Source organism: Streptomyces sp. P9-A4 (assembly GCF_036634195.1).
Lineage (GTDB): Bacteria > Actinomycetota > Actinomycetes > Streptomycetales > Streptomycetaceae > Streptomyces.
The window spans coordinates 1455169-1681336 of the sequence record NZ_JAZIFY010000001.1 but is presented as its reverse complement, the minus strand read 5'-3'; the positions used below and the strand labels follow the sequence as shown (position 1 = coordinate 1681336).

Sequence of the window (226168 nt, the reverse complement as noted above, 5' to 3'; positions counted from 1 at the left end):
GCGCCGGAGCTGGGCGAACCGCGCCCCACCGACGCCGTCCGCGCGCACTGGTACGCGATCCCGCTGCTCGGAGCGCTGGCCGGGCTGGGTGCCGGGGTCGTCCAGGTGACCCTGGACGAGGGCGAGTTCCACGTACGCGTCGGAGCGGACGGAAGCGTGGCGTACGGGGACGGCGTCTACGGCGACGGTACGACGGAGCTGCCCGACGCCGGGCTGCGGACGGATGCGGCGACCTGCCGGGCCCTCGCGGGCGGGGAACTGACGCTTGCCGAGGCGGTCGAGTCGGGGCGCGCGGCCCTGGACCGGACGCTACGGGCCGCCGGGGCCCACTGACCGCGCCGACAGGGTGCGCGCCAGCCGGTCCCGGGCCTCGGTCTGCGCCGCGATGCGCGCGTCGAGCACGGCCAGCCGCTCGCGGGCGATCTCCAGGCCCCGGGCGGACGGCGGGGCCGAGGGCATGTCCCCGTCCAGACAGGAACGGAACGCGGACACGTCGTCCAGCGTGAGCCCCGCGTCGAGGAGGTACCGGATGTTCGCCACCCGGGTGACCGCGCCCTCGCCGTACACCCGGTAGCCGTTCTCCGCACGGGCCGACGCGATCAGCCCCGCCGTCTCGTAGTGGCGCAGCGCCCGGGGCGACACCCCGGTCCGCCGGGCCAGTTCACCGATCCGCACGGCCGTCACCTCCTCGCGCAGTCCTATCACGCGAGCGGCGTGCACCCGTCGGCTCGGGCGAGCGGTGCGCCCGGCCTCCGGCTCACGCGACCAGCGCGCCCCCGTCGACGGGCAGTACGGTGCCGGTCAGGAAGGAGGCGTCCGGCGCGGCGAGCGAGGTGATCGCCCAGGCGACCTCCTCCGGCCTGCCGATCCGGCCCAGCGGGGTGTGCGCCAGCTGCCAGGCCCGCAGTGCCTTCGACTGCTCGGGGGAGAGGCCCATGTGGTCCGCGATCGGGGTCTCGACCGCACCCGGCGCGACCGCCACCACCCGTACGCCGTCCGGCGCGAGCTCCACCGCCCAGCAGCGGGTCAGGGTCTCCAGGGCGCTCTTGGTCGCCGGATAGACGGAGTTGGCGGGCCAGCCGCGCTGACCGATCGTCGTCGTCACGTTCACCACGACGCCCCGGGACTCCCGGAGCGCCGGGACCGCGGCCTGGGTGAGCAGTATCGGGGCGACGAGATTGGTCTCCAGGAGCGGGGTGATCACGGAGCGGTCGAGGCCGCCGAGCGGACCGCCCGCGGAGATCCCGGCGTTGTTGACGAGCACGTCGAGGCGGCCGTGACCGGTCAGGGCGGCACGGACGATCTCCTCGGCCGCGCCCTCCGCCGTGATGTCGGCGACGAACGGATGGATCGTGGGGTGCCCCTCGGCCGTCTCCCGCAGCGGCTCGGGCCGGCGGCCGACGGCGACGACCGTCGCCCCCTGCCCCGCGAAGGCGCGGGCGGTGGCCCCGCCGATGCCGGTGCCCGCGCCCGTGACGACGACGACCCTGGTGGGTGTGCTGGTGTCCGTGAATTCCTTGACCATGGACCGATGGTGAAACAGTGACGCCAGTGACAAGGTCAAGCCCTGGCGGTTCGGGTCAGTTCTCGGGGCAGAGGAATGAGCGGGATGCGATACGAGGCGATCGCCTGGGAACGGCTGGCCGAGACGCTCGCCGGGCACGTCGACGCGGCCACCCCCGGTGACGGCGGCGAGTGGCTCAAGGTCGGCATCGACGGGCCGCCCGCCGCACCCGGCGGCGAACTGGCCGGGCTGCTCGCCGAGGCGCTGCGGACGCGCGGGCGCTCCGTCCATGTCGTGGGGACCGGTGGGTTCCTGCGGCCCGCGTCCCTCCGGTACGAGTACGGGAAGCGGGACCCGGACGCGTACTACGACGGGTGGACCGACATCAGGGCCCTGTGGCGGGAGGTCTTCGGCCCGCTGGAACCCGGCGGCACCGGCCGCGTGCTGCCCGATCTGTGGGACCCGGTGCGGGACCGCGCTACCCGCAGCCCGTACGTGACGCTGCCGCCGGGCGGGGTCCTCGTGGTGCACGGGCCCTTCCTGCTCGGCCACTGGTTCCCCTTCGACCTCACCGCGCACCTGAGGCTCTCGCCCGCCGCGCTCGCCCGGCGCACCGAGGAAGCCTGGACCCTGCCGGCCTTCGCCCGTTACGAGACGGAGGTTGATCCGGCCGGGGCCGCGGACGCCGTCGTACGCGCGGACGACCCGCGCCACCCGGCCTGGACGGGCCTGCGGGGGTAGCTCAGATCCGGACCGCGCGCCCGTTTGGTGGTCTGCCGCCCATCATGGTGACCGCCTCCGCGCCGGCGCGGCAGCCCGCCTCGGCGGCGTGCGCCGCGTCCGCGCCCGCGAACAGGGCCGCCAGGAACGCCCCCGTGAACGCGTCCCCCGCGCCCGTCGAGTCCACCGGCCGCACCCGGGGCGCGGTCACGCGTGCGGTGACCTCGCCGCCCCGGGCGACCAGCGCGCCGGCCGCCCCCAGCGTGACCACGACCGACGGGAAACGGCGGCTCAACTCCGCCGCCGCCGAATCCGGTTCGGTGCGGCCGGTGAGCAGCCGGGCCTCGTCCGCGTTGGGCAGCAGGATCTCCGTGCCCTCCGTGACCGCGAGGAACCGGTCCGTCCCCAGCTCCGTCAGGAACCCCGCCGAAGCCGGGTCCACGCTCACCGGAACCCCCGCCTCCCGCGCGTCCCGCAGCGCCCGCCGGGCCGTCGCCCGGCTCGTACCGGAGAAGTACAGATAGCCGGAGAGGTGCAGCCGGGCCACGCCGTCGAGCAGCCGGGCGGACCAGTCGTCGGGGGAGAGGCGCGGGGCGGCGCCGCTGTCGGTCAGGAACGTGCGCTCCGCCGAGGGGTCCACCAGCGCGATCACGGTGGCCGTCGCCGCCTCCGGGTCGGGTACGAGCAGGGGGCGCACGCCCGCGCGCCGCAGCGCCCGGTCGTGCCAGCCCGCCGTGTCGGTGCCGACCCGGCCGAGGAGTCGTACCTCCCCGGGCCAGGAACGCGCCGCCCAGCAGGCGGCGTTGGCCCCGGCGCCGCCCGGGAGGGTACGGATGCGTGCCGCCGTGTCCGTGGCCGGGGCGAGCGGGGTCCGGTGCAGGGCGACGACGTCCGTCACCACGTCCCCGACGACGAGCAGTGCGCCCGGGGCCCGAGTCACCGGCCGCCCGCGCCGGGCGCCGCTCCCGCGCCGCCGGCCTCTCTCGCGTACGCCCCCGCGATGCTCGCCGCGAGCCTTACGTTGCCCCGTACCGCCGCCAGATTGGCCTCCAGCGACGCCCCTTCCGTATGCGTCATCAGGTACTCCAGCAGGAACGGTGTCACCGCCTGCCCCGCGATCCCCTTCTCCTTCGCCGTTGCCAGGCCCCCCGCGAGCACCCGATCGTGCAGCGCGGGATCCAGCTGCTCCGCCATCGGCACCGGGTTGGCCACGACCAGCGCCGCGCGCGGTCCGCCGAGGCGGTCCTGCGCCCGTATCACCTCCGCGACCTCCCCGGGCGTCCGCAGGGTCCAGTCCACGGGCTGCCCCGATGAGGCGAGGTAGAAGCCGGGGAAGTGCTCGGTGCCGTACCCGACGACCGTCACCCCCAGTGTCTCCAGGCGCTGGAGCGTCGCGGGCACGTCGAGGATCGACTTGACCCCGGCGCACACGACGGTGACGCCCACCCGGGAGAGCAGCCGCAGATCGGCGGACTCGTCCTGCGTCTCGCTCCACTCCCGGTGCACCCCGCCGAGGCCGCCGGTCGCGAACACCCGTATGCCCGCCGCGTCCGCGAGCCACGCCGTGGCCGAGACGGTCGTCGCTCCGGTCGCGCCGGCCGCCAGGGCCGGGGCGAGGTCGCGGTGCCCCAGTTTGCGTACGGCCGGGTCCTCGGCGATACGGGTCAGCGCCGCGCCGTCCAGGCCGACTCTGGCCGTGCCGTCGACCACGGCGATGGTCGCGGGCACGGCGCCCCCGGCCCGTACCAGCTCCTCCAGTTCCAGGGCCACGGCCAGGTTGCGCGGGCGCGGCAGGCCGTGGGCGATGATCGTCGATTCCAGAGCGACGACGGGCCGCCCCTCGTGGAGGGCCTCCCGTACCTCTTCGGACACCTGTGTGGACATGTCCCATTCCTGGCGCGGCCATGGGCCCCGCAAACCTCGTTGGCGACCACCTGCCACACGGCGGGTACCCCTGCGGAATCCGTCCCCGAGTCCCGGGTGCGGCCCCCGAGCGGGACGCGCCACCCGTCCGGCGTCGCGCCGGAGGGGTGGTGCGGATTTCGTCGCCGTCGGTCAATTCGGGTATCACGCCTGGTGGGAGGCGAAGCGGACGGGTTCATTCCAGCCGGTCCCGGCCTCGGGGCGGTCCCGGAGCCCGGCTACAGTCACCGCCCATGACCACACATGACCAGCCTTCCTTCGCCGTTCACATCCCCGACGCCGAGCTCGAGGCGGACCCCCTCGACCCCGCCCAGATCGTCTCCGGTACGCCCGAGGTGACGGGCAAGGTGCTGTGGGAGTCGGCCGACGGCAAGCAGCTGCGCGGCATCTGGCAGATCACCCCCGGCGTCGTCACCGACACCGAGGCCAACGAGCTGTTCGTGGTGGTCTCCGGGCGGGCGACCGTCGCCGTCGAGGGCGGCGAGACCCTGGAGATCGGCCCGGGGGACGCCTGCGTGCTGCGCGAGGGCGACCGGACGACCTGGACCGTGCACGAGACCCTGCGCAAGGCGTACCACATCAGCCTCTGAGGCCCGGAGGGGACCTCCAGGAGAACCCCCGGAAAACCCCCGGAAGACTCCGGACGCACCCCCGAACTCCTTGGTTCCGGTCACCTGTTGGGAGTCTGGTAGGAAACCTTCCTATCCGCTAGCATCCCCGGCAGCGGCTTGGCGCGGCGGCCCGTCCCCGGGGCGTGACGCGCTCAGTGAGAGCTCTGACCCGGCCGCCAGCACCACCGCGCCGCGCGGCGCCCCGAATCGTCGCGCGGCCGGTCGTCCGTGTCCGTGATCCCGCGGCACGGGCGGCCCGGTCCGTGCCGCGTGCCCGGTCCGTGGTGCGCCGCACCGGTGTCCAGCTCTAGCCCACCCCACAGGCCAGGGAGCCAGGTATGCGCCTGAACGTCTCCGCCCCACCACACCGCACCACCACGACCCCTCTCCCCTTCGTCCTCGCCGCCGTGCTGCTGCTCGTCGGAGGGCTGCTGCTCGCCCTCCCGGAACGGGCCGGAGCCGCCGCCGACGTACTCATCTCACAGGGCCGCCCGGCGACCGCCTCCTCCGTCGAGGACGGCACCTTCGGCCCGGAGAAGGCCTTCGACGGCGTCTCCACCACCCGTTGGGCCAGCGCCGAGGGCGTCGACCCACAATGGATCAAGGTCGACCTCGGCCCCTCGGCGACCGTCTCCCGCGTCAAGCTCGTCTGGGAGGCCGCCTACGCCAAGGCCTACCGCGTCGAGATCTCCGTCGACGGCACCACCTGGACCGCCCTCGCCAACGAGACCGCGGGCAACGGCGCCACGGACGACTGGACCGGACTCACCGGCCAGGGCCGCTACCTCCGCGTGTACGGGACCGCCCGCGGCACCTCGTACGGCTACTCCCTCTACTCGGTGGAGGTCTACGGCACCGCCGGCGGCACCACCACCCCGCCCACCGGCTCCTTCACGGTCGTCGCGGCCGGTGACATCGCTGCCCAGTGCACCGCCTCCAGCAGCTCCTGCGCGCACCCCAAGACCGCTGCCCTCGCCCAGCGGATCGCGCCGTCCTTCTATCTGACGATGGGCGACAACCAGTACGACGACGCCCTGCTCTCCGACTTCCGCAACTACTACGACAAGAGCTGGGGCGCCTTCAAGGCCAAGACCCGGCCCGTGCCCGGCAACCACGAGACCTACGACCCGGCCGGCGCGCTCGCCGGCTACAAGTCGTACTTCGGCGCCATCGCCTACCCGCAGGGCAAGTCGTACTACAGCTACGACCAGGGCAACTGGCACTTCGTCGCCCTCGACTCCAACTCCTTCGACGACGCCGCGCAGATCCAGTGGCTCAAGGACGACCTCGCGCGGAACACCAAGGGCTGCATCGCCGCCTACTTCCACCACCCGCTGTACTCCTCCGGCGGCCACGGCAACGACCCCGTCTCCAAGCCCGTCTGGCAGATCCTCTACGGGGCCAAGGCCGACCTCGTGCTCAACGGCCACGACCACCACTACGAGCGCTTCGCCCCGCAGAACCCGAGCGGCCAGGCCACCGCGGACGGCATCGTCGAGATCGTCGGCGGCATGGGCGGCGCCGAGCCGTACGACATCGAGACGGTCCAGCCCAACAGCCAGAAGAGGATCAGCGGCACCTACGGCGTCCTGAAGCTGGACCTCACCGACACCACCTACACCTGGCAGTACGTCGGCACCGACGACCAGGTCAAGGACTCCGGCCCGACCTACACCTGCCACTGATGTACCTCGCGACCACCGGTCGCCGTGACGCGCCGCCCGCCCCCTCGGGGGTCCGGCGGCGCGTCACGGGCACCGTCCTCGCCCTCGGCGCGGTCAGCCTCGTCACCGATGTCTCCTCGGAGATGGTGACGGCCGTCCTGCCGCTCTACCTGGTCCTCGGACTCGGCCTGTCCCCCCTCCAGTTCGGGCTGCTCGACGGCCTCTCGACCGGCGCCACCGCGCTCGTACGGCTCCTCGGCGGCGCCACCGCCGACCGCGGCGGCCGCCACAAGCAGGTCGGCGGACTCGGCTACGCACTCTCCGCCTGCTCCCGCCTCGGCCTCCTCCTCGCCGGCGGCGCGACCGGCTGGATCGCCGGAGCGATCACCGCCGACCGGCTCGGCAAAGGCGTGCGCACCGCCCCGCGCGACGCCCTCATCACGCTGCACAGCCCGCCCGAGGACCTGGGCCGCGCCTTCGGCACGCACCGCGCCATGGACACCACCGGCGCCCTCCTCGGCCCGCTGGCCGCCTTCGCCCTGCTGTGGGCGACGGCCGACGCGTACGACGCGGTCTTCGCCGTCAGCTTCTGCGTCGGGGCGTTCGGCGTCCTGCTGTGGGTGCTGCTCGTCCCGGGCCGGGCCCGCGCGGACGTGGGCGCACGACCGCTCCCCGACCGGGGCGCACGGCCGGACGTCCAGGCGGCGCCACGCGCGCGTGGCGGGCTCTTCGCCGGGCTGCGCTCGCCCGCGTACCGCCGGATCGTGCTCTGCGCCGGACTCCTCGGGGCCGCCACCGTCGGCGACTCCTTCCTCTACCTGCTGCTCCAGCGACGGCTCGACTTCGACGCCACCTGGTTCCCGTTCCTGCCGCTCGGCGCCGCGGGCGTCTATCTGCTGCTCGCCGTCCCGGCGGGCCGCCTCGCCGACCGCGTCGGCCGGCGCGGACCCCTCCTGTACGGCCACGGGGCCCTGTTCCTCGCCTACGGACTGCTCCTGACCCCCCTGCCCGACCCGGTGGTCCTGCTGGGCGTCCTCGCCCTGCTCGGGATCTTCTACGCCACCACCGACGGCGTCCTCATGGCCCTGACCGGCCCCTTCCTGACCGAGGGACGACAGGCGGGCGGCCTCGCGCTCGTCCAGACCGCCCAGGCGCTCGCCCGGCTCGGAGCCGCCGTCGCCTTCGGCGCCGTCTGGACCGCGAGCGGGCCGGAGACCGCGCTCGTCGCGGCGCTCCTGGCCCTCGCGGTGGCCGTCGGCTGTTCCGCGCGCCTGCTGCCCAGGGGCCTTCCCGCCCCCTCGGGGCGCCCCGTCCCCGAGCCCTCCGAGAGGACCGACTGACCCATGCCCGCACTGACCGGCGCCCGCCCGTCCACCCGTACGCGCGCGTGGATCATCGTCCTCGCGCTGCTGCTGCTCGGCGGCGGAGCCACCGCCTACACCCTCCGCGCGGCCTCCGGACGCGAGGCCGCGGCCACCGGCACCGCCGATCCCGGCTTCACCCTCGACGGCGGCGCCGGCACGCTCTACGCCCGGGACACCGCGAGCGGGCGCGTCGCGCGCGTGGACCCGGCCGCACCCGGCGGGCGGGTGGCGGGCGGCCCCGCCTGCGACCGCTTCCACGCGGCCGGCGGCACCGCGCTCTGCCTCCAGCGCAGGCCGGGCGTGCCGGCCCGCTCGTACGCCCTGGTGCTCGACCGGCGGCTGCGCGAGGTGCGCCGGATCGGGCTGCCGGGCATCCCCAGCCGGGCCCGGGTCTCCGCCTCGGGGAACATGCTGGCCTGGACGATGTTCGCCACCGGCGACTCCTACGCCCGCTCGGCGTTCTCCACCCGCACCTCGATCCTCGACCTGCGCACCGGCTATCTGGTCAAGAACATCGAGCAGCTCCCGCTCACCCTCGGCGGGCGCCGCTACCACGCCCCCGACGTCAACTACTGGGGCGTCAGCTTCGCCGCCGACGACAACCGCTTCTACGCCACCGTCGCGACCGGCGGCCGTACCCACCTCGTCGAGGGGGACATGCGGAACTGGTCGGCCCGGACCCTCCGCGAGAACGTCGAATGCCCGTCGCTCTCCCCGGACGGCACCAGGATCGCCTTCAAGAAGCGGGTGTCCGACGGCCCGAGCGAGCCGTGGCGGCTGTACGTGTACGACCTGGCCACCGGGCGCGAACACGCGGTCGCCGAGCCGCACGGCATCGACGACCAGGCGCTGTGGACGGACCGGGAGACCCTCGCGTACGGGTACGGGGGAGACGTGTGGTCGGTGCCGGCCGACGGGACGGGAGCCCCGCGCCGACTGGCCCGCGGCGCCTCCTCCCCGACGGTGACGAACTGACCGCTTGGGTTCCCGCGGAGCCCGGCGGAAGACCGCCTCCGCGTCAGACGGTCTTCCGCAGCGAGCCGCGGATCGCCAGCGCCGCCATCGGCAGCAGAAGAAGGGCGGCGATGGCGTTGAGCGGGCCGTAGCCCAGCTGGGAGACGATCAGGCCGGCCGCGAGACCGCCGACACCGGCGGCGGTGTTCATCACGAAGTCGGAGACGCCCTGGACCGCCGCCCGCGCGGCCTGCGGCACCGAGTCCGTGAGCAGCGCCGAGCCGGACACCAGCCCCGCCGACCAGCCCAGGCCCAGCACGAAGAGGCCCAGGGCGGTCCGGCCGTGGCTGGCTCCCGCCGTGCCCGCGATCAGCGCCGCCGCGCCGATGAGCCCGACCGCGAGCCCGATCACCGACAGCCTTCCCAGCCGGTCGGACAGCCAGCCCATCAGCGGCGAGAAGGCGTACATGCCCGCGATGTGTCCGCTGATCACGAGCCCGATCAGCTGGATGTCCGCACCGTGGTGGGTGAGCGCCACCGGGGTCATCGACATGATCGACACCATGGCGGTGTGCGAACCGGCGACGGTGACCAGGGCGAGGCGGGCCCGGGGGGACTCCCGCACGGCCCGCATCCCGGCCTTCAGGGAGCGGTCCTCCGCCGCCTCGCCCGGCGTCCGGGCGTCGGCCAGCGCCCGCGCGGTCAGGAGCGGGTCGGGGCGCAGCAGGACGGCCACGACGACCGCCGCGATCACGAAGACACCGGCGGCCCAGACGAACGGGCCCGCCGTGGCCGGTATGCCCAGGCCCGAGACGCTCCGCCCGGCGGGCGCGGCGATGTTCGGGCCGAGCACCGCGCCGATCGTGGTCGCCCACACGACCGTGGAGATGGCCCTGGCCCTGCGGTCCGGTTCGGCGAGGTCGGCGGCGGCGAACCGGGCCGCGAGGTTCGCGGAGGAACCGGCGCCGAAGCAGACGAGCCCGAGGAGCAGCAGGGGGAAGCTGTCCGCGACGGCCCCGAGCACCGCGACACCGGCGCCGAGCGCCCCGATCAGATACGCGAGGACCAGCCCGGCCCGGCGCCCCCGCGTGGCCATCAGGGAGGCCAGCGGCATGGCGAGCAGCGCGGGACCGGCCACGGTCGCCGTGGACGCGAGCCCGGACAGCGCCTCGGAGCCGCTGACGTCCCTGGCGAGGACGGCGGCGAGCGCGACACCGGTGGCGATGCCGAGGCCGCCGAGGATCTGGGTGGCGATCAGCACGGCCTGGATGCGCCGCCGCAGCGTCGGAAGCTCGGCCTCGTCGACGGGGAGGGCAAGGGGCGCGGGCAGGGTCGAGTCAGGGGCATCGGGGGTGTTGGTCACTTACGTGAGTGTGCCAGCCGTCCCATCTCATGGGAACGGCCACCCATCTCGTACGGACTGGTCACCGGCCCGCGACGGGTCCGCCACCTGTCCGGGGCAGGCACGCCACCGGCCCGCGACGGGTCCGCCACCTGTCCCCGACGGCCACGCCACCTGTCCGCGACGGGCCCGGCCACCCCTCTCCGAGAGCCCGGACGCCCCCCGTCCCACGGCGACCGCCCCCCGTCAGAACAGCGGTTCCGGCAGTACCCCCTCCAGTGCCAGCAGCTGCCGCTTGGTCTCCAGGCCGCCCCCGAACCCGCCGAGACCGCCGTCGCTCTCCACCACCCGGTGGCACGGCACCACCACCGGCAGCGGGTTGGAACCCATCGCCGCTCCCACCGCCTGCGCCGCCCCCGGCTGCCCCACGCGTCCGGCCAGCTCCCCGTACCCGACGACCGTGCCGTACGGGACGGTCGCCGCCAGCTCGCGCAGCACCTGCCGGTTGAACCCGGCCGAGAGGCTCCAGTCCAGCGGCAGGCCGATGTCGCCCGGCTCGCCCTCGAAGTACCGGTCGAGCCTGCGTATCGCCCCCGCGAGCAGTCCCGAGGCGCGCTCCACCGGCTCCGCGCCGAGCCGGCCCGCCAGGCGGGCGAGCATCCGCTCGCGCCGCGCCGCGTCGGCGTGGAACTCGACCCGCACGAGCCCCCGCTCGGTGGCCGCGAGGAACAGCGGCCCGATGCCGCTCTCCATGACCGTCCACTCCACCGGCACGGCACGCCCGTCGCCCGTCGCCCCCGCTTCGATGTCCATGCCGCCCACGGTACGACCCGCCACCGACAACCCGGTCGGAAACGGCCCAGGGGCCGCCTCCAAGATCACGGACCGGTCTCGCTCCGGTCTCGCGACCGCCAAATCCCCGGGCACGTGGGCGCGGGGCCCCCGGCGCGCCATAATCTCGCCCCGGTAGCACTACCCAGCGGTACCGACTGTTTTCGGACGACGTTGCACCAGGGGTGGAGGGCACACGCTCATGCAGGGCACGGTCGACGGATTCAGCTACGGGCTCGTCACGCCGGTGGCCGCCTTTCTCATGGCCTGCCTCGGCGGCGCCCTCGGACTGAGGTGCACCACGAGGTCGCTCCGCCACCGCGACAGCTTCAAGGCGGGCTGGCTCGCCCTCGGCGCCACCTCGATCGGCACCGGCATCTGGACCATGCACTTCATCGCGATGATGGGCTTCTCCGTCCAGCAGGCGCCCATCGACTACGACCGCCCCATCACCTTCGCCAGCCTGGGCGTCGCCGTCCTCATGGTCGGCATCGGCATCTTCATCGTCGGCTACCGGGGCGCGACCGCGCTCACCCTGGTCACCGGCGGCACCATCACCGGCCTCGGCGTCGCCACCATGCACTACCTGGGCATGGCCGGGATGCGTCTCCAGGGCCGTATCGAGTACGACACCCTCACCGTCGCCCTGTCCGTAGTGATCGCCGTCGTGGCCGCCACCGCGGCCCTCTGGGCGGCCGTGTCCATCCATGGGTTTCTGGCCAGCCTCGGTGCGAGCCTGGTGATGGGCGTCGCCGTCAGTGGTATGCACTACACCGCCATGGCCGCGGTCAGCGTCCACCTGCACGGCACCACGGCCTCGACCTCCACCGGCGACAACGCCGGCTCGCTGCTCCTGCCGATGCTGATCGGCCCGGCGGTCTTCCTCATCCTCGCCGCCGTCGTCGTCATGTTCGACCCGCTCCTGGTGATGGGCGACCCCGACTGGCAGGGGTCCCCCCGGGCCGTGCACCGGCCGGGCGTGCCCGCCCCGCGCCATGTGCCGTCGTACGGCGAGCCCGCGAACCGGACGGCCCGCCCCGGTGCCCGAGGCGCCCGCAGAGCCGCCCCCCGGGGTGGCCACCGCTCCCAGGACTGGTGATCAGCACCCGACTGTCAGTGCCGGGTCGTACGGTGGTTCCATGCGGCCCGTTTCCAAGATCGAACGTTCGGTGGCGCCCTTCGAGGTCGTCAGCGAGTACCAGCCCAGCGGTGACCAGCCGGCGGCCATCGCCGACCTGGAGCGGCGTATCCGCGCGGGCGAGAAGGACGTCGTGCTCCTCGGCGCCACCGGTACCGGCAAGTCGGCCACCACCGCCTGGATGATCGAGAAGCTCCAGCGCCCCACCCTGGTGATGGCGCCGAACAAGACGCTGGCCGCCCAGCTGGCGAACGAGTTCCGGGAGCTCCTCCCGAACAACGCGGTGGAGTACTTCGTCTCGTACTACGACTACTACCAGCCCGAGGCGTACGTCCCGCAGTCGGACACGTACATCGAGAAGGACTCCTCCATCAACGAGGAGGTGGAGCGGCTCCGCCACTCCGCGACGAACTCCCTGCTCACCCGCAGGGACGTCATCGTGGTCGCCTCCGTCTCCTGCATCTACGGCCTCGGCACGCCCCAGGAGTACGTCGACCGGATGGTCCCGCTCAAGGTCGGCGAGGAGATCGACCGCGACCAGCTGCTGCGCCGCTTCGTCGACATCCAGTACACGCGCAACGACCTGGCGTTCACCCGAGGCACCTTCCGCGTCCGCGGCGACACCATCGAGATCTTCCCGGTGTACGAGGAGCTCGCCGTCCGCATCGAGATGTTCGGCGACGAGATCGAGGCCCTCTCCACCCTCCACCCGCTCACCGGCGAGATCATCAGCGAGGACCGCGAGCTGTACGTGTTCCCCGCCAGCCACTACGTCGCGGGCCCCGAGCGCATGGAGCGCGCGGTCAACGACATCGAGCGGGAGCTGGAGGTGCGCCTCGCCGAACTCGACAAGCAGGGCAAGCACCTGGAGTCCCAGCGCCTGCGCATGCGGACCACGTACGACATCGAGATGATGCGGCAGATCGGTTCCTGCTCCGGCATCGAGAACTACTCGATGCACTTCGACGGCCGCGAGCCCGGCTCCGCCCCCAACACCCTCATCGACTACTTCCCCGAGGACTTCCTGCTCGTCATCGACGAGTCGCACGTGACCGTGCCGCAGATCGGCGCCATGTACGAGGGTGACGCCTCCCGCAAGCGGACCCTCGTCGACCACGGCTTCCGGCTTCCGTCCGCGCTCGACAACCGCCCGCTGAAGTGGGAGGAGTTCCAGGAGCGGATCGGCCAGACCGTCTATCTCTCCGCGACCCCGGGCACGTACGAACTGTCCCGCGGCGACGGCTTCGTCGAGCAGATCATCCGCCCCACCGGCCTCGTCGACCCCGAGGTCGTCGTCAAGCCCACCGAGGGCCAGATCGACGACCTGGTCCACGAGATCCGGCTGCGCACCGAGCGCGACGAGCGGGTCCTCGTCACCACCCTCACCAAGAAGATGTCCGAGGACCTCACCGACTACTTCCTGGAGCTCGGCATCCAGGTGCGCTACCTGCACAGCGACGTCGACACCCTCCGCCGCATCGAGCTGCTGCGCGAGCTGCGCGCCGGAGAGTACGACGTCCTGGTCGGCATCAACCTCCTCCGCGAGGGCCTCGACCTGCCCGAGGTGTCCCTCGTCGCCATCCTCGACGCCGACAAGCAGGGCTTCCTGCGCTCCGGGACCTCCCTGATCCAGACGATCGGCCGCGCCGCCCGAAACGTCTCCGGACAGGTCCACATGTACGCGGACCGGATCACCCCCGCGATGGAGCAGGCCATCGACGAGACCAACCGCCGCCGCGAGAAGCAGATCGCGTACAACACGGAGCACGGCATCGACCCGCAGCCGCTCCGCAAGAAGATCAACGACATCGTCGCGACCATCGCGCGCGAGGAGATCGACACCGAGGAACTGCTCGGCTCGGGCTACCGCCAGGGCAAGGAGGGCAAGGGCGCCAAGGCACCCGTCCCCGCGCTCGCCGCGCACGGCACCAAGGGCAGGACCAAGGGCAAGGCCGGCAAGGCCGGAACGACGCTGGACCTCGGCGACCGGCCCGCCGCCGAACTCGCCTCGATCATCGAGGAGATGACCGACCGGATGCGCGCCGCCGCCGCCGACCTGCAGTTCGAGGTGGCTGCCAGGCTCCGCGACGAGGTGGGGGAGCTGAAGAAGGAACTGCGCCAGATGAAGGAGGCCGGACTCGCCTGACCGGGCGGGGACGGGCGCCGAAGGACGGGCGGTCCGATGTGTTGCAAGACCGACACAAAACCGGACCGCGCCTCCGCGCTGTCAGTGGCGCTGCGTAGTGTGCTGGACAACCGCACGCACGGGAACAGCGGTCGCGGGGAACGCCAACGAGAGGGGCAGACGCGTGTCGGTCAACATGACCAAGGGTCAGGCCATCAGCCTGGAGAAGAAGGGCGGGGGCAACCTCACCCAGGTGCGGATGGGCCTCGGTTGGCAGGCCGCGCCGCGCCGCGGTCTCTTCGGCTCGCGCACCCGGGAGATCGACCTGGACGCCTCGGCCGTCCTCTTCGCCGAGAAGCAGCCGGTCGACGTGGTGTTCTTCCGCCACCTGGTCAGCGACGACGGCTCGGTCAAGCACACCGGTGACAACCTCGTGGGCGGCGCCGGCCAGGGCGGCGACGACGAGGCGATCCTCGTCGACCTGGAGCGGGTCCCGGTCCACATCGACCAGATCGTCTTCACGGTGAACTCCTTCACCGGCCAGACGTTCCAGGAGGTGCAGAACGCGTTCTGCCGCATCGTCGACGAGACGAACGGCCAGGAGCTCGCGCGCTACACCCTCGACGGCGGCGGCAACTACACCGCGCAGATCATGGCGAAGGTGCACCGCGTCGGTACCGGCTGGCAGATGACCGCCCTGGGCAACCCGGCCAACGGCCGCACCTTCCAGGACCTGATGCCGTCGATCCTGCCGCACCTGTAAGCAGGCCCGCGCGGCGGACACCCACAGCTCCCGGAGGCGGCAGACGCCCCCGGGAGCTGTCCCGCATGAACCAGACGAAGTGCTCCAACCGAGCCGAGCAACGCTGAGGGGACAGAGCCGATGACGGCCGAGCTGGTCCGGGGACAGAACCACCCCCTGCCCGACACCCGACTGGAGATCCGGGTGTCGGCCGGTCATCCCGTCCTCGCCGGCGCCACCCTCGGCGACGAGCGGGGCCGGGTCCCCGGCATGGAGTGGATCGCGCACCCCGGCTCGCCCTCGCTCCCCGGCGTCGACGTCCCCGGAAGGACCGCCGCCGACCACCGCCTCACCGTCGATCTGGCGGCCGTCCCCGAGGCGGTCCACCGCGTCTCGGTCCTCCTCGCGCTGCCCATCGCCGCCACCCGGTTCGGAACCGTCGCCGCGCCCTTCGTCGCCGTCGCCGGCCCCGACGGCACGGACGTCGCCAGCTACACCATCACCGGCCTCGACCGCGAGTCCGCCGTCGTCGCCCTGGAGCTGTACCGGCGCCAGGGCACCTGGAAGGTCCGAGCCATGGGCCAGGGGTACGAGGGCGGGCTGGCCGCGCTCCTCGGCGACCAGGGCCTGGAGCGCCCCGCCGAGCTGGCCGCGGCCATCCTGGAGACGGCGATGCCCGGCGCCGTCCCGGTCGCCGCGCCGCAGCAGCGCGCTCCCGAGGCGGAGCGCGTACGCCACCCGGCGCCGGTGACCACCTCGGACCCGACGGCCGCGCAGACGCCGACGGCGAGCCAGCCGGGCACCAACGCCCCGCCGCCGACCACGGCCCCGCCGACGCCGACGCCGACGCCGACGCCGACGCCGACGCCGACGCCGACCGGGCCGGTGGCACCGCCGCCGCCGTCCACCCCGCCCCCGTCCACTCCGGCGACGGGGACCGGCACGGGTGTGTCCGTCCCCGGGCCCACCCCCGCCATGGGTACGCCCGCCGGTGGGCCCATCAACTACTCCCACCCCCGCCGCCAGGCGCCCCCGCCCCCCGCTTCGGCTCCCGCTTCCGCCGCCGCCTCCGAGCCGCGGCAGGCGCCGCCCGTGCCCGTCGCCGGGGACGCCTCGGGCTGGTCCATGGACGAGCGCCTGTACAACCAGGTGTGGGGCATGTTCGAGGATCTGGCCCGGACCGCCGCCGCCTACCGCAGCGCCTGCGACTTCGCCGAATCCCGGCTCGACCGAGAACTCGACCAGTCGCTCTCCGACTACCGCTCCCGGGTCGGCGGCGCGAACGACGCCGCGCGGTCCGCCGCCCGCGCCCGGCACGACGAGCTCGTCGAGCGGGCTCGGGTGGTCCTGGACCGGGACCTCGCGCAGCTCGCGGCGGAGTCCGAGGTCGTCGAGCCGGCCCTGCCGCCCGCCTACGCCCGCTGGGACAACCCCGTCTGGCACGCCTACCGCGTCCCGGCCGAGGAGCCCATGGCCGTCCGGCTGGGCGACCTCCACCTCCCCGAGCGCACGGATCTGCGCATCCCCATGCTGATCAGGCTGCCGCTGGAGCGCGGGCTGTGGGTGGACAGCGGCAGGGGCCGTTCCGAGGCCGCCGCCCTTCTCGACGGGACCGAGCTGCGGCGGCTCGCGCTGGACAGCGCCGTCGCGCACGCGGCACGACTGCTCGCGGCGCACCCGGCCGGCCAGTTCACCCTTCATACCGTCGACGCGGCGGGTGCGGGCGCCGCCGCGCTCGCGCCGCTCGTGGAGACGGGGGTGCTCGCCGCCCCGCCGGCCCGGGGCGCGGCCGGGGTCACGGCCGTCCTCGAGCAGCTCACCGAGCGGGTCGACCTGTTGCAGATGGCCCTGCGGAACGGCGCCGCCGACTCCCTGCCGCCGGGCCTGGACGCGTCCAGGCAGCTGCTGCTCGTGCACGACTTCCCGCACGGCTTCGACGACCGGGCGGTGACCCGGCTGCGGTACCTGGCCGACGAGGGCCCCTCGGTCGGCGTCCACCTCCTGATGGTCGCGGACCGGGAGGACGCCGCCGCGTACGGGCCGCTGCTCGACCCGCTGTGGCGCTCGCTGCTGCGCCTGACGCCCGTGGCCGACGACCATCTCGCCGATCCCTGGGTCGGCCACTCCTGGTCGTACGAGCCGCCGATGCTGCCGCCGCGCAGCGGGATCCTGCGGCAAGTCCTCGCGCAGGTGGCGGCCTCGCGCTCCGAGAAGAGGCTCTGACCAGCTCTTTTGGTGGCCCTTTACCCATTCCTTTACCTCCTCTTGGTCTTTCGGGTACTCTTCTTCCTGCGGAGGGGAGTACTCCCCATGCGCGGCGTACCCGTCAATACGGACGGATCCTCGGTGATCCGATCCCGGGGCGTCGGCCCGGCGGTGATCGTCCGTCGCCGGGTGGAAGAGACCTCCGGCAGCGACGACGCTGATCAGTAGCCGTACGACGCCGGAGGCGCAGTGGACGTTTCAATGACCCTGTGGGTGCTGACCATTCTCGGTCTGGGCGCCCTCATCGGAGCCGACTTCTTCATCGGGCGCAAACCCCATGACGTGTCGGTGAAGGAAGCCGGAATCTGGACAGTCGTCTGGATCGTGCTCGCCGCGCTCTTCGGGCTCGGCCTGCTGCTCTTCGGCAACAGCCAGGCCTCCGGCGAGTTCTTCGCCGGCTACATCACCGAGAAGTCGCTGAGTGTCGACAACCTCTTCGTCTTCGTCCTGATCATGGCGAAGTTCTCGGTGCCCTCCCACCTCCAGCAGCGCGTGCTGCTCGTGGGCGTGCTGATCGCCCTGGTGCTCCGCGCGATCTTCATCGCCGCCGGCGCCGCGATCATCGCGAGCTTCTCGTGGGTCTTCTACATCTTCGGCGCGTTCCTGATCTACACCGCCTGGAAGCTCATCCAGGAGGCGCGCTCCGACGACGACGAGGAGGACTGGGAGGAGAACCGTCTCCTCATGACCGTCGAGAAGAAGTTCGGCGTCGCCGACCGGTACCACGGCACCAAGCTGTTCATCCGGAACAACGGCAAGCGGATCATGACCCCGCTGATGGTCGTCATGCTCGCCATCGGCACCACCGACATCCTCTTCGCCCTCGACTCCATCCCGGCGATCTTCGGCCTCACTCAGGACCCGTACATCGTCTTCACGGCCAACGCCTTCGCCCTCATGGGTCTGCGCCAGCTGTACTTCCTGATCGGCGGCCTGCTCAGGAAGCTGGTCCACCTCAGCTACGGCCTGTCGGTGATCCTCGGATTCATCGGCGTGAAGCTCGTGCTGCACGCCCTGCACGAGTCCGGGGTGCACGTCCCCGAGATCTCCATCCCGTTCTCGCTCGCGGTCATCGGCGGTGTCCTGGTCGTCACCACGATCACCAGCCTGATCGCTTCCAAGAGGCAGTCCGAGCGAGCTGCCGCCGAGAGCGTGGCCGACGCCGACGGTGCCGAGAAGGACAGCATCGGCGCCTGACGCGGCACACACGGCGACGGCCGGCCGGGGGTCTTCCCCCGGCCGGCCGTCGCCGTTCCGGCTCTCAGGCCGTCGCCGTCTCCTTCGTCTCCACGACCCGGCGCTCCGGAAGGGTTTCCGGGAGCAGCGCGAAGCAGCCGAGGCTGACGAGCGCGACCAGGGTCAGATAGGCCGCGACCCCCCAGGGCGGACCGGAGACGCCGTCGGACAGGGTCGTCGCGACGATCGGGGTCAGGGCGCCGCCCAGCACACCGGCCAGGTTGTAGCCGACGGCCGCGCCCGTGCAGCGGACGCGGGGCTCGTACAGCTCCGGCAGATACGCGGCCACCACCGCGAACATCGTGATGAACGCGAGCAGCGAGCCCAGGAAGCCGAGGAACATCAGCAGCGGTCGCGCCGTGTACAGGAGCGCCACCATCGGGAACATCCACAGCGCGGAGGCCGCGCATCCCGCGAGGCAGAGCGGCCGGCGGCCCCAGCGGTCGGCCAGCAGCGCCACGAAGGGGGTGGCGGCGCCCTTGATCGCCACCGCCGCCATCACACAGGTCAGCATCACCGTGCTGCTCACCCCGAGGTGCTCGGTGCCGTACGCCAGAGCCCAGGTGGAGACCGTGTAGAAGATGGCGTACCCGACGGCAAGCGCCCCCGCCGTGAGCAGGACGAGCCGCCAGTGGTCGCGGGCGACCTCGGCCAGCGGGGCGCCCGCGCGTTCGCCGGACGCGGACAGCTCCTCGAACTGCGGGGTCTCCGCCAGCGAGGACCGCAGCAGCAGCCCGGCCGCCGCCAGCAGGCCCGCCGCCCAGAACGGCACCCGCCAGCCCCAGGAGCGGAACTCCGCGTCGCTCAGTCCTGCGGTGAGCGCCAGCATCACCCCGTTCGCAAGCAGGAAGCCGACCGCCGGGCCGATCTGGGGGAAGCTCGACCACAGCGCGCGCCGGTGCGCGGGGGCGTGTTCGGCGGTCAGCAGGACGGCACCACCCCACTCGCCGCCGAGGCCCAGGCCCTGGAGGAAGCGGAGCAGCAGCAGAAGCACGGGGGCGGCGATGCCGAGCGTGGCGTACGTGGGGACACAGCCGACCGCGACCGTGGCGCAGCCGGTCAGCAGCAGCGAGGCGAAGAGGACCGGCCGCCGGCCGTACCGGTCGCCGATGTGACCGAAGAGGACCGAGCCCAGCGGACGGGCCAGGAAACCGGCGGCGAAGGTGCCGAAGGCCGCCAAGGTCCCGGCGAGCGGGGAGAAGGTCGGGAAGAAGAGCGGCCCCAGGACGAGGGCGGCGGCGGTCCCGTAGACGAAGAAGTCGAAGAACTCGATGGCGGTGCCGACGAGCGAGGCGGCGGCGAGCCGGACCATCGACGGGGTCCCGGGCGGCGACGGAGGGTGACTTTGGCGCATGTCGCGCCAACTACCCCGCCGCCGTCCCGGTTACGGGGGCGTGCGGAGGTGCGCAGCTCCGGGGCCGCGCGCCGGGCGTCACCAGCCGCGCTCGCGCCACCCCGCGAGCGACGGGTGCTCGTCACCGAGCGTGGTGTCCTTGCCGTGGCCGGGGTGGACCCAGGACTCGTCGGGGAGGACCGCGAAGAGCTTGGTCTCCACATCGTGGATCAGGCTCGCGAAGGCCTCCGGGTCCTTCCAGGTGTTGCCCACGCTGCCGGGGAACCCATGCGGTCCTGGCCGGTCAGCACTCCCGCACGCGCGATCCGGACCATCGCCTTGCTGTATGCACGCGTTTCCGAGGACCCGCGCGACATCACCTGCCATGGCGCACTGCCGTGCGACGCTGATGAGGATCTCCGAAACCTCCATCACGGCTCGGCCGATCCACCAGACTTGCTCTTGTTTCCCGATGGAGAAGGGGCGGCACGCATGGCGAACAGCGCACTTCTGGTGATGGACGTCCAACGGGACGTCGTGGCCATCGCCGATGACGGTTCCGGATATCTGCCGCGCTTGCGCAGGGCGATCGACGGTGCCCGGGTCGCCGGCATCCCCGTGATCTACGTAGTGATGGGGTTACGGCCGGGCGATCCAGAAGTCAGTCCTCGCAGCAGAGTGATGGCACACGTCGTGCGGGCCGGCCTGTTCACCGAGGGTGCCCCTGGCACCGAGATCCATGACGACGTCGCGCCCCAGCAGGGCGACGTGGTGGTGACCAAGAGGCGGGGGAGCGCGTTCTCGGGCAGCGACCTGGACCTGGTACTCAGGGCTCGCGACATCGGCAGCCTTGTGCTCACCGGCATCGCCACCAGCGCTGTCGTGCTGTCCACCCTGTGGCACGCCGTCGACCTGGACTTCGGCCTCACCGTCCTGGCGGATGCCTGCCTCGACACCGACCCCGAGGTGCACACGATGCTCACCGAAAAGCTGTTCCCGCAGTGGGCCGATGTCCTCGCCGTCGAGGACTGGCTCAAAGCCATCGCACCGTAAGAGCGGGAGGCTGTCCGGACCCTCGCGGGCGGGGCAGGTTGCCGCCGATCGAAAACCGGACGGCGAGGGCCTGCTCCCGGTACCGGCTGCCCCCGGGAGACACCTGCCCCGCCACTCCTTGGGGGACGGCCGTCGTTGGCCGGCTACCAGCCGCGTGCGCGCCATTCGGGCAGGTGCGGGCGCTCGTCACCGAGCGTGGTGTCCTTGCCGTGGCCGGGGTAGACCCAGGACTCGTCGGGGAGGACCGCGAGGAGCTTGGTCTCCACATCGTGGATCAGGCTCGCGAAGGCCTCCGGGTCCTTCCAGGTGTTGCCCACGCCGCCGGGGAAGAGGCAGTCGCCGGTGAAGACGTGGGGGTGGCCGTGCGGGTCGTCGTAGACGAGGGCGATCGAGCCCGGGGTGTGCCCGACCAGACGGCGCGCGGTCAGCTCGACGCGCCCCACCCGGACCGTGTCGCCGTCCTCGACGGACACGTCGGTCGCGACCGGGATGCCCTCCACGTCGTACGCGCCGGCGTAGGTCACTGCGCCGGTCGCGGCGACCACCTCGGCGAGCGCCTGCCAGTGGTCGCCGTGCCGGTGGGTGGTGACGACGGCCTTGATGCCGTCGTCACCGATCAGCGTGAGGAGCGTGTCCGCGTCGTTGGCGGCGTCGATCAGCAGCTGCTCGCCGGTGGCCCGGCAGCGCAGCAGGTACGCGTTGTTGTCCATCGGGCCGACCGCGACCTTCGAGATCATCAGGTCCGTCAGCTCGTGCACGTCCGCAGGTCCGCCGACCTTCACCACTCCGCTGTACGTCATGGGCTCAGACTAGCCCCGGGGAGTGACAGCGGGGGCTACAGCGCGGGGAGCTCCGGCAGCGGGCCGCCCTCGGTGGTGAGGGCCGAGCCGTCACGGCGCCCGGAGAGCCAGCCGAGCAGCTCGGTGGCCGGGCCCATGACGGCGACGCCGCCGGACGTACCGCCGGTCGTCCAGCCCCGCCCGTCGGCGGCCCGCAGGACGGTCTCCGGGACGCTCTCCAGGCCGGCGAAGCGCTCGGTGAGGAAGTCGATCTCGCGCTGTACGAACTCCTCCGGCAGGTCCTCCAGCTCGTAGCCGACGCCCAGGTCGACGTGGTGCAGGTCGACCTCCACCCAGCGGCGGAAGGGGATGCGGGAGGCGCTGTCGGTGACGCCGTTGCGGAGCTCGACCGTGCGGCTCCAGTCGGCGGGCTCGGCGCCCACGGCCGCGAAGCGGTCCGCGGTCGCGCGCACGTCGGCGAGCTGGACGTCGAGCGGGCGGCCGGAGTCGCGCTCGATGTCGGAGTCGCGGGTCGCGGCGTCGGGGTACATGGGGAGGCCCTTGAGGGCGTTCACGAGGGCGTCGGCGTTGCGGGCGACGTGGGCGAGCACATGGCCACGTGTCCAGCCGGGCAGCCGTGACGGCTCGGCCACCGCCGCGTTGTCAAGGGAAGCGGCGGCGTTCAGCAGTCGTGCGGTCGCCTCGTGGACGTGGGCGAGGTCGCTTTCGTGGTCGATCATGGCGCCGACCCTAGTGCCAGCCGGGGAGTCGCCACTCGTTCGGGTGAAGAGGTCTCCGGGACGCCGGAAATCGAATGTGCGTGCTATAGGCTCGATGGAAGCATCCGGCATCCTTGAGTTGTTGGGTGTTCAGGCACATCCGCTCTCTGAAGAAAGGTGCGGACCGGCGTGGCCGACCGTCTCATCGTCCGTGGCGCTCGTGAGCACAACCTCAAGAACGTCTCGCTCGACCTCCCGCGCGACTCCCTGATCGTCTTCACCGGGCTCTCGGGGTCGGGCAAGTCCTCCCTCGCGTTCGACACGATCTTCGCCGAGGGGCAGCGCCGCTACGTCGAGTCGCTCTCCTCCTACGCCCGGCAGTTCCTCGGCCAGATGGACAAGCCGGACGTCGACTTCATCGAAGGTCTGTCGCCCGCCGTCTCCATCGACCAGAAGTCGACCTCGCGCAACCCGCGCTCCACGGTCGGCACCATCACGGAGGTCTACGACTACCTCCGGCTGCTCTTCGCCCGCATCGGCAAGCCGCACTGTCCCGAGTGCCGCCGGCCGATCTCCCGCCAGTCGCCGCAGGCCATCGTCGACAAGGTCCTGGAGCTCCCCGAGGGCAGCCGCTTCCAGGTGCTGTCCCCGCTCGTGCGCGAGCGCAAGGGAGAGTTCGTCGACCTCTTCGCCGACCTCCAGACCAAGGGCTACAGCCGCGCCCGCGTCGACGGCGTGACCGTACAGCTGAGCGAACCGCCGACGCTGAAGAAGCAGGAGAAGCACACGATCGAGGTGGTCGTCGACCGCCTCACCGTGAAGGACGGCGCCAAGCGCCGGCTCACCGACTCCGTCGAGACCGCCCTCGGACTCTCCGGCGGCATGGTCGTGCTCGACTTCGTCGACCTCCCCGAGGACGACCCCGAGCGCGAGCGGATGTACTCGGAGCACCTCTACTGCCCGTACGACGACCTGTCCTTCGAGGAGCTGGAGCCCCGCTCCTTCTCCTTCAACTCGCCCTTCGGCGCCTGCCCGGACTGCACCGGCATCGGCACCCGCATGGAGGTCGACCCCGAGCTGATCGTCCCCGACGAGGACAAGTCGCTCGACGAGGGCGCCATCCACCCCTGGTCGCACGGCCACACCAAGGAGTACTTCGGCCGGCTCATCGGCGGTCTCTCCCAGGCCCTCGGCTTCCGCACGGACATCCCGTACGCGGGACTGCCGCAGCGCGCCAAGAAGGCCCTGATGTACGGCCACAAGACCCAGGTCGAGGTCCGCTACCGCAACCGGTACGGACGGGAGCGGGCGTACACCACCCCGGCCTTCGAAGGCGCCGTCTCCTTCGTCAAGCGGCGCCACACCGAGGCCGAGAGCGACTCCAGCCGCGAGCGCTTCGAGGGCTACATGCGGGAGGTGCCCTGCCCCACCTGCGAGGGCACCCGCCTCAAGCCGATCGTCCTCGCGGTCACGGTCATGGACCGGTCCATCGCCGAGGTCTCCGCGATGTCCATCAGCGACTGCGCCGAGTTCCTGTCCCGCCTCACGCTCAACGCCCGGGACAAGCAGATCGCCGAGCGGGTCCTCAAGGAGGTCAACGAGCGGCTGCGCTTCCTCGTCGACGTCGGCCTCGACTACCTCTCGCTCAACCGCGCGGCCGGCACCCTCTCCGGCGGCGAGGCCCAGCGCATCCGGCTCGCCACCCAGATCGGCTCCGGCCTGGTCGGCGTGCTGTACGTGCTGGACGAGCCGTCCATCGGCCTGCACCAGCGCGACAACCACCGGCTCATCGAGACCCTCGTACGGCTCCGGGACATGGGCAACACGCTCATCGTCGTCGAGCACGACGAGGACACCATCAAGGTCGCCGACTGGGTCGTCGACATCGGCCCCGGCGCCGGTGAGCACGGCGGCAGGGTCGTCCACTCCGGCACCATGAAGGAGCTCCTCGCCAACGAGGAGTCGATCACCGGGCAGTACCTGTCCGGCCGCCGTGCGATCCCCACCCCGGACATCCGCCGCCCGGTCGACCCCGGACGCCGGCTCACCGTGCACGGGGCCCGCGAGAACAACCTGCGGGACATCGACGTCTCCTTCCCGCTGGGCGTCCTCACCGCCGTCACCGGCGTCTCCGGCTCCGGCAAGTCGACCCTGGTCAACGACATCCTCTACACCCACCTGGCGCGCGAGCTGAACGGCGCCAAGTCGGTGCCCGGCCGGCACACGCGAGTGGACGGCGACGACCTCGTCGACAAGGTCGTGCACGTCGACCAGTCCCCGATCGGCCGCACCCCCCGGTCGAACCCGGCGACGTACACCGGCGTCTTCGACCACGTCCGCAGGCTCTTCGCCGAGACGATGGAGGCCAAGGTCCGGGGCTACCTGCCCGGCCGGTTCTCCTTCAACGTGAAGGGCGGCCGCTGCGAGAACTGCTCCGGCGACGGCACGATCAAGATCGAGATGAACTTCCTCCCGGACGTCTACGTCCCGTGCGAGGTCTGCCACGGCGACCGGTACAACCGGGAGACCCTGGAGGTCCACTACAAGGGCAAGTCCATCGCCGAAGTCCTGAACATGCCGATCGAGGAGGCCCTCGACTTCTTCGAGGCCGTCCCGACCATCGCGCGCCATCTGCGCACGCTCAACGAGGTCGGACTGGGGTACGTACGGCTCGGGCAGTCCGCGCCGACGCTCTCCGGCGGTGAGGCGCAGCGCGTCAAGCTGGCCTCCGAGCTCCAGAAGCGGTCGACGGGCCGCACGGTCTACGTCCTGGACGAGCCGACCACCGGTCTGCACTTCGACGACATCTCGAAGCTGATCAAGGTCCTCTCCGGTCTGGTCGACAAGGGCAACTCGGTGATCGTCATCGAGCACAACCTCGATGTCGTCAAGACCGCCGACTGGCTCATCGACATGGGCCCCGAGGGCGGCAACGGCGGCGGCCTGGTCGTCGCCGAGGGCACGCCCGAGGAGGTCGCCTCGGTCCCGACCAGCCATACCGGCAAGTTCCTCCGCGAGATCCTGGACGCGGACCGGGTCAGCGACGCGGGCGGGACGGTCCCGGCGGCGCGCGGGGCGAAGAAGGCGGCGGCGAAGAAGACGGCCCCGGCCAAGAAGGCAGCCGCCACCAAGGCCGCGACCAAGGCCGCCGCTCCGGCGAAGAAGACGGCCACGAAGGCGACGGCGACGAAGGCGACGGCGACGAAGGCCGCCGCGAAGAAGGCGACGACCCGGGCCCGCAAGGCCTGACGTCGGCGGCAGGGCCCCTGGGAGCGGGGGCCCTGCCGTCCGGGCCCGACCGGAGCTCCGGGGGCCTGCCGTCCGGCCGGGCCCCCGCCTCCGGCCCCACCCCGGGCCCGGAGGTCGGTGTCGGAAGCCGCGCCGGTATCGTCGGTTCGGTCACGCCTTGCACCGATCCACCGTGGAGCGCACATGTCCGGCCAGTCCAGCCGCCGTACCGTCCTGAAAGGCGCCGCCCTCGCAGGTGCGGCCGGGCTGGGAGTCGCCGCCTGCTCCACCGAGTCCAAGCTCGGCCACGCCGAGGTGCCGACCCCGACCGCGCCGGTCGCCCTCGGCGCCCCCGACGAGATCCCGGTCGGCGGCTCCAAGCTCTACCGCGAGCAGCGCCTCGTGGTGAGCTGCCCGGCCAAGGGCCAGTACAAGGCGTTCAGCGCCCAGTGCACCCACGCCGGCTGCGTCCTGGACAAGGTCGAGGAGAACGAGGGCAACTGCCCCTGCCACGGCAGCCGCTTCGACGTGACGACCGGCAAGGCGCTCCGCGGCCCGGCCACCGTTCCGCTCCCCGAGGTCCCGATCCGCGTCGAGGACGGCAAGCTGGTCGCCGGCCCCGAGGCCGCGCCCAAGGCCTGAGCCGGGACCCCGGCCGAGCCGGGACCCGGGCCGAGCCGGGCCCTCCGGCCCGTCTGAGCCGGGGCCCTTAGGTACGGGCCCGGCTCATGCCCAGTCCCAGTCGACCCCCAGGATTCCCGGGCGTACGCCCTGTTCCACGAGGTGCACCGTGCGGTGCCGGCCGCTCAGCGTCAGCTCCGCACGGCCGCCGCGCGGCGCGCCCGCCGAGGCCTGCGCGAACCGCCGGCACCGTACCGGCAGCGCCGCCTCGTCGAAGCGCACCTGAAGCACGTACTGCCCGCCCGCGAAGCTGAACCCGCGCACGTACTCCCCGCTGGGACCCGCCGTACCGTCCTCGAACCCGTACGAGAAGAGGTACGTGTCCCCGGCCCGCAGCCGCGCGTCGAAGAGCAGCTCCGCGACCAGCACCCCCGTCCCCGCGTGCCACCGCACCCGCCCGGTACGACAGTTCTCCAGCGCCCGCACCGCCACCCGCGACGGGTCGCAGCCGGGGTCCCCGTGGTGGATGGCCAGATAGCGGTCGATCCCGTCCCGGTGCGCCCGCACCACGTGCTGCGACTCGCGCTCCACCAGCTCCCGGCCCGCCCCGATCCGTACCCGCTCGTGGTGCCCCACCGTGTGCAGCCCGCCGTCCGCCGGTGACTCCAGGTCCGCGAGCAGCTCCTCGACCGAGCCGGAGGCCTCCACGAGGGAGCGGTACGAGCGGGCCGCCGGGCGCTCCACCTCGGACCGCGCGGCGGCGTCCTCCGTGAGCAGCCGCAGCAGCGAGTTCCCGGGCAGCTGGAGCACCTCCTCCAGGGCGCGGACCGCCTTCAGGGACTCCGGGCGCTGTGGGCGGCGGGCGCCCTGCTGCCAGTAGCTCAGACTCGTCACCCCGACCTTGATGCCCCGGTGCGCCAGATGGTGCTGGACCCGCTGGAGCGGCAGCCCGCGCACGGCGAGCGCGGTGCGCAGCGCCAGATGGAAGGGGCCGGTGTGCAGCAGCTGCACGAGATCGGCCTCGGTGTGGCTCACGAGGACTCCTCAGTGAACGTTCACGACGGGGGCGCGGACCGTCGCACCGCGCGGGGTGGGCGGGCAGGTGGGCCGAGGGCGTCCGTTCACACCCGGGTCACACCGTTCACAGTCCGATGTCACCCCGCATTGAAGCGTGTTGACCGGATACGGACAACGGCAGATGCTCCTGACCAGCGTCCGGACGCGCTCCTCCACCCCCACCCCCCCAACCCCCACATCCCCACACCCCCCGTCCCAGGGAGGAACGCGATGCGCACCAGAAGGCTGAACCTCGCGGCACTCGCCGCAGCCGCCCTCTTCCTCGTCCCCACCACCTCCGCGTCCGCCGCGCCCGCCGGCGAGGACGCCGCCGCGCTCGGCTCCAAGCGGCTGAACATCACCATGCAGGCCCAGCAGAAGACCAACTGGTGCTGGGCCGCCGGCGGCAACACGATCGCCACCTGGTTCGGCCGGAACTACAGCCAGAACCAGTTCTGCAACGCCGCCTTCAACCGGCAGCAGGGCTACGAGTGCCCCAACGACCAGGCCACCCTCGGCAACGTCCAGACCGGGCTGAGCTGGGCGGGCGTCAGTCCGGGCTCGTACGTGACCGGCTGGCTGCGGTACGCGACGCTCCAGACCGAGATCAACGCCGACCGGCCCGTCGAGACCCGCATCCAGTGGGCCGGCGGCGGCGGCCACATGCATGTGATCTACGGCTACGACGACGCGAACAGCTGGGTCTACTGGGGCGACCCCTGGCCCTCCAGCAACCGCTACAACTGGGCCTCGCACGCCTGGTACGTCAACAACAGCTCCTTCTCCTGGACCCACTCGCTCTACCGGATCGGGGCGTGACGGCGATGAACGCACGTGCCATGGGAGCGGGGCTCCTCGCCACCGCCACCCTCGTCCTCCTCGGGGCGCTGCCCGCCGACGCGGCCGAGGCGCCGCCGTCGGCGGCCACCCCCGAACAGGCCGCCTCCGCGCCGGGGACCCTGGACACGCTGTCCCGGTTCTTCGCCCGCGACGGGGCCGTCGCCCGCGCGGCGGCTGCGCCGCGCGTCGAGGGTGCTTCGGTGCCGGTACGGATCCTCTCCCCGGACTTCGTCGCCGGGAAGGCGGGGGCGCCGGTCGCCCGCGTCGAGTTCCGGGCCAGCAGGGCCGTGTCCTCGGACGGGCAGAAGGCCTCGCTGTGGACGGTGAAGGAGCCGGGCGGCGGCTGGCAGGTGGTGAACATCGCCACCGGCGACGACGAGGTCCGCTACGCGGAGATGGGCGGCGGCGGGCTGGTGTTCCGCGAGCCGCAGATCGACGCGTGGTACGTCCAGAGGGGAGCGAAGGTACTGCCGCTGGACGAGGACGCGGTGCGGGCGGTCGGGCGGAACGGGACGAGCCTCGGCGCGTACCGGGAGCGGGTCGCCCGGGCGTACGGCGACAAGCTCCCGGGCTCGGCCTACGCGAGGAAGGGGGCGGCGGGCGGGTATGCGCCGGGGGAGCGGGGCGCGGCGGATCGGCCGGGCGTGGTGACGGCCGACGGTGAGCGGCCGACCGCCATGAACACGGCGACGGTGGCCGGGGCGGGGGCGGTGCTGGTGCTCGGTCTCGGGGCGACGGCGACGATACGGAGACGCAGGACGAACTGAGCAGGCCGCGGTTGCGGGCCGCCCGCCCGCTGGCCGCGCTGCGGGCCGTGCCCCACCTCGGGCTGTGCCCGCCCCGTTGTGGGCATTCGTTCCGCTGGGGCGGGACGGGTGGGCACAGCGGACGTGCCCCCTTGCCGGGCCTGGGCTTCCGCGCCTGGACCCGCACCACCAGTGCACCGCGCTGGTGGTGCGGGCCAAGGCACAAGGGGCCGGGGCGCGGCCGGGGCGCGCGTCCCGTGTGCCCACCCGTCCCGCCCTGCGGGACGATGGCCCACACGGCGGTGGGCGGGAGCGGCCCGCCAGGCCCCCCGGTGCCCGCCCCGTTCAGCGGGCCAAGTACCCGCCGTCCACCGGCAGGATCGTGCCCGTGATGAAGGACGCTTCCGGGGACGACAGGAAGAGGATCGCCGACGCCACCTCCTCCGGTGTGCCGAAGCGGCCCATCGGGTGGGCGCGGACGATCTCCGAGAGGTACTCCGGGCCGCCGGGCTCCTCGCGCGCCGCGGCGACGCGTTCCGTCTCGATCGTGCCCGGCGCCACCGCGTTCACCCGGATCCCGTGCTCCGCCCACTCCACCGCCAGGTGCTTCGTCAGCCCGGTGGCCACGAACTTCGCGGGGCCGTAGACCGCCTGCCGGGCCTGCCCGGCCACGCCCGAGATCGACGAGGTGCACACGATCGCCCCGCCACCGGAGACGAGCATCGCCTCGATCGCGTACTTGCAGGTCAGAAACATGCCACGGCCGTCCACGGCCATCACCGCGTCGAAGTCCGACGCCTCCGCCTCCGTGACGGAGAGCAGCGGGATCACCCCCGCGTTCGCCACCAGGACGTCCAGCCGCCCGAAGCGGTCCACCGCCGTGGCGATCATCCGCCGGGCGTCGTCCTCCCGGGAGACGTCGCCGACGACCGGTACCACCCCTTCCAGCGTCGCGAGCCGCTCCGCGTCGAGGTCGGCGGCGACGACCCGCGCCCCCTCGCCGAGGAACCGTTCCGCCGTCGCCCGCCCGATCCCGCTCGCCGCGCCCGTGATCACGCACACCCGGTCCGCCAGCCGTCCCGTCACCTGATTCGCCATGCTTCGCCAACGAGCGCGCGAGGCCGGAGTGTCGGTGCCCGCAAGTAGGGTGGGGAGCATGGCAGACCCCTCCAGCTACCGCCCCAAGCCGGGGCAGATCCCCGACTCCCCGGGGGTCTACAAGTTCCGCGACGAGCACCGCCGGGTGATCTACGTGGGGAAGGCGAAGTCCCTGCGTCAGCGGCTGGCGAACTACTTCCAGCCGCTCACGAGCCTGCACCCGCGCACGGCGACCATGGTGACCACGGCCGCCTCGGTGGAGTGGACCGTCGTGTCGACCGAGGTCGAGGCGCTCCAGCTGGAGTACTCCTGGATCAAGGAGTACGACCCCCGGTTCAACGTCAAGTACCGGGACGACAAGAGCTACCCGTACCTCGCGGTGACCATGAACGAGGAGTTCCCCCGGGTCCAGGTCATGCGCGGCCACAAGAAGAAGGGCGTCCGCTACTTCGGGCCGTACGCGCACGCGTGGGCGATCCGCGAGACCGTCGACCTGATGCTGCGGGTCTTCCCGGTGCGGACCTGCTCCGCGGGCGTGTTCAGGAACGCCGCGTCGGCCGGCCGCCCCTGCCTCCTCGGCTACATCGGCAAGTGCTCCGCGCCCTGCGTCGGCCGGGTCACCCCGGAGGAGCACCGCGAACTGGCCGAGGAGTTCAGCGACTTCATGGCCGGCCGCACGGGGACGTACATCCGCCGGCTGGAGAAGCAGATGATGCTCGCGGCCGAGGACATGGAGTACGAGAAGGCGGCCCGGCTCCGCGACGACATAGAGGCCCTGCGCCGCGCGATGGAGAAGAGCGCGGTGGTGCTGGCCGACGCCACCGACGCCGACCTGATCGCCCTCGCCGAGGACGAGCTGGAGGCCGCCGTGCAGATCTTCCACGTGCGCGGCGGACGCGTCCGGGGCCAGCGCGGCTGGGTCACCGACAAGGTCGAGGCCGTCGACACCGCCGGGCTCGTCGAGCACGCCCTTCAGCAGCTGTACGGCGAGGAGACCGGCGACACGGTCCCCAAGGAGGTCCTGGTCCCCGCGCTGCCCGAGGACGCGGAGTCCGTGAGCGCCTGGCTGGCCGGCCGCCGCGGGTCCGGCGTCTCGCTGCGCATCCCGCAGCGCGGCGACAAGAAGGACCTGATGGAGACCGTCGCGCGCAACGCCCAGCAGGCGCTCGTGCTGCACAAGACGAAGCGCGCCAGCGACCTGACCACCCGCTCCCGGGCCCTGGAGGAGATCGCCGAGGCCCTGGACCTGGACTCGGCGCCGCTGCGGATCGAGTGCTTCGACATCTCGCACCTCCAGGGCGAGGACGTGGTGGCCTCGATGGTGGTCTTCGAGGACGGACTGCCCCGCAAGAGCGAGTACCGCCGCTTCCAGATCAAGGGCCGGGTCGGAGACACACAGGTCTGGCACGGCGAGGGTCAGGACGACGTCCGGTCCATGCACGAGGTGATCAGCCGGCGCTTCCGCCGCTACCTCCTGGAGAAGGAGAAGACGGGGGAATGGGACGCCGAGGGCGTCGTCGAGGACCCGGACGAGGCCGGGCGGCCCCGGCGCTTCGCGTACCCGCCGCAGCTCGTCGTGGTCGACGGCGGGCAGCCGCAGGTCGCGGCGGCCCGGCGGGCCCTCGACGAGCTGGGGATCGACGACATCGCGGTCTGCGGGCTCGCCAAGCGGCTGGAGGAGGTGTGGCTGCCCGGCGATGACGACCCGGTGGTGCTGCCCCGCTCCAGCGAGGGCCTTTACCTCCTCCAGCGGGTGCGTGACACGGCTCACGACTTCGCCATCCGCTACCAGCGGTCCAAGCGGACGAAACGTATCCGGACCAGCCCTCTCGACGCCGTCCCCGGACTGGGCGAGACACGGAAACAGGCGTTGGTCAAGCATTTCGGCTCGGTGAAGCGGCTCCGGCAGGCGACAATCGAGCAGATCTGCGAGGTCCCCGGCATGGGCCGGAAGACCGCGGAGGCGGTCGTCGTGGCCCTCGCCCAGGCGGCCCCGGCGGCACCCGCCGTGAACACGGCGACAGGAGAGATCATGGAAGACGACGGGGGCGGCACGGCATGACCGCGCACGGACAGCAGGACCCGCACGACCAGCAGGACCAGAAGGACCCGCGGGACGAGCACCACGAGCACGACCGAGAAGACGGAGCAGGACACGTGAGTACGGGCACGAAGGAGACCCCCGGCGACAACGGCGCCGAGGCGGCCATTCCCGAGCTGGTGATCATCTCCGGCATGTCCGGAGCGGGCCGGTCCACCGCGGCGAAGTGCCTGGAGGACCTCGGCTGGTTCGTCGTCGACAACCTGCCGCCCGCGCTGATCCCCACCATGGTGGAGCTCGGCGCCCGCTCCCAGGGCAATGTCGCCAGGATCGCGGTCGTCGTCGACGTCCGCGGCCGGCAGTTCTTCGACAACCTCCGCGAGTCGCTCGCCGACCTGGACGCCAAGCAGGTGACCCGCCGGATCGTCTTCCTCGAGTCGTCCGACGACGCCCTCGTCCGGCGCTTCGAGTCGGTCCGCAGGCCGCACCCGCTCCAGGGCGACGGCCGCATCACCGACGGCATCGCCGCCGAGCGCGACCTGCTGCGCGAGCTGCGCGGCGACGCCGACCTGGTCATCGACACCTCCAGCCTCAACGTCCACGAGCTGCGCGCCAAGATGGACGCCCAGTTCGCCGGTGACGAGGAGCCCGAGCTGCGGGCCACCGTCATGTCCTTCGGCTTCAAGTACGGCCTGCCGGTCGACGCCGACCTCGTCGTCGACATGCGCTTCCTGCCCAACCCGCACTGGGTCCCCGAGCTGCGCCCCTTCACCGGCCTCAACGAGGAGGTGTCGAACTACGTCTACAACCAGCCCGGCGCCAAGGAGTTCCTCGACCGCTACACCGAGCTGCTCCAGCTGATCGCCGCGGGCTACCGCCGTGAGGGCAAGCGGTACGTGACCATCGCCGTGGGCTGCACCGGCGGCAAGCACCGCTCCGTGGCCACCGCCGAGCGGCTCGCCGCCCGCATCGCCGCCGAAGGGGTCGAGACCGTCGTCGTGCACCGGGACATGGGGCGCGAGTGAGGCCGACCCGTCGGCGTGGCTCCACCCTCACGGTGCGGCGCGCGCTCCGCAGACGCGGCGCCCAGCCCAAGGTGGTCGCACTGGGCGGCGGCATGGGCCTGTCGGCCTCCCTCGCCGCCCTCCGCCGGATCACCGGCGACCTCACGGCCGTCGTCACCGTCGCCGACGACGGGGGCTCCAGCGGCCGGCTCCGCGAGGAGCTGGGCGTGCTGCCCCCCGGTGACCTGCGCAAGGCGCTCGCCGCGCTCTGCGGCGACGACGACTGGGGCCAGACCTGGGCCCGGGTCATCCAGCACCGCTTCCAGTCCAAGGGCGAGATCAACGGCCACGCCGTCGGCAACCTGCTGATCGTCGCCCTCTGGGAGCAGCTCGGCGACCCCGTGCAGGCCCTGGACCTGGTCGGCCGGCTGCTCGGCGCCCAGGGCCGGGTGCTGCCCATGTCCGCCGTACCCCTGGAGCTCCAGGCCCTGGTCAAGGGGCACGACCCGGAGCGCCCGGAGGACGTGGACACCGTGTGCGGGCAGGCGACCGTGGCCCTCACGCCGGGCGAGGTGCAGTCGGTGCACCTCGTGCCGCACGACCCGCCGGCGGTGCCCGAGGCGGTCGAGGCGGTCCTCGACGCGGACTGGGTGGTCCTCGGTCCGGGCTCCTGGTTCTCCTCGGTGATCCCGCACCTGCTCGTCCCCGAACTGCTGGACGCCCTGGCCGAGACGAGGGCCCGGAAGGTGCTCTCGCTGAACCTCGCGCCGCAGCCCGGAGAAACCGAGGGCTTCTCCCCGCAGCGTCATTTGGAGGTTTTGGGACGACACGCCCCTAAACTCGCCCTGGACGTGGTGCTGGCCGACGAGGCCGCCGTGCCCGACCGCGAATCCCTCGCCGATGCCGCCAAGCGGCTCGGCGCCGCGGTCGAGCTGGCGCCGGTGGCCGGGCCCGACGGCTCCGCGAAGCACGACCCGGAGCTGTTGGCCGCCGCGTACGACCGTATTTTTCGGATGCATGGAAGGATCGGCCCATGGCGATGACGGCAGCGGTGAAGGACGAGATCTCCCGGCTTCCCGTCACCCGGACCTGCTGCAGGAAGGCAGAGGTCTCGTCGATCCTGCGGTTCGCGGGCGGTCTGCACCTGGTGAGCGGCCGCATCGTGATCGAGGCGGAGCTCGACACCGCGATGGCGGCCCGCCGCCTCAAGCGGGACATCCTGGAGATCTTCGGGCACAGCTCGGAGCTGATCGTGATGGCCCCCGGCGGTCTGCGGCGCGGTTCGCGCTTCGTGGTGCGGGTGGTGGCCGGGGGAGACCAGCTGGCCCGGCAGACGGGACTGGTCGACGGCCGGGGGCGCCCCATCCGGGGCCTTCCCCCGCAGGTGGTCTCCGGGGCCACCTGTGACGCGGAGGCGGCCTGGCGGGGTGCGTTCCTCGCCCACGGTTCGCTGACCGAGCCCGGCCGGTCCTCCTCCCTGGAGGTGACCTGCCCCGGCCCGGAGGCCGCGCTCGCCCTGGTCGGCGCGGCGCGCCGGCTCTCCATCGCGGCGAAGGCCCGTGAGGTGCGGGGGGTGGACCGGGTCGTCGTCCGCGACGGCGACGCGATCGGCGCCCTCCTCACCCGGCTCGGCGCGCACGAGTCGGTGCTCGCCTGGGAGGAGCGGCGGATGCGGCGCGAGGTCCGCGCCACCGCCAACCGCCTGGCCAACTTCGACGACGCCAACCTGCGCCGCTCGGCCCGCGCCGCGGTGGCCGCCGGGGCCCGGGTGCAGCGCGCGCTGGAGATCCTCGCCGAGGAGGTGCCCGAGCACCTCGCGGCGGCCGGCCGGCTCCGGATGGAGCACAAGCAGGCCTCCCTGGAGGAGCTGGGCGCGCTCGCCGACCCGCCGCTGACGAAGGACGCGGTGGCCGGGCGGATCCGCCGGCTGCTCGCGATGGCCGACAAGCGGGCGCAGGACCTGGGCATTCCCGGGACCGAGTCCAACCTGACCGAGGAGCTCGACGACAGCCTGGTCGGCTGACCTCCTCCCCGCGTCAACTGTGAACTGCCGGTGCCTTTCTGAGGTACCGGCAGTTCCGTTTCCCGGCTCCCGCGACGCGCCGACGGGCACCCTTGACAGTCCCCTGGGCACCCATGAGCCTGGCGTCTGTTCACCTTCGGGGCAGACAACAGCAAGGGGGGCTCATGAGACGCAGAGCGAGATCGATCCTCGCCGCGGCTTCACTGCTGATCGCGGGAGTGGCGGCGGCACCCGTCGCCGGGGCGCAGCCGAACGACCGGGACGGCGGTGACGCCCTCTCCGTATGGCGTGCCGAGGTCACCGCGGAGCAGGTACCGCTGCTCCTCGAAGCCGGTGCCGACGCCCATGAACTGACCGAGCAGGTGCCCGCGAAGGGCTCCGCCACGGTCGAGCTCTTCCTCACCGGCCGGCAGGCCGGGCAGCTGCGCGGCAAGGGCGTCGAGCTCGCCGAGCACAACCTCTCCGCCCAGGCCGAGAAGCGGGTCGCCGCCGCGGGCGACGGAGTGTTCCGCCCGTACGGGGGCCCGAACGGCCTCAAGCAGGAGATCCTGGACACCGCGCGGGCCAACCCCGGCCTCACCAAGGTCGTCTCCCTCGGGAAGACCCTCAAGGGCCAGGACATCCTCGCCCTCAAGGTGAGCAAGGGCGCCCAGCGCGCCAAGGACGGCTCGAAGCCCGCCACGCTCTACATGTCCAACCAGCACGCGCGCGAGTGGATCACCCCCGAGATGACCCGGCGGCTGCTCCACCACTACCTCGACGGCTACGGCAAGGACGAGCGGATCACCCGGATCGTGGACTCCACCGAGCTGTGGTTCGTGCTCTCCGCCAACCCGGACGGCTACGACTACACGCACGCCGACCCCGACAACCGGCAGTGGCGCAAGAACCTCCGCGACAACGACGGCGACGGACGTCTCACGGCCGCCGACGGCGTCGACCTCAACCGCAACTTCGCCTACAAGTGGGGTTACGACAACGAGGGTTCGTCCCCCGACCCGGCCGACGAGACCTTCCGCGGCAAGGGCCCCATGTCGGAGCCCGAGACCAAGGCCCTCGACGCCTTCCAGAAGCGCATCGGCTTCACGTACGGCATCAACTACCACTCGGCCGCCCAGCTCCTGCTGTACGGCGTGGGCTGGCAGATCGCCACCGACACCCCCGACGACGTGGCCCTCAAGGCCCTCGCCGGAACCCCGCAGAAATCGGCCGTCCCCGGCTACCGGCCGCAGGTCTCCTCCGAGCTGTACATCACCAACGGCGAGGCGGACGGACACGCCGCCAACGTCAACGGGATGCAGATGTTCACCCCGGAGATGTCGACCTGCGCCACCGCCTCCCGGATCGACCCGAACGACGCCTGGAACCCGGCCGACTGCGCCTCCGTCTTCACCTTCCCGGACGACGAGAAGCTGATCCAGGCCGAGTTCGCCAAGAACATCCCCTTCGCGCTCGCCGTCGCCGAGACCGCCGCCCACCCGGACCGGCCCGTCTCCCCGGTCGGCATCGACGCCCCCGACTTCACCCCGAAGTCCTTCACCGCCTCCTACGCCCGCGGCGAGGACCAGGAGGTCGCCGTCACCGCGCGCAAGTCGCTGCGCGGCAAGACCCTGAAGTACCGGATCAACGGCGGCCGCACCCACAGCGAGCAGCTCGACGCCTGGAAGGGCGGCGAGACCTACGGCGGCGAGGACAACCTCTACTTCGACGAGTACCGCGCCGAGGTCGAGGGCGCCGAGCCCGGCGACTCCGTCGAGGTCTGGTTCACCGCCCGCACCCGCGAGGGCCGGGCCACCGCCTCCGCCCCCTTCACCTACAAGGTGGCCGACCGCCCCCGCGGCGACGTCCTCGTCCTCGCCGACGAGGGCGGCACCACCGCCGCGAAGCACACCGCCGAGTACGTGAAGGCGCTCGCCGACAACGGCCGCAGGGCCGCCGTCTGGGACGTCGCCACCCAGGGCGCCCCCGACGCCCTCGGCGTCCTCTCCCACTTCCGTACCGTCGTCTGGTACACCGGCGCCGAGCGGCCCTCCGGGACCACCCAGCTCGCCGTCCGCGCCTTCCTCAACGAGGGCGGGAAGCTGATCAACGCCGGCGAGAAGTCCGGCGGACTCACCCGGATCGGTCTCGCCGAGTCCAACGACTTCGCCCAGTACTACCTCGGCGCCTACCACCGCGCGGGCCTCAAGAACCCGCCCGCCTTCGCCGGCGGTGGCGCCTTCGCGGGCGTCGGAGCGACCCTCGGTTCCGCCGCCGACAACCCGCTCGACAACGCGGGCGCGTACACCGTCACCTCGGACACCCTCAAGCCGAAGGACTTCCCGCAGTTCGCCGGCAGCGCGTCCGCCGGTGACTACCCGGGCATCCGCACCCCCTTCGAGCCCGCCGAGGGCGCGAGCTTCATGGCCGTCAAGCACGCCGACGACACCTGGGCCCGGCTCAGCAGGACCGTCGACCTCACCGGCGTCGCGGCGGCGGCCGGACCCCGGCTGGACTTCCAGGTCAGCTACGACACCGAGCCCGGCTACGACAACCTCGTCGTCGAGGCCCACACCGTCGGCCAGGACGACTGGACGACGCTGCCCGACACCAACGGCGGCACCTCCACCGAGCCGCCCGCCGACTGCGGCGAGGGCTACTACGTCCAGGGCCACCCCTTCCTCGCCCACTACCTCACCGTCGGCGAGGACGGCTGCGCCGCCACCGGCACCACCGGCGCCTGGAACGCCTTCACCGGCCCCTCCAACGGCTGGCGACAGGCCTCCGTCGACCTGAGCGCCTGGGCCGGCAAGCAGGTCGAACTCTCCATCTCGTACGTCTCCGACCCCGGTACGGGCGAGATGGGCGCCTTCGTCGATGACACCCGCCTCGTCACCGGGACCACCACCGAGACGGAGGGCTTCGAGACCGCCCTCGGCGCCTGGACCGTCCCGGGCGCGCCCGCCGGCAGCCCCGGCAACGGCTCCGACTGGACGCGCTCCGCCGCGCTCTTCCATTCGCAGGCCGCGGTCGTCACCCGGGACACCGTCCTCCTCGGCTACGGCCTGGAGCACGTGCCCGGCGCGGCCGAGCGCGCACGGCTCGTCGGACGCGCCCTCGGGGTGCTCCGACGCTGACGGAGAGTAGTGGGGACAAAGGTCCCACGACGGCCCGTACCTGTTGGTAGGTACGGGCCGTCGGCCGTTCTTCCTCACTTTCCGGGCACGTACGGATGCGCTCGATGTCACTCCCGCACGCCCGGGGGGGTAGGGTCGTAAGCGGTCGGGGACATCCCAAAAAACAAGAATCTCGCCGGCGTCGAGCACACCGGCGTACCTAACGAGGAGATCGGTTCGTGACGATCCGCGTAGGCATCAACGGCTTTGGCCGCATCGGCCGGAACTACTTCCGCGCGCTCCTTGAGCAGGGTGCGGACATCGAGATCGTGGCTGTCAACGACCTGGGCGACACCGCGACCACGGCCCACCTTCTGAAGTACGACACCATCCTGGGCCGCCTCAAGGCAGAGGTCACCCACACCGCCGACACCATCACCGTCGACGGCCACACCATCAAGGTGCTCTCCGAGCGCGACCCGGCCGACATCCCCTGGGGCGAGCTGGGCGTCGACATCGTCATCGAGTCGACCGGCATCTTCACCAAGAAGGCCGACGCCGCGAAGCACCTCGCCGGCGGCGCCAAGAAGGTCCTCATCTCGGCTCCGGCCACCGACGAGGACATCACCATCGTCATGGGTGTCAACCAGGACAAGTACGAGCCGGCGCGGCACGACATCATCTCGAACGCGTCGTGCACCACCAACTGTGTCGCGCCGATGGCCAAGGTTCTCGACGAGAACTTCGGCATCGTCAAGGGCCTGATGACCACGGTCCACGCGTACACCAACGACCAGCGCATCCTGGACTTCCCGCACAAGGACCTGCGCCGCGCCCGCGCCGCCGCGGAGAACATCATCCCGACCACGACGGGTGCCGCGAAGGCCACCGCCCTGGTCCTCCCGCAGCTCAAGGGCAAGCTCGACGGCATCGCCATGCGCGTCCCGGTCCCGACCGGCTCCGCGACCGACCTGGTCGTGACCCTCGACCGCGAGGTCACCAAGGACGAGGTCAACGCCGCGTTCAAGAAGGCCGCCGACGACGGCGACCTCAAGGGCTTCCTGTTCTACACCGAGGACCCGATCGTGTCCTCGGACATCGTCAGCGACCCGGCCTCCTGCACCTTCGACGCCTCCCTGACCATGGTCCAGGACGGCAAGACGGTGAAGATCCTCGGCTGGTACGACAACGAGTGGGGCTACTCCAACCGACTCGTCGACCTCACCGTCTTCGTCGGCGGCCAGCTCTAAACTTCAGGGCGGGCTTTCGATGTGAGCAGGGCTCGGGCAGCGCAACGCCGCGCTGTGCGAGCCCTGTTTGTGTGCTCCACCGCGTACCAAGGAGTCTGTGACAGATGAAGACGATCGACGAGCTTCTCGCCGAAGGCGTCTCCGGCAAGCGGGTGTTCGTCCGCGCCGACCTCAACGTGCCGCTCGACGGCACCACCATCACCGACGACGGCCGCATCCGCGCCGTCGTGCCCACGGTCAAGGCGCTCGCCGACGCGGGTGCCCGCGTCGTGGTCGCCTCGCACCTGGGCCGCCCGAAGGGCGCCCCGGACCCGGCGTTCTCGCTCGCCCCCGCCGCCGCGCGGCTGGGCGAACTGCTCGGCGCCGAGGTCGCCTTCGCGACGGACACGGTCGGCGACTCCGCCACCGCCACCGTCGCGGGCCTCACCGACGGCCGGGTCGCCGTCATCGAGAACCTCCGGTTCAACGCCGGCGAGACCTCCAAGGACGACGCCGAGCGCGGCGCGTTCGCGGACCGGCTCGCGGCCCTCGCCGACCTGTACGTCGGCGACGGCTTCGGCGCCGTGCACCGCAAGCACGCCTCGGTCTTCGACCTCCCGGCGCGCCTCCCGCACGCCGCCGGCTACCTCATCGCCACCGAGGTCGGCGTCCTCAAGAAGCTGACGGACGACGTTCGGCGGCCGTACGTGGTCGCGCTCGGCGGCGCCAAGGTCTCCGACAAGCTCGGCGTGATCGACCACCTCCTGGAGAAGGCCGACCGCATCCTCATCGGCGGCGGCATGGCGTACACCTTCCTCAAGGCCCAGGGCCACGAGGTCGGCATCTCGCTGCTCCAGGAGGACCAGGTCCCGGCCGTCCAGGACTACCTGAAGCGTGCCAAGGAGCGCGGCGTGGAGTTCGTACTCCCCGTCGACGTGCTGGTCTCGGACACGTTCCCGAACCTGAAGACCAAGGCTCCGGCCAACCCGACCACGGTCGCCGCGGACGCCATCCCGGCGGACGAGGAGGGCCTGGACATCGGTCCGGAGACCCGTAAGCTCTACGCCTCGAAGCTCGCCGACGCGGCCACCGTCTTCTGGAACGGTCCGATGGGCGTCTTCGAGCACCCCGACTACGCCGAGGGCACCCGGGCCGTCGCCCAGGCGCTCGTCGACTCCCCGGCCTTCACGGTGGTCGGTGGTGGCGACTCCGCCGCCGCCGTCCGCATCCTGGGCTTCGACGAGAAGGCATTCGGCCACATTTCGACCGGCGGCGGCGCCTCCCTCGAATACCTCGAGGGCAAGACGCTTCCCGGACTCGCCGCCCTGGAGGGCTGAACCCCAATGAGCACCCGTACCCCGCTGATGGCGGGCAACTGGAAGATGAACCTCAACCACCTCGAGGCCATCGCCCACGTCCAGAAGCTCGCCTTCGCCCTGACCGACAAGGACTACGACGCCTGTGAGGTCGCGGTCCTGGTCCCCTTCACCGACCTGCGGTCCGTCCAGACCCTGATCGACGGCGACAAGCTCAAGATCAAGTACGGCGCCCAGGACATCTCGGCGCACGACTCCGGTGCCTACACCGGCGAGGTCTCGGGCCTGATGCTGTCCAAGCTGAAGTGCGCCTACGTGGCCGTCGGCCACTCCGAGCGCCGCCAGTACCACGCCGAGAACGACGAGGTCTGCAACGCCAAGGTGAAGGCCGCCTTCAAGCACGGCGTGACCCCGATCCTCTGCGTCGGCGAGGGCCTCGACATCCGCAAGGCCGGCCAGCAGGTCGAGTACACCCTCGCCCAGCTCGACGGCGGCCTCAAGGACGTCCCGGCCGAGCAGGCCGAGTCGATCGTGATCGCCTACGAGCCGGTGTGGGCCATCGGCACCGGCGAGGTCGCGACCCCGGAGGACGCGCAGGAGGTCTGCGGTGCGATCCGCGGCCGTCTCGCGGAGCTGTACTCGCAGGAGCTGGCCGACAAGGTCCGCATCCAGTACGGCGGCTCGGTCAAGTCCGGGAACGTCGCCGCGATCATGGCGCAGCCGGACGTCGACGGCGCCCTGGTGGGCGGCGCGGCGCTGGACGCCGACGAGTTCGTCAAGATCGCCCGCTTCCGCGACCAGTGAGTATGAGGTAGCGGAGTAGGCGAGCGCCCGGAGGGGCGCCGAGCCTTAGAATCCGTCGTACCCTTGCGGGGGTCGGGCAGGCGCCCGGCCCCCGTCCGTATAAGTCCGAGGAAGTTGGTCCAGCCGTGGTTATGGGGTTCTCGATCGCCCTGATCGTCTTCAGCGCGCTGCTGATGCTGCTCGTGCTGATGCACAAGGGGAAGGGTGGCGGCCTCTCCGACATGTTCGGTGGCGGCATGCAGTCCTCCGTGGGTGGCTCCTCGGTCGCCGAGCGCAACCTGGACCGGATCACCGTCGTGATCGGTCTGCTCTGGTTCGCCTGCATTGTGGTACTTGGTCTGCTGATGAAGTTGGACGGGTAACTCCGAACACTGGACGCGCGTTGGGCCTTACGTAGACTGGGGCATCTTCGAGCACCATCACGCAGGGAGTTACGACCGTGGCAAGTGGCAACGCGATCCGGGGAAGCCGGGTCGGAGCGGGGCCGATGGGCGAGGCCGAGCGGGGCGAATCGGCGCCGCGCGCCCGCATCTCCTTCTGGTGCTCGAACGGGCACGAGACGCAGCCGAGCTTCGCCAGCGACGCGGCGGTCCCGGAGACCTGGGACTGCCCGCGCTGCGGCTTCCCGGCAGGTCAGGACCGGGACAACCCGCCGGACCCGCCGCGCACGGAGCCGTACAAGACCCACCTCGCCTATGTGCGTGAGCGACGCAGCGACGCGGACGGCGAGGCGATCCTCGCCGAGGCGCTCGCCAAGCTGCGCGGCGAGATCTGAAACATGGTGTGACGGTGTGACGAACGGGCCCCGCCCGCGAACTCGGTTCGCGGGCGGGGCCCGTTCGCCGTTCGCACTCGCCTTCACGTCGCCCGTCCCTCTGATCAATTAGGTTTGGGGGTGCAGCGGGGCAGACAAGCAGGACGAGAAGAAATGGGCGATGTCCGAGATGAACAACCAAGGCCGCACCAGGCTCAACCGGCTGCCCGAGTGGGCGGCCCTCGGCAAGCACCGTGAGCAGCTGGGCGACACCCGGCTGCGCGAACTGTTCGCCGCCGACCCGGAGCGGGGCACGTCGTACGCCCTGCGCGTCGGCGACCTCTACCTGGACTACTCCAAGCAGCTCGTCACCGACGAGACGCTGACCCTGCTGCGCGAACTGGCCGCCGTCACCGGTGTCGCCGAGCTGCGCGACGCGATGTTCCGCGGCGAGAAGATCAACACCACCGAGGACCGCGCGGTCCTCCACACCGCGCTGCGCGCCCCCCGGGACGCCGTGATCGAGGTCGACGGGGAGAACGTCGTCCCCGGTGTGCACGCCGTCCTCGACAGGATGGGCGTCTTCGCCGACAAGGTCCGCGCCGGCGGGTGGACCGGCCACACCGGCCGCCCGATCCGGAACATCGTCAACATCGGCATCGGCGGCTCCGACCTCGGCCCCGCCATGGCCTACGAGGTCCTGCGCTCCTTCGCCCAGCGGGACCTGACGTTCCGTTTCGTCTCCAACGTCGACGGCGCCGACCTCCACGAGGCCGTCCGCGACCTCGACCCCGCCGAGACGCTGTTCATCGTCGCCTCGAAGACCTTCACCACCATCGAGACGATCACCAACGCCACCTCCGCGCGCAACTGGCTCCTCACCGGCCTCCGGGCCGACCAGGACGCCGTGGCCAAGCACTTCGTCGCCCTCTCGACCAACGCCGAGAAGGTCGAGGAGTTCGGCATCGACACCGCGAACATGTTCGAGTTCTGGGACTGGGTCGGCGGCCGCTACTCCTACGACTCCGCCATCGGCCTCTCCCTGATGATCGCCATCGGACCGGGGCGCTTCCGCGAGATGCTCGACGGCTTCCACCTCGTCGACGAGCACTTCCGCACCGCCCCGCCCGAGGAGAACGCGCCGCTGCTGCTCGGCCTCCTCGGCGTCTGGTACGGCGCCTTCTTCGACGCCCAGTCGCACGCGGTGCTGCCGTACTCCCACTACCTGTCCAAGTTCACCGCCTACCTCCAGCAGCTGGACATGGAGTCCAACGGCAAGTCGGTGGACCGCCAGGGCAACCCGGTCGACTGGCAGACCGGACCCGTCGTCTGGGGCACCCCCGGCACCAACGGGCAGCACGCGTACTACCAGTTGATCCACCAGGGAACCAAGGTCATCCCCGCCGACTTCATCGGCTTCGCCCGGCCCGTCGACGACCTGCTGCCCGGCCTGGCCGGCCAGCACGACCTGCTCATGGCCAACTTCTTCGCCCAGACCCAGGCGCTGGCCTTCGGCAAGACCGCCGACGAGGTACGGGCCGAGGGTGTCCCCGAGGAACTGGTCCCGCACAAGACCTTCCAGGGCAACCACCCCACCACCACCGTCCTCGCCGACGCGCTCACCCCGTCCGTCCTCGGCCAGCTGATCGCCCTGTACGAGCACAAGGTCTTCGTCCAGGGCGCGGTCTGGAACATCGACTCCTTCGACCAGTGGGGCGTCGAACTCGGCAAGGTCCTCGCCAAGCGGATCGAGCCGGTCCTGACCGGAGGAGAGGGCGGGGAGCAACTCGACAGCTCCACCGCCGGACTGGTGACCGCCTACCGCTCGCTGCGCGGAAGGTAGAGACATGACGGGGGAGAACGCGGTGCGGCTGCGGCCGCCCAGGAACGCCGTGGACGAGCGGGCCGTCACCTGGTGGCGCAGCCGGCTCCTGGCGGCCACCGCCGTACCGGTGCTGGTCCTCGCCGTCCTCGGCGCCCTGATCGGGCCGGCCAGGTTCTGGCTGCTCCTGTCGGCCGGAGCCGTCGCGGCCATGGGCCTCGGCTGCACCGCGTTCCTCCCCGCCTGGTGGTTCCGCGTACACCGCTGGGAGATCACCGAGGACGCCGTCTACGTCCGCACAGGGGCCTTCTGGCAGGAGTGGCGGATCGCGCCGATGTCACGGATCCAGACCGTCGACACCTCACGGGGGCCGCTGGAACAGCTGTTCCGGCTGGCCACCGTGACGGTGACCACCGCCTCCTCCAAGGGCGCCATCCGGATCGAGGGCCTCGACCACGAGCTGGCCGCCGGCCTCGCCGAACGGCTGACCCTGATCACCCAGGCCACCCCCGGAGACGCCACATGAGCGAGGAGACGGGAGCCGCCGAGGACTGGCTGCGCCTCGACCCCCGTACCGTCCTCGTCCGGGTCACCCTCTTCGCCGGGGTCCTCGGCGGCGCCGCCCTGCCCGTCGCCTTCGGTCTGGCCGGGACCCGCCCGCTGTGGCAGGCCTTCGCCTGGGTCGCCGCGGGCTTCGCACTCGTCCTCGGCGCCACCGTCGTCGCCGAGACGGTCCGCTACCGCCGCACCCGCTACCGCGTCGGACCCGAGCGGGTCGAACTGCACACCGGCCTCCTCGTCGTCCAGCGCCGCTCCCTCGCCCGTGAGCGCGTCCGCAGCGCCGACCTCAGCGCCAACCTCCTCCAGCGCGTCTTCGGCCTCGTCAAGGTCCGGGTCGGCACCGGCGAGCACACCGGCGGCGAGTCCACCCTCGAACTCGACCTGGTCACCCGGTCCGAGGGCGAGCGGCTCCGGCACGAACTGCTCGCCCGCGCCGCCGCACCCACCGGGGAACCGGACCACGACAACGCCCTCGCCACCCTCGACCCGCGCTGGATCCGCTTCGCCCCCGTCTCCTTCCTGGCCCCCGCCCTCGGCGGCGCGGCCGTCGGCGCCCTCATGCAGGTCAGCGAGTGGTTCGGCGCCCAGGGGAAGGTCATCCACTGGATAGGGGACCGCTTCGAGGACATCTCCCTCACCTGGATGATCGTCGACCTGCTCCTCCTCGCCACCCTCGTCGGCGCCGTCGGAGCCCTCGGCCTCTGGGTCGAGATGTGGTGGAACTACCGCCTGGAGCGCGAGCCCGGCGGCACCCTCCGGGTCTCGCGCGGCCTCTTCACCGCCCGCTCGGTCTCCCTGGAGGAACGCCGACTGCGCGGGATCGAACTGGTCCAGCCGCTCGGCGTCCGGCTGTTCGGGGCGGCCCGCGTCGACGCCGTCGCCACCGGCCTCGCCCAGGACGACGGCGACAAGCACGCCGACCTCAAGAACCTGCTGCCGCCCGTGGAGCGGGACCTCGCCGACCGGGTCGCCGCCCAGGTCCTGCGCGAGCCGGAACCGCCCACCGGGGCGCCCCTCGCCGCCCACCCCCGGGCGGCCCGCGACCGCAGGGTGCGCTGGGCGCTGTGGAGCGTCCTCGGGCCCGTCGCGGTGCTGGTCCTCCTCGGACTGCTCCTCACCCCGGTCCTGCTGTACGTGGCGGCGGGCTGCGCGCTCGTCGGCACCCCGGTCGCCGTGCTGTTCGCCCTGGACGCCTACCGAGGCCTCGGACACGGTGTCAGCGGCGGCTATCTGGTGACCCGTTCGGGTACGGTCCGGCGCGCCACGGTCGCCCTCCAGCGCTCCGGGGTCATCGGCTGGACGGTCAAGCAGTCGTACTTCCAGCGGCGCGCCGGCATCCTCACGCTCACCGCCACGACGGCGGCAGGGGCGGGGGCGTACGACATCCTCGACGCGGGCCGGAGCCAGGGCCTGACCTTCGCCGCCGAGGCCGTACCGGACCTGCTCGCGCCCTTCCTGGAACCCGTACCGGATCTCGTACCGGAGCTCGTGCCCGATTCCGTGTACGTGCGGGAGGCCCGGTCCACCGAGGGGTGAACCGGGCCTCCTGGGCGTGGGGTCAGGCCGACGCCGGCGGGTACAGACTCCGCGGCAGCTCCGAGGCCGCAGCCGCGTCGAGCAGCCACAGCGTGCGCGAGCGGCCGTAGGCGCCCGCCGCCGGGGCCTGTACCTCGCCCGCGCCCGACAGCGCGATCGCCGCGGCCTTCGCCTTGTCCTCACCGGCCGCGAGCAGCCAGACCTCCTTGGCCGACCGGATCGCCGGAAGGGTCAGTGAGATCCGGACCGGCGGCGGCTTGGGCGCGCCGTGCACGCCGACCACCGTCCGCTCGGTCTCGCGGACCGCGGGCAGCTCCGGGAAGAGCGAGGCCACATGGGTGTCCGGGCCGACGCCCAGCATCAGGACGTCGAAGGCCGGCACCGCGCCGTCCCCGGCGGCGGCCAGCTCCGCCGCGTACGAGGCGGCGGCGGCGTCGACATCGGCGCCGTACGGGCCGTCCGAGGCCGGCATGGCGTGCACCCGGGCCGGATCGAGCGGCACCCGGTCGAGCAGTGCCTCCCGGGCCTGGGTGACGTTCCGCTCGGGGTCTCCCTCGGGCAGGTAGCGCTCGTCGCCCCACCAGAGGTCGAGCCGCGACCAGTCGATCGCGTCCCTGGCGGGCGTCGAACCGAGGGCCGCGAGCAGGCCGTTGCCGTTGCGGCCGCCGGTGAGGACCACCGAGGCGGAGCCGCGGAGGGCCTGGGCGTCCACGATCCTCGTGATCAGCCGGGCCGCGGCGGCCTCGGCCATCAGTTCCTTGTCACGGTGGACGACCAGCTGAGGGGCGCTCACTTGGCCGCCGCCTTCTTTGCCGTGGCCTTCTTCGCGGCGGGCTTGGCGGGCGCGGCCTCGGCGGGCGCGCCGGCCGGCTCCTCGGCCGTCCCGACGACGGTCTCGGCGACCGCCTCGGGCTCGGGAGCGGTCAACGCCGCCTCCTCGTCCAGCCGTTCGAGACCGAACTTGAGCGCCGTCGCGTAGGTGTCGTCCGGGTCGAGCCGGCGCAGCTCCTCCGCGATCAGCTCGGACGTCTCGCGGCGCTTGAGCGCCACGGCACGGTCCGGCTGCCCCTGGATGGAGAGCGTCGCGAGCGAGCCGTCCGGGCGGTCCAGCACGATCGGGCCGGAGCTGGTCTCCATCCGTACGGAGGTGAGACCGGGGCCCGCCGACTTCGAGCGCCGCACGGGAATCCTCAGCCGGTCCGCGAGCCACATCGCGAGCAGCTCGACGCTGGGGTTGAACTCCTCGCCCTCCACCTCGGCGGAGGTCACCTCGCACACGACCTGGTCGAGCGCGGCGGCCAGCATGGAGCGCCACGGGGTGATCCGGGTCCACGAGAGGTCCGTGTCGCCCGGGGTGTACGCGTCCGCGCGCGCGGTCAGCTCGTGGATGGGCTGCTCGGCGGCGTACGTGTCGGTGACCCGGCGCTGGGCGAGCGCGCCCAGCGGGTCCTTCGCCGGGTCGCTCGGCGCGTTCACCGGCCACCAGACGACGACCGGCGCGTCCGGCAGGAGCAGCGGCAGGACCACCGACTGGGCGTGGTCGCCGATCTCGCCGTACAGCCGGAGGACCACCGTCTCGCCGGTGCTGGCGTCGGCGCCGAGGCGGACCTCGGCGTCGAGCCGCGCCTGGGAACGGTCCCGCGGGGAGCGCGAGACCCGCTTGATGACGACGAGGGTCCGCGAGGGGTGCTCGCGGGACGCCTCGTTGGCCGCCTTCAGCGCGTCGTAGGCGTTCTCCTCGTCGGTGACGATGACGAGGGTGAGCACCATGCCGACGGCCGGGGTGCCGATCGCCCGCCGCCCGAGCACCAGCGCCTTGTTGATCTTGGAGGACGTGGTGTCCGTCAGGTCGGTCTTCATGGCCGGCGCCAGCTCCGTCCGTCTCGTGCGAGCATCTCGTCCGCCTCGACCGGACCCCAGGTCCCGGACTGGTACTGCGCGGGCTTGCCGTGCTTGTCCCAGAACTGCTCGATCGGGTCGAGGATCTTCCAGGACAGCTCGACCTCCTCGACGCGCGGGAAGAGGTTCGAGTCGCCGAGCAGGACGTCGAGGATGAGCCGCTCGTACGCCTCGGGGCTGGACTCCGTGAAGGACTCGCCGTACGCGAAGTCCATCGACACGTCCCGGATCTCCATCTGGGTGCCGGGCACCTTGGAGCCGAACCGCATCGTCACGCCCTCGTCCGGCTGGACCCGGATGACGATGGCGTTGCGGCCGAGTTCCTCGGTCGCGGTGTGGTCGAAGATGGAGTGCGGGGCGCGCTGGAAGACCACCGCGATCTCGGTCACGCGGCGGCCGAGCCGCTTGCCGGTGCGCAGGTAGAAGGGGACGCCCGCCCAGCGGCGGTTGTCGATCTCCAGCTTCACGGCCGCGTAGGTGTCGGTCTTCGACTGGGGGTCGATGCCGTCTTCCTCCAGGTAGCCGACGGCCTTCGCGCCGCCCTGCCACCCGGCCGCGTACTGGCCGCGGACCGTGGACTCGCCCAGGTCCTTGGGCAGCTTCACCGCGCCGAGGACCTTGGTCTTCTCGGCCGCGAGCGCGTCGGCGTCGAAGGAGGCGGGCTCCTCCATCGCGGTCAGCGCGAGCAGCTGGAGCAGGTGGTTCTGGATGACGTCACGGGCGGCGCCGATGCCGTCGTAGTAGCCGGCGCGGCCACCGATGCCGATGTCCTCGGCCATGGTGATCTGCACGTGGTCGACGTACGACCGGTTCCAGATCGGCTCGAAGAGGGTGTTGGCGAAGCGGAGCGCCAGGATGTTCTGGACGGTCTCCTTGCCGAGGTAGTGGTCGATCCGGAAGACCTCGTCGGGCGGGAAGACCTCGTGGACGACCTCGTTCAGCTCCTTGGCGGAGACCAGGTCGTGGCCGAAGGGCTTCTCGATGACCGCGCGGCGCCAGGAGCCGTCCTTCTGGTCGGCGAGCCCGTGCTTCTTGAGCTGCTGGACGACCTTGGGGAAGAACTTCGGCGGCACGGACAGGTAGAAGGCGAAGTTGCCCCCGGTGCCCTGCGCCTTGTCCAGCTCCTCGATGGTGGCCTTGAGCTGCTCGAAGGCCTCGTCGTCGTCGAAGTCGCCCTGGACGAAACGCATCCCCTGGATCAGCTGCTGCCACACCTCCTCGCGGAACGGGGTGCGCGCGTGCTGCTCGACGGCGTCGTGGACCTCCTGCGCGAAGTCCTCGTCCTGCCACTCGCGCCGGGCGAAGCCGATGAGCGAGAAGCCCGGCGGCAGCAGGCCGCGGTTGGCCAGGTCGTAGACGGCAGGCATCAGCTTCTTACGGGACAAATCGCCCGTGACGCCGAAGATCACCAGACCCGACGGCCCCGCGATGCGCGGGAGCCGTCGGTCTGCGGCGTCACGGAGCGGGTTGGCTCCGTGGACTGCGCTCAAAGTGCTTACGCCTCCGAAGGTGCGAGGCGCGAGAGCTCCGCCTCGGTGGACTTGAGCAGGTCGTTCCAGGACGACTCGAACTTCTCGACGCCCTCGTCCTCCAGGAGCTGGACGACGTCGTCGTAGGCGATGCCCAGCTTCTCGACGGCGGCCAGCTCGGCGCGCGACTGGTCGTACGTGCCGCGCACGGTGTCACCGGAGACGACGCCGTGGTCGGCGGTGGCCTCCAGGGTGGCCTCCGGCATGGTGTTGACCGTGCCGGGGGCGACCAGGTCCACGACGTACAGGGTGTCCTTGTACGCCGGGTCCTTGACGCCGGTCGAGGCCCACAGCGGACGCTGCTTGTTGGCCTGCGCCTTGTCGAGGGCGGCCCAGCGCTCCGAGGAGAAGACCTCCTCGTAAGCCTCGTAGGCGAGGCGGGCGTTGGCCAGCGCGGCCTTGCCCTTGAGGGCCTTCGCCTCGTCGGTGCCGATGCCGTCCAGGCGCTTGTCGATCTCCGAGTCCACCCGGGACACGAAGAAGGAGGCCACCGAGTGGATCTTGGAGAGGTCGAGGCCGCGCTCGCGGGCCTTCTCCAGGCCCGCCAGGTAGGCGTCCATGACCGCGCGGTAGCGCTCCAGCGAGAAGATCAGCGTCACGTTGACGCTGATGCCGAGGCCGATGACCTCGGTGATCGCCGGCAGACCCGCCTTGGTGGCCGGGATCTTGATGAGCGTGTTCGGGCGGTCCACCAGCCAGGCCAGCTGCTTGGCCTCGGCGACGGTGGCGGTCGTCTCGTGGGCGAGACGGGGGTCGACCTCGATGGAGACCCGGCCGTCCTGGCCGTCGGTCGCCTCGAAGACCGGCCGCAGGATGTCGGCGGCGTCGCGGACGTCCGCCGTCGTGATCATGCGGATGGCCTCGTCGACGGTCACCTTGCGGGCGGCGAGGTCGGCGAGCTGCTGCTCGTAACCGTCACCGTGCGAGATGGCCTTCTGGAAGATCGACGGGTTGGTGGTCACACCGACCACATGGCTCTGGTCGATGAGCTCGGCCAGGTTGCCGGACGTGATCCGCTTGCGCGAGAGGTCGTCCAGCCAGATCGCGACGCCTTCGTCGGAGAGGCGCTTGAGAGCGTCTGTCATGAGAATTGCATCTCCATTAAGTCGTACGTATCCGCGTCAGCGCGCGGCGGCGGCGATCGATTCCCGGGCGGCGGCGACGATGGCCTCCGGGGTGAACCCGAACTCGCGGAACAGGACCTTCGCGTCCGCCGAGGCGCCGAAGTGCTCCAGCGAGACGATCCGGCCGGCGTCCCCGACGTACCGGTGCCAGGTGAGACCGATACCGGCCTCGACCGCGACACGGGCCTTGACCGACGGCGGCAGGACCGAGTCCTTGTACTCCTGGTCCTGCTCCTCGAACCACTCCACGGACGGCATCGAGACCACCCGGGCCGGAACACCGGCCGCCTGGAGCCGCTCACGGGCCTCGACGGCCAGGTGCACCTCGGAGCCCGTACCGATCAGCACGACCTGCGCGTCGCCGCCCTCGGCCTCGAACAGCACGTAGCCGCCCTTGACCGTGTCCTCGTTCGGCGCGTACGTCGGCACGCCCTGGCGGGTCAGCGCCAGACCGTGCGGGGCGCCCTTGCCGAAGACCTTGGTGTGGCGCTGCATGATCTCGCGCCAGGCGATCGCCGTCTCGTTGGCGTCGGCCGGACGGACCACGTTGAGACCCGGGATCGCGCGCAGCGAGGCCAGGTGCTCCACCGGCTGGTGCGTCGGGCCGTCCTCGCCCAGACCGATCGAGTCATGGGTCCAGACGTACGTCACCGGCAGGTGCATCAGGGCCGACAGCCGCACGGCGTTGCGCATGTAGTCGGAGAACACCAGGAAGGTGCCGCCGTAGATGCGCGTGTTGCCGTGCAGCGCGATGCCGTTCATCTCCGCGGCCATGGAGTGCTCGCGGATGCCGAAGTGGATCGTGCGGCCGTACTTGTCGGCCTCCGGGAGCGGGTTGCCCTCGGGGAGGAACGACGAGTCCTGGTCGATCGTCGTGTTGTTCGAGCCGGCGAGGTCGGCCGAGCCGCCCCACAGCTCCGGGACGACCGCGCCGAGCGCCTTGAGGACCTGGCCCGAGGCGGCACGGGTGGCGACACCCTTGCCCGGCTCGAAGACCGGGAGCTTCTCGGCCCAGCCGGCCGGCAGCTCGTTGGCCTGGATGCGGTCGAACTCGGCCGCGCGCTCCGGATTGGCCGTACGCCACTCCGCGAGCTGCTTCTCCCACGCGGCGCGGGCCTCACGGCCGCGGTCGCCGAGCGAGCGGGTGTGCGCGATGACCTCGTCCGAGACCTCGAAGGCCTGCTCCGGGTCGAAGCCCAGGACGCGCTTGGTGGCCGCGATCTCCTCGTCGCCGAGCGCCGAGCCGTGCGCGGCCTCGGTGTTCTGCGCGTTCGGCGCGGGCCAGGCGATGATCGAGCGCATCGCGATGAACGACGGACGCCCGGTCTCGGCCTCGGCGGCCCTGATCGCCGCGTACAGCCCGGCCGGGTCCAGGTCGCCGTTGGCCTGCGGCTCGACGCGCTGGACGTGCCAGCCGTACGCCTCGTACCGCTTCATCGTGTCCTCGGACACGGCCGTCTCGGTGTCGCCCTCGATCGAGATGTGGTTGTCATCCCACAGCAGGATCAGGTTGCCGAGCTTCTGGTGGCCGGCGAGCGAGGACGCCTCCGCGGAGATGCCCTCCTGCAGGCAGCCGTCACCGGCGATCGCGTAGATCCGGTGGTCGAACGGAGAAGCGCCGGCAGCCGCCTCCGGGTCGAACAGACCGCGCTCGAAGCGGGCGGCCATCGCCATGCCCACCGCGTTGGCGACACCCTGGCCCAGCGGGCCCGTCGTCGTCTCGACGGCGGCGGTGTGGCCGTACTCCGGGTGACCGGGGGTCTTCGAGCCCCAGGTGCGGAAGGCCTTGAGGTCGTCCAGTTCGAGCCCGAAGCCACCCAGGTACAGCTGGGTGTAGAGGGTCAGGGACGAGTGGCCGGCGGAGAGGACGAACCGGTCGCGCCCGACCCACTCGGGGTCGGCCGGGTCGTGCCGCATCACCTTCTGGAAGAGGGTGTACGCGGCGGGCGCCAGGCTCATCGCCGTACCGGGATGGCCGTTGCCGACCTTCTGTACGGCGTCCGCGGCCAGGATGCGGGCGGTGTCGACGGCCCGCTGGTCCAACTCGGTCCACTCGAGGTCTGTGGTGGTCGGCTTAGTGCTCACCCTGGGTCAGGGCTCCTCTCCACATGTCTTGGGCCGGTGACTGAGGGTGTACCGGCGTTGTCGAGCCTACCCCCGCCGGAACGCCCCTCTTTTCGTGTGCATGCCCCTCAAATGAGCGGACACGGCAAGACTGCCGCCGCCCGTGTGACTTCGCCTCCCGAAGCGCGTCCACGCCTTGGGACGCACCCCCTCAACACGACCCCACCCCCGCGAAGATCGGCGTCTGGGCAACGTCTACAGTGGCGTGGTACGCGCAAGCTTTACCCCGTCTTCATCCGGGGAGCTTGCTGGGAATTTCTCTGTCAGGGGTGTGCGTGACGGCCGTCGAGTCCCGACCCGCAGGGGTCGTCTTGACTCCCAGCCCGGGGGGCCATCGGCCGTTCGGGGCCCGCGTCAAGGCATTCGTGGCGCTGACCAAGCCGCGGATCATCGAGCTGCTGCTCATCACCACCGTGCCGGTGATGTTCCTCGCCGAGCAGGGCGTGCCGGACCTGTGGCTGGTGCTCGCCACCTGCTTCGGCGGCTATCTGTCGGCGGGCGGCGCCAACGCGCTGAACATGTACATCGACCGCGACATCGACGCGCTGATGGACCGCACCTCCCAGCGTCCGCTGGTCACCGGTGTGCTGACCCCCCGCGAGGGCCTGGTCTTCGGCCTCAGCCTCGCCGTGGTCTCCACGCTCTGGTTCGGCCTGCTCGTCAACTGGCTGTCCGCCGCGCTCTCGCTCGGCGCGCTCCTCTTCTACGTCGTGGTCTACACGATGATCCTGAAGCGGCGCACCGCGCAGAACATCGTCTGGGGCGGCATCGCCGGCTGCCTGCCGGTGCTCATCGGCTGGTCGGCCGTGACGAACTCGATGTCCTGGGCCGCGGTCATCCTCTTCCTCGTCATCTTCTTCTGGACGCCGCCGCACTACTGGCCGCTGTCGATGAAGGTGAAGGACGACTACGCCCGCGCCGGCGTGCCCATGCTCCCGGTGCTGGCCTCCAACAAGGTCGTCGCCAAGCAGATCGTGCTCTACAGCTGGGTGATGGTCGCCGTCTCGCTGCTGCTCACCCCCCTGGGCTACACCGGCTGGTTCTACACCGCCGTGGCGCTGGTCACCGGCGGCTGGTGGCTCTGGGAGGCGCACGCGCTGCTCAACCGCGCCAAGGCGGGTGCGACCGGCGCGAAGCTCAAGGAGATGCGCCTCTTCCACTGGTCCATCACCTATGTGTCGCTGCTCTTCGTGGCGGTCGCGGTGGACCCCTTCCTGCGCTAGCGAGCCCCGCTCGTACAAGAGGTACGGCCGACGGCCGGGTCACGTGGGACAGCCCACACGGCCCGGCCGTCGCCGTTGGATCTACTGCTCGGTAGCATCCCTTTCATGGCAGAAACGAAGCAGGAAGAGCGCAAGGCGGCCCGGCTCGCCAAGCAGATCAAGGCCTTCTCCGAGGAGCACGGCGGCTCCGAGGGACACCTCGCGCACATCGGCCAGGCGGGCACCCGCATCGTCCTGGTCGGCACCGACGGCGGCTGGGGCGACCTCGTCGCGCCGACGCGGGAGATCGCCCGCCAGGCCGCCGAGAAGGCCGGACTGACCCTCCACGAGGAGTTCGACGGCGAGTTCGCCGCCAAGATCACCACCGGCCCGTACGAGTGGACCCGGATGGCCGGTATCCAGATCGGCGGACCCTCCAACAGCTGAGGCGACAACCTCGCGCGGGGCTCACCCGTTAGGACGTGCGGAGACGCGACACGTCCACGCAGGGAGCCCCCCGAGATGATCGACACGCCGAACCTGGTGGACCAGTACTGCCACGGGGTGCTCCGTACGGAGCTGGGCCTCGGCACCTTCGAGGCCCACCTCGGCGCCCAGCTCGGCGGGAGCGGCGCGCTGCCCGCCCCGGGCACCACCTTCTTCGACACACAGACCGGTTTCGCCGTGCGCCGCTGGTGCCCGCCGGTCCTCGGGCTCGAACCGCACTGCCCGCCCGCCCGCTACGGTCACCGCCGGTCGCCCCCTCCGGCTCCACACCGGCGACCGGGACCCGGCGGCCCTCGCGGGCTTCGCCGCCGCCACCGCGGGGCTCGGCACCGACCTCGTCCTGCTGCACTCCCACCCGCACCACCGGGCCACGGCGCACCTGGCCGGGGTTCACTCGCACGTGTACGCGGACCTGGGCCCCGTCCTCGCCCACACCGGGGCCCGGGCGGCGGCCGTCCTCGCCGAGGTCCTCGAGCGGGCGCCCTTCGGGAAGCTGCTGTTCTCCAGCGGCGCCCACGGGCTGCCGGAGCTGCACGTGGTCGCCGCGAGCGTCTTCCGTACCGCGCTCACCCGGGTGCTCGGCGAATGGGTCGAGGACGGCGCCTGGTCCCGTGCGGACGCGCAGCGGGTGGCGGGGATGATCGCGGCGGAGAACGCGCGACGGGTCTACCGGCTGGCGGGGAGCCGGTAGACCCGTCGGGTCGGAGGGGTGGCCGGGGCTCAGGCCTTCGCCAGCTCCGCGTCGGCCTGGGCCGGGATGTCGGCGGTGGGCACCGGGCGCTCGCGCAGGCTCAGGGCGAGCCGCAGCACGGCGATCCACATCAGCGAGGAGCCGAGCATATGAGCGGCGACCAGGAGCTCGGGGACCCCGGTGAAGTACTGGACATAGCCGACCGCACCCTGTGCGAGCAGCACGATCAGCAGGTCGCGGGCGCGGGCCCGGGTGTCGAGCGGGGCGTCCACCACGCGCAGCACCAGCCACATGGCGACCGCCAGGGCGCAGACGACCCAGGCGGCGATGGCGTGGACGTGCGCGGCGTTCGTCCAGTCCCACGGCATGCGCGGGACGTCGCTGCTGTCACCGGCGTGCTTGCCGGCGCCGGTCACCGTCGTACCGAGCACGATGAGCAGGGCCGAGACGATCGTGATCGCCCAGGAGAGCTTCCGCACCGGGCGCGGCACGCGCGGACGGGAGGCGGTGTCGCCCTCGCCGGTCCGGTGCCAGGTGATGACGGCGACCGTGAGCAGCGAGTTCGCGGCGAGGAAGTGGCCGGCCACCGTCCACGGGTTGAGGCCCATCCACACCGTGATGCCGCCGATGACGGCGTTGCTCATCACGATCCAGAACTGGGCCCAGCCGAGCCGGGTCAGCCCGCGCCGCCACGGCTTGGTGGACCGGGCCGCGATGATCGCCCAGCCGACGGCGGCCGACAGGACGTACGTCAGCATCCGGTTGCCGAACTCGATCAGGCCGCGGTAGCCCTGCTCGGGCGTCACGATCAGACTGTCGTCGGTGCACTTGGGCCAGGTGTCGCAGCCCAGACCGGAACCGGTCAGCCGGACCGCGCCACCCGTGACGATGATGAGGACGCTCATCACGACGGCGGAGAGCGCGGCGCGCCGGAGCGTCCGGGGGGACGGGGTCCAGCGCCGGGCGATGGAGGCGAGGGGGGTCAGCACGCGCCCTATCGTAGGCCGGGGCTTGTGCACGCTTTCACGAGGGGTGCCTTGTCGGGAAACGTCACCCTCTGGGGCCTCTCGGCTACTCCCAGCGGAAGAACTTCGCCGCCGCGCCGAGCCCCAGCACCGCCCAGACCATCAGGGTCAGGGCGTCCCCCCAGGGCAGCGACGCGCCGTCCTGGAGGATCGCGCGCAGGCCGTCGGAGAGGGCGGAGATCGGCAGCAGCTCCAGGACCGAGCGGGCCGCGTCCGGGAACCTGTCCAGCGGGACGATGACCCCGCCGCCCACCAGGAGCAGCAGGAACACCAGGTTGGCGGCGGCCAGCGTGGCCTCCGCCTTCAGCGTGCCCGCCATCAGCAGGCCGAGCCCCGAGAAGGCGGCCGTGCCGAGGACCAGGAGCAGCAGTACGGAGAACGGGTCGCCGTGCGGGGACCAGCCCAGGGCAAGCGCGATCACCGTGAGCAGGGCGATCTGGAGGACCTCGGTGACCAGGACGGCGAGCGTCTTCGAGGTCATCAGCGCCCAGCGGGGGAGCGGTGAGGCGCCGAGGCGCTTGAGCACTCCGTACCGCCGCTCGAAGCCGGTGGCGATGGCCTGGCCGGTGAACGCGGTCGACAGGACGGCGAGCGCGAGGACGCCGGGGGCGAGGAAGTCCACGGCCTTGTCGGCGCCGGTGTCGACGATGTCGACCGTGGAGAACAGCACGAGCAGCAGCGAGGGGATGATCACGGTGAGCAGCAGCTGCTCGCCGTTGCGCAGCAGCATCCGGGTCTCCAGCGCCGTCTGCGCCGCGATCATCCGGCCGACGGGGGCGGCGCCGGGCCTCGGCGCGTAGGTACCAGTGCTCACGACCGCAGTTCCTTGCCCGTCAGTTCGAGAAAGACGTCTTCGAGGGTGTGGCGCTCGACGGCGATGCCTTCGGGCATGACCCCGTGCTGGGCGCACCAGCTGGTGACCGTGGCGAGCAGCTGCGGGTCGACGGTGCCGCTGATCCGGTACGTGCCCGGGAGCGGCTCCGCCGCGGCGGAGCCGTCGGGGAGCGCCTTGAGGAGGGAGCCCAGGTCGAGTCCGGGGCGTCCGGTGAAGCGCAGGGTGTTCTCGGCGCCGCCCCGGCACAGCTGCTCGGGGCTGCCCTGGGCGGCGACCCGGCCGGCGTCGACGATGGCGACGTCGTCGGCGAGCTCCTCCGCCTCCTGCATGAAGTGGGTGGTGAGGACCACGGTCACGCCGTCGGCGCGCAGCTCGCGCACGAGGTCCCAGGTGGCGCGGCGGGCCTGCGGGTCGAGTCCGGCGGTGGGCTCGTCGAGGAAGACCAGCTCGGGGCGGCCGACGACGGCCATGGCGAGCGCGAGGCGCTGCTGCTGGCCGCCGGAGAGGCGCCGGTAGGTGGTGCGGCCGCAGGAGCCGAGGCCGAGGCGCTCGATCAGGGCGTCCACGTCGAGGGGGTGGGCATGGAGCTTCGCCATGTGGCGGAGCATCTCGTCGGCGCGGGCGCCGGAGTAGACGCCGCCGGACTGGAGCATCACGCCGATCCGGGGGCGCAGGGCGGCCGCGTCGGCGACCGGGTCGAGGCCCAGGACGCGGACGGTGCCGGCGTCGGGCCTGCGGTAGCCCTCGCAGGTCTCGATGGTGGTGGTCTTGCCGGCTCCGTTGGGGCCGAGGACGGCGGTGACGGTGGCCGCCCGCACGTCGAGGTCGAGGCCGTCGACGGCGGTCTTGCTTCCGTACCGCTTGACCAGGCCACGGACCTGGACGGCGGAGGCGGAGTCGGAGTCGTTGTGCTGGGTCCCGCGCATGGGGGAAGTCTAGAGAGGGGGCGAAGGTCCTTCCGGCGCGGGGCCCGGGTGCCTGGATTCGGGACTTTCATGTGCGCTCCGCCCCGGCGCGCGGGCCTGGCGTCGACAGGGTGATCAGCGTCGCGGTGAACCTTCAGGAGGCGATCGGGCGGGCCGAGCGCAAGGCCCACGACCCGGCCCGGCCCGGCAGGTACGCGGTCTCGGCGATGCCGGCGGGGGCGTACATCGGGATCGGCGAGGTGCTGCCGCTGGTGGCGGTGTCGCCGTTCGTGGCCGAGCACGCGGCGGCGACGCGGCTGGGACGGCCGGATCCGGTGCCCGGGGAGGGCGGCCGGAGCGCTGATTCGTCCCACGAATGATCGTTTCCGCAGGCCAGGTAAGCCTTACCTGAGTGATGCATGGCACCGCCCCCTCGGGCGGTGCGGCTTGTCAGTCCGAGATTAATTACGCAACAATGGCGTTGTGAAAAACGTTGGCGCGGCTCCCGTGGAGGAACTCGCGACCCGAGAGCGTTCGACGCGCAACCGGGTCGCGCGGTCGATCCTGGACCACGGTCCCTCGACCGTCGCCGATCTGGCCGGGCGGCTGGGTCTCACCCAGGCCGCCGTCCGCCGCCACCTCGACTCGCTCGTCGCCGACACGGTCGTGGAGGCCCGCGAGAAGCGTGTCTACGGGACCCGCACCCGTGGCCGCCCCGCCAAGGTCTTCGCGCTCACCGACTGCGGCCGGGACGCCTTCGACCAGTCCTACGACTCGCTCGCCGTCGAGGCGCTGCGCTGGATCGAGCGCAACGCCGGAGGGGAGGCGGCCGTGGCCGCCTTCGCCCGCGACCGCATCGAGTCCCAGTCCGAGGCCTACCGCGAGGCCGTGGACGCGGCCGAGCCCGAGCGGCGGGCCGAGGCGCTCGCCAAGGCCCTGAGCGCGGACGGGTACGCTGCCACTGCGCGGAACGCGCCGGTCGGCGAGCAGCTCTGCCAGCACCACTGCCCGGTGGCCCACGTCGCCGAGCAGTACCCACAGCTGTGCGAGGCGGAGACGGAGTTCTTCTCCCGCCTCCTGGGAACGCACGTCCAGCGTCTGGCCACCATCGCGCATGGTGACGGCGTCTGCACCACGTTCATCCCGCACAGCGCTCCACAGACCACCGAATCAGCATCCGCAAGCACGGCCGGGAGGAACCCCGCATGACCACCGAGATCAGCCACCCCGAGCTCGAGGGCCTGGGTCGGTACGAGTACGGCTGGGCCGACTCCGACACCGCCGGTGCCACCGCCAAGCGCGGTCTGAACGAGGACGTCGTCCGCGACATCTCCTCGAAGAAGAACGAGCCCGAGTGGATGCTGAAGCTGCGTCTCAAGGGTCTCCGGCTCTTCGGCAAGAAGCCCATGCCCACCTGGGGCTCGGACCTCTCCGGCATCGACTTCGACAACATCAAGTACTTCGTGCGGTCCACCGAGAAGCAGGCCGAGTCCTGGGAGGACCTGCCGGAGGACATCAAGAACACGTACGACAGGCTCGGCATCCCCGAGGCCGAGAAGCAGCGCCTCGTCGCCGGTGTCGCCGCCCAGTACGAGTCCGAGGTCGTCTACCACCAGATCCGCGAGGACCTGGAGGAGCAGGGCGTCATCTTCGTCGACACCGACACCGCGCTGAAGGAGCACGAGGAGCTCTTCCGCGAGTACTTCGGCACGGTCATCCCGGTCGGCGACAACAAGTTCGCCTCCCTGAACACGGCCGTCTGGTCCGGCGGCTCGTTCATCTACGTGCCGAAGGGCGTGCACGTCGAGATCCCGCTCCAGGCCTACTTCCGTATCAACACGGAGAACATGGGCCAGTTCGAGCGGACGCTGATCATCGTCGACGAGGACGCCTACGTCCACTACGTCGAGGGCTGCACCGCCCCGATCTACTCCTCGGACTCGCTGCACAGCGCCGTCGTCGAGATCATCGTCAAGAAGGGCGGCCGCTGCCGCTACACGACCATCCAGAACTGGTCGAACAACGTCTACAACCTGGTGACCAAGCGCGCCGTCGCCTACGAGGGCGCCACCATGGAGTGGGTCGACGGCAACATCGGCTCCAAGGTCACCATGAAGTACCCGGCCGTCTACCTCATGGGCGAGCACGCCAAGGGCGAGACCCTGTCCATCGCCTTCGCGGGCGAGGGCCAGCACCAGGACGCCGGCGCCAAGATGGTCCACATGGCCCCGAACACCTCCTCCAACATCGTCTCCAAGTCGGTGGCGCGAGGTGGCGGCCGCACCTCCTACCGCGGTCTCATCGAGATCGGCGAGGGTGCCCCGGGCGCCAAGTCCAACGTGCTCTGCGACGCGCTGCTCGTCGACACGATCTCCCGCTCGGACACGTACCCCTACGTGGACGTGCGCGAGGACGACGTCTCCATGGGCCACGAGGCCACCGTCTCCAAGGTCTCCGAGGACCAGCTCTTCTACCTGATGAGCCGCGGCCTCACCGAGTTCGAGGCCATGGCGATGATCGTCCGTGGCTTCGTCGAGCCCATCGCCAAGGAACTCCCGATGGAGTACGCCCTGGAGCTCAACCGGCTGATCGAGCTGCAGATGGAAGGCGCGGTCGGCTAACAGCCACCGCACCAGCAGCGACCGACTCACACGTACGCAGGAAGAGAGCAACACGACAGCCATGGCTGAGGCTCAGCAGAACATCCCGGCGGGCTCCACCACCGCCGGCTCGATCGCGGTGGCCGCCGAGTCCACCGTCGCCACGCGCATGAGCGCGCCCCCGTCCTTCGACGTCGCGGACTTCCCCGTCCCGCACGGCCGCGAGGAGGAGTGGCGGTTCACCCCGCTCGCCCGCCTCCGCGGACTCCACGACGGCACCGCCGTCGCCTCCGGCGAGGGCGTCAAGGTCGAGATCGAGGCCCCCGAGGGCGTCACCGTGGAGACCGTCGGACGCGAGGACGAGCGCCTCGGCAAGGCCGGCACGCCCGTCGACCGCGTCGCCGCGCAGGCGTACTCCTCCTTCGAGAAGGCCTCGGTCGTCACCGTCGGCAAGGAGACCGTCCTCGCCGAGCCGATCCGCATCACCGTGCAGGGCCAGGGCGGCACCGCCTTCGGCCACCAGGTGATCGAACTCGGCGCCTTCGCCGAGGCCGTCGTGGTCATGGACCACACCGGTGACGCCGTGCTCGCCGCCAACGTCGACTACGTCCTCGGCGACGGCGCCAAGCTGACGGTCGTCTCCGTCCAGGACTGGGACGAGAAGGCCGTCCACGTCGCCCAGCACAACGCCCTGATCGGCCGCGACGCCTCCTTCAAGTCCGTCGTCGTCACCTTCGGCGGCGACGTCGTCCGCCTCCACCCCCGGGTGTCCTACGCGGCCCCCGGCGGCGAGGCGGAGCTGCTCGGCCTGTACTTCACGGACGCCGGCCAGCACCAGGAGCACCGCCTCCTGGTCAACCACAACACTCCGCACTGCAAGTCCAACGTGGCCTACAAGGGCGCGCTGCAGGGCCAGGACGCGCACGCCGTCTGGATCGGCGACGTGCTCATCCAGGCCGCCGCCGAGGGCACCGACACGTACGAGCTCAACCGGAACCTGGTCCTCACGGACGGTGCCCGGGTCGACTCCGTACCGAACCTGGAGATCGAGACCGGCGAGATCGCCGGTGCCGGTCACGCCTCGGCCACCGGCCGTTTCGACGACGAGCAGCTCTTCTACCTGATGTCCCGCGGCATCCCGGAGACTGAGGCCCGCCGCCTCGTCGTCCGCGGCTTCTTCGCGGAACTCGTCCAGCAGATCGGTCTGCCGGACGTCCAGGAGCGACTCCTCGCCAAGATCGAGGCCGAGCTGGAGGCCTCCGTCTGATGGCCTTCGTCCGAGTCTGCGCGCTGAGCGAGCTGGAGGCCGACACCCCGAAGCGGGTCGAGGTCGACGGCACGCCGGTGTCGGTCGTGCACACCGAGGGCGAGGTGTTCGCGATCAACGACATCTGCTCGCACGCGAACGTCTCCCTCTCGGAGGGCGAGGTCGAGGACTGCGCGATCGAGTGCTGGCTGCACGGCTCCAGCTTCGACCTGCGCAGCGGCAAGCCCTCCGGCCTTCCCGCGACGCGTCCCGTCCCCGTATACCCCGTAAAGATCGAAGGGGACGATGTGCTCGTCTCCGTCACCCAGGAGTCCTGAGTCACCCATGGCAACGCTTGAAATCCACGACCTGCACGTCTCCGTCGAGGCGGAGAACGGCCCCCGCGAGATCCTCAAGGGCGTCGACCTGACCATCAAGCAGGGCGAGACCCACGCCGTCATGGGCCCCAACGGCTCCGGCAAGTCGACCCTGGCCTACTCCCTCGCCGGTCACCCGAAGTACTCGATCACCGGCGGCACCGTCACCCTCGACGGTGAGGACGTCCTGGAGATGTCGGTCGACGAGCGCGCCCGTGCCGGCGTCTTCCTCGCCATGCAGTACCCGGTCGAGGTCCCCGGTGTCTCGGTCTCCAACTTCCTGCGCACCTCCGCCACCGCCGTCCGCGGCGAGGCGCCCAAGCTGCGCACCTGGGTGAAGGAGGTCAAGTCCGCGATGGAACAGCTCCAGATGGACCCGGCCTTCGCCGAGCGCAACGTCAACGAGGGCTTCTCCGGCGGTGAGAAGAAGCGCCACGAGATCCTCCAGCTGGAGCTCCTCAAGCCGAAGATCGCGATCCTCGACGAGACCGACTCCGGCCTCGACGTCGACGCCCTGCGCATCGTCTCCGAGGGCGTCAACCGCGTCCGCGAGAGCGGCGAGGTCGGCACCCTGCTGATCACGCACTACACGCGGATCCTGCGCTACATCAAGCCCGACTTCGTGCACGTGTTCGCGAACGGCCGCATCGTCGAGTCCGGCGGCGCCGAGCTCGCCGACCAGCTGGAGAACGAGGGCTACGACAAGTACGTGAAGGGTGGCGCGTCCGCGTGACTTCTGCCCATCAGGGGCTCTCCGGCCTCCTCGACACCGAGGCGATCCGCAAGGACTTCCCGCTCCTGGATCGCGTGGTCCACGACGGCAAGAAGATCGTGTACCTCGACTCCGCGGCGACCTCGCAGAAGCCGCGGCAGGTCCTCGACGCGCTCACCACGTACTACGAGCGTCACAACGCCAATGTGCACCGTGGCGTCTACACGGTCGCCGAGGAGGCGACGGCGCTGTACGAGGGCGCCCGTGACAAGGTCGCGGCCTTCATCAACGCGCCGAGCCGCGACGAGGTGATCTTCACCAAGAACGCCTCCGAGTCGCTCAACCTCGTGGCCAACATGCTGGGCTGGGCCGACGAGCCCTACCGCGTGGACCACGAGACCGAGATCGCGATCACGGAGATGGAGCACCACTCCAACATCGTGCCGTGGCAGCTGCTCTCGCAGCGCACGGGCGCGAAGCTGAAGTGGTTCGGCCTCACCGACGACGGCCGTCTCGACCTCTCGAACATCGAGGAGGTCATCACCGAGAAGACCAAGATCGTCTCGTTCACGCTGGTCTCGAACCTGCTGGGCACGATCAACCCGGTGGAGACGATCATCCGTCGCGCCCAGGAGGTCGGTGCGCTCGTCTGCATCGACGCCTCCCAGGCGGCCCCGCACATGGTCCTGGACGTGCAGGCGCTCCAGGCCGACTTCGTGGCCTTCACCGGCCACAAGATGTGCGGTCCGACCGGCATCGGCGTGCTGTGGGGACGGCAGGAACTCCTGGAGGACCTGCCCCCGTTCCTCGGCGGCGGCGAGATGATCGAGACCGTGTCGATGCACTCCTCGACGTACGCGCCGGCCCCGCACAAGTTCGAGGCGGGTACGCCCCCGATCGCCCAGGCCGTCGGCCTCGGCGCGGCCGTGGACTACCTGTCGGCGATCGGCATGGAGAACATCGCGCGCCACGAGCACGCGATCACCGAGTACGCCGTCCGGCGCCTCCAGGAGGTCCCGGACCTGCGGATCATCGGCCCCACCACGGCCGAGGACCGCGGCGCGGCGATCTCCTTCACGCTCGGTGACATCCACCCGCACGACGTGGGCCAGGTCCTCGACGAGGAGGGCATCGCGGTCCGGGTCGGCCACCACTGCGCGCGGCCGGTCTGCCTCCGCTACGGAATTCCTGCGACCACGCGAGCGTCGTTCTATCTGTATTCCACCCCGGCCGAGGTCGACGCCCTGGTCGCGGGTCTGGAGCACGTACGGAACTTCTTCGGCTAGGGGATGTCGTGAAGCTGGATTCGATGTACCAGGACGTCATCCTGGACCACTACAAGCACCCGCACGGGCGCGGTCTTCGGGACGGCGACGCCGAGGTGCACCACGTCAACCCGACGTGCGGCGACGAGATCACGCTCCGCGTGAAGTACGACGGCACGCGCATCGAGGACGTGTCGTACGAGGGCCAGGGCTGCTCCATCAGCCAGGCCTCGGCGTCCGTGCTCAACGAGCTGCTCGTCGGCAAGGAGCTGGCCGAGGCGCAGAAGATCCAGGGCACCTTCCTGGAACTGATGCAGTCCAAGGGCCGGCTGGAGCCGGACGACGCGATGGAGGAGATCCTGGAGGACGCCGTCGCGTTCGCCGGGGTCTCCAAGTACCCGGCCCGTGTGAAGTGCGCCCTGCTCAGCTGGATGGCGTGGAAGGACGCGACCGCCCAGGCGCTCGGGGACGACCAGAAGTCTGTGAGGAAGTCGGCATGACCGAGAACGCCGAGGCCACCATGAAGCCGGCCTCCGAGGAAGAAGTCCGTGAGGCGCTGTACGACGTCGTCGACCCCGAGCTGGGCATCGACGTCGTCAACCTGGGCCTGATCTACGGCATCCACATCGACGACTCGAACGTCGCGACGCTGGACATGACCCTGACGTCGGCGGCCTGCCCGCTGACCGATGTGATCGAGGACCAGGCGAAGTCCGCGACGGACGGCATCGTCAACGAACTGAAGATCAACTGGGTCTGGATGCCTCCGTGGGGCCCGGACAAGATCACGGACGACGGCCGCGAGCAGCTGCGCGCGCTCGGGTTCAACGTCTGACCGGTCCGGTCGCAGGATGACAGCGAGAACGGCCGTGCCCTTCGGGGCACGGCCGTTCCGTGTGTCCACAGGCCCGCCGGGCCGCCCTTCGGGCGACGACGGGGAGTGTGACGACAGGCCCTAGAGGAGCCCCGCCGCGCGGGCCAGGTCCGGGGCCAGGTTCTCCTTGCGGATGCGCTGATCGACGTAGAGCAGGGCGGTGACCAGCGGCGGGAAGACCGAGACGACCGCCTGGCCGACCAGCTGGCCGAGGGCCACGAAGGTGACGACGACCACCACGGAGGCCACCATGGTGGCGGAGTCGTCGCCCGAGAAGTCGGTGGCCGCCAGCGGGGCCGAGACCAGCAGGGACAGGGCCTGCTGGATCAGCATGCCCACGACGGACGCCATGATCCCGGCCGCCACGAGGCCGCCGAAGACACGCCACCAGGAGCCGCGGACCAGGTGCGAGGAGCGCCGCATCGAGGCCATCGCGCCCTGACGCTCCATCACCGCCGCCGCCGGGGCCAGGCTGAACTTCACCCAGATCCAGAAGGCGAACGGGGTGACGAGCAGCGCGGCGCCCACCGCGACCAGGGGGACGACCCAGAGACCGCTCTCCGGGTCGCCCGAGGAGTCGACCGCGGCCGCGAACATCGTCGCGAACATCCAGACGAAGGCCACGAGGAAGAGGACCAGCGGGATCAGCAGCGCCAGGTTCGTCAGCAGCACCGTGCCGAAGACGGCCGGCATCCGGGCCCAGGACTGCCGCCAGATCGCGCCGAAGGTCGTCGGCCGGCCGAGGACCGCCTCCTGGACGACGGCCGGACAGGCCGCCGCCACCACGGCGTTGGCGCAGACGATCGCGATCACGCCGACCAGCCAGACACAGGCCAAGGCGATGAGCAGCGGCCGGACGTCGTCCCATCGCGGTTCCTGACCGGAGGGCAGGTCGAACACGGCGGGGAAGCGGTCGCGGACCACCGCGTACGCGATGCCGAGCGCCGCCCCGACGAACACCAGGGCGCCGAGGTACGCGACCGAGGCCACCCCGAGGAGTTGCTTCCAGTAGCGGCCGAAGGCCGCGAAGGCGCCGGTCAGGATCGCGCTGAATCCGAGCGGCGCCAGGGGTATCACGCCGGGCTTGGGCGGCGGGGGCGGAGGCGGGTAGCCGTAGCCGTACGGCGGCCCTGGGGGAAACGTCATGCGGGACACCGTAGCGGTCTCCGTTGTGTACGCTCGTACACATGGGTTACGGACTGCTCGCCGGCGCCATCGCCGCGGAGATACTCGCCACCACCTCCATGAAGTACAGCGAGGGCTTCACCAAGCTCTGGCCCTCGATCGTCACCGGCGCGGGCTACCTCATCGCCTTCGCGCTCCTCGCCCAGGCGCTCAAGACCCTCCAGGTCGGCACCGCGTACGCCATCTGGTCCGGCATCGGCACCGCGGCCGTCGCCACCATCGGCATCCTCTTCCTCGGCGAGACCCTCAACCTCGCCAAGGTCGCCGGGATCGTCCTCATCATCGCCGGGGTCGCCGTCCTCAACCTCGGCGGCGCCCACTGATGGCCCGGCCCCGCCGCCACGACCCCGAACGGCGGGAGCGGATCGTCGACGCCGCCCTCCGGGTCGTCGGACGCTCCGGCCTCTCCGGGCTCAGCCACCGCACGGTGGCCGCAGAGGCGGACGTGCCGCTCGGCTCGACCACGTACCACTTCGCCTCCCTCGACGAACTCCTCGTCGAGGCGCTCCGCAAGGCCAACGAGGGCTTCGGGCGGCTGCTCCGCGACAGCCCCGCCCTCGCCGCGCCCGACACCGACCTCGCCGCCGCGCTGGCCCGGCTGCTCGGGGAGTGGATGAGCGGCGACCGCGCCCGGGTGGAGCTGGAGTACGAGCTGTACCTCGCCGCGCTGCGCCGCCCCGCGCTCCGGCCGGTCGCCGCCGAATGGACGGAGACCGTCGTCGCCGTCCTCGGCCACCGCACCGACCCGGTCACCGCGCGCGCCCTGGTCGCCCTGATGGACGGCATCTGCCTCCAGTGCCTGCTGACCGGTACCGCGTACGACGAGGAGTACGGACGGCTCATGCTGGCGCGGATCCTGGACACCCGGGCCTGAAGGAAGTGCCGAAACCGCCCGCCGGCGGCTCGTCGGAACCGCCGGGGAACTCGACCGACACCTGAGACCGGTTGGCCCGCGCGGGGCCCCGCCGGTTAGGTTTTCCGTCATGACCACTGCTCCTCGCACCACCGGCGCCGTCGCCGCCGGCCTCGCCACCATCGCCGGCGACGGCACCGTTCTCGACACCTGGTTCCCCGCCCCCGAGCTGACCGAGGCGCCCGGCCCCGCCGGCACCGAGCGGCTCACGCCCGACGAGGCCGTCAACGCCCTCGGCGAGGGCGCCGCCAAGGCCCTCGGCGTGGACGCCCGCCGGGGCGTCGAGGTGGTCGCCGTCCGTACCGTCATCGCCTCGCTCGACGAGAAGCCGCTCGACGCCCACGACGCCTACCTGCGGCTGCATCTGCTCAGCCACCGCCTGGTCAAGCCGCACGGCCAGTCCCTCGACGGCGTGTTCGGCCTGCTCGCCAACGTCGCCTGGACCTCGCTCGGTCCGGTCGCCGTCGACGACATCGAGAAGGTGCGGCTCAACGCCCGCGCCGAGGGCCTGCACCTCCAGGTGACCTCGATCGACAAGTTCCCCCGTATGACCGACTACGTCGTCCCCGCCGGGGTCCGTGTCGCCGACGCCGACCGGGTCCGCCTCGGCGCCCACCTCGCCGCCGGCACCACCGTCATGCACGAGGGCTTCGTCAACTTCAACGCCGGGACCCTCGGCACCTCCATGGTCGAGGGCCGGATCTCCGCCGGTGTCGTCGTCGGTGACGGCTCCGACATCGGCGGCGGCGCCTCCACCATGGGCACCCTCTCGGGCGGCGGCAACGTCGTCATCTCGATCGGCGAGCGCTGCCTGATCGGCGCCGAGGCGGGCGTCGGCATCGCCCTCGGCGACGAGTGCGTCGTCGAGGCCGGTCTGTACGTCACCGCCGGCACCCGGGTGACGATGCCCGACGGCCAGGTCGTGAAGGCCCGCGAGCTGTCCGGCGCCTCGAACATCCTGTTCCGCCGCAACTCGGTCACCGGCACCGTCGAGGCCCGCCCGAACAACGCGGTCTGGGGCGGACTGAACGACATCCTGCACAGCCACAACTGATCCACCGGCAGGCCGCGCCTGCCGCGCCGATCGGTCCGGCCGCTGACCGCCCCGCCCCGTCTCAGACGGCCGGCAGGGCGGTCAGCCGCTTTCCGTGGAGGGCGACCAGACGCTTCCCCGCGGAGGCGACGTACCACTTCTCCAGCGAGCCCGTGCCGTCGTTGTACGTCCAGCGGTGCTTGCCGTCGCGGGCGTCGAAGGCGAGGACACCGCCCTTGTCGTCCAGATCCGTCGCCGCGTAGAGGGTCCCGCCGACCTTGGTGAACTGCCAGGGGTACGCCACCTTCAGCAGGTCGTCGTTCCGCCAGAGCGTGCCGCCCTTCGCCGGGTCGACCGCACGCAGGACATGGCTGGAGTCGGCGGCGTACAGCACCCCGTCCAGGACCGCCGGGTCGTGGAAGCGGGTGAACTCCTCGGCCGCGAGCGACCAGCGCTCCTCGCCGTCCGCCAGGGCGAAGGCCCGCAGCCGCTGTCCGTCCGCGACGACCACGAGGTCCGCGTGGACGGCGAACCGGCCGCTGTTGGACCGGCCGATCTTCTTCGTCCAGACCTGGCGGCCGGTGGCCGTGTCGCGGACCGTCACGTTCTCGCGGTAGTCGGTGTAGACGAGGTGCCGGCCGACGGCCGCCGCCGTGATGCCGTACTCCTCCGTGCCCGCGTCGCGCCGCTCCTGCCACACCACCTTCCCGGAGCTGGTGTCGATGGCCGCGATCACGTTGTTCGGGGTGCTGAAGTCCTTCTCCAGGATGCCCGCGAGGACATAGACGTGACGCTCGTCGGCGGCGATCGTACGGGGCTGGGAGAAGCGCTTGCCCAGCCGGCTGCGCCAGGTCTCCCTGCCGGTCGCCGGGTCCAGGCCGACCACGTCCCCGTCGTACTCGGCGCTCGCGAGGTACAGCGTGCCGCCGCTCACGAGCAGTTTCGCGCCCGGCACGGCGACGCCCTCGCGCGACCACACCGCCTTGCCGGTCACGACGTTCCGGCCGACCAGCGGGTCGCCCGAGACCAGGACCACGTCACCGGCGACGGCGAGCGCGTCCAGGGCGCCCAACGCGCCGGAGGCGGCCGGTTCCTGCCACAGCGGGCCCGGGGCGGTGCCCGGCGGAGGGGTGGTGAAGGCGTCCCCGCCCGCGCCCGGAGTGGCGCCCTTCCCCGGGGGCGGGGCCGTCGAGGAGGCCGGGTCCTCCACGGGGCCGCAGCCCCACGCGCCCGCGCCCAGGGCCGCCAGACCGATTCCGGTTCCGGCCAGCCCCAGCAGTCGTCTGCGGGACGGCGCGGGCCCCTCGACACCCTCGGCACCCGGTGCTCCGGCCACGCGTCCCCCGTGTATCCGCATCCGCCTGATCCCCACTTCCCGTTCCGGTTCACGCCGTCGGGCCGTCATCGGTGCCCGGGGCGCGCCCAGGCTAGCCGCGGCCCGGCGCGTCACCCGGGGGCGGTACGCAACGGGGACAGCGTCGTGAAACTCCTGTCACACGGCAACCGAAGAGGTGACGCTGCGTTAACGGGTCGGAGCGCAAGGTTCCGAGAAGCAGACGAGGCGAGGAGTCGACATGAGGACGAAGCCCACGGTCGCCGGGGTGCTCACGATGGCGGCGGTCCTGCTGCCGGCGGGGACGGCCGCGGCCGACGAGACGCACAGTCACTCGCACAACGGGCCGAACGTCTCCCTGATCTCCACCGGGCAGATCGACGACCCGCTGGAGGACGTACTGGAGCACGCGGCGATCCTCGGCCGGACCTACACCAGCGACTCCGCCTGATCGAGGCGGGCCGGTGAGTCCGCCGCCCGGTCCCGGCGGACCAGCGCTTCGAGCGCCGCGCGCAGCCCGTCGGCCGTCTCCCGGCCGGCGGGCTGGAGCGGTTCGCGCACCGGTCCGCCCAGCAGTGCCTTGGCCGTCACCGTGCCGGGCAGGCCCGAGGCCATCATGAGTTCGGCGAGCGGCAGGAGTGCGGCGTTCAGCCGGGCCGCCTCCGCGGTGTCGCCCGCGTCGAAGGCGTCGAGGACGGCGCGGAGCTGACGGGGTGCCACATTGGCCACCGTGCTGACGTACCCGGCGCCGCCGACCGCGTACAGCGGCAGGTTCAGCTCCTCGCAGCCCGAGTAGTACGCGAGCCCGGTCTCCGCGATCACCCGGGCCGAGCCGAGCAGGTCGTACGCGCAGTCCTTGACCGCCACGATCCGGGGGTGCCCGGCGAGCCGGAGCATCGTCGCCGGCTCGACCCGGGTGCCGGTGCGGCCCGGGATGTCGTAGACCATGACCGGCAGCCCGGTCGCGTCGGCGACCTTCAGGAAGTGCGCCTCGACGGCCGCCTGGGGCGGGCGGCTGTAGTACGGGGTGACCACGAGCAGCCCGTCCGCCCCCGCCTCCTCGGCCTGCCGGGCCAGTTCGGCGGTGTGCCGGGTGTCGGCGGTGCCGACGCCCGCGACGACCGAGGGGCCCGGTCCGACGGCCGCCCGGACGGCGCGGACGAGCGCGGCCTTCTCGGCGTCCGAGGTGGTGGGGGACTCGCCGGTGGTGCCGTTGAGGACCAGACCGTCGCAGCCCCCGGTGACGAGCCGGGCGGCCAGCTCACCTGCCTCGTCGAGGTCGAGGGCGCCGGTGGGCGTGAACGGGGTGACCATCGCGCAGAGGGCGCGGCCGAAAGGGCGTGCAGTGCTCATCCCGGAAGTCTGGGCGCATCGGACGCTGAAGGTCCACTTAGATCTTCTTGGTCCGAGGGATAAGAGGTGCTGAACTGTCCCGGGCTCAGAGGAGCAGCTTGAAGCCGTCGTGGCTGCCGGTGAAGCCCAGGGAGGCGTAGAAGCGGTGGGCGTTCGTCCGCCGCTTGTCGCTCGTCAGCTGGACCAGTGCGCAGCCGCGTTCCCCGGCCCGTGCCACGGCCCGCTCCATCAGCTCCCGGCCGAGGCCGTCGCCGCGCCGGTCGGCCCTGATCCGGACCGCCTCGATCAGGGCGCGTTCGGCGCCGCCCTTGCCCAGGCCCGGGATGTACGTGGCCTGGAGGCAGCCGAGGACGAGGCCGTCCTCGTCCGTCAGGACCAGCATCTCGTTGCGCGGATCGGCCGCGATGTCCGCGAAGGCCCGCTCGTAGGCCTCGGTGACGGTGACCGAGACCGGGTCCACGACCTTGTCCTCGTCGGCCAGGAGGGCGAGGACCGCCGGGAGTTCGGCGCGGGTCGCGGGGCGCAGGGTCAGGTCGCGAAGGATCATGGCGCGAAGTCTCGCACGGGCGCGGCCCTTGACCTCAAGCAAGGTTGAGGATGGACGGTGGAGTCATCCGCACCGCACACCGGACCGAAGGAGACTCCCCATGAACGCCGTCGCGCACCCCGACGCCCGCCCCGACCTGCACCGCCCCGGAGTCGGCGCCGTCCTGGCCAGTACCTGGCGGGTCGGCACCCCCGAGCGCCAGCGGGCCGCAGTCGAGGCGATCCGCCAGGCCTGGGAGAGCCGGGAATGGCCGGATCTGGGGCTGCTCTCGTACACCGTGTACATCGGGACGGACGGCGACGCGCTGATGCACTACTCGCAGTGGACCGGCGAGCAGGCGTACGAGGACTTCGTCCGGACCCACCGCGACGAGCGGAACGCCGAGATCGACGCGGCCGTCCCCGGCGTCGAGCGGGTGGTGCTCCACCGCTACGCGCCGCCGTACCGCTCCGCCGTCCTCAGCGAGGAGAGCGCCGGGGCAGTGCCCGGGGCCGTCGCGGTCGTCGAGGTCGACTTCGACGGACCGGACGCCGGGCGCCAGGAGGCCTGGGTGGAGGCTGTGTTCACGGCCATGGGCGACGACGCGGGGAAGCGGCCGGCGCGCGGCGGGATCGGCGCGCACTTCCATCTGTCCACCGACGGCACCCGCGTGCTGAACCTCGCCGAGTGGGAGAGCGAGCAGGCCCACATCGAGTGGCAGGCGGAGTACGCCCCGCTGAGCGAGGCGTGGGGGCGGGTGCTCCACCACCCCGGGCTCGCCGGCAGCCGGGTGCGGCGGTACACGCCCGCGCTCAGCCTGAGCGCGGGCGTGTGACCGGACCTCCGGCTCAGGGAACTACGGGCGGAAGCGCAGGACCTGCGGGTCGTGGTCGCTGTCCTGGTCGGCGAACTCGGCGTTGATGTGCACGCTGTCGTACTCGAAGTGGTGCACACCCGGGCTGGTCAGGATCTGGTCGAGGACCTGGCTGTTGCCCTGGTAGACGTACGAGTAGCGCTCGCTGCGCGGCAGCGACTTCACGGCCGGGTACAGCGCGCCGCCGTCGGTCAGCGCCTGCGTCGTGCCGGAGAACTCGAAGTCGTTGATGTCACCGACGACGAGGACGTCGGCCTGCTTCTCGACCGCGACGATGTCCTTCACGAAGGCGTTGACCGCCTGCGCCTGCTGCAGGCGCTTCGCCTCGGAGGAACGGTTCGGCGGCTGGTGGTGCGAGACGATGGACTCGTCGCCGCCCTTCGAGCCGAAGTGGTTGGCGATGACGAAGACCGTACGGCCGCGGAAGACGAACTCGCCCGCGAGCGGCTTGCGGCTGCTCTCCCAGGCGGTGTTCGCCGGGTCGACGCGGCCGGGGGAGAGGGTCAGGGCGGCGCGGCCCTTGCTGCCCGTCACGGCGGTGCCGGTGGTCGCGTCGCCGCCCGCGCGGTCCGTGAAGGAGACCCGCTCGGGGTTGAAGAGGAAGACCTGACGGATATTGCCGCCGGGCTCGCCGCCGTCCTTGTTGTTCTGCGGGTCGACCGAGCGCCACTCGTACGCCGGGCCGCCGGCCGCCACGATCGCGTCCGTGAACTTCTTCACCGTCAGATCGGCGGCGACCGTGCCGTCGTTCTTGGCGCCGGTGTTGTCCTGGATCTCCTCCAGGGCGAGGATGTCGGGCGAGGCGAGGTTCTCGACGACCGCCTTCGCGAGCGCGTCGAACTTCTCCTGCGGGTCGCTCGGGTCGAGGTTCTCCACGTTGTACGTGGCCACGGCCAGCTCGTTCTTGTGCTGCTTGTCCGTGGTCTCGCGCTCCAGGCCCGCGTCGACGACCGTGCCCAGGGTGCGGGCGGTCAGCGTGTAGCCGCCGAACTGGTTGAAGTCGAGGGGGCCCTCGGTGGTGCCGGTCAGCCGGTCGCCGACGTCGGCCTTGGGGAAGGGCTGCTGGGCGAGCGGGGTCAGCGACTGGATCTGGAGCCGGCCCGTGTTCTGGGACTCGTACGAGCCGTAGACCGTGCCGCCGCGCAGGTTGCGGTTCTCCCAGGGCTTCACCGTCACCCACAGCTCCGCGTACGCGTCGGTGGCGCCGACGATCCGCGAGGAGTCGACGCGGACGTTGGTGCCCTCCAGGGACTCGTAGTAGTCCAGGGCGTACGTCTCCGGGTCGAGGGCCAGGCCGTTGACCGAGCCGCCGGCGGCCGGGTCGCCCCCGGGGGCGTACGCGTCGGGCACGGACCAGGCGGAGATGGTCACCGGGGCCGGGACCGGGTTGCCCTTCGACAGCACGGTCACGACCGGCTTCGAGATCTGGGTCAGCGACTGGTTGCCGGAGTTCAGGCCGCCCGGGACGTACTCGGTGACCGTGCCGTTCAGGCTGACCGCGTCGCCCACGGCGACCGTCGGGACGGAGCTGGTGAAGACGAAGACGCCCTCGCTGGTGGCCGGGTTCGCGTCCGCCTCGGGGTCCTGGATCCAGAAGCCGCGCGAGCCGTAGGTACGGACGCCGGTCACGATGCCCGTGACGCCCGTGACCTGCTTGCCGACGAGCGGGGAGACGCGGGTCGTGCCCTGGATGTCGTGGATGCGGACACCGGCCGCGGCGTCGTCGGCGGCGGCGCTCGACGAACCGGCGAGCAGACCGGCGGCGAGGGCGGAGGCGACCACGGCGGAGACCGCGGCGGACCGTGCGAGGGTGCGGCGGGCAGATCCCGGTATGGACGAAGGCATCAGGGGACTCCGAGGGTGCTTGGAGGAAGGGCAGATGAATCTACGCGCGTCAATCTCTTGGCAGAGCGGTGGACTTGTCAAGAGTCGACGGGTGTACGAAGGCTGACGGACGCGTGAACCGCCGGACGCCCTCCCGGATGCGTCTACGCTGAGAGCCGCGCTTCGAGCCTTCTCCGAGCCCCCATCACCCTTCACCCACGCACGCGTCGAGGAGACCCCCCAGATGTCAGCGGAGCACCCCACCCTTCCCCCCGTTCGGCTGCGTGCGGACGCGGAGCTGGCGCGGGACGCCCTGGCCGCCCCCCTCCTCGCGCACGCGGTGCGGCTCGCCCGCTGGGCCGGACCCGACACCCGGGTCGACGCGGGCGGCGAACTCGTCGACGAGCAGCTCCCCGAGGCCGTCGAGCTGCTGGGCCTCACCGAGGACGAGGACGGCGAGCTGTGGGCGGGCGACGCCTGGCGGCTCGCGGTCGACACCGGCCTGGTGGACGTCCAGGACGGCACCGAGGGGACCGGGGACGAGGACGGCGACACCGCGGGCCGGGCCGCGCCCGGCGAGAACCTCGCGCTCGTCACCGGCGGTTCGCCGCAGGACGTCCTCGCGCTCTGGCTGGACGGCTTCGACGCGGTCTTCGGCGACGCCGTCGCCCCCGTCATCGACGACCTCGACGCGATCGTCGGCGAGGACGGCGAGATCGACATCGAGGCGCTCGACTGGGACCCCGAGGCGGAGGCCGAGTTCCTGGAGGGCGTCCTCGGCAACCTCTACCTCCTGACCGTCAGCGACGCCGGCCCCGGCGACGGCCCCGTCCCGCTGCCCGCGCTCGCCGCGTCGATGGTCGTCCCCGACGACATGGGCGAACCCACCGACGACGTCCTTGAGCAGGTCTCCGACGCGATGATGCGGCTCGACGAGCAGTTCCGGCTGCTCGAACCGATCGGCCTCGTGGACTACCACCCCGTCGACGAGGCCCTGATGGCCGAGGAGGGCGAGGAGCCCGCGCCGCCCGTCGACGACGAGGACGTCACCCGCTACGGCATGGTCCGGCTCACCCCCCTCGGCCTCTACGGCGTCCGGGCCCGGATGATGGAGGCCGGTGTGGACGCGCCCGCCGTCGGCGACCTCGCGGACAAGGGCGCCGACGCCCTCCTCGACGGGATCGCCGGCTACCCGGAGGCCGCGGCCCGCGAGGAGACCGCCGGCTGGCTGTCCGGGCGCGACGCGCTCGGCGCCGCCCGGGAACTGCTGCGCGCCGCGCGCGGCACGGACGCCGGCTCGCCGCTCCGCCGCCTCCACTGCCAGCAGACCCTGTCCCTGGTCGGCCCCGAGGCGGAGCCCGCCGTACGGGAGGTCCTGGACGACGCGGAACTCGGCGGCCTGGCGCGCGTCTGGCTCGCCGAGCGCGGCGCGGCGGACGTGCCCGCGCCGCAGGAGTCGATGATCTTCTGGCTGGCGATCGACACGATCGCGGCGCAGCTCGACGCGGACGGCGACCTGGAGGAGCTCCAGGAGCTGATCGAGGGTCTGACGGGCCGCCACAGCGGCTTCTTCGAGGCGGCGTGGCGGGTGGAGCACCCGGCGACGGGGGAGGTCCTGGAGGCGATGGGCCGCCTGCACCGGAACAAGACGGTGGCGAAGGAAGCCCGCAAGGCGGCGTTCAAGGCGCGGTCGCGGTCGAGGGGCTGAGGGTAGGAGGGACGGTGGGCCGGGGCTGACGGGCCGGGCCTTTCCGGGCGGCGGACGGCGGTCCGGCCCGGTGGCCGGGACCCCCGGCCTCGCGGTCCGGCGCCCGGGACCCCCGGGCCGCGCCGCGCCCGCCCCCGCCCCCGTCCGTCGCGTCGCGCCCCCGCCCGTCGCGTCGCGCCCAGCGGTGTTCCCGTGGTGTTCAGACGGTGTTCGTGGTGGCACGGGAGGGTGGCCCGCGAGATCCGGCCACCACAGGGAGAACGCCACACCATGCCCCTCAACCGCAGAGAGTTCACCAAGCAGTCCGCCGTCGCCGGTGCGGGGCTCGCCCTCACCGGTGTCGTGGGGGCTCTCGCCACCGCGCCCGAGGCGCTCGCCTCCGACGAGCCCGAGGTGTACGGCTCCGGGCACGACCACGGCCATGGGCACGGCCACGGACACGACCACGGCCTCGGGTACGGCGCGCTCGTCGCCGACCCCGAGGGCATGCTGGCCCTGCCGGCCGGGTTCTCCTACCGCGTCGTCACCCACAGCGGTGTGACCCGCCTGGAGTCCGGCGAGTTCACGCCCTCCAACCACGACGGCACCGCCGCCTTCGACGGCCCGCGCGGCACCACGTACCTGGTCAACAACCACGAGCTCAAGGGCACCCGCGACAAGTGGGAGCACCCCGTCCCGCTGACCGAGGGCCTCGTCTACGACCCCGCCGCGGCCGGTGGCTGCACGGTCGTCGAGGTGCACCGCGACGGCACCGTCGCCGAGTGGGTCGGCCTCGCCGGCACCTCCACCAACTGCGCGGGCGGCCGCACCTCCTGGGGCACCTGGCTGACCGGCGAGGAGACCGAGGACCTGGCCGGCAAGAACGGGATGACCAAGGACCACGGCTACATCTTCGAGGTCGACCCGCGCGACCGCCGCGCCAACCGCGCCCCGAAGCCCGTCAAGGCCTTCGGCCGCTACGCCCACGAGGCCGTCGTCATCGACCCCAAGCGCGGCCACGCCTACCTCACCGAGGACGCCTCCGGCCCCAACGGGCTGCTCTTCCGCTGGGTGCCGCCGCAGGGCTTCGAGCACGGCCGCGGGAAGCTCCGTACCCTCGCCGACGACGCCGGTGTGCTCCAGGCCTTCAAGTGCATCGACTCCTCCGGGGTCTTCGTGGACGACCTCTCCCGGGCGACCCGGATCGGCACCGTCTACGGCGTCGACTGGGTCGACGTCCCCGACCGCGACGGCCGCACCACCCCCGTCCGCAAGCAGTTCGCGGCCGGCCAGGTCACCCGCGCCCGCAAGCTGGAGGGCATGTGGTGGGCCGACGGCGGCACCTACTTCGTCTCCTCGTACGCCCGTGAGGAGAGCCCCGGCGCCGCGCACGACGGCCAGGTCTGGTTCTACGACCCGAAGCGCCGCACGCTCACCCTCAAGGTGCTGCTCGGTGTGAACGCGAACCCGGACGCGGACGGCGCCTTCGACGGCCCCGACAACATCACCGTCTCCCCGTACGGCGGGCTCGTCATCGCCGAGGACGGCGAGGGCGTCCAGCACCTCTTCGGCGCGACCGACTCGGGCCGCACCTACCCGATCGCCCGCAACGACCTGAACGACAGCGAGTTCACCGGTGTGACCTTCTCGCCCGACGGCGACACGCTGTTCGCCAACATCCAGACCCCGGGCATCATGGTCGCGATCACCGGCCCCTGGCGCCGTCAGCCCCGCCGCTGACCCCTGGTCGGATCCATGGGCTGACATCTAACATGTCAGCCCATGGACGCACTACGGCCCGTGGGCCGGACCCTGTTGCGTGACCGGGCGTACGAGGCGCTGCGCGAGGCCATCGTGCGCGGCGACCTCGCCCCCGGCGCCCCGCTCAAGGACGCCGACCTCGCCGAACGGCTCGGGCTCTCGCGCGCACCCGTGCGCGAGGCCCTGGCCCGGCTCGGCGACGAGGGGCTCGTCGAGTCCAAGCCGCAGAGCTACACCCGGGTCACCCGGCCGGTCAGCCGGGTCGTCAGGGACGCCGCCTCGGTGGTGCGGGTGATGCACGAACTCGCCGCGAGGACCGGCGTCCCGCTGCTGGGACCCGAGGGCATCCGGGCCATGCGCGAGGCCAACGAGCGCTTCGCGCAGGCCGTCCGCGCCTCCGACGTGGAGGCCGCCCTCGCCGCCGACGACGCACTGCACCAGGTGCTCGTCGTCGCCAGCGGCAACCACGCCGTCGCCGCCACCATCGCGCGTTACACCCCCCTGATCCGCCGCGTCGAGCGGCGGCTCTTCGGCGACGCCGGAAGCTGCGGCTCGGCCGAGCTGCACGCCCGGCTCATCGGCGCGTGCGAGGCGGGGGACCCGGCGGAGGCGGTACGGGTCACCACGGAGATATGGGCCGCCCTCGAACAGCTCGCGGACGACGCCATCGAGGTCGCCGAGGTCACGGGCATCCCGGCGCCGGGCGGGCGGTCCGCCGAACCCCCCGCGCCGTAGCGCGTCCTGGAACGTCGACCAGCAGCCGTCACTCACCGGGAGCCGCTTTGCCGATCACCGATTTCGAACGCTACCCGCTCCTCTTCGGGCCCTCGCCCGTCCACCCCCTCGAACGGCTCACCCACCACCTCGGCGGCGCCACCCTGTGGGCCAAGCGCGAGGACTGCAACTCCGGTGTCGCGTACGGCGGGAACAAGACCCGCAAGCTGGAGTACCTGGTGGCGGACGCCCTCGCGCAGGGCTGCGACACCCTCGTCTCGATCGGCGGGGTCCAGTCCAACCACACCCGTCAGGTCGCCGCCGTCGCCGCCCGCGCCGGACTCAAGTGCGTCCTGGTCCAGGAGAGCTGGGTGGACTGGCCGGACTCCGTCTACGACAAGGTCGGCAACATCCTGATCAGCCGCCTCGCGGGCGCCGATGTACGGCTGGTGAAGGCCGGCTTCGGCATCGGCTTCAAGGAGAGCTGGGAGCAGGCGCTGCGGGAGGTCGAGGAGGGCGGCGGCAAGCCGTACGCGATCCCGGCCGGCGCCTCCGACCACCGGCTCGGCGGTCTCGGCTTCGCGAACTGGGCGTACGAGGTGGCGGAGCAGGAGCGCGAGCTCGGTGTCCTCTTCGACACGATCGTCGTCTGCTCGGTGACCGGCTCCACCCAGGCCGGTATGGTCGCGGGCTTCGCCGCGCTGGCCGAGGAGGGCGGGCCGGCCCGCCGGATCCTCGGCATCGACGCCTCCGCGAAGCCCGGCCCGACGCACGAGCAGATCACCCGGATCGCCCGGGACACCGCCGCCCTGATCGGGGTGGAGCGCCCGGTGACGGCGGCCGACGTCGAGCTGGACGAGCGCTACCACGCCGGGGTGTACGGCCTCCCGGACGAGACGACCCTCGACGCGATGCGGCTGGCCGCCCGCACCGAGGGCATGGTCACCGACCCGGTGTACGAGGGGAAGTCGATGGCGGGTCTGGTCGACCTGGTGGACCGGGGAGAGATCGGCCGGGACTCGACCGTGCTCTACGCCCACCTCGGCGGCCAGCCCGCCCTCAACGCCTACAGCGCCCTGTTCTCGTAGGGCCGCGGGAGCCGGTCGCTCAGAGTGCCTGGGCGGCCGGCTCCACCGTGTCCGGTCGCTCAGAGTGCCTGGGCGGCCGGCTTCACCATGCCCCGGACGGTCCGGGACTTCACGAACTCGCCCATCGCCGTCATCTCCCACTCGCCGGAGAACTGCTTGATCAGCTTGGCCATCATCACGCCGGTCTGCGGCTCGGCGGTGGTCAGGTCGAAGCGGACCAGCTCCTCGCCCGTCGCCGCGTCGATCAGCCGGCAGTAGGCCTTGGCGACCTCGGTGAACTTCTGGCCGGAGAAGGAGTTGACCGTGAAGACCAGACCGGTGGTGTCGGCCGGCAGCCGGCCGAGGTCGACGACGATCACCTCGTCGTCGCCCGCGCCCTCGCCGGTGAGGTTGTCGCCGGAGTGCTTCACCGAGCCGTTGAGGATGGACAGCTTGCCGAAGTAGCAGCTGTCCTGGTGGTTGCGCTGCGGGCCGTACGCGATGACGGAGGCGTCCAGGTCGATGTCCTTGCCCCGGTACGCGGGCTCCCAGCCGAGGCCCATCTTGACCTGGGAGAGCAGCGGACGGCCGCCTTTGACCAGGGACACCGTCTGGTTCTTCTGGAGGCTGACGCGGCCCTTGTCGAGGTTGATCTTGCCGGTGGAGACCGGGGCGGGGGCGGCGGCCGGGGGAGCGGGCGGCGGCGTGGCGGCGACGATCCGGGGATCGACGGGCGGCACCGGAGGGGCGAGCGGCGGGGCCGGGGGCGCGACCGGGGCGGGCGGGGCGACGGGCGCGGCCGGGGCGACGGGCGCGGCCGGGGTGGCGGCGGGCTCCTCGTCCACCGAGACGCCGAAGTCCGTGGCGATGCCGGCCAGCCCGTTCGCATAGCCCTGGCCGACGGCGCGGGCCTTCCACGCGCCGTTGCGCAGATAGATCTCGACGACGACGAGCGCGGTCTCGGTGGAGAGCTGCGGCGGGGTGAAGGTGGCGAGGACGGTGCCGTCGTCGGCGTTGCGCACGGTGGCCGTGGGCTCGATGCCCTGGAAGGTCTGGCCCGCGGCGTCCGGGCTCGCGGTGACGACGATCCTCTCGACGCCGGCCGGGACGGCGCCGGTGTCGACCAGGATCGCGTCGGGGGCGGCGCCGCCGCCGGAGCGGTAGGTGACGCCGGGGCCGGACGGCTGGTTGTAGAAGATGAAGTCGTCGTCCGAGCGCACCTTGCCGTTGGCGCCGAGCAGCAGGCCCGAGACGTCGAGCCGCACCGGGGCGGCGACGTCCACCGCCACGCGTGCGACGGTGAGAGGGATGTTCGAGCCGGGGGTCATAGCGGTCATGCCTGGGGTAACGAGCCGGGCGCCTTTGCCGTTCCCTTACCCTCCTCCGGTTCGGCCACCTTGATTACCGGCCATCCTCGAACGGCTGTCGGCGGCCGGGATGGCCTCGGTCACCGGCCGCCCTGGTTGCGCGGGTGGTTCCTCGCCTGCCGCTCGTTGCCGAAGCGGTACGAGCCCGTCCAGCGGGCCATGATCAGCTGGGCGTCCCCCGACTCGACCTCCGCGAGGAACTTCTCGGCGCGTCCGCCGCGCAGCACGCCGGCGGGCCGCCCCAGGTGGGTGAGGGCGACGGAGCCGTCCCGGCGCCGCTCGTACGTGAATCCATGAGGTCGTGGCATGCCGGGCATCCTGCCGTTCCCGGTCAGATCCGTCATATGAATATTCTTTCGACCCATGGGTGCAGTGGGGGTGGAGGGGCCGGTGGTACCGGTGGGGGCAGGGGGCGGTGTGGGCGCGGTGGACCCGGTAGGTGGGAGCTGTTTCCGGACACGGGACGTGGACGAGGCGCGCGGCGAGCTGGACGCCCGCTACTACGCGAACCGCATGGACGTCGTCGACCGCGAGCGGCGCCCCTTCGTGGCCCGCTTCGACACCGTCGCGCTCGGTCCGCTGGTGATCGGCGACCTGAGCTGCGGGGCCGATGTGCGGATGAGCTTCGGGGAGCTGGGCGCGTACCACCTGAACGCGCCGTTCAGCGGCACGATGGAGATGCGCCAGGGCGGCTCCCCGCTCGTCGCGACGCCCGGCGAGGCCGTGCTGCTCGACCCGGCCGGTGACACCTTCCTCGACTGCTGGAGCGGGGACTGCCGGACCCTCGCGGTGAAGATCGGGGCGGCCGCCCTGCGCGACCGGCTGGAGCGGCTGATCGGCCGGCCGCCCCGGGGCCCGCTGATCCTGGGCCCCGTCCTGGACATCACGCGCGGGCCCGGTCTCAGCTGGGTGCGCTTCGCCCGCCAGGTCGCGGCCGAGGCGCTCGCGGGGAACGGCCTCGCCCGGCACGAGCTGGTGGCCGCGCCCCTCCAGGAGGCGCTGCTCAACGGGCTGCTGCTGGCCGCCGAGCACCCCTGGCGCGAGGCGCTGGCCCACCCGGGGGAGCCGCGGCGCCCGGCCCCGGTCAAACGCGTGATGGACGCGGTGCGGGAGCGCCCCGAGCACCCGTTCACGACCACCGAACTCGCCGTCCTGGCCCGGGTGAGCGTGCGCCGCCTCCAGGAGTCGTTCCGGGAGTACGTGGGGATGTCCCCGATGGCGTACGTCCGCGAGGTCCGCCTCGACCGGGTCCGCGAGGAGCTGCGGGCGGCGGCGCCGGACGGGGTGAGCGTGAGCGAGGTCGCCTGGCGCTGGGGCTTCGCCCACCAGGGGCGCTTCGCTGCCCGCTACCGGGAGAAGTTCGGCGAGTCGCCGTCCTGCACCCTGCGCGCGTCCCGCTGAGCGGAGCCGAAGCCGGGGGCACGCACGGCGGGTGTGCTTCTTTGAGCCAACCCACCGCGCATTCCGGACAGGTGTCGCGTTCCGCGGCTCGCGATGATCTTCGTCCGGGCCTACGGTGAGCAGGTCCGGTGCGCCAGCCGCACCCGCGACCCGGGCCCCGGCCGGCTCCCCCGTATCAGTCCGGCCGGGTCCTGTGTACTTCCGCACCGTCGGGTGCGGTCACCGCGGTGGTCCGCCGCGGATCAGTGCGGCCACTGAGGCGGCGTCACGCAGAAGTGGCCGCCCAGGTAGAGGTCGTCGGCGCTGCCCTCCGGGGGGAAGCCCTTCTCCGCGACGACCTTCTCCGCGTACGGCTCCGAGTCGTCCTGCGGGTCGAAGCCGAGCGCCCGCGCCGTGGAGAGGTCCCACCACGCGCGCGTGTTGGCGGAGGAGCCGTACACCACCGTGTGGGCCACGTCCTCGGCGGTGAGGGTGGCGTGCAGCAGCCGGGCGCAGTCGGCGGGGCTGAGCCACAGCGACAGCATCCGGACCGAGGTGGGCTCCGGGAAGCAGGAGCCGATGCGGACCGAGACGGTCTCGATGCCGTGCAGGTCCCAGTAGAGCTGCGCCAGATCCTCCCCGAAGCACTTGGAGAGGCCGTAGAAGGTGTCGGGGCGGTGCGGGGTGTCGACCGGGACGAGCGGCTCGCCCTCGCGGGGCCGCCGGGTGAAGCCGACGGCGTGGTTGCTGGAGGCGAGGACCACGCGCCGCACGCCCTCCTCGCGCGCGGCCTCGTACAGGTTGTACGTCCCCGCGATGTTGGCGGCCATGATCTTGTCGAAGGTCGACTCCAGGGAGATGCCCGCGAGATGCACGATCGCGTCGACGCCCCGGACCGCCTCGCGCAGCGCCGCGCGGTCCGCGAGGTCGGCCACGATCGCGTCCGTCGCCCCCGGCACGGGGGCGACGTCCAGGAGGCGGAGCTCGTAGCCGTACGGGGGCAGCAGCTCCCGCATCAGCGTGCCGACGCCCCCGGCGGCGCCGGTGAGCAGGACGGTGCGGGGGACGGACATGGGAACGCATCTCCTCCGTTGAGTGGCATTCACAACCGTGGACACGCTAGGGAGCGGTCCGACGGAGCGTCAAGGGTCGGCCGTGCGACGGGTTCTCTCCTTGACCCCTGTTCCGGGCTGATCTAGCGTGCGTGACGGAATCGTTCAAGAATATGGACGACAGTCAGAATTGTGCACAGCGGCTGTGCACGACGGACTTCCCTGGGAGCGCCCGTGACCACTGCCCCGCTCGCCGGCCGGCTCGACGGCCTGCTGTTCTTCCCCGTCACCGCCTTCGCGCCCGACGGCTCCGTCGACCTCGACGTCCTCCGCGCCCATGTACGCGCGGGCGTGGACGCGGGCGCCGCCGCCGTCTTCGCCTGCTGCGGCACCGGAGAGTTCCACGCCCTCACCCCCGAGGAGTTCCGGGACTGCGTCGCCGCCGCCGTCGAGGCGGCCGAGGGCCGCGTCCCCGTCGTCGCCGGCGCCGGATACGGCACCGCGCTCGCGATCCGGTACGCCCGCCTCGCCGAGGAGGCCGGCGCCGACGGACTCCTCGCCATGCCCCCGTACCTCGTCGTCGCCGACCAGGCCGGACTGCTCCGCCACTACACCGAACTCGCCGCCGCCACCTCGCTCGACGTCATCGTCTACCAGCGCGACAACGCGGTCCTCACCCCCGCCACCGCCGTCGCCCTCGCCCGCACCGACGGCGTCATCGGCATCAAGGACGGCCTGGGCGACCTCGGCCTCATGCAGCGGATCGTCAGCGCCGTCCGCGCCGAAGGCCTCGACCTCCTGTACTTCAACGGCCTGCCGACCGCCGAACTCACCGGCGCCGCCTACCGGGGCATCGGTGTCTCCCTCTACTCCTCCGCCGTCTTCTGCTTCGCCCCCGACATCGCCCTCGCCTATCACCGCGCCCTCGCCGCCGGCGACGACACCACCGTGAACCTGCTCGTCGACGTCTTCTACCGGCCCCTGGTCGAACTCCGCGACCGGGGCAGGGGATACGCCGTCTCGCTCGTCAAGGCGGCGGTACGGCGGGGAGGCCTGGAGGTGGGAGAGGTACGGCCGCCACTGAGCGAACCCGCCCCCGAACACGTCGAGGAACTCGCCCTGCTCGTCGAGCGCGCCCGCGCCCTCCTCAAGGAGGCCGGAGCGTGAGGACCGGAGCCTTCGTCTACCCCTGGGACATCGACGGAGACCCCGAGGCCCCCGGACTCCTCGCCGGGCTCGGCCTCGCGCAGGTCACCCTCGCAGCCGCCTACCACTCCACCCGCGCCCTCACCCCCCGCCACCCGGCCCACCGGGTCGTCACCGCCGAACACGCCGCCGTGCTCTACCCGCCGGACCCGGACCGCTGGGCGGGCCGTCGGCTGCGCCCTTACCCGGCGGGGGAGTGGGCCCCCGGCGACGCCTTCGGGCGGGCCGCCGACGCGCTCGCCGGCACGGGCCTCGAAGTGCACAGCTGGGTCGTCCTCGCCCACAACTCCCGCCTCGGCGCCGAGCATCCGGACACCTCCGTCGTCAACGCCTACGGCGACCGCTACCCCTGGGCGCCCTGTGTCGGCCGCCCCGAGGTCCGCGAACTGCTCGTCGGCCTGGCCGCCGAGGCCGCCGTACGGCCCGGCGCGGCCGGCACCGAACTGGAGTCCTGCGGCTGGTACGGCCTCGCCCATCTCCACGCCCACGACAAGACCGGCGGCGTCGCCCTGGGCGAGCGCGAGCAGCTCCTGATGTCGCTCTGCTTCTGCCCCTCCTGCCGGGAGGGGTACGGGGCCGGGGGCGCCGACCCCGAGGAGCTGGCCGCCGCCGTGCGGGCCGCCCTGGCACCCGTATGGGCCGGAACGGGCCCCGCGGGCGGACTCGGCGCCCTGGAGGCCCCGGCCCTGGCCTGGCGCGCCGGGACCGCCCGTACCTTCCAGGAGGCCGCGGTGGCCGCCGTACGGGCCGCCGCCCCGCCCGGCTTCCGGGTCCTGCTGCACGCCGACCCCGACCCGTACCGCTGCGGCGCCGACACCGGCACCGACCCGGCACACGTCCTGGGCCTCGCGGACGGGGTGGTCGCCCGGCCGCCCCGGGTCGCGGACTTCGCGGCCCACGCGGGCCCGGACACCGTCCTCGCCGCGAACCTGTCCGTCGTCACCGGCATGGGCGGTGCCCCCGGCCGGCTGGCCGAGGACGCCGATACGGCCCGCGCGGCGGGCGCGACGGAACTACGGCTCTACCACGCCGGGCTGGCCTCGGAGGGAGACCTGTCGGCGGTCCGCACGGCCCTGCGGAAGCTCGGGCAGGAGGTCGGGTGAGGAGGCGTTCGGCCGGGGAGGCCGTCGGGTCGGCGGCGGCCCGCTCGGCAACGGACGGCCCGGCAGGTCGTCGTCCCGGCCGAACGGCTCGGTTCAGCCCGGGTCAGCGGCCTGCCGGGCCGCCACCAGGCCCGACTCGTAGGCCGCGATCACAGCCTGCGCCCGGTCACGGACGCCGAGTTTGTCGAAGATGCTGGTGATGTAGTTCTTGACGGTGGAGACGCTGATCTCCATGGCGCGTGCGATCTGGTTGTTGTCCAGGCCGGTAGCCACCAGGCGCCAGACCTCCACCTCGCGCGGGGTGAGATCGGGGGTGCTTGGTGCGGCGGCCCGTCGGCGGTTCGGGGCCGCCGCCTGTTCGTTCCTGACATAGGCGGAGATCAGTCGGGTCAGCAGACGGGGCGCGACGGCGGCCTCGCCCCGACGGACGGTGCGGATCGCGGCCACGAGGTCCTCGGGCGAGCTGTCCTTGGGCAGGAAGCCGTACGCGCCGGCGCGCAGGGCGGCGACCACGTACTCGTCCATGTCGAAGGTGCTGAGGGCGAGCACCCGGCACTCGGGAAGGTCGCGAGCCAGTCGCTCGGTGGCGGCCACCCCGTCGAGGACGGGCATCCGGATGTCCATCACGACGACGTCGGGACGGTGCTCCCGGGCGAGCGCAAGGGCCTGCTCGCCGTTCTCGGCCTCGGCAACCACGGTGATGGCCGGAGAGGGGCCGAGGATCAGGGCCAGTCCGCGCCGCACAAGCGGCTGGTCGTCCGCGATCAGTACCCGGATCGTCCGCTCGCCCACGGCCTCGTTCCCGGCTTCTGTCCCGATCACCGGTCAGTCCTCCTCGTCCTGGCCCGTCGGAGCTTCCAGCGGCAGGCTCGCCACGACCCGGAAGCCGGCCTCGGGCAGCGGACCGGCCTCCAGTGCGCCGCCGTGCAGGGCGACCCGTTCGCGCATGCCGACCAGACCGTATCCAGCGCCGTACGTGATGCCGGGGGCCGGAGGAGACTCCGCCGCGTCCGTCACGCCCTGATCGGTGACGGATACCCGGACGCGCTCGGGCAGACAGGTGAGGCGGACCTTCACCGGGACGTGGGGCCCCGCATGCTTACGGGCGTTGGTCAGTGCCTCCTGGACGATCCGGTAGAGAGTGAGACCGACCACCGGGGGCAGTCGTCCGGGCTCGCCGTCCACGGCCAGCTCGGTGGGCTGTCCGGCCTGCCGAGATTCCTTGATCAGCCGGTCGAGGTCGGCCAGGCCGGGCTGCGGGGCCTCCGGGGTCCCGTGCCGGTCGGTCGCCGTGTCCTCGTCGGCCCGCAGGACGTCGAGGAGCTGCCGCATCTCGCGCAGGGCCAGCCGCCCCGACTCCTCCAAGGTGACCAGGGCCTCGCGGGCGACACCCGGGTCGTGGCCGAGGTTGGCGCGGGCGCCGCCCGCCATCAGCTGCATGGTGGTGATGCGGTGGGCGACGATGTCGTGCAGCTCCCTGGCGATGCGGCGCCGTTCCTCGGCCACCGCCCGGTCGGCGAGGAGCCGGCGGTTGGCCTCCGTCTCCTGCTGCCAGCGGTTGACCGCGAGGCCGGTGGCGGCGATGAGGCAGGCGGAGAGGCAGGCACTGGTCACGTTCAGGTATCCGCGCGGGGCGGCGAGATCCGGAGTGAGCAGGGTGACGCCGATCGCCCCGGTCGTCAGGGCGGCCGTCGCCCACGGACGGCCGGTCCGGGCGGCCGAGTAGAGGGCGACCGCGAGGGTGGCGCCGAAGTGATGGCTGAGGGATGTCGTCAGATTCAGCAGCGCGACGAGCACCAGGCTGACGGTCATGACGGTGAGCGGAAAACGGCGCCTCATGAGCAGCGGCAGCGCGGAGACGGTCACCAGCAGGATGCCGGCGGCTGACACGGGGACGCCATTGACCTGCGAAAACGCGGTATATCCGATGAGGTCCACGACGGCCGCGCCGACGGCCGGCAGGGCGTCGTTGCGGGTCCACGGGAACGTGTCGGCGTCCGGCGGGAAGAGGCGCCCGCGCAGTTCCCGGCGCGCGGGCGGAGCGCTGCGACGCGTCGCCATGTCGGCCTCCTTCCTCGCTGTTCTCCGCTGTGGTGCCGGACGTCCCGCCCGGCACCGGTAGCCGGCTCCTGCCATTGTCCCCGCCCGCCGCGGCCCCGGCTCCGCCTCAGGGCCGAGATCGGACCAGGACCAGGGTCCCGGTCGGGTGGACGGACAGGTCCAGGGCCCCGTACGGCTTCTCGTCCCGCACTCCGACGATCTGTGTGAATTCCGGTGATGTGCTGTAAGGGCACTGTCCGAGATCGCCTACGAACGGAAGTTCCCGTGATTCGCGCCCTGACCGGATTCTCCACGAGGAATCCATGGAAAGTCATCACCTTCTGGGTGCTGCTGGGAATGGGGCTGGGCGTGGTGGGTCAGGCGCTGATGTACCGGGTCACCGAGAGTCAGCTCGGTGACTTCCTGCCGGACACGTACGACTCGGCGGTGGCGCTGAAGGTCGCCGAGGACAAGTTCGGGATCAAGCCGGACGCCAATACGGTGACCATGCTGGTGAAACGGGCCGACGGAAAGCCGCTCGGCGCGGCTGACCAGCAACGTGCGGAGGCAGTTGCGGCAGCTCTCGGCAAACGGCGGGTGACCATGCCGAAGTCCGAGGACGCCCCTGATTTCCTGGCGAAGGACCATTCCCAGACGCCGAAGGTGGCGCCCGGCACTGTGGCGCCCCACCGCACTTTCATTCTCTTTTCCGTCAGTCTTTCCGGTAATTCGACCGACCCCGGCCTGCAGAATCTATTCAAAGAGTTCCGCAATACCGCTTCCGGTATGTACGAGCAGGGCGGACTGCGCACCGGATTCACCGGTGGTCTGGCCGACCTCGCCGACACCCACGATGCGGAGAAGACCACGAGCACAGTGGCCGGGGCACTCACCATCGGTCTGATCGTGCTGCTGAACGTGCTGGTGTTCCGCAGCGCCCTGGCGGCTCTCCTGCCGCTGCTGGCGGTCAGCCTCGTCGGCGGGGCCGCCGTGGGTGCGGTGGCCGGCGCGGCGCTGCTCACCGGGATCAAACTGGACCCGAGCACGCCGCAGCTGATCAGCGTGGTGCTGCTGGGCATCGGGATCGACTACTTCCTTTTCTTCCTGTTCCGCTTCCGTGAGCGGTTGCGCGCACAGCCCGAGCGTGGCGCCCGCGAGATCGCGGGTGAGGTGACGGGGCGGGTGGGCTCCGCGATCACCTCGGCGGCACTCACCATCGTCGCCGCCTTCGCCACCCTCGGTCTCGCCGCCTTCGGGCAGTTCCGGGTGCTCGGCCCGGCCGTCGCGGTCTCCGTCATGGTGATGCTGCTGGCCGGTCTGACCCTCATGCCCGCCCTGCTGGCGGTCGCCGGCCGCAGGATGTTCTGGCCCTCCCGCACCCTGAAGCACGCGCCGCGCGAGGGTTCGGCCGGACGCTTCGGCGACACCGTCGCGCGGCGACCGCTCGCCGTCACGGTCGGCGCGATCGTACTGCTCGGTGCGCTGGCCGCCGGGATGGCCGGCATGAAGATGGACTACAGCAACGGCAGCGGCGGCTCGGGCACATCGGCCGCGGCCACCGCCGCGGAGATCTCCCGCGCCCTGCCCGCAGGGGTTTCCGACCCCACCGAGGTCTACGTCACCAGCGGCGACGGCGGTGCCCTCGACCGGCACGGCGTCGACACCCTGGTCAGGGCGCTCGGCCGCACACAGGGCGTGGGCCAGGTGACTCCGGTCGAATACGACAAGGCGGGCGATGCCGCCCGGATCGGCCTCCACCTGACCGTCGACCCTCAGAGCCAGAAGGCACGCGACCTGGTGTCCGGTCCGGTGCGGGCAACCGTCGCAGCGCACATGCCCACGGGCGCCGAGGCGCACGTCGGCGGCACGGCGGCGATCTTCGCTGACATCTCCACCGCTGTCTCCGAGGACCTGAAGCTGGTCCTTCCCGTGGCCGCCGCGCTCATCGCGCTGATCCTGCTCGTCCTGCTGCGCAGCGTCCTGGCGCCGGTGGTACTCATGGTCTCCGTCGGGCTCGGCTTCGCCGCCACGCTCGGCGCCTCCGCCCTGGTGTTCCAGCACGCGCGCGGCGAAGCGGGCGTCGCCTTCACCCTGCCGCTGGTGCTCTTCCTGTTCGTCGTCGCCCTGGGCACGGACTACAACATCCTGATGAGCGACCGCATCAGGGAGGAGATGGAGCGCCCGGGACCGGCCCGCGCGGCGGTGGCCCGCGCCGTACGGCACACGGCGCCGGCCGTGGCCACCGCCGGACTGGTGCTGGCCGGTTCCTTCGGCGGCCTCGCGGTGAACCCCGCTCCGTCCACCCAGCAGATCGGCTTCGCGACCGCCCTCGGCATCCTGCTGTCGGCGTTCGTTCTGTCCGTCGCGCTGGTCCCGGCGCTCGCCGCGCTGCTCGGCCGCTCGCTGTGGTGGCCCGTCCCGCCGCGCCGCACCGCGAGGCGGCCCCTGTCGTACGAGCCCGGACGGCGGGCCGACGAGACGGGTTCCGCCGCGGTCGCGTACGACCGCGTCGGCACGAACTGACCGCCGCCTTCGCGCTCCCGCGCGAGCGAGCAGCGCGAACGTGACCGACCCCGGTCCTTCATTTCCCAAGAACCCAGACGCAAGTCGATCGAAAGGCACGACCAGATGGCTACGCACAAGAAGCGGATCAACCGCCCGCGGCTCCTCGCGGCGGTGGCGATCGTGGCGGGGGCGGTCCTTGCTCCCGTGGCGGTCAAGGCGGCCACCGCCGACGAGGTCCCCGCGGTCAGCGGGAAGCAGGGCCCCGTACACCTACTGGAGCGGGCCGCTCATCCGCTGCGTGCGACCGAGCCCGGCGGAGACACGGCCGACCTGCGAGCCCTGTCGGCGATGATCGGTGACGCCGAGGTGGTCGGCCTCGGCGAGGCCACCCACGGCTCCCACGAGTTCTTCACGATGAAGGAGCGGGTCTTCCGCCACCTCGTCGAGAAGAAGGGCTTCACCACCTTCGCCCTGGAGCTGAGCTGGTCCGCGGGACTCCAGATCGACGACTACCTCCAGACCGGCAAGGGCGATGCCCGCGAGATCGCCGCACAAACTCTGGCCAACTCTCCTTGGGAACGCGAAGAGTTCGTGAGTCTCATCGAGTGGATGCGCGACTACAACCGCAGCCACCCCGACCGTCCCGTGCACTTCATGGGCGACGACATCGGCGCTCCCTCGCTGAACGACGCGTTCTTCGAACGGGTCACCGGCTATGTGGAGAAGAACCGCCCCGAGGCGCTGCCGCGGCTCAACGAGCTCTACGCCGGTCTGCGGCCCATCGACGACGCCTTCGCCTACCTGGCCAAGCCGCTGGCGGAGCGACAGCAGCTCGCCGTCAAGGCGCAGCAGGCGCTGGAACTGGTCAGTAGTCACCGGGGCTCCGGTGGAGACGCCTTCGACTGGGCCGAGCAGAACGCCCGCTCAGTCGCCCAGACCGCCAAGTTCTTCACCTTGAACCCCGGCGACCGGGAGTCCCTGAACAGCCTTCAACGCTTCCGCGACGAGGTGATGGCCCAGAACGTCACGTGGTGGCAGAAGCACACCGGCGACAAGGTCCTGGTGTCGGCGCACAACAACCACGTCGGCTACGTCTCCGACAATCCCGAGCTGTACTCCAAGACGCAGGGCTCGTTCCTGCGCGACCTCATGGGCAAGAACTACCTGCCTGTGGGCTTCACCTTCAACCAGGGTTCGTTCCTGTCGAAGGACGCCGCCCTCGGCGGCGACTGGAAGAAGTTCACCGTGGGCACCCCCGAGCCCGGCAGGAATGAGCACACCCTCGACCAGGTCGGCTACCGGGACTTCTACCTCGATGTCCGCAAGGCGCCGGCCGCCGCGCGCGCCTGGCTGAACGTCGCCCGGCCCACGCTCAACATCGGCACGCAGTTCCCCGAGAAGCCCCGCGACATCGCGATCGCCAAGTCCTTCGACATTCTCATCCACCTCCACGAAATCCGGGAGGCCGAAAAGCTGAAGCCGTGACGACCGCGTCGCGCCGGGCCTGAACGAGCCGCGAGAGAAGGCTGGCCGACCGGAAGAACGCTGGTCGACCACTCACCGCCCGCCGGGCGGGTGCCCGTCCTCGTCCGGCGCGTCCCTCAGGGCCGCCAGCAGGCGGGCGGCCGAGGCACGGGTGTCGGCGACATGGGCGCGGGCCAGTGTCTCCGCGGTGTCCTCGTCGCCGTCGCGGACGGCCTCGTAGAGCCGCTCGTGGGCCCCGCACATCGGCTCGCCGTCCGACTGCGCCGAGGTGAGCCGGAAGAGGCGGCGCAGCCGGGAGTCGAGCGGGGCCATCAGGTCCGCCAGGAGCGGGTTGCCGGAGAGCTCGACGATCCGGCGGTGGAAGTCGGCGTTGAGGGAGACGGCCTCGCGGAGCCGCCCGGACTCCGCCGCCTTCCTGGCCCGCGCCAGCAGCCGCTCCAGGTCCCGCAGCCGGGCGGGGTCCGCGTGCCGGGCGGCCAGCCGGGCGGCCAGGCCCTCCAGGTTCTCCCGTACGTCGAAGAGGTACTCGGCGTCCTCCGGGCCGAAGTCCGCCACCACCGAACCCCGGCGCGGCTGCACCGACAGGAAGCCCTCCGACTCCAGGCGCTGCATCGCCTCGCGCACCGGCACCCGCGAGACCCGCAGCTCGTCGGCGATCTCCCGCTCCACGAGCCGCATGCCGGCCGGGTACTCCGCCTCGATGATCCGCTCGCGCAGCTCCATGTAGACCCGCTCCCGCAGGGACACATGGGTGTCCCCGGTGGCGGTGCCGCGGACGGCGGGGCGCTGGACGGTCACGGGGGCGGCTCCAGTCGGGGCGGGAGAGACAACGGAGGTGGATGAGGTGAGGGAGGCGGTCGGGCGGAGCGGGCTCGTGCTCTTCCGATCTTCGCAGACCCTTTCGCGCGGAAGTTGCCGGGCCGGGCGAGGGCGCGGCCGGCGGAATCCGGTCCCGGGGAAGCCTCCACCCCGCCCGGAGCCCTCCACCTCGGCGGCGCGCTCCTGCTGCCCGCCCTCGTCGACGGCCACGTCCACCTCGACAAGACCTTCCTCGGAGCCCCCTGGCCCCCGCACCGCGCGACAGCCACCCTGCGCGAGCAGATCGACGCGGAGCGCGCCTCCGGGGGTGGGCCCCGGCTCCACCCCCGTACGGCGTCCCTCAGACCAGGCGGCCGTCCCGGGCCACCACCCGGCCGGCGCGGACCACCAGGTCGCGGCGCGGCAGGTCCACCACCGCCTGCGGCAGGCACTCGCCGTCGACCAGCATGAAGTCGGCAGGGGAACCCGGGCGGAGGTCCGCCTTCGGGAGGCCGAGCAGGTCCGCGCCCCCGTCGGCCGCCAGCCGGAAGCAGGCCTCCAGCTCCTCGTCGAGCCGCAGGCCCAGGGCCCAGGCGGCCAGCCAGGCGCGGTGCAGCATGTCCGCGTTGCCGAACGGGCTCCAGTTGTCCCGTACGCCGTCCGAGCCGAGCCCGACCCTGACCCCGCGTTCGGCGAGCCGCCGGAACGGCAGGATCGTCGTCACCGACAGGGCCACCGTCGTCAGCGCGATCCCCGCGTCCGCGAGCAGGTCCGCCGTCTCGTCCAGCTCCGCGCCCGAGAGACCGGCGACCGCGAAGGCGTGCGCCACGCTCACCCGGCCCTGGAGACCGAGCGCCCGGGTGCGGGCCGCGATGTCCCGCAGTGGCGCGAGGCCCTGCTCGCCCCGGTCGTGGAGGTGGATGTCGAGCCCCAGACCGTGCTTCTCCGCGAGCGCGAAGACCGTGCCCAGCTGGTCGCCCTCGTGGCCGCCGTCCGCGTCGAAGCCGGCCGGGTCGATGCCGCCGATGTGGGTGACGAGCCCGCTCCCGGCGGCCTCCGCCAGAAGCCCGGCCACCCCGGGCGTCCGGACCACCCCGTGCTGCGGGAAGGCCACCAGCTCCACGTCGACGATCCCGGCGAGCTTCCGGGCCGCCTCCGCGACCCCCTCGATCCCGGCGAGCCCGTAGGCCGGGGCGACGTCCGCGTGGGCGCGCATCGCCCGGGTGCCCTGCGCCGCCGCGTGCGACATCAGCCGCAGCGCCCGCTCGCCCACCGGGGCCGGCAGGGCGCGGGAGAGCTCCACGTCACCGGCGACGTACTCGGCGATGCCGTGCGCGGGGCGACGGCTGTGCCAGGGCTCGTCCCAGGAGGTCTTGTCCGGGTGGATGTGCGCGTCGACCAGGGTCGGCAGCGCCAGCCGGCCGCCGCCGTCGACCCGCTCGACGACGGCGTCCGACGGCGCCTCCGCCACCAGGAGTCCGTCCACGGCGACCAGATCGCGGGCCGGCCCGCCGAAGGGCCGTACGTCGTGGAAGAGGGTGGCGGTGCGAGGCGGCGGGGTCACGGGGTCTCCTCGGGGGCGCGGGCGGGTTCAGATGACGCACCGTTTGGTATACCACGAGCCCGCGGCCGGGATGCGCGCCCGGGCGTCACCGGGCCAGGTCCTCCAGCGGGCCCAGCCTTCACCGCACCAGCTCCCAGCCTTCACCAGGCCAGGTCCTCCAGCGCGTCCAGGTCCGGCACCGCCATCGCCACCGGCTCGGGGCCGTCCGAGCTCACCCGCAGCTCCGCCCAGATCGTCTTGCCGCGCCGCGCGTACCGCGTGCCCCAGCGCTCCGCGTACTGCGCCACCAGATACAGCCCGCGCCCGCCCTCGTCCGTCGTCGCCGCGTGCCGCAGGTGCGGCGAGGTGCTGCTGCCGTCCGACACCTCGCAGATCAGCGTCCGGTCGTGCAGCAGCCGGACCCGTACCGGATCGGCCCCGTACCGCACCGCGTTGGTGATCAGCTCGCTGAGGATCAGCTCCGCCGTGAACGCCAGCCCGTCGAGCCCCCACTCCGACAGCTTCGCCGCCGCCGCGTTCCGTACCGGCGACACCGCGGCCGGATCGCGCGCCACCTCCCACTCCGCGATCCGCTCCCGGTCGAGCAGCCGGGTCTGCGCCACCAGGAGCGCGATGTCGTCGCGCGGCGACGGCGAAAGCAGCGTCGCGAGCACGTCCGCGCAGGTCTGCTCCGGAGTCCGGCCCGGCTGGGCGAGCGTGGAACCCAGCAGGTCGAGCCCCGTGCCCAGGTCCCGGCCCCGGTCCTCCAGGAGCCCGTCCGTGAACAGCACCAGCTTGCTGCCCTCCGGCAGCCGCAGCTCCGCCGTCTCGAACGGCGCGTCGCCCAGCCCCAGCCCGAGCGGCATCCCCGGCGGCAGGTCCGGGAACTCGACCCGCCCGTCCGGGCCCACCAGGGCCGGACCGGGATGCCCGGCGCTCGCCACCGTGCACAGCCCGGACACCGGGTCGTAGATCGCGTACAGACAGGTCGCGCCCGTGATGCCCTCGTCCCGCCGCCGCGCCTCGCCGTCCGGCCCCTCCGACTCCCGGTCGTCGATCCGGCCCGTCAGCTCGTCCAGGTGCCCGAGCAACTCGTCCGGCGGCACATCCAGCGTCGAGAAGTTGTGCACCGCCGTCCGCAGCCGCCCCATGGTGGCCGCCGCGTGCAGCCCGTGCCCCACCACGTCGCCGACGACCAGCGCCACCCGCGCCCCCGGCAGCGGGATCACATCGAACCAGTCGCCGCCCACGCCCGCCTTCGCCGGGAGATAGCGGTACGCCACCTCCACCGCGCTCTGGTCGGGCAGCACCCGGGGCAGCAGGCTCCGCTGGAGCGTCACCGCCATCGCGTGCTCGCGGGTGAACCGGCGCGCGTTGTCGATGGCGACCGCCGCCCGCGCCGCCAGCTCCTCCGCGAACGACAGGTCCTCCTCCCCGAACGGCTCCGGGGTGTCCGCGCGCCAGAAGTTGGCCATCCCCAGGACCACCCCACGGGCCAGCAGCGGCACCGTGAGCAGCGAGTGCATCCCGTACGCCAGCGCCTGCGCCGCCCCCTCGGGGTCCTGCGCCCGCCAGCCCTCCGCCGCCGCCAGCTCCGCCTGCACCACCGCGTGCCCCGCCCCCAGGGCCGTCGCCATCGGGGTGTCGGACACATCGAACCGCACGGTGTCACCGACCGGCTGGAGCGGCTGGTCGGGCCGCAGCCCGCTCAGCGCCGTCCGCCGCATCTCGGTGGCCGCCGCCGCCGACCCCGGCGGCTCCTCCCCGCGCAGCACCGGCTCAAGCAGCTCCACCGTCGCGAAGTCCGCGAACCTCGGCACCGCGACCTCCGCCAGCTCCTCCGCGGTCCGGACGACCTCCAGCGTCGTCCCGATCCGCACGCCCGCCTCGTACAGCAGCTGGAGCCGGCTACGGGCCACCGCCGCCCGGCCCGTCAGGGCGGCCAGCTCGGTGGTGTCCCGCATCGTCATCACGCTGCCGGACTCGGAACCGTCCGGGACCGTCGGCCGCACGCTCACCGCGAGCAGCCGGTCGCCCGCCCGGTGCACCTCGTCCGTCGCGGACCGCCCCGACAGCAGGAGTTCGACCGTACGGGGATCGAGGCCCAGCTCCGAGATGTGCCGCCGCTCCGCGTCGGCGTCCAGGCCGAGCAGCCGGCGCGCCTCGTCGTTGGCGAGCAGCAGCCGCTGGTCCGCGCCCACGATCAGCACCCCTTCGCGGACCGCGTGCAGCACCGCTTCGTGGTGCTCCTTCATCCGCGTCATCTCGGTGGGGCCGAGGCCGTGCGTCTGTCGCCGCAGCCGTCGGCTCACCAGGCCCGCACCGCCCACGGCCAGCACCAGCGCGGCCGCCGCCGCACCGGCGAGCAGTGGCAGCCTGCTCTCCACCGCGTGCGTGATGCTCTCCACCTTGATGCCGCTGGTGACCAGGCCGAGGGTCCGGCCGTGCTGGTCCACGACCGGCACCACGGCCCGCACGGCGTCGTTGGGAGCGCCCCGGAAGTGCTCGGTGAAGGACTTGCCGTCCACCGTCGCGCGGGTGAAGTCCCCGCTCGCCTTGTGGCCGATCAGCGCCTGCATGGAGTCGGTGTACCGCACGCCGGCCGGGCTCAGTACGGAGATGAAGTCCACCCCCGTCGCCTGGCGGGTGGCCTCCGAGCGCGACTGGAGCACCGCCGTCGGGTTGGGGGAGGACAGGGCCTCGTCGATGCCGGGCGCGTGCGCGAAGGCCTCCGCGACGGCAAGCGAACGCACCCGGGCGTCCCGATCGGCGGCACTCTGGGCCTGGTGGAAGGTCGCGAACACGGCCGCCGCGATCACCAGGAGCGCGATGAGCGCCTCCAGGGCGAACACCTGGCCGGCGACGCTCCGGAGCCCGGTCCTGCGCTCCCCGGAGCGGGAGCCTTTCGCGGAGCCGGAGCCGGAGCCGGAGCCGGAGCCCGCCTGCGTACCCGCACCCGTATCCGCTCCCGCCGTCGGCTGCGAGCCCCGTCCCCGCCCCCCGCCCCGTCCCCGCCCCCCGCCCCGGTCCCGGGCTCCGCCCCGGTCCGCGGCCGTCATCCCGTGCTCCGGGCGATGAGGAGCGCCACGTCGTCCGCCGCGCCCGGCCGCCGCAGCGCCCGGAGCAGGTGGTCGCAGGTCTCCTCAAGAGGGCCGCGCGCCTCGTCGAGGAGGCCCACCAGCAGGGCCATCCGCTCGTCGATCGCGTCGTGGCGGGTCTCGATCAGACCGTCCGTGTAGAGCACGAGCCGGTCCCCGGGAAGAAACGGCACCCGGGTCGTACGGAACGTCCCGCCGCCGACCCCGAGGGGCACTCCCGGCGGCACGTCCACCAGCTCGGCAGGTCCGTGCGCGGGGACCCGTACCGGCGGCAGATGGCCGGCGTTCGCGATCCGGCACCCGCCGCGGACCGGGTCGTACACCGCGAAGAGACAGGTCGCGATGTAGTGCTCCAGGCCCGCGGTGATCCGGTCCAGGTGCGTGAGGACCTGGTCGGGCGGCAGATCGAGGTCCGCGAACGCGCAGGTCGCGGTCCGCAGCCGGCCCATCGTCGCCGCCGCGTCGATGCCGCTGCCCATCACGTCCCCGACGACGAGGGCGGTCTTGCCGTCGGGCAGCGGGATCACGTCGTACCAGTCGCCGCCGACCTCGCTCGACGCCTGCGCCGGCTGGTAGCGGGCCGCGATCTCGAGTCCGGCCCGCTCCGGCGGCGCGCCCGGCAGCAGGCTGCGCTGGAGGGTCACCGCCGAGTTCCGGACGCTCTGGTACCAGCGGGCGTTGTCGATGCTCACGGCCGCGCGGGAGGCCAGCTCGGTGGCGAGCAGGACGTCGTCGCCGTCGAAGGGGAGCGCGTTGCGGTCCCGCTTGAGGTCGAGCGCGCCGAGCACCTCGCCACGCGCGATCAGCGGCACGGCGAGGTAGGAGTGCACGCCCGCGCGTGCGAGGAGTTCCGCCGCCTCGGGGCTGCGGGCGATCCGGGCGAGGTCACCGGGGCCGACGTGCTCGACGAGGACCGGCAGACCGGTGTGCACGCACCGGGTGACGAGCCGGTCCGCCCCGTACATCGCCACCTCCCCGGGCGGGTCCGCCGCCGGCAGCGCGTCCGTGCGGCCCGAGGCCTTCACCGCGAGTGCCCGGAACAGTTCGGGGCCCTCCTCGGGGGCGCCCGGTCGGCGGAGCGTCAAGATGGAGTCGAGGACGTCGACCGCCGCGATGTCCGCGAGCACCGGCACCACCACCGAGGCCAGCTCGTCGGCCGTGCGCTCCACCTCCAGGGTGGTGCCGACCCGGGCCGAGGCGTCCGCGATGAGCGCGAGGCGGCGCCGGGAGCGGCTCGCCTCCGCGTCCGCCCGGTGCCGCTCGGTCACGTCGATCACGGAGGCCGCGACGCCCAGGACCCGGTCCTCGGCGCCCTCCAGCCGGTAGAAGGACAGCGACCAGGCGTGGTCGTGGTCGGGGTCCGCCGGGGTCCGGCCGACGAGGGGATGGTCGAGCAGCGGGGTGCCCGTGGCCAGGACGGTGCGCAGCGCGGCCTCCAGGGCGGGGGCGTCGACCTGCGGCAGCATGTCGCCGATCCGCCGGCCGAGGTGCAGGGGGGCGGGCACGCCGTGGATACGCTCCAGGGCGGGGTTCACCAGGACGTAGCGCAGCTCGGTGTCGAGGACGGCGAGGCCGATCGGGGACTGGGAGACGAGCCGGTCGGAGAGGGCGAGCTCGGTCTCGACCCGTTCGACGGCGGCGCGGTCGGCGGCGATCCCCAGTGCGTACAGGCCGCCCAGGTCGTCGGTGAGCCGCATGTTGCGGAACTCCACCTGCCGGACGGTGCCGTCCTTGTGCCGTACGGGGAAGGTGCCCGCCCAGGCCGTGCCGTCGCGCAGCACCTCGCCGAAGAGGCGCATGGCCTCCTCCCGGTGCTCCGTGCCGACGATCAGCCGGGCCACGTACCGGCCGAGGGCCTCATCGGCGCGGAAGCCGAAGAGGGCCTCGGCCTGCGGGCTCCACAGCACGATCCGGCCCTGGGCGTCGATGACGACGGCGGCGACCCCGAGCATGTCGAGGAGCCCCGTGCCGTCCAGGGGGACACCTGCCCGCCCCGTCGTCCCCGGGAAGGAACCGGCCGTCACACTGCCCTCCTCCCACCGTGACCACGCTTGCTTCCATGCTCCCCGCCCCCCGGGCCCACCGCACCGCGAACCGTCGGCGCCGGGCCCACACCGCCCCGTACCGCCAGGACCGCCGCCCAGGCCAGACCGGCCAGGGTGAGCAGCGGGAGCAGGACACGGACGTCGACCAGGGCGATCAGACCCGCGCCCAGGGCGATGGCCAGCGCGTTCGGTGCGAGGATCAGGGTGTTCGCGGTCGCCGCGACCCGGCCCAGCGCCTCCGGCGGCGCCGCCTTCTGCACCGCCGTCGTCACCGCCACGAGGACCCACGGCAGGCCCAGGCCGATCACCGCGCTCGCCGCCAGGGCCGTCGGCCCGTGCGGCAGTGCCCGTACGCCCACCGCGAGCGCGAACAGCGCGAGGCCGACGGCCGCGAGCGTCCGTTCCGGCATGCGGCGGAGCAGCGGGCCGGTGACCAGGCCCGCGAGGACCGAGCCCGCGCCCTGGACGGCGTAGAGCACTCCGGCGTACGCGGGGGAGTGCCCGAGCCCCCGGTCCACGACGGCGTAGATCGCCGCGCCGTTCACTCCGGCGAGCAGCATGGTGAACCCGCCCGTCGCGACGAGTGGCCGCAGTACGGGCGAGGCCCGGAGCAGCCGTACGCCCTCGCCGGTCTCCCGCCACCAGTTCGGGGACGCGGACCGGGCGGGGCGCGGCTCCTTGACCCGCATCAGCGCGAACACGCCCGCCGCGAGCGCGAAGCCGGCCGCGTCGAGGAGGGCGACGGGCCCGCCCCCGTACCGTGCGAAGAGCCCGGCGGCGACCAGCGGGGCGATCAGCTTCGTCGACTCGTTCGCGGTCATCCGCAGCCCGTTGAAGGCGCCGAGCCGTCCCTCGTCCAGGACGGTGGCGACGAGGGCCTGTTCCGCGGCGTCGTGCACGGCGCCCTGCGCCCCGTACAGCACGAGCATCGCGAAGAGCAGCCACACCCGGTCCGCCGACTCCACCCACAGGAGCAGCGGGAGCAGTGCGGCCATCGCCAGGTCGAGCACGACCAGGAGGGGCCGCCGCCGCACCCGGTCCGCGAGCGTGCCGAGCAGCGGTCCGATGAGGACCGGGGCCCAGAGGGCGAAGGCGGCCAGGGCCGCCAGACTGTCGGACCCCGTCAGGGACTTGACCCAGATCCCGGAGACCAGCCACATCGCCGTCGTCCCGAACCCGGACACGACGACACCTGTCAGATACCAGCGCATGGGCCACAGGCTGGCGTCTGAGGAGGCAGGGGCGGATCGGCCACCTGCCCTAGTGATTCACCTGGTCAGGCCCGCTGCCCCAGGGGGCGGGTAAGCCGTCACCGGGACCGGAGCGCTCTCAAGGGGGGCGGTCATCGGGTCCGGACCGCCGTCACCGGCGCCCGTCGGCCCCGGTCCCTCCCGGCGGCGCCGTCCGTCACGCTGCCAGTGACTTGGCGGCGGTCCGCTTCTCGTACAGCAGCGCCGCCCCCGTCACCACCGCGCCGAGTCCCTCCCACAGGCCCACGCCCAGGAAGCCGGCCGGGGCGCGGCCGGTGACGACCGCGAGGGTGAAGACCGCGCAGGTGAGGAGGCGGAAGGGAACCGTCCAGCGGAAGAAGGGCTTCCAGTCGGCGAGCGCGACGCCCACGTAGTAGACGCCCATGTTCAGCGCGGCCATCGAGGAGGCCGTGAGGAAGACGAGGGTGTGGTCGCCGTCCGCGCGCGCGCCTTCGGGCACCGGCTCGAAGCCCATCACCGTGATCAGCGCGTCCGGGACGACCAGGCCGACGACCCCCAGCGAGGCGGCGAGCACCCCGAAGACCGCGATGGTCCAGCCGGAGAGGGAACGGGGCAGGCGCACGGCGGTCCTCCGCGAGATGAGAGCAGGATCAGTCGCTCGAATGCGTGATCGACACGAGCGTGACCCTGCATATCGTGTGACGGGCCCCGACGGCCAATCGGGGCCCTGCCCGCGTCACTTCGAACGCCGTCGCACCTCGCTTCAGCGCCCCGCCCCGCCCCGCTCACCTCACTTCAGCGCCGCCGCCATCATCTTCTGTGCCACCGGGGCCGCCAGACCGTTGCCGCTCACCTCGGAGCGGGCCGCGCCCGAGTCCTCGATCATCACCGCGACGGCGACCTGCTTCCCGGTCGAGGGGTCCTTCGCGTACGAGGTGAACCAGGCGTACGGCGTCTTGCTGTTGTTCTCGCCGTGCTGCGCCGTACCCGTCTTTCCGCCGACCTCGGCCCCGGCGATCGCCGCGTTGGTGCCCGTGCCCTCCTCCACGACCGTCCGCATCGCGCTGCGCAGCTGCTCCGCCGTCGACGAGGACACGACCCGCTTCCCCTCCCCGTCCGCGAAGCTCGTGAGCGGGTCGCCGTCGGAGTCGACGACCTCCGACACCATGTGCGGGGCGGCGAGGACACCGTCGTTGGCGATCGCCGCCGACACCATCGCCATCTGGAGCGGGGTGGCGGTCACGTCGAACTGGCCGATGCCGGTCAGCGCCGTCTGCGCCTTGTCCATGCCGGAGGGGTACACGCTCGGGTAGGCGCGGACCGGCACGTCCAGCTCGGCGTCGTTGAAGCCGAACTTCTCCGCCGTCGCCTTCACCTTGTCCTGCCCCAGGTCGGCGGCCATCTTCGCGAAGACGTTGTTGCAGGAGTAGCGGAGCGCGGTGCGGATCGTGGCGTTCTCGCAGGGCGCGGACGCGTTCTCGTTCTTCAGCACGGTCCGGGTGCCCGGCAGGGTGTACGGGTCGGGGCTCCGCGTCGACGTGTCCACCGAGCCGTACAGACCGTCCTCAAGGGCCGCCGCCGCGACGACCAGCTTGAAGGTGGAGCCGGGTGGCAGCGGCTGCCGCAGCGCCCGGTTGACCATCGGCTTGTCCTCGTCGGCGAGCAGCGCCTGCCAGGCGGCGCCGTCCGAGCTGCCGGTGATCTTCGACGGGTCGTAGGACGGGGTGGAGGCGAGGGCGAGGATCCGCCCGCTCGCCGGGTCGACGGCGACCGCCGCGCCCTTCTTGTTCCCGAGCGCCCGGTAGGCGGCCTTCTGCACGTCCGGGTCGATCGTGGTGACGACCGTGCCCGGTTGCTGCTGCTTGCGGGTGACGGCGTCGACCGGGTTCTTCAGCCGGTCGTCGGTGCCGTCGAGGACGTCGGAGTAGATGCCCTCCAGCTGGGTCGCGCCGTACGCCTGCGAGCTGTAGCCGGTGACCGCCGCGTACAGCTCGCCGTCCGTGTACGTGCGCCGGTACGCGAGGTCCGTTCCCTCCGTCCTCTCCGAGCCGGTGACCGGCGAGCCGGCCACGACGATGTTCCCGAGCGGCTGCGCGTACTGCGCGATGGTCTTCCGCCGGTTCTTCTGGTCGTCCGCGAGCGCCTTGCCCTGGTACGCCTGCACCCAGGTGGCCCGGCCCAGCAGGGCGAGCACCAGGATCAGCACGAAGACAGAGGTGCGCCTGATCGTCTTGTTCATCGCACCTGTGGGGACGAACGGGCCGGTGGGGGTCGTTCCGGATGTGTCCGGTTTCTCAGGGGATCTTCATGTCGGAGACACCCGCCGGCCGGTGTCCCGGAGCCGGTCGGCCGGGTCCGGTCCGGCGGGGTCCGATCCGGCATCTCCTGCCTCCGTCGCCCCGACCCCCGCCCCCGTCGCCCGGCCCCCCCCTCACCCCGCCCGCACGAACCCCGACTCGTACGCCAGGATCACCGCCTGCGTGCGGTCCCTGGCGCCCGATTTCGCCAGCACCGCCGCCACGTGCGTCTTCACCGTCGCCGCGCCCACGCCCATCCGGCCCGCGATCTCCGCGTTCGTCAGGCCCGTCGCCACCAGGCGCAGCACCTCCGCCTCCCGTTCGGTGAGCCGCGCCACCCACGGCGGCGCCGCCGGAGCCCGGTGGCGGGCGTGCTCGGCGGCCAGGCCCCGGACCGCCGCCGGGTAGAGCAGCGAATCGCTCCGCGCGACCAGCCGGACCGCGCCCACGAGCTCCTCGGCCGCCGCCCGCTTCAGCAGGAACCCGGCCGCGCCGACGCGCAGCGCGTCGTACACGTACGCGTCGTTCTCGAAGGTGGTCACCACCACGATCCGGGGCGGCTCCGCCATCCCCGCGAGGATCTGCTCGGTGGCCCGGATGCCGTCGATCTCCGGCATCCGTACGTCCATGAGGACGACGTCGGGCCGCTCGGCCCGCACCACCGACACCGCCTCGGCGCCGGTGGACGCCTCGCCGACGACCCGCAGGCCGGGCTCCGCGTCCAGGATGACCCGCAGGGCCGTCCGCACCATCCGCTCGTCGTCGGCGACGACCACCCTGATCACGGCCCCGGCCGTATCCGCGCTCACCCGCGCGCTCATCGGGGGATCCTCGCCGTGAGGCGCCACACGCCGTCCGCCGGGCCCGCCCCGGCGGCGCCGCCGAGCAGCCGGGCCCGCTCCGCGATCCCGTGCAGCCCGCGCCCGCCGCCGGGGCGGGTGACCGGGGGACGGTCGGGCAGGGGGTTCTCCATGGTGATCTCCAACTCCTCGGTACGTGCGTCGAGCCGTACGGTGACGGGCGCGCCGCCCGCGTGCCGGGCCGCGTTCGTCAGCCCCTCCTGGACGATCCGGTATGCCTCGCGGGACACCGTCTGCGGTACGGGGGCGAGGTCGCCGGTCACGGTCAGCGCCACTCCCGGCCCCGCGCCCCGCACCAGCGCCGCCAGGGCGTCGAGCCCCGGGCCGACGCCCTCCTCGGCCCCCTCGCCGCGCCGCAGCAGGCCGAGCACCCAGTCCAGCTCGCCGACCGTGCGCCGCGTGGTCTCCTCGATCGCCGTCAGCGCCTCCCGTACGAACTCCAGGTCCGCCCCTTCGCCGCCGTCCAGGACCCGGCGGGCCGCGCCCGCCTGGAGGGTGACCGCGCTCAGCGCGTGACCGACCGAGTCGTGCAGCTCCCGGGCCAGCCGGTTGCGGGACTCGGCCTCCGCCGCGCGCCGCTCGGCCGCCGCGAGCCGGTCCGCCGGGCTCGGCCCGAGCAGCCGGGGCGCCTGCCGGGCCAGCAGCGCCCCGGTCGCGGCGACCACGGCGACGAGCGCGAGCAGCATCAGGAGTCCCGCCGGGAGCGCCGCCCAGCCCCACCCGGGCCGGTCGAGTCCCCAGAACGCGCCGAGCTCCGAATCCCGCAGCGACGGCGAGAACGGCAGCGCGAGCACCGCCGCCGCGAACGGCGGCAGGGCCAGGGTCGCCCCGCTGATCAGCGCCCCCGCGCCCAGATGCAGCGTGAACCAGCCGGCCGTCCGGGCCTTCGCCTCCCGGCCCCGCGCCGGGCCGTCCGCGAACCGGTCCGCCGGCACCCCGCAGAGCGCCCGCGCCGCCGCCACCGACATCGGCCGGGCCAGCGGGAACAGCGCGGTCACCGCGACGAGCGGCAGCGCCACCCCGTACGCCCCGAGCTGCACCCCGAGCCCGCCGGTGAACATCCCGCCCTCGTCGAGCAGCGGCCCCATGACCAGGGTGCCGACCATCCAGTACGGCATGAACAGCGCGCCGCCCACGATCAGATGGAGCCAGCGGCGTCTGGCCCGCTGCCCGAGCAGGGCGGTCGCGAACCGTCTCACGCCCCGGCGCTCCGCCGCCGCAGGAACAGCGCCACGCAGGCGGCGAGCAGGAACCCGGTGATCATGTCGCCAGCGTAGGACAGCTGGACGAGCCCGGGGACGTGCTTGCTCGGATCCGGCTCCGGCAGCAGCGCGACGAGCGACATGTAGGCGCCCCAGCAGCCGACGGCGGCCGAGGCCGTCCAGGCCAGGGCGAGCGTGGTGCGGACCCGGAGCCCGGCGGGCCTGCGCAGGACCAGGAAGAGGGTGAGGACGACGGCGAGGGCGAGGAAGCCGAGCCGCTCGGCCTCCAGGACGTAGAAGTCGGCGTCGCGTTCGGCGATGCGGCGGGCGGACAGGCCCGTGGTCGAGCCGGCCGCCCACAGCAGATGGAGTACGGCGGGTACGAGCGCGGCCACCGCGCCGGCCAGGGCGAGGGCCCGCGCACCGGGCCCGGACGTACGGGCGGACAGCTCGCCGAGCCGGCCCCGCCAGAGGCCGCCCCAGCGGTCCCGGGCGTACAGGACGAAGAGGGTGCCGAGGGCGAGGCCCTGGAGGATGAACCCGCTGTAGACGACGCCGAAGACCCAGTCGTCGAGGAAGGGTTCGCGGGGCGCGGCGGCCTGCTCGTCGCCGGTGAGCAGGGCGACCGCGAGCTGCGCCGGGTAGCCGGTCATGATCGGGGTGAGCAGCCCGGTCGCCGCCCACATGGGGAGGGCGAGCAGCCAGGCGGGGAACCGTCTGCCCCAGGCCTGGGTGAGCAGCAGGGCGAGGACCATGACGAGGACGTCGGCGATCACCGAGACCGAGTTGGCGATCACCATCATCTCCCGGCGCTCCAGGAGCGCGCTTCCGGCCGGGATGCCGAGCTCGCCGCCCGCCACCCAGACGACCTTGAGCGAGATGTACGGGAGGCAGGCGAGGATCGCGAGGGCGCGCAGCGCCCGGCGGGCGGGGCTCGGGCGGTGATCGGGGGCGGCGGGCGCCGGGGCCGTGGGAGGCGCGGTCTGTGTCATGGCTCCACGCTCCCGCGCGGGCCCCGCCCGCCACCTCCTGCCGAGCGGTGAACCGCCTCCGCCGCACGGGGGAGACGGCCTCCTCCCCGCTGTCACCCGAAGCCGGATTGACCCATGAATCAGATGATCGATTGACCCTGTCTCGCGGGTCAATGGCTCTCTAAAGTAGTGATCATGAACGAGATCGAGACCTTCGCCCCGCTCCTCACCCGCGCCGCCACCGCCGAGACCACGGCCGACCCCAGCAGCGTGATGACCCTTCTCGCCGACTCCGGCACCACCGGCGGACAGCTCACCAGCTACCGGTCCTCCTTCGCGAAGGGCGCGGTCGGGGCCCCGGCCCACTTCCACACCAAGGCCTCGGAGATGTTCTTCGTGCTCGGCGGCTCGCTCCAGGTCCTGGTGGACGAGGAGCTGACCGTCCTTGAGCAGGGCGACTTCCTGCTCGTCCCGCCGCACACCCCGCACGCCTTCGCGGCGGCGCCCGGCGCCGAGGCCGACGTCCTCTTCGTCTTCACGCCGGGCATGGCCCGCTTCGACTACCTGCGCCTGCTCGGCCGGGTCATGCGGGGCGAGGCGGGCTTCGAGGAGATCAAGGCCTCCTCGGAGCAGTACGACAACCACTACGTGGACAGCCCGGTCTGGCAGAAGGCCCTCGCCGACCGCGCCTGATCACGCGATCAGAGGCGGCGGGTCGCCAGCGTCAGCCGGTCCCGCGCGTCGAAGAGCGCGTCCTTGATCATCTGCTCGTGGGCCGGGGTCAGCCGGGCCACCGGCACCGAGCAGCTGATGGCGTCCCGCGCCGGGGTCCGGTAGGGGATCGCGACGCCGAAGCAGCGCAGCCCGAGCGTGTTCTCCTCGCGGTCCACCGAGAGGCCCTGCTCGCGGATGACCCGCAGCTCCTCGATGAGCTCCTCGCGGTCGGTGATCGTGTGCTCGGTCAGCGCCGGAAGGGTCTCCGGGAGCAGTTTGCGCACCTGCTCGTCGGTGTGGGTGGCCAGCAGCGCCTTGCCGAGCGAGGTCGAGTGCGCGGGCAGCCGGCGCCCGACCCGGGTGAACGGCCGCAGATAGTGCTGGGACTGACGGGTCGCCAGGTAGACCACGTTGGTGCCGTCGAGCCGCGCCAGGTGGATGGTCTCGGTGGTGTCGTCGGAGAGCCGGTCCAGGGTGGGCCGGGAGGCGGCCACCACCTCGTCGCCGTCGATGTACGAGGTGCCGACGAGCAGCGCCCGCACCCCGATGCCGTACCGGGTGCCGGTCGCGTCGGTCTCCACCCAGCCCAGCTCGACCAGGGTGCGCAGCAGCATGTACAGGCTGGACTTGGGGTAGCCCACGGCCTCCTGGACGGCGGCGAGCGAGTGCATCCCGGGGCGCCCGGCGAAGTACTCGAGCAGCTCCACGGTCCGCACCGCGGACTTCACCTGCGCTCCGCCCGCGTCGGCAGTCGCCATGACCCTCGCCCCTTTTCGTCGTCCGGTCGCCGGTGGTCCGGCCGTCCCCGCGTCCGTCCGCCCGCTCGCTCGCTCGTATGGTCGTCCCGTGGCCACCTGGCCGAAGGGGCCCCTTGTGGAGACGGTCGCGCCGTCCCTAGAGTCCCGTACAGATGTGTTCATCTACGAGAACAGCGTTCAGAATAGCGAACAGGGGCGTAGCGGTGGCGGCAGAACCAGTGTGGAGTGTGGACCCCCGGACGGGGAAGCCGCGTGAGCAGGTCGCGGTGGAGGCCACGGCCGAGGACGTGGACCGGTCCGTAAGGGCCGCCCACGAGGTCCGCGAGAGCCTCGCCGACCGGACCGTGCGGGCCGCCTTCCTCCGTACCGCGGCCGACCTCCTCGACGGGGCGCACGAGCAGATCGTGGCGACCGCCGACGCCGAGACCGCCCTCGGGCCGGTCCGGCTCACCGGCGAACTCGCCCGTACCACCGCACAGTTGCGGGCCTTCGCCGAGGTGGTCGAGGCGGGCTCCTTCCTCGACATCCGGATCGACCTGCCCGATCCCGGGGCCACCCCGCCCCGGCCCGACATGCGCCGCTGGAAGATCCCGCTGGGCGTCGTCGCCGTCTACGCCGCCAGCAACTTCCCGCTCGCCTTCTCCGTCCCCGGCGGCGACACCGCCAGCGCCCTCGCGGCCGGCTGCCCCGTGGTGATCAAGGCCCACCCGGACCACCCGGCGACCTCCGAACTCTGCGCCGGACTGCTGCGCGGGGCCGCCGCCAAGGCCGGCCTCCCCGAGGACGTCGTCGTCCTCGTCCACGGCTTCGACGCGGGCGTGGAACTCGTCCGCCACCCGCTCGTCGCGGCGGCCGGCTTCACCGGTTCGGTACGCGGCGGGCGGGCCCTCTTCGACGCGGCGGCGGCCCGCCCCGCCCCGATCCCCTTCCACGGCGAACTCGGCTCCCTCAACCCGGTCGTGCTCACCCCGGCCGCCGTCGAGGAGCGCGCCGAGGAGATCGGTGCCGGTCTCGCCGGCTCCATGACCCTGGGCGCGGGCCAGTTCTGCACCAAGCCCGGCTTCGTCCTCGCCCCCTCGGGAGAGGCGGGCGACCGCTTCCTCGACGCGCTCGCCGCCGGGGTCGCCGCGACCGGCCCCGCCGTGCTGCTCGACCACCGGATGCGCGAGGCCTTCGTCGCCGGGGTCGCCGCACGCGCCGCGCTCGCGGGGGTACGCGCCCCCGTGGCCCCCGGCGCGGGCGACGCCCACACGGTCGGCGCGGGAGTCCTCGTCGTCGACGCCGCGCGACTCACCGGAAGCGAGGGCGGGAGCGGCGACCACCACCTCCTCCTGGAGGAGTGCTTCGGCCCCGTCACCGTCGTCGCCCGCTACGACTCCCGGGCACAGGTCACCGAGGTCCTCGCCGGGCTGCCCGGCAACCTCACCGCCACCCTGCACATCGCCGACGCGGCCGACGACGAGGACGCGGCACCGTTCCTCGCCGCGCTCACGCCTCTCGCGGGCCGCGTCCTCGTCAACGGCTGGCCCACCGGAGTCGCCGTCGCCGCCGCCCAGCACCACGGCGGCCCCTACCCGGCCACCACCTCCACCTCCACCTCGGTCGGGGCGACCGCGATCGAGCGCTGGCTGCGCCCGGTCACGTACCAGTCGACCCCCGCCCGGCTCCTCCCGCCGGAACTCCGCGACGGCAACCCCCTGGGCCTGCCCCGCCGCTGAGTCCCAGGGCCTGTCGTCACACTCCCGTCTGCCCCGCGACGCCTGGCACGACAGGCCCTACGAGCCGACGCGCACCACGATCTTCCCGAAGTGCGTGTTCGACTCCATCAGCCGATGGGCGTCGGCGATCCGCTCCAGACCCTCGAAGGTCTCGGCGATCACCGGCGCCAGCGAGCCGTCGCGCAGCCCGGAGCCGATGTATCCGGCCGCGCGGCGGCGCCCCTCCGCCGTCCGGGCGAGCGCCCCGTTGGCGTACGTGTGCACCGTCTGCGGCCAGTTCGACGAGAGGGCCACCGGGCGCGGGTCGAGCCAGCCGTACAGCACGGCCGTGCCGCCGCGCCGCAGCGCGTCCCCGAGCCGGGCGAAGCCGGGCCCGCCGATCGGGTCGAACACCAGGTCCGCGCCCGCCCCGCCGGTGATCCGCCGCACCTCCTCGGTCAGGTCCTCGGTGTCCGTCGCCACCACATGCGGCGCCCCCAGCTCCCGCAGCAGCCTCCGCTTGCCCTCGCCGCGGGTGGCGGCGATCGGTACCGCCCCGGCCCGCAGTGCGATCTGGACGGCGGCGGTCCCCACCCCGCTCGACGCCCCCGTGATCACCACATGGTCACCGGCACCGAGTCCGCCGGTCAGCACCATCCCGCCGTAGGCCGTGAAGTACGTCAGCCAGACCGCCGCCGCCGTCACCGCGTCCACCCCCTCGGGCCGGGCCACCAGGTACTCCTCCGGCAGCACCACCCGCTCCGCGTACACCCCGTGCACCCCGAAGTCGAAGTTGGCCGCCGCCATCACCGGATCACCCGGCGCGTACGCGGTGACCCCCGTGCCGACCGCCTCGACGGTCCCCGCGGCCTCGTAGCCGAGCCGAGAACCCGGCAGCGTGGGCTGATAGTGGTAGTCGCCCGCGCGGAACATCGCCTCGGCGCGGTTGAGCCCGATCGCCTCCACCCGTACGAGCACCTCGCCCGGCCCGGGTTCCGGCAGCGGCACCTCCGCCACCGTCAGCACCTCGGGCCCGCCGAGCTCATGGAAGAGAACCGCCCTGGTCGTCCTGCCTGTTGCCGTATGCGTCGTCATGCCATCGACGGTAGGAGGACTGGTCGAGACGATCCATATCCCTGTGACTCTCTCCGATGTCCGATCGTCTCGCCGGACCCGACGAGGGGTGCGGTGCCGGGAAGCGTGAGGAGTACGGTGCCGGGATGGACGTACTGAGCGATGCCGTCGCCGCCATGCGCGCCGGGCGCCCCCACTCCTCCCGCACCGTCCGCTTCGCGCCCTGGGGCATCCGCTTCCCCGCGAGCAAGGGCGCCGGATTCCACGTCGTCCTCCAGGGCACCGCCTGGCTGCTGCCCCCGGACGACGCGGCCCCCGTCCGGCTCGGCCCCGGCGATGTCGTCCTCCTCGCCCACGGCACCGGCCACGGCCTCGCCGACCGGCCCGACACCCCGCTCGTCGACGCCCTGGCCGCCCCCGACGGCTCCTGGCCCACCCCGCCCGACCGGGGCCCGATCGGCAGGGCGGAGACCCTGCTGCTGTGCGGGGCGTACCAGCTCAGCCGTGCCCGCGCCCACCCGCTGCTCGCCGAGCTGCCCCCGTACGTCCACCTCCCCGCCCGGGTCGGCGCCCACCCCCGGCTGCGCGCCGCCGTCGACCTGCTCGGTGCCGAACTCGCCGAACCCCAGCCGGGATCCGACGCGGTCGTGCCCGCGCTGCTCGACACCCTGCTCCTCTACCTGCTGCGCACCTGGTGGCTCACCGAACGCGCCGACCGGTCCACCGGCTGGTCCGCCGCCCTCGCCGACCCGGTGGTCGCCGGGGCCCTCCGCGCCCTGCACGACGACCCCGCGCGGACCTGGACGGTCGAGGAACTCGGCGCGCTCGGCGGCCTCTCCCGTGCCGCCTTCGCCCGCCGGTTCACCGGCCTGGTCGGCCGCTCGCCCCTCGCGTACCTCACCTGGTGGCGGATGACGACGGCGGGCCGACTGCTCCGCTCCGACGACCTCCCGCTCCGCACGATCGCCCAACGCTCCGGCTACTCCTCGGAGTTCGCCTTCGCCAAGGCCTTCAAGCGGGAGTACGGGATGGCCCCGGGCCAGTACCGCAGGAGTGCCTAGGGCCTGTCGTCGAACCCCCGCGCAACCGTTCCCGGTTCTCCCGCGTCATGAGGATGCATGATCCGACTCGCCACCGCCGACGACCTCGACGCCGTCGTCGCCCTCCACACCGAGGCCCGCGCCACCTACTACCGGGGCCACCTCCCCGACGCCGACTTCCTCGGTCCCGAGGAGGTCGCACGCTCCCGGGCCGGCTGGGCCGCCGCCGTCGGCCGGGGGACCGTGCTCTGCGCGGTACGGGACGGCGAGGTCGCGGGCATCGCCGCCTACGGGGAGCGCGAGGGGGTCATGCACCTCACCCAGCTCCACGTCCTCCCCGCCCGCTGGCGCGCCGGCGTCGGCGGTGAGCTGCACGCCGCCTGCGTCGGGATCTGGCGCGCCGCCGGGGTCGCCACCGCTCGCCTGGAGGTCTTCGACAGGAACGAACGGGCCCAGGCCTTCTACGCGGCCCACGGCTGGACCCCCGATCCCGAGAACCCCCGCGACGGCGACCACCTCGTGCTCCGGCTCACACTGGGGCCCGAAACGGAATGATCCGGACCGGCGGAGGCGTTGCCCCGGAGTACACCGCCACCGCCGAACCCCGGAGAGAAGTCACATGCGCGTCGAGATCTGGAGCGACATCGCCTGCCCCTGGTGCTACATCGGCAAGGCACGCTTCGAGAAGGGGCTCGCGGCCTTCGCCCACCGCGACGACGTCGAGGTCGTGCACCGCTCCTTCGAGCTCGACCCGAACAGCCCCAAGGGTGACCGCGCCCCCGTCCTGGACATGCTGGCGAAGAAGTACGGCCGCACCCTCGACGAGGCCCGCGCCATGGAGGCGCACGTCGCCTCCAACGCGCACTCCGAGGGCCTCGGCTACCTGACCGACGGCCGCGACCACGGCAACACCTTCGACATCCACCGGCTGCTCCACCTCGCCAAGGCGCACGGCCGCCAGAGCGAGCTGCTCGACCTGGCCTACCGCGCCAACTTCGCCGAGGAGCGCTCCGTCTTCGACGCGGAGACCCTGGTGGCGCTCGGCGTCGAGGCCGGCCTCGACGAGACCGAGGTCAGGGCCGTCCTCGCCGACCCCTCCGCCTACGCCGAGGCCGTCCGCGAGGACGAGCGCGAGGCCGCCGAACTCGGCGCCAACGGCGTGCCGTTCTTCGTCCTCGACCGCCGCTACGGAATCTCCGGCGGCCAGCCCGCCGAGGTCTTCACCCAGGCCCTCGAACAGGCCTGGCAGGGCCGGGTCCTCCAGCCCGTCGGCGAGGACGCGGCGGTCTGCGGCCCGGACGGCGCCTGCGAGGTCCCGCAGGCCTGACCGAACGGCCTGTGTGACGTCTGACCTGCACAGAGTCTGACCTGCACGGATAAGCGCGGCTTGGGTCCCCCCACGGTCGAATCACCATTGACGGGTGATCGTGGGGAACCCAGGGTGGGGACATGGATTCCCTTGACCAGCCGCTCGGCGGCGCCGAGTTCGCGCCCAAGAAGACCTACCTGAACACCTCCACGTGCGGGCTGCTGCCCCGCCGGACCGTCGACGCGGTCACCCTCCTCGCGGAGGAGACCGCCGACGGCCGTGCCGAAGGCGCCGGGGACTTCGCGGTCGTCGAGGAGGCCCGCGCCGCCTTCGGCCGCCTGGTGGGCGTCCCGCACGAGCGGGTCGCCGTCGGCAGCTCGGTCGCCGTGCACTGCGGGATGATCGCCCAGTCGATGCCCGCCGGGTCCGAGATCCTCTTCCCCGAGGGCGACTTCTCCTCCGTCATCACCCCCTTCACGGTCCGGGGCGACCTCAAGACCCGGTTCGTGCCCCTGGAGCAGCTCGCCGAGTCCGTCCGCCCGGAGACCGCGCTCGTCGCCTTCTCGGCCGTGCAGTCGGCGGACGGCCGTACGGCCGACCTGGCGGCGATACGGGCCGCGGCGGCCGCCCACGGCGCCCGCACTCTCCTCGACGCCACGCAGTCGGCCGGCTGGCTGCCGCTGCGCGCGGGGGAGTGGGACTACACGGTCGCCGGCGGCTACAAGTACCTGCTCTGCCCGCGCGGGGCGTCCTTCCTCACCGTCACCGAGGAGGCGCAGGACTCGCTGCTCGCGATCCACGCCAACTGGGTCACCGGGGAGGAGCTGTGGGTGAACAGCTACGGCCCGGTCCGCGAACTGGCCCGCTCCGCACGCCGCTTCGACGAGCCCGCGGCCTTCCTCTCGTACCACGGGGCGGCCCGCTCGCTCGCCCTCCTCGAGGAGATCGGCATCGAGCGGATCGAGGCCCACGACAAGGGGCTCGCGGCCCGCTTCCGCTCCGGACTCCTCGCCCTCGGCCACGCGCCGGTCATGGACGACTCGACCGTCGTCGCCGTCCCGGGTCTCGGGGACCGCGCCGACGCGCTGCGCGAGGCCGGCGTCCTGCTCTCGGCCCGCGCGGGCAACCTGCGGGCCTCGTTCCACCTGTACAACACGGCCGCGGACGTGGACCGGGCCCTGGACGCCCTGGCGGGCTGAGCCCCGTACCGGTCCTGCGGGGGTACGTACGCGCCGGGGCGTCCGTACCCCCGGAGCGCCCCGCTCGGCGCCGCGCGCCGGGATCCGTGCCCGTACCCCCGTCTCAGCAGCGGTCCGGCGGTGCCGGGCACTCGGCCCCCTCGCCCGCCTCCTCGCGCAGGTTGTCCGCCACCAGTCCGAGGAGCCGGGCCAGTTCCGTCCGGTCGGCCGGGCCGAGCCCGTCGAGGGACAGCGCCTCCAGGTCCTTCCATACGCCCTCGACGCCGGCGCGCAGCGCCCGTCCCTCGTCCGTCGCCTCGACCAGGACCGCGCGGCGGTCGGCCGGGTCGGGGCCACGGCGGACGTGGCCGCACTGTTCGAGGCGCTGGAGCATCTTCGTCACCGTCGAGGCGTCGAGGCCCAGGGACTGGATCAGCTCGGACTGGCGGACCGGCCCGCAGTCCCAGAGCCGCATCATCATCATCTCCTGGCCCGGGTAGAGGCCGAGCTCCTTGAGCCGCCGCCCGGCGGCGATCCGGTGCATGCGGGCCACCGTCGCCAGGGCGATGCTGACGGGCCCGAAGCGGGCGGCCGACGGCGCTCCCTCCGGGCGGGCGGGCGGCACCGACTCGGTACAGACGGGGTCGGTTCCTGACATGCGGACTCCTCGGGACGGCTCTTGCCCACAAGATTACCTTGGTCGGCCAATGAATGGGTTACAGTGACAACGGCCCGATTAGTTGGCCGACCACATATTCATGTGAGGGACAGCCGTGACCACTGCATTCGACCCCATCGACCTCGCCGGAACACGTCTCGCCAACCGCATCGCGATGGCCCCCATGACCCGCAGCCGGGCCAACGGCGAGGACGGCACCCCTCCGGCGATCGTCGCCGAGTACTACGCCCAGCGCGCCTCCGCCGGGCTGATCATCAGCGAGGGCGTCCAGCCGGTGCCCGAGGGTCAGGGCTACCCCAACACCCCCGGCCTCCACAGCCGTGAGCAGATCGCCGCCTGGCGCGAGGTCACCACCGCCGTCCACGAGCGCGGCGGCCGGATCTTCGCCCAGCTCATGCACTCCGGACGGATCGGCCACCCCGACCTCCTCGACGGCGACCTCCACCCCGTCGGCCCCTCGCCCGTCGCCGCCGTCGGCCAGGTCTACACCCACGAGGGCCCCAAGGACTTCGTCACCCCGCGCGAGCTGACCTCCGACCAGGTGCACGAGGGCGTCGCCGGCTTCGCCTCCGCCGCCCGCAACGCCGTCGAGGCCGGCTTCGACGGCGTCGAGATCCACGGCGCCAACGGCTACCTCATCCAGCAGTTCCTGGCCACCGGCTCCAACCACCGCACCGACGAGTGGGGCGGCCCGGTCGAGAACCGCATCCGCCTCGCCGTCGAGGTCGTGAAGGCCGTCGCCGCCGAGATCGGCCCCGAGCGCACCGGACTGCGCATCTCCCCGGCCAACACCCTCAACGACATCAGCGAGACCGACACCGAGGAGACCTACACCCGGCTCCTCACCGCGATCGAGCCCGTCGGCATCGCCTACCTCCACGTCCTGGAGACCGGCCCCGAGCGCCGCCCGCTCGTCCTCGACCTGCGCAAGCGGTTCGCCGGCACCTTCATCCTCAACCCGTCCACCGGCGCCGACCCGACCGGCGCCGAGTCCCTGGCCCTGATCGAGGACGGCATCACCGACCTCGTCGCCTACGGCAGGCTCTTCATCGCCAACCCCGACCTGCCCGCCCGCCTGGCCGCCGACGGCCCCTACGCCACCCCGAACCCCGCCAACATGTACTCCGGCGGCGCCGAGGGCTACATCGACTACCCGGCGCTGTAGTCCCGGGTACGGAGAAGGGGCGGGGGCCCGGACGACCGGACCCCCGCCCCTCCCCGTACGACCCGCTACCAGGCCTCGGTGACCGCCCGGCGTGCCCCCTCCAGGTCCACCGTCCGGCCCGACTCGCCGAGCGCCGCGCCCAGCGCCGCCAGCGAGGACTGCACGGCGCCCGGCGTCGCGTCCACCCCGTAGTGGTTGACCCGGATCATCTCCTTGGACAGCGCACCGCCGCCCGCGATCAGCGGCAGCGACGGATCGGCGGAGAGCGCCTTCGCGACCAGCTCCGAGGCGTCCACCCCGGCCGGCGCGCGCAGCGTCGTCGCCACCGGGGCCGCGTCCCGCGCCTCGTACACATACGGCTCCAGACCGCCGCCCAGCGCCAGCGCCCCCGCCCGGGTCGCCGCCGCCGCCGAGGCGTGCCGCGCCATCAGCGCGTCCAGACCCTCCGACTCGATCCGCTCCACACACGCTTCGAGAGCCAGCATCTCCAGCTGCGCGGGCGCGTGCAGCAGCGCCTTGCGGCCACCGTCGATCCAGCGCTCCTTCCAGTCCAGGAGGGAGAGGTACGAGCGGCGCGGGGCGGCCGGGTTGGCCGCGAACCGCTCCCAGGCGCGGGCGCTCACCGACACCGCCGACACCCCGGCGGGCCCGCCCATCGCCTTCTGCGCGCCGATGATGCACATGTCCACGCCCCACGCGTCCGGCAGCACCGGCTCCGCGCCGATCGAGGCCACCGCGTCCAGGTAGAACAGCGCGCCGTGCGCCCGTACGACCTCACCGATCTCCGCCACCGGGTTGGTGTTGCCGGTCGCCGCCTCCGCGTGCACCAGCGACACGAAGTCGATCTCCGGGTGCGCGGCGAGCGCCTGCTCCACCTGCGCGGCCGTCACCGCCGCGTGGAAGGGCACCTCCAGGTCGACCACGGTCGCGCCGCAGTCCCGCAGCCAGTTGCCGAAGGTCTGCCCGTACGGTCCCGTGACCACGTTCAGCGCGGTCGACCCCGCCCGCGCCCCACTGCGGATGCAGCCCTCCAGGGGAAGCAGCGCCTCGCCCTGGGTGATCACCACGTCCTGCTCCGTGGAGAGCAGCGCGGCCACCCGCCGCTCGATCGACGCGAAATGCGCGGCGGTCAGCGGGGCCAGGTCCAGGAGCGGATGTGTCACGGTCACGGCGGTGCCTTCTTCGACTCGGTGCGGTGCGGGCGGAACTCCGGATCAGGGTACCGAGGCACCCCCGGGGCGCCCTTGGCCCACCTGTACAAATGGGATCTTCGTTTCCCGTGCAACCGTCATGGGACATCAGCTGTCCAACAGGGCGACGGACCGGGCACGGGCCCCGTCCGGCGCACCCCCGCAGCCGCCCGGAACCCTCCGAATCCAGGAGCAGCTCCATGCGCAAGCACCGTTCCGCGGCCCTCGCCGCGGCGACCCTCCTCCTTCTCACCGGCGCCGGGATCGTGACCGCGCCCGCCGCCTGGGCCGGGGTGCCGGGCAGCACCCGCGCCGACGACCGCAACTGCGACTTCGACGGCGACGGCTTCGACGACGTCCTCGTCGGGGCGCCCGGCGCCGCCGTCGGCGGACAGCGGGGCGCGGGCCTCGTCACCGTCCAGTACGGCTCCCCGGACGGCATCGACACCCGCGCCGCCACCGTCATCAGCCAGAACACCCCCGGGGTGCCCGGCGGCGCCGAGGCCGGCGACGGCTACGACGACGCCGTCATAGGCGCCCCCGGCGAGGACATCGGCACCGTCGCCGACGCCGGCATGGTCACCCTCCTGCGCGGCACGGCCCGGGGCCTGACCGGCACCGGCTCCGCCTCCTGGACGCAGAACTCCCCGTCCGTACCGGGCGTGGTGGAGAAGGGCGACAAGTTCGGCGGCCAGGTCCGGCTGGTCGACCCCGACGCCGACGGCCGCTTCGGCCTCCTCACCGCCGCGCCCGGCGAGGACACCGGCGACGGCTGCGTCTGGGTCTTCTCGGCGGGCAGGGGCGGACTCACCGCCACCGGCTCGTGGACCGTCAACGCCGGCACCTTCGGCGGCCCGGCCCTCGACGCCCGCTACGGGGCCGCGATCGACGAGTGACCCCCCCCGATCGGGGGTCCCGGCCCGGCACCCGCCCTCGTACAGTGCAGACATGAGCGATCACACGGTGCTGCACGTGAAGGGGCGGGTGCTCGTCGGCCCCGAGGACGTACGGGACGAACTGTGGTGCGTCGACGGGCGGATCACCTTCGACCGGCCCGCCGCCGAGGCGGTCACCGTCGAGGGCTGGGTGCTGCCCGGACTCGTCGACGCCCACTGCCATGTCGGCCTCGACCGGCACGGCCCCGTCGACGAGACCACCAGCGAGAAGCAGGCCCTCACCGACCGGGACGCGGGCACCCTGCTCATCCGCGACGCGGGCTCGCCGTCCGACACCCGCTGGATCGACGACCGCGAGGACCTGCCGAAGATCATCCGCGCAGGCCGGCACATCGCCCGCACCCGGCGCTACATCCGCAACTACGCCCATGAGATCGAGCCCGCCGACCTCGTGGCGTACGTCGGCCGCGAGGCCCGGCGCGGCGACGGCTGGGTCAAGCTCGTCGGCGACTGGATCGACCGCGAGGCGGGCGACCTCACGGCCTGCTGGCCGCGCGCCGAGGTCGAGGCGGCCATCGCGGAGGCGCACCGGCTCGGCGCCCGCGTCACCGCGCACTGCTTCGCGGAGGACTCGCTCCGCGACCTCGTCGAGGCGGGCATCGACTGCGTCGAGCACGCCACCGGCCTCACCGAGGACACCATCCCGCTCTTCGCCGAGCGGGGTGTCGCCATCGTCCCCACCCTGGTGAACATCGCGACCTTCCCGCACCTCGCGGACGGCGGCGAGGAGAAGTTCCCCCGCTGGTCGGCGCACATGCGCAGGCTGCACGAGCGGCGCTACGACACCGTCCGCGCCGCCTTCGACGCGGGCGTCCCCGTCTTCGTCGGCACCGACGCGGGCGGCTCCCTCGCCCACGGGCTCGTCGCCGAGGAGGTCGAGGAGCTGACCCGGGCGGGCATCCCGCCGGTCGACGCGCTCGCGGCCACCGCGTGGGGGGCCAGGGCCTGGCTGGGCCGCCCCTCCCTGGAGGAGGGCGCCCCGGCCGACCTCGTCGTCTACGGCGAGGACCCGCGCGCGGACGTCCGCGTCCTGGCGGCGCCGCGCAGGGTCGTCGTGAACGGGCGGGTGGTGGGCTGAGGGCCGATGCGGTCCCGTCGGCGGCTCAGCGCCGGGTCAGGAACGCGAGCCGTGCCTTCTTCTCCGGGATGAAGACCTCCGGCAGGTCCACCTCCGGCAGTACGACCTCCGGGCCCGCCTCGAACCCGGCCCGCAGCATGCGGGCGACCGCCTTCTCGTTGGCGGCGTCCGGATCGACCACGATCCGGCTGTGGTCCCGCAGCGAGAAGGCGATCAGCGCCGAGAGCAGCCCGCCGGTGTACCCGGGCCGAGGGGCCGCGCCCGGGGCGACCAGCAGATGCACGCCGATGTCCCCGGGCAGCACCTCGTAGCACTCGCCGACCCGGTCGGCCCCGGGGTCGTACGTCTGGAAGAGGGCCACGGGCTCGTCGTCCAGGCTCACCAGGAAGCCGTCGTGGGTGGTGAGCGAGTCGAGGTGCGCGTAGACGTCCCGGACCTGCCCGACGGTGGTCCCGAGCATGCCCCAGAAGCGGGAGCGCTCCTCGTTGACCCAGCGGTGCAGCAGGGGCGCGTCGAGGTCGGGCTCGACCGGCCGGACCGTGACGGTGCCGAGTTCCTCGACGTGGTGGACGTAGACGGCGGTGGTCATCCCTGCTCCTTGGTGAGGTACTGCCAGTCGGTGGTGACGGGGGCGAGCTCGCCCCGCAGCCACAGGGGGAGTTGGTCGAGGTGGTGCGGGTCGCCGGGGACTCCGGACGCGCCGAACGGCACGATCCAGCGGCTCCGCCCCCGGTCGGCGAGGTCCCAGACGTAACGGGCGGCGGAGGCGCGGGCGCTGAGGTCGGTCCAGCCGGGCACGCTGGACGTGGACAGCACGCAGTCGTGGTCCCCGCCGAGCCCCGGCCGGTAGGCGTCGTCGGGGTCGCGCAGCGCCTGCCAGGGCGCGAGCCGGTGCGTCACGCCCCAGGCGGCGGGTGGCTCTCCCGCCGCGACCTCGTCGAGCGCCTCGCGCACGGTCCGGTCGACGTCCGCGGCGGGCACGGGGCCGGCCACGAGCAGCGTCTCCAGGGCGAAGGCGACACGCGGCCCGAGCGCCAGCCAGGGCCGGAACAGGGCGGGGTACGGGGCGGGTTCGCGCAGCGCCGCGAAGGCCTCGTGCCCGGCGAGCCTGCGCACCACCGCCCCGCGCACGGCGGCGTAGAGACCGGCGTCGGCGCTCTCGGCGTCCATCCGCCGGTCCCAGGCGAGCAGCCGGTCCCGTACGGCCGAGGCGGCGGGGGAGAGGACCGAAGCCCGCTCCACGGCGGCGAGGAGCCGGGCCGCCGAGGGGTTGTCGGTGTCGGTGTGGACGGCGGCCGTCGACTCGGGGGTCCAGTCGGCCGAGGCGCCGAGCAGCGCGTCGATCCGGTCCGCCCGGTGCGGCGGCGCGAACTCGACGCCGAGGGGCGCGGCCAGCCCCCGGGCGTTCGCCATCACGGCGTGGCCGTCGACGTCGGCGCGGGGCAGCGGCGCGGGGGCGTCCTCCCAGGCGTGCGCAGGGTCCCAGGCGGGCACGAGACGCAGGGAGTTGGACCGGTGCCGTACGGGTACGTGGCCGGCCACCCGGTGCAGCAGACCGCCCCGGGTGTCGGCGGCCTGGACGACGTTCACGGGCTCGACCCAGCCGTCGAGCGCGGCGTCCACGTCCCCGACGGTCCGGGCGCGGAGCAGCGCGGGCAGCACACCGAAACCGAGCGCGGAGGTGACGCGGGGCGGGTACCGCAGACTGACGGCCTCCAGGACGGGGGAGTGACCGACGGCCGAGGCCGCAGCCGACCTGTCCCCGTGGGTGTCCCCGGGACCGCCCCCGGACCTGTCCCCGTGGGTGTCCCCGGGACCGCCCCCGGACCTGTCCCCGTGGGTGTTTCCGGGACCGCCCCCGCCGTCGCCGTCGTCCTCCTCCGCCCCGCCGATGATCACCGGCCCCCGGTCCGTCTCCACCACCTCGATCACGACCGGCTCCCCGCCCGCGACCTCGATCGTCTCCGTGTGGGCCGTGGCCCGGCGCCAGCCCTCGGGGCCGTACGCCTCCACCCCGCCGTCCGGGAGCCGCCGCAGCCGCTCCCGGTACAGGTCCTGGTAGTCCGCCATCGCGTTGGTGATGGCCCAGGCCACCGGGCCGGTGTGGCCGAAGTGCGCGAGTCCGGGGACGCCGGGCACGGCGAGGCCCACCACGTCGTACGCGGGGCAGGCGAGGCGGATCTGCTGGTAGGCGCCGGGCGCCTCGATGAACCGGTGCGGGTCCCCGGCGACAAGCGCCGCCCCGCTCGCGGTCCGCCCGCCGGCGACCACCCAGCCGTTGGAGCCGGCGGTGCCGGGCCCGTCGGTCGCGAAGAGCTCGGTCCACTCCTCGCCCAGCCGCCGGGCGACCTCCTCGCGCCACAGCTTGGTGGGGAAGCCGGCGAACAGGATGTGCGTGGACAGCCAGACGGCGAGCGGGGTCCACGGTTCCCACCGTCCGGCCGTGAGGCCGGTCGCGGCGAACTCGGGTGCGCGCCGCGCCCCTTCCGCGAGCCCGTCGTTGACCCCGTCCACGTACGCGCGCACCCACGCGGCCGTCGGGGCGTCCTCGCGGGCGAGCCGTTCGTAGCAGCGGCGGGCGGTGTCGGCGAGCCGGGACCGCCGGGCGAACACGTCCCAGTCCAGCTCGGCGGCGCCGAGGAACGTGGCAGTGGCGCCCTGGGCCCGGTGCCGCTCGACCTCCAGCTGCCAGGCCCGGTCGAGGGCGGTGACCCGGCCCTGGGCGAAGGCGAGTTCGTCCGGGTCCGCGGCGCGCAGATGGGGGACGCCCCAGGCGTCCCGGTAGACCTCGATGCTCACGGAGACCCCGATCCCGTCCGTATCGTTCACAAGTTCTTAGGTTAGCCTGACCTAAGTAAATCTACAGGAGTCCGGAGGCGGGATCGCGGCGGGGTCGGTGCGGAGTCGGCGCCGGGTTGACGATCCGTTACTTCGAGATGGAGTGGATCGTTCTCACCTTTCTCATGGGTGCCCATGAATACCCGCGCGTGCGAAAGACGCGGGGCACCCGGGAACGGTTGTGTCGAAAAGAATCGAAAATGAACACGGAAACCCCCCTTTGGGGTGAACTCACGTCAGGCGACTGCCAGTTCACTCTCCGTGCGTAAAGATTCCGGTGTCTCAAGTCGCCGAGGCCGCGCCGACCCACCGTCCCCGTGGTGAGCGGCCGGCGACGCCATGTCTCCTGTGGGGGTTCCACCATCTTGAACAGCAACACCTTCCGCATGCCCGTACGCCGTACCGCCGCCGCCGCGACCGTCGCCGCACTCACCGTCGGCCCCGTCCTCCTCGCGGCGCCGGCGGCGCAGGCCACGGGCGGCGAAGGGCGCGCCACCGCCGTCGTCCTGCGGACCGGCCTCGACATCTCCCTCCTCGGCAAGACGGTCCAGGTGCCGCTGCGGGCCTCCCTCAACGAGGTCAAGGCGCCGGAGACCGAGAGCGCGACCGCGCTCACCGTGAAGGTGCGGGGTGCCGAGGAGGGGAAGCCGATCGACATCCTCGCCGCCGACGTCGCCACCTCGAAGGCCACCGTGGACGAGGAGAAGGCCGAGGGGTACGTGAACCTCGTCAAGGCGCAGGTCCACGTCCCCGGAATCCCGCTGCTCTCCCTCATCGAGGTCGAGAAGGTCACCTCCAAGGCGCTGTGCGAGACCGGGAAGAAGCCCGTCGCCACCTCCAACGTCCTCGGTCACGTGACCGTCTTCGGCAAGAAGACCACCCTCTCCGCGGGTGGCCGGACCCAGGTCACCGTGCCGGGCGTCGGCCAGGTCACCCTGGACCTCTCCCGTACCTCCACCACCTCCCGTACGGCGGCCGCGGCCGCCCTCGAACTCAGGGTGAAGGTCAACCCGCTGGATCTCGGCGTGGCCAAGGTCGACGGCACCGTCACCCTCGCCGAGGCGACCTGCGAGACGCCCGAGGGCACGGCCCCGACCGAGCGGCCCACCGAGCAGCCGACCGGGCAGCCCACGGACCAGCCCAGCGAGCGGCCCTCCGAGCAGCCCACGCAGCAGCCCTCGGCCAAGCCGAGCGACGCCGGCATCAAGACCGACAACGGCGGCACCACGCCCACCGAGAACCTCGCGGAGACCGGCGGCAGCTCCGCCACCTCGTACATCGCGGGCGGGGCGCTCGCCCTCCTCGTGGCCGGCGGCGGCGCCCTCGCGCTGACCCGCTCGCGCGCCCGCTCCCGAGGCTGACGGCCCGAGGGGGACGCGCCGGGGGGCGCCGGAGGGGAAGCAGGGGTCCGGGGAGGGCGGCGGTGACGACGCCGCCCTCCCCGGACCCGCACGCGTTCCCGAAGCGGCCGATCAGTCGCGGGTCGGGGCGGACCCGCGGCCCGTCACCACCCGCCGGCAGCCCACCGGCCCCCGGTCAGCCGCCGATCAGCAGCGCCTGGTCGAGTGCCTGGAGGAAGCGGTTCGTCGTCACCCGGTCCCGGACCGCCAGCCGCAGCCAGTTCCGGCCGAGACCGGGGAAGGTGTCGCCCCGGCGGACCGCGAAGCCCAGCGACCGCAGCCGCTCGCGCACCGCGTCCGCCCCGTCGGTCCGCAGCAGCACGAAGGGGCCCTCCGCCCCCGCCACCGTCCGCACCTCGTCGAACTCCGCCAGACCGGCCAGCAGATGGGCCCGCTCCACACCGATCCGGTGCGCCGCGTGCTCGGCCTCCGCCAGCGCCCCGCGCGACATGCAGGCCTCCGCCGCCACCAGGGCCGGCGTCGACACCGGCCACAGCGGCTGCGCCCGTTCGAGCGCGGCGACCGTCTCCGGCTCCGCCAGCACGTACCCGATCCGCAGCCCGGCGAGCCCCCACGTCTTGGTGAGGCTGCGCAGCACCACCAGCCCCGGCACGTCCGTCCGCCCGGCCAGCGACTCTCGCTCGCCCGGCACCGCGTCCATGAAGGCCTCGTCGACCACCAGGATCCGGCCGGGACGCGCGAGCGCGGTGATCGTGGCGGCGGGATGCAGTACGGAGGTCGGGTTCGTGGGGTTCCCGATCACCACCAGGTCCGCGTCCTCGGGGACCGCCGACGGATCCAGCCGGAACCCGTCCTCCTCGCGCAGCAGCACCCGGCCCACCTCGTGCCCGGCGTCGCGCAGCGCCGCCTCCGGCTCGGTGAACTGCGGATGCACCACGACGGGTCTGCGCACCGGCAGCGCCCGCGCGAGCAGCACGAACGCCTCCGCCGCGCCCGCCGTGAGCAGCACCCGGTTCGGCGGCAGGTCGTGCCGTTCGGCGACGGCCGCCCGCGCGGCCCGGCCGTCGGGGTAGGCCGCGAGCCCGGTGAGGGAGTCGGCGATGCGCTCGCGCAGCCAGTCCGGCGGGGTGTTCGTCCGGACGTTCACCGCCAGATCGATGAGCTTGTCGTCCCGGACCTCGGCGTCACCGTGGTGCCGCAGGTCGTGTGTGTCGCTGTCCGTGTAGGTGTCCATGGCCGCCGTCGTGTGGGGGGTGGGGATGGTGGGGGGTGAGCCGGGCTCGCCAGCGATGTACCCGTGCGCCCGGGGCAACAACCGTACGTCTGGGGCATCTTCGTTCGGTCGAACCGGGACGAAAGCGGCGAGAGCGCACGTTACGCGCCGCGCTTTCCGCTTGGGTACGAGCAGGACGCCCCCGGCCCCCGGACGCGCCGCCCCCTCCGCGGGAAGCCCCGCCCCGACGGGGGGAAGCCCTCCTCCGCCGCACGCCCCCACGTCACGAAGCCCCGCGTCGTCGCACGCCGCGAGCAGCGCCGCCGCCTCCGCCACCGACGGGGTGCCCGTCGCGGCCAGCGGCAGCGCCGACGGATGCGGTACGCGGACGGCCGCCAGCCGCTCGGCCGCGTACCCCCGCACCGGCACGCCCAGCGCCGCCGCCGCCCCCACGACCCCCGGCCCGGCCGCCCGCGCGTCGAGCGTGGCGAGCGAGCGGACGTGAGCGGACGTCAGCCCGGCCTCCCGCAGCACCGCCCCGACCAGGGCCAGCACCTCGTCCGCCGGGACCCCCGGCCGTGCCCCGACGCCGAGGTGCGCGTACGGCACCCCATCCGATACCAAAGGCCCATGGCTGTAGTCGTCGCGCTCGGCGCGTTCCTCATGACGCTCTTCGGCGGCTGGGTCGCGCAGCGCGTCACCGACCGCCGCCATCTCGTCCTCGGCCTGGCCGGCGGACTCATGCTCGGCGTCGTCGGACTCGACCTGCTGCCGGAGGCCCTGGAGGCGGCGGGGAACGACGTCTTCGGAGTCCCCGAGGCACTGCTGCTCTTCGTCGGCGGCTTCCTCCTCGCCCACGCGGTGGAACGCCTCCTCGCCGTACGCCGGGCGGGGCACGGCGTCGGCGCCGACGAGCGGGTCCCCCAGGTCGGGCTGACGGCCGCCGCCGCGATGGTCGGCCACAGCCTCATGGACGGCATCGCGCTCGGCGCCGCCTTCCAGGTCGGCGGCGGCATGGGCGCCACCGTCGCCCTCGCCGTCATCACCCATGACTTCGCGGACGGCTTCAACACGTACACGATCACGAGCCTCTACGGGAACGAGCGCCGCAAGGCCCTCGGGATGCTCGTCGCGGACGCCCTCGCCCCCCTGGTCGGTGCCGCCTCCACCCTGCTGTTCACCCTTCCGGAGGAACTGCTCGGCAGCTATCTCGGATTCTTCGGGGGCGCCCTGCTCTACCTGGCCGCCGCCGAGATTCTGCCGGAGGCCCACCACGACCACCCCGCCCGCTCCACGCTGCTGTGCACGGTGGCCGGCGTGGGCTTCATCTGGCTGGTGGTGGGCCTCTCCGGCAGCTGACCTCACGCGACCGGACCGCCCGCGCAGCGCTGCACGAACCGCGCGGCGGCCTCGGGGAAGCCCGCCCAGTGGGTGTGCACGTAACTGGCGTGCACCCCGCCCCGCACGAAGCCCTCCACCCGCCGCTCCGGCTGCCGCAGCCCCCAGGCGGGGAGGGCCCCGGCCCCCGGCTCGATCACGGTCCGGTGGAACTCGTGGCCCCGCGTCCGCGCCCCGGCGGGCGCGAGCACGCTGTCGTTCACGGCGACGGCGTCCCGGTAGCCGAGGGTGAGGCGCGAGGACATCCGCGCGTCCGCGTCGAGCACGCCGCACATGGGCTTGCCGTCCAGCGACCGCGCCAGGTAGAGCAGCCCGGCGCACTCGGCGGCGATCGGCGCCCCGGACGCGGCGAGCGCCGCCACGGCCTTCCGCAACGGCTCGTTGGCGGACAGTTCGGCCCCGTACACCTCGGGAAACCCACCCCCTATGACGAGCCCGGAAGTCCCCTCGGGCAGCACTTCGTCCCGCAACGGATCGAAGACGACGACCTCGGCCCCGGCGGCCCGCAGCAGCTCGGTGTGCTCGGCATACGAGAAGGTGAAGGCGGCACCTCCGGCGACGGCGACGCGCGGTGTGGGCATACGTTCCGCAGGGGCGATCGGGGTCCCCCCGGACGGAGTCCGGGGGAGGGTGGGCACGCCGGGACCACCGGCGCGCAGCCGCCCGGCAACCTCCGGATCCCAAGCCTCCGCGTGCAACTCCGGCGCACTGCGCGCGAGCGCGAGCAGCGCCTCGAGGTCACACCCGGCCCGCACCTGCTCCGCCTGCGCGGCAACCGCCGCAACCGCCGCCGCCTGCCGCTCCGCAACCGGCACCAACCCCAGATGCCGAGAAGGCGTGGCCACCGCCGGCGCCCGCCGCAGGACACCGAGCACCGGCACCCCCGACTCCCCGAGCGCCTCCCGCAACAGATGCTCGTGCCGGTCGGTCGCGACCTTGTTGAGGATCACGCCCCCGATCCGCACCTCCGGGTCCCAGGACGCGAACCCGTGCACCAGTGCCGCCACCGACCGCGACTGCGAGGACGCGTCGACGACGAGCACCACCGGCGCCTTGAGGAGTTTCGACACCTGCGCGGTGGAGGCCAGTTCGCCCTGGTCGGCGGCGCCGTCGTACAGGCCCATCACCCCCTCGACCACGGCCAGGTCGCAGCCGCGCGCGCCGTGCGCGAAGAGCGGCGCGACCAGCCCCGTACCGCACATGTACGCGTCGAGGTTGCGGCCGGGACGGCCGGTCGCGAGGGCGTGGTAGCCGGGGTCGATGTAGTCGGGGCCGACCTTGTGCGGGGAGACGGCCAGACCACGGCCGGCGAACGCGGCCATCAGACCGGTCGCGACCGTGGTCTTGCCCGCGCCCGAGGAGGGCGCGGCGATGACGAGACGTGCTACCACTCGATGCCCCGCTGGCCCTTCTGACCGGCGTCCATCGGGTGCTTGACCTTGGACATGTCGGTGACGAGATCCGCGAAGTCGACGAGCTCCTGCGGGGCGTTGCGGCCCGTGATGACGACGTGCTGCTGACCCGGGCGGTCGCGCAGCACCTCGACGACCTCCTTGACGTCGATCCAGCCCCAGTGCAGCAGATAGGCGAACTCGTCGAGGACGTAGAACCGGTACTTCTCCTCCGCGAGGTCCCGCTTGACCTGCTCCCAGCCCTCCCGGGCCTTGTCCTCGTGGGACTGCTCGCCCTCGGCGACCTCGCGCTGGATCCAGGACCAGCCCTCGCCCATCTTGTTCCAGGTGACCGTGCCGCCCTTGCCGGTCTCGCCGAGGGCCTTGAGGGCGTTCTCCTCGCCGACCTTCCACTTGGCGGACTTGACGAACTGGAACACCCCGACCGGCCAGCCCTGGTTCCAGGCGCGCAGCGCCATGCCGAACGCGGCGGTCGACTTCCCCTTGCCGACGCCCGTGTGCACCATCACCAGCGCCCGGTTGCGGCGCTGACGGGTGGTGAGACCGTCGTCGGGTACGACGGTCGGCTGTCCCTGCGGCATTAGGCGGCCCTCCTGGTCACGTGTGCTGCTGCCTGTACGTCCTTCACGAGCCCCGCGATCGAGTCGGCGCGCAGCTCGTCCAAGGTGACGGCGGTGCCGCCGAGTTCACGGGCGAGTTCCCGGGCGAGACCGAGCCGCACCGGGCCGGTCTCGCAGTCCACGACGACGGAGGCGGTGCCCTCGGCGGCGTGCAGCCGGGCCGCGCGGGCGGCGAGCGCCACCGGGTCGCCGGCCGCCCGCCCGCCGGTGGCGCGTCCGTCGGTCACGACGACCAGCAGCGGGCGGCGCGAGGGGTCCCGCAGCCGCTCGATCCGCAGCAGGTCGTGGGCCTTGAGGAGGCCTGCCGACAGCGGCGTACGGCCGCCGGTCGGGAGCTGTTCGAGGCGGGCGGCGGCGGCGTCCACGGACGAGGTCGGCGGCAGCGCCACCTCGGCGTCCCGGCCCCGGAAGGTGACCAGGCCGACCTTGTCGCGGCGCTGGTAGGCGTCGAGCAGCAGGGAGAGGACGGCACCCTTGACGGCGCTCATCCGCTGCCGCGCGGCCATCGAACCGGAGGCGTCCACGGCGAAGAGCACGAGGTTGCCCTCCCGTCCCTCCCGTGTCGCCTGCCGCAGGTCGTCCCGGCGCAGGACCAGCCCCGGCCCGGAGCGCCCGCGCGCCCGCTGGTACGGGGCGGCGGCCTGCACGGTCGCCGCCAGGTGCAGCTTGGTCAGCGCGCCCCGGGGGCGTACGGAGCCGGTGGTACGGCCGTGTTCGGTACGGGCCCGGGAGCGGCGCCCGGCCGCCCCCTCGCCGAGACCGGGCACGCTGAGCATCCGCGTACGGAAGGGCTCGGCGGCCTTCACGGCGGCGCGCTCACCGGCACCCGCCCCAGCCCCGGCGTGCTGGGGAGCGGGCTCGGGTGCGGGGGAGTCCTCGGGCACGGAGGTGTCCTCGGGCGCGGGGGAGTTCTCGGCTGCGGGACCGTCGCCCTGCGGCGGAACACCCCCGCCGTCCGGACCGCCACCAGGGCCGCCGTCCCCGGGGCCGCCCCCGTCGGGACCGCCGTCGCCGGGACCGTCGGGCTCGGGCTCGGGGTCCTCGTCCGGCTCCTGGTCCTGGCCCTTGAACTGCTCCAGGGTCTCGTCGAGCTTGTCCTCGTCGATCCCGGGCGCGTCGAAGGGGTTGCGGCGGCGCCGGTGGGGGAGCGCGAGGAGCGCGGCCTGCCGGACGTCCTCGGAGGTCACCTCGGTCCGCCCCGCCCAGGCGGCGAGCGCGGTCGCCGTCCGGGCCATGACGATGTCGGCGCGCATGCCGTCCACCTCGAAGGCGGCGCAGGTCGCGGCGATCTGGAGCAGCGCCGCGTCCCCGAGGGTCACCTGAGGCAGCAACTCCCGGGCGGCGACGATCCGTTCGCGCAGCGCGGTCTCCTCGCCGGCCCAGCGGGCGGCGAAACCGGCCGCGTCGTCCTCGAAGGCGAGCCGCCGCCGGACGACCTCGACGCGCTGCCGCGGGTCGCGTGACGCGGCGACCTCGACGGTCAGCCCGAACCGGTCGAGCAACTGGGGCCGCAGCTCACCCTCCTCGGGGTTCATGGTCCCGACGAGCAGGAAGCGCGCGGCATGCCGTACGGAAACACCCTCGCGCTCGACGTGGGAGGCCCCCATGGCGGCGGCGTCGAGGAGATGGTCGATGAGGTGGTCCGAGAGCAGGTTGACCTCGTCGACGTAGAGGATTCCCCGGTGCGCGGCGGCGAGCAGCCCCGGCTCGAAGGCCTTCACGCCCTCGGCGAGCGCCTTCTCGATGTCGAGCGCGCCGACGAGCCGGTCCTCGGAGGCGCCGACGGGCAGCTCGACCATCCGCGCGGGCCGCTCGGCCCCGGGCGCGTCGTCGTGCGGCCCGTCCGGGCACGCCGGGTCGGGCGAGGCCGGGTCGCAGCTGAACCGGCAGCCCGCGACCACCGGAACGGCGGGCAGGAGTTCGGCGAGCGCGCGGACGGCCGTGGACTTGGCGGTGCCCTTCTCGCCGCGCACGAGAACACCGCCCACCGCGGGACTGACGGCGTTCAGCAGCAGCGCCAGCCGCAGGTCGTCCATGCCGACGACGGCGGTGAACGGATAGCGGGTGCTCATCGGGTGATCGCTCCTTCGCTCGGTGTGTCTGCGGGTCCTGGGGTCCTCACGGCGCACCCGGCGGCACGAACGGCAGCCCCGCCGGGGCCCCCTCCTCGATCAGCCGCAGCAGGGCGTCCGTGTCCGCGTGTTCCTCGATCAGGTCGCCGAGGCGGTCGAGCTGTTCCTCCCGCAGCGTCCCGAACGACGTGTCGGGCGCCGGCACGAACCGTCGTCCGGCCGCCGCCGCGACCTCCCGCAGGAACGCCCGCCGGAACCCGTCGCTCTCCAGCGAGCCGTGCCAGTGGGTGCCCCACACGGAGCCGACCCGGCAGCCGTCCAAGAACGGCTCACCGCCCAGCACGTCCGCGACGCCGTGGTGGATCTCGTACCCCTCGACCCGCTCCCCGAGCGCCTCGCCGACCGGCCGGGCGAGGGTCTTCTCGACCCCGAACCGCACCCGTACGGGCAGCAGCCCGAGCCCGTCGACCACTCCGGCCCTCGATTCGACCTCGTCCTCGATGCGCTCGCCCAGGGCCTGGAAGCCGCCGCAGATGCCGAGCACCGGCCGGCCCTCGGCCGCGCGCCGGACGAGGGCGTCCGCGAGCCCCCGCTCGCGCAGCCACGCGAGCGCCTTCACCGTCCCCCGGGTCCCCGGCACGACGACCAGGTCCGCGTCGACGAGCTCCTCCGCCCGGTCCACGAACCGCACGACGACACCCGGCTCGGCGGCCAGTGCGTCCACGTCCGTGAAGTTGGACATCAGGGGTACGGCGCAGACGGCGATCCGCAGCACGTCCTCACCGACCGGCGGTGCGACGACCGACTCGCGGACGGTGCCGCGCAGCGACACCCTCAGGCCGTCCTCCTCGTCGATGCCGAGCCCGTGCGCGTACGGCAGGACGCCGAAGGTCCGGCGCCCGGTGAGCCCGTGCAGCATGTCGAGACCCGGTTCCAGGAGGGTGACGTCACCCCGGAACTTGTTCACGAGATAGCCCGCGACCAGCGACTGGTCCTCGGGCGAGAGCAGCGCCGTCGTCCCGAAGAACTGGGCGAAGACCCCGCCCCGGTCGATGTCCCCGACGACGACCACGGGCAGCTTCGCGGCCCGCGCTATGCCCATGTTCACGATGTCGGTGCGCCGCAGATTGATCTCGGCCGGACTGCCCGCCCCCTCGCAGATCACGGCGTCATACGTGCCCCGGAGCTCCTCGAGGCACGCCATCACCGGCTCGAAGAGCGTCTTCTGCCGTCCCCCGTGCAGCCTCTTCCCGGAAGACGCCTCCCCAGCCCCCCCGAAGAACCCCCGGGCGCTCATCTCCCCCACCGGCCTGCCCATGAGGACGACCTGGCTGGAGCGGTCGCTGCCCGGCTTGAGCAGCACTGGGTTCATCAGCGCGGTCGGCTCGACGCGGGCGGCCTGCGCCTGCATGGCCTGCGCCCGCCCGATCTCGGCGCCCTCGCGCGTCACGAAGGAGTTCAGGGACATGTTCTGTCCCTTGAACGGCGCGACCTTGATCCCCTGCCGGACCAGCCAGCGGCAGATGCCGGCCGTCACGACGCTCTTGCCGGCGTCGGACGTGGTCCCGGCGACGAGCAGCCCCCCACCCCTCATGCGTTCCTCCGCTTCAGCGCGCTCGCGATCATCCGGCCGCCCACACAGGCGGCCAGGGTCAGTCCGGTGACCCGGCGGGACAGCCGGACCGCCCGGTCGATGTCGGCGACCTCGACGGGCCGCCCCTCCCCGTTCAGGACGGGCCGGTGCTCGGTCCTTCCGGCGTACGAGAGGGTCCCGCCGAGCCGTACGCCGAGCGCGCCCGCGAAGGAGGCCTCGACGGGGCCCGCGTTGGGGCTCGGGTGCTTCGCCGCGTCCGCCCGCCAGGCCCGTACGGCCCCGCGCGGGTTCCCTCCGGCGAGCGTCGCGGCCACGGCCGTCAGCCGGGCGCCGGGCCAGCCGGCCAGGTCGTCGAGGCGGGCGGAGGCCCAGCCGAAGCGGCGGTGGCGCGGCGACTTGTGGCCGACCATGGCGTCGAGGGTGTTGACGGCGCGGAAGGCGACGAGGCCGGGCACGCCCGCGACCGCGCCCCAGAAGAGGGCGCCGACCACGGCGTCGGAGGTGTTCTCGGCGACCGACTCGACGACCGCGCGGGCCATCGCCGGTCCGTCCAGGGAGTGCGGGTCGCGCCCGCACAGGTGGGGCAGCCGTTCCCGGGCCACCTCCAGGTCCCCGGCGGCGAGGGCGCCGCCGATCGCGCGGGCCTCCCGCCCCAGGGTCGTACCGCCGACGACGGCCCAGACGGAGGCGGCGGTGAGGGCGACGGAAGCGGCCGGCCGGTTCCGCACGGTCCGGGCGGCGAGCGCGCCGAGGGCGGCGGTGGAGCCGGCGCAGACGGCGGTGTGCAGGGCGCCCCAGCCGCGGTGGTCGCGCCACAGGGCCCGTTCGACCCCGGCGGCGGCCCGGCCGAACGCGGCGACGGGATGGCCGCGGCGGGGGTCGCCGACGAGCAGGTCGACGGCGAGGCCCGCGGCGGCGCCGTACGCGAAGACGGCGGTGGCTCTGGAAGGTCTGGGGCTGCGGCCGGGCATGGCGCTGCGTCCTCACTCAGGGTCCGCGCCCTGGATCGACGTGACCGGCGGCGAGAGTTCCTGACTCCCGGACCCTTCGGATCCGGTCACAGTGGCGGGACCGCGCCGGATTCGCACCGGACTTCCTCTACTGCCTCCGTAATGGCCTCGGCAGTCCACCACGGCCCGAGAACAGCCGTCAACTCACCCTTGACCTGCATCGCGTCACTGTGCGAAGCACCACAAACACGACGGCCGGGCGGCCCGCACACGAGGTGCGGACCGCCCGGCCGTTGGTGTTCGCGGACCGTCAGGCGACGATCAGGTAGATCCCGTACGCCACGGCCGCGAGGCACAGGGCGAAGCAGGCGTAGGCGCCGGTGCGGGCCAGGGCGGCGGAGCCTCCCTGGGCGGCGGCCTGCTCCTGCTTGGAGAGGCCGATGACGCCGAGGGTGAAGAGGCCCACCAGCGCGACGGTCGCCACGAGGCTGACTCCGAAGACGGAGCCGAGGGCTGCCCAGTCGATCTTCATGTCGTTCGTTCCTTACACCGCTGCGGCGGGGGCCGGGGGAGCGCTCGGGTCGGTCGGGGCCGGCGCGGGGATGGTGGTCTTGAGGTCCTCGTCGGTGACGGCGGCGACGGAACCGGCCGGCGGCGGCGGGGTGACGGCCGCGATGGCGGTGGTCACCACACCCGCGGGCTCGGCCTCGGCGTCGAGGTCGTCGGCGGTGACGTTGTGCTGGTCGACCGGCTTGCGGCGGGACAGCGACCAGATGACGCCCGAGCCGGCGATCAGCAGGACCGCGACGGCGGCGATGCCCCAGGGGCCCTGCTTGGTGAGGAACTCGGCACCGGCGCCGACCAGGGCCGCGGCGGGCAGGGTCAGACCCCAGGCGACGAACATCCGGGTCGCGGTCGACCAGCGGACGACACCGCCCTTGCGGCCGAGACCGGCGCCCATCACGGCACCCGAGCAGGACTGGGTGGTGGAGAGGGAGAAGCCGAGGTGCGAGGAGGCCAGGATGACCGTCGCGGCGCTGGTCTGGGCGGCGAAGCCCTGCTGCGGCCGGAGGTCGGTGAGGCCCTTGCCCATGGTGCGGATGATGCGCCAGCCACCGAGGTAGGTGCCGAGGGCGATCGCGACGCCGGCGGAGACGACGACCCAGAGCGGCGGGTTGGAGCCGGGGTCGACGACGCCCTGGGTGACCAGGGCCAGGGTGATGATGCCCATCGTCTTCTGGGCGTCGTTGGTGCCGTGGGCGAGGGAGACGAGACCGGCGGAGGCGATCTGGCCGACCCGGTAGCCCTTGGCGGTGTGCTTCTCGTCGGTCTTCGCGCCGATCCGGTACGTCAGCCTGGTGGCCAGCATCGCGGCGAGACCGGCCACGATCGGCGCGGCGACGGCCGGGATGAGGACCTTGGTGACGATCGTCGGGCCGTTCACGGCCGACCAGCCGGCCGACATGACCGCGGCGCCGATGAGACCGCCGAAGAGGGCGTGGGAGGAGCTGGACGGCAGTCCGAGCAGCCAGGTCAGCAGGTTCCACAGGATGGCGCCGACCAGCGCGGCGAAGATCACCTCTGTGCGGATGCCCTCTTCGTTGATGATCCCGCCGGAGATCGTCTTGGCGACCTCCACGGACAGGAACGCGCCGACGAGGTTGAGCACGGCGGACATGGCCACCGCCGTCTTGGGCTTCAGCGCACCGGTCGAGATGGTCGTGGCCATCGCGTTGGCGGTGTCGTGGAAACCGTTCGTGAAATCGAACACGAGAGCTGTCACGACCACAATGGCGAGCAGCAGCGTGATGTGTTCCATTTACCCAGGCAATCGTTTGGCGTCAGTGGCCAGTCGAACGTAGGCAACCTGAGTGAACGGAAGGTGAACTGGGTCGGGCGCTGCGGTGTCCCCATCCGGTGTCAAGACATTCCGCTTACGGCTCCGGCGTGCCGGTCGTCCACGATGCGGTCACCCCGCGACCCCGGGTAATCCGGGCGAACACCGGGCACGTACGACCTGACCCGGTTCGCCCCACGCCACCCGGTTCCGCTCCCCGGACCGCGTCATCCGGACGGGCGACCCCGCCGAGGAGACCCATGTCACTCCCCAGGGGCCCTCCCCGAGGCGACCCCGGCCCCCGCCCCACCCCCCCGGCCGGGTCCGTCCGGTGGCAGCCCGCCCCCACCGTGCCGAGACTGGGAGCGTGCGCCCGGCTACAGCGACGGCAGCGGCCGTCACCACTCTGATCGGTGTCGGCGCGGTCGCGATCGCGGCCGGCCGGTACGCCAGCGACGTCGCCCTCAGGGCGCCGTCCGGACGACCCCTGCCCGGGGATCCCAAACTGACCGTGCACGCCACGGACCCCGAACGGATCACCCTCACCCGCAGCCTCGCCTCGCTGCGCCCCGGCACGTACGGGATCGAGGGCCACGGCCTGCACGCCGTCGTCGGCCCCGTCCTCGACCGGGTCCCGCACACCGCGGACACCGTCGTCCGGCGCCTGGAACGGGTCGAACTCGGGGTGTTCGGCCCCGGAGCCCGCGTCCGGTTCACCCCCCAGCTGCACCGGGGCACACCGATCACCGCCCTCGGGCTCGCCCAGGAGGACGTCGAGATCCCCGGCGAACTCGGCCCGCTGCCCGCCTGGCTGGTCGCCGCCCCCCGCACCACCTGGGTCATCGCCCTGCACGGCCTCGGCACCACCCGCGAGCACCCGCTCAACGTCGTCCCCTTCTTCAACCGGCGCAAGATCCCCGTCCTCGTCCCCGCCTACCGGGGCGACGAGGGAGCACCCGCCTCCCCCGACGGCCTCGCCCACCTCGGCGACTCCGAATGGCGCGACGTCGACGCCACCATCCGGTACGCCGTCCGTCGCGGCGCCCGCAAGGTCGTCCTGCACGGCTGGGGGACCGGGGCCTCGATGGCGCTGCGCGCCGCCGCCGAGTCCGGGATGCGCGACCGGATCAGCGGCCTCGTCCTCGACTCCCCGGTCCTCGACTGGGAAGCCACCCTCCGCAACCTCGTCTCGGCCCACCACGTCCCCGGACCGCTGCTCCCGCTCGCCGTCCGCTCCGCCCAGGGCAGGACCGGAGTCCACGGCGACCTGCTCATGGCCGCTTCCGAACCCGAGGCCCTGCGCGTCCCGGTCCTCCTCCTGCACGGCCCCGACGACACCGTCGCCCCCTGGGAACCCTCCGTCGAGCTCGCCGCGCGCCGTCCCGACCTGGTCACCCTCCACACCGTGCGGCACGCCCCGCACGCCGCGATGTGGAACGCCGACCCGGTCCGTTACGAGGAAGCCCTCCGCCGCTTCCTCACTCCCCTCCTCTGAGGCCGCCGCCCCCGTTCCGCCGAGGCCGTCCGCGACTGTTCTCCCCGGGCGGCCGCGCCTGTTCCCGGGCCCGTCCGCGCGCCCGTCATGACGGGGTGGCCGATTCCGATTGGGCTTTCGGGCCGTCAGCGGGAAGACTGCCCCCGTGACGTCTCGAAAGCCCGATGAACCATTGGCGCGCAACTCCAGACTCCGACTCGTCCGCCCGCGGGCGCTGGCCACCGCCCGACGGGCCGTGACGACCCGGCGCACCCGGCCTGCGCCACGGCCGCCCGAGGGCACTCCGCCCCGCGCGGAACTCGCCCGCCAGGCCCGGCAGGTCCTCGCCGACGCCGTACGGATCGCCCGCTGGGCCGCGGTCGAGCGCGGCGCCGACACGGCCCCCCGCACCGGTCCCGGCACGGCCCCGGCCACCGTCCCCGCCGCGGTCCTCGCCCAGGAAAGGGCCGCCGCCGCACTGGACCTGACGCCCGGCCAGATCCGGGCCGGCTGGGACCGCGCGCGGCTCGCCGGACTCGTCGAACTCCACGGCGGCACCGTCCGCCCCGGCTGGCGGCTGCACGCCTGGGACCGGGACGACTCCGCCGTCCTGCGCGGCTGGGTCGCGCTCTTCGACGCCTGGTCCCTGGTGCACCCGGCCTCCGAAGGGGTCGCGCCGAGCGCCGTCGCCGAGGTCGTCGAGGCCGTCCCCCAGGTCCTCTCGCTGCTCCAGCTCTCCCAGGGCCCGGTCCTCGTCCCCGCCCTCCTCGACCTCCTCGGCCAGCGCGTCGAGGAACTGCGCGAGGAACGCTGCGAGGTCCCGGCCGCGGGCCCCGCGGCCGAGACCGCGGGCACCCCGGCCGCGAACGACGCCGCCGTCGGACTCCCGGCCCTCCTCGACTGGGCCCTCGAAGGTCTCGCGGCCGTCGGCGCGCTCACCCTCGACCCCGGTGCGGAAGGGCGTCACGCCACCCTGACCCCGCTCGGCAACTGGGCGGTCTGGGTCAAGCTGGAACAGATCTGCGTCGCCGCGCAGAGCCCCGCGGGCAACATCGAGCAGTCCGCCGAGGACATGCTCCGCGGCTGCGCCCGGCTCACCCCGGGACCGGCCCGCGCCGAGTACCGCGCCTGGCTCGCGGCCCGCACCCTCTCCAGCGCGGTGGCCGAACTCCTCGCGGTCGCCCGCGGCGAGGACGCCCTGCTGCGCGGTCTCGCCTTCGAGGCGCTCCGGGTCGTCGGCGCCCCCGCCGAGGCCGAGGTGCGCGCCACCGTCGCCGAACCGTCGCTCCGGCCGTACGCCCTGCTCTGGATCGCCGAGTACGAGGGCGCCGACCCCGACGACGCCCAGGAGGTCCTCACCCGCGAAGAGGCCACCTGGCTCTGGGTGGACACGGCGGCGGCCGTCGCCGACCACGGCGAGAGCGCGCTGCTCGTCCGGCACCTCGACTCCGCCGTGCAGGGCACCGTCCCGGCACTGCTCGACGAGGTCCGGGCCGTCGGCCACCCGCGTACCGTCCAGGTCCTGGTCGCCCTCGCCGCCGCCCACCCCGACCCGGCCCTGGCGAAGGCGGTCCGCAGGGCCGCCTTCCAGGTCCACACCGGGGGAGCGTGACGGGGACCGCGTCCCCGGCGTCCGGCTACTCCGCGGCGCCGGGGGTGTACGTCCCGAAGCTCCAGATGTTCCCCTCGGCGTCCCGGGCCATGTAGTCCCGGGAGCCGTAGTCCTGGTCCTTGGGCGGCATCACGATCTCGATGCCGTGGGCGGCGGCGCGCGCGTGGTGCTCGTCGACGTCGTCCACGTGGACGAAGACGCCCACCGGGCCGCCGCGGGCCATCAGCTTGTCGAACTCGCTGCCGGTGCCCTTGCTGCCCAGCATCACCATGCCGTTCCCGTACGCCAGCTCGGCGTGCGCGACCCGCCCGTCCTCGGCCTCGTACACCGCGGTCGCGGTGAAGCCGAAGCCCTCCGTGAGCTGCTTGATCGCCGCCTTGGCGTCGTCGTACGTCAGTGTCGGACAGACCTGGGGTGCCTCGGCCATCCCGATCACTCCCTTTCGATGCCGTCGAATGTGACCTGGGTCTCAGTCTGGCAGCCCCCACCGGCAACTCAGCGGAAGGTGTTGCAGCGGGCCATGTCGCCGGTCCGGTAGCCCTCGTGGAACCACTGCTGCCGCTGCGCCGCCGAGCCGTGCGTCCAGGGCTCCGGGGTCACCCGGCCCTGGAACCTCTCCTGGATCCGGTCGTCGCCCACCGCCGCCGCCGCGTCGAGGCCGTCCCGGATGTCCGCGTCGGTGAGCGTGGTCAGGAGCGGCCGGCCCGTCCGGTCGTCGGGGCTGCTCGTCGCGTGCCGCGCCCAGACGCCCGCGTAGCAGTCGGCCTGGAGCTCGACCCGTACGGCGTCGGAGTTCGCGCCGGTCCGCCCGTCCTGGGCGCGGCTCAGCGTTCCCATCAGGTTCTGGATGTGATGGCCGTACTCGTGCGCCACCACGTACGCCTGCGCGAAGGGCCCGCCGCTCGACCCGAACTTGGTCCGCAGCTCGTCGAAGAAGCCCAGGTCCAGATAGACCTGCCGGTCGCCGGGGCAGTAGAACGGCCCCACCGCCGAGGTCGCGGAGCCGCACGCGGTCCCTACCCGCCGGCTGAACATCACCGTCTTCGCGGGCCCGTAGGTGCCGCCCCTGCGGGCGTACTCGGTCCGCCAGTAGTCCTGGAGGCTGTTGACGACGGCGACGGTCCGGCAGCCCTCACGGGCGTTCGCGTCGGACCCCTTCTTGCAGCTCTGGTCGACCTGGGCCACCGAGGAGGCGCCGGCCACCGGCTCGTCGCCGCCCCCGGAGAGCCCGAGCTGGTCCGGTCCCACCCCGAAGAGCACGCCCAGGACCAGGGCGATGAGGCCGATGACACCGCCGCCGACGGTCGCCCTGCCCCCGGGGACGCGGCTGCCCCGGACATCCCGTACCTCCGAGGTGTCCAGGTCGGCGTCGTCGTCGAACTGCACGGTCCACCACCCTCCGCGTCACTGCCGCGGCGGTGGCCGCCGCCCTGTGCCGAGTATCAGACGATCTCCGATATGTCGCTTCTTTTACGGCTCACAGGCGGGAATGTGAGAAGAATTCGTGTTCGTACTCCGGACCCCGCATGGCCGAAAAGCAGTTGCCGGTGCCCGTTAGACTGGCTGTATGGCCATTCTCCTTTGGGTGCATTAGCGGCGTCGAAGCCCGCCACCAGTCGTCCTTCCGCCCTTTTCCCCATCGCCCTGGAGTCTGTCCGTGATCACCGCATCCGGCGTCGAGCTGCGCGCCGGCGCCCGTGTCCTCATCGAATCCGCTTCCTTCCGTGTCGCCAAGGGCGACCGCATCGGCCTCGTCGGCCGCAACGGAGCGGGCAAGACCACCCTCACCAAGTGCCTCGCGGGCGAGGGCCAGCCGGCCGCCGGCAACATCGCCCGCTCCGGCGAGGTCGGCTATCTGCCGCAGGACCCGCGCACCGGTGACCTCGACGTCCTGGCCCGCGACCGCATCCTCTCCGCGCGCGGCCTCGACACCCTCATCAAGAAGATGCGGATGAACGAGGAGCGCATCGCCACCGGCTCCGGCGGCACCCGCGACAAGGCGATGCGGCAGTACGAGCGCCAGGAGACCGAGTTCCTCACCAAGGGCGGCTACGCGGCCGAGGCCGAGGCCTCCACCATCGCCGCCGCCCTCGGTCTGCCCGACCGCGTGATGGGCCAGCCGCTGCACACCCTCTCCGGTGGTCAGCGCCGCCGCGTCGAGCTGGCCCGGATCCTGTTCTCGGACGCCGACACCCTCCTTCTCGACGAGCCCACGAACCACCTCGACGCCGACTCCATCGTCTGGCTGCGCGACTACCTGAAGACCTACCGCGGCGGCTTCATCGTCATCTCCCACGACGTCGACCTCGTCGAGACCGTGGTCAACAAGGTCTTCTACCTGGACGCCAACCGCTCCACGATCGACGTCTACAACATGGGCTGGAAGCTCTACCAGCAGCAGCGCGAGGCCGACGAGAAGCGCCGCAAGCGCGAGCGCCAGAACGCCGAGAAGAAGGCCGCCGCCCTCAACTCGCAGGCCGACAAGATGCGCGCCAAGGCCACCAAGACCGTGGCCGCGCAGAACATGGCGAAGCGCGCCGAGCGACTGCTCTCCGGCCTGGAGGCGGTGCGCGCCTCCGACAAGGTCGCCAAGCTCCGCTTCCCCGAGCCGGCGCCCTGCGGCAAGACCCCGCTGACGGCCGAGGGGCTCTCCAAGTCCTACGGTTCGCTCGAGATCTTCACCGATGTGGACCTCGCCATCGACAAGGGCTCCCGCGTCGTCATCCTCGGCCTCAACGGCGCGGGCAAGACCACGCTGCTGCGGCTCCTCGCCGGGGCGGAGAAGCCCGACACCGGCGAGGTCACCCCGGGCCACGGCCTCAAGCTCGGCTACTACGCCCAGGAGCACGAGACGCTCGACCCCGAGCGCAGCGTCCTGGAGAACATGCGCTCGGCCGCGCCCGACCTCGACCTCGTCCAGGTCCGCAAGACGCTCGGCTCCTTCCTGTTCTCCGGCGACGACGTCGACAAGCCGGCCGGGGTCCTCTCCGGCGGCGAGAAGACCCGGCTGGCCCTGGCCACCCTGGTCGTCTCCTCGGCGAACGTGCTGCTCCTGGACGAGCCGACCAACAACCTGGACCCGGCCAGCCGCGAGGAGATCCTCGGGGCCCTGCGCACCTACAAGGGCGCCGTCGTCCTGGTCACCCACGACGAGGGCGCGGTGGACGCGCTGGAGCCGGAGCGGATCATCCTGCTCCCGGACGGCGTCGAGGACCTGTGGGGCCCGGACTACGCGGACCTGGTCACCCTGGCCTGACCCACGACGGCCGCGAACGGCCCGGAGAACGGGCCGGAGCGGCCGGGAGTGATCATCCCGGGCTGGATCATTCGGCTCATGGGTGATCCTTCATCTGAGTGAGGGCGTCTCGTACCTCCCGGCGCGGTGCTCTGTCGGATCCTTCCGGCGGGCCCGCGCCGTACGTGTGTTCCCCCTGCGTCCTTGACCTGGCACTTCCCGCGCCGCGCGGCGCGAACGGTCGTTTCCGGCCCATCGGAATTCGAGCCTCCGATTGTGACGACGGAGCGCTCGTCCACAAATCCGGCGGCACGGACCTTGTCGAATGGGTGGCCAGGACGGACGGGAGGGGTGATCATGAGAAGTCCAGAGCGCACTTCCCATGAGGAGGCACGGGTGGCCGAGACTCTGAAGAAGGGCAGCCGGGTGACCGGCGCCGCGCGCGACAAGCTCGCGGCAGACCTGAAGAAGAAGTACGACTCCGGTGCGAGCATCCGGGCGCTGGCCGAGGAAACGGGCCGCTCCTACGGATTCGTCCACCGGATGCTCAGCGAGTCCGGAGTCACGCTGCGTGGACGCGGCGGAGCGACCCGGGGCAAGAAGGCGGCCTCGGCCTGACATCGGGGCGGCTCGACCGGGCCACCGGGTCTCCCGGTGGCCACCCGGTCGGTCTCCGGACCGACCCGGTGGTTACTGTGCAGTCACTTAGCATCGGATGCAGTGCTGCACCGGAACCGGAGGCGCCCCATGACTACGCTCGACGACTCTGAGCTCGTATTCGACAAGGACGGTGTACGGCTCACCGTCGAGGACGCCGTTGCCACGGTGACCCTGACCAATCCGGCGAAGCGCAACGCCCAGTCTCCCGCTCTGTGGCGGGCGTTGACAGAAGCCGGCCGGTCATTGCCCGGCAGCGTGCGGGTCGTCGTTCTGCGCGGCGAGGGCACGTCCTTCTCCGCCGGACTCGACCGGCAGGCGTTCACGCCCGAGGGCTTCGACGGAGAGCCGTCCTTCATCGATCTCGCGCGCGGTTCCGACCAGGAACTCGACGCGGTCATCGCCGAGTACCAGGAGGCGTTCACCTGGTGGCGCCGCAGCGACCTCGTGTCGATCGCGGCCGTCCAGGGCCATGCCATCGGCGCGGGCTTCCAGCTCGCCCTCGCCTGTGACCTGCGGGTCGTCGCCGAGGACGTGCAGTTCGCCATGCGCGAGACCAGCCTGGGCCTCGTCCCGGACCTGACCGGGACGCACCCGCTCGTCTCGCTCGTCGGCTACGCCCGCGCGCTGGAGATCTGCGCCACCGGCCGCTTCGTCCACGCCGAGGAGGCCGAGCGCATCGGTCTCGCCAACCTGTCCGTGCCCGCCGGCGAACTCGACGCGGCGGTACGGGACCTCGGCGCCGCCCTGCTCGCGGCGCCCCGCGACGCCCTCACCGAGACCAAGGCGCTCCTCCAGGGCGTCTCCGGCCGCTCGTACGAGGAGCAGCGCGCCGCCGAGCGCGCCGCCCAGGCCCGCCGGCTGCGCGACCTCGCGGGCCTCGGCGACTGACGACAGGCCCTAGCGCAGCTCCGACACCACCACCGTGACCGCGGCGCCCTCCGGGGCGGCCGCGGTCACGGCCGTACGCACCGAACGCGCCACGTCCAGGGGCCGACGGCCGGCCGTCACGGCCAGCTCCAGCCGTACCCCCTCCCCGTCCCGGCGCACCGGCGGGCCCAGCGCGTCCGTCACCCCGGCGACCCCCGGCACCCCGAGCGCCACCAGCGCCAGGGGATCGTCCGTCGACGGGGAGGTCCGGCCCGGCGGGGGATCGGCGGGGGCCGCCGCCGGGGGTTCGGCTTCGAGCAGCTCCGTCACCCGCAGGTCCACGGCCGCCACCACAAGACCGATCGCGTCCTCGGCCGCCGCGAGCAGGACCGCGCGCAGCCCCTCCGCCAGCTCGGGCAGCGGCCGGCCGGCCACCGCCGCGAACGCCGCCGAGATCCGTACGGACCCCGGCGCCGCGGGCGGCCCGTCCTCCTCGTCCCCGTCGGCCGGGCCGATCCGCAGAACACCGGGCACCACCCCCCGTACGGCCGCTCCGGCCACGCCGAGAACCTCACGTACCGTCCGCTCGGTGATCCAGGCGCCGTCCGCCGCCGTTCCGAGCGGCAGCAGCCTGCCCGGGGCGAGTCGGTCCCGTACCGCAGCCGTCCAACCCTCAGCCGTCGTCATTGCCCCAGCCTGCCGTATCCCCGGGGCGGTTCCGAGTAAGCGCCCTTAGTGTGGGCGAAGAACCCCGAAATATCCCAGAAGGGGCGAAACGTGATGACGGACACCACGCATTCCAACGAACCGACGGGCGACGACCCGCGCCGCACCTCGGTGACCAAGCGGGGCGGCGGCGCTCCCGCCACCCGCGGCCGGACGACGATCGCGGACGGCGTCGTCGAGAAGATCGCCGGACTCGCCGCCCGTGACGTCGTGGGCGTCCACGCGATGGGCAGCGGCCTCTCCCGCACCTTCGGCGCCGTGCGAGACCGGGTGCCCGGCGGGGGCGGCGGCAAGTCGGCCGCCACCCGAGGGGTGAAGGCCGAGGTCGGCGAGGTGCAGACCGCGCTCGACCTGGAGATCGTCGTCGACTACGGCGTCTCCATCGCCGACGTGGCGGGCGACGTCCGCGAGAACGTCATCGCCGCCGTGGAGCGGATGACCGGTCTCGAGGTCGTCGAGGTCAACATCGCCGTCAGCGACGTGAAGCTGCCCGACGAGGAGGAGGAGGAGCCGGAACCCCGGCTCCAGTGAGCGCTGACGGTTGCGTACAGGGGGCTCAGGAGGACTCGGAAAGGGGTCAGGAATGAGCATGGCGGCGGTCGGCCTGGTGGCCGGCATGGCACTCGGATTCGCCGGGTACTTCGGCGGCTTCGGAGCGTTTCTGCTGGTCGCGGCCTTGGGGGCGATCGGCTTCGTGGCCGGCCGCTTCCTCGACGGCGACCTCGAACTGGGCGATCTGTTCCGGGGCCGCGACCGCGGCGACCGGCGGAGGTGACGCGGGGTGGCAGCCGAGCCGGCTCGCTCCCCGGTCCGTGACCGGGGAGCGACCAGGATCGCCGACCGGGTCGTCGCGAAGATCGCCGCCCAGGCGGCACGGGAGGCGGCGGGCCCGGTCCCCGAGGGGGGCTCCAAGCCCCATGCCTCGGTCGTCGTCCACCGGGACGTCGCCCGGGTCGCGGTGAGCCTCGAACTCGCCTACCCCTCGGACGTCGGCCGCCGCTGCGGGGCCGTACGGGGCCGGGTCCGCTCCCGCGTGGAAGCACTGGTGGGCATGGAGGTCCACGAGGTCACCGTCCACGTGGAGCGGCTCCACTCGCCCCTGACCCGGCAGGCCACACGGAGGGACCGCGTGTCATGACGACGCCACCATCCCCGGAGGACGAGGACGCTCCGGGCCGAGGCCACGACGACGGCCGCGATCCGGGCCGCGCCGCGGGCCCCGGCCGCGACGGCAGCCCGCTGCCCGGCGGCGCCGGAAGCCCAGGCCGCGACGGCGGCCCCGGCCCTGACGGCGGCCCCGGCCCTGACGGTGACGCGGTCCCCGGCTCCCGAGCGGCCTCCGGCTCCGGAGCCGCGTCCGGGGCGAGCCCCGCCCCCGACGGCGTCCCCGTGCTCAGTGACGCCCCCGCGTCCCGCGTGCGCCGCTTCTGGGCCGTGCGCCGTATCCCCGCCGCCCTGCTCGCCGCCGTCGTCCTCGGCGGGGCCGGGCTGCTCCTCTACGACGTGGCCGCCGTCCGGGCCGACCGCTCCGCCATGGCCTGGCGGCGGAAGCTCGCCGACGGCCTCGCGACCCGGCCGCTCGACGACACCTGGGTCGTCCTCGGCGCCGCGCTCGCCTGCGCTCTCGGCGTCTGGCTGATCGTCCTGGCGGTGACCCCCGGTCTGCGCGCCGTCCTCCCGATGCGCCGCGAGCACGCCGACGTACGGGCCGGACTCGACCGGGAGGCGGCAGCCCTCGCCCTGCGGGACCGGGCCATGGAGGTCTCCGGGGTGCAGTCCGTACGGGTCCGCGTCGGCCGCGCCAAGGTGGGCGTCCGGGCGGCCTCGCACTTCCGCGCGCTCGACGAGGTACGGGCCGACGTGGAGCGGGCGCTCACCGCCGGCATCGCCGAACTGGGCCTCGCCCGCCCGCCCGCGCTGACGGTACGGGTGGCCAGGCCGCCCAGGAAGGGGTGACCCGGTGACGGTCGTCCTCCGGCGCGTCAACCGCGTCCTGCTCGGCCTCGCCGGGCTGCTCCTCGTCGTCGTCGGCGGCGCGGTCCTCGCCGCCGCCCTCGACCTGTCCGTACCGTCCTGGTGGCCCTGGTCGGGCTCCTCCGACGTGCTGCTCTCCACCGCCGAACGGCAGCGCTGGCGGAACGAGGGCTGGTGGTGGCCCGTGGTCATCGCCGTCCTCGGACTGATCGTCCTGCTCGCCCTCTGGTGGCTGCTCGTCCAGTTCCGGCGGGCGCGGCTCGCCGAGGTGCTCGTCGACAGCGGCGACGGCGAGGAGGCGGTGCTGCGCGGCCGGGCCCTGGAAGGCGTACTGGAGGCGGACGCCGGGGCCCAGGAGGGCGTGGCACGGGCCAAGGTGTCCCTCACGGGCCGCCGGGGCGCCCCCCGCACCCGGGTCGCCCTGCTCCTGGAGCCGCACGCTTCCCCGGGGGACGCCCTGACCACCCTCAGCACCGAGGCGCTCGCCCACGCCCGTACGTCCGCGGGCCTCGCCGCGCTGCCCACCGAGGCACGCCTGCGGGCCGTCAAGCACCGGGCCCGCCGGGTGTCCTGACCGGCGGGCCGGGGCGCGGTTCTCAGAACCCGCCGCGGGCCCCGCCGTCCACCGGGATCATCAGGCCCGTCAGATAGGAGGCGGCCGGCGACAGGAGGAAGGCGGCCGTCCGGCCGAACTCCTCCGGGGTGCCGTAGCGGCGCAGCGGGATGGTGGCCTCGTTGGCCGTGCGGGCCGCGTCGGCGTCGCCGGAGAGCGCGTCCAGGGACCGCACCCGGTCCGTGTCGATCCGGCTCGGCAGCAGCCCGACGACCCGCACCCCGCGCGGGCCCAGGTCGTTGGAGAGGGACTTCGCGAAGCCGGCGAGCCCCGGGCGCAGTCCGTTGGAGATGGTGAGGCCGGGGATCGGCTCGTGGACGGAGCCGGACAGCACGAAGCCGATGACCCCGCCCTCGCCGAGCGTCTCGGCGGCGGCGCGGGCCAGCCGGACCGCCCCGAGGAAGACGGTGTCGAAGGCCGCCGCCCACTGCTCGTCGGTGTTGTCCGCGGCGAAGCCGGGCGCGGGCCCGCCCACGCTGATCAGGATGCCGTCGAAGCCGCCGAACCGGGCCCGTGCCTCGGCGATCAGCAGCGCGGGGGTCCCCGCGTCGGTGTTGTCGGCGGCGACGCCCGCCGCACCCGCCCCCAGCTCGTCCACGGCCTCGGCGACGGTCTTCTCCTCGCGCCCGGTGATCAGCACCTTGGCGCCCTCGGCGAGCAGCGCCTCGGCGGAGGCCCGCCCGAGCCCCCGCGTCGCCCCGGTCACCACGTACACACGGTCCTTCAGTCCCAGATCCATGCGGCCTATCCTGCCGGGTCCAGATCGTCCCCGGCCAGCGCGAGCGCCGTGCCCACCAGGCCGATGTGGCTGAAGGCCTGCGGGAAGTTGCCCAGCTGGCGTTCGGCCACGGGGTCGTACTCCTCCGCCAGGAGCCCGACGTCGTTGGCGAGCGCCACGAGCCGTTCGAAGAGTTCGCGGGCCTCCTCGGTCCTGCCGGTCAGCCGGAGGGCGTCCGCCAGCCAGAACGAGCAGACCAGGAAGGTGCCCTCCTGGCCGGGCAGTCCGTCGATCGCCCCGGAGTCGGTGCTGTAGCGGCGTACGTACCCGCCGTGCAGCAGCTCCGCCCGTACCGCGTCGACCGTCCCCACCACCCGGGGGTCGTCCGGCGGCAGGAAGCCGACCCGGGGGATGAGCAGGGTCGCGGCGTCCAGTTCGAGGGAGCCGTAGGACTGGGTGAAGGTGTTCCTGGCGGGGTCGTAGCCCCGGGAGCACACCTGCGCGTGGATCTCGTCCCGCATGGTCCGCCAGCGCGCCACGTCGCCGGGCAGCGAGGGGTCCGCCTCCAGGGTGCGGACGGCGCGGTCCGCGGCCACCCAGGCCATCACCTTGGAGTGGATGAAGTGGCGGCGCGGGCCGCGGACCTCCCACAGGCCCTCGTCGGGTTCCCGCCAGGTCGACTCGAGGAAGCCGAGCAGGCTCAGCTGGAGGTTCCAGGCGTGCCGCACCGGCGGGATGCCCGCTTCGCGCGCGAGGTGGAGGGAGTCCATGACCTCGCCGTACACATCGAGCTGGAACTGGTCGACGGCCGCGTTCCCGGTGCGCACCGGCGCCGAGTCGCCGTAGCCCCGCAGCCACGGCAGCGTCGTCTCGGGGAGCCGGCGCTCGCCCGCGGGCCCGTACATGATCTGCAGGTCGGCCGGGTCGCCGGCGACCGAGCGCAGGAGCCAGTCCCGCCAGGCGGCGGCCTCCTCGACGTATCCGCTGGCGAGCAGCGCGCCGAGGGTGAGGGAGGAGTCGCGCAGCCAGCAGGCGCGGTAGTCCCAGTTCCGTACGCCGCCGATGTCCTCGGGCAGGGAGGTGGTGGGGGCGGCCACGATCCCGCCGGTCGGGGCGTACGTGAGTGCCTTGAGGGTGATCAGGGAGCGCAGTACCGCGTCCCGGTACGGGCCCCGGTAGGTGCAGCGGCCCGCCCAGTCGCGCCAGTCCGCGAGGGACTGTTCCAGGGCCTCGTGGGGGTCGACCAGCTCGGGCCGCTGCTCGTGGGAGGGGTGCCAGGTGAGGACGAACGCGACCTTCTCCCCGGCGGCCACGGTGAAGGAGGAGCAGGTGGAGAACTGGTGGCCCCAGGTCTTCACCGGCGGCTCGCTGCGCAGCCAGACCGCGTCGGGTCCCGCGACGGCGACCCGGTGGCCGTCGGAGCGGCGCATCCAGGGCACGATCGAGCCGTAGTCGAAGCGGAGCCGCAGGACGGCGCTCATCTCGACGGTGCCGCTGACGCCCTCCACGATCCGCATCAGGTCGGGGGCCCTGTCCCGCTGCGGCATGAAGTCGATGACCTTGACGGTGCCGGTACGGGTCTCCCAGTAGGTCTCCAGGATGAGGGAGTCCTCGGCGTAGCGCCGGGTGGTGCAGGTCGTGGCGCCCTTGGGGGCGATCCGCCAGTGGCCGTTGTCCTCGTTGCCGAGGATCGCGGCGAAGCAGGCGGCCGAGTCGAAGCGGGGCAGACACAGCCAGTCGACCGATCCGTCGCGGCCGACGAGCGCGGCCGTCTGGAGATCGCCGATGAGGGCGTAGTCGTCGATACGTTGCGTCACGCTTTGGGCTGTTCCCGGAAGCGGCGGCGGTCAATCAGCGGGACGGCGTGGCCTGGATCGCGTCGATGTCGTGTTCCGGGTCCACGGCGGTGCCGGAGACGGCCGCGGCCTCCCGGTCGCGCTTCTCCCGGCGGACCAGGATCACCCAGCCGACGGGTACCCCGCCCGCGAACAGCCACCACTGGACGGCGTACGCCATATGGGGGCCGATCGAGTCGTGGTCGGGTTCGGCGATGAGTTCGGGGGTGTTCCCGGCGGGGGCGGGCGTGACCTGTTCGAGGTAGCCGCCGAGCACTTCGCGGCCGATGAGTTCGGCCTGCTGCCGGCTGCTGATGAGCATGACCTGCCGGTCGGGCAGGCCCTTCAGGTCCTTGATGCCGCTGGCGCCGGTCGTCTCGTCGGCCTTGAGGCGGCCGGTGACGGTGACCTCGCCCTTGGGGGCGGGCGGCACCGGCGGGAAGGAGTGCTGGTCGGCGGCGGCCGGGATCCAGCCGCGGTTGACCAGGACGACCGCGCCGTCCCGGAGGACCAGCGGGGTGAGGACGTGCACGCCGACCCGGTCGTCGGAGGAGGTGCGGCGGCGGACCACCACCTCGTGGGCGGTGTCGAAGGTGCCGGTGGCGGTGACGGGCCGCCAGTAGTCCTCGCGGGGCACGGTGTGGCCGGGGGAGGTGAGGTCCTCGACGGGCACCGGCTTCGCCGCGACGCTGTCCGCGATCAGGGTGTTCTGGGCGACCCGCCGTTCGTGGCGGTGGAACTGCCAGAAGCCCAGCTCGATCATCGTGGGGATGAGGACGAGGGCGACGAGGGTGAGGATCACCCACTGCCGGGACAACAGGAAGCGGTACACCCCATGACCGTACAGCGGGGGTCACGGGGTGCACGCAGGGGGGTTCGGCTCGCCCGGGGGCGGGCCGAGGATCGTTTCTGCTCAGACCCTGTCGACGATGCCCACCTTTCCCTCCGCGCGGGCGCAGTGGCCGCCGCAGTACCAGCTGCCGTCGACCTCGACGCCCTGTCCGATGACCTGGACCCGGCAGTGCTCGCAGATGGGCGCCATCCGGTGGATGGCGCAGGCGAAGCAGTCGAAGACGTGCACCGCGCCCTGCGCGTGCACCTCGAACGACATCCCGTAATCGTTTCCGCAGACCTCACAACGTGCCATGCGCCACAGGGTGGAGGCTCCCGGCGGGCGCGCCCGGCACGGCACGCCCGCAGGGGCGGGGGTGTCACCCGTCTGCCGGGGTCACGTCCCGCAGCAGCTGGGTGTACGCGGCCTCGTCGACGATCGGCGTACCGAAGGACTTGGCCTTGACCGTCTTGGAGGTGGCGGCGTCCGGGTCGTTGGTGACCAGCAGGCTGGTCAGCCGGGAGACGCTGCCGGCGACATGGAGCCCGGCGTCGACGGTGCGGTCCTCCAGGAGTTCCCGGTCGATGGAGGTGTCACCCGAGAAGGCGATCCGCATGCCCTGCTTGAGGGGTTTGTCCGTCTCGTACCGGCCCGGGTTGGGGTGCGGGCACGGCGGTCGCTTCCGCGAGGGACGCCAGCTGCCCGCCCGGTACGAGGACGGGTACGGGGAGGCCGAGGCCTGCCCGCCGATCCGGGGCTGCGCCGGGGACGCGGCCCACTCGGTCAGCGGCCGGCACTCCAGGAGCGGCAGCCGTACGTTCCGCCCGGCCGCCGCGTGCAGGCTCGGGCGGAAGGCCTCGGCCAGCACCCGGGCGTCGTCGAGCGCGTTGTGCGCGCGCTGCTGCACCACGCCGAAGTGCGCGGCCAGCGACTCCAGCTTGTGGTTGGGCAGCGGCAGCGACAGCTCCTTGGCGAGCGCGATCGTGCACAGCCGCTGGCGTACCGGTGCGGCGGACTCCGCGCGCGCGTACTCCCGGGCGATCATCTGCCAGTCGAACATCGCGTTGTGCGCGACGAGCACCCGCCCGTCGAGCCGGGCGGCGAACTCCGCCGCGATCTCCGGGAAGAGCGGCGCGCCCTCCAGGACGTCGGTGGTCAGCCCGTGGATCCAGACCGGGCCGGGATCGCGCTCGGGGTTGACGAGGGTGTACCAGTGGTCCTCGACGTTCCCCCGGGCGTCCAGCCGGTAGACGGCAGCGGAAACTATCCGGTCGTCGCGGGCGAGTCCGGTGGTCTCCACGTCGACGACCGCGTACCCCTGCGGGTAGGCGGCCGGCCACGTCTCTGCGGTCGTACGGTCGTCAAGCACGGTCACTGAGAATACGGCCCGCGACCGACAACTCCGTCCCCGGTGTCCCCGGACACCCCGGCGAGCAGTCCCTCGACCAGGGCGCGTACGGAGTCGACGAACAGGCGCTCGGTGTCGATCGGGGCGGCCAGGGCGCGCGCGAGCGGCCCGTCGGCCTCCGCGTCCTCGCCGCTCCACAGTTCCTCCTCGGCGGGCGACTGGGCGGGCGAGCGCTCGCGGTTGCGCTCCACGAGCACGTACCCGACGACCTGGAACTGCACCGCGCGGACGGCGTGCGCCGCGTGCGCCCCGCGCAGTCCGGCGGCGTGCGCCTCGTGCACCAGGGCGCGCTGGGCCGGCAGGAACATGCTCTCCGTCAGGCCCCGTTCATGGACCATCGCCACCAGGTGCGGGCGCTCGCGCAGGGCGCGGCGCAGCGCGCGGGCCACCGACACGATCCGCTCGGCGGGGGTCGTGCCCCGCGGGTGGATCGTGCCGAGGTCGGCGACCGTGCGCGCGACGATCGCGTCGAGCAGCGACTCGCGGTTGCCGACGTGCCAGTAGATCGAGGTGACCGCGGTGGAGAGTTCGGCGGCGAGCCTGCGCATGGTCAGGGCGGCGGGGCCGTGCTCCCGGACCAGGGCGGCGGCGGTCTCCAGGACTTCGTCGCGGGTCAGCGCGGTGCGTGCCACCGGATTCCCCACCTCCTCGCGGAGCGTGTCATCCGTTCCCCCAATTCCTCTGCGTGCACGGCTCTTTACCCTTCGGGGGCCTCGGTGTAACTGTGTTACAGGCTGACGATCCCGAGAGGTGGTACGTCATGGCACGAGTACGGTACGGGGCGCGCACCGACGCCGAGGCGGCGGCGGCACGCGAACGGAGCGCCAAGCTCCCCGACATCTGGTCCACCGGAGTGGTCGCCGTCTGGGAGACCGACCCGGACGTCGTCGCGGCGGTCCTGCCGCCCCCGCTGAAACCCGCCGCGCGTCCCCTGGTGCGCGCCAACATCAGCAAGGTCGACCTGCCCGGCTATCCGCTCGGCGCCGGCTCGGTGGCGGTCGCCGCCGCCCACGGCGACAAGGAGGGCTGGTACCCGCTGGTCATGCCGATGACCCACGAACGGGCCCTGGTCGGCGGACGCGAGGTCTTCGGCGAACCCAAGAAGCTGGGCGAGGTCACGGTCGAGCGCGAGGGGCTCGTCGTCCGCGCGGCCCTCGCCCGGCACGGCATCGCGTTCGTGGAGGTCCGCGGCGCCGTCTCCGGACCGCTGCCGCTGCCGGAGCCCGTCGAGAAGACGGACTTCTACTTCAAGTTCCTGCCCGGGGTGGACGGCACCGGCTTCGACGCCGACCCCGTCCTCGTCCACTGTGTCCGCAACGAGAAGGTGCGGAAGCTGGAGCGGGTCACCGGGGACGTGATCCTGCGCGAGTCCATGTACGACCCGGTCGCCGACCTCCCCGTCCGCCGCCTCGTCGAGATCACCCTCGGCGAGAAGACCACCGACCAGAAGGGCACGGTCGCCGAACGCGTCTCCGCGCGCGCCCTGCTGCCCTATGTCCACCAGCGCTACGACGACCCGCTGCACATCCTCGACGGCCCCCCGGAAGGAAGCGTCTGATGCAACTGCGCGAGGGACAGGTCGCCGTCGTCACCGGCGCGGCGAGCGGCATCGGGCTCGCCATGGCCCGCCGCTTCGCCGCCGAGGGCATGGCCGTCGTCCTCGGCGACGTCGAGGCGGGCGCGCTCACGGAGGCCGCCGACGAGCTGATGGAGGGCGGCGCCCAGGTGCTCGCCCGGACCGTCGACGTCTCCGACCCCGACGACGTCCGGGCGTTCGCGGACGCCGCGTACGACACCTTCGGCGCCGTCCACGTCCTCTGCAACAACGCGGGCGTCGGCTCGGGAGCCGAGGGCCGCATGTGGGAGCACGAGCCCAACGACTGGAAGTGGGCCTTCTCCGTCAACGTCTGGGGCGTCTTCCACGGCATCCAGGCCTTCGTCCCGCGCATGATCGCCGGCGGCGAAGCCGGCCATGTCGTCAACACCTCCTCAGGCGACGGCGGCATCGCCCCACTGCCCACCGCCTCCGTGTACGCGGTCACCAAGGCGGCCGTCGTCACCATGACCGAGTCGCTGTACGCCCACCTCAAGGCGGAGCACGCGCGCGTGGGCGCCTCCGTGCTCTTCCCCGGACCGCACATGCTCCGCACCGGGCTCTGGGAGTCGCACCGCAACCGGCCCGACCGGTACGCCAAGCAGCGGCCCCGCCGGACCCCCTACCGCAGCCTCGACCAGTGGGAGGCCGCCATGAAGGAGGCCGGGCACGAGGTGGCCTTCACCCCGGTGGAGGAGGTCGCCGAGCACGTCGTCGACGGCATCCGCGCCGACCGCTTCTGGATGCTCCCGGAGAGCGAGCACAGCGACCGGCAGATCCGCGCGCGCTCGACCTCGATGCTCGACCGCGCCAACCCGTCGTACCTGGAGAGCTTCATCCTCGACTGAGGGGTACCCGATGAGTCATGAAGACCCGTACCTGATCATCTCCTCCGACTGCCACGCCGGGCTGCCCACCGAGGAGTACCGGCCCTATCTCGACCCCCGCTTCCACCGCGAGTTCGACGACTTCCTGGCCGGCCGGGACGCCCGCCGGGAAGCCATGACCCGGCTCGGGGTGCGCAACGAGGCCTTCGCCGACCGCTGGTTCCACGACAACGAGGAGGGGCTGCGCGGCGGCTGGGACCCCGTGCAGCGGCTCAAGGAACTCGACGGCGACGGGGTGGCGGCGGAGGTCGTCTTCCCCGACGCGGACGCCGTCGACAGCCAGACCGCCGCCCCCTTCGGTGTCGGCCTGGGGCTCTCCGGCGACCAGGACCCCGAGCTGGGCATGGCGGGCGCGCAGGCGCACAACCGGTGGCTCGCCGAGTTCGTCGGACAGAACCCCGAGCGGCACTGCGGGGTGGCGCTGCTGCCGATCACCGCCGAGCCGGCGAAGGTCGTCGCCGAGATACACCGCGCCAAGGAGTCCGGGCTCGGCGCGCTGATGATCCCCTCCATGTGGGTCGACAAGGCGCCGTACCACGACCGGCGCTACGACCCGGTCTGGGCCGCCGCCGCCGAGACCGGGATGCCGCTGGTCACCCACTCGGGGGCCGCGCCGCGCGAGGAGTACGGCGACCACCTCGGCATCTACGTCTCCGAAGTCACCTTCTGGCCGGCCAGGCCGCTCTGGTTCCTGCTCTGGTCCGGGGTCTTCGAGCGCCACCCCGGCCTGCGGTTCGGCATCGCGGAGTCCGGCTGCTGGTGGCTGCCCAACCTGCTGTGGTTCATGGACCGGCTCTACCTCGGCGCGCACGGCGGCAAGAAGCTGTCCCCGTTCGCCGAGCTGAAGCGCCCGCCCAGCGAGTACCTGGACCGGCAGGTCTTCATCTGCGCCACCAACACCAAACGGCGGGAACTCGCCCAGCGGTACGAGATCGGCGTCGACAACATCCTGTGGGGCTCGGACTTCCCGCACCCCGAGGGCACCTGGCCGGACACGCGCGCGTGGCTCCGGAAGACCTTCCACGACATCCCGGTGACGGAGACCCGCCGGATGCTGGGGCTCGCGGCGGCCGAGGTCTTCGGATTCGATATTCGAATATTGGATCCGATCGCCCGACGCATCGGCCCCACCCCGGCCGACCTCGGCCAGCCCGCCGACCAGGCCGCCGTGGAGGCCTCCTGGGCCCGCTCCCGCGAGGTCGGCCGTCACTGGCTCACGGACCACGACTTCCCGACGCTGGGAGCCACGCCATGACCGACCGCTACACGGTGATCTCCGCCGACTGCCACGCGGGCGGGGACCTCCTCGACTACCGGCCGTACCTGGAGAAGAAGCACCACGAGGACTTCGACGCCTGGGCGGCGACCTACGTCAACCCGTACGAGGACCTGCTCGCCGACACCGCCGACCGCAACTGGAACTCGCAGCGCCGGCTGCGCGAGCTGGAGGCGGACGGCATCGTCGCCGAGGTCGTCTTCCCGAACACCATCCCGCCGTTCTTCCCCAAGGCCTCCCTGATGGCCCAGCCGCCCACCGCCGCCGAGTACGAGCAGCGCTGGGCCGGGCTCCAGGCGCACAACCGCTGGCTGGCCGACTTCTGCGCGGACGCGCCGGGGCGCAGGGCGGGTGTGGCGCAGATCCTCCTCAACGACGTGGACGCGGCGGTCGCGGAGATCCGCCGCACCCGCGAGGCCGGGCTCACCGGCGGCATCCTGCTCCCCGGGGTCCCGCCGGGCTCGCCCGTGCCCGAGCTGTACTCGGAGGCGTACGACCCGATCTGGGCCGTCTGCGCCGAGCTCGACGTCCCCGTCAACCACCACGGCGGCTCGGCCTCGCCGCCGCTGGGCGACGAACCGGCCGCGCGGGCCGTCTTCATGGTGGAGACCACCTGGTTCTCGCACCGGGCGCTGTGGCACCTGGTCTTCGGCGGCGTCTTCCGGCGCCACCCGGGGCTCAAGCTGGTCCTCACCGAGCAGGGCTCCGGCTGGATCCCGGGCGTGCTCGACATGCTGGACTACTACCACGGCCGGCTGGTCGCGGCCTCGACCCGGGCGAGCACCGCCGAGTCGAAGTTCGGTGCCGGGCTCGCCGAGTCGATGGGCCGGGGGCCCAGCGAGGTCTGGCGGGAGAACTGCTTCGTCGGGGCGAGCTTCATGCGCCCCCACGAGGTGCCGCTGCGCGAGCGGATCGGCCTCGACAAGATCATGTGGGGCAGCGACTACCCGCACGACGAGGGCACCACCCCGTACTCCCGTGAAGGCCTCCGGATCGCCTACGCGGGACTGCCCCAGGAGGAGGTCGCGGCGATGGTCGGCGGCAACGCGGCCCGCGTCTACGGCTTCGACCTCGACCTGCTCGACGCCGTGGCCGCCGTCCACGGCCCGACCGTCGAGGAGATCGCCGAACCCCTGAAGGAGATCCCGGCGGGTGCCACCAGCCCGGCCTTCGCCCCCGGCGGGTCGGTCCGCGTCTGGTGAGCCGCCGGGTGCGACCCTCCTGACGTGACCGCACCCCCCGTACCGGGCGACGCACACGCCGAGGCCCACGGCGGCCTCGGCGCCCGCCTCAACTGGCTCCGGGCCGCCGTGCTCGGAGCCAATGACGGAGTCGTCTCCACCGCCGGTCTCGTCGTCGGCGTGGCCGGCGCCACCGGGTCCCGGGCCGCCCTGCTCACGGCAGGCCTGGCCGGGCTGCTCGCCGGGTCGATGTCGATGGCGGCGGGGGAGTACGTCTCGGTCTCCACCCAGCGCGACTCCGAGAGGGCGGCGCTCGCCCAGGAGAAGCGCGAACTGCGCGAGCGGCCGGAGGCCGAGCTCGACGAACTGACCGGCCTCCTGGCCACCCACGGCCTCTCCCGCGAGGTGGCCCGCGAGGCCGCCGAACAGCTCACCGCCCGCGACGCCCTGCGGGCCCACGCGCGCGTGGAGCTGGGCATCGACCCCGACGACCTCACCAACCCCTGGCACGCGGCGGGCGCCAGCTTCCTCGCCTTCACCGTCGGAGCCCTGCTCCCGCTCCTCGCGATCGTCCTGCCACCGGCCTCCGTGCGGCTCTGGATCACGGTCGTCTCCGTCCTGGCGGCCCTGACCCTCACCGGCTGGGGGAGCGCCCGCCTCGGCGACGCCCCCGCGGGCCGCGCGGTCCTGCGCAACGTGGCGGGCGGTGCCCTGGCGATGGCGGTCACCTACGGAGCGGGCTCCCTGCTGGACGTCTCGGGGGTCTGACGGGGGCGCGGGCAGCCCTTCACCATAAGGCCCTGATCAGAACTTGTCAGAAGGTGCCAAAGCTTGCTGACAAGCCGTCTCGCATACTTGTTGGTAACCACGTCTAGCCGCACCCCCGCCCACGCCTCTACCGTCGACGGCATGCCGAACCTGCCCGATGTCGTTCTCTGGTCCATACCGGCGTTCGTCCTGCTCACCGTCCTGGAGATGGTCAGCCACCGGATCCACCCCGACGAGGACGCCGCCGGGTACGAGACCAAGGACGCCGCCACCAGCCTCGGCATGGGGATCGGGAGCCTCGCCTTCGACGCGCTGTGGAAGATCCCGGTCGTCGCGATCTACACCGCCGTCTACGAGCTGACCCCGCTCCGCGTCCCCGTCCTCTGGTGGACGATCCCGCTCATGCTGCTCGCGCAGGACTTCCTGTACTACTGGCAGCACCGGGGACACCACGTCATCCGGGTCCTCTGGGCCTGTCACGTCGTCCACCACAGCAGCCGCAAGTTCAACCTCACCACCGCCCTGCGCCAGCCGTGGACCAGCGTGACGGGCTGGCCGTTCTACCTGCCGATGATCGCCCTCGGCGTGCACCCGGCGGCCGTCGCGTTCTGCTACTCGATCAACCTCGTCTACCAGTTCTGGATCCACACCGAGCGGGTCGACAAGCTGCCCCGGCCCTTCGAGTACGTCCTCAACACGCCCTCGCACCACCGTGTCCACCACGCCTCCCAGGGCGGCTACCTCGACCGGAACTTCGGCGGCATCCTCATCGTCTGGGACCGGATGTTCGGCTCCTGGGTCCCCGAGACCGACCGGCCCGTGTACGGGCTCACCAAGAACATCGAGACGTACAACCCGCTCCGCGTCGCCACCCACGAGTACGCCGCCATCGCCCGCGACCTCCGCGCCGCGAACGACTGGCGCGAACGGGCGGGCCGGGTCTTCCGGGGCCCCGGCTGGCAGCCGGCCGCCGCCACCGCCACCGCGAGCACGGCCACCCCCGCTCCGGCGGACACGACCACCACCACCGCCCCCGAGGTGACCGCGTGAAGACCTCCTCCCGCGTCCTGCTCGCCGCCTTCGGGCTCGCCGCAGCCGTCGACCTGGTCTCCCTGCTCGCCGGCGCCGAGCTCGGCCACCAGATCGCCAAGCCCCTCCTGATGCCGCTGCTCGCCGCGTACGCCGTCACCCTGGGCGCCCCGAAGCTGCTGACCGCCGCGCTCCTCTTCGGCTGGGGCGGCGACCTCTTCCTGCTCTCCGACGCCGACTGGGCCTTCCTCGTCGGCATGGGCTCCTTCGCCGCCGGGCACGTCTGCTACCTGGTCCTCTTCGGACGCCGGCGTACGTCCCCTCAGCTCGGCGTCCTGTACGCGGTCGCCCTCGCCGGCACCCTCGTGCTCCTGTGGCCCGACCTCCCCGCCGACCTGCGGATCCCGGTCGCCGCGTACTCCCTGCTCCTCGCCGCCATGGCCTACCGCGCGAGCGCCCTCGGGCTGCTCGCGGGGGTCGGCGGCGCGCTGTTCCTGCTGTCCGACACCCTCATCGCCACCGGCGTCGCCGAATGGCCGCAGCTGCCCGCGCCCGACTTCTGGGTCATGCTGACCTACATCGCGGCGCAGTACCTGCTGACGGTGGGAGCACTCGGGGCGATGTACGGTGAACGTCGTACAACTGTCTGACAGCAAGGACCGTCCGCCATGCGCGCCACCACCATCCACGCCCCGTTCGACATGCGCGTGGAGGACGTGCCCGACCCGGTGATCCAGGACCCCACGGACGTCGTCCTGCGGGTCCTGCGCGCCTGCATCTGCGGCAGCGACCTCTGGGCCTACCGAGGCGAGTCCGCCCGGCAGCCCGGCCAGCGCATCGGCCACGAGTTCCTCGGCATCGTCGAGGCGGCCGGCTCCGAGGTCACCGGCTTCACCGCCGGCGACCTCGTCGTCGCCCCCTTCGTCTGGTCCGACGGCACCTGCGACTACTGCGCCGAGGGCCTCCAGACCTCCTGCCCGCAGGGCGGCTTCTGGGGCTCCGCCGGCTCCGACGGCGGCCAGGGCGAGGCCGTCCGGGTGCCCTTCGCCGACGGCACCCTCGTCAAGCTGCCCGCCGACGCCGCCTCCGACGACCACCTGCTGACCGCGCTCCTCGCGCTCTCCGACGTCATGGGCACCGGCCACCACGCCGCCCTCGGCGCGGGCGTGAAGCCCGGCTCCACCGTCGCCGTCGTCGGTGACGGCGCGGTCGGCCTCTGCGGCGTCCTCGCCGCCAAGCGGCTCGGCGCCGAGCGGATCATCGCGCTGGGCCGGCACACCGCCCGTACCGACATCGCCCGGCTCTTCGGCGCCACCGACGTCGTCGCCGAGCGCGGCGAGGCCGCCGAGGCCGCCGTCCGCGAGCTCACCGGCGGCCAGGGCGCCCACGGCGTCATCGAGGCCGTCGGCACCGAGCAGTCCATGCGGACCGCCGTCGCCATCGCCCGCGACGGCGGCTCCATCGGCTACGTCGGCGTCCCGCACGGCAGCGGCACCGGCCTCGACCTGTCCGTCATGTTCGACCGGAACATCGCGCTGCGCGGCGGCGTCGCCCCCGTGCGCGCGTACATCCCGGAACTGCTCCCCGACGTCCTCGACGGCACCATCGACCCGTCCCCGGTCTTCGACCTGACCGTCGGCCTGGACGGCGTCCCCGGCGGCTACAAGGCGATGGACGAGCGCACGTCCCTGAAGGTCCTCGTCAAGCCGTAACGGCGTCCCCGGGCCGTACGGTCCGGCCGGGCCCGACGAACCCGGCCGGACCGCACCCCGTCAGCCCCCCAGCCACTCCGGCGCGTCCGCCCCCGCGATGCCCGGCGGCCGGGACCACCCCGCCGGACCGCCCTCGTACGACACCGGCGAAAGCGCGTGCCGCAACCGCCCCAACGGCCCCTCCGACTCCGCGAGATACCGCCCCGGCTCGTACCGCGGCAGCGTCCCCGTCAGCCAGTGCCCCGTCTGCGCCAGCGCGAGCCGGACGAGACGGCTGCCGCCCTCCGCGCGCTGCTCGGTCAGCGACCGCAGCACCGTCGCCGCCAGCAGATAACCCGTGCCGTGGTCCAGGGCCTGCGCCGGCAGCGCCCCCGGCTCCTCGGCCGACCCCTCGGCGACCGCGATCCCGGTCGCCACCTGGACCAGGCTGTCGAAGCCGCGCCGCCCGCCCCACGGCCCGTAGTCGCCCCAGGCGGAGAGCCGGGCGGTCACCAGACCCGGCCGCCCCAGGTCGAACCGGTCGAGCGCCCCCGGCCGGTAGCCGGTCACCAACACATCGGCGGAGTCGAGGAGTTCACCGAAGGTGCGCCGGTCCGAAGGGCGGTCCAGATCGAGCGCGGCGGTCCGCTTCCCGACGTCCGTGTCCGCGTGCTGGTCCGGCAGTTCGGGGTTGCCCGGCGGGTCGATCCGCAGCACGTCCGCCCCCAGCAGCGCCAGCGTCCTCGTCGCGACCGGCCCGGCGATCACCCGGGTCAGATCCAGGACCCGCAGCGGCCCCGAACGGCGCCGCGGCGGAGCCTCGTCGAGCCGCTCCCGGGTCAGCAGCGGTCGCGCCGCCACCTCCCGGCCCTGCGGATGCGCCGCCCACTCCCCGGGCGTGCGCAGGGCGACGGCCAGCCCCCCGGCCGCGTACACCGCCGTCTCGACCTCGACGGCCTTCCGCTCCCCGACCGCCGCGGCGACGGCCTCCACCGACTCCTCCCGCACGCCGAGCGCGGTGAGCAACGCCGCCCGGTGGTGCGGGTAGTTGGCGTGGGTACGGACCCAGCCGTCGGCCGCCCGCCAGAACCGCGACAGCGGCGCGAAGTTCACCGGGGCCCGACCGTCGACCCGCAGATGACGCTCACTCACGAAGGCGGTGGCGACGGCCCCGTCGTCCACCCGCACCGGACCCGCACCGCCCGCGTGCTCCACCGCGGCGAGCCCGGCGACGGCGACCGTCGCCCGCGCCAGATCCATCACCGGCAGCCGCGCGGGCAGCAGCCCGGACACCCCGCCGTACTCCACCCGGTCGACCAGGGCGGGATCGCCGCCGAGGGCCGACCACAGCAACTCCGTACCGGAACGCACTGTGTTGTCCATGGCGGCACTATGGCACTCGGTGCCATACGAAAGGGCCCTGGTGTGGCTCACCACACCAGGGCCCTTCCTCACTCGACCTCCGCGATCAGGACCTGTCCGGCCTTAGCGGCGGACGGCGTCCAGCGCGTCGATCAGACCGGCCCCGTAGAAGCCGTTCTTGTTCTTGCCACCCTCGCAGACGGCGTCGATCTTGCCGTCGTTGTCGATGTCGTACGGGTTGGTGCAGGCGCGGTCGTCGGCCTGCGCGTACAGCAGCGCCTTCAGCGCCGCCGGGCTCGCGTGGGGGTGCGTCGACTTGATGAGCGCCAGGACACCCGCCGCGTGCGGCGAGGCCATCGACGTACCGGCCTTGTAGTTGTAGCCGCCGTTGACCGTGGTCGACAGGATGCGGCCGTTGACCGCCGGGGCGTCCGGGGCCTGGTAGACGGTGCTGTCGCCACCGGGGGCGGCGACGTCGATGACACCGAGACCGTAGTTGGAGTAGGACGCCTTGAGGTCCTTGGCTCCGGTCGCGGAGACCGTCACGACGCCCGGCAGCATCGCCGGGTAGTCGAAGCACTCCTTCGGGTCGATGACCCGGTCGCCCGGAGTGGTGTCGTTCGGGCTGCTGTTGTCGAGGATCGAGTCGGCCGCGAGGTCGAACTTCGAGTTGCCCGCCGCCGCGACGTTGACCGTGCCCCGGCGCTCCGCGTAGCGGGTCGCGCGGGTGACGGCCTCGATCAGGGCCTTCTGGTCCGCGTCGTTCTTGCACGCGAACATCCACGGGTCGGTGTAGTAGCTGTTGTTCGTGATGTCGACGCCGTGCTCGGCCGCCCACACGAAGCCACAGACCACGGCCTCGGTGTAGAAGAAGCCGTCCGGGGTGGACACCTTGATGCCGGCGAGCTTCACGCCCGGCGCGACACCGGTGACGCCGATGCCGTTCTTGGCGGCGCCGATGGTGCCGGCGACGTGCGTGCCGTGGTCGCTCTCGCCCACGTTCGGACGCCACGATCCGGCGGTGGTGTCCGGCTTGCCGGACACGCAGTTGGCGGACTTGGCGGCGTCGAAGTTCGGCGCCAGGTCCGGGTGGGTGTCGTCGACACCGGTGTCGATGATGCCGACCGTGACCCGCTTGCTGCCGAGGGTCTTCTGGTGGGCCTTGTCGGCCTTGATCGCCGGGAGGTCCCACTGCAGGGGCTCCAGCGGGTCCTGCTCGTCCGTCGCGCGCTCGGCGGCGGCCTTCGCCTCGGCGGCGGACAGCGTCTGCGCGCCCTCGTCGACGGCGTCGTCGGACTGGACGGTCAGCGGGGCGGTACGGGTCGAACCGGCCGACACCACACCGCGCGCCTGACGGATCGTCTTCGCGAACTCGGGGTTCTGCGAGTGGACGACTATGACGCCTATCTGGTCGTACGAGACGACGACCTCGCCACCGGCGGCGGCTATGGCCTTCTTCACCGAGGCGGCGGTCCAGCGGCCACCGTCGACGTTGACGACGTACGAGAGCTTCGGGCCGTTCGTCGCGACGGCGGCCGGAGCGTCACTCAGTTCCGCGGCGGAGGCGGCGCCGGGCGCAAGGAAGCCGAGCGAGGCCGTGAGCGCGAGACCAACCGGCAGAGCGAGAGCTCGACCGCGCCTCGATCCCAGATGAGCCATGGGTTCTCCACATCATCCGTATGTACTGTCCACGCGCGGGTTTGCGCGCGGACAGGTGCATGACGAGTGAAGCTATCGCTGATCTTCCCGAAGCTTCAATGAGTTGAGAAGTTTTCATGAAGATCTGTTCAAAGAAATCCACGGAGTGAACCGCTTCGCTTCCCGCTCCGTGCCGTTGGGCAGGGGAGGAGCTCCGCTCGGAGTCCCGCGTCCGCACCCCAGGTGAGGCCCCCTTGACCATGCCGCCCGCCCCCGCGTCACGAGGAGAATCCGTGGCTACCGAAGCACCGCCGCCGCCCAGAGACGGGACGGCGACCGCCGCCGGTCCCGTACAGCCCACGACGGAGGAGTTCGTCGAGGTGCAGCAGGGCGAGGAGTTCGGCGAACTGCGCCGCACGTACCGCTCGTTCGCCTTCCCGCTCACCCTGGCCTTCATCGCCTGGTACCTGCTGTACGTGCTGCTCTCCAACTACGCGGGCGGCTTCATGGGCACCAAGGTCTTCGGCAACATCAACATGGCGCTGGTCCTGGGCCTCGGCCAGTTCCTCACCACCTTCCTCATCGCCTGGCTCTACTCGCGGCACGCGGCGAACCGGCTCGACCCCAAGGCCGAAGCCATCAGAACCCGTATGGAGGGCGACGTATGAGCACCCCCGTCCTGCTCGCGGCGGGCAACGCCACCAGCGAGCACCGGCCGCTGATCATCGCCCTCTTCGGCGCCTTCGTCCTCGCGACCCTGGTCATCACCGTCTGGGCCGGCCGCCAGACCCGCAGCGCCGCCGACTTCTACGCCGGCGGAGGCCAGTTCACCGGCTTCCAGAACGGCCTCGCGATCTCCGGCGACTACATGTCCGCCGCGTCCTTCCTCGGCATCAGCGGCGCCATCGCCCTCTACGGCTACGACGGCTTCCTCTACTCGATCGGCTTCCTGGTCGCCTGGCTCGTCGCCCTGCTCCTGGTCGCCGAACCGCTGCGCAACTCCGGCCGGTTCACGATGGGCGACGTCCTCGCCTACCGGATGCGCCAGCGGCCCGTCAGGACCGCCGCCGGCACCTCCACCATCGTCGTCTCGATCTTCTACCTGCTCGCGCAGATGGCGGGCGCGGGCGTCCTCGTCTCGCTGCTGCTCGGCATCACCAGCGACGGCGGCAAGATCGCGATCGTCGCCCTCGTCGGCCTCCTGATGATCGTGTACGTGACCATCGGCGGCATGAAGGGCACCACCTGGGTGCAGATGGTCAAGGCGGTCCTGCTCATCGCGGGCACGCTCCTGATCACCTTCCTCATCCTGCTCAAGTTCGACTTCAACATCTCGGACCTGCTCGGCGCCGCCGCCACCAACAGCGGCAAGGGCGACGCCTTCCTGGAGCCCGGCCTCAAGTACGGCGCCACCGCCCTGTCGAAGCTGGACTTCCTCTCGCTCGGCATCGCGCTCGTCCTCGGCACGGCCGGCCTCCCGCACATCCTGATCCGCTTCTACACGGTGCCGACCGCCAAGGCCGCCCGGAAGTCGGTCAACTGGGCCATCGGCATCATCGGCGCGTTCTACCTGATGACGATCGTCCTCGGCTTCGGCGCCGCCGCCCTGCTCAGCGGCGACACCATCAAGGCCTCCAACAAGGCGGGCAACACGGCGGCCCCGCTCACCGCCCTGGAGGTCGGCGGCGGCGCCGGCTCCACCGGCGGCGCGATCCTCCTCGCCGTCATCTCCGCCGTCGCCTTCGCCACCATCCTCGCGGTGGTCGCCGGTCTGACCCTGGCCTCGTCCTCGTCCTTCGCGCACGACATCTACGCGAACGTGATCAAGCGCGGCAAGGCCACCGAGAAGGAGGAGATGCGGGCCGCCCGCTGGTCCACCGTCCTCATCGGCATCGTGTCGATCGCGCTCGGCGCCCTCGCCCGCGACCTCAACGTCGCCGGCCTGGTCGCCCTCGCCTTCGCGGTCGCCGCCTCGGCCAACCTGCCGACGATCCTCTACTCGCTCTTCTGGAAGCGGTTCACCACCCGGGGCGCGCTCTGGTCGATCTACGGCGGACTGATCTCCTCCGTGGTCCTCGTCCTCTTCTCGCCGGTGGTCTCCGGCGGTCCGGCCTCGATGTTCAAGGGCGTGGACTTCCACTGGTTCCCGCTGGAGAACCCCGGCCTCGTCTCGATCCCGCTCGGCTTCCTCCTCGGCTGGCTCGGCTCGCTCCTCTCCAAGGAGGAGCCGGACGCCGGCAAGTACGCGGAGCTGGAGGTCAAGTCCCTCACCGGGGTCGGGGTCGCCGCAGCGGTCAAGCACTGACCGGAACGCGACCGGTCGTATACGTTCCGCAGCGATCGGACGGCCGCGTCGTAGAGTTCTACGACGCGGCCGAGCCGGTCCTCGTGACAATCTGCCCTGCTCGTCGTCGGTGTGCTCGCGTAGGCTCGGAACACACGCAACCACAAGACGGGGAGGGGGCCGACAGTGCTCATCGACACCTATGGCCGAGTCGCCACCGACCTGCGCGTCTCGCTGACGGACCGGTGCAACCTGCGCTGCACGTACTGCATGCCGGAGGAGGGCCTGCAGTGGCTCGCCAAGCCGGATCTCCTCACCGATGACGAGATCGTCCGGCTGATCCGTATCGCGGTCACCGACCTCGGCGTCAACGAGGTCCGCTTCACCGGCGGCGAGCCGCTGCTCCGCCCCGGCATCGTCGGCATCGTCGAGCGCTGCGCGGCCCTGGAGCCCCGCCCCCGGATGTCCCTCACCACCAACGGCATCGGGCTGAAGCGCACCGCCGCCGCCCTCAGGGCCGCGGGCCTCGACCGGGTCAACGTCTCCCTGGACACCTTGCGCCCCGAGGTCTTCAAGACGCTCACCCGGCGTGACCGCCACCGGGACGTCCTCGACGGCATGGCCGCCGCCCGGGACGCCGGACTCACCCCGGTCAAGGTCAACGCCGTCCTGATGCCGGGGCTCAACGCCGACGAGGCCCCCGACCTCCTCGCCTGGGCGATCACCGAGGGTTACGAGCTCCGCTTCATCGAGCAGATGCCGCTGGACGCCCAGCACGGCTGGAAGCGCGACGGCATGATCACCGCCGGGGACATCCTGGAGTCCCTGCGCACCCGCTTCACACTGACCGCCGAGGGCGCCGACGAGCGCGGCTCGGCCCCCGCCGAGCGGTGGACCGTCGACGGCGGACCGCACACGGTCGGCGTCATCGCCTCCGTCACCCGCCCCTTCTGCCGGGCCTGCGACCGGACCCGGCTCACCGCCGACGGACAGGTGCGGACCTGTCTGTTCGCCACCGAGGAGACGGACCTGCGGGCCGCCCTCCGGTCGGACGCGGGGGACGGGGCGGTCGCGGAGCTGTGGAAGAAGGCGATGTGGGGCAAGAAGGCCGGCTCCGGCCTCGACGACCCCGGCTTCCTCCAGCCCGAGCGCCCGATGTCGGCGATCGGCGGCTGACGCCGGCCGGAGTCTCTAAGGACTGCCCTCGGAACCGGACTCGGAACCGGACTCGGAACCGGACTCGGAACCGGACTCGGAACCGGACTCGGACTCCCAGTCCACGAGGGGGACGACGTCCTTGAGGAAGCCCCTTACGCTCAGGAACTGCGAGAGGTGTTCGCGGTGCTCCTCGCACGCGAGCCAGGTCTTGCGGCGCTCGGGCGTGTGCAGCTTGGGGTTGTTCCACGCGAGGACCCAGACGGCGTCGGCGCGGCAGGCCTTGGCGGAACAGATCGGCTTCTCTTCGCTCACCCGGTCATTGTCCAGCAAGGGCGATGCCGAGCAGCCACGGGGGGAGCTGCCCGGCATCGGTCCGTCGCTCCGACGGGGGATGCGGAGCGCGTAGGCAGTATGTCACGGCACATGGGGTCGGGTGCACTGGAACTACATGATTGATCTGAGCTTTTCCTGAGGTTTCCGGCCACTCTCCGTGATCACTTCCGGTCGTTCGGTTGCTCCCCGTCCTTGTCGCCGGAAGTCTCCGTGGCGTCTAGCGCGGGCCGCACCGGAGTCGGTACGAAGGTGGAGGGAAGGGACGGAGTCGACTCGCGGCCCGCGTTCGCGATGACCACGGCGATATAGGGGAGCAGGATGCCCAGGGCGAGCGCGACGACGGCCACATGCCGCTCGACGTTCCACAGCACTGCGGCCGCGATCACGGAGAGCGTCCGGACCGTCATCGAGATGATGTAGCGCCGCTGCCGTCCCCGGACGTCGTCGGCGAGCCCCTGCCGGGCTCCCGTGATCCGGAAGACCTCGGATCCGCCACTCCTCGGCATCGCCGTCCACCACCTGCTGTCGCGCCGGACCCTCCCCGGTCCGGACCTCTTTCCACCGTACGCCCGCCCTTCCGCGCCGACGAGACCGGGGCACGGATGGCGCTGTCCGACATGCGCCGTATGGCCGAGGGGCCGAGACTGGGCGCACATGCGTACAAGGAGGCGACGATGAGTTGGTTGTGGGCGATCATCGTGGGATTCGTCCTCGGCCTGATCGCGAAGGCGATCCTGCCGGGGAAGCAGCAGATCCCGCTCTGGCTGACGACCGTGTTCGGCATTCTCGGCAGCGTGCTCGGCAACGCGGTCGCGACCTGGATCGGAGTCAACGACACCAAGGGCATCGACTGGACCCGCCACCTGCTCCAGCTGATCGGCGCCGTCGCCGTGGTCGGGCTCGGCGACATGGCCTGGACCTCCATGAAGGGAACCCGGCAGCGCAGCTAGCGCCCACCAGGAACACGAAGACCGGGAGGCCCGGTACGGCGCACCACATGCCGTACCGGGCCTCCCGGTTCTCCGCAGCTCGGTCGTACGCGGCTCAGCCGGCGAACTCGATCGCCGCCAGATTCTTCTTGCCGCGCCGCAGCACCAGCCAGCGGCCGTGCAGCAGCTCGTCCGCCGCCACCTCGGCGTCCTCGGCGGTCACCTTCACGTTGTTCACGTAGGCCCCGCCCTCCTTCACCGTGCGCCGCGCCGCCGACTTGCTCGCCGCGAGTCCGACCTCGGTGAACAGGTCCACGACCTGGCCCAGTTCGGTCACCCGCGCGTGCGGCAGCTCGGACAGGGCGGCGGCGAGCGTCGCCTCGTCCAGCTCGGCCAGGTCGCCCTGCCCGAACAGCGCCTTGGAGGCGTTGATGACGGCCGCGCACTGGTCGGCGCCGTGCACCAGGGTGGTGAGCTCCTCGGCCAGCGCGCGCTGCGCGGCCCGCGCCTGCGGCCGCTCGGCGGTCTGCGCCTCCAGCTCCTCCAGCTCCGCGCGGGACTTGAAGGACAGGATGCGCATGTACGTCGAGATGTCCCGGTCGTCCACGTTCAGCCAGAACTGGTAGAACGCGTACGGCGTGGTCATCTCGGCGTCCAGCCAGACGGCCCCGCTCTCGGACTTGCCGAACTTGGTGCCGTCCGCCTTGACCATCAGCGGGGTCGCCAGCGCGTGCGCCTGCGCCCCCGGCTCCAGCCGGTGGATCAGGTCGAGACCGGCCACCAGGTTGCCCCACTGGTCCGAGCCGCCCTGCTGGAGCGTGCAGCCGTAGCGGCGGTACAGCTCCAGGAAGTCCATGCCCTGGAGCAGCTGGTAGCTGAACTCCGTGTAGCTGATGCCCTGCTCGGACTCCAGACGGCGGGCGACGGAGTCCTTGGTCAGCATCTTGTTGACCCGGAAGTGCTTGCCGATGTCCCGCAGGAACTCGATCGCCGACAGGCCGGCGGTCCAGTCCAGGTTGTTCACCATGACCGCCGCGTTCTCCCCCTCGAAGGAGAGGAAGGGCTCGATCTGCGTGCGCAGCCGGTTCACCCAGTTCGCGACCGTCTCGGGGTCGTTCAGGGTGCGCTCGGCCGTCGGCCGCGGGTCACCGATCTGCCCGGTGGCCCCGCCGACCAGCGCCAGCGGCCGGTGCCCGGCCTGCTGGAGCCGGCGGACGGTGAGGACCTGGACCAGGTGGCCGACGTGGAGACTGGCCGCGGTCGGGTCGAAACCGCAATAGAACGTGACGGGACCGTCCGCGAGAGCCTTGCGCAGTGCGTCCTCATCGGTGGACTGGGCGAAGAGCCCACGCCACTTCAGCTCGTCGACGATGTCCGTCACGGTCGTCCGTCTCCTTGATCGATTTGGGGTGGTGCCACGGCCCAGTCTAGGTGGGTCAGACCCCCTTGCTGACCGAGCTCATGTTGAAGTCGGGCACCCGCAGGGCGGGCATCGCGGCCCGGGTGAACCAGTCGCTCCACTCGCGCGGCAGCGTCTTCTCCGTCCGGCCCGCCTCCGAGGCCCGCGACAGCAGGTCCACCGGCGACTCGTTGAACCGGAAGTTGTTCACCTCGCCGACCACCTCGCCGTTCTCGACGAGGTAGACGCCGTCCCGGGTCAGACCGGTGAGCAGCAGCGTCGCCGGATCGACCTCGCGGATGTACCAGAGGCAGGTCAGCAGCAGACCGCGCTCGGTCGAGGCGACCATCTCCTCCAGGGAGCGTTCGCCGCCGCCGTCCAGGATCAGGTTCCCGGCTCCGGGCGCCACGGGCAAATGAGTAAGTCCCGCCGTGTGCCGGGTGGTGATCAGCCGGTCCAGCTTCCCGTCCCGCACCCAGTCCGTCGGCGCGATCGGCAGACCGTTGTCGAAGACCGACGAGTCGTCCCCCGAGGAGTGCGCGATCACGAACGGCGCGGACTCGAGGCCCGGCTCGTTCGGGTCGCTGCGCAGCGTCAGCGGCAGCGGCGACAGGGTCTCGCCGATCCGGGTGCCGCCACCGGGCTTGGAGAAGACCGTACGGCCCTCCACCGCGTCCCGGGCCGTGGACGACCACAGCTGGTAGATCAGCAGGTCGGCCACCGCCGTCGGCGGCAGCAGCGTCTCGTACCGCCCGGCGGGCAGCTCGATCCGCCGCTCCGCCCAGCCGAGCCGGGTCGCCAGCTCGGCGTCGAGCGCCGCCGGATCGACGTCCTTGAAGTCCCGCGTCGAGCGCCCGGCCCAGGCGGAGCGCGAGCGGTCGGGGGACTTGGCGTTCAGCTCCAGGGTCCCGTTGGGCTGGTCGTGGCGGAGCCGCAGGCCCGTCGACGTACCCAGATAGGTGGAGGTCAGCTCGTGGTTGGCGAAGCCGTACAGCTCACGGCCGCCGGACCGGGCGCGGGCGAAGGCCTCGCCGAGCGCCGGGGCGAAGTCGGCGAAGACGGCGGAGGAGGTCTCCGTCGGCGCGTCCGTGAAGTCGGGCGACGAGGGCACGTCCCGTACCAGCGGCTGGGCGTCCTCGGCGGGCCCCGCGGCACGGGCGGCGGCCTCGGCGGCCCGGACCAGGGGCTCCAGGTCGTCGGCGGTCACCGCGGAGCGGGAGACGACACCGGAGGCGGTGCCCTGGGAGCCGTCGACGGTCGCGATCACCGTGAGCGTACGGCCGCGGGTGACGCCGTTGGTCGTGAGCGCGTTGCCCGCCCAGCGCAGATTGGCCGAGGACTCCTCGTCGGCGATGACGACACACCCGTCGGCACGGGACAGCTCGAGGGCCCGCTCGACGATCTCGTACGGCTTGCTGACGCGGCTCATCGTCCGGCCTCCTGCGTCGTGTTGAGGCTGTGCTTGCCCGGGGGGCGACCCCCGGCCCCCCGGCAGATCTGGTGGCGCGCGCTCATCGTCCGGCCTCCTGCGTCGTGTTGAGGATGTTGACGCCCCGGAAGAGGGCGGAGGGGCAGCCGTGGGAGACCGCGGCGACCTGGCCCGGCTGGGCCTTGCCGCAGTTGAAGGCGCCGCCGAGGACGTACGTCTGCGGGCCGCCGACCTGCTCCATCGAGCCCCAGAAGTCGGTGGTCGTCGCCTGGTAGGCCACGTCCCGCAGCTGCCCGGCGAGCCGCCCGTTCTCGATGCGGAAGAAGCGCTGCCCGGTGAACTGGAAGTTGTAGCGCTGCATGTCGATCGACCAGGACCGGTCGCCGACCACGTAGATCCCGCGCTCCACGCCCCCGATCAGGTCCTCCGTGGACAGACCGCCCGGGTCCGGCCGCAGCGAGACGTTCGCCATCCGCTGCACCGGCACGTGCGCGGGGGAGTCGGCGAAGGCGCAGCCGTTCGACCGGCCCTGGCCGGTGAGCTTCGCGATCCGCCGGTCCAGCTGGTAGCCGACGAGCGTGCCGTCCTTGACCAGGTCCCAGCTCTGCGCCTCGACACCCTCGTCGTCGTACCCGATCGTCGCGAGCCCGTGCTCGGTGGTCCGGTCACCCGTCACGTTCATGATCGAGGAGCCGTACGCCAGCTTGCCCAGCTGGTCGAAGGTGGCGAAGGAGGTGCCCGCGTACGCCGCCTCGTAGCCGAGCGCCCGGTCCAGCTCGGTGGCGTGCCCGATCGACTCGTGGATCGTCAGCCACAGGTTCGACGGGTCCACGACCAGGTCGTACCGGCCCGCCTCCACGCTCGGCGCCCGCATCTTCTCGGCGAGCAGCCCCGGGATCTCGTCCAGCTCCTTGTCCCAGTCCCAGCCGGTGCCCGTCAGGTACTCCCAGCCCCGCCCGGCCGGCGGCGCGATCGTCCGCATCGAGTCGAACTCACCGGTCGTCTCGTCGACGGCGACCGCCGTGAGCTCCGGGTGCAGCCGGACGCGCTGCTGGGTGGTGACGGTGCCGGCGGTGTCCGCGTAGAACTTGTTCTCGTGGACGGTGAGCAGTGAGGCGTCCACATGCGCCACGCCCTCCGCCCGCAGCAGCCGTGCGCTCCAGTCGGCGAGCAGCGCGCTCTTCTCCTCGGCGGGGACGGAGAAGGGATCGATCTCGTACGAGGAGACCCAGGTCCGCTCCTCGTGCACCGGCTCGGCGGCCAGCTCCACGCGTTCTTCCGAACCCGCCGCCGCGATCACCTTCGCCGACAGCTTCGCCATGGCGACCGCCTGCGAGGCGACCCGCGCGGCCCCGTCCATGGTCAGGTCGACACCGGACGCGAACCCCCAGGACCCGCCGTGCACCACCCGCACCGCGTACCCGAGGTCGGTGGTGTCCGAGGAACCGGACGGTTTGGCGTCGCGCAGCCGCCAGGAGGCGCTGCGCACCCGCTCCAGACGGAAGTCGGCGTGCTCGGCGCCGAGCGCGCGCGCTCGGGCGAGCGCCGCGTCGGCGAGTGCCCGCAGGGGCAGCGCGACGAACGAAGGGTCGATCTGATGGACCACGAGCGGCCTCGCTCTCGGTGATCGGACGGCGGCGTTGAACTGTCCGGGAAGTCAATCACGGGACGGACCGCCGGGTTGGCGCATTACCGACGAGGGGCCTCCGAGCTGTAGGGACCCGACAGTGACACCGGTACGCCACTGTCGGAGGTCGATTCCTCATGTCGGGGGCGATACCGATAGGTTTTCGGCTACCAGACCGCTATCGAAAGGGTGATCCGTTGAGCCGCTCGGTTCTCGTCACCGGAGGAAACCGGGGCATCGGCCTCGCCATCGCCCGCGCGTTCGCCGAAGCCGGCGACAAGGTCGCGATCACGTACCGCTCCGGTGAGCCGCCGGCGGCGCTCACCGAACTGGGCTGCCTCGCGGTGAAGTGCGACATCACCGACGGCGAGCAGGTGGAGCAGGCGTACAAGGAGATCGAGGAGAAGCACGGCCCGGTGGAGGTCCTCGTGGCCAACGCCGGCGTGACGAAGGACCAGCTCCTGATGCGCATGTCGGAGGAGGACTTCACGTCCGTCGTCGACACCAACCTCACCGGCACCTTCCGGGTCGTCAAGCGTGCCAACCGCGGGATGCTGCGCGCCAAGAAGGGCCGCGTCGTCCTGATCTCCTCGGTCGTCGGTCTGCTGGGCTCCGCGGGCCAGGCCAACTACGCCGCCTCCAAGGCGGGCCTGGTCGGCTTCGCCCGCTCCCTCGCGCGTGAGCTGGGCTCCCGCAACCTCACTTTCAACGTCGTCGCCCCTGGTTTCGTCGACACCGACATGACCGCGGTGCTCACCGACGAGCAGCGCGCGGGCATCGTGTCCCAGGTGCCGCTGGGCCGCTACGCCCAGCCGGAGGAGATCGCCGCCGCGGTGAAGTTCCTCGCCTCCGACGACGCCTCGTACATCACTGGAGCCGTCATCCCGGTTGACGGCGGATTGGGCATGGGTCACTGATCACCATGAGCGGAATTCTCGAGGGCAAGCGCATCCTGATCACGGGTGTGCTGATGGAGTCCTCCATCGCCTTCCACGCCGCGAAGCTGGCCCAGGAGCAGGGTGCGGAGATCATCCTCACCGCCTGGCCGCGGCCGACGCTGACCGAGCGCATCGCCAAGAAGCTGCCCCGGCCCGAGGACGTCAAGGTCCTCGAACTCGACGTCTCCAACGACGAGCACCTCGCCCGTCTGGAGGGCCAGGTCCGCGAGCAGTTCGGTGACCGTCTCGACGGCGTCGTGCACTCCATCGGCTTCGCGCCGCAGGACGCGCTCGGCGGCAACTTCCTGAACACGCCGTTCGAGTCCGTGGCCACCGCCATGCACGTCTCCGCCTTCTCCCTGAAGTCGCTGACGATGGCGCTGCTGCCGCTGATGTCCGAGGGCGGCTCGGTCGTCGGCCTCACCTTCGACGCGCAGTTCGCCTGGCCGCAGTACGACTGGATGGGCCCGACCAAGGCCGCGCTGGAGGCCACCAGCCGCTACATGGCCCGTGACCTGGGCAAGCAGAACATCCGCTGCAACCTGGTCTCGGCGGGTCCGCTCGGCTCCATGGCCGCCAAGTCCATCCCGGGCTTCAGCGAGCTGGCCGCCGTCTGGGACAGCCGCTCCCCGCTGGAGTGGAACCTGGCCGACCCCGAGCCCGCGGGCCGCGGCATCGTGGCGCTGCTCTCCGACTGGTTCCCGAAGACCACCGGCGAGATCATCCACGTCGACGGCGGTCTGCACGCGATCGGCGCGTAACCGCTTCGTACAGCAGCAGAGGGGCCGTGTGCCCGCCCTCCGGGGCGGACGCACGGCCCCTCTCGTCGTGCAACTCCTGCCCGACTCGAAAAGTAGCGCGAATCACCCCAGACTGGGGCAGAGCGTGAGGTTCCTGCTGCTGACGGGGAGGAGGTGCGGGCATGCGCGCGAGAGGTCACGGGTTCGGCGCGTTCGCCACCGTCGTCGTACTGATCACCGGGATAGCCCTCGCCGCCGAGGTGCGGGCCGCTCCCGCCCCGGCCGAGGACGTCCCCGCCACCGCTCCGGCGGCCGTGGAGCCGGAGGACTTCGGCGCCTCCTGCCGCACCGTCGTCCAGGGCTCCCGCGTCACCGCCCACTGCCAGAACCCGTACCCCCGCACCGACCGGGTCCGCCTCCACGTCGAGTGCGACCGCTGGTGGGACGTCGACACCGACAGCGCCCCCATGGAGGTCGGACCCGCCGACTACGCGCAGGTCAGCGGCCGTTGCTGGAAGGAGGTCCGGTCGGCCTGGGTCACGCACCAGCCGGCGGACCTGGCTCCGGAGCCGGCTCCGGTACGGGGCTCCTGAGGCACATGAAGGGGTAGCCGGCCGCCTCCGTGCCGGCCAGCTCGGCGTCACCGTCCCGGATCGCGTCCACCAGGCGCCCGTGGTCCATGTGGTTCTCCGGCCGCAGCACCTGCCCCACGTCACCGCGCAGCCAGTCCCGCAGCAGATCGCCCAGGTCCGCGTACAACTCGGTGAGCACCTCGTTGCCCGAGGCGGCGACGACCGCGTGGTGGAAGGCCGCGTCGACGGTCACGAACCGCTCCGCGTCCCCGGACTCCCAGGCCTCCTCCCGTCGTACGAGGAGTGCGTCGAGCTGCTTCAGGTCGCGCTCGGTGCGCCGCCCGGCGGCGAACCGCGCCGCGGCGGACTCCAGGGTCGAGCGCAGTTCGGCGACGTGCCCGGGGTCGGAGCCGGCGAAGCGCCGGTGCATCACTCCCGCCAGTTCGCTGGTGGCGATGACATACGTTCCCGAGCCCTGGCGGATGTCGAGCAGACCGTTGTGGGCGAGTGCCCGGACGGCCTCGCGCACGGTGTTGCGGGCCACTCCCAGCTGCTCGACCAGCTCGGGTTCGGTCGGGATGCGTGAACCCACCGGCCACTCGCCGGAGGTGATCTGGTTCCGCAGCTCGGCGATCACCTGATCGGAGAGGCCTGCGCGCCGCGGGTGACCGAGGGCCATGGAGCACCGTCCCATTCGTTCGAGATTGGACAACCAATCATCCCATGATTCTATGATGGCCTCATGCCTGAGCCGAAGACCCTCGACCCCGCCGCACGACCGGCCGGAACAACCGCTCCGGGCGGAGCCACGACGACGGCCACCGGCACGCCGGGCGCTGTCACGACGGCGCCCGGAGCGGCCATCACCGCCGCGGATTCTTCCGCACCCGCCCCGGCGCACCGCTGGACCCTCAGCCTCGTCACCGTCGGCCTCGTCCTCGCCGCGCTGAACCTGCGCCCCGCCATCACCAGCCTCGGCGCCCTCCTCGAAGAGGTCAGCGAAGGCCTCCACATGAGCGGCAGCGTCGCCGGCGTCCTCACCTCCGTACCGCCGCTCTGCTTCGCGGTCTTCGGCATCATGGCCCCGCGCCTCGCCCGCCGCTTCGGCCCCGCCGCCGTCGTCTGCGCCGGCATGGCCGCGATCTTCGCGGGCCTCCTCCTGCGCCCCTTCGCCTCCGGCACCGCCGGCTTCCTCGCCGCCAGCGCCCTCGCCCTCATGGGCATCGCCGTCAGCAACGTCCTGATGCCCGTCATCGTCAAGCGGTACTTCCCCGACCGCATCGGCAGCATGACCGGCCTCTACTCCATGGCGCTGGCCCTCGGCACCTCCGTCGCGGCCGCCGCGACCGTCCCGATGACCGAGGCCCTCGGCGGGGACTGGCGCCTCGGACTCGGCGTCTGGGCGGCCGTCGCGGCCCTCGCCGTCCTGCCCTGGATACCGCTCCTGCGCGACCGGAACCGTACCGGCACGCCCGTGGAGAGCGGCCCCGGGAAGACGACGGCCGCCCCGGCCCAGGCGACGACCGCCGCCACCGCCCCCGGCTCGCGCATCACCCGCAGCCGTACCGCCTGGGCCCTCGGCGTGTTCTTCGGCCTCCAGGCGACCGGCGCCTACATCACCATGGGCTGGATGCCGCAGATCTTCCGCGACGCGGGCGTCTCCGCCTCCACCGCGGGCGTGCTCCTCGCCGTCACCATGGTCATGGGCGTGCCGCTCGCCTTCGTCATCCCGCGGCTCGCGACCCGGATGAAGAACCAGGGTCCGATCGTCGTCGCGCTCGGCCTCTGCGGCCTCACCGGCTACACCGGCCTCTTCCTCGCCCCGTCCGCCGGGGCCTGGGTCTGGGCCGTACTGCTCGGCATCTCCAACTGCTCGTTCCCGCTGGCCCTCACCATGATCGGCTTGCGCTCGCGCACCGGGGCGGGCGTCGTCCGCCTCTCCGCCTTCGCACAGAGCGTCGGCTACCTCATCTCGATCCCCGGCCCCCTCCTCGTCGGCATGCTCTACCAGCACAGCGGCGGCTGGGGACTGCCGATCGTCCTGATGGGCGGACTGATGATCCCGCAGATGATCGTCGGAACCCTGGCGGGCAGGGACCGGACGGTTGAGGACGAATGCTGAGATGCGAGACTGTTCGCATGCCAGTCCTCGAACCCAACCCCAAGAACGGCCAGAAGAAGCTGCTCATCGTGCTCGGCGCGATGCTGGGCATCACGGTCGTGATCGCCGTCATCGCCTCGGTCGCCTCCCCGTGAGACCGGTTCGTCCCGCCCGGAGGTGGGGGTAACCCCCGCATCCCCTAGGGGGTGGGTGTCAGGGTGAAGTGGGTGGATCACCGGATGGGCCGAGGGGCCCGCGATCCCTAGGTTGGAGACAACAGGGAACGCGGAGCACTCACCCACGGAGGCGGTCATGTCGGCCCACACGTACACCCGGGTCCGGCCCACGACGAGCAGCGTCGACACCCGGCTGCCCTGGTGGGCCCTCGCCCTCCCGGCAGCCGCCTTCGTCGCCCTCCTGCTGCTGATGGCAGGGCCGGGTGAGGTGCACGAGCCCCTCGGTGCCGCCGGGATCGGCGGGGTCCTGGAGCGGATCCAGCAAACGCTCTCTCTCTGAGTCGGCGCGAGCCGTTTCGTGCGAAGCTGAGAACCATGAGCGTCGACACACCCCGCAGGATCGTGCTGCTCCGACACGCCAAGGCGGACTGGAACCAGGAGTCCGACCACGAGCGCCCCCTCGCCGAGCGAGGCCGCGCGGACGCCCCCGTCGCCGGCCGCAGGCTCGCCGCGAGCGGCCTCACCTTCGACCTGGCTCTCTGCTCGACCGCCACCAGGACCCGCGAGACCTGGAAGCTGGCCGTGCAGGAACTGCCGGAGCGCCCCAGGACCGTGTACGAGGACCGGCTCTACGACGCCTCCCTCGGCGAGCTCATCGCCCTGCTCAACGAGACCTCGGACGAGGTCACCGACCTCCTGGTCATCGGCCACAACCCCGGGATCCACGCACTCGCCGACGCCCTGGCCGGTGAGGTTGAGGGCGACGCCCCGGCCCGGATGGACCGGAGCGGCTTCCCGACCTCCGCCTTCGCCGTCATCGTCTTCAACGGCTCCTGGAAGTCCCTGGAGCACGGCGCCGGCCGGCTCGTCGACTTCTGGACCCCGCACGCCTGATCCACCCGCCCGAACCGGTACGCGAAGGGGCCCGGCCGTCAGCCGACGACCGGGCCCCTTCGCGTACCGGTCAGTGCAGCAGGTCCTCGTCGCCGTCCGCGGCCTCGACCTCTTCGCGGGTGATCCCCAGCAGGTACAGCACGGTGTCCAGGAAGGGCACGTTCACCGCCGTGTCCGCGGCCCGGCGCACCACCGGCTTCGCGTTGAACGCGACGCCGAGCCCGGCCGCGTTCAGCATGTCCAGGTCGTTCGCCCCGTCACCGATCGCCACGGTCTGCGCCAGCGGCACACCCGCCTCCCGCGCGAACCGGCGCAGCAGCCGCGCCTTGCCCGCCCGGTCCACGATCTCGCCGGTCACCCGCCCGGTCAGCTTGCCGTCCACGATCTCCAGGGTGTTGGCGGAGGCGAAGTCCAGCCCCAGCCGCTCCTTCAGATCGTCCGTGACCTGCGTGAACCCGCCGGAGACGACACCCACCTGGTAGCCGAGCCGCTTGAGCGTACGGATCAGGGTCCGCGCCCCGGGCGTCAGGCGCACCTCGGCGCGGACCTTGTCCACCACCGACGCGTCGAGACCGGCGAGCAGCTCCACGCGCGCGTGCAGCGACTGCTCGAAGTCCAGCTCGCCGCGCATCGCCGCCGCCGTCACCTCGGCGACCTTGTCCTCGCAGCCGGCGTGCGCCGCGAAGAGCTCGATCACCTCGTCCTGGATCAGCGTCGAGTCGACGTCCATGACGACCAGCCGCTGGGCCCGCCGGTGCAGCCCGGCCGAGACCACGGCCACGTCGACGCCGATGGAGTGGGCCTCGGTGGCGAGCGCGGTCCGCAGCGGCTCGGTCTCGCAGCCGGAGACGGCGAACTCGACCGCCGTGACGGGGTACTTCGCCAGCCGGAAGATACGGTCGATGTTGCCACCGGACTCGGCGATCCTGGCCGCTATGGCCGCCGTCCGCTCCGCGGTCAGCGGGTTGCCCAGGACGGTGACGTGCGAGCGCCCCTCGCCCCGGGGACGGTTGTCGCCCGTGCCGGAGATGATCTCGGCCTGGAGCCTCAGCGACTCGGCCCAGCTGTGCACGGTGGCCCGGAGCTCGCCCTGGGAGGCGACGGTCGGCTCGGTGACGAGCGCGCACAGGACGAGGCGGCCGCGGGAGACGACCTGCTCGATGTCCACGACGTCGACGGAGTAGGCGGCGAGGGTGTCGAAGAGTCCGGCGGTGATCCCGGGACGGTCCTTCCCGAAGATCTTGACGAGAAGGGTGGGAACGTCTGAGGTCTGCGATGCGCTCATGGTGCTTCCACCGTATCGGGCACCGCGTGCCACCCGGCCCCCCGTCCCGTCCTGCGGACACCCGAGTGGTCGCGCACATGCCGCGAAGGGGCCCGTACGGTACGCGCGGGCGCCTCCGGGAGGAGTCGGGGGAGCCCGGGGGAGTCTCCTGGGTGGTCCGGGCGGAGCCTCTGCCGGGTCTTCACGCGGCCCGACTTTCGGAGAGGGGACCGGGCCTGAAATAGTTCCCCCCGGATGATTCGCCATCCCTGGACTCCCCGCGACGGGGGTACATCGGGGGACAAGTAGTGGGGCATGGAGTGCCAGAACTCGTACTGGAATTGAATGGAAGGACCTGGACGCTCGATCCGTCCAGGTCGTACACCCTGGGCCGCGACCCGCAGGGTGACCTGGTCATCGACGACGCCAGGGTCTCGTGGCGCCACGCCACCATCAGCTGGGGCGGCCGGAGTTGGGTCATCGAGGACCACGGCTCCACCAACGGCACGTTCCTGCGGGGGCAGCGGATCCACCAGATGGAGATCGGCCCGGGTTCGGCCGTCCACCTGGGGAACGCGACCGATGGTCCGCGGCTGAATCTCGCCGCCGGAGCCCAGGGAGCCCCGCAGGCCCCGCAGGCCCAGGCCCCGCAGGCCCAGGCACCGCACGCCCACCAGCCGCCGGCCCAGGCACCGGTGGCTCAGCCCGTCGCGGCCCACCAGGGCGCCGAGCAGGCCGAGTGGATCACCCACCAGGCCCCGCCGCAGCACCAGCAGCCGCAGCCGCCGCAGCACCAGGCCCCGCAGCCGAACGACGGCTGGCAGCAGCCCCCGGCGCAGCCGCACGTGCCCGCGCAGCAGGGACACGGTCAGCCCGGCGCCGCCGCGGGGGCGTCGTCGGCCTATGCCGACCGCAGCCCCACCACGTTCCACCAGCTGGCCCTCGGTCACGTCATGCGGATCGGCCGTGCCCTCGAGAACCAGCTGGTCGTCTCCGACCTCCAGGTCTCGCGGCACCACGCCGAGTTCCACGCGACGCCCGACGGCCGCATGGAGATCCGTGACCTCGGCTCGCACAACGGCACGTACGTCAACGGCCAGCCGATCACCAAGGGCGGCAGCGCCCTGCTCGGCCCCAACGACATCGTCGGCGTCGGCCACTCGACGTTCCGGATCGTCGGCGGCCAGCTGGAAGAGTTCGTCGACACCGGCTCGGTCTCCTTCTCGGCCCGCCACCTCACGGTCACGGTCGACGGCGGCAAGCAGATCCTCAGGGACGTCTCCTTCGGCGTCCCGGAGAAGTCGCTGATCGGTGTCATCGGCCCGTCCGGCTCCGGAAAGTCCACGCTGCTCAAGGCGCTGACCGGTTACCGCCCGGCCAACGAGGGCGACGTCCTCTACGACAACCGAAGCCTCTACAAGCAGTTCGCCGAGCTGCGCCAGCGCATCGGTCTGGTCCCGCAGGACGACATCCTGCACAAGGAGCTGACCGTCCAGAAGGCGCTGCGCTACGCGGCCAAGCTCCGCTTCCCCGGCGACACCGCCCCGGCCGAGCGCGAGGCCCGGATCGACGAGGTGCTGCGCGAGCTGAAGCTCGACATCCACAAGGAGAAGAAGGTCACCTCCCTCTCCGGTGGTCAGCGCAAGCGCGTCTCGGTCGCCCTGGAGCTCCTCACCAAGCCCTCGCTGATCTTCCTGGACGAGCCGACCTCCGGTCTCGACCCGGGCATGGACCGCGATGTCATGCAGTTGCTCCGCGGCCTCGCCGACGACGGCCGCACGGTCCTCGTCGTCACCCACTCGGTGGCCGAGCTGGGCCTCTGCGACAAGCTCCTGGTGATGGCCCCCGGCGGTTCGGTGGCGTACTTCGGCCCGCCGGAGGAGGCGCTGAACTTCTTCGGCTACTCCACCTGGGCCGATGTCTTCTCCGCCTTCGAGAACTACCGCGACTACGACTGGGCGGGCCGCTGGAAGGGCTCGCAGCACTACCAGATGTACGCCGCGGACATCGACTCCGTCGCCGCGCAGCCGGTCCAGATGCCGCAGCAGGCGATGTCCAGGCCGCCGAAGCCGCAGGGCTGGGGCTCCCAGCTGTGGACCCTGATCCGCCGCTACGTCTCCGTCATCGCCTCCGACAAGGGCTTCCTGGGCCTGATGGTCATCCTGCCCGCCGTCCTCGGCGCGGTCTCGGTGGTCATCCCGGCCGACTTCGGCCTCGGCTCGCCGAAGGCGCCGTCCCGCTACAACGGCGACGCGGGCACGATCATGCTGATCCTCGCGGTCGGCATGTGCTTCAGCGGCGCGGCGAACTCGGTCCGTGAGCTGATCAAGGAACGGGTCATCTACGAGCGGGAGCGCGCCACCGGCCTGTCCCGCTCCGCGTACCTGATGTCCAAGGTCATCGTCCTCGGCCTGATCACCGCCTTCCAGGGCGTGATCATCTGCGGCATCGGCTTCTCCACGCGCCAGCTGCCCGCAGAGGGCCTGTTCATGCCGCCGGCCGTCGAGATCTGCATCCAGGTCATCGGCCTCGGCCTGACCTCGATGATGTTCGGCCTGGTCATCTCCGCGCTGGTGAAGACCGCCGAGAAGACGATGCCCCTGCTGGTCATGTTCGCGATCATCCAGGTCGTGTTCACCGGCATCCTCTTCCAGGTGTACGACTCGCCCGGCCTGGAGCAGTTCGCCTGGCTGATGCCCTCCCGCTGGGGCATCGCCGGTGCCGGCACCACGCTCGACCTCGGCCGCCTCATGCCGCCGTGGGACCACAAGAACCCCACCAACACCGACCCGCTGTGGGAGCACACGGTCGGCCAGTGGAGCCTGGACCTCGGCATCCAGCTCCTGATGGCGGTCGTCTGCTGCGTCGTCGTGGCGCGGCTGCTCCGCCGCCACGAGCCCGAGGTCATGCGCAAGTAGCCACGGGACGCACCGGTACGCCGAAGGGCGGCACCCCGCACAGGGGGTGCCGCCCTTCGGCGTACGACAGCGGACCGGGTACCGGGATCAGTACGCGCTGTTGACGTTGTCGATGGAGCCGTAGCGGTCGGCCGCGTAGTTGGCGGCGGCGACGATGTTGGCGACCGGGTCGTACTGGTCGAACGCGGTGCCGGGCACGTGGTAGGTCTTGAAGGTCGGGTAGATGACCTGGAGCAGACCCTTGGACGGGATGCCGTTGATGGCGTTGATGTCCCAGTTGTTGATGGCCCGCGGGTTGCCGCTGGACTCGCGCATGATGTTCTTGTGCAGGCCGTTGTAGCTGCCCGGGATGTCGTGCTTGTCCATGATGAACAGCGCCTCGCGGATCCAGCCGTCGAGGTTGTCCGCGAAGACCGGGGTACGGGCGACGGAACGGCTCGCGGCGGCCTTCTCGGCGGCGCGCTTGCTCGCCTTGGCCTTCGCCTCGGCCTTGGCCCTGGCGTCCGCCTTGGCCTTCGCGGCGGCCTTGGCCCTGGCGTCGGCCTTCGCCTTCGCGTCCGCCTTGGCCTTGGCGTCCGCCTTCGCCTTCGCGGCGGCCTTGGCCTTCGCGTCGGCCTCCTGCTTGGCCTTCAGACCGATGGTGGTCTGCTGCTTGTCGATGCTGGCGGCCAGCGCCTTCGCCTGCGGGCTGTTCGCGTTGTACGACCAGGCCACCTGCTGCGTACCGGAGAGAGCCTGCGGCTCGGTCTCGGTGCTGCCGTTGCCCGGCACGAGGGAGAGGGTGATGGCTGCGACGCCCAGAGCGGCGACGCCGGCGATCGTGGCCTTGTGGGTCTTCTTCAGACCACGACTGTGGCCAGGGGTGTTCGCAGACATAACGGACTACCTCTTCGAATCGCAGGGGGTCGCTCCACCGGGGCGGTGTCTCGCCAACTCGGCGGCGACGGGGGCAATTCTTAGCGGCAGCAAAATCCCGTGGCAAAGGTGTGACGTACGATCCCGGGTAGTGGATCAGGGGCCCGTGCAGGGGCCACAGAAGCCCCCTGATGTCGGGCTCACCCCACTCTGACCCCCCATCCGGGGTCCACTAGCGAGCTTCGTAAGTGATGTGGGTCCTATGCGCGGGCTCACACCGGGCCCCTGGCGAACTCACCGCCCGTTGCGTGAGCAACGCGCACAGTGAGCCCCGTACTCCTCGGGGATGAGAGCGGCCCCCGGGCACTACGACCTAGGTCCCCGGTCCCCGCCACCATGGTCTCCGGACGGATACGCACCGTCACGGCCCGCCGGTACGGTGAACACATGAGCCATCGACCGAGCTCCGGCCTGGCCGCCGTGAGCACCGCACTCCTGGCGATGAGCCGCCACCTGGAGGTCCGCGACGTCCTCAAGACGATCGTCGCCTCCGCCCGCGAGCTCCTCGACGCCGAGTACGCGGCCCTGGGCGTCCCCGACGACCACGGCGGCTTCGCCCAGTTCGTCGTCGACGGCGTCAGCGACGAACAGTGGAAGGCGATCGGCCCGCTGCCCCGGCAGCACGGCATCCTGGCCGCGATGCTCCACAAGGCCGAGCCCGAACGGCTCGCCGACGTCCGCGAGGACCCCCGCTTCGAGGGCTGGCCCGACGCCCACCCCGAGATGTCCGACTTCCTCGGCCTCCCCGTCAGGGACGGCGACGAGACCCTCGGCGCCCTCTTCCTCGCCAACAAGCGCTGCCCGAAGGAGACCGGCGGCTGCGGCTTCACCGCCGAGGACGAGGAACTCCTCTCGATCCTCGCCCAGCACGCCGCCATCGCCCTCACCAACGCCCGCCTGTACGAGCGCAGCCGCGAGCTCACCATCGCCGAGGAGCGCTCCCGCCTCGCCCACGAGCTGCACGACGCCGTCAGCCAGAAGCTCTTCTCCCTCCGGCTCACCGCCCAGGCCGCCGCCGCCCTCGTCGACCGTGACCCCGCCCGCGCCAAGGGAGAGCTCCAGCAGGTCGCCGCGCTCGCCGCCGAGGCCGCCGACGAACTGCGCGCCGCCGTCGTCGAGCTCCGCCCCGCGGCCCTGGACGAGGACGGCCTCGTCCACACCCTCCGTACCCAGATCCAGGTCCTGGACCGTGCCCACAGCGCCCGGGTCACCTTCGAGAGCGCCGGGGCCCGCGCCCTGCCCGCCGCCCAGGAGGAGGCCGTCCTCCGGGTCGCCCAGGAGGCCCTGCACAACGCCCTCAGGCACGCGGACGCCGGACTCGTCACCGTCTCCCTCGCCCGCGCCGGCCAGGGGGCGCGGCTGACCGTCACCGACGACGGCAAAGGCTTCGACCCCGGTACGGTCCGCAGCGCCGGCCGCCACCTCGGCCTCGTCTCCATGCGGGACCGGGCCGGCGGCGTCGGCGGATCGCTCACCGTGACCTCGGCCCGGGGCGAGGGCACCACGATCGAGATGGAGGTTCCCGGTGGCTGACAAGCAGATCCGTGTCCTGCTGGTCGACGACCACCAGGTCGTCCGCAGAGGGCTGCGCACCTTCCTGGAGATCCAGGACGACATCGAGGTGGTCGGCGAGGCCTCCGACGGCGCCGAGGGCGTCGCCAGGGCCGAGGAGCTCCGGCCCGACGTGGTCCTCATGGACGTGAAGATGCCCGGCACCGACGGCATCGAGGCGCTGAAGCGGCTCCGCGCCCTCGACAACCCCGCCAGGGTCCTCGTCGTCACCAGCTTCACCGAGCAGCGCACGGTGGTCCCCGCGCTCCGCGCCGGCGCCGCCGGGTACGTATACAAGGACATCGACCCCGACGCACTGGCCGGCGCGATCCGCTCCGTCCACGCCGGGCACGTGCTGCTCCAGCCCGAGGTGGCGGGCGCGCTCCTCGCCCAGGAGGACTCCCCGGGGGGTACGGGACGCGGCTCGACCCTCACGGAGCGGGAGCGCGAGGTCCTCGGCCTGATCGCGGACGGCCGCTCCAACCGGGAGATCGCCCGCGCGCTCGTCCTCTCGGAGAAGACGGTCAAGACGCACGTCTCGAACATCCTGATGAAACTCGACCTCGCGGACCGCACCCAGGCAGCCCTCTGGGCCGTCCGCCACGGCCTCACCGACTGACGCGCGCCCCCCATGTGCCGGGGCGCACGACCGTTCAGTCCTTCATACCGTCGTGTGTATGTCCCCCGTTCGGCGCAACCTGCCGGACGGCGGGGCGTTCTCCAGGGCGTGCTGCGGCTGACCGGCCGCAGCGATGACCAGGAGGATGTACCAAGTGAAGAACCTCAAGAAGGCCGCCGCCGTCACCATCGTCGCGGGCGGCATCCTCGCCGCCGGTGCGGGTGCCGCCTCCGCGCACGGCGCCGAGGCCACGGGCAAGGCCCTCAACTCGCCGGGCGTCGCCTCCGGCAACCTGGTGCAGGTCCCGGTCCACGTCCCCGTGAACGTCTCCGGCAACACGGTCAACGTGATCGGCCTGCTCAACCCGGCCTTCGGCAACGGCGCCTTCAACGGCTGAGCCACCCCAAGACCGACCGGCCCCCAGGACGATCCCCCCGGGGGCCGGTCTTCTTGTCCCGACGCGCTCCTCGCACCGCTCGGCGCCGGGGCGCCTCCCGGGCTTCGGGCCCGCTGCGCCGGACTCCGTCCATCGGATTCGGCCGGGCGGGTCGAAAGAAAGGGGTCAGAACCCCCGTTCCCGCTCCCTCTCCTCCACGTACGCGTTGTACGCGGCGACCTGGGCCCGCCTGGCCACCCGCTCCACCGGCCGCAGCGCATCCCCCCGCGCCGCCATCTCCGACGCGCTCACCGCGCCCCCGTGGCCGTGGTCGTACGCCAGGTCCACCAGGAGCCCCACCCGCTGCGCCAGCTCCAGGACCCGCACCGCCCGCGGCGGATACCCGGGGGCCAGGACCTCACGCCCCACCTCCGCCCGCGCCCGGTACGCCTCCCGCGCCGCGTCCGCCGCCGGGCCCGAGGCCGCGACATCCAGCCGGGTCAGCACCGACGTCGCGTCCCGCAGCGCCTCCGCGAGCTCCCGCTCCGCCTCCCCGAGCGAGGGCACGTCCGCGGGCGGCGCCTCCCGGACCGCCAGACAGCGCCAGACCACCTCCACGTGCACATCACCCGCGGGCCCCGCCTCCGAGACCTCGGGCACGAGACCGTACGGCGCACCGAAGCCCACCACCGCCTCCTCCGCGTCCAACGCGCGCGCGTTGAAGTCCGGCGGCCCGCTCAGCCCCAGCGGATGACCCGGCGCGGGCAGTGCCACCCGCCACCCGGTCACCCCGAGCCGCCGCAGCCGGCCGAGCGCCAGCGTCAGCCCCACCGGCCGCGCCTCACCCGGCAGCCCCTCCACGCGGTGCACCGCGTCCTCCCCGACAATGGCCAGCGCCGCCTCGTCCGGCGACACCGCCCCGGCCAGCAGGGCATTGCCCCAGGCGGCCAGGCGTCCTGAGCGTGGTTCCGAAAGCATCCCCCAAGACTAGGGCGCCTCCGATGGCGCGAAGGAAGCCCTAGGGACCGGCCCGGTCCGTCGATAACGTAGGTTTTCCCCTGGACGCCGCGCCCACCGGCGCAAGGCGACGACACGACTCGACCGCAAGGGGAGACAACGCGCTCATGAGCGATGTACTGGAGCTGGTGGACGTATCCGTGGTCCGCGACGGACGGGCTCTGGTGGACGAGGTCTCCTGGTCGGTCAAGGAGGGCGAGCGCTGGGTGATCCTCGGACCCAACGGCGCCGGCAAGACCACCCTTCTGAACATCGCCTCCAGCTACCTCTTCCCCACCAAGGGCACCGCCGACATCCTGGGCGAGCGGCTCGGCGGCGTCGGCACCGACGTGTTCGAGCTCCGCCCCCGCATCGGCATGGCCGGCATCGCCATGGCGGAGAAGCTCCCCAAGCGCCAGACCGTCCTGCAGACCGTCCTCACCGCCGCTTACGGCATGACCGCCACCTGGCACGAGGACTACGACCCGGTCGACGAGGAGCGCGCGAGGGCCTTCCTCGACCGCCTCGGCATGAACGACTACCTGGACCGGAAGTTCGGCACCCTCTCCGAGGGCGAGCGCAAGCGCACCCTGATCGCCCGCGCGATGATGACCGACCCCGAGCTCCTCCTCCTCGACGAGCCCGCCGCCGGTCTCGACCTCGGCGGCCGTGAGGACCTCGTCCGCCGTCTCGGCCGGCTGGCCCGCGACCCGTACGCCCCCTCCATGATCATGGTCACGCACCACGTCGAGGAGATCGCCCCCGGCTTCACCCACGTCCTGATGATCCGTCAGGGCAAGGTCCTCGCCGCGGGCCCCGTGGAGATGGAGCTGACCTCCCGCAACCTCTCCCGCTGCTTCGGCCTGCCGCTCGTCGTCGAGCGCGTCGGCGACCGCTGGACCGCCCACGGCCTGCCCCTGAAGTAGCGGGACGGAGCGCCGGCGTCCCGCACAGCCGCCCGCGCACTGTCCCCGAGCACCCCACCGCCCCTACCATGACCAGGTGGACATCGACGCGTGGGTCTGGTGGCTGATCGGCGCGGTGGGGCTCGGCATTCCGCTGGTCCTGACCGCGATGCCCGAGTTCGGCATGTTCTCGGTCGGAGCGGTCGCGGGGGCGGTGACCGCGGCCCTGGGCTTCGGCATCGTCCCCCAGGTGATCGTCTTCGTGGTCGTCTCGGTGGCCCTGGTGGCGGTGGTCCGCCCGATCGCGGCCCGCCACCGCGACGGCAGACCGCAGCTGGCGAGCGGCGTCGACGCCCTCAAAGGACGTCAGGCCGTCGTCCTGGAACGGGTCGACGGCAGCGGCGCGGGCCGCATCAAGCTCGCGGGGGAGATCTGGTCGGCCCGCGCACTCGACACGGGACAGACCTTCGAACCGGGCGAGCAGGTCGACGTCGTCGACATCGACGGGGCAACCGCCGTCGTCATGTGACCGAACCTCGCCCATGAGGTTCCGGCGTCTGCGAAAATCGATCATCGAAGGCCACCCGGCAGTCAACCGGCAGCGAAGGGCACGGGGAACACGATGTCAGCAGTCATCATCGTCCTGATCATTCTGGTGGTGCTCGTCTTCATCGCCCTGATCAAGACGATCCAGGTCATTCCGCAGGCGAGCGCGGCGATCGTGGAGCGCTTCGGCCGCTACACGCGGACGCTCAACGCCGGACTGAACATCGTCGTGCCGTTCATCGACTCGATCCGCAACCGGATCGACCTCCGCGAGCAGGTCGTCCCGTTCCCGCCGCAGCCGGTGATCACGCAGGACAACCTCGTCGTCAACATCGACACGGTCATCTATTACCAGGTGACCGACGCGCGGGCCGCGACCTACGAGGTCGCCAGCTACATCCAGGCCATTGAGCAGCTCACCGTCACCACCCTCCGCAACATCATCGGTGGCATGGACCTGGAGCGGACCCTGACCTCCCGCGAGGAGATCAACGCGGCCCTGCGCGGCGTCCTGGACGAGGCCACCGGCAAGTGGGGCATCCGCGTCAACCGCGTCGAGCTCAAGGCGATCGAGCCGCCGACCTCCATCCAGGACTCGATGGAGAAGCAGATGCGCGCCGAGCGCGACAAGCGCGCCGCGATCCTCACCGCCGAGGGCACCCGCCAGTCCGCCATCCTCACCGCCGAGGGCGAGAAGCAGTCGGCGATCCTGCGCGCCGAGGGCGAGTCCAAGGCCGCCGCGCTGCGCGCCGAGGGCGAGGCCCAGGCCGTCCGTACGGTCTTCGAGGCCATCCACGCCGGCGACCCCGACCAGAAGCTGCTCTCGTACCAGTACCTCCAGATGCTCCCGAAGATCGCCGAGGGCGACGCCAACAAGCTCTGGATCGTGCCGAGCGAGATCGGCGACGCCCTCAAGGGCCTCTCGGGAGCCTTCGGGAACAACGGCTCCGGAGCCCCCGGCTTCAACACCAAGGGCGGCGGGACCGAAAGGCGAGACGAACCGCCGGTCGACTGACACGTACACGTAAGCCTCGTGCATGATCGGTGCGAGCCCCTCGACCCTGGTGATCTCAGGGCGGGGAGGCGACTCACTGACCATGTAAGGAGATGGCGTTGTCCATCTGGGAAGCCCTGGCAGTCTTCGCCGCCGGCATCGGCGCCGGCACCATCAACACCATCGTCGGATCGGGAACGCTCATCACGTTCCCGGTCCTTCTCGCGACCGGACTCCCGCCGATCACCGCGAACGTCTCCAACGCCCTGGGACTGGTTCCCGGTTCCGTCAGCGGAGCCATCGGCTACCGCCGCGAGCTCAAGGGACAGAAGTCGCGCATCATCCGCCTCGGCGGGGTGGCCCTCCTCGGCGGCCTGATCGGAGCGATCCTGCTCCTGGCCCTGCCGTCGGACGCCTTCGACGCGATCGTCCCCGTCCTCATCGGCCTCGCGCTCGTCCTGGTCCTCCTCCAGCCCCGCATCGCCGCCGTCGTCAAGCGCCGCCGCGAGCAGACGGGCACCGAGGCCCACCCCGACGGCGGCCCCGTCCTCCTCGTCGGCCTCTTCCTCGCCAGCATGTACGGCGGGTACTTCGGCGCCGCGCAGGGCGTGCTCTACCTGTCGCTGATGGGGCTGCTGCTCCACGACAGCCTGCAGCGGATCAACGCCGTCAAGAACATCCTCGGCGCCCTCGTCAACGGCGTCGCGGCCGTCTTCTTCCTCTTCGTCGCCGACTTCGACTGGACGGCCGTCCTGCTGATCGCCGTCGGCTCCACCATCGGCGGCCAGATCGGAGCCAAGGTCGGCCGCAGGCTGCCGCCCTCGGTCCTGCGCGGAGTGATCATCGCGGTCGGCGTCGTCGCGATCCTCCAGCTGACCCTCAAGTAGCGGGTACGCGGGTACGCGGGTAGGCACATGGGCCCGTACGACCGCGAGGGCCCGTCTCCCCACACCGGGGGAGACGGGCCCACACTTACGGAACGACGTTACGCGGCCGCCTTCGCCAGCCACTCCGGCAGCGCGGACCGCTCGCTCGCCCGCATCGCGAGCAGCATCGCGTCCGCCGGCGTCGGCTCGAACGGCTGGTGCAGCAGCGGCATCCCCGCCTGCTCCGGCGTCCGGTCGGCCTTGCGGTGGTTGTCCTCGGCGCAGGAGGCCACCGTGTTCAGCCAGCTGTCCCCGCCGCCCTGGGCGCGCGGCACCACGTGGTCGACGGTCGTCGCCCGCCGCCCGCAGTACGCGCACCGGTGTTGGTCCCGCACCAGCACCCCCCGTCTCGACCACGGCGCCTGTCTTCGGAAGGGCACCCGTACGTACCGGCAGAGTCTGATCACCCGCGGCACCGGGAGGTCGACTGCGGCGCCCCGCACACGAAGATCGGGATGGGCGTGCTCGACGACGGCCTTGTCCGTCAGGACCAGCACCACCGCACGGTTGAGAGTGACCGTCGAAAGCGGCTCGAAGCTCGCGTTGAGTACCAGCGTGTCCCGCATTGTGCCCACCTCCCGTGTGCAGGCCCGGCCCCGGACGGGGCGATGGAGCCTGGACCAACGATGGCCGGACCGGCCGGGGTCGGACAACGCAATTTTCCCGCGCAACAAAAGATGCCCGCTTCTGATCTCTCCAAGACCAGAAGCGGGCAAACAACAAACGAACGATCAGCCGGCCGCGGGAGCCGCGTACTCACCGATCAACTGGGCACGTCCCAGCGTGTGGAAGCGCAGATTGAAACCGATCGCCGCCGGCGACGCGTCACCGTCGGGACCGAGCTTCTCGCTGTCCACCGCGTACACCGTGAACACATAGCGGTGCGCCGGGTCCCCCGCCGGGGGAGCGGCACCACCGAAGTCCCGGGAGCCGTAGTCGTTCCGGACGTGCACGGCCCCGGCCGGCAGCCCCTCGAACGACCCCGACCCGGCACCGACGGGAAGCTCCGTCACCGACACCGGGATGTCGAACAGCACCCAGTGCCAGAACCCGCTGCCCGTGGGGGCGTCCGGATCGAAGCAGGTCACGGCGAAGCTCTTCGTCTCCGCCGGGAACCCCTCCCAGCGCAGCTGCGGCGAGGTGTTCCCCGCCGCGTACACCTGCGCGTCCTTCAGGACCCCGCCCGGCGCGATGTCGTCGCTCACCACGGTGAACGCCGCCACCGGCGGATGGAAGTCGTGGGGGAGCGGCGCCCTCTTGCCCTCGGACACGTCGAAACCTCCGGATCGCCCGTACTGCCTCAGCAGCCTTTACGGGGCCGAGCCTAGAGCCAGTTGCGACGGCCGCCGACCTCGGCGAGCCACTGGTTCAGGTAAGCCGCCCAGTCGGTGGCGTGGAAGTCGTGCAGCCCCACCTTGAACGCGCGGAACGAGTCGCTGCCCTCACCGAACAGACCCGGCTTCTTGTCCATCTCCAGCACGACGTCCATCTCACGGTCGTCGGCGACGAAGCTGACCTCGACCTGGTTCAGGCCCCGGTACTGCTGCGGCGCGAAGAACTCGATCTCCTGGTAGAAGGGCAGCTTCTGCCGCGTCCCCCGGATGTGCCCGCGCTCCATGTCCGCGCTCTTGAAGCGGAAGCCCAGCTGGAGGAAGGCGTCCAGGATCGCCTGCTGCGCCGGCAGCGGGTGCACGTTGATCGGGTCCAGGTCGCCGGAGTCCACCGCGCGCGCGATCTCCAGCTCGGTCGTCACCCCGATGTTCATGCCACGCAGTTGCTGCCCGGCGACCGAGGTCACCGGCGTCTCCCACGGGATCTCCAGACCGAATGGCACCACGTGCACCGCGCCGGCCTTCACCTCGAACGCACCGCCAAGACGGACCTTGACGAACTCGATGTCCTGCTTGTGCTCCTGGTCACCGCCCTCGACCTCGACCCGCGCCTGCAGTCCGACGGAGAGCCCCTCGATCTGCTGGTCGACGCTGCCGCCCTGGATCCGCACCTCGCCCTGGACGACACCGCCCGGGACCACGTTCTCCTCGGTGAGCACCGTCTCCACGGTGGCCCCGCCGGCACCCAGGCTCGCGAGCAGCTTCTTGAATCCCATGACCTTCACTCCTTCTCAGTCCTGACCTCTACATACGCGCGACGACCGTAGCCGGTTCCCCACCGGACCCCACTACGCTCGGGCGCCATGATCGAGACCCCCGACCGTACGCCGCTCCCGCGCGCCTTCTTCGACCGCCCGGTCCTGGAGGTCGCCCCCGATCTGCTGGGCCGCACGCTTGTACGTCGTTCACCCGAAGGACTGATGGAACTGCGCCTCACGGAGGTGGAGGCGTACGCCGGAGCGATCGACCCCGGTTCGCACGCCTTCCGGGGGCGGACGGCGCGCAACGCCGTCATGTTCGGCCCGCCGGGACACGCGTACGTCTACTTCACCTACGGCATGTGGCACTGCCTCAACCTGGTGTGCGGCCCGGAGGGCGAGGCGAGCGGGGTCCTGCTCCGCGCGGGGGAGATCCTCCGGGGAGCCGACCACGCGCGCCCCCGCCGCCGCTCGGCCCGCACCGACCACGAGCTGGCCAAGGGCCCGGCCCGGCTGGCCACGGCCCTCGACATCGGCCGCTCCCTGAACGGCACCGACACCTGCGCCGGCACCGAGGCCCCGCTCGCCGTCCTCACCGGCACCCCGCCCGCCCAGGAACGGATCAGTAGCGGCCCTCGTACGGGGGTGGGCGGCGACGGCGCCCCGCACCCATGGCGCTTCTGGATCACGGACGACCCGACGGTCAGTCCCTACCGACCCCACACGCCACGGAAGCGTCCCCTTGACTCGGGGCGCTCGACCGCCTAACGTAGCCCGAGCAGCTGGACACGGACCTGCTTGTTCAAGCACCCCGCAGCTGCCACCCACTACTCAAGATGACTCCCCAGCAGGGGCTTATTTCGGCATGCCGGAATTCGAATTCGAATGGCTCGATTATGAGCCACCGAGGAAATCAGCTAAAGTAGTGACCACGCCGAGAGGCGAAAGGCAGCCAACAGGCCACCGGAAACAAACTCCGAACCGGAAACGGAACGGAAAAGGATCTGGTAAGGTTGGAAACACGAAGGGAAGCCCGGAGGAAAGCCCGAGAGGGTGAGTACAAAGGAAGCGTCCGTTCCTTGAGAACTCAACAGCGTGCCAAAAATCAACGCCAGATTAGTTGATACCCCGTCCATCTTCGGATGGCAGGGTTCCTTTGAAAGTCCTGTCGGCCCTCGTGGTCAGCAGGCAACATACACAGCGAGGACGCTGTGGACAGTCGGCCTTATTCCGGCCTGACTGTCCCGCTCAACGCGAGTGTGACCCGATTACGGGTAAACATTCACGGAGAGTTTGATCCTGGCTCAGGACGAACGCTGGCGGCGTGCTTAACACATGCAAGTCGAACGATGAAGCCCTTCGGGGTGGATTAGTGGCGAACGGGTGAGTAACACGTGGGCAATCTGCCCTTCACTCTGGGACAAGCCCTGGAAACGGGGTCTAATACCGGATAACACCGGCTCCTGCATGGGAGCTGGTTAAAAGCTCCGGCGGTGAAGGATGAGCCCGCGGCCTATCAGCTTGTTGGTGGGGTAATGGCCTACCAAGGCGACGACGGGTAGCCGGCCTGAGAGGGCGACCGGCCACACTGGGACTGAGACACGGCCCAGACTCCTACGGGAGGCAGCAGTGGGGAATATTGCACAATGGGCGAAAGCCTGATGCAGCGACGCCGCGTGAGGGATGACGGCCTTCGGGTTGTAAACCTCTTTCAGCAGGGAAGAAGCGAAAGTGACGGTACCTGCAGAAGAAGCGCCGGCTAACTACGTGCCAGCAGCCGCGGTAATACGTAGGGCGCAAGCGTTGTCCGGAATTATTGGGCGTAAAGAGCTCGTAGGCGGCTTGTCACGTCGGGTGTGAAAGCCCGGGGCTTAACCCCGGGTCTGCATCCGATACGGGCAGGCTAGAGTGTGGTAGGGGAGATCGGAATTCCTGGTGTAGCGGTGAAATGCGCAGATATCAGGAGGAACACCGGTGGCGAAGGCGGATCTCTGGGCCATTACTGACGCTGAGGAGCGAAAGCGTGGGGAGCGAACAGGATTAGATACCCTGGTAGTCCACGCCGTAAACGTTGGGAACTAGGTGTTGGCGACATTCCACGTCGTCGGTGCCGCAGCTAACGCATTAAGTTCCCCGCCTGGGGAGTACGGCCGCAAGGCTAAAACTCAAAGGAATTGACGGGGGCCCGCACAAGCAGCGGAGCATGTGGCTTAATTCGACGCAACGCGAAGAACCTTACCAAGGCTTGACATATACCGGAAAGCATTAGAGATAGTGCCCCCCTTGTGGTCGGTATACAGGTGGTGCATGGCTGTCGTCAGCTCGTGTCGTGAGATGTTGGGTTAAGTCCCGCAACGAGCGCAACCCTTGTCCTGTGTTGCCAGCATGCCCTTCGGGGTGATGGGGACTCACAGGAGACCGCCGGGGTCAACTCGGAGGAAGGTGGGGACGACGTCAAGTCATCATGCCCCTTATGTCTTGGGCTGCACACGTGCTACAATGGCCGGTACAAAGAGCTGCGATGCCGCGAGGCGGAGCGAATCTCAAAAAGCCGGTCTCAGTTCGGATTGGGGTCTGCAACTCGACCCCATGAAGTCGGAGTTGCTAGTAATCGCAGATCAGCATTGCTGCGGTGAATACGTTCCCGGGCCTTGTACACACCGCCCGTCACGTCACGAAAGTCGGTAACACCCGAAGCCGGTGGCCCAACCCCTTGTGGGAGGGAGCTGTCGAAGGTGGGACTGGCGATTGGGACGAAGTCGTAACAAGGTAGCCGTACCGGAAGGTGCGGCTGGATCACCTCCTTTCTAAGGAGCACAGTACCGATTGCAGACAAACGTTCTGCACGGTCAGCTCATGGGTGGAACGTTGATTAGTTGGCACAGTCTCTCTCCGAGAAAACGTGAGTACTGCTTCGGCGTGGAAAACGGGATCGAGGAACGGACTGTGCTTGGCACGTTGTTGGGTATCTGAGGGTACGGCCGTAAGGTTTGTATCTTCGCGATGCCGGCCCCAGTGAACTTGGTTCTTATGGATCAGGGTGATGGGTGGCTGGTCGTTGCTTGAGAACTACACAGTGGACGCGAGCATCTGTGGCCAAGTTTTTAAGGGCGCACGGTGGATGCCTTGGCACCAGGAACCGATGAAGGACGTGGGAGGCCACGATAGTCCCCGGGGAGCCGTCAACCAGGCTTTGATCCGGGGGTTTCCGAATGGGGAAACCCGGCAGTCGTCATGGGCTGTCACCCATGCCTGAACACATAGGGCATGTGGAGGGAACGAGGGGAAGTGAAACATCTCAGTACCCTCAGGAAGAGAAAACAACCGTGATTCCGGGAGTAGTGGCGAGCGAAACCGGATGAGGCCAAACCGTATGCGTGTGATACCCGGCAGGGGTTGCGCATGCGGGGTTGTGGGATCTCTCTTTCACAGTCTGCCGGCTGTGAGACGAGTCAGAAACCGTTGATGTAGGCGAAGGACATGCGAAAGGTCCGGCGTAGAGGGTAAGACCCCCGTAGCTGAAACATTAACGGCTCGTTTGAGAGACACCCAAGTAGCACGGGGCCCGAGAAATCCCGTGTGAATCTGGCGGGACCACCCGCTAAGCCTAAATATTCCCTGGTGACCGATAGCGGATAGTACCGTGAGGGAATGGTGAAAAGTACCGCGGGAGCGGAGTGAAATAGTACCTGAAACCGTGTGCCTACAAGCCGTGGGAGCGTCGCTCATTGAGTTTACTCAATGGGTCGTGACTGCGTGCCTTTTGAAGAATGAGCCTGCGAGTTTGCGGTGCGTTGCGAGGTTAACCCGTGTGGGGAAGCCGTAGCGAAAGCGAGTCCGAACAGGGCGATTCAGTAGCGCGCTCAAGACCCGAAGCGGAGTGATCTAGCCATGGGCAGGTTGAAGCGGAGGTAAGACTTCGTGGAGGACCGAACCCACCAGGGTTGAAAACCTGGGGGATGACCTGTGGTTAGGGGTGAAAGGCCAATCAAACTCCGTGATAGCTGGTTCTCCCCGAAATGCATTTAGGTGCAGCGTCGTGTGTTTCTTGCCGGAGGTAGAGCACTGGATAGGCGATGGGCCCTACCGGGTTACTGACCTTAGCCAAACTCCGAATGCCGGTAAGTGAGAGCACGGCAGTGAGACTGTGGGGGATAAGCTCCATGGTCGAGAGGGAAACAGCCCAGAGCATCGACTAAGGCCCCTAAGCGTACGCTAAGTGGGAAAGGATGTGGAGTCGCAGAGACAACCAGGAGGTTGGCTTAGAAGCAGCCACCCTTGAAAGAGTGCGTAATAGCTCACTGGTCAAGTGATTCCGCGCCGACAATGTAGCGGGGCTCAAGCGTACCGCCGAAGTCGTGTCATTGCAGCATGAGCCCCAACGGGCGCTGTGATGGGTAGGGGAGCGTCGTGTGCCGGGTGAAGCAGCCGCGGAAGCGAGTTGTGGACGGTTCACGAGTGAGAATGCAGGCATGAGTAGCGATACACACGTGAGAAACGTGTGCGCCGATTGACTAAGGGTTCCTGGGTCAAGCTGATCTGCCCAGGGTAAGTCGGGACCTAAGGCGAGGCCGACAGGCGTAGTCGATGGACAACCGGTTGATATTCCGGTACCCGCTTTGAAACGCCCAGTATCGAATCCATTAATGCTAAGGCCGTGAAGCCGTTCCGGACCCTTCGGGGAAAGGAAAGTGGTGGAGCCGCTGATCCAAGGTGGTAGTAGGTAAGCGATGGGGTGACGCAGGAAGGTAGTCCAGCCCGGGCGGTGGTAGTCCCGGGGTAAGGGTGTAGGGCGTTGTCCAGGTAAATCCGGACAGCACATAGCCTGAGACCTGATGCCGAGCCGATTGTGGTGAAGTGGATGATCCTATGCTGTCGAGAAAAGCCTCTAGCGAGTTTCATGGCGGCCCGTACCCTAAACCGACTCAGGTGGTCAGGTAGAGAATACCGAGGCGTTCGGGTGAACTATGGTTAAGGAACTCGGCAAAATGCCCCCGTAACTTCGGGAGAAGGGGGGCCACGTCTGGTGATGAGTCTTGCACTCTGAGCTGGGGGTGGCCGCAGAGACCAGCGAGAAGCGACTGTTTACTAAAAACACAGGTCCGTGCGAAGCCGTAAGGCGATGTATACGGACTGACGCCTGCCCGGTGCTGGAACGTTAAGGGGACCGGTTAGTCACATTTCGGTGTGGCGAAGCTGAGAACTTAAGCGCCAGTAAACGGCGGTGGTAACTATAACCATCCTAAGGTAGCGAAATTCCTTGTCGGGTAAGTTCCGACCTGCACGAATGGCGTAACGACTTCTCGACTGTCTCAACCATAGGCCCGGTGAAATTGCACTACGAGTAAAGATGCTCGTTTCGCGCAGCAGGACGGAAAGACCCCGGGACCTTTACTACAGTTTGATATTGGTGTTCGGTTCGGCTTGTGTAGGATAGGTGGGAGACTTTGAAGCAGCCACGCCAGTGGTTGTGGAGTCGCCGTTGAAATACCACTCTGGTCGTGCTGGATGTCTAACCTCGGTCCGTGATCCGGATCAGGGACAGTGTCTGATGGGTAGTTTAACTGGGGCGGTTGCCTCCCAAAGAGTAACGGAGGCGCCCAAAGGTTCCCTCAGCCTGGTTGGCAATCAGGTGTTGAGTGTAAGTGCACAAGGGAGCTTGACTGTGAGACCGACGGGTCGAGCAGGGACGAAAGTCGGGACTAGTGATCCGGCGGTGGCTTGTGGAAGCGCCGTCGCTCAACGGATAAAAGGTACCCCGGGGATAACAGGCTGATCTTCCCCAAGAGTCCATATCGACGGGATGGTTTGGCACCTCGATGTCGGCTCGTCGCATCCTGGGGCTGGAGTCGGTCCCAAGGGTTGGGCTGTTCGCCCATTAAAGCGGTACGCGAGCTGGGTTTAGAACGTCGTGAGACAGTTCGGTCCCTATCCGCTGCGCGCGTAGGAATATTGAGAAGGGCTGTCCCTAGTACGAGAGGACCGGGACGGACGAACCTCTGGTGTGCCAGTTGTCCTGCCAAGGGCATGGCTGGTTGGCTACGTTCGGGAGGGATAACCGCTGAAAGCATCTAAGCGGGAAGCCTGCTTCGAGATGAGTATTCCCACCTCCTTGAGAGGGTAAGGCTCCCAGTAGACGACTGGGTTGATAGGCCGGATGTGGAAGCCCAGTAATGGGTGGAGCTGACCGGTACTAATAGGCCGAGGGCTTGTCCTCAGTTGCTCGCGTCCACTGTGTTAGTTCTGAAGCAACGAACGGTTGCTGGTTTCTAGAGCTAGAACATAACTACAGAGTGTGCTTGTTCGCTCGAAACCGATAGGGTTTCGGTGGTCATAGCGTTAGGGAAACGCCCGGTTACATTCCGAACCCGGAAGCTAAGCCTTTCAGCGCCGATGGTACTGCAGGGGGGACCCTGTGGGAGAGTAGGACGCCGCCGAACAATTCTTCAGGACCCCTGGTCCCAGCGTTCACGCTGGGACCAGGGGTCCTTTTGTTTTTTGCTTGACTTTTCCGATGCGCGGCCGAGTGCCGGCTGCGCGAGAATGACTGCAGTACCCGAAGACAGGAGTCACACCGATGTCCACCAACTCTCCCGACGACCGTCCGGAGCGCGAGCCGCGTCGCGGGGACGGTGCCGGTGGCGACCGGGGCGGCTTCCGTGGGCCGCGCCGTGACGACAACCGTAGCGGCGGAGGTGGCTTCCGTCGCGACGACAACCGCGGTGGTGGCTTCCGCCGGGATGACAACCGTGGTGGCGACAGCCGTGGCGGCGACAACCGTGGTGGCGGCTTCCGCCGCGATGACCGTGGTGGGGACAACCGTGGCGGTGGCGGTGGCTTCCGTCGCGACGACAACCGCGGTGGCGACAACCGTGGTGGCGGCTTCCGCCGCGACGACAACCGTGGCGGGGACAATCGCGGTGGCGGTGGGTTCCGTCGTGACGATCGGCGTGATGAGCGTCCTTCGTTCCGTCGGGATGAGCGTCCCTCGTACGGTCAGCGTGACGACCGTGGCGGGGACAACCGTGGTGGCGGCTTCCGCCGCGATGACCGTGGTGGCGACAACCGCGGTGGCGACAGCCGTGGCGGTGGCTTCCGCCGGGATGACAACCGTGGTGGCGACAGCCGTGGCGGGGACAACCGTGGCGGCGGCTTCCGTCGTGACGACCGTGGCGGGGACAACCGTGGCGGTGGCGGTGGCTTCCGCCGGGACGACAACCGCGGTGGCGACAACCGTGGTGGCGGCTTCCGCCGCGACGACAACCGTGGTGGCGACAGCCGTGGCGGCGACAATCGCGGTGGCGGCGGGTTCCGTCGTGACGATCGGCGTGATGAGCGTCCTTCGTTCCGTCGGGATGAGCGTCCCTCGTACGGTCAGCGTGACGACCGTGGCGGGGACAACCGTGGTGGCGGCTTCCGCCGCGATGACCGTGGTGGCGACAACCGCGGTGGCGACAACCGTGGCGGTGGCTTCCGCCGTGACGACCGTGGTGGCGACAACCGTGGTGGTGGCGGTGGGTTCCGTCGCGATGACCGGCGTGATGAGCGTCCTTCGTCGTTCCGTCGGGATGAGCGTCCCTCGTACGGTCAGCGTGACGACCGTGGCGGGGACAACCGTGGCGGCGGCTTCCGTCGTGACGACCGGCGTGATGAGCGTCCTTCGTCGTTCCGTCGGGATGAGCGTCCCTCGTACGGTCAGCGTGACGACCGTGGCGGCGACAACCGCGGCGGTGGCGGTGGGTTCCGTCGTGACGACCGGCGTGACGAGCGTCCCTCCTCGTTCCGTCGGGACGACAACCGTGGCGGTGGCTTCCGGCGCGACGACCGTGGCGGCGACAACCGCGGCGGTGGGTTCCGTGGCCGGGACGACCGTGGCGGCGACAGCCGTGGTGGGTTCCGTGGCCGCGACGACCGGGGTGGCTACGGGCGCCGTGACGACCGTGGTGACCGGGAGCGCAGCGACCGCGCGCCCATCAAGCGTCTGCCGATCCCGCCGGAGGTCACCGGTGAGGAGATCGACCCGGACGTGCGTCAGGAGCTGATGAGCCTGCCCAAGGGGCTGGCCGAGGACGTCTCCCGCAACCTGGTCATGGTCGCCCAGCTGATCGACGAGGACCCGGAGCAGGCGTACGGGTACTCGCGCGTCGCCCTGCGGCTCGCCTCCCGTGTCGCCGCCGTGCGCGAGGCCGCCGGCTTCGCCGCGTACGCGACGCAGAAGTACTCCGAGGCGCTGGCCGAGTTCCGTGCCGCCCGCCGGATGAGCGGTGGCGTGGAGCTGTGGCCCGTCATGGCCGACTGCGAGCGCGGCCTCGGCCGGCCCGAGCGTGCGCTGGCCATGGCCGGCGAACCCGAGGTGCAGAAGCTCGACAAGGCCGGTCAGGTCGAGATGCGGCTCGTGGCCGCCGGCGCCCGCCGCGACCTGGGGCAGCTCGACGCGGCCATCGTGACGCTGCAGAGCCCCGAGCTGGCTTCCAGCGCCGTGCACCCGTGGACCGCGCGCCTGCGGTACGCCTACGCCGACGCCCTGCTGGCCGCCGGCCGTGAGACCGAGGCGCGCGAGTGGTTCGCCAAGGCTCTGGAGTCCGACAAGGACGGGGCCACGGACGCCTCGGACCGGCTCGCCGAGATGGACGGAGTCGAGTTCGTCGACGCGTTCGACGAGTCGGAGGAGGAGTCCGAGGAGGCCCCGGACGACATCGTCGACCTGGACGACGACGAGGACGACGAGGATGACGACATCCTCGACGACGACCTCGACGAGGACGTGCGGGACGACAGCGCCGGCGACAAGGCCTGACGCGGTCCGTAAGTGATGAAGGGCGGCACCCCTCCGGGGGTGCCGCCCTTTTTCGTTGCGTGGGGTCGTTCAGTCCAGCGCGAGGCTTCTCAGGACCAGGCCCGTCGCGGGCTTCGGGCCGAAGCTGGTCGACTTGCGGGGCATCGTGACGCCCTGGCGGGCGAGGTCCCGTACGACCTCCTCGCGTACCGGGTGCATCAGGACCGCCGTACCGCCGCGACGCTCCGCCTGAGCCACCGCCGCCTGCGTGTCGTGGATGTAGGCGATGTCCTCGGGGGCGTCCGGGATGCCCCAGACGTGCTCCAGGAGCGTGGAGTGCAGCACCGTCGCGTCCAGGGTGCGCCAGGCCTCCGGGCGGTCCGCGCGGATCGTGCGGTCGAGCAGGGCGGGGTCCGGGCGGTCGACGAGGTGGAAGGTGCCGTCGCCCGCGAGGAGGAAGGCGTTCCCCTCGGCCGTGGCGGCTTCCAGAGCGGCCAGGGCGTCCGGCAGCGCGCCCTCGATCCGGCGTACCCGGAAGGAGTCGCCCAGGGCCGCGAGGGCGTCGGCGACCGGCAGCCGGTTGAGGAGACGGTGGATGGCGCGGACCCGCAGCGGGTAGCGAGCGGTGTCGATGAGGAGGACCAGGCCGTGGTTCCAGGGGCCCGGCGAGGCGTGCTCGTCGCGGAGGCGGAGGTAGGTCGCCCAGCGGTGGTGGCCGTCGGCGATCAGTGCCTGGTGGTGGCGGAGCTCGGTGGCGACGACGGCCTGCTCGGCCGGGTCGGTCACCGCCCACAGCCGGTGGTGGAAGCCGTCCTCCGTGGTGGTGGAGAGCAGCGGTTCGCCCTGGACGGCCCGCTCGATGACCTCGTCCGCGCCACTGGACTCCCGCCCGACATAGGTGAGGAGCAGGGGTTCGAGGTTGGCGGCGGTGGTCCGCATCAGGGCGGCCCGGTCCTCGACGACGTGCGGCATGACGTCCTCGTGCGGGAGGACCACGCCGTCGGTCGGGGTCGAGAGCTCCAGGGCGCCGATGACGCCGCGCTGGAGGATGCCGTCGCCGTGCTGCTCGTACACATAGAGCGCGGGTTCGGGGTCGGGGGCGAGGACGCCGTCCGCGAGCCAGCGGTCGAGGGTGACGGCGGCCTTGCGGTGGCGGGTGCCGGCGGTGATCGCCTGCGGGAGGATCAGCCGGACGATGTTGTGGGGGTCGGCCGATTCGAGATGGAGAAGTCCGTCAGGTCGGACGACGACGTCATAGGGGGGAGACGTCACGGCGGCGAGGCTGCCGACCCGCTCGGGGACGTATCGGAGTCCACGGAACGGGGCCAGGCGCAGCCCTGCGGCGTCGTCGCGGACGTCGGCGGCCGCGTGACCTGAGGTGTTCATCTCGTCATCGTATGTGGGGGACGGGCATGAGCGATGATCGGGGGAGCGGGGGATTTCCACCCGGTGAAACGAGGAGTGCGCGGTGACGGTGCGGGACGGCCAGGGACAGCAGGACGTCGGCGGGAATCGGCCGGGAGGCAGCGCGCTGCCGCTGAGCGAGGCGTACGACACGGCCCTCCTCGACCTGGACGGTGTCGTGTACGCGGGCGGGGAGGCGGTGCCGCACGCCGTCGACGCGCTCGGGACGGCACGGGCCGGCGGGATGCACCTGGCGTACGTCACCAACAACGCGCTGCGGACGCCGGACGCGGTCGCCGAGCACCTCACGGAGCTGGGCGTTCCGGCCGAGGCCGGGGACGTCATCACCTCGGCGCAGGCGGTGGCCCGGCTGATCGCCGACGACGTGCCGGCGGGCTCCCGGGTGCTCGTCATCGGCGGCGAGGGGCTGCGGGTCGCGCTGCGCGAGCGGGGGCTCGTGCCGGTGGACTCGGCGGATGACGGCCCGGTGGCGGTCGTCCAGGGGTACGGCGGGCCCGACATGCCCTGGGCGCGGTTCGCGGAGGCGAGCTACGCGGTGGCGCGGGGGCTGCCCTGGTACGCCTCGAACACGGACCTGACGATTCCCGGTGCGCGGGGGATCGGGCCGGGGAACGGGGCGGCGGTGGAGGTCGTACGGATCGCCACGGGCGGCCGGGTGGAGCCGAAGGTGGCGGGGAAGCCGCTGCCGCCGATGCACCGGGAGACGGTGCTGCGGACCGGTGCCCGACGGCCGCTGGTGGTCGGGGACCGGCTGGACACCGACATCGAGGGCGCGTTCAACGGCGGGGTCGACTCGCTGCTCGTGCTGACCGGGGTGACGGACGTGCCGCAGCTGCTGAGGGCCGTGCCGGAGCACCGGCCGACGTATGTGGGGGCCGATCTGCGGGGGCTGCTCGTGGCGCAGCCGGAGGTCGTCGCCGACGGGGACGGCGGGTTCGTGTGCGGCGGGTGGCGCGCTTCGGTGAGCGGGGGCGAGCTGGTCCTCGACGGCGCGGAGGCGGCCGGCGCGGACGTGATGGACGGGGTGCGGGCGCTCTGCGGGGCCGCCTGGTCGGCGGCCGATGCCGGGGGTACGGCGGACGCGGGGAAGGCGCTGGCACGAATCGGGCTGTAAGTTGGGTAGGCTAACCTAACTTCATTGGGGCTGAGGGGCATACGGGAGTACGGGCATGGACGGTCGGCAGCAGCGCCTGAGCGCGGAATCGGTCACCCTCGCGTACGAGCAGCGGGTCATCGCCCGTGAGCTGTCCGTCGAGATCCCCGACCACTCGTTCACCGTCATCGTCGGGCCGAACGCCTGCGGCAAGTCCACCCTGCTGCGGGCCCTCTCCCGGATGCTGAAGCCCACCCGGGGGCGCGTCCTGCTCGACGGGCGGTCGATCCACTCGCTGCCCGCGAAGAAGGTCGCCAAGACCCTCGGCCTGCTGCCGCAGACCTCCGTCGCGCCCGACGGCATCACCGTCGCCGACCTCGTCGCCCGCGGCCGCTACCCGCACCAGGGACTGCTGCGGCAGTGGTCCCCGGAGGACGAGCGGATCACCCGGGAGTCGATGGAGGCGACCGGCGTCGCCGAACTGGCCGGGCGGTACGTGGACGAGCTGTCCGGCGGTCAGCGCCAGCGCGTCTGGATCGCCATGGCGCTCGCCCAGCAGACCCCGCTGCTGCTGCTCGACGAGCCGACGACCTACCTCGACATCCAGCACCAGATCGACGTCCTCGACCTGTGCGCCGAGCTGCACGAGACCCAGGGGCGGACGCTCGTCGCCGTCCTGCACGACCTCAACCACGCGGCCCGGTACGCGACCCACCTCATCGCCGTCCGCGACGGCGAGGTGGTCGCCGAGGGCCCGCCGGCCGAGGTCGTGACCGCCGAGCTGGTCGAGCGGGTCTTCGGGCTGCGCTGCCAGGTCATCGACGACCCCGAGACGGGGACGCCGCTGGTCGTACCGGCGGGGCGCAAGGCACGGGCGCCGAGGCCCGAGGGGGCGTCGGAGCCGGTGGGGCAGGCGCAGGGGCCGGTGGTGCAGGAGCCCGCGCTGCGGAAGTGAGGGCTTCGGCACCCGCCGGCGGGGTCGTACGCCCGCTGGGGCCGGTCGTCGGACTCCCGCCTGCCCCACGACGCCTGGCACGCGCTCTCGGGAGTTCGACGACAGGACCCTAGAGCAGGGAGCGGAGACGCAGCAGGTCGCGGAAGCCCGCCTCCAGCTTCACCCGGCCCGATGCCCAGGCCTTCGCGAAGTTCAGCTCGCCGCCCACCATCGCCACCAGGTCGTCGCCGGTCATCGCCAGCCGGATCTGGGCCCTGGACCTCGGCGGGCCCTCCACCGTGGACTCGACGTGGATCCGGCCGTCCGCGAGGCGGCCCGTGAACGTGCTGTCCAGGTCCGTGACGTGGCAGCTCAGCGTGCGGTCGAGCGCGGCCGCCCCCCGCACGTCGCCGTCCGCCCGCGCGAGGTTGTCCGAGAGCTTCTCGAGTGCGCCGCGGCACTCCGTGATCGTCGCCATCGCCGTCGACCGTACCCCAGGGGTTCACGGTAGCGTCGTGGCCATGAACGACGCGACGCCCCAGCCCGAGGACGCGGAGCCCGTACCGGAGCCGGCGGACGCGGTGGCCCCGCGGGACGCCCACGAGCCCGCCGGGGCCGCCCCGCTCGGGGTCGAGCGGCAGCCCACCGGGCATCCCGGCATCGACGCCCACCTGGCACGTCTCGCCGAGGTGGACGACCTCCCGGCGGACGGACACCTGGAGGTGTACGAGGATGTACACCGAGGACTGCGCGCCGAGCTGACCTCGCTCGACGCGCATCCCGCCCCCCGTCCGCACGAAAACAGGAGCTGAACCGAACGTGGCAGGAGTGGCACGCCGCCGTCTCGACGCCGAGCTGGTCCGGCGCAAGCTCGCGCGCTCGCGCGAGCACGCCAGTCAGCTGATCGCCGCGGGCCGGGTGACCGTCGGCAAGACCGTCGCCACCAAGCCCGCCACCCAGGTCGAGACCGCCGCGGCCATCGTCGTGGTCCCGGACGACTCGGACCCCGACTACGTCTCGCGCGGCGGCCACAAGCTCGCCGGGGCCTTCGCCGCCTTCGTCCCGCTCGGGCTGAAGGTCGAGGGCCGGCGGGCCCTGGACGCCGGAGCCTCCACCGGCGGCTTCACCGACGTCCTGCTGCGCGCGGGCGCCGCCCATGTCGTCGCCGTCGACGTCGGCTACGGGCAGCTCGCCTGGTCGCTCCAGAGCGACGAGCGGGTCACCGTGAAGGACCGTACGAACGTACGCGAGTTGACGGTCGAAGCGATCGACGGCGTCCCCGTCGACCTGGTCGTCGGCGATCTGTCCTTCATCCCGCTGGGCCTCGTCCTGCCCGCCCTCACGGCCTGTACGGCGCCCGGCGCCGACCTCGTCCTCATGGTGAAGCCGCAGTTCGAGGTGGGCAAGGAGCGGCTCGGCACCGGCGGAGTCGTCCGGAGCACCGAACTCCGCGCGGACGCCGTGAAGAACGTGGCCCGGCGGGCCGCCGAACTCGGGCTCGGTGTCCTGGGCGTCACCGCGAGCCCGCTGCCCGGCCCCTCCGGCAACGTCGAGTACTTTCTGTGGCTGCGGGCAGGCGCGCCCGCGCTGGATCCGGCGGATGTCGACCGCGCCGTGGCGGAAGGACCTCGTTGAGCTCAACGGCAACAGCACCAGAGACCGCACCACGTACCGTATTCCTGCTCGCGCACACCGGCCGGCCGGCCGCCGTGCGCAGCGCCGAACTGGTGGTCCTCGGGCTGCTGCGCTGTGGCATCGGCGTCCGTGTCCTGGAGGCCGAGGCGGCGGACCTGCCGCTGCCGCCGTCCGTCGAGAAGGTGCCGGAGGCCTGCTCCGACGCCCTCGACGGCTGTGAACTCCTCGTCGTCCTCGGCGGCGACGGCACCCTGCTGCGCGGCGCGGAGTTCTCCCGCGCCTCCGGCGTGCCGATGCTCGGCGTCAACCTCGGCCGGGTCGGCTTCCTCGCGGAGGCCGAGCGCGACGACCTGGACAAGGTCGTCGACAGGGTCGTGACCAAGGCGTACGAGGTCGAGGAGCGGATGACCCTCGACGTCGTCGTGTACGAGAACGGCGACGTCCTGCACCGGGACTGGGCGCTCAACGAGGCGGCCGTGCAGAAGGTGTCCCCCGAACGGATGCTGGAGGTCGTCCTCGCGATCGACGGGCGCCCCGTGACCGGCTTCGGCTGCGACGGGGTGATCTGCGCGACACCGACCGGCTCCACCGCCTACGCCTTCTCGGCGGGCGGCCCGGTCGTCTGGCCCGAGGTCGAGGCGCTGCTCATGGTCCCGATCGGGGCCCACGCCCTCTTCGCCAAGCCGCTGATCACCACTCCCGAATCGGTGCTCGCCGTCGAGGTCGAACCCCACACCCCGCACGGGGTGCTCTGGTGCGACGGGCGGCGGACGGTGGAACTCCCGGCCGGAGCGCGGGTCGAGGTGCGCCGGGGCGCCGTCCCGGTCCGGCTCGCCCGGCTGCACCACGCCTCCTTCACGGACCGGCTCGTCGCCAAGTTCGCGCTGCCCGTGTCGGGGTGGCGCGGCGGGGCCCGCTGAGATCCCTCCGTACGGGGCGGGCCGAGGCCCCTCCGTGCGGGGTGTGCCTCCGCCTCCCGGGGTCCGGAACGATCGGCGCGCCGGAGGGTTACGCCCGGGGGTGATGTCGCGTCGCGGCAGGGAAACCTCGTATGGTCTGGGGCGTGCTGGAGGAGATGCGGATACGGTCGCTCGGGGTCATCGACGACGCGGTGGTCGAGCTGTCGCCCGGCTTCACCGCGGTGACCGGTGAGACCGGTGCGGGCAAGACCATGGTGGTGACCAGCCTCGGGCTGCTGCTCGGTGGACGTGCCGACCCGGCCCTGGTGCGGATCGGCGCGGCCTCGGCCGTCGTCGAGGGGCGGATCAGCGTGCCCCCGGGCGCGCCCGCCGCCGTACGCGCCGAGGAGGCCGGGGCGGAGCTGGACGACGGGGTGCTGCTCGTCAGCCGTACCGTCTCCGCCGAAGGGCGCTCACGGGCCCACCTCGGCGGGCGCTCGGTGCCCGTCGGGCTGCTCGCCGAACTCGCCGACGAACTCGTCGCCGTCCACGGCCAGACCGACCAGCAGGGCCTGCTCAAGCCCGCCCGGCAGCGCGGCGCGCTCGACCGGTACGCGGGCGGGGCCGTCTCCGGACCGCTCGCCGCCTACGGCGAGGCCTACCGGCGGCTCCGCGCGATCACCGGGGAACTCGACGAGATCACCACCCGGGCCCGGGAGCGGGCCCAGGAGGCCGATCTGCTGCGGTTCGGGCTCGGTGAGATCGAGGCCGTCGCCCCGCGCGCCGGGGAGGACACCGAACTCGCCGCCGAGGCGGAGCGGCTCGGGCACGCCGAGGCCCTGGCCTCCGCCGCCGCGCTGGCGCACGCCGCGCTCGCGGGCGTTCCCGAGGACCCCGAGTCCGTCGACGCCACGACGCTCGTCGCGGGCGCGGGGCGGGCCCTGGAGGCCGTACGGTCCCACGACCCGGCGCTCGCCGCGCTCGCCGACCGGATGGGGGAGATCTCCATCCTGCTCGGTGACGTGGCCACCGAACTCGCCGGATACGCCGACAACCTCGACGCCGACCCGCTGCGGCTCGCCGCCGTGGAGGAGCGGCGCGCCCTGCTCACGCAGCTGACCCGGAAGTACGGCGAGGACATCGCCACCGTCCTCGTCTGGGCCGAGGAGAGCGCGGACCGGCTCGGCGAGCTGGACGGCGACGACGACCGCGTCGAGGAACTCACCGCCGAGCGCGACCGGCTGCGGGACGAGCTTTCGGTGCTCGCGCAGCGGCTCACCGACGCGCGCACGGAGACCGCCGCCCGGTTCGCCGACGCGGTCACCGCCGAACTCGCCTCGCTCGCCATGCCGCACGCGCGCGTGTCCTTCGCCATCGCGCAGACCGAGGACCCCGAGGGGGTCGAGGTCGGCGGACGCCGGGTCGCCTACGGCCCGTCCGGGGCCGACGAGGTCGAGCTGCTGCTCGCCCCGCACCCCGGCGCCCCGCCCCGGCCCATCGCCAAGGGCGCGTCCGGCGGTGAGCTGTCCCGGGTGATGCTCGCCGTGGAGGTCGTCTTCGCCGGGGTCGATCCCGTGCCGACGTATCTCTTCGACGAGGTCGACGCGGGTGTCGGCGGCAAGGCGGCCGTCGAGATCGGCCGCCGGCTCGCCAAGCTCGCCAGGTCCGCGCAGGTCGTGGTCGTCACCCACCTTCCGCAGGTCGCGGCCTTCGCGGACCGGCAGCTGCTCGTGGAGAAGACCAACGACGGGTCCGTGACCCGGTCCGGCGTGACCGTCCTCGAGGGCGAGGAGCGGGTACGGGAACTCTCCCGGATGCTCGCCGGCCAGGAGGACTCCGAGACGGCCAGGGCCCACGCGGAGGAGCTGCTCGCCACGGCTCGGGCGGACGGGTGAGGCCCGCGGGCACGGCCCGGGGGACGGGCGGGCGGATCGCCGCCTTCGTCCGGGCCGCCGGGGTGAGCAGGGTGGTGTATGAGGGGCTGCGCGGGCGGGTGTCCGAAGCGCCCGGCGGGCAGGTGTCCGGGTGCGGGCGCTGGACGCGGGTGAACTACGCCGGGCGGACGGTCGATCTGTGCGCCGGGCCCGCCGTGGCCCTCGGGGCCGCGGTCGGCACCGGGAGCGGGCCCGCCGCGTTCGTCGTGCTGGCCGCCGGTGCCTGCGGGGCGTACGACGACGTGAAGGGCGACCACCGGCGCGGGTTCCGGGCGCATCTGGCGGCGCTGCGCGACGGCGAGGTGACCAGCGGGGCCGTCAAGCTGTTCGGGATCGGCGCCGCCTCGCTCGTGGCGGGGGCGCTGCTCAAGGAACGGGCCGTGGACCGGCTCCTCGCCGGGGTCGTCATCGCCGGTACCGCCCATCTGGTCAACCTGGTGGATGTACGGCCGGGGCGGGCCGGGCTGACCGTGCTCGCGCTCGCCGCGCCAGGCCTGCTGCGCGGCCCGCTCGCCGCCGCGCCCATGGGGGCGGTCGCGGCCGTCCTCGGGGACGACCTCGGTGAGCGCACCATGCTCGGCGACACGGGCGCGCACGCGCTCGGCGCCGCCGTGGGCAGCGCGATCGTCGCGGGCAACGGGCGGCTCGGGCTGGCCGCCCACGCGGTGGGACTGGTCGGCGCGGCGGTCTGGGCGGAGCGAATGGCTTCGGGGACTGGGTCGGACTCGGACTCGGACTCGGACTCGGGCTCTGGGTCGGACTCTGGCGCTGTCGTCGGCTGCGGCTGCGGTGCCGACTGCGGGTGAGGGAGAGCGCGCGGGTCTCGTGCGCTCACCCGAGTGGGTGAACCGCGGGTTCGGGTCCCGGAGCCGTACTCCGTCCGTACAAGGGAACAGCGGCGGGAATCACGCCACTTCGGTGGCGGAACGTGCGTACGGTCAGGGGCGCGGGCTGGCATCCTTGGGCGGGTGACACAGCTCCGTACGGTCCAAGTGCTGGGCGGCGGCAGCGCGGGCAGCAGCGCTCACGTCCGATCACTTGCCTCGGGGCTGGTGGCGAGGGGCGTGCGGGTGACCGTGTGCGCCCCTGCCGAACTCGACCGCGTCTACGACTACCTCGGCGCCGGCGCGCACTTCGTGCCCCTGCCGCGCCTCGGCGACCCCGCCACGATCGCCGCGCTGCGCAACGCCTGCATCGGCGCCGACGTGGTCCACGCCCACGGCCTGCAGGCCTCCGTCCGGGCCGCGCTCGCGCTGTCCGGGGCGGGAGCCGGTGCGAGCGGTCGCACTCCGCTCGTCACCACCTGGGACGGCCGGAACCAGGTGTGCGGGGCGCCCGGCGGGGTGCTGCGACTCCTGGAGCGCAGGACCGTGCGCGCCGCGACCGTCGTCCTCGCCACCTCCTCCGAACTGGTCGACCGGGCCCGGCGGCGCGGCGCCCGTGACGCCCGGCTCGCCCCCGTCACCGTGCCGCCCGCCCGTGGGCCCGTATGCCTCCACGACGGCAAGGCCCGTGCCGAACTCGGCGCCGTCGAGCGGCCGTTGCTGATGGCCGTCGGGGCGCTCGAACGGGGCCGGGGATACCGGACGCTGCTCGACGCGGCACGGGAGTGGCGTGATCTCGACCCTCAGCCGCTCCTCGTGATCGCCGGGGAGGGGTGCGAACGGGCCGCTCTCCAGCGGCGGATCGTGGACGAGGAGCTGCCGGTCCGGCTGATCGGGCGGCGGGAGGACGTCGCCGAGCTGCTCGCGGCGGCGGACATCGCGGTGCTGCCGTCCCGGTGGGAAGCGCGGTCGCTGCTCGCCCAGGAAGCGCTGCGCCTCGGGGTGCCGCTCGTCGCCACGGCGGTCGGCGGAGTGCCGGAACTGGTCGGGGACGCGGCGGAACTGGTGCCGTACGGGGACGCGGGCGCCCTCGCGGCCGCGGTGCGGGGGCTGCTCGACGACACGGAGCGGCGGATGGACCTGGCGGCGGCCGGGCGGGTGCAGGCGGGGTCGTGGCCCACCGAGGACGAGACCGTGGCGCATGTGCTGAGCGTCTACGACGAGCTGACGGGGCGGTAGCCCGGCGGCGGGTGCTCCACGGGGTGGAACGCCCGCCCGGCAGGGCGCCTTCCTACGGCGTGTGGCGGCGGGCCCTGAGGGCCAGCGAGAGGGCCAGCACCGTCTGGGGGTCGTCCAGGTCCGTGCCCAGGAGTTCCGAGATGCGGGCCAGACGGTTGTAGAGGGTCTGCCGGTTGAGGTGCAGTTCCCGGGCCGTCTCCGCCTTGCGGCCCGCGTGCGCCAGATATGTCTCCAGGGTCGGCAGGAGCGGCGGCCGGGACGTGCGGTCGTGCTCGCGGAGCGGGCCGATCGCACGGTCCACGAACGCCGCGAGGACCGTGTCCCCGTGGAAGTGCAGTCGCCACAGCAGCAGGTCGATGTCGAGGCGCCGGGCGTCGTACCAGGGGAGTTCCGAGAGGCCCTGCGCGGCCGTCGCGGTCTCCGCCGCGTGCCGCAGGCCCGCCGAGGCGGCCGCCCAGCTGCCGGCGACGCCGACCACGACGACCGGCGGGTGCGCCCCGGCGCGTTCCAGGCCGGCCCGTGCCACGCCCGCGCGGAGCGCCGCCGCGACCCGGTCGGCGACCGCCGTGCGCTCCGTCTCCGAGCGCAGGCCCAGCAGGAGGGGCACCCGTCCCTCGACCGGGCGGACGCCCAGCAGGACCGGGACGCCGACGGAGGCCAGCTCTTCGAGGACCGCGCGGGCCAGCAGGGCCCAGTTCCCCGACGGGGACAGCTCCGAGGCCAGGCGCATCACCACCGGGAGGAGCGGGCCGTCGCCGGGCTTGAAGCCGAGGACCCGGGCCTGCGCCGGGGCGTCCTCGGCGGTGATCCTGCCCTCCGCCAGGTCGGTCAGGAAGTCGCCCCGGCCGCGTGCGGCGAGCTCCTCCTCCTGCCGGGCCTGCATGAGGACCACGGCGAGGAGGCCGGCCGCGCGCTCGGCGGCCATCCGGTGCACGGGGGAGAGGGCGCCGGAGACCGAGAGGACGACCAGGCGGGCCCGTACCGAGGACGTGCCGGGGCCGCCGCCGGGCACGTCGACGAGGACCGTGCCGGTGGGCGGGCCGGACTCGCGGGCCGCCCGCTGGCCGCGCAGCCCGTCCCAGACCTGGAGCGGGTCGGCGGGCCCGGACTCGGTGCCCGCCGCGTACAGCAGCTGTCCGTCGGGAGTCTCCAGGAAGACGGGGTTGGCGGCGAAGTCGGACAGGATGCGGAGCACCTGGGGGATGCCGCCGCCGCCGAGCAGCGCCACCGTGCACTGCCGGTGGACCTCCTCGGCCTGCCGCTGGAGGGCGTAGTGGCCGTTGACGATCTCGGTGTGGATCTCCTCCGTGACGCCCACGAAGGGGACCTCGCGGTGCAGCTGCACCAGGGGCAGCCCGGCGGCCCGCGCGGTCTCCACTATCGTCGCCGGGAGGCGCGCGAAACGGGGCCCCAGTTCGACGACGAGCGCGGCGATGCCCCGGTCGGCAAGCCGCCGTACGAAAGCCCGCTGCTCGGCCGGCCGGGTCCCCAGCCCGAGGCCCGTGGTCAGCAGCAGCTCACCGCCCTTGAGCAGCGAAGCGATGTTCGGCACCTCGCCCGCGTGTACCCAGCGCACCGTGCGGTGCAGCCGGTCCGCGCCGGCCACGACCTCCGGGAGCCCGCTGCGCAGACCCGGGAGCTCAAGCGCCCGCTGCACGGTGATCCCGCCCTGATTGTCCATGGAGCCGGACGCTACCCGCGTCCGTGTTGCGGCGACATCACCCCACGGTCACGGGACCGGACAGTTCGCACACAGGGGCGACAACTCGTCGCCCCCTGACGGGAATTGCACGACCGCATGTCGATTGTGGCCTACGTCACTCGCGAGGATGCTCTCGCGCCATGGCAGAGAACTCCACCCCAGAGGTCCACCGGCTGAAGGCGAATTCGGTCGGACTCGTCGGCGTCGTCTTCATGGCCGTGGCCACCGCGGCCCCGATCACCGCGATGACCGGCAACCTCCCCATCGCCGTCGGCTTCGGCAACGGCACCGGCGCGCCCGCCGGATATCTCTTCGCGACCCTCGTCCTGACCGTCTTCTCCGTCGGCTACGTCGCCATGGCCAAGCGGATCACGGCCGCGGGCGCCTTCTACGGCTACATCTCGCACGGCCTCGGCCGGATCGCGGGCATGGCCTCCGGCATGCTCGCCGTCCTCGCGTACGTCGTCTTCGAGGCCTCGATCGTCGGTGTCTTCGCCTACTTCGCGAAGACGACCGTGGCCGACCAGCTCGGCGTGGACGTGCCATGGGTGCTGTACGCGGCGGTCATGCTGGCCGTCACCGCCGTGCTCTCCTACTTCGACATCAACCTGACGGCCAAGGCACTCGGGGTGATGCTCATCGCGGAGATCGCGGTGCTGTTCGCCGTCGCCACCGCCGTCCTGATCGCCGGCGGCGGCCCCGACGGCATCCCGGTCGAGCCGATCAACCCCAAGAACGCCTTCACCGGCACCTCCGCCGGGCTCGGTCTCTTCTTCGCCTTCTGGTCCTGGGTCGGCTTCGAGTCGACCGCCATGTACGGCGAGGAGTCCCGCGACCCCAAGCGGGTCATCCCGCGCGCCACCCTCATCTCCGTCACCGGCGTCGGCCTCTTCTACATCTACGTGTCGTGGATGACGATCGCCGGGAACGGCCTGGCCGAATCGGTGAAGCTGTCCGCCTCCGCCTCGCCCCTGGACCTGTTCTTCGCCCCCACCCAGACCTTCATCGGCGCCTGGGCCGTCGACGCCTTCCAGTGGCTGCTGCTCACCGGCTCCTTCGCCTGCGGGATGGCCTTCCACCAGTGCGCCTCCCGCTACCTGTACGCCATCGGCCGCGAGGGCTTCCTCCACCCGGCGCTCGGTCGCACGCACGCCAGGCACGGTTCGCCGTACATCGCCTCGTACGTGCAGAGCGCGATCGCCGTCGGCCTCGTCGCCGCCTTCTGGCTCACCGGCCAGGACCCGTACATCCACCTCTACACGCTGCTCGCGATCCTCGGCACCATGGCGATCCTCATCGTCCAGACCCTCTGCTCCTTCGCCGTCATCGGCTACTTCCGCAAGAACCACCCCGAGGACCGGCACTGGTTCAAGACCTTCACCGCCCCGCTCCTCGGTGGCATCGGGATGATCGCCGTCGTCGTCCTGCTGATCATGAACATGGAGACCGCGGCCGGTCTCGCCGCCGACTCCCTCTTCTTCAAGGCGATCCCCTGGATCGTCGGCACCGTCTTCTTCGGCGGCCTCGGCCTCGGCTTCTACCTCAAGGCCAAGCGCCCCGAGCGCTACGAGATCATCGGCCGGATCGTCCTGGAGGACGCCACCGAGCGCCCCGCCGAAGAGGCACCCGCCCCCGTCGCCGTACCGCAGAGCTGATCCCACCCACCTCCAGGAGCGCCCCATGGCACGCACCAACCCGATGCACCTCCTGAACCGCCTCGCCGCCGAGCACGCCGATGCCCGCCGGCTGAACATCCCCGTCGACGAGCTGCGCGGCATGCGGGCCGACGCCCTCGGACGCCGGTCCCTGCTCAAGTACGCCGCAGCCGCCGGAATCGCCGTCGGCGCCGGCGCGACAGGCCTCGGCTCGGCCGCCCCGGCCCGCGCCGCCACCCCCACCCCGCCGGTGAAGAGCACCGCCCGGATCGCCGTCGTCGGTGCGGGCATCTCCGGCCTCACCGCCGCCCTCACCCTCCAGGACGCCGGACTGAGCCCGGCGCTCTACGAGGCGAACCCCTCCAGGGTCGGCGGTCGCATGTGGACCCAGCGCGACCACTGGGCGTACGGGCAGACCTCCGAGATCGGCGGCGAGCTGATCGACACCAGCCACAAGAAGATCCTGGAACTCTGCCGCCGCTTCGGCCTCACCGTGGAGGACTTCCTCGGCGGCGGACCCAACGGAGCCGAGGAGGTCCTCTGGTTCAACGGCGCCTACTACCCGCGCGCCCAGGCGGACGAGGACTTCAAGGCGGTCTACCAGGCGCTGCGCCGGGACCTCTCCGACGCGGGGGACGTCTACTGGAACCAGACCACCCCCACCGGCACCGCACTCGACAACATGTCGGTGTACGAATGGATCGAGTCGCGGGTCCCCGGCGGGCACTCCTCGCCGCTCGGCCGGTTCATCGACGTCGCCTACAACGTCGAGTACGGCGCCGACACCACCGAGCAGTCCTCGCTCGCCCTGGTCCTGCTGATGGGCTACCAGACCAATCCCGGCAACTTCAACATCTGGGGCCTCTCCAACGAGCGCTACCACATCGTCGGCGGCAACGACCGGCTCCCGAACGCCGTCGCCGGGGCCCTCGCCCCCGGCACCCTGCGCCAGGGCTGGTCCCTCACCGCCGTACGTGCCAACGCCGACGGCACCCAGACGCTGACCTTCAACGAGGCCGGCGCCACCCGGACCGTCACCGCCGACCGCACGATCCTCTGTCTCCCGCTGCCGATCCTCCAGCAGCTCGACCTCTCGCAGGCCGCCTTCGACCCGCTCATGCGGGGCCTCCTGCGGGACGCCCGCATGGGCTACTGCACCAAGCTCAACATGCAGTTCGGCACCCGCCCCTGGCGCGGCACCGGCGCCTGGCCGGGCGTCTCGGCCGGCGACTGCTTCACCGACGGCGAGGTCCAGCAGACCTGGGACACCACCAAGATCCAGGGCGGCACCGGCGGCATCCTCCTCCAGTACGGCGGCGGCAGCCTGGCCAGGAACCTGAACCCGGCCGGGCCCTTCTCCACCGAGTCCGACCCGTACGTACGGAGCCTCGTCACCCGCTACCTGGCGGGCATCGACGCCTTCTTCCCCGGCACCTCACGGGCGTACACCGGGCGCGCCCAGCTCTCCGCCTGGCACAAGAACCCGTACAGCCTCGGCGCGTACTCCTGCTGGCCCGTCGGCTACCTCCACCGGTACGCCGGGTACGAGGGCACCGCCCAGGGCAGGGTCCACATCGGCGGCGAGCACTGTTCCTACGACTTCCAGGGCTTCATGGAGGGCGGGGCGACGGAAGGGGAGCGGGCCGCCAAGGAGGTGATCGCCGCGCTGAGCTGAGCCGGGCGGGCCCGCCCGCCTCTCAGCCCGCGGGTGCGATGTTCTGGTTGTACCGGAACACGTTGTCGGGGTCGTAGGCGGCCTTCACGGCGGCGAGCCGGCGGTAGTTCTCCTCCCCGTAGGAGGAGACGATCCGCTGCTCGCCCTCGGCGCCGACGAAGTTCAGATACGTCGCGTCGAGCGCCCACGGCCGCACGTCCGCCCGCACGTCGTGCACCCACTGCTTCGCCTGCTCGTCGTACGCGGGGTCCTCCCAGGTCGCGAACGGGTGCACCGCCCAGGGGGCGGTGCGCCACGGCTGCGGGTACTCGGAGGGCCCGGCGGCCACGGCCCCGCCCATCAGGAACAGCACGTGCTGGGTGGCGGTCGACGCCGGGATGCGGGCGCCCCGGTCGCAGAAGATGTCCACGGCCTCGTCGGGGAGGTCCCGCAGGTACTCGGCCGACCAGTAGTTCCGCAGCCCCGGCGGGTCGTCGAGCAGCGTCTGCAGTTCCACGTACGGGATGTCCATGACGATCTCGACCACCGGACCCAGCGCGAACAGCGGCGCCGCGAACTCGCGGAGCTCGGCGACCGGTCCGGTGTACGTGAACAGCGCCCCGCAGACCAGCTTGCCGACCAGGTCCTCGGGGATGAACGGCATCGGGGGCGCGGGCAGGTAGATGGCACCACCGCCCATGTCGTCGGACGCGCCGGCCCCGAGATCGCGGAAGGTGCGCACCACCTCGGGCGCGTTGTCCGGCAGGTAGAGCAGCATCGCGATGCTCAGCCGGGGCAGCGGGTGCAGCCGCATCGTCAGCGAGGTCGCCACCCCGAAGTTGCCGCCGCCGCCGTGCAGCGCCCAGAACAGTTCGGGGCTGTCCTCCGGGCCCGTGTGGACGTGCTTGCCCTCGGCGGTGATCAGGTCGGCGGCGAGCAGGTTGTCGCTGGCGAGCCCGAACTTCCGCTCGAGCCAGCCCGAGCCGCCGCCCAGGACGAAGCCGCCGACGCCGGTGGTGGACGCCCGGCCGCCGGTCGTCGCCACCTGGAAGGGCTGGCACGCGTGGTCCAGGTGGGCCATGGTCGCCCCGCCCTCGATCCGTACCGTCATGTTCTCGGGGTCGACGACGACGCCGTGCATCCGGCGGAGGTCGACGACCAGCGCGCCGTCGATCACGGAGGTGCCGGCGACGCTGTGCCCGCCGCCGCGGACCGCGATCGGCAGCTCGGCCTCGCGGCCGAACACGATCGCGTTGGACACATCGGCCTGGGTGGCGCACTGGGCGATCACCGAAGGACGCCGGTCGATCATGCCGTTGTGCACGGCGCGCGCCTCGTCGTAGCCGGGACCGCCGGGGATGATCACCTCACCGGCCAGGTCCTCGATCAGCCCGGACAGGGCGCTCTCTGAGATATGGGGACCCATGGGAGCCCCCCTTTCACGCGGGGGGACGGGACCTTCCCATCGTAGGTCCGGGCTCCGCCCCGCGCGTGCTGGAAGGGCGGCCCGGCCCCCGTACGACCCCGTCAGCCGCCGTACGCCCCGCTCGCCGTCAGGCGGAGTGCCGTGTCGATCAGCGGGACGTGGCTGAAGGCCTGCGGGAAGTTGCCCACCTGCCGCTGGAGCCTCGGGTCCCACTCCTCCGCGAGCAGCCCCAGGTCGTTGCGGAGCGCGAGGAGCCGCTCGAAGAGCGTGCGGGCCTCGTCCACGCGGCCGATCATCGCCAGGTCGTCCGCCAGCCAGAAGGAGCACGCGAGGAACGCGCCCTCGTCGCCCTCCAGGCCGTCGACGCCGGCCTCCTCGCCGGAGGTGGGGTAGCGCAGCACGAAGCCGTCCTCCGTGGACAGCTCCCGCTGGATCGCCTCGATCGTGCCGATGACCCGCTTGTCGTCCGGCGGCAGGAAGCCCATCTGCGGGATGAGCAGCAGCGAGGCGTCCAGCTCCTTGGAGCCGTACGACTGCGTGAAGGTGTTCCGCTCGGGGTCGTAGCCCTTCTCGCAGACGTCCCGGTGGATCGCGTCGCGCAGCTCGTGCCAGCGCTCCAGCGGGCCGTCGGCGTCCCCGGACTCGATCAGCTTGATCGTGCGGTCGACGGCCACCCAGGCCATCACCTTGGAGTGGACGAAGTGGCGGCGCGGGCCGCGCACCTCCCAGATGCCCTCGTCGGGCTGGTCCCAGTGCTTCTCCAGGTAGTTGATCAGCTTGATCTGGAGCAGCGAGGCGTAGTCGTTGCGGGAGAGTCCCGTCATGTGCGCGAGGTGGAGGGCCTCGGTGACCTCGCCGTAGACGTCCAGCTGGAGCTGGTTGGCGGCGCCGTTGCCGACCCGGACCGGGCCGGAGTTCTCGTACCCCGGGAGCCAGTCCAGCTCCGCCTCGCCGAGCTCCCGCTCGCCCGCGATGCCGTACATGATCTGGAGGTTCTCCGGGTCGCCCGCGACGGCGCGGAGCAGCCAGTCCCGCCAGGCGCGGGCCTCCTCGCGGTAGCCGGTGCGGAGCATCGAGGAGAGGGTGATCGCCGCGTCCCGCAGCCAGGTGTAGCGGTAGTCCCAGTTGCGGACGCCGCCGATCTCCTCGGGCAGCGAGGTCGTCGGCGCCGCCACGATCCCGCCGGTCGGCGCGTACGTCAGCGCCTTGAGGGTGATCAGGGAGCGGATCACGGCCTCCCGGTAGGGGCCGTGGTACGTACAGTGGTCGACCCATTCGCGCCAGAACTCGGCGGTCGCCGCCAGGGACCCCTCGGGGTCCGGCAGCGCCGGCGGCTCCTTGTGGGAGGGCTGCCAGGACAGCGTGAACGCGATCCGGTCACCGGGGTTCACGGTGAACTCGGAGTACGTCGTCAGGTCCTTGCCGTGGGTCTCGGCGTCCGTGTCCAGCCACACCGAGTCCGGTCCCGCGACGGCGACCGTGCGCTCGCCGACCTTGTGGACCCAGGGCACGATCCGGCCGTAGCTGAACCGCATCCGCAGCGTGGAACGCATCCGCACCCGGCCCGAGACGCCCTCGACGATCCGGATGAGCTGCGGCGCGCCGTCGCGCGGTGGCATGAAGTCGGTCACCCGGACCGTGCCGCGATCGGTGTCCCACTCGGACTCCAGGATCAGTGAGTCGCCCAGGTAGCGACGCCGGTCGGCCGGGGCCGGATCGGCGTCCGCGGGACCGGCGGGGCCCACCCGCCAGATTCCGTGTTCCTCGGTGCCGAGCAGTCCGGCGAAGACCGCGTGGGAGTCGAAGCGGGGGAGGCAGAGCCAGTCGACGCTGCCGTCCCGGCAGACCAGCGCCGCGGTCTGCATGTCCCCGATGAGTGCGTAATCCTCGATGCGCCCGGCCACGTGCTTCACTCCAGTCGAACGGCCATGTCCGCCCCGCGGGGCGCTTGCTACGGATGTGCGTGCTGTCTGTGCGGTGTCGGGCCCTCGTGCTGTGTGCCCGTACGGCCAGTGTGCGGGACGAGCCGGCCGACTCGGCGGGCGATGTCCGAGCAGAATACGACGCGCCCCGTGCCCGTAGTGATCACACGAGCGACGCGCTGCTCCAAACGGGTGAACCCCGCCTTCCGCGGGCCCCCGCCGCCATGTCGCCGTCCGTGTACACCCGACTGCCGCGTGTGGCCGGAAGCGGTCTCCCGATGTCGCTGATACCCTGGTACCCCGTGGACCGGTGGGAAACGGCGACAGCCGAGGACCCCGCAACCGCAGCGACGGCACCCCCCGATTCTTCCGGAGGGGACGCCGGTACGCACCTCCAGAACGCGACCACGGGAGCCCCCTCTTGGCGATGCCGCCCAAAACCACGACGACCAAGCACATCTTCGTCACCGGGGGTGTCGCCTCCAGCCTCGGCAAGGGCCTGACCGCCTCCAGCCTGGGTGCGCTCCTCAAGGCCCGGGGCCTTCGGGTCACGATGCAGAAGCTCGACCCGTACCTGAACGTCGACCCGGGCACGATGAACCCCTTCCAGCACGGTGAGGTGTTCGTCACCAACGACGGCGCCGAGACCGACCTGGACATCGGCCACTACGAGCGCTTCCTCGACGTCGACCTCGACGGCTCGGCCAACGTCACCACCGGCCAGGTCTACTCGCAGGTCATCGCCAAGGAGCGGCGCGGCGAGTACCTCGGTGACACCGTGCAGGTCATCCCGCACATCACCAACGAGATCAAGTCCCGGATCCGCCGCATGGCGACCGACGACGTCGACGTCGTCATCACCGAGGTCGGCGGCACGGTCGGCGACATCGAGTCGCTGCCCTTCCTGGAGACCGTCCGCCAGGTCCGCCACGAGGTCGGCCGCGACAACGTCTTCGTCGTGCACATCTCGCTGCTGCCCTACATCGGCCCCTCCGGTGAGCTGAAGACCAAGCCGACCCAGCACTCGGTCGCCGCGCTGCGCAACATCGGCATCCAGCCGGACGCGATCGTGCTGCGCGCCGACCGCGAGGTCCCGACCGCCATCAAGCGCAAGATCTCGCTGATGTGCGACGTCGACGAGGCCGCGGTCGTCGCCGCGATCGACGCCAAGTCGATCTACGACATCCCGAAGGTGCTGCACACCGAGGGCCTGGACGCCTATGTCGTCCGCAAGCTCGACCTGCCCTTCCGCGACGTGGACTGGACCGTCTGGGAGGACCTCCTCGACCGCGTCCACAACCCGGAGCACGAGGTCACGGTCGCGCTCGTCGGCAAGTACATCGACCTGCCCGACGCGTACCTCTCCATCACCGAGGCCATGCGGGCCGGCGGCTTCGCCAACAAGGCCCGCGTCAAGGTCAAGTGGGTCACCTCCGACGAGTGCAGGACCCCGGCGGGCGCGCAGAAGCAGCTCGGCGACGTCGACGCGATCCTGATCCCCGGCGGCTTCGGCGACCGCGGTGTGAACGGCAAGATCGGCGCGATCCAGTACGCCCGCGAGAACAAGGTGCCGCTGCTCGGCATCTGCCTCGGTCTGCAGTGCATCGTCATCGAGGCCGCGCGGAACCTGGCGGACATCCCGGACGCGAACTCCACCGAGTTCGACCCGGCGACCGCGCACCCCGTCGTCTCGACGATGGAGGAGCAGCTCGCGTTCGTCGAGGGCGCCGGCGACCTGGGCGGAACGATGCGCCTGGGGCTGTACCCGGCGAAGCTCGCCGAGGGCTCGATCGTGCGTGAGGTCTACGGCGACCAGCCGTACGTGGACGAGCGCCACCGCCACCGCTACGAGGTCAACAACGCCTACCGCGCGGAGCTGGAGAAGAAGGCCGGTCTGGTCTTCTCCGGCACCTCCCCGGACAACAAGCTCGTCGAGTACGTCGAGTACCCGCGCGAGATCCACCCCTACCTGGTCGCCACCCAGGCGCACCCGGAGCTGCGCTCCCGTCCGACCCGCCCGCACCCGCTCTTCGCGGGTCTGGTGAAGGCGGCCGTCGAGCGCAAGACGGGCAAGTAGTACGGCGCGTTAACGTAACCGGGGTACGGGTCCTGTGGACCCGTACCCCGGTTTTCGTACGAGAGGACTACTCATGCGCGTGCAGGACACCCCGGAGGAGTGGCGCGTCGTCGCCACCACCACCCCCTTCAAGGGAAACAAGACGAGTGTCCGCACGGACGACGTGGTCATGCCGGACGGCACGGTCGCGCGCCGCGACTACCAGGTCCACCCCGGTTCGGTGGCCGTCCTCGCCCTCGACGAGCAGGACCGCGTGCTCGTCCTCCGGCAGTACCGGCACCCCGTGCGGCAGAAGCTCTGGGAGATTCCCGCCGGACTCCTCGACGTGCCCGGTGAGAACCCGCTGCACGCGGCGCAGCGCGAGCTGTACGAGGAGGCGCACGTCAAGGCCGAGGACTGGCGCGTCCTGACCGACGTCTACACGACGCCGGGCGGCTGCGACGAGGCGGTACGGATCTTCCTCGCGCGCGGTGTCGCGGAGGCGGAGGGGGAGCGCTTCGAGGTCTCCGAGGAGGAGGCCGACATGGAGCTGGCGCGGGTGCCGCTGCCGGAGCTGGTGCGGGGCGTCCTCGCGGGGGAGCTGCACAACAACTGCCTGGTGGTGGGAGTGCTGTCGCTGGTGGCGGCGCGTGCGGGGGAGGGGCTCGACGCCCTGCGCCCGGCGGAGGCGCCCTGGCCGGCCCGGCCGTTCGAGGCGTAGCGGCGCACGTCCCGGTGCGGGCGCGTGCGGGCGCTCGTCCCCGTGCGGCCCCGCACGGGGACGGGGGTCTGTAACGGGGGCTTCCGGTGTGAAGATCTGTTGATCCGATCGGGGGATGTGTCCGCCCTGCTCCACCAGGTCCGCGCACTGCCCTGAACTACGCTCGGGATCGCCCGTGCGGAGACCCCGCGGGATCGGCTCGTGTGCAGGTGGACGGGAGCGTGGCCCGTGACGGATCAGGCGGTGGCGGCGGCCGGCAGCCGGCAGTTCTTCGGCCGGCAGCGGGAGTTGAAGGCCCTGCGCGCCGACATCGAGCGGACCGGCCTCGACACCCTCACCGGCCGCAAGGCGCCCCGGGCCCGCGTCCTGCTCATCGCCGGGAAGCCCGGCTCCGGCCGCACCGCGCTCGCCGAGGAACTGGCCGCCGGACTCACCGACCGCTACCCCGACGGGATCTTCCGGGCCCGGCTCACCGAGCCCGGTGGCGACCCCGTCCCCACCGCCCGCGTCGCCCGGGAACTCCTCGCCGTGCTCGGGGTGGCCGAACCCCCCGGCGCCGCCGAGGACGAACTGACCGAACTGGTCCGCGGTGCCCTCGCCGGCCGCCGCGCCGTCCTGATCCTCGACGACGCCGTCGACGCCGAGCAGGCCGACCCGCTGATCCCCGACGACCCCGACACCCTGGTGGTGGGCGTCGCCCGGGGCCCGCTCACCGGCATCCCCGACGTACGGCCCTGCACCCTCGGCGGGCTCGACCCCAAGTCGGCCATCGAACTCCTCACCGCCTTCACCGGCTCCGTACGCGTCACCGTCGACCCGCAGGCCGCCGAGACCCTCGTCGAGGAGTGCGGCGGGCTGCCCTCCGCCGTCGTCCTCGCCGGCGGTTGGCTGGCCGGCGAGCCCACCGCCTCCGTGGCCGACCTCGCCAAGCGGCTCCGCGCCCTCGCGGGCGACCCGCTCACCCGCGCCTTCCACCTCGCCCACCAGGCGCTCGCCGGGCCCGCCGCCCGGATACTGCGCTTCCTCTCCCTGGCGCCGCTGGGCCGGGCGGACGCCCACACGGCCTCCGCCCTGGCCGGCTGCTCGGTCTCGGCCGCCGCCACCACCCTCGCCGACTTCGCCGCCCTGGGGCTCGTCACCGCCGTCGAGGACGGGCAGTACGAGGTGCCCGGCCATCTCGTCCCCCTCCTCCGTACCCAGCTGGAGGAGCACGACCGGCCCGCCGAGGTGCAGCTCGCGCGGGCCCGGATGCTGGAGCGGACCGTACGGCTCCTCCAGTCCTGCCGTGCGGTCACCGAACCCGAGGGCTCGGCCGCCCGCCGGAAGCTGGCCGGGCTGCCCCGCGCCCTGCGCTTCCCGAACGCCGCCGCCGGGGCCCTCTGGCTGCGCTCCCGGCAGTCCTTCCTGCTCGCCTCCGCCCGGCTCGCCGTCGCCGACGGGGAACTCGACACCCTCGCCCGCCGCCTCGTCGCCTCCCTGGTCCGGGCGCTCGCGGCGCACCGGGGCGCCGAGGCCGCCGCTCCCGAGCTGTACGGGCTGCACCAGCTGGTCCTGGACGTGGCCGAGCGGCACGGGCTGCACCGCGAGCGGGCCGCCGCCCTGCTGAACCTGGCCGATCTCGATGCCCGGACCGGCAGGACGAAGGACGCTCTGCTGCGATATCGGTTGGCTTTGGATGCCGGACGCGCAGCAAATGACCCGTACGCGACCGGTCGCGCAATGGAATCCGTAGGTGGCTCCTATCAGGAGCTGGGAGACTGGCAGCGGGCCGGCGACTGGTACGGGCGGGCGCTCGCCCAGCGTCTCGCCCGGGACGAGCGGGCCGACCAGGCCCGGCTGTACGCCCGCCTCGGCGCCGTACAGACCTACGCGGGCCGGTACGGCGAGGCGCTGCGGAACTGGCGGGCCGCCGCGGCCGGCTACCGGCGGCTCGACGATCTCCCGGGTTACGCGCGGGCGTTGAGCGAGGCGGCCCGGGTCCAGGAGTACGCCGGACGGCCCGAGGAATCGCTGCGGACCTGCGAGGAGGCGGTGGAGTGGGCCCGGCGGGCCCAGGACACCCGGCTCCAGGCCGCGCTCCAGCTGCGGCTGGCCGACACCCTCGACCGGCTCGGTGACCCGGCGGCCGCCCGGCTGCACCGGGCCGCCGCCGACAGGTTGCTGGAAACGGAATCATCCACCTACGAAATCCGCAGTGGCTCCAGCAAAGATTAGTACTTTGAAAGGCTAGACAGCGGGAACTCCTTCATTAGACTGGGTCCGCCACGTGTGAACGTGGTCTGCCCCGGTGCGCCGCAGTGCGTCCGGGTATGTATCGCAGTGCCCCAGATATCCCCCATGATTCAAGGACCGTGATCGACGATGAAGGTCGGCATCCCCCGCGAGGTCAAGAACAACGAGTTCCGCGTGGCCATCACCCCTGCTGGTGTCCATGAGCTCGTCCGCCACGGCCACCAGGTCTTCGTCGAGCAGAACGCCGGTGTCGGCTCCTCGATCACGGACGAGGAGTACGTCGCCGCCGGCGCCGAGATCCTCCCCACCGCCGACGAGGTCTGGGCCACCGCCGACCTGCTGCTCAAGGTCAAGGAGCCCATCGCGGAGGAGTACCACCGCCTCCGCAAGGACCAGACCCTCTTCACCTACCTGCACCTCGCCGCCTCCCGCGAGTGCACGGACGCCCTCCTGGCCTCCGGTACCACCGCCATCGCGTACGAGACCGTGGAGACCGCGAACCGCGCCCTCCCGCTGCTCGCCCCGATGTCCGAGGTCGCGGGCCGCCTGGCCCCGCAGGTCGGCGCCTACCACCTGATGCGCTCGGCCGGCGGCCGCGGCGTCCTGCCCGGCGGCGTCCCCGGTACCCACGCCGGCAAGGCCGTCGTCATCGGCGGCGGCGTCTCCGGCTGGAACGCCACCCAGATCGCCGTCGGCATGGGCTTCCACGTGACCCTGCTCGACAAGGACATCAACAAGCTCCGCGAGGCCGACAAGATCTTCGGCACCAAGGTGCAGACGATCGTCTCCAACGCCTACGAGCTGGAGAAGGCCGTCGTCGAGGCCGACCTCGTCATCGGCGCGGTCCTCATCCCGGGCGCCAAGGCCCCGAAGCTGGTCACCAACGAGCTCGTCGCCAAGATGAAGCCCGGAAGTGTCCTTGTCGACATCGCGATCGACCAGGGCGGCTGCTTCGAGGACTCGCACGCGACCACCCACACCGAGCCGACCTTCCAGGTCCACAACTCGGTCTTCTACTGCGTCGCCAACATGCCCGGCGCGGTCCCGAACACCTCCACCTACGCCCTCACCAACGCCACGCTGCCCTACATCGTGTCGCTGGCGAACAACGGCTGGGCCGAGGCGCTGCGCCGCGACGCCGCGCTCGGTCTGGGCCTCAACACCCATGACGGCAAGGTGGTTTACAAGGAGGTCGCCGAGGCGCACGGCCTCGAGCACGTCGAGCTCAGCACCCTCCTGGGCTGACCTCCACGGCGCCGCCGTCAACGCGTGCCGTCAATCCACGAACCCGGCCGGACCTTGTTCGACAAGGTCCGGCCGGCCGTGTCTCCGGGCCTGCCGTAACGTTCGGCCAACTCGCCTCGAACGTAACCCTTTAACCGTTTCGCGCACCCCTGAAACGTGTGGATGCACGCCTGCGCGCCCTTGACAGAGACGTGTTCGGTTGCCGACACATCGGGCCGGGTCCGGCGGATTGTGTTGCTGCGGAGCGGTGACACGCCATAGAGTCGCCAACCGTCGGCATGGTGCCACGCTGACCTATCGATAAATGTTCCTGGTGACATCCAAGGAGGTAAGACGACTTGTGAATGAGTCGACAATTACTCCCGGGAGCGGTGCGCCAGGTGCTCCGATCGGCTCCGTCGCGGTGCGGACCTTCGCGACGCACCAGCCCATGACGACAGCCCACACGATGAAGACGATGGACGGCCTACACGTGAACGCCACGGCCGGCAACGAGATGGGCCGAGAGTCCACCCCCTTCGCCGCCTTCGACGAGGTGCCCGAGGGGCACTTCTACGACCCCGACGCCGAGTACGAGCCCGACCCGGAGTACGCGGCCACCCTCGCACCCGACGCTGCCCGCCAGCGCCGCGAGCGGATCGGCCCCACCGGACGGCCCCTGCCGTACTTCCCGATCCCGGGTCCCCTGACCGACCACGGACCCGCGAAGATCATCGCGATGTGCAACCAGAAGGGCGGCGTCGGCAAGACCACGTCGACCATCAACCTGGGTGCCGCGCTCGCCGAGTACGGACGACGGGTGCTGCTCGTCGACTTCGACCCGCAGGGAGCCCTGTCGGTCGGCCTCGGCGTGAACCCGATGGAGCTCGACCTCACCGTCTACAACCTGCTCATGGAGCGGGGCATGTCGGCGGACGAGGTCCTCCTGAAGACCGCCGTGCCCAACATGGACCTGCTGCCGAGCAACATCGACCTCTCGGCCGCCGAAGTCCAGCTCGTCAGCGAGGTCGCGCGCGAGTCGACGCTCCAGCGCGCCCTGAAGCCGCTGATGAACGACTACGACTACATCGTGATCGACTGTCAGCCCTCGCTCGGCCTGCTGACCGTGAACGCCCTGACGGCGGCTCACAAGGTCATCGTGCCGCTGGAATGCGAGTTCTTCGCGCTCCGCGGAGTGGCGCTGCTCACCGAGACCATCGAGAAGGTCCAGGAGCGGCTCAACCCCGAGCTGGAGCTCGACGGCATCCTCGCCACGATGTACGACTCCCGCACGGTGCACAGCCGTGAGGTCCTGGCGCGCGTCGTCGAGGCCTTCGACGACCACGTGTACCACACGGTCATCGGACGGACGGTGCGCTTCCCGGAGACCACGGTCGCCGGTGAGCCCATCACCACGTACGCCTCCAACTCCGTGGGCGCCGCCGCCTACCGCCAGCTCGCCAGGGAGGTGCTCGCCCGGTGTCACGCCGAGTGAGTCTGCCCGGCGCCGACGAACTCTTCCGTACGACCGGGGGGACGGCGCTCCAGTCGTCCGCACCCCGCCGGGCCGTCCCGGCACCGGCCGGTGAGAGCGACCCGGCGGCGGCCGAGGGTTCCGCGGAGCACAGTTCCGCGGACTCCGAGACCGCGGAACCGCGCGCCAGGACGGCGGAGCCCGACGGCGCCGCCAAGGGCGCACCCGCCGCGGCGGTGCCCGCCCCGGCGGCGCGGCGACGCGGTGGCGGCCGTGCCCCGAACCGGCGGCCCAGCGGCCGTGAGCGCCACGACGAGAAGATCACGGTCTACGTCTCCGCCGAGGAGCTGATGGACCTGGAGCACGCCCGGCTGGTGCTCCGCGGCGAGCACGGCCTCGCCGTGGACCGGGGCCGGATCGTCCGGGAGGCCGTCGCGGTCGTCCTGGCGGACCTGGAGTCCCGCGGCGACGCGAGCATCCTCGTCCGCCGCCTGCGCGGCCGCTGAAGGTAGCCTGCGGGCTGCCGCGCTCCCGTTCCCCCTGGACCTCCATGCACCACGCCCCCGACGAAACGTCCCGCCCGCCGCGCCGCCGCCTCCTGGGCCGCGGGCCGGGCGAGCCGGAGGAGGCCGCACAGCAGCCTCCGGCCGGCCCTGCCGTACAGGACGAGGGGCGGCAGGACGGGCCTGAGGGCCCGGGCAGGCCGGAAGGCCCCTCCGAGGGCCGTGAGGGCCGCTCCGAGGGCCGCGAGGGCCCCTCCGGCGGCCGCGAGGGCCGCTCCGGCGGCTCCGGGGGCCTTCGGGGCGGGGACGGGGGCGCCGGGGCCGGAGAGAGCGGTACAGGGGCTGCCGAGGCCGGTGGCGGTGACGGTGGGCGGTTCACCGTGCGGCTCGCGAACTTCGAGGGGCCCTTCGATCTGCTCCTCCAACTGATCACCAAGCACAAGCTCGACGTCACCGAGGTCGCCCTCTCCCAGGTCACCGACGAGTTCATGGCGCACCTGCGCGCCCTCGGCCCCGACGGCGACCTCGACCAGACCACCGAGTTCCTCGTCGTCGCCGCCACCCTCCTCGACCTCAAGGCCGCCCGGCTGCTGCCCGCCGCCGAGGTGGAGGACGAGGCCGACCTCGCCCTCCTGGAGGCCCGCGACCTGCTCTTCGCGAGGCTCCTCCAGTACCGGGCGTACAAGAAGATCGCGGCGATCTTCGCGGAGCGCTGGGAGGCCGAGGGCCGCCGCCACCCCCGTACCGTCGGACTCGAACCGCACCACGCCGAGCTGCTCCCCGAGGTCGTCATCTCCATCGGCGCCGAGGGCTTCGCGAAGCTGGCCGTCAAGGCGATGCGGCCCAGGGCCGAGCCCCAGGTGTACGTCGACCACATCCACGCCCCGCTCGTCAGCGTCCGCGAGCAGGCCGCCGTGGTCGTCGCGCTGCTGCGCGAGCGCGGGACGGCGCTCTTCCGCGAGCTGATCGAGGACGTCGGCGACGAGACGCTGACCGTGGTGGCCCGCTTCCTCGCCCTCCTGGAGCTCTACCGGGAGAAGGCCGTCGCCCTCGACCAGGAGACCGCCCTGGGGGACCTCACGGTCTCCTGGACCGGCGGGGAGGCGGACCCGGCCGGGTCCGTGACGGACGAATTCGACCAGGAGGCCCCCGCGTGAGCGACCTCAAGCCCGCCCTCGAAGCCGTCCTCATGGTCGTCGACGAGCCCGCCACCGAGACCCACC

Annotated in this window: 203 protein-coding genes, 3 rRNA genes, 3 pseudogenes and 1 riboswitch (2 of these 210 running past the window's edge); of the genes and pseudogenes, 127 read left to right on the top strand and 82 right to left on the bottom strand. The window is 72.1% G+C overall.

Annotation, left to right across the window (positions count from 1 at the left end; all coding sequences use genetic code 11):
- A protein-coding gene (locus tag V4Y03_RS07555; RefSeq protein WP_332434414.1) for a winged helix-turn-helix transcriptional regulator crosses the window boundary here: on the top strand, nt 1-333 show its 3' portion. It extends 312 nt beyond the left edge of the window; the window shows 333 of its 645 coding nt (coding positions 313-645); its start codon lies beyond the left edge, outside the window; the stop codon is at nt 331-333.
- Here the strand turns inward: V4Y03_RS07555 and V4Y03_RS07550 are convergent.
- The gene (locus V4Y03_RS07550) at nt 310-705 is read right to left on the bottom strand and encodes a MerR family transcriptional regulator (RefSeq protein WP_332434413.1); all 396 of its coding nucleotides are present in this window, start codon (nt 703-705) and stop codon (nt 310-312) included. The genes V4Y03_RS07555 and V4Y03_RS07550 overlap by 24 nt on opposite strands.
- 52 nt (nt 706-757) lie before the next feature.
- Nucleotides 758-1525: an SDR family NAD(P)-dependent oxidoreductase gene (locus tag V4Y03_RS07545; protein WP_332434412.1), complete on the bottom strand. Its 768-nt coding sequence runs from the start codon at nt 1523-1525 to the stop codon at nt 758-760.
- Between the two features lie 84 nt (nt 1526-1609).
- On the opposite strand from V4Y03_RS07545, the gene V4Y03_RS07540 reads away from it, so the two are divergent.
- Nucleotides 1610-2245 carry a uridine kinase gene (locus V4Y03_RS07540; RefSeq protein ID WP_332434411.1) on the top strand — a complete coding sequence of 212 codons (636 nt, stop codon included), beginning with the start codon at nt 1610-1612 and terminating at the stop codon, nt 2243-2245.
- A 1-nt stretch (nt 2246) separates the two neighbouring features.
- Here V4Y03_RS07540 and V4Y03_RS07535 read toward each other — a convergent pair whose 3' ends face one another.
- Entirely contained in the window at nt 2247-3164 is a 918-nt protein-coding gene (locus tag V4Y03_RS07535; protein WP_332434410.1) for a carbohydrate kinase family protein, read from the bottom strand.
- On the bottom strand, nt 3161-4108 hold the full coding sequence (locus V4Y03_RS07530; RefSeq protein WP_332434409.1) for a pseudouridine-5'-phosphate glycosidase: 948 nt from the start codon (nt 4106-4108) through the stop codon (nt 3161-3163). Before V4Y03_RS07530 ends, V4Y03_RS07535 begins: the two co-directional genes overlap by 4 nt.
- A gap of 272 nt (nt 4109-4380) precedes the next feature.
- Here V4Y03_RS07530 and V4Y03_RS07525 point away from each other — a divergent pair, with 272 nt between their 5' ends.
- The 4 genes from V4Y03_RS07525 to V4Y03_RS07510 all read left to right on the top strand — a co-directional run bounded on the left by V4Y03_RS07525 (nt 4381) and on the right by V4Y03_RS07510 (nt 8761).
- Nucleotides 4381-4737, top strand: a complete 357-nt coding sequence (locus tag V4Y03_RS07525) for a cupin domain-containing protein (protein WP_317878304.1) — start codon at nt 4381-4383, stop codon at nt 4735-4737.
- A 359-nt stretch (nt 4738-5096) separates the two neighbouring features.
- Nucleotides 5097-6443, top strand: a complete 1347-nt coding sequence (locus V4Y03_RS07520; protein WP_317878303.1) for a discoidin domain-containing protein — start codon at nt 5097-5099, stop codon at nt 6441-6443.
- Complete coding sequence (locus tag V4Y03_RS07515) at nt 6443-7762, top strand: MFS transporter (protein WP_332434408.1); 1320 nt, start codon at nt 6443-6445, stop codon at nt 7760-7762. Before V4Y03_RS07520 ends, V4Y03_RS07515 begins: the two co-directional genes overlap by 1 nt.
- Nucleotides 7763-7765: 3 nt before the next feature.
- Nucleotides 7766-8761, top strand: a complete 996-nt coding sequence (locus V4Y03_RS07510; protein WP_332434407.1) for a hypothetical protein — start codon at nt 7766-7768, stop codon at nt 8759-8761.
- Nucleotides 8762-8804: 43 nt separating this feature from the next.
- On the opposite strand, the gene V4Y03_RS07505 is transcribed toward V4Y03_RS07510, so the two are convergent.
- Entirely contained in the window at nt 8805-10103 is a 1299-nt protein-coding gene (locus tag V4Y03_RS07505; RefSeq protein WP_332434406.1) for an MFS transporter, read from the bottom strand.
- 225 nt (nt 10104-10328) lie between these two features.
- Nucleotides 10329-10895, bottom strand: a complete 567-nt coding sequence (locus tag V4Y03_RS07500; protein ID WP_332434405.1) for a methylated-DNA--[protein]-cysteine S-methyltransferase — start codon at nt 10893-10895, stop codon at nt 10329-10331.
- 220 nt (nt 10896-11115) lie between these two features.
- On the opposite strand from V4Y03_RS07500, the gene V4Y03_RS07495 reads away from it, so the two are divergent.
- From V4Y03_RS07495 to V4Y03_RS07475, 5 genes are all read left to right on the top strand, one after another.
- Nucleotides 11116-12012 (top strand): MHYT domain-containing protein, encoded by an 897-nt coding sequence (locus tag V4Y03_RS07495; protein WP_332434404.1) that lies wholly within the window; start codon nt 11116-11118, stop codon nt 12010-12012.
- 40 nt (nt 12013-12052) lie between these two features.
- A complete protein-coding gene (gene uvrB, locus V4Y03_RS07490; protein ID WP_332434403.1) occupies nt 12053-14197 on the top strand; it encodes an excinuclease ABC subunit UvrB in 2145 nt (714 codons plus the stop codon).
- Between the two features lie 163 nt (nt 14198-14360).
- Entirely contained in the window at nt 14361-14939 is a 579-nt protein-coding gene (locus V4Y03_RS07485; protein WP_317877610.1) for a TerD family protein, read from the top strand.
- Between the two features lie 120 nt (nt 14940-15059).
- Entirely contained in the window at nt 15060-17141 is a 2082-nt protein-coding gene (locus tag V4Y03_RS07480; RefSeq protein ID WP_332434402.1) for a TerD family protein, read from the top strand.
- Between the two features lie 231 nt (nt 17142-17372).
- Entirely contained in the window at nt 17373-18380 is a 1008-nt protein-coding gene (locus V4Y03_RS07475; protein ID WP_332434401.1) for a TerC/Alx family metal homeostasis membrane protein, read from the top strand.
- A 64-nt stretch (nt 18381-18444) separates the two neighbouring features.
- On the opposite strand, the gene V4Y03_RS07470 is transcribed toward V4Y03_RS07475, so the two are convergent.
- On the bottom strand, nt 18445-19731 hold the full coding sequence (locus V4Y03_RS07470; RefSeq protein WP_332434400.1) for an MFS transporter: 1287 nt from the start codon (nt 19729-19731) through the stop codon (nt 18445-18447).
- Nucleotides 19732-19851: 120 nt separating this feature from the next.
- Nucleotides 19852-20037 (bottom strand): annotated as a pseudogene (locus V4Y03_RS07465) (MBL fold metallo-hydrolase); the annotation flags it as partial.
- 207 nt (nt 20038-20244) lie between these two features.
- Here V4Y03_RS07465 and V4Y03_RS07460 point away from each other — a divergent pair.
- Nucleotides 20245-20805, top strand: coding sequence for a cysteine hydrolase family protein (locus tag V4Y03_RS07460; RefSeq protein WP_332434399.1), 561 nt, complete (start codon nt 20245-20247; stop codon nt 20803-20805).
- Nucleotides 20806-20948: 143 nt separating this feature from the next.
- Here the strand turns inward: V4Y03_RS07460 and V4Y03_RS07455 are convergent, their stop codons facing one another.
- Nucleotides 20949-21605 (bottom strand): MBL fold metallo-hydrolase, encoded by a 657-nt coding sequence (locus V4Y03_RS07455; protein ID WP_317876505.1) that lies wholly within the window; start codon nt 21603-21605, stop codon nt 20949-20951.
- A 35-nt stretch (nt 21606-21640) separates the two neighbouring features.
- Nucleotides 21641-22324 carry a maleylpyruvate isomerase family mycothiol-dependent enzyme gene (locus V4Y03_RS07450; protein ID WP_317876506.1) on the bottom strand — a complete coding sequence of 228 codons (684 nt, stop codon included), beginning with the start codon at nt 22322-22324 and terminating at the stop codon, nt 21641-21643.
- 168 nt (nt 22325-22492) lie between these two features.
- On the opposite strand from V4Y03_RS07450, the gene uvrA reads away from it, so the two are divergent.
- Both uvrA and V4Y03_RS07440 read left to right on the top strand, forming a co-directional pair.
- Complete coding sequence (gene uvrA / locus V4Y03_RS07445; RefSeq protein ID WP_332434398.1) at nt 22493-25552, top strand: excinuclease ABC subunit UvrA; 3060 nt, start codon at nt 22493-22495, stop codon at nt 25550-25552.
- A 183-nt stretch (nt 25553-25735) separates the two neighbouring features.
- Nucleotides 25736-26173 carry a Rieske (2Fe-2S) protein gene (locus V4Y03_RS07440; RefSeq protein ID WP_332434397.1) on the top strand — a complete coding sequence of 146 codons (438 nt, stop codon included), beginning with the start codon at nt 25736-25738 and terminating at the stop codon, nt 26171-26173.
- A gap of 84 nt (nt 26174-26257) precedes the next feature.
- Here V4Y03_RS07440 and V4Y03_RS07435 read toward each other — a convergent pair whose 3' ends face one another.
- Nucleotides 26258-27187: a hypothetical protein gene (locus V4Y03_RS07435; protein WP_317876509.1), complete on the bottom strand. Its 930-nt coding sequence runs from the start codon at nt 27185-27187 to the stop codon at nt 26258-26260.
- 252 nt (nt 27188-27439) lie between these two features.
- On the opposite strand from V4Y03_RS07435, the gene V4Y03_RS07430 reads away from it, so the two are divergent.
- Complete coding sequence (locus tag V4Y03_RS07430; protein ID WP_332434396.1) at nt 27440-28027, top strand: papain-like cysteine protease family protein; 588 nt, start codon at nt 27440-27442, stop codon at nt 28025-28027.
- Nucleotides 28028-28032: 5 nt separating this feature from the next.
- Nucleotides 28033-28815, top strand: coding sequence for a hypothetical protein (locus tag V4Y03_RS07425; protein ID WP_443079753.1), 783 nt, complete (start codon nt 28033-28035; stop codon nt 28813-28815).
- Between the two features lie 324 nt (nt 28816-29139).
- On the opposite strand, the gene V4Y03_RS07420 is transcribed toward V4Y03_RS07425, so the two are convergent.
- A complete protein-coding gene (locus tag V4Y03_RS07420) occupies nt 29140-29892 on the bottom strand; it encodes an SDR family NAD(P)-dependent oxidoreductase (RefSeq protein WP_332434394.1) in 753 nt (250 codons plus the stop codon).
- Between the two features lie 58 nt (nt 29893-29950).
- Between V4Y03_RS07420 and uvrC the strand changes: the two genes are divergently transcribed.
- The 13 genes from uvrC (at nt 29951) to V4Y03_RS07355 (ending at nt 46077) form a co-directional block, all read left to right on the top strand.
- Complete coding sequence (gene uvrC / locus V4Y03_RS07415; RefSeq protein WP_317873771.1) at nt 29951-31954, top strand: excinuclease ABC subunit UvrC; 2004 nt, start codon at nt 29951-29953, stop codon at nt 31952-31954.
- Complete coding sequence (gene rapZ / locus V4Y03_RS07410) at nt 31951-32958, top strand: RNase adapter RapZ (protein ID WP_332434393.1); 1008 nt, start codon at nt 31951-31953, stop codon at nt 32956-32958. Before uvrC ends, rapZ begins: the two co-directional genes overlap by 4 nt.
- Nucleotides 32955-33980 carry a gluconeogenesis factor YvcK family protein gene (locus tag V4Y03_RS07405; protein ID WP_317873769.1) on the top strand — a complete coding sequence of 342 codons (1026 nt, stop codon included), beginning with the start codon at nt 32955-32957 and terminating at the stop codon, nt 33978-33980. Before rapZ ends, V4Y03_RS07405 begins: the two co-directional genes overlap by 4 nt.
- Entirely contained in the window at nt 33971-34960 is a 990-nt protein-coding gene (gene whiA, locus V4Y03_RS07400; RefSeq protein ID WP_017238652.1) for a DNA-binding protein WhiA, read from the top strand. The genes V4Y03_RS07405 and whiA overlap by 10 nt, the downstream gene beginning before the upstream one ends.
- A gap of 164 nt (nt 34961-35124) precedes the next feature.
- A complete protein-coding gene (locus tag V4Y03_RS07395; RefSeq protein WP_332434392.1) occupies nt 35125-38076 on the top strand; it encodes a M14 family metallopeptidase in 2952 nt (983 codons plus the stop codon).
- 218 nt (nt 38077-38294) lie between these two features.
- Nucleotides 38295-39305: a type I glyceraldehyde-3-phosphate dehydrogenase gene (gene gap / locus V4Y03_RS07390; RefSeq protein WP_332434391.1), complete on the top strand. Its 1011-nt coding sequence runs from the start codon at nt 38295-38297 to the stop codon at nt 39303-39305.
- 104 nt (nt 39306-39409) lie between these two features.
- A complete protein-coding gene (locus V4Y03_RS07385) occupies nt 39410-40621 on the top strand; it encodes a phosphoglycerate kinase (RefSeq protein WP_317873230.1) in 1212 nt (403 codons plus the stop codon).
- A gap of 6 nt (nt 40622-40627) precedes the next feature.
- On the top strand, nt 40628-41404 hold the full coding sequence (gene tpiA / locus V4Y03_RS07380) for a triose-phosphate isomerase (protein WP_317873229.1): 777 nt from the start codon (nt 40628-40630) through the stop codon (nt 41402-41404).
- Nucleotides 41405-41535: 131 nt separating this feature from the next.
- Entirely contained in the window at nt 41536-41766 is a 231-nt protein-coding gene (gene secG, locus V4Y03_RS07375; RefSeq protein WP_056561581.1) for a preprotein translocase subunit SecG, read from the top strand.
- Between the two features lie 77 nt (nt 41767-41843).
- Nucleotides 41844-42179, top strand: a complete 336-nt coding sequence (locus V4Y03_RS07370; RefSeq protein ID WP_189505794.1) for an RNA polymerase-binding protein RbpA — start codon at nt 41844-41846, stop codon at nt 42177-42179.
- 169 nt (nt 42180-42348) lie between these two features.
- Entirely contained in the window at nt 42349-44001 is a 1653-nt protein-coding gene (gene pgi, locus V4Y03_RS07365) for a glucose-6-phosphate isomerase (RefSeq protein WP_332437125.1), read from the top strand.
- Between the two features lie 4 nt (nt 44002-44005).
- On the top strand, nt 44006-44506 hold the full coding sequence (locus tag V4Y03_RS07360) for a PH domain-containing protein (RefSeq protein ID WP_317873228.1): 501 nt from the start codon (nt 44006-44008) through the stop codon (nt 44504-44506).
- Complete coding sequence (locus V4Y03_RS07355) at nt 44503-46077, top strand: PH domain-containing protein (RefSeq protein ID WP_332434390.1); 1575 nt, start codon at nt 44503-44505, stop codon at nt 46075-46077. Before V4Y03_RS07360 ends, V4Y03_RS07355 begins: the two co-directional genes overlap by 4 nt.
- A 22-nt stretch (nt 46078-46099) precedes the next feature.
- On the opposite strand, the gene pgl is transcribed toward V4Y03_RS07355, so the two are convergent.
- Genes pgl through tkt form a run of 5 tightly spaced genes read right to left on the bottom strand, consistent with a single transcriptional unit; the run spans nt 46100 to nt 52714 of the window.
- The gene (gene pgl / locus V4Y03_RS07350; protein WP_317873226.1) at nt 46100-46870 is read right to left on the bottom strand and encodes a 6-phosphogluconolactonase; all 771 of its coding nucleotides are present in this window, start codon (nt 46868-46870) and stop codon (nt 46100-46102) included.
- Nucleotides 46867-47937, bottom strand: coding sequence for a glucose-6-phosphate dehydrogenase assembly protein OpcA (opcA, locus tag V4Y03_RS07345; protein WP_317873225.1), 1071 nt, complete (start codon nt 47935-47937; stop codon nt 46867-46869). Before opcA ends, pgl begins: the two co-directional genes overlap by 4 nt.
- The gene (gene zwf / locus V4Y03_RS07340) at nt 47934-49466 is read right to left on the bottom strand and encodes a glucose-6-phosphate dehydrogenase (RefSeq protein ID WP_317873224.1); all 1533 of its coding nucleotides are present in this window, start codon (nt 49464-49466) and stop codon (nt 47934-47936) included. The genes opcA and zwf overlap by 4 nt, the downstream gene beginning before the upstream one ends.
- Before the next feature lie 5 nt (nt 49467-49471).
- Nucleotides 49472-50590, bottom strand: a complete 1119-nt coding sequence (tal, locus tag V4Y03_RS07335; RefSeq protein ID WP_332434389.1) for a transaldolase — start codon at nt 50588-50590, stop codon at nt 49472-49474.
- A gap of 36 nt (nt 50591-50626) precedes the next feature.
- Nucleotides 50627-52714 carry a transketolase gene (tkt, locus tag V4Y03_RS07330; protein ID WP_317873222.1) on the bottom strand — a complete coding sequence of 696 codons (2088 nt, stop codon included), beginning with the start codon at nt 52712-52714 and terminating at the stop codon, nt 50627-50629.
- Nucleotides 52715-53028: 314 nt separating this feature from the next.
- Between tkt and V4Y03_RS07325 the strand changes: the two genes are divergently transcribed.
- From V4Y03_RS07325 to V4Y03_RS07315, 3 genes and pseudogenes are all read left to right on the top strand, one after another.
- Complete coding sequence (locus V4Y03_RS07325; protein ID WP_317873221.1) at nt 53029-53976, top strand: heme o synthase; 948 nt, start codon at nt 53029-53031, stop codon at nt 53974-53976.
- A 105-nt stretch (nt 53977-54081) separates the two neighbouring features.
- Nucleotides 54082-54402: a hypothetical protein gene (locus V4Y03_RS07320; RefSeq protein ID WP_317873220.1), complete on the top strand. Its 321-nt coding sequence runs from the start codon at nt 54082-54084 to the stop codon at nt 54400-54402.
- A gap of 75 nt (nt 54403-54477) precedes the next feature.
- Nucleotides 54478-55153, top strand: a pseudogene (locus V4Y03_RS07315) (hypothetical protein).
- Between the two features lie 29 nt (nt 55154-55182).
- Here the strand turns inward: V4Y03_RS07315 and V4Y03_RS07310 are convergent.
- The 3 genes from V4Y03_RS07310 to V4Y03_RS07300 all read right to left on the bottom strand — a co-directional run bounded on the left by V4Y03_RS07310 (nt 55183) and on the right by V4Y03_RS07300 (nt 57939).
- On the bottom strand, nt 55183-56151 hold the full coding sequence (locus V4Y03_RS07310) for a COX15/CtaA family protein (protein ID WP_332437124.1): 969 nt from the start codon (nt 56149-56151) through the stop codon (nt 55183-55185).
- A 73-nt stretch (nt 56152-56224) separates the two neighbouring features.
- Entirely contained in the window at nt 56225-56941 is a 717-nt protein-coding gene (locus tag V4Y03_RS07305; protein ID WP_317873234.1) for an ABC transporter permease, read from the bottom strand.
- A gap of 47 nt (nt 56942-56988) precedes the next feature.
- Nucleotides 56989-57939, bottom strand: coding sequence for an ABC transporter ATP-binding protein (locus tag V4Y03_RS07300; RefSeq protein WP_317873219.1), 951 nt, complete (start codon nt 57937-57939; stop codon nt 56989-56991).
- Between the two features lie 125 nt (nt 57940-58064).
- On the opposite strand from V4Y03_RS07300, the gene V4Y03_RS07295 reads away from it, so the two are divergent.
- The 9 genes from V4Y03_RS07295 to V4Y03_RS07255 all read left to right on the top strand — a co-directional run bounded on the left by V4Y03_RS07295 (nt 58065) and on the right by V4Y03_RS07255 (nt 64953).
- A complete protein-coding gene (locus V4Y03_RS07295; protein WP_332434388.1) occupies nt 58065-58298 on the top strand; it encodes a hypothetical protein in 234 nt (77 codons plus the stop codon).
- A 103-nt stretch (nt 58299-58401) separates the two neighbouring features.
- Nucleotides 58402-59127, top strand: coding sequence for a helix-turn-helix transcriptional regulator (locus V4Y03_RS07290; RefSeq protein WP_317873217.1), 726 nt, complete (start codon nt 58402-58404; stop codon nt 59125-59127).
- A complete protein-coding gene (gene sufB / locus V4Y03_RS07285; RefSeq protein WP_317873216.1) occupies nt 59124-60539 on the top strand; it encodes a Fe-S cluster assembly protein SufB in 1416 nt (471 codons plus the stop codon). The genes V4Y03_RS07290 and sufB overlap by 4 nt, the downstream gene beginning before the upstream one ends.
- A 61-nt stretch (nt 60540-60600) precedes the next feature.
- On the top strand, nt 60601-61785 hold the full coding sequence (gene sufD, locus V4Y03_RS07280; RefSeq protein WP_317873215.1) for a Fe-S cluster assembly protein SufD: 1185 nt from the start codon (nt 60601-60603) through the stop codon (nt 61783-61785).
- A complete protein-coding gene (locus V4Y03_RS07275; protein ID WP_024757173.1) occupies nt 61785-62102 on the top strand; it encodes a bifunctional 3-phenylpropionate/cinnamic acid dioxygenase ferredoxin subunit in 318 nt (105 codons plus the stop codon). Before sufD ends, V4Y03_RS07275 begins: the two co-directional genes overlap by 1 nt.
- 7 nt (nt 62103-62109) lie before the next feature.
- On the top strand, nt 62110-62874 hold the full coding sequence (gene sufC / locus V4Y03_RS07270; RefSeq protein ID WP_317873214.1) for a Fe-S cluster assembly ATPase SufC: 765 nt from the start codon (nt 62110-62112) through the stop codon (nt 62872-62874).
- Complete coding sequence (locus V4Y03_RS07265) at nt 62871-64139, top strand: cysteine desulfurase (RefSeq protein WP_317873213.1); 1269 nt, start codon at nt 62871-62873, stop codon at nt 64137-64139. The genes sufC and V4Y03_RS07265 overlap by 4 nt, the downstream gene beginning before the upstream one ends.
- Before the next feature lie 8 nt (nt 64140-64147).
- A complete protein-coding gene (gene sufU, locus V4Y03_RS07260; RefSeq protein WP_317873212.1) occupies nt 64148-64618 on the top strand; it encodes a Fe-S cluster assembly sulfur transfer protein SufU in 471 nt (156 codons plus the stop codon).
- Complete coding sequence (locus tag V4Y03_RS07255) at nt 64615-64953, top strand: metal-sulfur cluster assembly factor (RefSeq protein WP_017238620.1); 339 nt, start codon at nt 64615-64617, stop codon at nt 64951-64953. Before sufU ends, V4Y03_RS07255 begins: the two co-directional genes overlap by 4 nt.
- A gap of 120 nt (nt 64954-65073) precedes the next feature.
- Here the strand turns inward: V4Y03_RS07255 and V4Y03_RS07250 are convergent, their stop codons facing one another.
- Nucleotides 65074-66138 (bottom strand): DUF7847 domain-containing protein, encoded by a 1065-nt coding sequence (locus V4Y03_RS07250; RefSeq protein WP_332434387.1) that lies wholly within the window; start codon nt 66136-66138, stop codon nt 65074-65076.
- A 41-nt stretch (nt 66139-66179) separates the two neighbouring features.
- On the opposite strand from V4Y03_RS07250, the gene V4Y03_RS07245 reads away from it, so the two are divergent.
- The 3 genes from V4Y03_RS07245 to dapD all read left to right on the top strand — a co-directional run bounded on the left by V4Y03_RS07245 (nt 66180) and on the right by dapD (nt 68144).
- Entirely contained in the window at nt 66180-66500 is a 321-nt protein-coding gene (locus tag V4Y03_RS07245) for a DMT family transporter (protein ID WP_317873210.1), read from the top strand.
- Nucleotides 66500-67051, top strand: coding sequence for a TetR/AcrR family transcriptional regulator (locus V4Y03_RS07240; RefSeq protein WP_317873209.1), 552 nt, complete (start codon nt 66500-66502; stop codon nt 67049-67051). The genes V4Y03_RS07245 and V4Y03_RS07240 overlap by 1 nt, the downstream gene beginning before the upstream one ends.
- Nucleotides 67052-67160: 109 nt before the next feature.
- Nucleotides 67161-68144: a 2,3,4,5-tetrahydropyridine-2,6-dicarboxylate N-succinyltransferase gene (gene dapD / locus V4Y03_RS07235; RefSeq protein ID WP_332434386.1), complete on the top strand. Its 984-nt coding sequence runs from the start codon at nt 67161-67163 to the stop codon at nt 68142-68144.
- 61 nt (nt 68145-68205) lie between these two features.
- On the opposite strand, the gene V4Y03_RS07230 is transcribed toward dapD, so the two are convergent.
- Nucleotides 68206-69480, bottom strand: a complete 1275-nt coding sequence (locus tag V4Y03_RS07230) for an outer membrane protein assembly factor BamB family protein (protein WP_443079752.1) — start codon at nt 69478-69480, stop codon at nt 68206-68208.
- Nucleotides 69481-69697: 217 nt separating this feature from the next.
- Here V4Y03_RS07230 and V4Y03_RS07225 point away from each other — a divergent pair, with 217 nt between their 5' ends.
- Complete coding sequence (locus tag V4Y03_RS07225) at nt 69698-69907, top strand: hypothetical protein (RefSeq protein WP_317873206.1); 210 nt, start codon at nt 69698-69700, stop codon at nt 69905-69907.
- Here V4Y03_RS07225 and dapA read toward each other — a convergent pair.
- A complete protein-coding gene (gene dapA, locus V4Y03_RS07220) occupies nt 69886-70809 on the bottom strand; it encodes a 4-hydroxy-tetrahydrodipicolinate synthase (protein WP_317873205.1) in 924 nt (307 codons plus the stop codon). The genes V4Y03_RS07225 and dapA overlap by 22 nt on opposite strands.
- An 85-nt stretch (nt 70810-70894) precedes the next feature.
- On the bottom strand, nt 70895-71356 hold the full coding sequence (locus tag V4Y03_RS07215) for a GNAT family N-acetyltransferase (protein ID WP_332434384.1): 462 nt from the start codon (nt 71354-71356) through the stop codon (nt 70895-70897).
- Between the two features lie 100 nt (nt 71357-71456).
- On the opposite strand from V4Y03_RS07215, the gene V4Y03_RS07210 reads away from it, so the two are divergent.
- Nucleotides 71457-72170: an antibiotic biosynthesis monooxygenase gene (locus V4Y03_RS07210; protein WP_317873203.1), complete on the top strand. Its 714-nt coding sequence runs from the start codon at nt 71457-71459 to the stop codon at nt 72168-72170.
- Between the two features lie 21 nt (nt 72171-72191).
- Here V4Y03_RS07210 and V4Y03_RS07205 read toward each other — a convergent pair whose 3' ends face one another.
- Nucleotides 72192-74054: an endonuclease/exonuclease/phosphatase family protein gene (locus V4Y03_RS07205; RefSeq protein WP_332434383.1), complete on the bottom strand. Its 1863-nt coding sequence runs from the start codon at nt 74052-74054 to the stop codon at nt 72192-72194.
- A 223-nt stretch (nt 74055-74277) separates the two neighbouring features.
- Between V4Y03_RS07205 and V4Y03_RS07200 the strand changes: the two genes are divergently transcribed.
- From V4Y03_RS07200 to V4Y03_RS07185, 4 genes are all read left to right on the top strand, one after another.
- Nucleotides 74278-75741, top strand: coding sequence for a hypothetical protein (locus tag V4Y03_RS07200; protein ID WP_332434382.1), 1464 nt, complete (start codon nt 74278-74280; stop codon nt 75739-75741).
- Between the two features lie 270 nt (nt 75742-76011).
- On the top strand, nt 76012-77460 hold the full coding sequence (locus V4Y03_RS07195) for an alkaline phosphatase PhoX (RefSeq protein ID WP_332434381.1): 1449 nt from the start codon (nt 76012-76014) through the stop codon (nt 77458-77460).
- Between the two features lie 42 nt (nt 77461-77502).
- Nucleotides 77503-78216 (top strand): GntR family transcriptional regulator, encoded by a 714-nt coding sequence (locus tag V4Y03_RS07190; protein ID WP_317878369.1) that lies wholly within the window; start codon nt 77503-77505, stop codon nt 78214-78216.
- 47 nt (nt 78217-78263) lie between these two features.
- Nucleotides 78264-79283 (top strand): 1-aminocyclopropane-1-carboxylate deaminase, encoded by a 1020-nt coding sequence (locus V4Y03_RS07185; RefSeq protein WP_317878368.1) that lies wholly within the window; start codon nt 78264-78266, stop codon nt 79281-79283.
- Between the two features lie 59 nt (nt 79284-79342).
- Here V4Y03_RS07185 and V4Y03_RS07180 read toward each other — a convergent pair whose 3' ends face one another.
- On the bottom strand, nt 79343-80599 hold the full coding sequence (locus V4Y03_RS07180) for a TerD family protein (protein ID WP_332434380.1): 1257 nt from the start codon (nt 80597-80599) through the stop codon (nt 79343-79345).
- 110 nt (nt 80600-80709) lie between these two features.
- Nucleotides 80710-80937, bottom strand: coding sequence for a hypothetical protein (locus V4Y03_RS07175; RefSeq protein WP_317879075.1), 228 nt, complete (start codon nt 80935-80937; stop codon nt 80710-80712).
- A 157-nt stretch (nt 80938-81094) separates the two neighbouring features.
- Here V4Y03_RS07175 and V4Y03_RS07170 point away from each other — a divergent pair, with 157 nt between their 5' ends.
- Nucleotides 81095-82030, top strand: coding sequence for an AraC family transcriptional regulator (locus tag V4Y03_RS07170; RefSeq protein WP_332434379.1), 936 nt, complete (start codon nt 81095-81097; stop codon nt 82028-82030).
- 242 nt (nt 82031-82272) lie between these two features.
- Here V4Y03_RS07170 and V4Y03_RS07165 read toward each other — a convergent pair whose 3' ends face one another.
- Nucleotides 82273-83082, bottom strand: coding sequence for an NAD-dependent epimerase/dehydratase family protein (locus tag V4Y03_RS07165; protein WP_332434378.1), 810 nt, complete (start codon nt 83080-83082; stop codon nt 82273-82275).
- A 213-nt stretch (nt 83083-83295) separates the two neighbouring features.
- Here V4Y03_RS07165 and V4Y03_RS07160 point away from each other — a divergent pair, with 213 nt between their 5' ends.
- Both V4Y03_RS07160 and V4Y03_RS07155 read left to right on the top strand, forming a co-directional pair.
- Nucleotides 83296-84228: a 5-dehydro-4-deoxyglucarate dehydratase gene (locus V4Y03_RS07160; RefSeq protein ID WP_317878714.1), complete on the top strand. Its 933-nt coding sequence runs from the start codon at nt 83296-83298 to the stop codon at nt 84226-84228.
- Nucleotides 84225-85370 (top strand): hypothetical protein, encoded by a 1146-nt coding sequence (locus V4Y03_RS07155; protein WP_332434377.1) that lies wholly within the window; start codon nt 84225-84227, stop codon nt 85368-85370. The genes V4Y03_RS07160 and V4Y03_RS07155 overlap by 4 nt, the downstream gene beginning before the upstream one ends.
- 93 nt (nt 85371-85463) lie before the next feature.
- Here the strand turns inward: V4Y03_RS07155 and V4Y03_RS07150 are convergent, their stop codons facing one another.
- Nucleotides 85464-86192: a response regulator transcription factor gene (locus V4Y03_RS07150; protein WP_332434376.1), complete on the bottom strand. Its 729-nt coding sequence runs from the start codon at nt 86190-86192 to the stop codon at nt 85464-85466.
- Nucleotides 86193-86195: 3 nt separating this feature from the next.
- Nucleotides 86196-87431, bottom strand: coding sequence for a sensor histidine kinase (locus tag V4Y03_RS07145; protein WP_332434375.1), 1236 nt, complete (start codon nt 87429-87431; stop codon nt 86196-86198).
- Nucleotides 87432-87695: 264 nt separating this feature from the next.
- Between V4Y03_RS07145 and V4Y03_RS07140 the strand changes: the two genes are divergently transcribed.
- Both V4Y03_RS07140 and V4Y03_RS07135 read left to right on the top strand, forming a co-directional pair.
- On the top strand, nt 87696-89933 hold the full coding sequence (locus tag V4Y03_RS07140; RefSeq protein ID WP_332434374.1) for an MMPL family transporter: 2238 nt from the start codon (nt 87696-87698) through the stop codon (nt 89931-89933).
- Between the two features lie 105 nt (nt 89934-90038).
- Nucleotides 90039-91400, top strand: coding sequence for an erythromycin esterase family protein (locus V4Y03_RS07135; protein WP_332434373.1), 1362 nt, complete (start codon nt 90039-90041; stop codon nt 91398-91400).
- A 72-nt stretch (nt 91401-91472) separates the two neighbouring features.
- On the opposite strand, the gene V4Y03_RS07130 is transcribed toward V4Y03_RS07135, so the two are convergent.
- The 10 genes from V4Y03_RS07130 to V4Y03_RS07085 form a co-directional block, all read right to left on the bottom strand.
- Nucleotides 91473-92198: a GntR family transcriptional regulator gene (locus tag V4Y03_RS07130; RefSeq protein ID WP_332434372.1), complete on the bottom strand. Its 726-nt coding sequence runs from the start codon at nt 92196-92198 to the stop codon at nt 91473-91475.
- 361 nt (nt 92199-92559) lie between these two features.
- Entirely contained in the window at nt 92560-93762 is a 1203-nt protein-coding gene (locus V4Y03_RS07125) for an amidohydrolase (RefSeq protein WP_332434371.1), read from the bottom strand.
- 140 nt (nt 93763-93902) lie between these two features.
- Nucleotides 93903-96800 carry a SpoIIE family protein phosphatase gene (locus V4Y03_RS07120; RefSeq protein ID WP_332434370.1) on the bottom strand — a complete coding sequence of 966 codons (2898 nt, stop codon included), beginning with the start codon at nt 96798-96800 and terminating at the stop codon, nt 93903-93905.
- Entirely contained in the window at nt 96797-98863 is a 2067-nt protein-coding gene (locus tag V4Y03_RS07115) for a SpoIIE family protein phosphatase (protein ID WP_317876309.1), read from the bottom strand. Before V4Y03_RS07115 ends, V4Y03_RS07120 begins: the two co-directional genes overlap by 4 nt.
- Nucleotides 98860-100095 carry an MFS transporter gene (locus tag V4Y03_RS07110; protein WP_332434369.1) on the bottom strand — a complete coding sequence of 412 codons (1236 nt, stop codon included), beginning with the start codon at nt 100093-100095 and terminating at the stop codon, nt 98860-98862. Before V4Y03_RS07110 ends, V4Y03_RS07115 begins: the two co-directional genes overlap by 4 nt.
- A gap of 196 nt (nt 100096-100291) precedes the next feature.
- Nucleotides 100292-100717: a hypothetical protein gene (locus V4Y03_RS07105; protein WP_317876311.1), complete on the bottom strand. Its 426-nt coding sequence runs from the start codon at nt 100715-100717 to the stop codon at nt 100292-100294.
- Between the two features lie 168 nt (nt 100718-100885).
- Entirely contained in the window at nt 100886-102334 is a 1449-nt protein-coding gene (locus V4Y03_RS07100; protein ID WP_332434368.1) for a peptidoglycan D,D-transpeptidase FtsI family protein, read from the bottom strand.
- A 192-nt stretch (nt 102335-102526) separates the two neighbouring features.
- The gene (locus V4Y03_RS07095) at nt 102527-103213 is read right to left on the bottom strand and encodes a response regulator transcription factor (protein WP_332434367.1); all 687 of its coding nucleotides are present in this window, start codon (nt 103211-103213) and stop codon (nt 102527-102529) included.
- Nucleotides 103210-104451 (bottom strand): sensor histidine kinase, encoded by a 1242-nt coding sequence (locus V4Y03_RS07090; RefSeq protein WP_332434366.1) that lies wholly within the window; start codon nt 104449-104451, stop codon nt 103210-103212. The genes V4Y03_RS07095 and V4Y03_RS07090 overlap by 4 nt, the downstream gene beginning before the upstream one ends.
- Entirely contained in the window at nt 104448-105446 is a 999-nt protein-coding gene (locus V4Y03_RS07085; protein WP_332434365.1) for a hypothetical protein, read from the bottom strand. Before V4Y03_RS07085 ends, V4Y03_RS07090 begins: the two co-directional genes overlap by 4 nt.
- 174 nt (nt 105447-105620) lie before the next feature.
- On the opposite strand from V4Y03_RS07085, the gene V4Y03_RS07080 reads away from it, so the two are divergent.
- Nucleotides 105621-106118 (top strand): cupin domain-containing protein, encoded by a 498-nt coding sequence (locus V4Y03_RS07080; protein ID WP_332434364.1) that lies wholly within the window; start codon nt 105621-105623, stop codon nt 106116-106118.
- Between the two features lie 8 nt (nt 106119-106126).
- On the opposite strand, the gene V4Y03_RS07075 is transcribed toward V4Y03_RS07080, so the two are convergent.
- On the bottom strand, nt 106127-106897 hold the full coding sequence (locus V4Y03_RS07075) for an IclR family transcriptional regulator (protein ID WP_317875588.1): 771 nt from the start codon (nt 106895-106897) through the stop codon (nt 106127-106129).
- A gap of 203 nt (nt 106898-107100) precedes the next feature.
- Here V4Y03_RS07075 and V4Y03_RS07070 point away from each other — a divergent pair, with 203 nt between their 5' ends.
- Nucleotides 107101-108615 (top strand): aldehyde dehydrogenase (NADP(+)), encoded by a 1515-nt coding sequence (locus tag V4Y03_RS07070; RefSeq protein ID WP_332434363.1) that lies wholly within the window; start codon nt 107101-107103, stop codon nt 108613-108615.
- Nucleotides 108616-108672: 57 nt separating this feature from the next.
- On the opposite strand, the gene V4Y03_RS07065 is transcribed toward V4Y03_RS07070, so the two are convergent.
- The gene (locus tag V4Y03_RS07065) at nt 108673-109689 is read right to left on the bottom strand and encodes a zinc-dependent alcohol dehydrogenase family protein (protein WP_332434362.1); all 1017 of its coding nucleotides are present in this window, start codon (nt 109687-109689) and stop codon (nt 108673-108675) included.
- A 125-nt stretch (nt 109690-109814) separates the two neighbouring features.
- Between V4Y03_RS07065 and V4Y03_RS07060 the strand changes: the two genes are divergently transcribed.
- From V4Y03_RS07060 to V4Y03_RS07045, 4 genes are all read left to right on the top strand, one after another.
- The gene (locus tag V4Y03_RS07060) at nt 109815-110729 is read left to right on the top strand and encodes an AraC family transcriptional regulator (protein WP_332434361.1); all 915 of its coding nucleotides are present in this window, start codon (nt 109815-109817) and stop codon (nt 110727-110729) included.
- Between the two features lie 57 nt (nt 110730-110786).
- Nucleotides 110787-111263 carry a GNAT family N-acetyltransferase gene (locus V4Y03_RS07055; RefSeq protein WP_317875592.1) on the top strand — a complete coding sequence of 159 codons (477 nt, stop codon included), beginning with the start codon at nt 110787-110789 and terminating at the stop codon, nt 111261-111263.
- A gap of 64 nt (nt 111264-111327) precedes the next feature.
- Nucleotides 111328-112035, top strand: a complete 708-nt coding sequence (locus tag V4Y03_RS07050) for a DsbA family oxidoreductase (RefSeq protein ID WP_332434360.1) — start codon at nt 111328-111330, stop codon at nt 112033-112035.
- 122 nt (nt 112036-112157) lie between these two features.
- Nucleotides 112158-113216 carry an aminotransferase class V-fold PLP-dependent enzyme gene (locus V4Y03_RS07045; RefSeq protein ID WP_332434359.1) on the top strand — a complete coding sequence of 353 codons (1059 nt, stop codon included), beginning with the start codon at nt 112158-112160 and terminating at the stop codon, nt 113214-113216.
- Nucleotides 113217-113319: 103 nt separating this feature from the next.
- Here V4Y03_RS07045 and V4Y03_RS07040 read toward each other — a convergent pair whose 3' ends face one another.
- Nucleotides 113320-113853, bottom strand: a complete 534-nt coding sequence (locus tag V4Y03_RS07040; RefSeq protein ID WP_332434358.1) for a MarR family winged helix-turn-helix transcriptional regulator — start codon at nt 113851-113853, stop codon at nt 113320-113322.
- A 115-nt stretch (nt 113854-113968) separates the two neighbouring features.
- On the opposite strand from V4Y03_RS07040, the gene V4Y03_RS07035 reads away from it, so the two are divergent.
- Complete coding sequence (locus V4Y03_RS07035; protein WP_332434357.1) at nt 113969-115039, top strand: alkene reductase; 1071 nt, start codon at nt 113969-113971, stop codon at nt 115037-115039.
- 65 nt (nt 115040-115104) lie between these two features.
- Here the strand turns inward: V4Y03_RS07035 and V4Y03_RS07030 are convergent, their stop codons facing one another.
- Entirely contained in the window at nt 115105-116202 is a 1098-nt protein-coding gene (locus V4Y03_RS07030; RefSeq protein WP_332437123.1) for a pyridoxal-phosphate-dependent aminotransferase family protein, read from the bottom strand.
- A gap of 227 nt (nt 116203-116429) precedes the next feature.
- On the opposite strand from V4Y03_RS07030, the gene V4Y03_RS07025 reads away from it, so the two are divergent.
- Together V4Y03_RS07025 and V4Y03_RS07020 are read left to right on the top strand one after the other, a co-directional pair.
- Nucleotides 116430-117125 carry a hypothetical protein gene (locus V4Y03_RS07025; protein WP_332434356.1) on the top strand — a complete coding sequence of 232 codons (696 nt, stop codon included), beginning with the start codon at nt 116430-116432 and terminating at the stop codon, nt 117123-117125.
- A gap of 52 nt (nt 117126-117177) precedes the next feature.
- Entirely contained in the window at nt 117178-118263 is a 1086-nt protein-coding gene (locus tag V4Y03_RS07020; protein ID WP_332434355.1) for an amidohydrolase family protein, read from the top strand.
- Nucleotides 118264-118288: 25 nt separating this feature from the next.
- On the opposite strand, the gene V4Y03_RS07015 is transcribed toward V4Y03_RS07020, so the two are convergent.
- Complete coding sequence (locus V4Y03_RS07015; protein ID WP_332434354.1) at nt 118289-118852, bottom strand: GNAT family N-acetyltransferase; 564 nt, start codon at nt 118850-118852, stop codon at nt 118289-118291.
- The gene (locus V4Y03_RS07010) at nt 118849-121062 is read right to left on the bottom strand and encodes a penicillin acylase family protein (protein ID WP_332437122.1); all 2214 of its coding nucleotides are present in this window, start codon (nt 121060-121062) and stop codon (nt 118849-118851) included. Before V4Y03_RS07010 ends, V4Y03_RS07015 begins: the two co-directional genes overlap by 4 nt.
- A gap of 404 nt (nt 121063-121466) precedes the next feature.
- Between V4Y03_RS07010 and V4Y03_RS07005 the strand changes: the two genes are divergently transcribed.
- On the top strand, nt 121467-122462 hold the full coding sequence (locus V4Y03_RS07005) for an SCO1860 family LAETG-anchored protein (RefSeq protein ID WP_332434353.1): 996 nt from the start codon (nt 121467-121469) through the stop codon (nt 122460-122462).
- Between the two features lie 175 nt (nt 122463-122637).
- On the opposite strand, the gene cobC is transcribed toward V4Y03_RS07005, so the two are convergent.
- A complete protein-coding gene (cobC, locus tag V4Y03_RS07000; RefSeq protein ID WP_332434352.1) occupies nt 122638-124284 on the bottom strand; it encodes an Rv2231c family pyridoxal phosphate-dependent protein CobC in 1647 nt (548 codons plus the stop codon).
- Nucleotides 124285-124305: 21 nt separating this feature from the next.
- On the opposite strand from cobC, the gene V4Y03_RS06995 reads away from it, so the two are divergent.
- A complete protein-coding gene (locus V4Y03_RS06995) occupies nt 124306-125034 on the top strand; it encodes a ZIP family metal transporter (RefSeq protein ID WP_332434351.1) in 729 nt (242 codons plus the stop codon).
- A 2-nt stretch (nt 125035-125036) separates the two neighbouring features.
- Here the strand turns inward: V4Y03_RS06995 and V4Y03_RS06990 are convergent, their stop codons facing one another.
- The 7 genes from V4Y03_RS06990 to V4Y03_RS06960 all read right to left on the bottom strand — a co-directional run bounded on the left by V4Y03_RS06990 (nt 125037) and on the right by V4Y03_RS06960 (nt 133540).
- The gene (locus V4Y03_RS06990; RefSeq protein ID WP_332434350.1) at nt 125037-126464 is read right to left on the bottom strand and encodes a cobyrinate a,c-diamide synthase; all 1428 of its coding nucleotides are present in this window, start codon (nt 126462-126464) and stop codon (nt 125037-125039) included.
- Nucleotides 126458-127066 carry a cob(I)yrinic acid a,c-diamide adenosyltransferase gene (cobO, locus tag V4Y03_RS06985; RefSeq protein ID WP_332434349.1) on the bottom strand — a complete coding sequence of 203 codons (609 nt, stop codon included), beginning with the start codon at nt 127064-127066 and terminating at the stop codon, nt 126458-126460. The genes V4Y03_RS06990 and cobO overlap by 7 nt, the downstream gene beginning before the upstream one ends.
- Nucleotides 127066-129177, bottom strand: a complete 2112-nt coding sequence (locus V4Y03_RS06980) for a putative cobaltochelatase (protein ID WP_332434348.1) — start codon at nt 129175-129177, stop codon at nt 127066-127068. Before V4Y03_RS06980 ends, cobO begins: the two co-directional genes overlap by 1 nt.
- 46 nt (nt 129178-129223) lie before the next feature.
- The gene (locus tag V4Y03_RS06975; RefSeq protein ID WP_332434347.1) at nt 129224-130771 is read right to left on the bottom strand and encodes a cobyric acid synthase; all 1548 of its coding nucleotides are present in this window, start codon (nt 130769-130771) and stop codon (nt 129224-129226) included.
- The gene (locus V4Y03_RS06970; RefSeq protein ID WP_332434346.1) at nt 130768-131742 is read right to left on the bottom strand and encodes a cobalamin biosynthesis protein; all 975 of its coding nucleotides are present in this window, start codon (nt 131740-131742) and stop codon (nt 130768-130770) included. The genes V4Y03_RS06975 and V4Y03_RS06970 overlap by 4 nt, the downstream gene beginning before the upstream one ends.
- 35 nt (nt 131743-131777) lie before the next feature.
- Nucleotides 131778-131917: riboswitch (cobalamin riboswitch) on the bottom strand.
- A gap of 114 nt (nt 131918-132031) precedes the next feature.
- Entirely contained in the window at nt 132032-132253 is a 222-nt protein-coding gene (locus V4Y03_RS06965; RefSeq protein ID WP_189802473.1) for a hypothetical protein, read from the bottom strand.
- 12 nt (nt 132254-132265) lie between these two features.
- On the bottom strand, nt 132266-133540 hold the full coding sequence (locus V4Y03_RS06960; RefSeq protein WP_317878597.1) for an inorganic phosphate transporter: 1275 nt from the start codon (nt 133538-133540) through the stop codon (nt 132266-132268).
- Between the two features lie 385 nt (nt 133541-133925).
- Here V4Y03_RS06960 and V4Y03_RS06955 point away from each other — a divergent pair, with 385 nt between their 5' ends.
- Nucleotides 133926-135053 carry an alpha/beta hydrolase gene (locus V4Y03_RS06955; protein ID WP_332434345.1) on the top strand — a complete coding sequence of 376 codons (1128 nt, stop codon included), beginning with the start codon at nt 133926-133928 and terminating at the stop codon, nt 135051-135053.
- 145 nt (nt 135054-135198) lie between these two features.
- The gene (locus tag V4Y03_RS06950) at nt 135199-136644 is read left to right on the top strand and encodes a hypothetical protein (RefSeq protein WP_443079751.1); all 1446 of its coding nucleotides are present in this window, start codon (nt 135199-135201) and stop codon (nt 136642-136644) included.
- Between the two features lie 25 nt (nt 136645-136669).
- Here the strand turns inward: V4Y03_RS06950 and V4Y03_RS06945 are convergent, their stop codons facing one another.
- Nucleotides 136670-137071: a VOC family protein gene (locus tag V4Y03_RS06945; RefSeq protein WP_332434343.1), complete on the bottom strand. Its 402-nt coding sequence runs from the start codon at nt 137069-137071 to the stop codon at nt 136670-136672.
- Nucleotides 137072-137139: 68 nt separating this feature from the next.
- Nucleotides 137140-138030, bottom strand: a complete 891-nt coding sequence (gene ypfJ / locus V4Y03_RS06940; protein WP_332434342.1) for a KPN_02809 family neutral zinc metallopeptidase — start codon at nt 138028-138030, stop codon at nt 137140-137142.
- Nucleotides 138031-138301: 271 nt separating this feature from the next.
- Here ypfJ and V4Y03_RS06935 point away from each other — a divergent pair, with 271 nt between their 5' ends.
- From V4Y03_RS06935 to V4Y03_RS06925, 3 genes are all read left to right on the top strand, one after another.
- Nucleotides 138302-139900: an ABC-F family ATP-binding cassette domain-containing protein gene (locus V4Y03_RS06935; protein WP_317877898.1), complete on the top strand. Its 1599-nt coding sequence runs from the start codon at nt 138302-138304 to the stop codon at nt 139898-139900.
- Nucleotides 139901-140275: 375 nt separating this feature from the next.
- Nucleotides 140276-140497, top strand: a complete 222-nt coding sequence (locus V4Y03_RS06930) for a helix-turn-helix domain-containing protein (RefSeq protein ID WP_006123601.1) — start codon at nt 140276-140278, stop codon at nt 140495-140497.
- A 129-nt stretch (nt 140498-140626) separates the two neighbouring features.
- On the top strand, nt 140627-141427 hold the full coding sequence (locus V4Y03_RS06925; RefSeq protein ID WP_317877897.1) for an enoyl-CoA hydratase/isomerase family protein: 801 nt from the start codon (nt 140627-140629) through the stop codon (nt 141425-141427).
- Between the two features lie 9 nt (nt 141428-141436).
- Here the strand turns inward: V4Y03_RS06925 and V4Y03_RS06920 are convergent, their stop codons facing one another.
- On the bottom strand, nt 141437-142093 hold the full coding sequence (locus tag V4Y03_RS06920) for a hypothetical protein (RefSeq protein ID WP_332434341.1): 657 nt from the start codon (nt 142091-142093) through the stop codon (nt 141437-141439).
- Nucleotides 142094-142186: 93 nt separating this feature from the next.
- On the opposite strand from V4Y03_RS06920, the gene V4Y03_RS06915 reads away from it, so the two are divergent.
- The 5 genes from V4Y03_RS06915 to amaP are packed head-to-tail and all read left to right on the top strand — an operon-like array spanning nt 142187 to nt 144680.
- A complete protein-coding gene (locus tag V4Y03_RS06915; protein WP_317879072.1) occupies nt 142187-142663 on the top strand; it encodes an Asp23/Gls24 family envelope stress response protein in 477 nt (158 codons plus the stop codon).
- Nucleotides 142664-142715: 52 nt separating this feature from the next.
- Complete coding sequence (locus V4Y03_RS06910) at nt 142716-142907, top strand: hypothetical protein (protein ID WP_332434340.1); 192 nt, start codon at nt 142716-142718, stop codon at nt 142905-142907.
- A gap of 6 nt (nt 142908-142913) precedes the next feature.
- Nucleotides 142914-143270: an Asp23/Gls24 family envelope stress response protein gene (locus V4Y03_RS06905; protein ID WP_332434339.1), complete on the top strand. Its 357-nt coding sequence runs from the start codon at nt 142914-142916 to the stop codon at nt 143268-143270.
- Nucleotides 143267-144088 (top strand): DUF6286 domain-containing protein, encoded by an 822-nt coding sequence (locus tag V4Y03_RS06900; protein WP_332434338.1) that lies wholly within the window; start codon nt 143267-143269, stop codon nt 144086-144088. Before V4Y03_RS06905 ends, V4Y03_RS06900 begins: the two co-directional genes overlap by 4 nt.
- 4 nt (nt 144089-144092) lie before the next feature.
- Entirely contained in the window at nt 144093-144680 is a 588-nt protein-coding gene (gene amaP, locus V4Y03_RS06895; RefSeq protein ID WP_317876046.1) for an alkaline shock response membrane anchor protein AmaP, read from the top strand.
- Between the two features lie 22 nt (nt 144681-144702).
- On the opposite strand, the gene V4Y03_RS06890 is transcribed toward amaP, so the two are convergent.
- The 6 genes from V4Y03_RS06890 to V4Y03_RS06865 all read right to left on the bottom strand — a co-directional run bounded on the left by V4Y03_RS06890 (nt 144703) and on the right by V4Y03_RS06865 (nt 150144).
- Nucleotides 144703-145458: an SDR family oxidoreductase gene (locus V4Y03_RS06890; RefSeq protein ID WP_332434337.1), complete on the bottom strand. Its 756-nt coding sequence runs from the start codon at nt 145456-145458 to the stop codon at nt 144703-144705.
- A gap of 5 nt (nt 145459-145463) precedes the next feature.
- The gene (locus tag V4Y03_RS06885) at nt 145464-147254 is read right to left on the bottom strand and encodes a glycoside hydrolase family 15 protein (RefSeq protein ID WP_332434336.1); all 1791 of its coding nucleotides are present in this window, start codon (nt 147252-147254) and stop codon (nt 145464-145466) included.
- A 34-nt stretch (nt 147255-147288) separates the two neighbouring features.
- Nucleotides 147289-148104, bottom strand: coding sequence for an SURF1 family cytochrome oxidase biogenesis protein (locus V4Y03_RS06880; RefSeq protein ID WP_332434335.1), 816 nt, complete (start codon nt 148102-148104; stop codon nt 147289-147291).
- A gap of 81 nt (nt 148105-148185) precedes the next feature.
- Complete coding sequence (locus V4Y03_RS06875) at nt 148186-148419, bottom strand: hypothetical protein (RefSeq protein ID WP_056561222.1); 234 nt, start codon at nt 148417-148419, stop codon at nt 148186-148188.
- A 64-nt stretch (nt 148420-148483) separates the two neighbouring features.
- Entirely contained in the window at nt 148484-149479 is a 996-nt protein-coding gene (locus V4Y03_RS06870; RefSeq protein ID WP_332434334.1) for a DEDDh family exonuclease, read from the bottom strand.
- On the bottom strand, nt 149476-150144 hold the full coding sequence (locus tag V4Y03_RS06865) for a TetR/AcrR family transcriptional regulator (RefSeq protein ID WP_317876041.1): 669 nt from the start codon (nt 150142-150144) through the stop codon (nt 149476-149478). The genes V4Y03_RS06870 and V4Y03_RS06865 overlap by 4 nt, the downstream gene beginning before the upstream one ends.
- 128 nt (nt 150145-150272) lie before the next feature.
- Here V4Y03_RS06865 and V4Y03_RS06860 point away from each other — a divergent pair, with 128 nt between their 5' ends.
- The 8 genes from V4Y03_RS06860 to V4Y03_RS06825 all read left to right on the top strand — a co-directional run bounded on the left by V4Y03_RS06860 (nt 150273) and on the right by V4Y03_RS06825 (nt 157959).
- Complete coding sequence (locus V4Y03_RS06860; RefSeq protein WP_317876040.1) at nt 150273-151070, top strand: acetoacetate decarboxylase family protein; 798 nt, start codon at nt 150273-150275, stop codon at nt 151068-151070.
- On the top strand, nt 151070-151954 hold the full coding sequence (locus V4Y03_RS06855; protein ID WP_332434333.1) for an SDR family NAD(P)-dependent oxidoreductase: 885 nt from the start codon (nt 151070-151072) through the stop codon (nt 151952-151954). Before V4Y03_RS06860 ends, V4Y03_RS06855 begins: the two co-directional genes overlap by 1 nt.
- Nucleotides 151955-151964: 10 nt before the next feature.
- Nucleotides 151965-153248 carry an amidohydrolase family protein gene (locus V4Y03_RS06850; protein WP_317876038.1) on the top strand — a complete coding sequence of 428 codons (1284 nt, stop codon included), beginning with the start codon at nt 151965-151967 and terminating at the stop codon, nt 153246-153248.
- The gene (locus tag V4Y03_RS06845) at nt 153245-154471 is read left to right on the top strand and encodes an amidohydrolase family protein (protein ID WP_332434332.1); all 1227 of its coding nucleotides are present in this window, start codon (nt 153245-153247) and stop codon (nt 154469-154471) included. Before V4Y03_RS06850 ends, V4Y03_RS06845 begins: the two co-directional genes overlap by 4 nt.
- Nucleotides 154472-154495: 24 nt before the next feature.
- Nucleotides 154496-155218 (top strand): VIT1/CCC1 transporter family protein, encoded by a 723-nt coding sequence (locus V4Y03_RS06840; RefSeq protein ID WP_332434331.1) that lies wholly within the window; start codon nt 154496-154498, stop codon nt 155216-155218.
- A gap of 141 nt (nt 155219-155359) precedes the next feature.
- Entirely contained in the window at nt 155360-156268 is a 909-nt protein-coding gene (locus tag V4Y03_RS06835) for a sterol desaturase family protein (RefSeq protein WP_317876035.1), read from the top strand.
- Nucleotides 156265-156897, top strand: a complete 633-nt coding sequence (locus V4Y03_RS06830) for a lysoplasmalogenase (protein WP_317876034.1) — start codon at nt 156265-156267, stop codon at nt 156895-156897. The genes V4Y03_RS06835 and V4Y03_RS06830 overlap by 4 nt, the downstream gene beginning before the upstream one ends.
- Nucleotides 156898-156915: 18 nt before the next feature.
- Nucleotides 156916-157959, top strand: a complete 1044-nt coding sequence (locus tag V4Y03_RS06825; RefSeq protein ID WP_332434330.1) for a zinc-dependent alcohol dehydrogenase family protein — start codon at nt 156916-156918, stop codon at nt 157957-157959.
- Between the two features lie 60 nt (nt 157960-158019).
- Here the strand turns inward: V4Y03_RS06825 and V4Y03_RS06820 are convergent, their stop codons facing one another.
- Complete coding sequence (locus V4Y03_RS06820) at nt 158020-159321, bottom strand: CoA transferase (protein ID WP_332434329.1); 1302 nt, start codon at nt 159319-159321, stop codon at nt 158020-158022.
- 102 nt (nt 159322-159423) lie between these two features.
- On the bottom strand, nt 159424-160959 hold the full coding sequence (locus V4Y03_RS06815; protein WP_332434328.1) for a S8 family peptidase: 1536 nt from the start codon (nt 160957-160959) through the stop codon (nt 159424-159426).
- A 272-nt stretch (nt 160960-161231) separates the two neighbouring features.
- On the opposite strand from V4Y03_RS06815, the gene V4Y03_RS06810 reads away from it, so the two are divergent.
- The 3 genes from V4Y03_RS06810 (at nt 161232) to moaA (ending at nt 164398) form a co-directional block, all read left to right on the top strand.
- Nucleotides 161232-161606, top strand: a complete 375-nt coding sequence (locus tag V4Y03_RS06810) for a DUF485 domain-containing protein (protein ID WP_317874783.1) — start codon at nt 161232-161234, stop codon at nt 161604-161606.
- A complete protein-coding gene (locus tag V4Y03_RS06805; protein ID WP_317874782.1) occupies nt 161603-163243 on the top strand; it encodes a solute symporter family protein in 1641 nt (546 codons plus the stop codon). The genes V4Y03_RS06810 and V4Y03_RS06805 overlap by 4 nt, the downstream gene beginning before the upstream one ends.
- Nucleotides 163244-163408: 165 nt before the next feature.
- On the top strand, nt 163409-164398 hold the full coding sequence (gene moaA, locus V4Y03_RS06800) for a GTP 3',8-cyclase MoaA (protein WP_317874781.1): 990 nt from the start codon (nt 163409-163411) through the stop codon (nt 164396-164398).
- Nucleotides 164399-164413: 15 nt separating this feature from the next.
- On the opposite strand, the gene V4Y03_RS06795 is transcribed toward moaA, so the two are convergent.
- Nucleotides 164414-164749 carry a hypothetical protein gene (locus V4Y03_RS06795; RefSeq protein WP_332434327.1) on the bottom strand — a complete coding sequence of 112 codons (336 nt, stop codon included), beginning with the start codon at nt 164747-164749 and terminating at the stop codon, nt 164414-164416.
- A gap of 125 nt (nt 164750-164874) precedes the next feature.
- Nucleotides 164875-165219 (bottom strand): DUF3099 domain-containing protein, encoded by a 345-nt coding sequence (locus V4Y03_RS06790; RefSeq protein ID WP_332434326.1) that lies wholly within the window; start codon nt 165217-165219, stop codon nt 164875-164877.
- 168 nt (nt 165220-165387) lie between these two features.
- Here V4Y03_RS06790 and V4Y03_RS06785 point away from each other — a divergent pair, with 168 nt between their 5' ends.
- On the top strand, nt 165388-165663 hold the full coding sequence (locus tag V4Y03_RS06785; protein ID WP_317874778.1) for a GlsB/YeaQ/YmgE family stress response membrane protein: 276 nt from the start codon (nt 165388-165390) through the stop codon (nt 165661-165663).
- A gap of 94 nt (nt 165664-165757) precedes the next feature.
- On the opposite strand, the gene tyrS is transcribed toward V4Y03_RS06785, so the two are convergent.
- The 3 genes from tyrS to V4Y03_RS06770 form a co-directional block, all read right to left on the bottom strand.
- The gene (gene tyrS, locus V4Y03_RS06780; protein WP_317874777.1) at nt 165758-167023 is read right to left on the bottom strand and encodes a tyrosine--tRNA ligase; all 1266 of its coding nucleotides are present in this window, start codon (nt 167021-167023) and stop codon (nt 165758-165760) included.
- 55 nt (nt 167024-167078) lie between these two features.
- Nucleotides 167079-168470 (bottom strand): metallopeptidase TldD-related protein, encoded by a 1392-nt coding sequence (locus tag V4Y03_RS06775; RefSeq protein ID WP_317874776.1) that lies wholly within the window; start codon nt 168468-168470, stop codon nt 167079-167081.
- An 82-nt stretch (nt 168471-168552) separates the two neighbouring features.
- On the bottom strand, nt 168553-170076 hold the full coding sequence (locus tag V4Y03_RS06770) for a TldD/PmbA family protein (protein WP_317874775.1): 1524 nt from the start codon (nt 170074-170076) through the stop codon (nt 168553-168555).
- 218 nt (nt 170077-170294) lie between these two features.
- On the opposite strand from V4Y03_RS06770, the gene fabG reads away from it, so the two are divergent.
- From fabG to V4Y03_RS06755, 3 genes are all read left to right on the top strand, one after another.
- Nucleotides 170295-171014: a 3-oxoacyl-[acyl-carrier-protein] reductase gene (gene fabG / locus V4Y03_RS06765; protein WP_317874774.1), complete on the top strand. Its 720-nt coding sequence runs from the start codon at nt 170295-170297 to the stop codon at nt 171012-171014.
- Between the two features lie 5 nt (nt 171015-171019).
- Nucleotides 171020-171796, top strand: coding sequence for an enoyl-ACP reductase FabI (gene fabI / locus V4Y03_RS06760; RefSeq protein ID WP_317874773.1), 777 nt, complete (start codon nt 171020-171022; stop codon nt 171794-171796).
- 161 nt (nt 171797-171957) lie between these two features.
- A complete protein-coding gene (locus V4Y03_RS06755) occupies nt 171958-172368 on the top strand; it encodes a hypothetical protein (protein WP_332434325.1) in 411 nt (136 codons plus the stop codon).
- Here V4Y03_RS06755 and V4Y03_RS06750 read toward each other — a convergent pair.
- Complete coding sequence (locus V4Y03_RS06750; RefSeq protein ID WP_332434324.1) at nt 172313-173026, bottom strand: FadR/GntR family transcriptional regulator; 714 nt, start codon at nt 173024-173026, stop codon at nt 172313-172315. The two genes, V4Y03_RS06755 and V4Y03_RS06750, sit on opposite strands and share 56 nt — an antisense overlap.
- A 63-nt stretch (nt 173027-173089) precedes the next feature.
- On the opposite strand from V4Y03_RS06750, the gene V4Y03_RS06745 reads away from it, so the two are divergent.
- From V4Y03_RS06745 to V4Y03_RS06730, 4 genes are all read left to right on the top strand, one after another.
- Nucleotides 173090-174469 (top strand): CynX/NimT family MFS transporter, encoded by a 1380-nt coding sequence (locus V4Y03_RS06745; protein ID WP_332434323.1) that lies wholly within the window; start codon nt 173090-173092, stop codon nt 174467-174469.
- A 17-nt stretch (nt 174470-174486) separates the two neighbouring features.
- On the top strand, nt 174487-174603 hold the full coding sequence (locus tag V4Y03_RS06740; protein WP_317874769.1) for an SGM_5486 family transporter-associated protein: 117 nt from the start codon (nt 174487-174489) through the stop codon (nt 174601-174603).
- A 157-nt stretch (nt 174604-174760) separates the two neighbouring features.
- Entirely contained in the window at nt 174761-174964 is a 204-nt protein-coding gene (locus V4Y03_RS06735) for a hypothetical protein (protein WP_332434322.1), read from the top strand.
- A gap of 35 nt (nt 174965-174999) precedes the next feature.
- Nucleotides 175000-175518 carry a SixA phosphatase family protein gene (locus tag V4Y03_RS06730; protein ID WP_317874767.1) on the top strand — a complete coding sequence of 173 codons (519 nt, stop codon included), beginning with the start codon at nt 175000-175002 and terminating at the stop codon, nt 175516-175518.
- A 70-nt stretch (nt 175519-175588) separates the two neighbouring features.
- Here the strand turns inward: V4Y03_RS06730 and serB are convergent, their stop codons facing one another.
- A complete protein-coding gene (gene serB / locus V4Y03_RS06725; protein WP_317874766.1) occupies nt 175589-176803 on the bottom strand; it encodes a phosphoserine phosphatase SerB in 1215 nt (404 codons plus the stop codon).
- 287 nt (nt 176804-177090) lie between these two features.
- On the opposite strand from serB, the gene V4Y03_RS06720 reads away from it, so the two are divergent.
- Nucleotides 177091-179700, top strand: a complete 2610-nt coding sequence (locus V4Y03_RS06720) for an ABC transporter ATP-binding protein/permease (RefSeq protein WP_332434321.1) — start codon at nt 177091-177093, stop codon at nt 179698-179700.
- An 87-nt stretch (nt 179701-179787) separates the two neighbouring features.
- Here V4Y03_RS06720 and V4Y03_RS06715 read toward each other — a convergent pair whose 3' ends face one another.
- Nucleotides 179788-180576 (bottom strand): transglycosylase SLT domain-containing protein, encoded by a 789-nt coding sequence (locus V4Y03_RS06715; protein WP_332434320.1) that lies wholly within the window; start codon nt 180574-180576, stop codon nt 179788-179790.
- 426 nt (nt 180577-181002) lie between these two features.
- Here V4Y03_RS06715 and V4Y03_RS06710 point away from each other — a divergent pair, with 426 nt between their 5' ends.
- The 3 genes from V4Y03_RS06710 (at nt 181003) to V4Y03_RS06700 (ending at nt 183182) form a co-directional block, all read left to right on the top strand.
- Nucleotides 181003-182148: a GAF domain-containing sensor histidine kinase gene (locus V4Y03_RS06710; protein ID WP_317876217.1), complete on the top strand. Its 1146-nt coding sequence runs from the start codon at nt 181003-181005 to the stop codon at nt 182146-182148.
- Entirely contained in the window at nt 182141-182785 is a 645-nt protein-coding gene (locus tag V4Y03_RS06705) for a response regulator transcription factor (RefSeq protein WP_317876216.1), read from the top strand. Before V4Y03_RS06710 ends, V4Y03_RS06705 begins: the two co-directional genes overlap by 8 nt.
- 154 nt (nt 182786-182939) lie before the next feature.
- Entirely contained in the window at nt 182940-183182 is a 243-nt protein-coding gene (locus V4Y03_RS06700) for a chaplin (protein ID WP_332434319.1), read from the top strand.
- 165 nt (nt 183183-183347) lie between these two features.
- Here V4Y03_RS06700 and V4Y03_RS06695 read toward each other — a convergent pair whose 3' ends face one another.
- A complete protein-coding gene (locus V4Y03_RS06695) occupies nt 183348-184139 on the bottom strand; it encodes a hypothetical protein (protein WP_317876214.1) in 792 nt (263 codons plus the stop codon).
- Nucleotides 184140-184285: 146 nt separating this feature from the next.
- On the opposite strand from V4Y03_RS06695, the gene V4Y03_RS06690 reads away from it, so the two are divergent.
- The 4 genes from V4Y03_RS06690 (at nt 184286) to V4Y03_RS06675 (ending at nt 187489) form a co-directional block, all read left to right on the top strand.
- Entirely contained in the window at nt 184286-185083 is a 798-nt protein-coding gene (locus V4Y03_RS06690; protein WP_332434318.1) for an ABC transporter ATP-binding protein, read from the top strand.
- 76 nt (nt 185084-185159) lie between these two features.
- Nucleotides 185160-185591 (top strand): NfeD family protein, encoded by a 432-nt coding sequence (locus tag V4Y03_RS06685; RefSeq protein ID WP_317876212.1) that lies wholly within the window; start codon nt 185160-185162, stop codon nt 185589-185591.
- Nucleotides 185592-185684: 93 nt separating this feature from the next.
- On the top strand, nt 185685-186623 hold the full coding sequence (locus tag V4Y03_RS06680; RefSeq protein ID WP_317876211.1) for an SPFH domain-containing protein: 939 nt from the start codon (nt 185685-185687) through the stop codon (nt 186621-186623).
- A 92-nt stretch (nt 186624-186715) separates the two neighbouring features.
- Nucleotides 186716-187489 (top strand): sulfite exporter TauE/SafE family protein, encoded by a 774-nt coding sequence (locus V4Y03_RS06675; RefSeq protein WP_317876210.1) that lies wholly within the window; start codon nt 186716-186718, stop codon nt 187487-187489.
- A gap of 98 nt (nt 187490-187587) precedes the next feature.
- Here the strand turns inward: V4Y03_RS06675 and V4Y03_RS06670 are convergent, their stop codons facing one another.
- From V4Y03_RS06670 to V4Y03_RS06660, 3 genes are all read right to left on the bottom strand, one after another.
- Nucleotides 187588-188094 (bottom strand): HNH endonuclease, encoded by a 507-nt coding sequence (locus tag V4Y03_RS06670; RefSeq protein ID WP_317876209.1) that lies wholly within the window; start codon nt 188092-188094, stop codon nt 187588-187590.
- A 165-nt stretch (nt 188095-188259) separates the two neighbouring features.
- Nucleotides 188260-188799 carry a YbhB/YbcL family Raf kinase inhibitor-like protein gene (locus V4Y03_RS06665; RefSeq protein ID WP_332434317.1) on the bottom strand — a complete coding sequence of 180 codons (540 nt, stop codon included), beginning with the start codon at nt 188797-188799 and terminating at the stop codon, nt 188260-188262.
- 53 nt (nt 188800-188852) lie between these two features.
- Nucleotides 188853-189635, bottom strand: coding sequence for a sporulation protein (locus tag V4Y03_RS06660; RefSeq protein ID WP_332434316.1), 783 nt, complete (start codon nt 189633-189635; stop codon nt 188853-188855).
- 87 nt (nt 189636-189722) lie between these two features.
- On the opposite strand from V4Y03_RS06660, the gene V4Y03_RS06655 reads away from it, so the two are divergent.
- The 6 genes and pseudogenes from V4Y03_RS06655 (at nt 189723) to V4Y03_RS06630 (ending at nt 198414) form a co-directional block, all read left to right on the top strand.
- Nucleotides 189723-190385 (top strand): DNA-3-methyladenine glycosylase, encoded by a 663-nt coding sequence (locus V4Y03_RS06655; RefSeq protein ID WP_332434315.1) that lies wholly within the window; start codon nt 189723-189725, stop codon nt 190383-190385.
- Nucleotides 190386-190898: 513 nt separating this feature from the next.
- Nucleotides 190899-192424, top strand: a 16S ribosomal RNA gene (locus V4Y03_RS06650).
- A gap of 287 nt (nt 192425-192711) precedes the next feature.
- A 23S ribosomal RNA gene (locus V4Y03_RS06645) occupies nt 192712-195834 on the top strand.
- Between the two features lie 106 nt (nt 195835-195940).
- Nucleotides 195941-196057, top strand: a 5S ribosomal RNA gene (gene rrf / locus V4Y03_RS06640).
- Together the 16S, 23S and 5S rRNA genes form the textbook arrangement of a ribosomal RNA operon.
- Nucleotides 196058-196455: 398 nt before the next feature.
- A pseudogene (locus V4Y03_RS33865) lies at nt 196456-196992 on the top strand (DEAD/DEAH box helicase); the annotation flags it as partial.
- A gap of 666 nt (nt 196993-197658) precedes the next feature.
- Nucleotides 197659-198414, top strand: a complete 756-nt coding sequence (locus V4Y03_RS06630) for a hypothetical protein (RefSeq protein WP_332437121.1) — start codon at nt 197659-197661, stop codon at nt 198412-198414.
- Between the two features lie 69 nt (nt 198415-198483).
- Here V4Y03_RS06630 and V4Y03_RS06625 read toward each other — a convergent pair whose 3' ends face one another.
- Entirely contained in the window at nt 198484-199779 is a 1296-nt protein-coding gene (locus V4Y03_RS06625) for a DUF1015 domain-containing protein (RefSeq protein WP_317877266.1), read from the bottom strand.
- A gap of 82 nt (nt 199780-199861) precedes the next feature.
- Between V4Y03_RS06625 and V4Y03_RS06620 the strand changes: the two genes are divergently transcribed.
- Nucleotides 199862-200932 carry an HAD hydrolase-like protein gene (locus tag V4Y03_RS06620; protein WP_332434314.1) on the top strand — a complete coding sequence of 357 codons (1071 nt, stop codon included), beginning with the start codon at nt 199862-199864 and terminating at the stop codon, nt 200930-200932.
- Between the two features lie 55 nt (nt 200933-200987).
- Nucleotides 200988-201866, top strand: a complete 879-nt coding sequence (locus V4Y03_RS06615) for an ABC transporter ATP-binding protein (protein WP_317877268.1) — start codon at nt 200988-200990, stop codon at nt 201864-201866.
- Nucleotides 201867-201975: 109 nt separating this feature from the next.
- Here V4Y03_RS06615 and V4Y03_RS06610 read toward each other — a convergent pair whose 3' ends face one another.
- Nucleotides 201976-202323 carry an SCP2 sterol-binding domain-containing protein gene (locus V4Y03_RS06610; protein ID WP_317877269.1) on the bottom strand — a complete coding sequence of 116 codons (348 nt, stop codon included), beginning with the start codon at nt 202321-202323 and terminating at the stop codon, nt 201976-201978.
- A gap of 43 nt (nt 202324-202366) precedes the next feature.
- On the opposite strand from V4Y03_RS06610, the gene V4Y03_RS06605 reads away from it, so the two are divergent.
- The 6 genes from V4Y03_RS06605 to V4Y03_RS06580 all read left to right on the top strand — a co-directional run bounded on the left by V4Y03_RS06605 (nt 202367) and on the right by V4Y03_RS06580 (nt 208376).
- Entirely contained in the window at nt 202367-202657 is a 291-nt protein-coding gene (locus V4Y03_RS06605) for a hypothetical protein (RefSeq protein WP_317877270.1), read from the top strand.
- A gap of 7 nt (nt 202658-202664) precedes the next feature.
- Entirely contained in the window at nt 202665-203480 is an 816-nt protein-coding gene (locus V4Y03_RS06600) for a TlyA family RNA methyltransferase (protein WP_317877271.1), read from the top strand.
- Complete coding sequence (locus V4Y03_RS06595; RefSeq protein ID WP_056557640.1) at nt 203477-204400, top strand: NAD kinase; 924 nt, start codon at nt 203477-203479, stop codon at nt 204398-204400. Before V4Y03_RS06600 ends, V4Y03_RS06595 begins: the two co-directional genes overlap by 4 nt.
- 131 nt (nt 204401-204531) lie before the next feature.
- Nucleotides 204532-206274, top strand: coding sequence for a DNA repair protein RecN (recN, locus tag V4Y03_RS06590; RefSeq protein WP_332434313.1), 1743 nt, complete (start codon nt 204532-204534; stop codon nt 206272-206274).
- A 35-nt stretch (nt 206275-206309) separates the two neighbouring features.
- The gene (locus V4Y03_RS06585; protein WP_443079864.1) at nt 206310-207119 is read left to right on the top strand and encodes a hypothetical protein; all 810 of its coding nucleotides are present in this window, start codon (nt 206310-206312) and stop codon (nt 207117-207119) included.
- A 162-nt stretch (nt 207120-207281) separates the two neighbouring features.
- A complete protein-coding gene (locus V4Y03_RS06580) occupies nt 207282-208376 on the top strand; it encodes a glycosyltransferase family 4 protein (RefSeq protein ID WP_332434311.1) in 1095 nt (364 codons plus the stop codon).
- 52 nt (nt 208377-208428) lie between these two features.
- On the opposite strand, the gene V4Y03_RS06575 is transcribed toward V4Y03_RS06580, so the two are convergent.
- Nucleotides 208429-210057 carry a PucR family transcriptional regulator gene (locus tag V4Y03_RS06575; RefSeq protein WP_332434310.1) on the bottom strand — a complete coding sequence of 543 codons (1629 nt, stop codon included), beginning with the start codon at nt 210055-210057 and terminating at the stop codon, nt 208429-208431.
- Between the two features lie 161 nt (nt 210058-210218).
- Here V4Y03_RS06575 and V4Y03_RS06570 point away from each other — a divergent pair, with 161 nt between their 5' ends.
- Nucleotides 210219-211733 carry an APC family permease gene (locus V4Y03_RS06570; protein WP_317875603.1) on the top strand — a complete coding sequence of 505 codons (1515 nt, stop codon included), beginning with the start codon at nt 210219-210221 and terminating at the stop codon, nt 211731-211733.
- A gap of 25 nt (nt 211734-211758) precedes the next feature.
- Nucleotides 211759-213408 carry a flavin monoamine oxidase family protein gene (locus V4Y03_RS06565; RefSeq protein ID WP_332434309.1) on the top strand — a complete coding sequence of 550 codons (1650 nt, stop codon included), beginning with the start codon at nt 211759-211761 and terminating at the stop codon, nt 213406-213408.
- Nucleotides 213409-213430: 22 nt separating this feature from the next.
- Here V4Y03_RS06565 and V4Y03_RS06560 read toward each other — a convergent pair whose 3' ends face one another.
- A complete protein-coding gene (locus V4Y03_RS06560; RefSeq protein ID WP_332434308.1) occupies nt 213431-214813 on the bottom strand; it encodes an FAD-binding oxidoreductase in 1383 nt (460 codons plus the stop codon).
- A gap of 101 nt (nt 214814-214914) precedes the next feature.
- Complete coding sequence (locus V4Y03_RS06555; RefSeq protein WP_317875606.1) at nt 214915-216717, bottom strand: glycoside hydrolase family 15 protein; 1803 nt, start codon at nt 216715-216717, stop codon at nt 214915-214917.
- Between the two features lie 445 nt (nt 216718-217162).
- Between V4Y03_RS06555 and V4Y03_RS06550 the strand changes: the two genes are divergently transcribed.
- The 8 genes from V4Y03_RS06550 to scpB form a co-directional block, all read left to right on the top strand.
- Complete coding sequence (locus V4Y03_RS06550) at nt 217163-218812, top strand: CTP synthase (protein WP_317875607.1); 1650 nt, start codon at nt 217163-217165, stop codon at nt 218810-218812.
- Between the two features lie 73 nt (nt 218813-218885).
- Nucleotides 218886-219512, top strand: a complete 627-nt coding sequence (locus V4Y03_RS06545; protein WP_317875608.1) for an NUDIX hydrolase — start codon at nt 218886-218888, stop codon at nt 219510-219512.
- 228 nt (nt 219513-219740) lie between these two features.
- Nucleotides 219741-221726 carry a tetratricopeptide repeat protein gene (locus V4Y03_RS06540; RefSeq protein ID WP_332434307.1) on the top strand — a complete coding sequence of 662 codons (1986 nt, stop codon included), beginning with the start codon at nt 219741-219743 and terminating at the stop codon, nt 221724-221726.
- 147 nt (nt 221727-221873) lie between these two features.
- On the top strand, nt 221874-222989 hold the full coding sequence (gene ald, locus V4Y03_RS06535; protein WP_317875610.1) for an alanine dehydrogenase: 1116 nt from the start codon (nt 221874-221876) through the stop codon (nt 222987-222989).
- A 448-nt stretch (nt 222990-223437) separates the two neighbouring features.
- Nucleotides 223438-224463: a ParA family protein gene (locus V4Y03_RS06530; protein ID WP_261993048.1), complete on the top strand. Its 1026-nt coding sequence runs from the start codon at nt 223438-223440 to the stop codon at nt 224461-224463.
- Complete coding sequence (locus V4Y03_RS06525; protein WP_332434306.1) at nt 224448-224948, top strand: hypothetical protein; 501 nt, start codon at nt 224448-224450, stop codon at nt 224946-224948. The genes V4Y03_RS06530 and V4Y03_RS06525 overlap by 16 nt, the downstream gene beginning before the upstream one ends.
- Before the next feature lie 44 nt (nt 224949-224992).
- On the top strand, nt 224993-226102 hold the full coding sequence (locus tag V4Y03_RS06520) for a segregation and condensation protein A (RefSeq protein ID WP_332434305.1): 1110 nt from the start codon (nt 224993-224995) through the stop codon (nt 226100-226102).
- A 32-nt stretch (nt 226103-226134) separates the two neighbouring features.
- Nucleotides 226135-226168, top strand: partial view of an SMC-Scp complex subunit ScpB gene (gene scpB / locus V4Y03_RS06515; RefSeq protein ID WP_443079863.1) — the start only. 536 nt of this gene lie beyond the right edge of the window; only the first 34 of its 570 coding nucleotides appear in the window; its start codon is at nt 226135-226137; its stop codon lies beyond the right edge, outside the window.

Excerpts from the sequence above, each read along its gene's own strand:
- V4Y03_RS07545 (WP_332434412.1), bottom strand. The coding sequence starts at position 1,525 with ATGGTCAAGGAATTCACGGACACCAGCACACCCACCAGGGTCGTCGTC.
- V4Y03_RS07540 (WP_332434411.1), top strand. The coding sequence starts at position 1,610 with ATGCGATACGAGGCGATCGCCTGGGAACGGCTGGCCGAGACGCTCGCC.
- V4Y03_RS07530 (WP_332434409.1), bottom strand. The coding sequence starts at position 4,108 with ATGTCCACACAGGTGTCCGAAGAGGTACGGGAGGCCCTCCACGAGGGG.
- V4Y03_RS07525 (WP_317878304.1), top strand. The coding sequence starts at position 4,381 with ATGACCACACATGACCAGCCTTCCTTCGCCGTTCACATCCCCGACGCC.
- V4Y03_RS07520 (WP_317878303.1), top strand. The coding sequence starts at position 5,097 with ATGCGCCTGAACGTCTCCGCCCCACCACACCGCACCACCACGACCCCT.
- V4Y03_RS07515 (WP_332434408.1), top strand. The coding sequence starts at position 6,443 with ATGTACCTCGCGACCACCGGTCGCCGTGACGCGCCGCCCGCCCCCTCG.
- V4Y03_RS07510 (WP_332434407.1), top strand. The coding sequence starts at position 7,766 with ATGCCCGCACTGACCGGCGCCCGCCCGTCCACCCGTACGCGCGCGTGG.
- V4Y03_RS07500 (WP_332434405.1), bottom strand. The coding sequence starts at position 10,895 with ATGGACATCGAAGCGGGGGCGACGGGCGACGGGCGTGCCGTGCCGGTG.
- V4Y03_RS07495 (WP_332434404.1), top strand. The coding sequence starts at position 11,116 with ATGCAGGGCACGGTCGACGGATTCAGCTACGGGCTCGTCACGCCGGTG.
- uvrB (WP_332434403.1), top strand. The coding sequence starts at position 12,053 with ATGCGGCCCGTTTCCAAGATCGAACGTTCGGTGGCGCCCTTCGAGGTC.
- V4Y03_RS07480 (WP_332434402.1), top strand. The coding sequence starts at position 15,060 with ATGACGGCCGAGCTGGTCCGGGGACAGAACCACCCCCTGCCCGACACC.
- V4Y03_RS07470 (WP_332434400.1), bottom strand. The coding sequence starts at position 19,731 with ATGGTCCGGCTCGCCGCCGCCTCGCTCGTCGGCACCGCCATCGAGTTC.
- V4Y03_RS07460 (WP_332434399.1), top strand. The coding sequence starts at position 20,245 with ATGGCGAACAGCGCACTTCTGGTGATGGACGTCCAACGGGACGTCGTG.
- V4Y03_RS07455 (WP_317876505.1), bottom strand. The coding sequence starts at position 21,605 with ATGACGTACAGCGGAGTGGTGAAGGTCGGCGGACCTGCGGACGTGCAC.
- V4Y03_RS07450 (WP_317876506.1), bottom strand. The coding sequence starts at position 22,324 with ATGATCGACCACGAAAGCGACCTCGCCCACGTCCACGAGGCGACCGCA.
- V4Y03_RS07440 (WP_332434397.1), top strand. The coding sequence starts at position 25,736 with ATGTCCGGCCAGTCCAGCCGCCGTACCGTCCTGAAAGGCGCCGCCCTC.
- V4Y03_RS07430 (WP_332434396.1), top strand. The coding sequence starts at position 27,440 with ATGCGCACCAGAAGGCTGAACCTCGCGGCACTCGCCGCAGCCGCCCTC.
- V4Y03_RS07425 (WP_443079753.1), top strand. The coding sequence starts at position 28,033 with ATGAACGCACGTGCCATGGGAGCGGGGCTCCTCGCCACCGCCACCCTC.
- V4Y03_RS07420 (WP_332434394.1), bottom strand. The coding sequence starts at position 29,892 with ATGGCGAATCAGGTGACGGGACGGCTGGCGGACCGGGTGTGCGTGATC.
- uvrC (WP_317873771.1), top strand. The coding sequence starts at position 29,951 with ATGGCAGACCCCTCCAGCTACCGCCCCAAGCCGGGGCAGATCCCCGAC.
- rapZ (WP_332434393.1), top strand. The coding sequence starts at position 31,951 with ATGACCGCGCACGGACAGCAGGACCCGCACGACCAGCAGGACCAGAAG.
- whiA (WP_017238652.1), top strand. The coding sequence starts at position 33,971 with ATGGCGATGACGGCAGCGGTGAAGGACGAGATCTCCCGGCTTCCCGTC.
- V4Y03_RS07395 (WP_332434392.1), top strand. The coding sequence starts at position 35,125 with ATGAGACGCAGAGCGAGATCGATCCTCGCCGCGGCTTCACTGCTGATC.
- V4Y03_RS07385 (WP_317873230.1), top strand. The coding sequence starts at position 39,410 with ATGAAGACGATCGACGAGCTTCTCGCCGAAGGCGTCTCCGGCAAGCGG.
- tpiA (WP_317873229.1), top strand. The coding sequence starts at position 40,628 with ATGAGCACCCGTACCCCGCTGATGGCGGGCAACTGGAAGATGAACCTC.
- secG (WP_056561581.1), top strand. The coding sequence starts at position 41,536 with ATGGGGTTCTCGATCGCCCTGATCGTCTTCAGCGCGCTGCTGATGCTG.
- pgi (WP_332437125.1), top strand. The coding sequence starts at position 42,349 with ATGAACAACCAAGGCCGCACCAGGCTCAACCGGCTGCCCGAGTGGGCG.
- V4Y03_RS07360 (WP_317873228.1), top strand. The coding sequence starts at position 44,006 with ATGACGGGGGAGAACGCGGTGCGGCTGCGGCCGCCCAGGAACGCCGTG.
- V4Y03_RS07355 (WP_332434390.1), top strand. The coding sequence starts at position 44,503 with ATGAGCGAGGAGACGGGAGCCGCCGAGGACTGGCTGCGCCTCGACCCC.
- opcA (WP_317873225.1), bottom strand. The coding sequence starts at position 47,937 with ATGAAGACCGACCTGACGGACACCACGTCCTCCAAGATCAACAAGGCG.
- tal (WP_332434389.1), bottom strand. The coding sequence starts at position 50,590 with ATGACAGACGCTCTCAAGCGCCTCTCCGACGAAGGCGTCGCGATCTGG.
- V4Y03_RS07320 (WP_317873220.1), top strand. The coding sequence starts at position 54,082 with ATGGCAGAAACGAAGCAGGAAGAGCGCAAGGCGGCCCGGCTCGCCAAG.
- V4Y03_RS07305 (WP_317873234.1), bottom strand. The coding sequence starts at position 56,941 with ATGATCGCGGCGCAGACGGCGCTGGAGACCCGGATGCTGCTGCGCAAC.
- V4Y03_RS07300 (WP_317873219.1), bottom strand. The coding sequence starts at position 57,939 with ATGCGCGGGACCCAGCACAACGACTCCGACTCCGCCTCCGCCGTCCAG.
- sufB (WP_317873216.1), top strand. The coding sequence starts at position 59,124 with ATGACCACCGAGATCAGCCACCCCGAGCTCGAGGGCCTGGGTCGGTAC.
- sufD (WP_317873215.1), top strand. The coding sequence starts at position 60,601 with ATGGCTGAGGCTCAGCAGAACATCCCGGCGGGCTCCACCACCGCCGGC.
- V4Y03_RS07275 (WP_024757173.1), top strand. The coding sequence starts at position 61,785 with ATGGCCTTCGTCCGAGTCTGCGCGCTGAGCGAGCTGGAGGCCGACACC.
- sufC (WP_317873214.1), top strand. The coding sequence starts at position 62,110 with ATGGCAACGCTTGAAATCCACGACCTGCACGTCTCCGTCGAGGCGGAG.
- V4Y03_RS07255 (WP_017238620.1), top strand. The coding sequence starts at position 64,615 with ATGACCGAGAACGCCGAGGCCACCATGAAGCCGGCCTCCGAGGAAGAA.
- V4Y03_RS07250 (WP_332434387.1), bottom strand. The coding sequence starts at position 66,138 with ATGACGTTTCCCCCAGGGCCGCCGTACGGCTACGGCTACCCGCCTCCG.
- V4Y03_RS07245 (WP_317873210.1), top strand. The coding sequence starts at position 66,180 with ATGGGTTACGGACTGCTCGCCGGCGCCATCGCCGCGGAGATACTCGCC.
- V4Y03_RS07240 (WP_317873209.1), top strand. The coding sequence starts at position 66,500 with ATGGCCCGGCCCCGCCGCCACGACCCCGAACGGCGGGAGCGGATCGTC.
- dapD (WP_332434386.1), top strand. The coding sequence starts at position 67,161 with ATGACCACTGCTCCTCGCACCACCGGCGCCGTCGCCGCCGGCCTCGCC.
- V4Y03_RS07230 (WP_443079752.1), bottom strand. The coding sequence starts at position 69,480 with ATGCGGATACACGGGGGACGCGTGGCCGGAGCACCGGGTGCCGAGGGT.
- V4Y03_RS07225 (WP_317873206.1), top strand. The coding sequence starts at position 69,698 with ATGAGGACGAAGCCCACGGTCGCCGGGGTGCTCACGATGGCGGCGGTC.
- dapA (WP_317873205.1), bottom strand. The coding sequence starts at position 70,809 with ATGAGCACTGCACGCCCTTTCGGCCGCGCCCTCTGCGCGATGGTCACC.
- V4Y03_RS07215 (WP_332434384.1), bottom strand. The coding sequence starts at position 71,356 with ATGATCCTTCGCGACCTGACCCTGCGCCCCGCGACCCGCGCCGAACTC.
- V4Y03_RS07210 (WP_317873203.1), top strand. The coding sequence starts at position 71,457 with ATGAACGCCGTCGCGCACCCCGACGCCCGCCCCGACCTGCACCGCCCC.
- V4Y03_RS07205 (WP_332434383.1), bottom strand. The coding sequence starts at position 74,054 with ATGCCTTCGTCCATACCGGGATCTGCCCGCCGCACCCTCGCACGGTCC.
- V4Y03_RS07200 (WP_332434382.1), top strand. The coding sequence starts at position 74,278 with ATGTCAGCGGAGCACCCCACCCTTCCCCCCGTTCGGCTGCGTGCGGAC.
- V4Y03_RS07195 (WP_332434381.1), top strand. The coding sequence starts at position 76,012 with ATGCCCCTCAACCGCAGAGAGTTCACCAAGCAGTCCGCCGTCGCCGGT.
- V4Y03_RS07190 (WP_317878369.1), top strand. The coding sequence starts at position 77,503 with ATGGACGCACTACGGCCCGTGGGCCGGACCCTGTTGCGTGACCGGGCG.
- V4Y03_RS07180 (WP_332434380.1), bottom strand. The coding sequence starts at position 80,599 with ATGACCGCTATGACCCCCGGCTCGAACATCCCTCTCACCGTCGCACGC.
- V4Y03_RS07175 (WP_317879075.1), bottom strand. The coding sequence starts at position 80,937 with ATGCCACGACCTCATGGATTCACGTACGAGCGGCGCCGGGACGGCTCC.
- V4Y03_RS07165 (WP_332434378.1), bottom strand. The coding sequence starts at position 83,082 with ATGTCCGTCCCCCGCACCGTCCTGCTCACCGGCGCCGCCGGGGGCGTC.
- V4Y03_RS07145 (WP_332434375.1), bottom strand. The coding sequence starts at position 87,431 with ATGGCGACGCGTCGCAGCGCTCCGCCCGCGCGCCGGGAACTGCGCGGG.
- V4Y03_RS07135 (WP_332434373.1), top strand. The coding sequence starts at position 90,039 with ATGGCTACGCACAAGAAGCGGATCAACCGCCCGCGGCTCCTCGCGGCG.
- V4Y03_RS07120 (WP_332434370.1), bottom strand. The coding sequence starts at position 96,800 with ATGACGGCCGCGGACCGGGGCGGAGCCCGGGACCGGGGCGGGGGGCGG.
- V4Y03_RS07110 (WP_332434369.1), bottom strand. The coding sequence starts at position 100,095 with ATGCGCTGGTATCTGACAGGTGTCGTCGTGTCCGGGTTCGGGACGACG.
- V4Y03_RS07100 (WP_332434368.1), bottom strand. The coding sequence starts at position 102,334 with ATGAACAAGACGATCAGGCGCACCTCTGTCTTCGTGCTGATCCTGGTG.
- V4Y03_RS07095 (WP_332434367.1), bottom strand. The coding sequence starts at position 103,213 with ATGAGCGCGCGGGTGAGCGCGGATACGGCCGGGGCCGTGATCAGGGTG.
- V4Y03_RS07085 (WP_332434365.1), bottom strand. The coding sequence starts at position 105,446 with ATGACACAGACCGCGCCTCCCACGGCCCCGGCGCCCGCCGCCCCCGAT.
- V4Y03_RS07080 (WP_332434364.1), top strand. The coding sequence starts at position 105,621 with ATGAACGAGATCGAGACCTTCGCCCCGCTCCTCACCCGCGCCGCCACC.
- V4Y03_RS07075 (WP_317875588.1), bottom strand. The coding sequence starts at position 106,897 with ATGGCGACTGCCGACGCGGGCGGAGCGCAGGTGAAGTCCGCGGTGCGG.
- V4Y03_RS07065 (WP_332434362.1), bottom strand. The coding sequence starts at position 109,689 with ATGACGACGCATACGGCAACAGGCAGGACGACCAGGGCGGTTCTCTTC.
- V4Y03_RS07060 (WP_332434361.1), top strand. The coding sequence starts at position 109,815 with ATGGACGTACTGAGCGATGCCGTCGCCGCCATGCGCGCCGGGCGCCCC.
- V4Y03_RS07055 (WP_317875592.1), top strand. The coding sequence starts at position 110,787 with ATGATCCGACTCGCCACCGCCGACGACCTCGACGCCGTCGTCGCCCTC.
- V4Y03_RS07050 (WP_332434360.1), top strand. The coding sequence starts at position 111,328 with ATGCGCGTCGAGATCTGGAGCGACATCGCCTGCCCCTGGTGCTACATC.
- V4Y03_RS07045 (WP_332434359.1), top strand. The coding sequence starts at position 112,158 with ATGGATTCCCTTGACCAGCCGCTCGGCGGCGCCGAGTTCGCGCCCAAG.
- V4Y03_RS07040 (WP_332434358.1), bottom strand. The coding sequence starts at position 113,853 with ATGTCAGGAACCGACCCCGTCTGTACCGAGTCGGTGCCGCCCGCCCGC.
- V4Y03_RS07025 (WP_332434356.1), top strand. The coding sequence starts at position 116,430 with ATGCGCAAGCACCGTTCCGCGGCCCTCGCCGCGGCGACCCTCCTCCTT.
- V4Y03_RS07020 (WP_332434355.1), top strand. The coding sequence starts at position 117,178 with ATGAGCGATCACACGGTGCTGCACGTGAAGGGGCGGGTGCTCGTCGGC.
- V4Y03_RS07015 (WP_332434354.1), bottom strand. The coding sequence starts at position 118,852 with ATGACCACCGCCGTCTACGTCCACCACGTCGAGGAACTCGGCACCGTC.
- V4Y03_RS06995 (WP_332434351.1), top strand. The coding sequence starts at position 124,306 with ATGGCTGTAGTCGTCGCGCTCGGCGCGTTCCTCATGACGCTCTTCGGC.
- cobO (WP_332434349.1), bottom strand. The coding sequence starts at position 127,066 with ATGCCGCAGGGACAGCCGACCGTCGTACCCGACGACGGTCTCACCACC.
- V4Y03_RS06980 (WP_332434348.1), bottom strand. The coding sequence starts at position 129,177 with ATGAGCACCCGCTATCCGTTCACCGCCGTCGTCGGCATGGACGACCTG.
- V4Y03_RS06975 (WP_332434347.1), bottom strand. The coding sequence starts at position 130,771 with ATGAGGGGTGGGGGGCTGCTCGTCGCCGGGACCACGTCCGACGCCGGC.
- V4Y03_RS06970 (WP_332434346.1), bottom strand. The coding sequence starts at position 131,742 with ATGCCCGGCCGCAGCCCCAGACCTTCCAGAGCCACCGCCGTCTTCGCG.
- V4Y03_RS06965 (WP_189802473.1), bottom strand. The coding sequence starts at position 132,253 with ATGAAGATCGACTGGGCAGCCCTCGGCTCCGTCTTCGGAGTCAGCCTC.
- V4Y03_RS06960 (WP_317878597.1), bottom strand. The coding sequence starts at position 133,540 with ATGGAACACATCACGCTGCTGCTCGCCATTGTGGTCGTGACAGCTCTC.
- V4Y03_RS06945 (WP_332434343.1), bottom strand. The coding sequence starts at position 137,071 with ATGGCCGAGGCACCCCAGGTCTGTCCGACACTGACGTACGACGACGCC.
- V4Y03_RS06925 (WP_317877897.1), top strand. The coding sequence starts at position 140,627 with ATGACTACGCTCGACGACTCTGAGCTCGTATTCGACAAGGACGGTGTA.
- V4Y03_RS06920 (WP_332434341.1), bottom strand. The coding sequence starts at position 142,093 with ATGACGACGGCTGAGGGTTGGACGGCTGCGGTACGGGACCGACTCGCC.
- V4Y03_RS06915 (WP_317879072.1), top strand. The coding sequence starts at position 142,187 with ATGACGGACACCACGCATTCCAACGAACCGACGGGCGACGACCCGCGC.
- V4Y03_RS06910 (WP_332434340.1), top strand. The coding sequence starts at position 142,716 with ATGAGCATGGCGGCGGTCGGCCTGGTGGCCGGCATGGCACTCGGATTC.
- V4Y03_RS06900 (WP_332434338.1), top strand. The coding sequence starts at position 143,267 with ATGACGACGCCACCATCCCCGGAGGACGAGGACGCTCCGGGCCGAGGC.
- V4Y03_RS06890 (WP_332434337.1), bottom strand. The coding sequence starts at position 145,458 with ATGGATCTGGGACTGAAGGACCGTGTGTACGTGGTGACCGGGGCGACG.
- V4Y03_RS06875 (WP_056561222.1), bottom strand. The coding sequence starts at position 148,419 with ATGGCACGTTGTGAGGTCTGCGGAAACGATTACGGGATGTCGTTCGAG.
- V4Y03_RS06860 (WP_317876040.1), top strand. The coding sequence starts at position 150,273 with ATGGCACGAGTACGGTACGGGGCGCGCACCGACGCCGAGGCGGCGGCG.
- V4Y03_RS06855 (WP_332434333.1), top strand. The coding sequence starts at position 151,070 with ATGCAACTGCGCGAGGGACAGGTCGCCGTCGTCACCGGCGCGGCGAGC.
- V4Y03_RS06850 (WP_317876038.1), top strand. The coding sequence starts at position 151,965 with ATGAGTCATGAAGACCCGTACCTGATCATCTCCTCCGACTGCCACGCC.
- V4Y03_RS06845 (WP_332434332.1), top strand. The coding sequence starts at position 153,245 with ATGACCGACCGCTACACGGTGATCTCCGCCGACTGCCACGCGGGCGGG.
- V4Y03_RS06835 (WP_317876035.1), top strand. The coding sequence starts at position 155,360 with ATGCCGAACCTGCCCGATGTCGTTCTCTGGTCCATACCGGCGTTCGTC.
- V4Y03_RS06825 (WP_332434330.1), top strand. The coding sequence starts at position 156,916 with ATGCGCGCCACCACCATCCACGCCCCGTTCGACATGCGCGTGGAGGAC.
- V4Y03_RS06820 (WP_332434329.1), bottom strand. The coding sequence starts at position 159,321 with ATGGACAACACAGTGCGTTCCGGTACGGAGTTGCTGTGGTCGGCCCTC.
- V4Y03_RS06815 (WP_332434328.1), bottom strand. The coding sequence starts at position 160,959 with ATGGCTCATCTGGGATCGAGGCGCGGTCGAGCTCTCGCTCTGCCGGTT.
- V4Y03_RS06805 (WP_317874782.1), top strand. The coding sequence starts at position 161,603 with ATGAGCACCCCCGTCCTGCTCGCGGCGGGCAACGCCACCAGCGAGCAC.
- V4Y03_RS06795 (WP_332434327.1), bottom strand. The coding sequence starts at position 164,749 with ATGCCGGGCAGCTCCCCCCGTGGCTGCTCGGCATCGCCCTTGCTGGAC.
- V4Y03_RS06790 (WP_332434326.1), bottom strand. The coding sequence starts at position 165,219 with ATGCCGAGGAGTGGCGGATCCGAGGTCTTCCGGATCACGGGAGCCCGG.
- V4Y03_RS06785 (WP_317874778.1), top strand. The coding sequence starts at position 165,388 with ATGAGTTGGTTGTGGGCGATCATCGTGGGATTCGTCCTCGGCCTGATC.
- V4Y03_RS06775 (WP_317874776.1), bottom strand. The coding sequence starts at position 168,470 with ATGAGCCGCGTCAGCAAGCCGTACGAGATCGTCGAGCGGGCCCTCGAG.
- fabI (WP_317874773.1), top strand. The coding sequence starts at position 171,020 with ATGAGCGGAATTCTCGAGGGCAAGCGCATCCTGATCACGGGTGTGCTG.
- V4Y03_RS06755 (WP_332434325.1), top strand. The coding sequence starts at position 171,958 with ATGCGCGCGAGAGGTCACGGGTTCGGCGCGTTCGCCACCGTCGTCGTA.
- V4Y03_RS06750 (WP_332434324.1), bottom strand. The coding sequence starts at position 173,026 with ATGGCCCTCGGTCACCCGCGGCGCGCAGGCCTCTCCGATCAGGTGATC.
- V4Y03_RS06745 (WP_332434323.1), top strand. The coding sequence starts at position 173,090 with ATGCCTGAGCCGAAGACCCTCGACCCCGCCGCACGACCGGCCGGAACA.
- V4Y03_RS06740 (WP_317874769.1), top strand. The coding sequence starts at position 174,487 with ATGCCAGTCCTCGAACCCAACCCCAAGAACGGCCAGAAGAAGCTGCTC.
- V4Y03_RS06735 (WP_332434322.1), top strand. The coding sequence starts at position 174,761 with ATGTCGGCCCACACGTACACCCGGGTCCGGCCCACGACGAGCAGCGTC.
- V4Y03_RS06730 (WP_317874767.1), top strand. The coding sequence starts at position 175,000 with ATGAGCGTCGACACACCCCGCAGGATCGTGCTGCTCCGACACGCCAAG.
- serB (WP_317874766.1), bottom strand. The coding sequence starts at position 176,803 with ATGAGCGCATCGCAGACCTCAGACGTTCCCACCCTTCTCGTCAAGATC.
- V4Y03_RS06715 (WP_332434320.1), bottom strand. The coding sequence starts at position 180,576 with ATGTCTGCGAACACCCCTGGCCACAGTCGTGGTCTGAAGAAGACCCAC.
- V4Y03_RS06710 (WP_317876217.1), top strand. The coding sequence starts at position 181,003 with ATGAGCCATCGACCGAGCTCCGGCCTGGCCGCCGTGAGCACCGCACTC.
- V4Y03_RS06695 (WP_317876214.1), bottom strand. The coding sequence starts at position 184,139 with ATGCTTTCGGAACCACGCTCAGGACGCCTGGCCGCCTGGGGCAATGCC.
- V4Y03_RS06690 (WP_332434318.1), top strand. The coding sequence starts at position 184,286 with ATGAGCGATGTACTGGAGCTGGTGGACGTATCCGTGGTCCGCGACGGA.
- V4Y03_RS06680 (WP_317876211.1), top strand. The coding sequence starts at position 185,685 with ATGTCAGCAGTCATCATCGTCCTGATCATTCTGGTGGTGCTCGTCTTC.
- V4Y03_RS06675 (WP_317876210.1), top strand. The coding sequence starts at position 186,716 with ATGGCGTTGTCCATCTGGGAAGCCCTGGCAGTCTTCGCCGCCGGCATC.
- V4Y03_RS06670 (WP_317876209.1), bottom strand. The coding sequence starts at position 188,094 with ATGCGGGACACGCTGGTACTCAACGCGAGCTTCGAGCCGCTTTCGACG.
- V4Y03_RS06660 (WP_332434316.1), bottom strand. The coding sequence starts at position 189,635 with ATGGGATTCAAGAAGCTGCTCGCGAGCCTGGGTGCCGGCGGGGCCACC.
- V4Y03_RS06655 (WP_332434315.1), top strand. The coding sequence starts at position 189,723 with ATGATCGAGACCCCCGACCGTACGCCGCTCCCGCGCGCCTTCTTCGAC.
- V4Y03_RS06630 (WP_332437121.1), top strand. The coding sequence starts at position 197,659 with ATGAGCCTGCCCAAGGGGCTGGCCGAGGACGTCTCCCGCAACCTGGTC.
- V4Y03_RS06625 (WP_317877266.1), bottom strand. The coding sequence starts at position 199,779 with ATGAACACCTCAGGTCACGCGGCCGCCGACGTCCGCGACGACGCCGCA.
- V4Y03_RS06615 (WP_317877268.1), top strand. The coding sequence starts at position 200,988 with ATGGACGGTCGGCAGCAGCGCCTGAGCGCGGAATCGGTCACCCTCGCG.
- V4Y03_RS06610 (WP_317877269.1), bottom strand. The coding sequence starts at position 202,323 with ATGGCGACGATCACGGAGTGCCGCGGCGCACTCGAGAAGCTCTCGGAC.
- V4Y03_RS06605 (WP_317877270.1), top strand. The coding sequence starts at position 202,367 with ATGAACGACGCGACGCCCCAGCCCGAGGACGCGGAGCCCGTACCGGAG.
- recN (WP_332434313.1), top strand. The coding sequence starts at position 204,532 with ATGGTCTGGGGCGTGCTGGAGGAGATGCGGATACGGTCGCTCGGGGTC.
- V4Y03_RS06575 (WP_332434310.1), bottom strand. The coding sequence starts at position 210,057 with ATGGACAATCAGGGCGGGATCACCGTGCAGCGGGCGCTTGAGCTCCCG.
- V4Y03_RS06570 (WP_317875603.1), top strand. The coding sequence starts at position 210,219 with ATGGCAGAGAACTCCACCCCAGAGGTCCACCGGCTGAAGGCGAATTCG.
- V4Y03_RS06565 (WP_332434309.1), top strand. The coding sequence starts at position 211,759 with ATGGCACGCACCAACCCGATGCACCTCCTGAACCGCCTCGCCGCCGAG.
- V4Y03_RS06560 (WP_332434308.1), bottom strand. The coding sequence starts at position 214,813 with ATGGGTCCCCATATCTCAGAGAGCGCCCTGTCCGGGCTGATCGAGGAC.
- V4Y03_RS06550 (WP_317875607.1), top strand. The coding sequence starts at position 217,163 with ATGCCGCCCAAAACCACGACGACCAAGCACATCTTCGTCACCGGGGGT.
- V4Y03_RS06545 (WP_317875608.1), top strand. The coding sequence starts at position 218,886 with ATGCGCGTGCAGGACACCCCGGAGGAGTGGCGCGTCGTCGCCACCACC.
- ald (WP_317875610.1), top strand. The coding sequence starts at position 221,874 with ATGAAGGTCGGCATCCCCCGCGAGGTCAAGAACAACGAGTTCCGCGTG.
- V4Y03_RS06530 (WP_261993048.1), top strand. The coding sequence starts at position 223,438 with ATGAAGACGATGGACGGCCTACACGTGAACGCCACGGCCGGCAACGAG.
- V4Y03_RS06520 (WP_332434305.1), top strand. The coding sequence starts at position 224,993 with ATGCACCACGCCCCCGACGAAACGTCCCGCCCGCCGCGCCGCCGCCTC.